We start from the raw sequence: 228,127 nt of genomic DNA, 5'->3' as shown, positions 1-228,127 counted from the left end.
TTCTGCTGGACGTGCAAGCGCATCGGCAAAGTGCTCCTATCGAGTGGCAAGGGCGCAGCTTGGCGATTTCCTTATCGGGTGAGGCGGTGAATTATTCTGATATTGATGCTTACAGCCTGAGCAGCATCGGCTTTGGTATCGATCGCCTGCTGCACGGGCAGCCGCTCAACGAACGGCGCGAAGCGGTGTTACCACAGTTTAAGGCCCGCGTTCTGGTTGCCGAGGATAATCCACTCAATCAGATCACACTACAGGGGCAGCTCGAACTGTTGGGCTGTGAGGTTACGCTGGCGGACGATGGTGAAGAGGCGCTGGCGCTGTGGGATATTGCGCCACATGATCTGGTGCTGACCGACGTGAACATGCCTTACCTGAATGGCTATGAGCTTGCTCGCAGCCTGCGCAATGAGGGGGTCACAGCCCCGATTATTGGCGTTACGGCCAATGCTATGTTGGATGAGGAACGGCGCTGCGTTGAGGCAGGCATGAATGCCTGGCTGGTGAAACCGATCGAGCTGCGAACGCTGGTGGATATTTTGCGTAAGTTTATGCCAGCTGACCAATTGCCGCCTGAAAGTGAGGCTAATGACCATTTTGAACAGCTTGAGCCTAATGTGCTCGATAAGCACCGCGATATTTTCCTCAAAAGCATGGCGGATGATCTGAACCAATTGGAGCAGAGTATCGCTCAAGGGGAGGCCGACAGGGCTGAAAACGCCTTGCATCGCATGCGTGGCGCGTTAGTTCTGGCGCAGCGCCGCGAGTTGGCGGCCAGCATGGAAACGCTTGAGATACATATGCAGACGCATGGTTTGGACGAACAAGGGAAAGCCAGTTTAGCCGTTATTATGGTTGAGATCCGCCAGTTGCTGGCCAGCATCGAATCAACGACATGAAAGGGGTAACACCGTGGAAAAACTACGCGTAGTGCTGGTGGACGATCATCAGGTGGTATTGGCTGGGCTGAAAGATTTTCTGGAACATGGCCCCAATATTGAGGTAGTAGCGACCTTTTCTACCACCTCAGAGCTGGTGAGTTACGCCAAAGCCAATCCGCTGGATGTGATCATTACCGACTACAACATGCCTAACGACGAAGTGCATAAAGATGGCTTACGCTTCGTCGATTTTCTGATTCGCACCTTCCCACAGGTAAAGTTGTTGGTTCTAACGATGATCTCCAATCCGATGATCGTGTCCGCACTTTACGACGCCGGTGTGGCAGGCGTGGTGTTCAAGCAGGATCCGCTCAGTGAGGTGCAATCCGCATTGCGCGCCCTGCGTGCTGACACGCGCTATTATCCTCCTTCATTCCAGAGTACCGGCCGCCGTGATGAACTCGAGGTATTTCTACAGCAGCGTATCAATAGCCTGTCTCCCAGAGAGTTTGAAGTGCTGCGCTATTTTGTGGAAGGGGAGTCTATTGGGCATATTGCCGAGCGGCTTAATCGCAGTGCTAAAACCGTGAGCCTGCAAAAGAACTCGGCAATGCGCAAGTTGAACGTAGAAAGTAATCAGGAACTGATCCGCTTCTGCGTCGGCAACCATATTTTTGACTGATGGCCAGCGGTGGAGCCCTGCTTGGCTTTCAGCAAGTAAGCCGTAGCGATATCCGCACCCGGATCTTGCGGTTTTTTTAATCCACCCGTTACTTTTTAGCTGATTCATCCGCTTTTATAAAAATAAATAGATTTAAATTCCAGCTTACAGGGTGTGAGTAGCTTTTTTAATTTATCGATACTGGTTTCTCCACGGTCATTTTGAATAACTATCTTTTATTATTTTTTATATAATATTTTTTATGTTTTTAGTTGTTTTTTTATCTAAATTTCAGTTTATGCTTGATGGTTGAAACCTTGATTAAAAGAAATTTCTGGTGGATTATGTTTTCGCAAATAGATCTTGCATGATGGCCATTTTTATAAATTGCCTGATTCAACCGAAAGATATTTTTTAAGCTAGCTCCCCAATGCTATTACGCCTGATGAATTCATAGGTGAAAAAATGAAGTACATAATCAATGAAGAGCTGATATTCGACACGGAAGAGAGCACATTATCGCCTGTAAGAAATGATACAAAATTAGAGATGAGCACTATTGCAGTACGGTTGCTTTCAGAGATTTTGACGCATAGCTCTGGGGTGACTCGAGAGCATTTGTTAAGCGCGGTGTGGTCAGATCATGGTTTAAAAGCATCAAATAACAATCTTAATAATCATATTAGCCTACTGAGAAAGCACCTGGAGGAACTCGCTGGGCTGGATGATCTGATTAAAACATTACCCAAAAAAGGATTTATCCTCAATAAAAACTATCGTGTTGATATTTTAGGTGAAAGTGTGGGCGAGGTCAGGGATGTTGTGAGCAGCACTGAGGTTGATAAACACCGAAAGTTCAAGTTAGCGTTCAATAAAAAAATCATAGCAACGTCACTGGTGTTCTCATTCTTATTTATATCTTCACTCTATGGCAAAGAAATATATCACTTACTATTAGAACCTAGTGCTGAAAAGATTTATACCTACAAGCAGTGTGAGTTGAGAACGTTACAGGAGGTACCTGAAAACAAGAAGAAAAAGATCATCTCAATCGTTATTGATACCATAAAGAATAATGATATAGATTGTGATAATGACAATTATGATGTGTTCTTCTATCTCAGTGGCAAAGAGCAAAGGAAGAATGAGTTTAAAATGTTTTCTTTGTGCCGCAATGGCGGTGATGGATATTACTCTTATTGCTATAGCATCCGAATGGTTTAGTCAGTATGAAGAATAAAAAATGGATTTACTCTCTTGCAGTTCTTCTCTTATTATCTGTGCTGATTTTAGCCTATATTATCATGATGAGAGCTCAAGAACGGTTTTTTAAATGTAATACAGAGATCCACTTTGAGAATTCAAAAAATAATAGCCAGATAGAGGCTAATGTATCACTGCTGTTAACCAGTAACAGTATGGCGATTCTTGATGTAAACGGTGTAATAACCAAGGATGGGGTGGATTTTAATGTCAATCGCAAGGTTTACTTTAACCATAGCCGTGAGTCACGGGGTGATTATTATTATTTTAAAAGAGTAAAAGAAGAGGATTACGCCATCGCCAACGGTGTATCAAATGAGCTGTTTAATGACATCATGTTCGGCAATAAAAAAGATTTCTATATGTCCATTACCTCGGTTGGTCATGGGGGGTATGAACTCAGTGAGATGATCTTCCCGGTAGTCGTCTGCTATAGCAAAAGAAATTAACCGGTAGGCGGTAATCCTTAATGAACGATTTGCCCGCTGAACTTTCGCCCGGTAAACGGGCGGAGCTCAGCGTGGTTTTCAAAGTCATCAAGTTGCCGCTGCTGCGTGCTGCCTCAGTCAATTTGATGACAGTTCGTACTTCTTTATTTTGCGATACAAGGTCGCGATGCCAATGCCTAATTTTTCTGCCACCAACTTCTTGTTGGTGTGATGGCTGAGCGCTTCCTCAATCATCATTTTTTCCATATTCTCCAACCCCAGCGTATCCTGGTTGGCGCAGATCTCTGTGGCTTTGCTTACCGCAGCGGCTGGTGGCTGATGCAGATACTGACCACGGGTTAAATTGGGTGGCAGCAGATAGGTATCAATAATTTCACCGCTGGGTACCACGTTAACCAGATACTCGATTAAATTACTCAGTTCACGCACGTTGCCCGGCCAGCGGTACTGGCGCAATATTTTGAGCACTTCCGCTGAAATCCCAGGGTAAATAATGCCGATTCTTTTGGTATGCAAACTGAGGAAATAGTGGACCAACAGTTCAATATCTCCCTCGCGTTCACGCAGCGGCGGTAGCGAGAGGGGAATCACGTTCAGGCGATAATAGAGATCCTCACGGAACTTCCCTTCGGCGATGTATTGCTCCAGGTTTTGGTTAGTGGCGGAAATAATGCGGATATCTACCGGGATCGGCTTGCTGGAGCCAATCGGCAGCACCTCGCGTGACTCCACCGTGCGCAGTAACTTTGCCTGCAACATTAAGGGCATATCACCAATTTCATCCAAGAATAGCGTGCCCTGATTGGCGGCCTGAATAAGCCCCACCTTGCCATTGGCCGAAGCCCCGGTAAATGCGCCTTTCAGGTAGCCAAAGAGTTCACTTTCCAGCAGTTGATCCGGGATCGCCGCACAGTTAATGGCGATAAAAGGCTTATCGCTGCGGTTGCTCAGCCGGTGTATGGCACGCGCCACCACCTCTTTGCCGGTGCCGCTTTCCCCCACCACTAATACGCTGGAAGGGCTGGGAGCGATGCGGGTAATCAGCTTCTTTAGCAAACGCATGGGTTTGCTTTCCCCAGCCAGATGCTCAATACGCGGATCTTCATGGCTCACAGGGGTGTTAAATGATGAGTGTGACTGGTGAAAAGCCATTAAAAATAGTTGATGATCCTGAATCTGGTGCAACTGACCAATCATGATCTCCTGGCGATCATCGAAGGAGATAATATGCTGTAAATGCCCGCTGGTGTAATTCTGATGGAAGGTCAGAGCGTGAATATTAAAGGTTTTGCCGATTATCTCTTCTTGCGGTAAATTAAACTCTTTCAAGGCCATGGCGTTGGCGAATTTAACCTGATTTCTTTCGTTGAGAATTAATACGCCCTGATCCATATTTTCAATCAGGCTGAACAGCACTTTATTTAGCCCACCGTTGTTGCTCTGCGTCTCTAATAAATTGGAAACGAAAACGTTGGATATATTCCGCACATAATCGGAGAACTCTTGCAGATTATCGCGTAATCTCTGCTGTTGCTCTAAATTGAAGGCCACCAGGCTGATCACGCCGATGCAGGTATGCTGGAACAGGATCGGAATACCAAGAAACGCCTTCTCCTGGCACTCTTCTTTGCTGCTGCACCCGTCACACACCGGATCGAAACGTGAGTGGGTGACTATTTTTTCTTGTTGTGTGTCAATAACATGCTTCAGCAGCCCGGAGTTGCTGCCGAGCTTTCTGCCAAAGTTTTTGCCATAGGGGCCGGTTCCCGCCACTCGCACCAGATTGGCGTCGACAATCTCTACCTCTAACAGCAACACGCTGGAGAGCATTTTGGTAAAGCGCAAAATTGTCGGCTGGATCTGCATCAGTGCAGACTGGGTATTTGCCGATGCTATCATGACGAGTCTCTCTTTTTTCATCATCGAAAAAAGAAACGATAATACATTAATGCCTGCGGTAATTTGATTACCATCAATCTAATCCTTCAGCTGAAATAGATTGTGCCGTTAAGCTCACATTTTATTATCAAAATGATAATTGTCGGTAATTTCTATCATTTTGGGTTGCGATAGCGGCTGATAATTATAAATAGCCTGCTATGGGGTACTGGCGTTATGGTTTTATACGAGAGGGTTTTCTGAAAAGCCCCAATTAACCTCGCTGAAAACTGATAATTATGTGATCGGCATCATATTGTCTAGGTGTTTCGTGCCCCATATCCAAGGTTTTTTGCCTCTTGGCATGCTTATTGATTGCCTGATAACAGGCGCTGAAAATGCGTGTTGTTCATTCTGAGGTTAAACGTCGGTTATTTAGGGGCAAAGATGAGAACAGTTAATCAGTTAATTAAGGACATAAAAGCGTTAAAGTCCAATTTACACCAAAAGGACTTTTTACTGACTTGGGAACAGAGCCGCGAAGAGCTGGAACTGGTGCTTAAATTGGCTGAAGCGCTGAAAACCATGCGCTCAGAAAATATCGCGACCAAGGTTTTCAACAGTGGCTTAGGGATCTCTATTTTCCGCGATAATTCCACCCGCACCCGTTTTTCTTACGCATCGGCGTTGAACCTGCTGGGTTTGGCTCAGCAGGATCTGGACGAAGGCAAATCGCAGATCGCCCATGGGGAAACGGTGCGTGAAACGGCGAATATGATTTCATTCTGCGCCGATGCCATCGGCATTCGCGACGACATGTTCCTGGGGGCGGGTAATGCCTACATGCGCGAAGTCGGCGCGGCGCTGGATGAAGGCTTCCAGAAAGGGGTGCTGCCGCAGCGGCCAGCGCTGGTTAACCTGCAATGCGATATCGATCACCCAACGCAGGCGATGGCCGATCTGGCCTGGTTGCAGGAGCACTTTGGCAGCCTGGACAAGCTGAAAGGTAAAAAGATCGCCATGACCTGGGCCTATTCTCCAAGCTACGGCAAACCGCTGTCGGTGCCGCAGGGCATTATCGGCCTGATGACGCGTTTTGGTATGAAAGTCACCTTGGCACACCCGGAAGGTTACGACCTGATTCCGGATGTGATTGAAGTAGCGAAAAACAACGCGGCGGCTTCCGGCGGCAGTTTCCAGCAGGTGACCTCCATGGCCGAGGCTTTCCAGGGCGCGGACATCGTTTATCCGAAGTCCTGGGCACCGTACAAAGTGATGGAGCAACGCACCGATCTGCTGCGTGCCAACGATCACGCCGGTCTGAAAGCCTTGGAGCAGCAGTGCCTGGCGCAGAACGCCCATTACAAGAATTGGCACTGCACCGAAGAGATGATGAAGCTGACTAAGGGCGGCGAGGCGCTGTATATGCATTGCCTGCCAGCGGATATTACCGACGTGTCGTGCAGCGAAGGCGAAGTCAGCGCCAGCGTGTTCGAGAAATACCGTATTGCCACCTATAAGGAAGCCAGTTGGAAGCCTTATATCATCGCCGCCATGATTATGGCGCGCAAATTCTCCAACCCAGGTCTGACGTTGGAGCAATTACTGCAAGAAGCAGAAAGACGCATTAAATAAACCTTCTCTGGCCGGGAATATCTTTTGGTGTTCCCGCGCAGTGAAAGGTTAATGCGACCCGAGGAGGTAACAGCAATGTCGGTTTTTTCATTGAAAGTGGAGATTGAGGATAACCGTTATTTTAACGGCGAAACCTCGCCGCTATTCTCTCAGGCAGAAGCGCGCAAAGCACGGGCGTTTCATCAAAAAATTACGGGCTATCAGCCAACGCCATTATGTGCGCTGGACGATCTCGCACACCTGTTTGGCGTAAAGAAAATCCTGGTTAAAGACGAGTCCAAACGCTTTGGCTTAAATGCCTTCAAAATGCTCGGCGGCGCTTATGCCATCGCCCGGTTACTGTGCGAAAAATATCAGATCGATATTAATGCGTTTTCCTTCGAAAAATTTAAATCCACGCTGAGCGGGAAAATGACCTTCGCCACCACCACCGACGGCAACCATGGCCGGGGTGTTGCCTGGGCGGCGCAGCAGTTGGGGCAGCATGCGGTGGTCTATATGCCCAAAGGCTCGGCGCAGGAGCGGGTGGACCACATCCTTAATCTGGGTGCCGAGTGCATCGTCACCGACATGAACTACGACGATACCGTGCGTCTGACCATGAAAACGGCGCAGGAGCGCGGCTGGGAAGTAGTGCAGGACACCGCCTGGGAAGGCTACACCAAGATCCCGACCTGGATTATGCAAGGCTACGCCACGCTGGCGGATGAAGCGGTAGAACAGATGCAGCAGATGCAGATTGCACGCCCAACTCATGTGCTGCTGCAGGCGGGAGTGGGGGCGATGGCGGGCGGGGTGCTGGGCTACTTGGCCGAGGTGTTTGGTGCCAGCCAACTGCATTCGGCGATCGTGGAACCCGAACTGGCGGACTGTGTTTATCGCTCCGGCAAGAAAGGCGAAATCGTCAACGTGGGCGGCGATATGGCCACCATTATGGCGGGCCTGGCCTGCGGCGAACCAAACCCACTGGGTTGGCCGTTGCTGCGTAATTGCGCCACACAGTTTATTTCCTGTCAGGACAGCGTAGCGGCATTGGGCATGCGGGTGCTCGGTAATCCGCTGGGTAACGATCCGCGCATTATTTCCGGCGAGTCTGGGGCGGTCGGGCTCGGCGTGCTGGCTGCGGTGCATTACCACCCGCAACGGGCACAACTGATGGAAAAACTTGGCTTGAATAGTCAGTCGGTGGTGCTGCTGATCAGTTCGGAAGGCGATACCGACGTTAAGCATTATCGCGAAGTGGTATGGGAAGGGAAATATTCCGTCTGAAAATACCCATCGTCAAAAGATTGGAGAACAGAACACAATGGCAAAGCAAATTCCTTTTGAACTGGTGTTAGAGAAAGCCTACCAATACAAAGATGAAATGACGCGTTTCCTGCGGGACATGATTGCGATCCCGAGCGAAAGCTGTGATGAAAAACTGGTGGTGCTGTGTATTAAGCAAGAGATGGAGAAGGTGGGTTTCGACAGGGTGGAAATTGACCCGATGGGCAACATCCTCGGCTATATCGGCCATGGCCCACACCTGATTGCGATGGACGCGCACATTGATACCGTCGGTATTGGCAATATCAAAAACTGGAACTTTGACCCTTATCAGGGCATGGAAAACGACGAGATTATCGGCGGCCGTGGCGCATCGGATCAGGAAGGCGGTATGGCCTCGATGGTCTATGCGGGCAAAATTATCAAAGATCTGGGGTTGGAGGATCAATATACGCTGCTGGTGACCGGTACCGTGCAGGAAGAAGACTGCGATGGCCTGTGCTGGCAGTACATTATCGAACAGTCGAAGATTCGCCCGGAGTTTGTCATCAGTACCGAACCTACCGACTGCCAGATCTACCGTGGCCAGCGTGGCCGTATGGAGATCCGCATCGATGTGCAAGGCATCAGTTGCCACGGTTCGGCACCGGAGCGCGGGGATAACGCCATCTTCAAAATGGGGCCGATCCTCAACGAACTGCAGCAACTATCCGGCAAGTTGGGCAACGACGATTTCCTGGGCAAAGGCACGCTCACCGTTTCCGAGATTTTCTTCACCTCACCGAGCCGCTGCGCGGTGGCTGATAGCTGTGCGGTATCGATCGACCGCCGCCTGACCTGGGGCGAAACCTGGGAAGGGGCGCTGGACGAAATCCGCGCCTTGCCAGCGGTGCAGGCCGCCAAAGCGGTGGTGTCAATGTACGACTATGAACGCCCGTCTTACACTGGCCTGGTTTACCCGACCGAATGCTATTTCCCGACCTGGAAAGTGGAAGAAGATCACATCACGGTGAAAACTCTGAGCAAAGCCTATCAAGGGCTGTTCAAGAAAAAACCGGTGGTGGACAAGTGGACGTTCTCTACCAACGGCGTGTCGATTATGGGCCGTCATGGTATTCCGGTGGTTGGTTTTGGCCCCGGCAAAGAGCCCGAAGCCCATGCGCCGAATGAGAAAACCTGGAAAGATCATCTGGTGACCTGTGCCGCCATGTACGCCGCCGTGCCGTTGGCCTACTTGGAAGAGTTGGAAAAATAAGAAGCTAATCCTAACCCTTGGGGAGGGGCAGGGGGAACTCAGAGCACCGAGTCAATGCCCCTCACCCCGGCCCTCTCCCACAGGGAGAGGGGGCGCACGGTTCAGCATTATGGTGAGGGGTATGCCCAGCTAACCCGTGCGGTGAACCAGTCCCCTCTCCCTCGGGGAGAGGGTTAGGGTGAGGGGGAACCCAGAGCACCGAGCTAAAGCCTCTCTCCTGGTTTTTTCCTATTAGGAGAGGGACATGTTTTCTCACCTATTGCTGCGATTTTTTCAAGGGTGCCAACATGAAGCGGCTGATTAAGAACGGCATTCTGGTAGATAGCGACGGGCAGTACGCTCAGGATCTGCTGATCGAGAATGGGATCATTTGCCAGCGTGCAGCCAACATTGAGCCGGGGGACGACTGCGAGATGATTGATGCCTCCGGCTGCTACGTAATGCCCGGTGGCATCGATGTGCATACCCATTTCAATATCGATGTCGGCATCGCCCGCAGCTGCGATGACTTTTTCACCGGCACCCGCGCCGCCGCCTGCGGTGGCACCACCACCATTATCGACCATATGGGGTTCGGCCCGGCGGGCTGCAATCTTCACCATCAGCTTAATCTTTATCATCAATACGCGGCCGGTAATGCGGTGATTGATTACGGCTTTCATGGCGTGATCCAGCACATTAATGACGACATTCTCGAAGAAATGGCGGGCATGGTGCATGACGAAGGGATCAGCAGTTTCAAGCTCTACCTGACCTACCACTACAAAGTGAACGATGCCGACGTGCTACGCGCCTTATGGCAGCTGCGGCGGGTGGGTGCACTGACCACGGTGCATCCGGAGAACGACGCGGCCATTGCTTTTCGCCGTGCCGCGCTGGTGGCCGCCGGGAAAACGGCCCCGATTCACCATGCCTTAAGCCGACCGCTGGAATGTGAAGCCGAAGCGATTGGCCGGGTGATCAATCTGGCCCACCTGGCCGACAACGCACCGCTGTATATTGTCCATTTATCCAATGGGTTGGGGCTGGACTATTTACGCCTGGCGCGCAAACAGCAGCAACCGGTGTGGGTAGAAACCTGCCCGCAGTATCTGTTGCTTAATGAGCAGTGCTACCTGCGTGACGATGGCGCGAAATACATTCTTAGCCCGCCGCTGCGCAATCAGCAGGAGTTGGATCGCCTGTGGCTAGGGATCGTCGACGGCTCGATTGACACGGTGGCCACCGATCACTGTAGCTTCCCGTATCACCAGCGCCAGGCGCTGGCGGCGGGGGACTTTACCCGCTGCCCAAACGGCCTGCCGGGGGTAGAAAACCGCATGCTGCTGCTGTTTTCTCATGGCGTGATGAGCGGGCGTATCTCACCTTCACGCTTTGTCGCGCTCACCAGCGGCAATCCGGCTCGGTTGTTTGGCCTGTGGCCGCGCAAGGGCAATCTTAACCTTGGCGCAGATGCCGACGTGGTGATTATCGATCCGCGCCAATCCACGGTTATTAGCCATAACCGACTGCATGACAATGCCGATTATTCCCCTTATGAAGGTTTTCACTGCCAGGGCGCGCTGGTGCTGACGCTGTGCCGGGGTGAGATCGTGGCCCGCAACGGCGAATTTACCGGGCAACAGGGCTATGGGCAGTTCTTACGCCGCCGGCCTTTTGATGCAGTAACTGTAACTGATGTAATCCACTGACCGATTCCCTCTCCCTTGGGGAGAGGGCTAGGGTTAGGGGGAATCAAACATCGTGGCAAAAATGAGGATCAGAATGAAAAAGAAAATAGTACTGGCATTGGGGGGTAACGCTTTGGGTGAAGGCCTGGCGGAACAGATGCAGGCGGTAAAAACCACCGCGCGAGCGATTGTCGATTTAATTGAACACGGCCATCAGGTGGTAGTCACGCACGGCAATGGCCCGCAAGTAGGGATGATCAACCTGGCGTTTGAGGCGGCGGCAAAAACCGAGGCCCATACTCCAATGTTACCGATGTCGGTGTGTGTGGCACTGAGCCAAGGCTATATCGGCTACGATCTGCAAAACGCCCTGCGCGAAGAACTGCTCGATCGCCATATTGATAAGCCGGTAGCTACGCTGATTACTCAGGTGATCGTCGACGGTAACGATCCGGCGTTCAAGAACCCCACCAAGCCGATTGGTTCCTTCTTCAGTGAGGCCGAAGCCCGCTTGCTGAGGCAAAACGGTTACAACATGAAAGAGGATGCCGGGCGTGGCTATCGCCGCGTTGTGGCATCACCCCAGCCGGTAGATATCGTTGAGAAAGAGACGGTGCGCGCCATGATGGCTGCCGGGCAGGTGGTGATCACCGTCGGCGGCGGTGGCATCCCGGTGATACGTGAAGGCAATCACCTGAAAGGGGCCAGCGCGGTGATTGATAAAGACTGGGCTAGCGCCAAACTGGCAGAGATGATCGATGCCGATATGCTGATCATTCTCACCGCGGTGGAAAAGGTGGCGATTAATTTTGGCAAGCCGGAGCAGCAGTGGCTGGAGCAGTTGAGCGTGGCTGATGCTCAGCGCTTTATCGAGCAAGGGCACTTCGCCAAAGGCTCGATGCTGCCGAAGGTGGAAGCGGCGGTGGCGTTTGCCGAGTCCAAACCGGGGCGTCAGGCGTTAATTACCGTACTGAGTAAGGCGCAACTGGGTATTGAAGGGAGGACGGGGACGGTGATTAGCTTGTAGTGGCTATATTGTTTATATCTTAAGACGGGGGCGCGAGTATCTATTTCGGTCGCTAAACATGTTGTGTTCACTTGGCAACGTAGTGAGCGCGCCCGAGCAGGGGGCTCAAGAGCCAGCCCCCTGCACCCCGGCCCTTGCCATATCAGGCGGCCGCTGTGCGGCTACCCTCACTCCGCCACAGCGCATTACGGCCGGCTACGACAGGCGTATATATATGGACGCTCCCGATGATGCCAGTGTTTTTCTTGAATAAAGTGAACAGGTATTGCAGCCATATATCCGGTTTCTTTCTGGGCCTTTCTGTGGCCCGAACCATGATGAAATCCGCCAGGTGAGTGCCTACCATCCTTACGGGCTAAAATGCCCTGGCAGCTTACGGCCTGTCTCACCTGCGGTCTTACCTGTTTCGCCATCTTCTTGATTACACGTGCAACTACCGGACTGCGTTTTACCTTTGCTGACCTGGAACTGCCCTTTGAGCTTGTCTCAATGGGCGGCTCCAGGTCGATATTCTGTTCCCTTCACCAGCATTGACCACAGAATGCGCGCCGTTTTACTCGCCTGTGCCACCACCGCCACGTTGTAGTTTTTCTTTTGCAACAACGCGAACAACCACGGCATCCCTTCTTTGTGGCGTTCAATTACTGCCGCCACCGCGCGGGCACCGTGCACCAGCAAATACCGAAAGTAACCGTCACCCCGTTTGCTGATACTGCCCAATCGCTGTTTGCCACCGCTGGATTGTTCACGCGGTGTCAGGCCCAGCCAGGCAGCAAATTGCTTCGCGCTGTGAAATTGTTGCCCGTTACCTACTGACGCCACCAGATAGGTCGAGGTCATCAACCCGACACCCGGCACTTTCATCACCCGCTGACAAGCTGGCTGGGTCTGCGCCCACTGACTGAGCTCTTGCTCAATCAGGGTGACCTGGTCTTCGAGCGCCAGGATATGTTCAAACTGACGCGCCGCACTGCGGCGGACAAACGGGGACAACGCGATATCGCCATTCTCCAGTAGGTCAGGAACACCTTGGTGAAAAGCCTGTTGCCCGGTCGGCATCATCAGGCCAAACTCGGCCAGCATGGCTCGTAAGCTGTGCACACAGGCGATGCGTTCCCGGATGAGGATGTCACGCTCGGTGTGAAGAGTTAATACGGCCTGCTGCTCGGCGGTTTTCACTTGTACAAAGCGCATGCTGGGGCGGGTAACGGCTTCACAGATGGCTTCGGCATCGGCCGCATCGGTCTTGTTGGTTTTGACGTAAGGCTTGACGTACTGCGGCGGTATCAGTTTGACCTGATGACCGAACTGAGCCGACCCGTCCGGCAACGGGGGCGCAGCGAAGGAACCCGCGCAGCGGGCAGGGCATGTTAAGCGTAGGCGCGGGTGCAGGGCCCCGCCTTGGGCCCTGCAATTGCCGTTCACTGTTGTTTCATAGAATTACGCTCTATTTACGGCAATTCCCATTACACCGACCTTACATAGACAAACACTGATGTGACCTAATGAATTACCCCCGCCCCAGCTTCATGATCGCCTCCAGCACCGCACCGCCGATGGCCCGCGCTTTATCCGACACCGTCGTGTAATCCGCTTGTGCGCTGCGCGGATCGATATCGCCGATCTTACAGCCGGTTTTCACCTCCAGCCCGGCCTGCAACAGCCCACGCACCATGCCGGAAAGCGGTGCGATCACCTGCGTTTCACCGCAGTGGGCGATAATATCCCCTTCCTGCACCAAATCCCCCAGTGCCACGCAGCAGTGCATCACGCCGTCCGCAGGTGCGCGGATCACCCGGCGGGCGGTATGGCCGCCGATATTGCCGGGGATACCGGTATTTGGGTGGGTATAGCCGTGGTAAATCACCCGCCCCAACTCATGACCACGATTGGTTTCAATCACCGCGTCGCAATCCTGCCCGGCGTTGAAACCGGGGCCAAGGGCGACGGTAATCGGCGCCATATTGCGATGAGTACCGAGGTTTTGCTTGGCCAGAATCGCATCTACCAGAAAGCGCGGTTTGAGCTGCTCCAAGCACTGTGCATCGCCGTCGATCAGCAGCGGGATTTCGCCACGGTTGATCATCTCGAAAGCCTCGTCGACGTCTTTTGCCAGGCGGCCGGTCACCCCTTCAACGCAGGCTTGGCCGTCAAACATCGCCTGGGCAAAGGCCACCGTGCGGCGGATGGCGGTGGGCTGGGCAATATCCAGCATCATCACCTGAAAACCAGCATGATAAAGCCGCAGCGCCACGCCGGTGGCGATATCGCCTGCACCGCGGATCACCACCAGTTTGTCGCGCGCCAGCCGGATATCCTCTTTCATCAACCCGCCTGCCGACTGGTTTTTTATCTGCAACAGCTCTGCCAACACGCTGATGGCGATCTCTTCCGGCGTTTCTGCGCCGATGTTGTAGCCGATCGGGGCATGTAATCTGGCAAGATCGGCCTCGCTGATGCCGCGTTGCCGGAGCAAATGGGTAAAGGTCTGCACCTTGCGACGGCTGGCGAGCAGCCCCAGATAGCGCAGCGGCTGGCCGATCAACGCGTTTAATGCTTCACAGTCCTGATTGTTGGTGGCGACGATCACGAAGTTGCCGGGTTCGATATTCATCTTGTTGATGGCGGCAGGGAAGCTCTCGCCATGCACCAAGGTGGTGCCCGGCGGGAACAGGGCGGCATCAAGGCTGGCGGGGTAGATATCGGTAACGTGAATATCGAACCCCAAAGGTTTGGCGGCGCTGGCGATGGCGCGGTTGACGTGCCCGGCACCGATCAACACCAGGCGCGGGCGCAGGCCGTGAACGTCAATATAAACCGACATCGCACCGCCACAGTCGGAACCCACCGCGTCCTGGCCGTTGCGCGCCATGCGGCCATGAAACACTCTAGCTTTGCGTTCACTAATGGCAGAAATGGCCTGCTCAATCACCAAGCGTTCAATCATGCCGCCACCGATGGTGCCAATACAGTCGCCATCGGCCATCACCAACATTTGCCCGGAATGGCGCGGCGTAGAACCACGGCTTTCAATAATCTGGGCGAGTGCAAAGGGCCGGTTTTCTTCTTCTAGTCGTGCAGCTTCGGCGAAGATATTCATGCTGACCTCATCAGTAACTTCGAAAATATTAGGGCGTTAGGCGTCGTAAGCAGTGATGGATCGGCGGGTTCTGCTGCACTGCGCCAAACCAGATGGCGCTGAGCGCCGCATCCTGCTGCAACAGCGCAAGCCAGGCGGGATCGGGCTGATTATCAGAATGAGAAAACTGATTGATTAGCCAAATCCGTCGCGCATCGGCTGGCGTACCTTTGAACATCCCTTGCGGGTGGGCGATCAAGGTACGGAACGCACGGCAGCCGAGCGGTTCACCGGCAGCGATCCCGGTCAGCGCCGAGAATATCTCCCAGCGGTGAATCTGCTGCGGATCGGCAGGGCGATTAATCACCTGGCCCCCGGTTAACGCGATAACACAATCACTGCTGGAGGGAATGCAAGGTTCATGCCTTGCCGGGGCTTTTAGCGGCAGACCGTGCGAGCCGTCGGCCTCTGCCAAAATCACATCAAATTCCCCTTGCTGCTTCATCTCGTCGATCTGCTCGGCGCTAAAGCCTGCGATCTTGTTATTTTGCGGTTGGTAATGGCTGAAACTGGCGATAATCACCGGTTTAGCGCTGGCGAGAGGCTGCTTACCAATAAACAGCCGATGATAAGTGGCGGGTTCCGGGCGATACATCCTGGTGGTGGTGGTGAACAGCACCCGTTTACCCTGTTGATAGAACGCCCGCGCCAGCCACAATAGAGTGCTGGTTTTACCACCGGCGCCAATCAGGCTAATCAACAGTGGTTTGCCATTATCCAGACGTTGATATTCTTCACTGAATAATTCCCTGAAGGTTGGGTTCATAAATATCTCGAGTTAAAAAGAATGCTAATCGGTAATATGCCAAGCGGCTCTCACCCTAACCTTCTCTTACGGGGCGAAGGAACCGTCTGGGCTTATATCCATAAGCTGTATTAACTCCCTATCCCTTGGGGTAAAGGGATGCAGGCTAATCTTAAATGTCGCCATTAATTAATATGCCGTTTTTTATTTATGATTGATGGCTTAATCGCGCGAATTGTTTGATGTAATCGAGGTTTATTGATCATTCATACTTTATCGATTGCGCTCACGATTTTATCCGATAGTACATTTCAGCGTATCAAAGTGATATTGAGAGGTTCTTTTTTGATAATTAACCCTATAGGGTGAATCGCTGCCGTTGAGCATCAGTAGGCACTGATTTTTATTCTCACTTGCACCTGTGAGCTTCTTCACAAATAAAAATAACAATTAGAACTGCCTCACGAATTTTATCCGTGCGCAGCGGCGCGGTGAGATTTGGCCTGATTGTTGCTGCGTTATGCCTAACCGAGGTGGAAAACCGTAAGCCGGTTTTTGCCTAATCACCATTCAGGCATTTCGTCGCAAGGAGATAAGCTATGGGAGATATCATGCGTCCGGTTCCGTTCAAGGCGCTGCTAACCCGGATTTTCGAGGAATATCATGAGAATCGCTCCATCTTTGGTATTCCGGAACAGCAGTTTTATCGCAAACGTGACGATCGGCAGATTAACGTTTTCAATGAAAGCTGCGAAACTCCGCTCGGCCCGGCGGCTGGCCCGCATACGCAATTGGCGCAGAATATTATCGTCTCCTGGCTGACCGGCGGGCGGTTTATTGAATTAAAAACCGTACAAATTCTTGACCGCCTGGAGATTGAGAAACCCTGTATTGATGCGGAAGATGAATGCTTTAACACCGAATGGTCGACAGAGTTCACTCTGCTAAAGGCCTATGACGAATATTTAAAAGCCTGGTTTGCCTTACATCTGCTGGAAGCGATGTTTGATCCCCGTGCGAAAGGGGAAAGTAAATCCTTTATTTTTAATATGAGCGTGGGCTATAACCTCGACGGGATCAAACAACCGCCGATGCAGGCGTTTATCCATAATATGATCAATTCCGCGCAGCAGCCGAAATACGCCGAATATGCCAAAACCCTCAGGGAATGGGTTAGCAATGACGATTTTATTACCCAGTTCGATTTATCTGCCCAGCGCAGCGCATTAAGTCAATTACCGGGCGCAATTCCTGTGCAGTTAGTCAGCGGAATTACCCTTTCCACCATGCACGGTTGCCCACCAAATGAAATCGAAGCTATCTGCCGTTATATGCTGGAAGAGAAACATCTGAATACCTTTGTGAAATTAAACCCGACGCTGCTGGGTTATCAGCGCGTGCGGGCGATTCTGGATACCTGCGGTTTTGACTATGTTGGCCTGAAAGAGGAATCCTTCGAGCACGATCTCAAGCTGGATCAGGCGGTGGCCATGCTGCGCCGCCTGGTGGCGCTGGGTAAACAGCACAAGCTGGGCTTTGGGGTGAAATTGACCAACACCTTGGGAACCATCAACCACAAAGGCGCGCTGCCCGGCGAAGAAATGTACATGTCTGGCCGCGCGCTATTCCCGCTGTCTATCAACGTGGCGGCGGTATTATCACGCGAGTTTAACGGCGAACTGCCGATCTCCTATTCCGGCGGCGCCAGCAAATTTAATATCCGCGATATTTTTGAAACCGGCATTCGGCCGATCACCATGGCTACCGATCTGCTGAAGCCCGGCGGCTATTTACGCCAGACCGAATGCCTGCGTGAACTGGAACAGTCAGAATGCTGGCAGATGACGCGCATTGATGTCGCCAAGTTGGAAGCGCTGGCGGAAAAAGCCGTCAGCATGGAATACACCCAGAAACATTGGAAAGCGCAGGACAGCATCGACGCGGGCGGGCCGCTGCCGATGATCGACTGCTACGTGGCGCCTTGCGTTAGCGCCTGCGCCATCAAGCAGGATATCCCGGAATATATCCGCTTGCTGGGTGAGCAGCGTTATGCCGAGGCGCTGGAACTGATTTATCAGCGCAACGCTTTGCCAGCCATTACCGGCCATATTTGCGATCATCAATGCCAGTACAACTGCACCCGTATTGATTACGACAGCGCGCTGAACATCCGCGAACTGAAAAAAGTGGCGCTGGAGAAAGGCTGGGACGAGTACCAGCGCCGTTGGCACAAGCCTGCGGGCTCCGGCAGCAAACACCCGGTGGCGATTCTGGGCGCAGGCCCGGCGGGGCTTTCTGCCGGTTACTTCCTGGCGCGCGCGGGCTATCAGGTCACGCTGTTTGAGCGCGAGCCTAATGCTGGCGGCGTGGTGAAAAATATCATTCCGCAATTCCGTATTCCGGCCGAGGTGATTCAGCACGACATCGATTTTGTTGCCGCGCACGGCGTGAAGTTTGTCTATGGTTGCGATCCCGATCTGACGGTGGACAAGCTACAACAGCAGGGCTTCGACTACGTATTTATCGGTATCGGCACCGATAAAAACAGCGGCGTGAAGCTGGCAGGCAATAACCGCAACGTCTACAAATCCCTGCCGTTCCTGCGCGATTTCAACCAAGGCAAACCGCTGAGCCTGGGTAAACACGTGGCGGTGGTCGGGGCGGGCAATACGGCGATGGACTGCGCCCGTGCGGCGCTGAAAGTGCCGGGCGTGCAGGATGTCACGGTGCTCTATCGCCGCACGTTGAACGAAATGCCTGCTTACCGCGAAGAGTATCTGGAGGCGGTGGAAGATCGGGTGCAGTTTATGTTCCTCACCAACCCGGAACATTTCGATGCCAACGGCACCTTAACCGCCAGAGTGATGGAACTGGGCGAACCGGACGAGCGGGGCCGCCGTCGCCCGCTGGCTACCGAACAAACCCTTAGCTTGCAGATTGACGCGCTGATCACTGCGATTGGTGAACAGGCCGATGAAGACGTGCTGCGCAAGCTGGGCGTGCCGCTGGATGAGGCCGGTTACCCGCAGGTCAATATCGCGACCGGTGAAACCACCCGGCCTAACGTATTCCTGATTGGCGATGTGCAGCGTGGCCCGTCATCGATCGTCGCCGCCATCGGCAGTGCCCGCAGTGCGGCAGAAGCGGTGCTGGCGCGGGAAAATGTCAAAACCCATCACACGGATAAATACTGGTCGAATGTGGATCCGGCGGAAATCTATCGCCGCAAAGGGGCGATTGCGGTGGCGGTGGTGGATAAGGCGGAACGCGAAGCCTTTGTGGCGCAGGAGGCGCAGCGCTGCCTGGAATGTAACTACGTGTGCAGTAAATGTGTCGACGTCTGCCCGAACCGCGCCAACGTGTCGATTGCGATACCGGGCTTCCGCGATCGTTTCCAAACCCTGCATCTGGATGCTTACTGCAACGAATGCGGCAACTGCGCCCAGTTCTGCCCATGGCAGGGCAAACCCTACAAAGACAAGGTCACCATCTTTAACCTGCCGCAGGACTTTGCCAACAGCACCAACGCCGGTTTTCTGGTGAACGGTCAGCAGGTCAGCGTGCGGCTGGGGGACAACGTTTATCAACTGCAGTTGGGTGATAACGGCCAGATCAAGCAGGTGCCGTCGGAGCTGGAGGAGATGTGCCACATCATCAACCAGGTGTATGCCCATCATCATTATCTGCTTGGCAAGGTGGAGGTGTAATCATGCTGATCTTAACCAATGCCACCGCCGTACAGCTTGAACCCGCCAGCGTTCAGCACGGGATCGACATCGCCATTGAAGGGGCGTTGATCAAAGAGGTGGGCCACGGGCTGGCGGCAAAATATCCGCAGGCGGAAACCCGCAATATGCACGGCAAGTTGGTGATGCCGGGCATTGTTTGCGCCCATAACCATTTCTACTCCGGTCTGTCGCGCGGCATTATGGCCAACATCGCGCCGTGCCCGGATTTTATCTCCACGTTGAAAAACCTGTGGTGGCGTTTGGATCGCGCGCTGGATGAGGAGTCGCTGTATTACAGCGGTCTGATCTGCTCGCTGGAAGCGATCAAGAGCGGTTGTACCGCCGTGATCGACCACCACGCCTCACCGAATTTTATCGCCGGATCGCTGAAAACCCTGCGTGCGGGCTTTATCAAGGCTGGGCTGCGCGGCATGACCTGTTTTGAAACCACCGATCGCAACGGCGGTAATCGTGAATTGCAGGCCGGGGTTGAGGAGAATATCGCCTTTGCAAACCTGATCGACGCCGCCAAAGCCGCCGGTAAGGAACCCTATCTGGTGGAAGCGCATATCGGTGCCCACGCGCCGTTCACCGTGGCCGATGCTGGCTTGGAGATGCTGCGCGAAGCGGTGCAGAGCACTGGGCGCGGGCTGCATATTCACGCTGCCGAAGACCGCTATGATGTGTCACACAGCCATGACAAGTACGGCCAAGATCTGATGGCGCGGCTGGCGCAGTACGATCTGCTCGGCGCTAAAACGCTGGTGGCTCACGGCCTGTATCTTTCCGCTGCCGATATCGAGCTGATCAACCAGCACGATGCTTTCCTGGTGCACAACGCGCGCTCCAATATGAATAATCATGTTGGCTATAACCATCAACTGCCGCAGTACCGCAATCTGGCGCTCGGCACCGACGGCATTGGTTCCGACATGTTCGAAGAGCTGAAGTTTGCCTACTTCAAACACCGCGATGCCGGTGGAACCCTGTGGCCAGACAGCTTTGCCCGCTTCCTGGCGAACGGCAACCAACTGTTGGCGCGTAACTTTGGCGCACGGTTCGGCTGCCTGGCGGCAGGTTACAAAGCGGATCTCACCATCTGTGATTACCCGTCACCTACGCCGCTGGCGGCGCAGAATATCGGTGGTCACCTGGCTTTCGGTATGGGAGCTAGCAGCGTGAACAGCGTGATGGTGGAAGGCAATATGGTCTATCAGGACGGCAAATTCCCATTCGATGTTGAACCGCTTTACGCCGAGGCGCGCAAGGTTGCGGCCCAGCTATGGCAGCGTATGGATGCTTTGAACTAAGCAGGCTGCCACCCGCGAAGTTCGGGGTGGTTGACCTTGATGAGGGGGAAAAATGATTGAGCAATTTTATCGTCCGGAATCGGTGCAGCAGGCGCTGGAACTGAAACGCCAGTTTCTTGATGAGGCGGTGTACTTCGGCGGCGGCAGCAAGTTAAACGCCACGCCGACCAAAACCCATAGAAAGATCGCCATTGCGCTATCGCAACTGGGGCTGGATCAGGTCAGTTGGCAACAGGGTGAACTGCATATCGGGGCCACCATCAGCTTACAGAAGCTAATGGATGCGGCGTTGATCCCGCAGGCGCTGCGTGAGGCGCTGGGTTTTGCCTACTCCCGCCATATTCGCAATCAGGCTACGTTGGGCGGTGAAATCGCCGCCGCGCCTAAAGATTCGGTGTTGTTGCCGGTGCTGCTGGCGCTGAGCGCCAAAGTGGTGATTGGCTGCGGGAATACCCTCGAACTGGAGGATTATCTGGCGGGTTACCACCAGGAGTTATTGCTGAAGCTGGTGCTGCCGGATCCTTACCGCTGCTGCGCCACGCGCAAGGTTGCGCGTTCGGCGGCCGGGCTGGCGGTGCTGACCGCCGCCGTTTCCTGCGATGCACAATCAAAGGTACGCATCGCCCTGAGCGGGGTGGTGGCGCGGCCAAGCCGCCTGCGCGACGCCGAGCAAATCGGCCTGAGCGGCGCGGCGCTGGAGAAGGTGGTGGCCGAAGCGGTGGCTCCGAAAGACGATCTCTGCGGCAGCGTGGCCTATAAACGCTATATCAGCGGGGTAGTAGTGGCCGATCTGCTCGCCAGTTGCCAGGCGTCAGGAGGGGAACAATGATGAACATTCGTTTTACGCTCAATGACAGCGCGCAAGAGATACAGTGCCAACCCGGCGAAAACGTGCAGCAACTGCTGTTTAAGCTGGGGATGCACTCGGTCCGCGACAGCGATGACGGATTCGGCTTTGCCGGTTCGGATGCGATTCTGTTTAACGGCGTGGTGGTTAACGCCTCGTTGCTGATTGCCGCCCAGCTTGACGGCGCAGTGATCACCACCGCAGAAGCGCTTGGCAGCTGGAACCAGCTTAGCCTGCTGCAACAGGCGATGGTGGACGTGGGGATTGTGCAGTCCGGCTATAACGACCCGGCGGCGGCGCTGATCCTGACGGATTTATTGGAGCGCATTGCAGCGCCAACGCGGGCGCAGATCGACGATGCGCTATCGGGGCTGTTCAGCCGCGATGCCGGTTATCAGCAGTTTTATCAGGTGGTGGCATTGGCGGTAGCGCGCCGCAGCGACCCTGAGTTCCAGGCTCCGGCGGCCCCCGAGTTTCGCAGCGATCTTAACGTGGTTGGCAAGCTGTGCCCGAAAGTGGACGCGGCGAAAATGGTGCAGGCCAAGCCTTGCTATGTTGAAGATCGCGTGGCGCGTAACGCCTGCATCATCAAGATGTTGCGCAGCCCGCACCCTCATGCGCTGATTACCCGCCTGGACGTCAGCCAAGCCGAAGCGCTGCCGGGGGTGGTGCATGTGATCACCCATCTCAACTGCCCAGATATTTACTACACCCCCGGCGGGCAGAGCGCGCCGGAGCCTTCGCCGCTGGATCGCCGGATGTTTGGCCAGAAACTGCGCCACGTGGGCGACCGGGTAGCGGCGGTGGTAGCCGAAAGCGAAGCGATCGCGCAGGCCGCGCTGGCGTTGATTGAGGTCGAATACCAGGTGTTGCAGCCGGTGATGTCGATTGATGAAGCGATGGCGGAAGGTGCCCCGCTGGTGCACGACGAGCCGATTGTCTACGTCAACGGTACACCCGCCGATTTGGCCGAGCAGAATCGGGGTTCTGCGCAGCGTGCCGGTGAGTACCTGACGATTAACTTCCCGATTGGTGCCAAGCCGCACAGCAATATCGCTGCCGCAGTCCATGGGCACATCGGCAATGTGGATCAGGGTTTTGCCGAGGCGGATGTGGTGCTGGAGCGCACTTATGAATCCAAGCAGGTGCAGCAGTGCCCGGCGGAAAAACACGTTTGCTACACCTATATGGATGGCGATCGGCTGGTGATCCACGCCTCAACCCAGGTGCCATGGCACCTGCGCCGCCAGGTAGCGCGCATTGTCGGGCTGAAGCAGCACAAAGTGCATGTGATCAAAGAGCGGGTGGGCGGCGGTTTTGGCTCCAAGCAGGACATCCTGCTGGAAGAGGTCTGCGCCTGGGCCACCTGCGTCACCGGCCGCGCGGTCTATTTCCATTACACCCGCGAAGAGGAGTTTATCAGCAATACCTCGCGCCACGTGGCGAAAGTGAAGGTGAAGATCGGCGCGAAAAAAGATGGCCGCCTGACGGCGATCGACATGAATTTCCTCGCCAACACCGGCCCTTACGGCAACCACGCGCTGACGGTGCCCAGCAACGGCCCGGCGCTGTCGCTGCCGCTCTATCCGTGCGACAACGTCAACTTCCAGGTGACTACCTATTACAGCAACATCTGCCCGAACGGTGCTTATCAGGGGTACGGCGCGCCAAAAGGCAACTTTGCCCTGACCATGGTTTTGGCCGAGTTGGCCGAAAAACTGGGGCGTGACCCGCTGGAGATTATTGAGCTTAACCGGGTGGTAGAAGGGCAGGAACTGAAGATCCTTGGGGCGATCGGCGAAGGTAAAATGCCGACCTCGGTGCCCAGCGCCGCCAGCTGCGCGCTGGAGCCGATCTTGCGCAAAGGGCGTGAACTGATCCGCTGGAATTCACCGAAGGCGAAAAACGGCGACTGGCAGATTGGCCGCGGCGTCGCGATTATCATGCAGAAATCCGGCATCCCGGATATCGATCAGGCTAACTGCATGATTAAGCTCGAATCGGACGGCACCTTTATCGTCCACTCCGGCGGTGCAGATATCGGCACCGGGCTGGATACGGTGGTTGGCAAGCTGGCGGCCGAAGTGCTGTGTTGCCCGTTTGCCGATGTGCACGTGATCTCGGGCGATACCGATCACGCCCTGTTTGATAAAGGTGCTTATGCCTCGTCCGGTACCTGCTTCTCTGGCAACGCGGCGAAAAACGCGGCGGAGAATCTCCGGGCAAAAATCCTGTTCCACGGCGCGCAGATGTTGGGTGAGCCGGAAGCTGATGTGGCACTGGCGGCACCCGGCGTGGTGCGTGGCAAACAGGGTGAAGTGTCATTCGCGCAAATCGCCCATAAAGCAGAGACCGGCACCGGTTTTGGCACCCTGGTGGCTACCGCAAGCTATATCTCTTCTGATTTTGCCTTCCCGTTCGGTGCCAACTTCGCCGAAGTGGCGGTCAATACGCGCACCGGCGAGATCCGGCTGGATAAGTTCTACGCCTTGCTGGACTGCGGCACGCCGGTGAACCCGGAACTGGCGCTGGGGCAGATTTATGGGGCCTCGCTGCGCGCTATCGGCCACAGCATGTCGGAAGAGATTATCTACGATCGTCAGGGAGTACCGATCACCCGTGACCTGCAAAGCTACGGCGCGCCGAAGATTGGCGATATCCCGCTCGACTTCCAGGCCTTTCTGGTGCCGAGCGACGATCAGGTAGGGCCATACGGTGCCAAATCGATCTCTGAAATCGGCGTTAACGGCGCGGCTCCGGCCATCGCCATGGCGATTCATGATGCCTGCGGCGTTTGGCTGCGTGAATGGCATTTCACACCGGAGAAAGTTCTGAGGGGGTTAAATAAATTGTCAGCGTGAGCCTAGATGCCCGTCGTGTAATCAACAATGCGACGGGCAAAGCGATTCAATACTGTTATTGCCGCCATAAAGACAATGAGCGAAGTAAAAATGCTCAGGCGGGCCCAATGCCGGTCACTTAAGCAGAAACGTGCATGCTCATTTAGCACAACGCTAACAGTGGCGGCCCTCTCCCTGTGGGAGAGGGCCGGGGTGAGGGGCTTGTCGTGCGGAGATCTTCCCCTAACCCTCTCCCCAAGGAGAGGGAATTGGTTAGTCTTAACTGACCGGTATTACTCAGGTTAGCCGGCGGATTTAACATGGCGAAAGTGCAGGGCGTGGAGCAGTTAACGCGTGTTTATTGAATCAGATGATCAAATTTACTGGAAGGGAGTAAAGAGATGTCTGATATACCTACCGCAAGCAGCGATCTTATTTATCACGTTGATGATAAGCCGCCGTTTAACCAAAGTGTTATTAGTGCGATTACCCATTTGCTGGCTATTTTTGTACCGATGGTGGCTCCGGCATTAATTGTTGGCACCGCGCTGGCATTGCCGCCAGACGTCACTGCCTATCTGGTTTCAATGGCGATGATTGCTTCGGGTATTGGTACCTGGTTACAGGTGAACCGCTACGGCCGCATTGGATCCGGTTTATTGTCGATCCAATCGGTTAACTTCTCTTTTGTCACGGTAATGATTGCCCTGGGCAGCACCATGAAAGCCGACGGCCTGCATGTGGAAGCAATGCTTTCCACCTTGCTCGGCGTCTCTTTTGTCGGGGCTTTTCTGGTAGTGGGCTCCTCGTTTATTTTGCCTTATCTGAAGCGGGTGATTACGCCAACGGTCAGCGGCATTGTGGTGCTGATGATTGGCCTGAGCTTGATCAAGGTCGGGATTATCGACTTCGGCGGCGGTTTTTCCGCCAAAAGCAGCGGCACCTTTGGCAATTATGAAAGCATCGGCGTTGGCCTGCTGGTGTTGCTGGTGGTGATCGCCTTTAACTGCTGCCAAAACGCACTGCTGCGCATGGGCGGTATCGCCATTGGTATCATCGTCGGCTATGTGGTGGCGCTGTGTTTGGGCATGGTCGATTTTACCGTGATGCAGAACCTGCCGCTGATCACCGTTCCGGTGCCGTTCAAATATGGCTTCTCGTTTGATCTGCACGCCTTTCTGGTGGCAGGAACTATCTATTTACTGAGCGTGCTGGAAGCGGTGGGGGATATTACCGCCACGGCAATGGTGTCCAACCGGCCCATTAAAGGGGAAGAATATACCTCGCGCCTGAGCGGTGGCGTGCTGGCCGATGGTTTGGTATCGGTGATTGCCACCATGCTCGGCTCATTACCGCTGACCACCTTTGCCCAGAATAACGGCGTGATTCAAATGACCGGCGTGGCTTCGCGCCACGTTGGCAAATTTATCGCGGTGATTCTGGTTATTCTGGGGTTATTCCCGGTGATTGGCCGCTTCTTTACCACTATTCCGGCCCCGGTCTTGGGCGGCGCGATGACGCTGATGTTTTCCATGATCGCAATCGCCGGGATCCGCATCATTATTTCCAACGGATTAAACCGCCGAGAAACCATTATTGTCGCCACCTCTTTGGGATTGGGCCTGGGTGTTTCTTACGATCCGGAAGTCTTCCGCGTACTACCCGCCTCAATTTACGTTCTGGTGGAAAACCCGATTTGTGCCGGTGGGCTGACGGCTATTTTCCTGAACTTGCTGATACCGCTGAATAATAACGAAAGCCGCCGCGTAGGGAACGCCGAATTAGACGTTACCGTTGCGGAAAAGAATACGGATTAACGTCACCCGTTTATAAGGAATGTTGGTATGGAGTGTGAACCCTCAATCAAGGCCGTGCGCGGCAGCTTTCTGGATATTACCCGCACCGTGCAGTGCCCTGAAGAAATAGAAGGCCATCTGCGTTTTATCAAAGACGGTTTGTTGTTAATCCGTAATGGCCATGTGGACTGGTTTGGCACCTGGGCAGACGGGCATCACCGGATCCCGGCCAGCATCCGGGTGCGTGATTACAGTGGCAAAATGATCGTGCCGGGATTTGTCGACACCCATATTCATTATCCGCAATGTGAAATGGTGGGAGCCTATGGCGAGCAACTGCTGGACTGGCTGAACAAGCACACGTTCCCGGCAGAAAAACGCTACAACGACCTGGAATATGCCCGTGAAATGTCGGCCTTTTTCATCAAACAACTGCTGCGCAATGGCACCACCACCGCGCTGGTTTTTGGCACCGTGCATCCCGAATCGGTAGAGGCGCTGTTTGAGGCGGCGCATCACATCAATATGCGGTTGATCGCGGGCAAGGTGATGATGGATCGCAACGCGCCGGACTATCTGCTGGACACCGCTGAAAGCAGTTATACCCAGAGCAAGGCGCTGATTGAGCGTTGGCACCGCAATGGCCGCCTGCTGTATGCCATCACTCCGCGCTTTGCGCCGACCTCGACGCCAGAACAGCTGGCGGTGGCCCAGCGCCTGCGCCGGGAGTACCCGGATACTTACCTGCACACCCATTTATCGGAAAATAAAGAGGAAATCGCCTGGGTAAAAGCCTTGTACCCGGAGCGTAAAAGCTATCTGGATGTTTACCATCACTACGGTTTGACCGGCAAAAACAGCGTGTTTGCCCACTGCATTCACCTGGAAGATGCTGAATGGGATTGCCTGCGCGATACCCATTCTTCCATCGCGTTTTGCCCGACCTCCAACCTGTACCTCGGCAGCGGTTTGTTCAATCTGCAAAACGCCTGGCGCAAGAAAATCAAGGTTGGGATGGGTACCGATATCGGCGCGGGAACCACCTTCAATATGCTGCAAACGCTGAACGAAGCCTACAAGGTGATGCAGTTGCAGAGCTATCGGCTGTCGGCCTATGAGGCGTTTTATCTGGCTACGCTGGGCGGTGCCGATGCGCTCGGGCTGGCAGAGACCATTGGTAATTTTAACGTCGGTAAAGAGGCCGATTTCGTGGTGCTGGAGCCGACGGCCACGCCGCTGCAACAGCTGCGCTACGACAATTCAACAACCTTGATCGATAAGCTATTTGTCATGATGACGCTAGGGGATGACCGGTCGATTTATCGTACCTATGTGGACGGCCGGTTGGTATATGAACGCACTTAAAGAAGCGTAGCTGATAACGAATGCAGACCTTCAGAGGGCATAGCAATGTCTAATCATTTTTCGCAGGTGACGTCAGAGAAAGCAACCCGTTCAATAGATACCTATTTTAACATTACCGCGCGGGGCAGCAGTATACGGCAGGAGGTGCTGGCAGGGCTGACCACCTTTCTGGCGATGGTCTATTCGGTGATTGTGGTGCCCGGCATGTTGGGCAAGGCCGGTTTCCCGCCTGCGGCGGTGTTTGTGGCCACCTGCCTGGTGGCCGGTGTCGGCTCATTGGTGATGGGGCTGTGGGCCAACCTGCCGATGGCGATCGGCTGTGCCATTTCTTTGACGGCGTTTACCGCTTTCAGCCTGGTGCTGGGCCAGCATATCAGCGTTCCGGTAGCGTTGGGGGCGATCTTCCTGATGGGGCTGCTGTTTACCGCCATTTCGGTGACCGGCGTGCGTTCGTGGATTTTGCGTAACCTGCCGATGGGCATCGCCCATGGCACCGGGATAGGCATCGGTCTGTTCCTGCTGCTGATTGCCGCCAACGGTGTCGGTATGGTGATCAAGAACCCGCTGGACGGTTTGCCCGTGGCGCTGGGGTCATTTGCTTCTTTCCCGGTGATGATGTCGCTGCTTGGGCTGGCGGTGATCCTCGGGCTGGAGAAGCTGCGCGTGCCGGGTGGGATTTTATTGGTGATCGTCGGTATTTCCGTGGTCGGGCTGATGTTTGATCCGAATGTGAAATATCAGGGATTGTTCGCGTTGCCGAGCCTGAGCGGGCCGGACGGCCAGTCGCTGATCTTCAGCCTGGATATCAAAGGTGCGCTGAACCCGTTGGTGTTGCCGAGCGTGCTGGCGTTGGTGATGACGGCGGTGTTTGATGCCACCGGCACCATCCGCGCGGTGGCCGGGCAGGCCAATCTATTGGACGAAGATGGGCAGATCATCAACGGAGGCCGGGCGTTAACCGCCGACTCGATGAGCAGCATGTTTTCCGCGCTGGTCGGTGCCTCACCGGCGGCGGTTTACATTGAATCCGCTGCCGGAACGGCGGCCGGGGGGAAAACCGGCGTCACCGCGGCGGTGGTGGGGGTGTTGTTTCTGCTGATGCTGTTCCTGTCACCGCTATCTTACCTGGTGCCTGGCTACGCCACTGCGCCAGCGCTGATGTACGTTGGCCTGCTGATGTTGAGCAACGTTGCCAAGCTGGATTTCGACGACTTTGTGGATGCGATGTCCGGTTTGGTATGCGCGGTGTTCATCGTGCTGACCTGTAATATTGTAACCGGCATTATGCTGGGCTTCAGCACGCTGGTGATTGGCCGCGTCTGCTCGAATGAGTGGCGTAAGCTGAATATCGGTACGGTGATTATCGCGGTGGCACTGGTGGCGTTTTATGCCGGGGGATGGGCGATTTAACCACTGAAGCCAGCAATTTTCTCTCTTTTCGCTAAAATACGGTCTCTTGCTCAGCTTTGTTGATCAAGAGACTTTGCGAGCCAGTATCAGAATCTTGGCGGTCATAATGTGAATATGTAACAGCCTGTCGTAAATTCAGGGCATGTTAAGTCCAGGATGGCCGACATGAAAAAAACCACCACCCCCTCTCTGCATGATGCGGTATTCAAACAGTTCCTTACCCACCCAGACACCGCCCGCGACTTTCTGGAATTGCATTTACCGCCCGCGCTGCGGCGATGTTGTGATCTCAGCACGTTAAAGCTAGAGTCCGGCAGTTTTATCGAGCGCGATCTTCGAGCCTATTACTCAGACGTTCTCTACTCGCTGAAAACAGGAGAAGGGGATGGCTATGTTTACGCGTTGATCGAGCATCAAAGTTCTCCCGACAGGCATATGGCATTCCGTTTGCTGCGTTATGCCATTGCGGCGATGCAGCGCCATCTGGCGGCCGGTCACGACCAACTCCCCCTGGTTATTCCGATCCTGTTTTACCATGGGCGAGTCACGCCTTATCCTTATTCCATGAGTTGGCTGGAGGCATTCAGTGAACCCGAGTTGGCCAGGCAGCTTTATGCTGGCCATTTTCCGCTGGTTGACGTTACCGTCATTCCAGATGATGACATCATGCAACACCGCCGCATGGCCATTTTGGAACTGCTACAAAAGCATGTACATCAACGTGATCTGGGCGAACTGCTGGAACAACTGGTCAGATTGTTGTTGGCCGGATACACTACCGACGATCAACTGGCATCGCTGATGAATTATGTGCTGCAAGTGGGTGACACGGCCGTACCGGGAGCCTTTATCCGTGAATTGGCAAAACGTGCACCACAGCATGAGGAGGTATTAATGACCATTGCACAAAAACTCGAACAACAAGGCATTGAGAAAGGTCGTATAGAGGGTCGGCAGGAGGGGGAGCGTGAAGCTACCTTGAAAATCGCCCGCTCCATGCTGGCTAGCGGTCTTGATCGCACTCTGGTGACGGAACTGACCGGCCTTTCCGCAGAAGATTTGGCGAAAATCCACCATTAATCCTAGCGGCAGCGTCAGCGGTATGAAACCGCGCAGACGCTGCCGATGAGTTCAGTCAACAAATCAGCCAGGCGTTTCCTTATCCAGTCACTGCGCTTGTTGCATTACTGCTCAAGAGACTTTGCGAGCCAATACCAGAATCTTGGTGGTCATAATAGGAACATATAACAGCCTGTCGTAAATTCAGGGCATGTTAAGTCCAGGATGGCCGACATGAGAAAAACCACCACCCCCTCTCTGCATGATGCGGTATTCAAACAGTTCCTTACCCACCCAGACACCGCCCGCGACTTTCTGGAATTGCATTTACCGCCCGCGCTGCGGCGATGTTGTGATCTCAGCACGTTAAAGCTAGAGTCCGGCAGTTTTATCGAGCGCGATCTTCGAGCCTATTACTCTGACGTTCTCTACTCGCTGAAAACAGGAGAAGGGGATGGCTATGTTTACGCGTTGATCGAGCATCAAAGCTCTCCCGACAGGCATATGGCATTCCGTTTGCTGCGTTATGCCATTGCGGCGATGCAGCGCCATCTGGCAGCCGGTCACGACCAACTCCCCCTGGTTATTCCGATCCTGTTTTACCATGGGCGGGTCACGCCTTATCCTTATTCCATGAGTTGGCTGGAGGCATTCAGTGAACCCGAGTTGGCCAGGCAGCTTTATGCTGGCCATTTTCCGCTGGTTGACGTTACCGTCATTCCAGATGATGACATCATGCAACACCGCCGCATGGCCATTTTGGAACTGCTACAAAAGCATGTACATCAACGTGACCTGGGCGAACTGCTGGAACAACTGGTCACATTGTTGTTGGCCGGATACACTACCGACGATCAACTGGCATCGCTGATGAATTATGTGCTGCAAGTGGGTGACACGGCCATACCGGGAGCCTTTATCCGTGAATTGGCAAAACGTGCACCACAGCATGAGGAGGTATTAATGACCATTGCACAGAAACTCGAACAACAAGGCATTGAGAAAGGTCGTATTGAAGGCCGTATAGAGGGTCGGCAGGAGGGGGAGCGTGAAGCTACCTTGAAAATCGCCCGCTCCATGCTGGCTAGCGGTCTTGATCGCACTCTGGTGACGGAACTGACCGGCCTTTCCGCAGAAGATTTGGCGAAAATCCACCATTAATCCTAGCGGCAGTGTCAGCGGTATGAAACCGCGCAGACGCTGCCGATGAGTTCAGTCAACAAATCAGTCAGGCGTTTCCTCATCCAGTAACTGCGCCTGCTGAACCGCTTTCACGATCGCGGTGTAGCCGGTGCAGCGGCATAAATTCCCGGCTAGACCGCGGCGGATCTCCTGCTCGGTAAGGCGTTTGCCGCGAAAGCGTTCCACCATCGAAGTGCTCGCCATCACCAATCCCGGCGTACAAAACCCACATTGCACTGCCCCAGTATTCACATATGCCTGCTGCACGGCGGATAGTTCGCCATTTTTCACTTCACCTTCAGTCGTTCGAATCGTTTTGCCGTCGGCCCAAACCGCCAGATAAATACAGGTATCGGTGGCGATATCATCGATCAGCACCGTGCAGGCTCCGCACTCACCAACGCTGCACCCTTGCTTGACGCTGTTGAGCCCCTGTTGGCGCAGTAACTCCATCAGCGACCAGCGGGGATCCACCGTGAACTGATACCGGCGGCCATTGATCGTGCAGTTGATCACCATGATAACTCTCCTTCTGCGCGTTGGGCCGCCTGGGCCAGAACGCGTTCTGCCAGCGTATGTATGACTTGCATGCGGAACTCTTTGCTGGCGCGCCATGACGAGCGCGGCAGCACGTCGCGCATCACGGCCTCACGCACGGCGGCGAGGGTTTGCGGATTGACAGGGCGGCCGAGCGCGGCGGCTTCGGCATGGGGCGCACGGATCGGCGTCGGGGCCGCAACGCCAAAGGCGATCTTCACCGCGCTGAAGTGACCATTTTCGACTTTGCAGGCAGCAGCGCAACCGATGGTGGCGATATCCATCGCATCGCGCATGGCGTATTTGTAGTAGCTGGCACCATAGTGTTGGTAATGCAGCGGCTGGAACAGAAACGCCACCACCACTTCACTGTGCTCCAGCGCCACCTTGCCGGGGCCGGTATGGAACCCGAGTAACGGGGTGCGGCGCAACCCAGTAACGGTAGCGATCTCCAACTCGGCCTCCATCACTATGCAAGGTGAAGCCGAGTCTGCACTGGTAGCTCCGTTGCAGATATTGCCACCCAGCGTGGCGCGGTTGCGCACCTGCGGCCCGGCGATGGTAGCGGCGGCTTCGGCCAGCACGGGCACGTAACGCTGAACTAATGGGGAGTCGATAATCTGGCTGAAGGTAGTACCGCTGCCGACGCGCAGCGTGCCATCTGGCAGCAGGTTGATGCCGTTCAATTCTGCCAAATCATGAATATCCACCAGGTGGCGATATTTGTCGTTCATATGATGCAGTTGGATTAACACATCGGTACCGCCAGCAATCAGCTTGGCCTGGGGATCGGCCGCCAATTGCCGCACGGCATCGCCTATGCTGGCTGCCCGATAATAGTGCGCGATATCGTACATGCTGTTCTCCTGTTACTCGATCAGGCCCGCTTGCGCGAAATGCCGGTACAGCGTTTTTGGCGTCAGCGGTAGCTCATCTATCTTCACGCCGGTTGCCAGCCAGATGGCATTACGAATCGCCGGGGCGGGTGAAATCAGCGGCGGTTCACCCAAGGCCTTATGCCCGTAGGCGGATTGCGGTTCGTAGGTTTCAATAAATGCGCACTCCAGATCGGGCAGATCGAGAATGGTCGGGAATTTGTAATCCAGCAGGTTAGGGTTGCGCACGATGCCGCTTTTCTCGTCAATAATCATCTCTTCGAACAGCGTCCAGCCAATCCCCATGCCCATTCCGCCATGCACCTGGCCCTCGGCCAGCAATGGGTTAAGGATCTGGCCGGAGTCATGCAGATTGATAATCTTGTTGATAGTGACTTTGCACAGCGGGATATCAACGGTGAGATCGACAAAGGTGCAGCCAAAAGCCGGTGGGTTGCTGCGGGTCTTGCAGGAAACTTCGGCCATCAGCTGCCCGCCGATCTCCTGATCGTAATGGGCACTCATGGAAACCTGTTGCACCGAGAACAGCACCTTTTCCGGCTGAGCTTTAAACACCACTTCGCCATTAACGACATCCAGTGCCCACTCGGGCTGGCCGCACATCGTGGCCGCATGCCGGATGATTTTGGCGCGCAGTTCGCTAGCGGCTTGGCGAATGGCCGGGGCGGTAACGTAACTTTGCCTTGAAGCAAACGCACCGGGATCGTAGGCGGTGATATCGGTGTCTTGCGTGGAGATAACATAAATGGATGAGAAGGGCACGCCGACGGTTTCTGCCGCCATTTGGGCGAACACCGTATCCGAGCCTTGGCCAATTTCCGTGGCACCAATTTGCAGGTTGATGGTGCCATCCTGATTCATCAGCAGGCGGGCGCTGGCGATCTCCACGCCCACCGGATAAGTATTGGAAGCATAGCTCAGGCAAGCCACGCCAACGCCGCGGCGGATCGGCCCGGTTTGATTCAGGCAGGCGGCGCGGCGTGTATCCCATTCAAATAGCTCACGGCCTTTCAGCAGGCATTCAAGAATACCGGCGCTGTGGATTGGCTTATGATTCAGCGGATTGGTATCCCCTTGGCGGGCAACGTTTTTAATCCGCAACTCGAGAGGATCCATGCCTAACTGGGCAGCAGCCTCGTCGATCATGCATTCCAGGGCAAAGGTCACCTGTGGAGCACCATAGCCGCGCATCGCCCCGGCATTGGGCAGGTTGGAGTAATAAGTAGTGGCCTGGTAACCGAGGGCGATGCGCGGGTATAAATAAGCGATTTTATTGGCCCCGGCGGCGGCGATCGAATGGCCATGGGAAGCGTAAGCCCCGGTGTTGGACAGCACGTCCAGGCTGTAGGCTTGCAGGATGCCATCGCGGCTTACGCCCAGCTTGCCGCTGACCGCAAACGAATGCCGGGTGCGGGAGGCTAAAAAGCACTCCTCGCGGCTCAGTTCGACTTTGACCGGTATGCCGCCGAGTTTCCAGGTCAGAAACGCGCACATTGGTTCTTCCAGCACATCTTGCTTATTGCCAAAACCGCCGCCGAGATAGGGTTTAATCACCCGGATGGCTGACCACGGCATGCTCAGCGCCTGGCCGACCACGCGGCGTACAATATGGGGGATTTGGGTGCTGGAGACGATCACTATCCGTCTCATCTGATCCATATAGGCGTAGGAGATCACCCCTTCCAGGTGGCAATGCTGCACCACCTGCGTTCGGTAATGGCCTGCAACCAATACCTCCGCCGCAGCCAATACCGCATCCGGATCGCCACCTTTCAGCGCGTGCTGTTTCAGCAGGTTGCTGGTGCCGCCGTGCAGCAACGGAGCATCGGCCGCCAGCGCGGTCGCGGCGGTGGTCATCACCGGCAGTTCCTGATATTCAACCTCGACCAGCAGGGCGGCTTTTTCTGCCGTCAGCGGATCGCAGGCGACCACAATTGCCACGCCATCACCGTGGTGGCGCACATGGCCGGTCAGCAGTTGCTTATCCGCCACGTCGAGCTTATTGGCATCCAGCGACCAGGCATGGCCTGCGGTTGGGAAGCACTGCTGCGGGACATCCTGATAGGTGAAGATGGCTTCTACGCCCGGCAATTGCAGAGCTTTCTGGGTATCAATTCGCGTAACCAGGCCGTGTGCGATCGGGCTGCGGACATACTTGGCATAGCGCATGCCGGGCATGCTGAGATCGTCAGTGTAGCGGGCCCGACCGGTGACTTTAGCTTCTGCATCAACGCGTTTAAGCGACACTCCTAAAGCCATATTGGCCCCCTGATGATAGAAAAAACCGCTAGAGGGGTAACAGCAACTTGCAGGCCATAATCGGTTGATTCGTGGGGATAATGTGAATTTCGTGAGTTGATACTGGTTTTCGGCAGAATCAGGGCGGTTCTGATGGGCAAAGGATCTGGCTATGCGGCGATAATTTATCAATCTGATAAGGGGATTATCAGGTTGATAACCGCATCAACTTACGGGCTAGGCGGTAACTGTGACGGCAGATCGATATCCTGTACGATGCCAGGTTGATCGATAGGCAGCAGGTAAACCGGTTCGCGGCTGAGGAGTTCACGGGCACCGCGATCGCCACTCAAGCAGCACAATGCGCGGTGCCAGGCGGCGGAAAAACCCACCGGATGGCCCGGCTGCTGTTGGCAGACAGGGCGAACGATACTGTGCTGCTGCAACGCGCTCGCCACTTGCAGAAATACCGTTGGCGTGACGAAGGGCATATCTGCCAGATGAATCAGCCAGCCATCCCAATCTGAGGTTGCCGCAACGCCAGCGGCGATAGATTCCCCCAGCCCACCGCTCGCCAGCAGTGTGACCGGCACCTGATGCGCGGCACAGGCGTGCTGTACCGGCAGGTTTTCTGGCCGGGTCACCACCTGCACCGGCAGGCCGGACGCCAGCGCCTGTTGCAGCGTCAGTTCAAACACCGTGCTGCCATGCAGAGCAGCGTTGAGTTTATTCCCTGTGCCACCGGCCTGGGTGAAGCGCTCACCACGCCCGGCGGCGGTGATTACAATGCCCGTTGTCATGTTATTGATCTCCTTGCATACAATTTTGATTGTTACAGAGATCCCCGCGTTGTGTATAGCCAAAACAATCTTACCGTGTGTGCATCTGCGGTAGTTGACCGGCATCGTCATTCACTTCGACGACCAGGGTGAACTCACCGCGCCGTATCTGAATGCGTAGGCCGCTACCATCCCGCTTCACCTGCATGTCGGTTATCGGCTGCTTATTATCAAAATCCCACACGCAAATAAACTCTGCCCGTGGTTGATGGCTGCGCAGCGTCAGATAGCTTAAATCGGCCACTGCCGGGTTAGCGGGGGCAGCGCCTTGCCACAGCATGGCATCACCATGCAGCCACAGGGCTTGCCCCTTACGCGAAACCGCAAAATGGCGTGGCTGGCTATTGATCAGCGGCGTTACCAGCGCATCGTGCATCACCGCCAGCGGCCCATGCTGGCTGAAATTGGCCGCATTGCCGGTGGCATCCAGCGCTTTGCCCGGCAGATGCAGCGCCCAGTCCAACTGCTGCTGATGCGGATTTTCTATGCTGCTGATGTCGATCAACGCCCCCTCCAGCCACAGCAGGCGGCGGCGAAAATAGACATCGCGGTAGGCTTGGCTGTCCCATTCTAGCCGGGTATGGCTGTCCAGCATCGGCGGGGCTTTTCGCCAGTCCACTTCCGCATCCAGCCAGCAAAACGCCTCATCTTGATGATAATGGAGCACCTGCGGCACCGCCGGAGGCTGATTAGTTTGGTTCACTGCCAGCGTGTTGTGGGTGGCGCTGTTTTTGTAGTAGGCATAGTGCATCCGCGCGCCATAGCCGGTAGTACCGAGATCGGGCAGGATCTCTTTGCCCTGGTTGAACAAAATCAGGCTCAGCCGATCGTAATGGTCATGTTCGCCGCCGTAGGGCGTGTGTTTCACCAGCAATGCTCGACGTTTGGCGGGGTTACGCCAGATAGTGATCCCGCAGCTCGGCGCATGCAGATTCTGCTGCGGGATCACCTCCAGCGGTTGAGAAGGCAGATCGGTGCCGTAGAGCAATGCGTCGATATTGGCACGCGGTGTGGCGCGATAAATCGCCTGTAGCGCCGCCGCGTAGGCGTCATCCCGGTAGCAAGACCAGGCAAACTCGTAGACGTCGCTGTGATCGAGCCTTTCCTGGCCATAAATACAGTCGTTAATACGCGGGAAACTGCCGTCCGGCATCAGCAGTTGCAGCGGGAAACTGAGCATTTTGCGGTAGAAAGGGGTATCCAGCAGGCTCCAGCGGCTGCCTTTGGCCAGCTTTTCAAACGCCAGAAAACCCTGTAGCGCGTAAAAGTGATAATGGATCGAGCCTTCAAACCATAACCCTTCGTCAAACAGCCCATGTTCAAGCTGGTAGCGCAGGCCATAGGGCTGATTGACGGCAAACTCCAGCAACGCTTCATCTTGCAGAATAAACCCCAGCACGCCGATAGCGCTGCCGATCTTCACTTCATGGTTATGCAACTGCGGCGTGCGGTGGACCATCAGAAACTCCGCTCCACAGCGCAGCAGGCGGTCTGTGATGTCGTCGCGCTGTTGCGCCGTTAGCGCTTCGGCGATGTAATCAAAACCCAGCGCAAAGTCGAGCAGGCAGTTGGCTTCGCACAGGGTCTGTGCATTCATTTTGCCCGGCCCGTTGTAAGGAATATTGCCGTGCACTTGGTAATCGGGATAGAACGCCGCATAGGCGGTCAACATCGCCGTGACCTTATCCAAGTACTCCGCCGCGCCGGTCAACTGCCACAGCAACCCCAACTGATGGCAGGCTTTGGCATTCAGGCCGTTCATCTCACGCCACCAGGCGCCGTCATAGGGTTCACCGCTAAACAACTGGTCATCCACCGGGCAGCGATGGCGGTTAGGGCAATGGCGTTCCCATACCAACCGCACGCCGTGATCCGGGCAAAAATAGTAAAGATTCCAGGTGGCTACGGCGGTTTCCGGGACTTGAACCGGGCTATTGAGCACCACGGCGTTTTGCGCTTTCAAGCGCTCAATCACCTGCGGTTGCTGAGCCGCTCGTTTCCTCAAGAGAATAAGTTGTTGCGTGGTGAACTGCTTCATCGCTGTTAATCCCTATTCCCTGGCATCAGTGTTTTAGTGGGGTGATAAGCGTAGTGATTTCATCAGGATAAGTCGCCATCAGCCATTGGGCCTTTTCGCTGAACTGTTTATCGTCGGGCCATGCGCGGGCAGCACTCACCATATTGACCAAGGCTTTTTTGGCATCCATTTTGTCGATGTCTTTCCACGGCCATGGCGTATCGCTGTTAACGAACCCGGCAATGTAGCCGTAGCCTTTACGCAGGCTGTGATCGTCCAGGGCAAAATTCCACACGTCGACGCCAGCCACTTCGCCTAAGCGCCCCAGCTTGTTGTAAGCCTCAAGGTGAAAGTTGCTGTAATGCCACGGGCGGGTACGCTCAAGTTCCGCCATCTGGCGGCCTTCGATATCAAAATGGGAAGCAATACGCCGCAGTTGGGTGATTTGCAGGCGTTTTTTCGCCTCGGGAAGATTGCCGCTGAACAGGGCAAATGACGCGGCTTGCAGGTCGAAGTAGGTACCGTGGTTGTTATGCCAGTTGTCCTCTTCAAAACCGTTCTGGCTGGTGGTCATCCATTGGTAAAAATCGCCATACCATTGTTTGATTTTCTGGTAATCGTCCTCGCTGAGCACCTTGGCTGGGCGCAGCAGTTCCACCGCGTCGATCACCTCCACCAGTGCCCGGCTGTCGATCAGCCCGATGCCGCGCCCGTCGTTAATCCCAGGGATCGCCTGGGCATATTGCAGGTTCGGGTTCATGCGGGTTTGCGGGTTGATAAACCAGGTGACGAGCTGATCGCGCGCCTTTTCAGCGTAGGCCGGTTTTTGGCTGAACTGCCAGGCGAGCGCCAGCGTCCAGACGTCATCACTCATGCTGTTCAGGCGTTTTTTATCGGTGGCATCGCTGTTGGCCGCAGGGTTGGTTTCGCCGTCTTTGCGTACATAAGGCAGCCCGTCTTTTTTGGCCGGATCTGGCCACCAATAGGGCGGAAAGCTGAAGTAGTCATGTTTGTCGCCGCTGGCGGCGGTCAGGCTTTTATCCATTACCGAATACGCGGGTTTGCCAAGAGCCTTATCTGCTTTGACGATGAGTGCGTTATAGGCACCGACAAACGCTGGATTTTGCGCTGCCAGTTGTTGCTGGCTGTACTGCAAGTCATCAAGTTTAACGATCAGCGGATGTGCCTGTGCCGCATAGGAAGCCGTAACTTGCAGTGCGGCAGCAACGGCCAGTGCCAGCCAAGAGCCGCGGGATAATAAAGTCATTTTTATTGGTCGCATAATTTTCTCCATTTACCAGAGGACGTTTTTATTAATTTTTGGACGATAAACATCCGCTAACCACGAGGTTAGAAAATATTACTTAATGCTTTTTGATGTTATTTGTTTCCGAACAAAATGAAAGTTAAATAATGTTTCATAGTGGTAATGGCGCAGTGTAAGAGGCCGGGTGGTTTTTTTTTTGATGTACTTCAAGTTTAATGATGAGATTAAAAATAGCCCTAAAAAATGAGCTATCCATCACGGTAAACAAGGTTTATCAACATTTTTTTATTTTTTAATAGAAAGCGCGCATTTTATAATGAATTGATTTTTAATATATAATTTATTTTGTCACTTTTTTAGTCACTTCTTGATGTGATCAATAGCAAGTTTTTAAATTTTGAAACATGATTTCTATTTTATGGCATTGTGTTTCAAAATGGCATTCTATTTAATGGCTCAGTACTTCTTTAAAATATAAATTAATCTGGTTCACTCCATTTTCGTGATAATCAAACCTCTTACAAAAGGATGTGAATAAAAATGTCTGCGACAAAAATTAAATCCTTATTACTGTTATCCGTACTCGGCTTGGGCACTGCTCAAGCTTATGCCGAAGAAACTCTCAATATCTGGATCCGGGCCAGCAACGACTCAAAAAACATCTACAAGAAAGAAGCGGAAACCTTTGAGAAAAAAACCGGCATAAAAATTGAGTATTTCAACGCCACCACCGACTTTGAACAGCGCTTGGCGCGGGCTGCGGCGGGGAATGCCTTGCCGGATCTGATTTTTAACGATGCGGTAGCGATTGGGCAGTTTATCCAGCTCGGCATCGCCGATGAGATCGACCCGAAAAGCATTGCCGGGCACGACAATATTTATCCGCTCGCTTGGCAAAGTACCCGCTATACCGACGGCAAATACTACGGAGTACCGACCTCTGCTCAGACCTTTGCGCTGTTTGTGCGTAAAGACTGGCGCGAGAAACTGGGGATGCCGCAGCCAAAAACCTGGGAAGATGTGGCAAAACTGGCAAAAGCCTTCACCACGCAAGATCCCGATGGCAACGGTAAAGCCGATACCTACGGCTTTATTCTGCCGGCTTCCACCACCCGCGGTTACGCCAGTTGGTTTATGAGCGCGTTTCTCTGGCAGGCCGGTGGCGATTTCATTCGTGAGTCAACGCCGGGCAAGTTTAAAGCCTCGCTGGATGAACCGGCGGCGGTTGAAACGTTGCAATTTATGCGCGGCATGCTGTGCGAAAAAGTGGTGCAGCCGGGGGCGATTAACGCCACCACGGCGGATGTGATCCCCTCTTTCCGCTCCAGCCAGAGCGGCATGTTCTTCAGCGGGCCTTATCATATTGCGCTGTTTGATAAAGATCCGGGCAAAGACACTTTCGAAGTGGTCACCTTACAAGGGCCAAAAAACCAGGCCACGTTGGCAGAAGGGACTACGGTGTTCCTGATGAAGAGCAGCCAGAAGAAAGAGGCCGCCCGCAAGTTCATCGAATTTATGATCTCCCAAGAGGGGCAAGAGATCGGCATGGGTAAAGGCAGCAGCAATATCCCGGTGGTGCGTTTGCCAGTGAACAAGCTGGTGGATACTCAGGCGGTTTACAACGATCCGCGCTGGGCCACCTTCGCCACGCTGTATGCCGAACAGGGCCGCTATGTGCCGCAGGTGCCAAACTGGACGCCAATCCGCCAGATCACCGCCGAAGGCTTTAACCGTATTCTGGCGGACTGTAACGGTGATATCGCTGCTGAGTTGAAAACCACCAACGGCAAAGTCAACGCCGAGCTGGAAAAGCAGAGCGTGCTGGCGAAGTAGTGCCCTAAACGGCGCCCAGAGGTGTAATGCCGGTCAGTTAAGCAGAAAAGTGCATCATCATTCGGCACCATGCTAACAGTGACGCCCCCTCTCCCTGTGGGAGAGGGCCGGGGTGAGGGGCTTTAGCTCAGCGATACCCCCCTCACCCTAACCCTCTCCCCGAAGGAGAGGGGACTGGTTAGTCTTAACTGAGTGGTATTACGCCCAGAGGGGCGCCTTGATAAATCCTTGAGAGCGATGATAACCATGCTGACTTCCCGCCAGAAACGGAATCTGGTGCCGTGGATCTTCCTGGCCCCGGCCCTGATCATTTTCACCTGGTTTAAATTTATCCCGATGCTGCAAGGCCTGGTGATGAGCTTTTACAAGGTGAACTTTAATCAAGCGAACGAGTGGGTAGGGTTTGCCAACTTTGCCCGCGCCTTTGCAGATACCGACCTGCATTCGGCGGTGTTCAATACCTTCCTGTATGTGATCGTGACCATGGTGGTCGCGGCGGTATTGGCCTTTTTCCTGGCGATGCTGCTGGAAGGCCCGGCGCGCCACCTGCGCTTTATCCGTACCGCTATTTTTCTGCCAGCGGTGACCAGCGCGGCGATCGTCGCCGAAATGTGGCGCATCCTGTTCAACCCGACGCCAAACGGCGTGATCAACCAGGTGCTGAGCTGGTTCGGTGTTGCCGATCAGGGCTTCCTGGCGAGCTCCGATCAGGCGCTGTGGGTAATTATGCTGCTGCATATCTGGAAAGCGGTGCCCTACAACATGGTGATTTTTATCGCCGGGTTGGCCGGGATCAGCCGTGATCTGTATGACGCGGCCAATGTTGACGGCGCCAGTTGGTGGAACCGCCTGCGCTACGTGACGCTGCCCGGCATGATCCCGGCGCTATCCGTGGTGCTGATGCTGTCTTTTATCCGCGGTTTCCGCGTATTCGCCGAGGTGTATGCCACCACCGGCGGCGGGCCTTCCAATTCCACCGAAATGATCATGACGCACATCTACAAGCTCGGTTTTGAACAGTTTGATTACGGCTATGCCTCGGCGGTGTCGTTCCTGCTGTTTGCCTTCACCGTGCTGCTGACCCTGTGCCATCTCACGCTGAAAAAGCGCATCACCCGCTATTAAGGAGCCCGTAATGCTGAGTAAACGTTGGGATACCATTGGCCGCTGGATGATCTATGCGCTATTGCTGGTGGTGTTCGTCGGCCCGTTCTGGGGTATTGTCGCCACCGCATTCAGCGCCGCGCCGGTCAAACCGGGTGAACTGCTACCGTGGCCGAATGCCTTCTCGCTGCAAAACTTTATCTTTGCCTGGCAAGAGATCGGCGTTTGGCAATATCTGCTGAACTCGATGGTGGTGGTGTTTTTCGGCACCATTTTGCAGGTTTCCGTTAGCGCACTGGCGGCCTATGCGCTGGCCCGTAAAAAGTTTATTGGCGTATCCTTGGTCAGCCTGGTGATCCTCTCCACCATGATGCTGCCGGAAGAGGTGATCGCCATCCCGCTGTATATGATCATCAACTGGCGGCTGCCGGTGATCGATGCCTCGCTGTATAACAGCTACCTCGGGATGATTATGCCGGTGGTCGGTTGGGCGTTCTCCATTTTCGTGTTGAGCGAATTTATGGCCGCCATCCCGAAAGAGTTGGAAGAGGCGGCACGCATCGATGGCGCCAACGAATGGCAGATTTTCTTCCACGTGATCCTGCCGCTGGTGAAACCAGCCCTCGGCACCGTGGTTACGTTCGGTTTTATCATGATTTGGGATCAGTATCTGTTACCGCTGATTGTGGTTAATCAGGACAGCCTGAACACCATCCCGGTGATCCTCAGCACCCTGCGCACCGACGAAAGCATCACCCCGAACATCTTTATTGCCATCACCTTACTGGCGATGCTGCCCAGCATCATCGTTTATCTCGGCCTGCAAAAACATTTCAACCGCGGGATTATGTCCGGCGCAGTGAAAGGATAAGGAGCGACACATGGGATCCGTTGTATTGAGCAATGTCTGTAAATCGTATGGCGATACGCATGTCATTAAAGATGTCTCTCTGACCATCCCCGACGGTGAATTCTGCGTACTGGTCGGCCCCAGCGGCTGCGGCAAGTCGACGCTGCTGCGCATGATTGCCGGGCTGGAGGAGATCACCGGCGGGCAGGTGGCAATCAATGAAAAAGACGTCACCGACGTAGAACCTAAACTGCGTGACATTGCGATGGTGTTCCAGAGTTACGCGCTGTATCCGCAAATGTCGGTGCGGGAGAATATGGGCTTCGCGCTGAAAATGGCCAAGCTGCCGAAAGCGGAAATCAACCGTAAGGTGGATGCGGCGGCAGAGCTGCTCGGGCTTGGCGTGTTGCTCGATCGCCTGCCGAAAGATCTTTCCGGCGGCCAGCGCCAGCGGGTGGCGATGGGCAGGGCGATTGTGCGCAATCCGCAGGTGTTTTTGTTCGACGAACCGCTTTCCAACCTGGATGCCAAACTGCGTACCCAGGTGCGCGGCGAAATTCGCGAGCTGCATCGCCGCCTGAAAACTACCTCGGTCTATGTGACCCACGATCAGATCGAGGCCATGACCATGGGGCAGATGATTGTGGTGCTGCGCGACGGGCGGATTGAGCAGGTCGGCAGTCCGCTGGAGCTGTACGATCGCCCGGCCAATCTGTTCGTTGCCGGGTTTATCGGCTCACCGGAAATCAACCAGTTGAAAGGGGAAATTGTGATACAGGGCGATGAAACCCTGCTGCGCTTGGCGGATGATTCGCGTCTGCGCCTGCCGGTTGGCCTACAGGTGCGGGCGGGGCAGCAAGTGGTTTATGCCATTCGCCCGGAACAGGTCAATGTGGTGAATGAAAACGAGCAAAGTGGCGCGCTGCAAGCCACCATTACCGCGATCGAAAATACCGGTTCGGATATGCAACTGTTCTGCAATACCGGCGGCGGAGCCTTTACCTCGGTGTTCAAACAGCGTCTTGAGGTGCAGGAAGGTGAAACGGTTTGGTTGCAGCCAAAACTGGCGGGTATTCATATTTTTGATGCCGAGAGTGGGCAACGCGTACCTTACCATGCAGCATAAGAGCGAGGGACGGATGAAGTTATATACGCTGGATGTCGCCTGCCTGGAAAATGCCCGGCACCGGTTACAGCAGCCTTTTTCACCGTTGCAGGCCGCGCTGGCCCGTTTGGTCAGCGAAGCCGACACGCTGCGCGGCCAGCCGCTGGAAACGGTCGTCAATAAGAAACTGCGCCCGGTGAGTGGCGATCCCCATGACTATTACAGCCTGGGAACCTACTGGTGGCCGAACCCGCGGCGGCCCAACGGCTTGCCCTATATCCGGCGCGACGGGCACACCAACCCGCAGTGTCAGAATAACGATACCGATACCACGCGGGTGATCCGCATGTGCGAGCGCTGCCTGACGCTCGGGCTGGCGTGGTATTTCACCGATCAGCGTAAATATGCGCTGGCGGCGGCCGAACAGATCCGCTGCTGGTTTCTCCATGCCGATACTTTGATGAATCCGCACCTGAACTATGGTCAGGCGATACCGGGCATTGTCTCCGGGCGCGGTACCGGGCTTATCGACACCCGCCTGATGTGGATGGTGATCGACACCATCGGCCTGATAACTTCTGCAAACGTGCTGGATACTGACGATATTATCGGGCTGCACCAGTGGTTCCGCGATTTCAATCACTGGATGTATCACAGCGAGGTCGGCCACTCCGAATACGTATGGCACAACAACCACGGCACCTGGTACGACGCGCAGCGGGCGGTGAATGCGCTATTTTATGGCGATAAAGGGCTGGTGGCGCGGATTATCCAGCAGGGCATCACCCAGCGCATGGCGGCGCAGATCGATCAGGATGGCAAACAGACCATGGAACTGGAGCGCCCGGTGCCGTTCCACTATTCCTTGTTTAACCTGGAAGCGCATCTGCTGCTTAACCGCTATGCGGAACACGTCGAGTTTGATCGCTGGAACGAGATGCGCGACGGCAGAAGCGTCAAGTTAGGGATCGACTATCTGGTACCGTTTATTGCCGAACCGGACTTATGGCCGTACAGCGATTTGCAGGGGATCGTCTGGGACAGCGCGCTGCGGCTGCTGCTGCAAGCCATTCGCGGTTATCCCAAAGAAACTCGTTATAAAACCGTGTTGGCGGGATTGCCAGAAGAAACGCACAGCCTGCGGGAGCATTTGATGTGGTGTGGTTAGTGGGGAGTGCGATTTTTTGTGGTATCAGGAGCGGCGATTTAGGGTGGCACTGCTGCTCAAGTAAAATGCTGGCACGGCAGCAACGTTTTTAGTTTATAATATGCCTAGTTATATAGCATGCAGATGGGAGTTGTGATGAGTAGTAGTAAAAAAGCGGTGTCATCTTATACCAAACCTTCCCGTGAGCAGATTGTTCGTTCTGTGGTGACTTCAACTGCAATTGAAACAGGTCAATCATCGGATAAAATCGAAGCCTCTCTCAAAGCCCAGCGTGAGAAGTTTGCACATCTCCGGTTGGCAGTTTAATCGTTGACTAGCGCTTTGCTTACCCAATACGTCATTGGTTCATAGTTCATGCTCATCCCTGCATGAATAGCTGATATGTATTGGGTTTTGTTTTGTTCCCAGCTTTGGTAATCCAAAGGATTGAATCCTCCCTGAACGGCCATCACATCAGCCAAAAGCCGTGATAAGCGCCCATTACCTTCTCTGAACGGGTGAATGAGTATTAGCTCTACGTGGATAATCGCAATTGCTTCTATGACTTGTTCTCGGCTCATCCCTGAGCATGGCGTGTACCTGCTAAGGTACTTGGTTTCGAATTCAGCCAATAACTTCGGTAACTGTACAGAAGGCGCAAACATAAAGCCGCCTTTACTGATATTCACCGTTCTTTCTTGTCCTGACCATTCATAGATATTCGCCAACCAACGGTGGTGCCAGCTTTTTATCATCGAAAAGGTTATTCTCCCCAAAGGGAATTGTTCTTCAAAAACAAACTGATAAAGCTTTTCTAACAACACTAATTCAGCACCATCGATTTCATCAGGCGTAGAAATCCCCAGTTTGTTTGCCAAGACCTGCTCGGCAGAGTTTTTTGCATACTTTCCTTCGCTGCCTGAGGCGTCATATCGGCTCATTAGAGGTTCCAGTTTGTGGATGTTTCCAGAGGATAAATATACCCTTCATACTTCAAGTTGCTTGGGTGTTGGCTGCGCTCTGTCGCCCCAGTCACATAGTGGACTATGCTCCTGGGGTCTCCAGTGCTTGCCGCCTACAAGCAACTCGAATTATTTTGGGTATAACTCAATTATAGTGAGATCCTATAATGTACAAAATTCCATTTTGCCCAACATGTCAAGGTTGTCTTACAAATATTAAACCGCCCATTCAGGCATCAGTTCGCTGCAATAAACAAAGCTAGCGCAATGGTCGCTCTGATTGCCGTCAGAAAAGCCGGGTTATTGATATTATGGGTACTGAGCGTCGCGATGGTATTTTCCGTATTTCCATTCATTCTGATACGACTCCATTCTTTTTATACTGTTAATGGTTTTAATATGCAGATGCTCCTTATTTCTACCAGAAAAAGCCTGGAAAAAACGGAAAAACAATAGCGTATTTCCGGGCTAGGTGGTTTAGAACTATACCCGTGATATTTCTCATTGCAGAACAAACGGGTGCGGTATGGCCACGCCTGCTGAACCGCAGCTTAGTTAAACGTGACCAGCATTTCTGTTGATGCATCAACCGGGCCGGTAGGTAAACTGGTGCCGCCAGAGCACAACCGCCAGGTGACCTGATTATTGAGCACTTTCGCCGACTCGCTGCTGGCGATACTCCCCACCTTAAGCTGAGTATTATCAAACGGAATGCCGGTGGTGCTGTTACAGTCGCCACTGCCGGTAACGCCATTATTGATCTCCCCGGTGATATAGCCGCCGCCCTGGGTCAGTGCCAACCGGGTAGGGGTTGCCGAATACAGGCCGCTGATGGCGCGGAACTGGACGTTGATATTGGCATCAATCCGGTCCGAATCCTGTGAACAGGATACCGCTAAGGGATAGGTCAAACGTGCCAGCTCACTGCCAACCTGGGTATTACGTTGCACACCGCCAAAGTTAATATTGGTGGTGGTGGCTATTGTGCAGGCTAATGTAGATATGCGGAGAGTGATCGCCGCCGGTAAAATAACCGCACTCCTGTCCCCACTAACAAAAGAGCTGTAACTCCCTGCGTACATGGTGGGAATGGTGACTTGCCCACTTCTTTGATTGCCATCGGCAACCATGGCCCAAGTCCCTGATATATTGACCGTTCGGGTATAGTTCGCATCATAGAAATAGGTTGTGCTGGCTGGGGATGTACGCGGCGGTAAGCACCACTGCTTTTGCGGATTGGAAGGGAACGGGCTAGTAATGGTGAACCCGGTGTCGGTTCTGCCCTCCGTTTTGGGTAATCCAATTGTACCTGTGAGTGTTTCCAGGCCAGCGACACCGCTTCGACGGTAGAGTGCGCTCCCGGTAGCTCTGGGAACCAACCCGACTCCTGGAGCGATCTGCAATGCGGTATAACCCGCGATAGTAGTGAGCGCGGAAGCATTTATACAAGATGTTGATATATTGGATATTGCTATCATGCCAGTTGTAATCGACAAACCAGAACCTAAGAGCGGGCCAGTCAGCGTTTGGTTGAACGGTAACCCCTCCCAGACGATCCCGCTCCCTTTACCGATAGTGACAATATCAGTGGCTCTGGAGTAAGGTGCGGATACCAGCAATAAGGTCAACACCGCCAATAGGCGCAGAGTACCTCGGTTATGGCGCATCGTCTTGAGGTATGGCTCTATTTTCATGTTCTGTAGCTCCTGCTCTTATATTATTCGTGACTCTGGCAGCCTTCAGAAGGTTATTTCCCCTGACAGGCTACGCTCAACATATGTATCGGGTTATTGGCTGATGGCGCTGAGACATTTTTCAGGTTGAAAGAGGCCAGACATTGTTGGTTTGCCTCTTTACCCCAGGTCACCTTCAGCTTTCCTTGTTCCGGCAGACCGCTCAGATACACTTGGCCCATTTCCCCCACAATCCCGGTATTAGGCTTGTTGGTCGCCGTATTCTCTACCGCCGCAAGCGCGCCGAATGGCACCGGCGTGTTGTCTGCTAATTGCAGCGTCATCAGCACCTGATAACCGACGTGTGTGGCGAAGTTGGCAACCACCACCGCCCCTTTGGTCGGGTACAGGTTGAGGCTGGATTGGGTGATATCGACATTGTCCGGCAAGGTGGCCGGATTGAGGCCGACGTTGTTGGGCTGATAGCTCGACAGATAGGGCACTACCGCATAGCCACGGCTGTCGGTACGGATGTCACCGCTCATCACACTGGTGCCCTTGGCTCCCGGTGCGCTGACAACCGCCACGGAGTTGCCCAGCATCTGGCCGAATGTCACTCCTTCCGGATGTACAACGATGCCCCCGTTGCCGCTCAGGTTCAGGGCGCGATTCTGGCTGTTGTAGCTATAGCCCATGCTGGCTGACCCTTTGCTGCCTTGATAGCTGGTATTCAACGTGCTGCTGTTATTGCCTTGCCCATTGGACCAGCCCTGCATCACGCTATAGGACAGGCGGCTATCCAACGCGCTGCCGCTAATCCCGCTCTGCTGTTGCACCAGGCCCTGGCTGTCGTGGGTCATCTGATAACTGGCATAGGTATTACGCAATGCCGGTGAGGCGCTGAACAGGTTCAGTGGCACCTGCATGTTCAGCGATAGCTGCCGGTTCTCTGGCCAACTGCCACTCCCTTTGAGCCGGTCAACACTGTAGGCCAGGCCGAAACTCACACCCTGATAACTGCCGTTGTAACCGGCCGACACCGTGTTCACCACCTTGTCATTGCCCCAAAAATCATTACGGGAAGCGGACAGATACACGGAACCCCATGAGTCCAGTTGTTGGCTGAGCCGGATCTGGAAATTGGAACGTTGGCGTTCCAGAGCCCAGGGAACTTGCCCATCACTGAGTTGGAAGCCGAGATTGTTAAAGTCGGCAAAACTGTAATAGTGGCGAGTTGAGTAGCGGTAGGCGGTCAGATCCACCGCCGTCCCGGTGCTCAACAGGCTCTTGGCATAACGCAGCCGGTAAGAATATCCTTGCTGATGATCGTCTTGTCCGTGCAGTTTGGCGTTGGAGGCGGTGACGTCTGCCGACAGCGCGCCGAAGTTGCCCAGAGAGAAACCGCTACCTGCCACGACAGAGGTATAATCCTTAGCCAGCAGTGTGCCGCCATACAGGGTGATATCATGGGGCAGGCCGTAAATGGCGGTGCCGAGCACAAACTCTGCCTGCTGCGAGCCGACCGTAATGCCACCGTTGTAACGGCCTGCCGTCACTTCATATTTCAGGCTCCCCTGCCGCCGCATCACCGGGAGCGACGAGAAGGCGAGTGCCTGGGTGCGAACGGTACCATCGGCCTCGTGAATGGTGAGAAGTAAGTCACCCGCTTGTCCGGTCTGGAACAGGTCATTGATACGGAATGGCCCTGGCGCCACATAGGTCTGATAGACGATATTGCCGTTCTGGCTCACCGTAACGCGTGCGTTGGTCTGTGCAATGCCGCTGATAATCGGCGCAAAGCCGCGCAGGCTGGTGGGCAACATATCGTCACTGGAATTGAGCTTGACTCCGCGAAACGGAATGCTGTCAAACACGTCGTTTTCCGTGTTGCTTTCCCCCAGCAGAACTTCCGAGCGCCAGGGTTTGATATCGCGTTGCAGATAGGTGTGGCTAAACTGTGTGCTCTGGCGGGTTGGCTCTGACTCATTGCTTTGGCTATTGGTATTACGCGAGTAGGTCATGTTGCTGCGCAGGCGCCATGCTTGCCAGTTAGCGCCACCTTGCACGTTGGCAAACAGGTTGGTCTGGGTGTTACTTCCCATGCCCGCTTGTTCACTCTGCCAGTTGCGCCCGCCATTCAGGTTGTAATTGAACAATAACGCGGACACCCCATGATCCCAGAGGGCAGGATCAACCGAACCTTGTGCATTGGGCTGCATCGCCACCTGCGGGATACTGATATCCAGGCGCAACTGGGCTAAGTCAAACTGGATTGTTGCTTCAGGGATCAGGGCCGCAAGATCGTCAACGGGCTTTTCCGCTGATAACCCGGTAAAGCTCGGTAAAACCTGCGTGTTCACTCCCAGCTTATGCAGGAAATCTGGCGTGAGTTGTGGCTGAATATTTCCATGGCTATCTGCCGTGAATACCAAAGTATGCTGACCCTGATCGGCCTGATTGATAAACACAGAGACGGTATAAGTGCCCGGCGGGATTTTCCCCGAGGTGCCAAAGGCGCTCAGATCCACTGCGGCAGCATTGGCTCCCCCCAAAGAAAGTAACCCTGGGTCAAAATAGTCTTGGGCCAATACTGGGCTACCGACCAGGAGTGTCGCTCCTGCCAGCACAGGCAATAATGTGAGTTCGGTGTGTCGTATTGTCATTGTTATCACGTCTATAACGAAAACCAGGGGCGATTTTTCAGCACAGCCTACAGTGGGCGCTGCTCTGCTGGGGTATCCCAACCATCTTCATCAATCAGTTGCCATGTCACCTTGCCAGAGGCATCGCTTGGCAGGGTGTAACGCTGTTGGCCTTTGGGGGGAACCATCAGGCGCAACTGCGCTTTGTCCAATGCCGCTGTCCCCACCTTTAAGTGTGAAAAGGTCAGCCAATAGGGGGTTGGGTTGTCAGCAATCAACTGATTACCCTCACGGCGGAATTTCAGCTTGGGGGCCATGTCGGCAACGGCACGTTTAACCAGCCCTGCCGGGCGGTAAAATACCTTCATATTGCTGGTGATGGTCAGCACCATCTGCTTCTCTTCTGCGCGCTGATCTGGTGCTGCCTGGGCGGGGATCGCCTTCATTGAGATAAAGAACACGGACTCACGATCTGCGGGTAACGGCTCACCGTTACGCCGGATGCGCAGCGTCAATTCACTGTTGGCTTCAAGACGCGCCAGCGGTGGCGTAACAATAAACGGCATAGCCGGATGTTCTCCCTCGGCCACATTGCCGGTCGCGGTATCGACGGGCTGTATCCACGACTGCATCAGATAGGGATAAGGGGTGGTATTGTTGGCCGTCAGGGTGACCCCTTTTTTGTCGCTCTCAAGATAAATCACGCGCAGCACCTGGAAGGAAATCCCCTTTGGGGCTGCGGGTAGCTGCGCATGAACCGTGCTGACACTGGTCATTAACAGACCTAGGGCCCAACCGACCGAACGCCAGGAGAGTAAAAGGTTCATTAGCGTGTTTCCTATGTGGATGAAACCATCTGTTGGCACAGGGTAGATAAGCCACCGTAATCAGTCACCGTCTGCCATTCGGCCTGTGTTACTCGCTCTTTAACCGTATAGTTCTGCGTACTCATCGGGGCCAGCATTGACGGTTGAGCATCCAGATTGATGGGTTTGCCGTTGAATTTCAGCTGCCCTAACGTCTGGAAATAGGGCGTCGGGTTCTCGATCCGCACACCGTTAATTGCCGAACTTAGCCGTAGGCTACAAGTTGGTGCCATTTTGAGATCTGCCGGGCGATAAAACAGTTTGATCACAAAACGCACGCCCATAGAAACCTTGGCTAAGGGGATGTCTTTACCGGGGTGAGCGGGTATGGCGATGACTGCAAGGTAAAACAGTGATTCGCGATCGGCGGGCAAGGAAGTACCCTGCGGGATAATCCGCAGCAACTGCTGGTTGTCGGGTTGGAGTGAAAACACCGGCGGCGTCACGATGAAAGGCGCTGAGGTGCTATCGTCAGGCGTCAGTTGTACCCGGCTTTGGATCAGGTAGCTCTGCTTGGCGGTATTTTTCACCGCCAAGGTTTGCGTTTTATCGGTGGATAAAAAGATCACCCTTGTCTGGCTCAGGCTGATCCCCCCGGCAGGGCTCTGTGCTGCCAGGGTGGGAGCCGAGATCGACAAACACAAACCGCTAATAGCAACCGTACGATAGAGATCAATCAAGAACATAGCAGCCTCAGCGATAGGCCAGGTTAAACAGGACACGCGCCGTCAAGGTACCCGGCGTTGGGCGTTCGCTGGTGCATGCCAGGCTGCCGCAGGTGATCCCGGCATAAAACCTGATGTTCTGATCGAGGGGATTTACCCCTGCTGCTGCCAGCGGGATATTGTCTCCATTTTTGACTTCTGTACTGCCATAACCTGGTGGCACATCCGTCTTCACCAGCATGACTCCCACACCGGAAGTGGTGGAGTCGCTGCTACGGAATAACCATTTGCTATCGCGCGCGATCCCATCACCACTGACGTTAACCACCGGAGCAAGGGCGGCATCGGTTCCGCTGCAATCCTGCACGGTAAGGGTAAAGGGCTGGGCGGCCTGCAAGGTTGAAGGGGCTAACTGTGACAGATGAACAGAATCCAGCGCCAGCGTGCTTTTATCCAGGCTAAAGGTGCATGTTCCTGGGTTGAGTATAGCGGAAAAATTGAGCGTTACCGCCTGAGCAGGCGCACCCACCAGGGCTGACAGCGCCCACATTGTCAGCAGGAGAGTGCTCTTATGGCAGGTTATGATTGAACGCACTGATCCCTCCTTGGTCGTTAATGGTTTTCCACTGTACTGCGCCCTGCGTCTTTGCCGTTGGGTAGGTATGGCTGCTGAACGGTGCCAACATCAAGGCCGCAGGCGTATCCAGTTTGAGCGCCTGCCCACCCACGCTGATTTCGGCAAAGCTGACAAAATACGGCGAGTTATTACTGACCTGAATGCCCCCTTTGACGCGGGAAAACTGCAGGTTTTGTTGTGCTGCCAGGGATGTAGACGGCAGATTGTTTGGGCGATAGAACATTTTTATGATATTTCCGACGCCAAATTGGGCAGCACCATGCACCCCGGCCTGTTGATTATTGGCTTGCGGAGCCGTGCTGGCGGGAATAGCGCTGGCATGGAAATAGAACACAGATTCACGATCGGTCGGTAAGTTTGCGCCTTGCGCCACAATACGTATCTGATTAACGCTATTGGGCTCCAGGCGAAACAGCGGTGGCCGGGTTTGAAACGGTGCTGGCTGATTTCCATCCTGTGAACCGCTGATTCTCGCCTGCACCAGGTATGGTTGCGATGCCATGGTATTGCGCACTGTTACACTGATACTGTCAGCGCCTTGGGGGTAAATCAGACGTGTGGCATTGATACCAAAGCCACCGGTTTGAGCCACGGCAAGTAACGGTAGCGAAGCGAACAATGCTGAAAATAATGAGAAAATACGTGACATATAACGATTCCTAAGTGCGAGGGTAAGGGGGCGCGAATTGCCCCCCGAAATAAAATTAGTTATAGGCAAAGCTGAACAGGATAGGTGCGTTGATGGCACCGATATCTACCCCGGTGGTGGTGGTTGATGCCATACCGGCCTGCAGGCTCAGCGTTTTACCGTTGAAGTCGCTTTGTGCTGGCGTTGCGCCAGCAGTCGCCACTAACAGTTTGTCTCCGCTGTTGATATAAGTACCTGCTGGAGCAGAAGCCAGGCTCAGCATCACACCTGTATTGGTGCCCGTGCTGTTAAAGATATTTGGGTTACCACCCAGAGTTTGGCCAGTCACCACCAGATTAGCGGTATCGCCACCCGCCAGAGGGGTCTGGCAGTTGTTGATACCGACGGTGAATGACTTCTGGCTTGCTACGATTGGCGTTGCTACCGCAGTAAAGTCGGCTGGCGTATAGTTGCCCAGATCCAGGTTGTTGGTGGAGAGGCTGACGTCACAGGTGGCAGCCACAACGGTACCCGTGATGGTGATCTGGGCGTTAGATGCCGCCTGAGCGCCACCGGCGCTAGCCAACAGCAACAGAGCAACTGGGGTCATGGTTGATAAAATCTTACGCATCATATTTCCTTATAGAGATAATCATATTCCGGATATCCGGATGGGTTACGTGGCATAGATACGCCACAGGGATATAGGCTGATGTAAATAATCAATATTTACTGCCAAATTACTGAATATAGAAAATATCAAATAAAGATGTTAAGCGATGAGCGACTGTACTGTTTTAAATAGGGTCGTCTTGCGAATATACCCTTCCTACTTCAAGTTGCTTGGGTGTTTGCTGCGTCCGCTCGTACCAGTCACATAGTTATCTATGCATCTGGCGACTCTCGAATTATTTTGGGTATATAAATTCTCTGTCTCGCTAAATATCTATTATTTTGAAGCTCGTTGTTAATATAAATTAATGGAGCTACCAGGTTTGAATATATCCTTGTTTGCTTTTCTGATAATGAAGAAAAACTTAACCAGGATAATTCCTAATTTCTTGATGCTGCGGATTGTAGAGTGGGGCTTTGAATATTGGGAGATGATATTTTGTTTTGTGTGATGCCTGAGTTAATATTTTCTTAATAAAATTAAGTAGAAAAGTGTGACGCTCGCTGCATTTTTTCGTCTTAAACATCGAAGTATGGCGGGTATAGCGAGTTAAAAACCGAGGGGCCAACCCATTCTGTCAGCCCCTGACCGCCGTTACAATTTAGCGATTTCAACCAGATTGGTATGCTGTGGGTTGCCCTTGGCCAGCGGGGAAGGGCGTTGATTGGTGAGGATATTCACGCTGCCGCCGTGATCGATCTTATCACCAAACATATCGGCCACCAGCCAGGCACCTTGGCCCATGGCGGTGACGCCGGGCATAATCCGTGGGGTGACTTTAGCCTGGATCTGCGTTTCGCCGCGGCTGTTGAATACCCTGACTCTGTCACCATGCTTAATGCCGCGCGCTTGCGCATCCAGCGGGTTGATCCAGACCTCCTGCGGGCAGGCCTGTTGCAGCACGTCAATATTGCCGTAGCTGGAGTGGGTTCTGGCTTTGTAATGGTAGCCGAACAGTTGCAGTGGGAACTGGCTGCGGGCCGGATCTTCCCAGCCTTCAAAACCGGCGGCATAAATTGGCAGCGGGTGGATCACATCTTCGGCGGCCAATTCCCAGGTGGCGGCAATCTCTGCCAGCCGTTCGGAATAGATTTCAATCTTGCCCGACGGCGTTTTCAGCGGATTGGCCTGCGGATCGTCGCGGAACTCGCGGAATGCCACCACATGTTCCTGCGGGCATTTGCGCTTATAAATGCCCACCGTTTTCAGCTCTTCATAACTTGGCATATCCGGGTTGCGTTCACGGGTTTTCTCGCAAAGATATTGGATCCACTCCTGCTGGCTGCGGCCTTCGGTGAACATGGCTTCGGCATCTTTACCCAAGCGCTTGGCGACTTCCGACAGGATCTCGTAAATCGGGCGGCGTTCAAACTTGCGCGAAGTGGCAGGCTGGCCGAGGATCACATAGCCCATATTCCCGGCCGACTCATGGGGGATCAGATCTTCCTGCTCGGTTGGCATCAGGTCGGGCAGCAGAATGTCGCAATATTTGGCGGAGGAGGTCATAAAGTGCTCGATGCCGACGATCATTTCGCACTTGCTGTCATCTTGCAGGATTTGGTGCGTGCGGCTGATATCGCCATGCTGGTTGATCAGCGTATTGCTGGCGTAGCACCAGATGAACTTGATCGGCACATCCAGCTTGTCTTTGCCGCGAATGCCGTCGCGTTTGGCGGTCATTTGCGGGCCGCGTTCGATGGCATCGGTCCAGGTGTAGACGGAAATCTTGGTCTGCACCGGGTTGGTCAGCATGTCAAACCACTCCACGCCAAGATCAAAGGATCCTTCGCGGCAGCCGGTGTTGCCGCCGTTAATCCCGACGTTGCCGGTCAGGATCGGTAACATGGCGATCGCGCGTGCGGTTTGCTCACCGTTGGCATGGCGTTGCGGCCCCCAACCCTGGCAGATATACGCCGGTTTGGTCATGCCGATTTCACGGGCCAACTGGATAATGCGCGCTGCCGGGATGCCGGTAATGCGCGCGGCCCAGGCGGGGGTTTTGGCAGTGCCATCCGCGCCCTGGCCAAGAATATAGGCTTTGTAATGGCCGTTTTTCGGCGCGCTGCTGGGCAGGGTTTTCTCATCATAGCCAATGCAGTATTTATCCAGGAATGCCTGGTCCACTAGGTTTTCACTGATCAGCACATGGGCGATGCCGGAGACCAAAGCGGCATCGGTGCCAGGGCGGATTGGGATCCACTCATCTTCCCGGCCTGCGGCGGTATCGGTGTAACGCGGGTCAACCACGATCATGCGCGCGTTGGAACGTTCTCTGGCCTGCTCCAGATAATAGCTGACACCCGCACCGCTCATGCGGGTTTCCGCCGGGTTGTTGCCGAACAGCACCACCAGCTTGCTGTTGGCGATATCATCCGGGCTATTCCCCTGTTGTGCTCCATACAGATAGGGCATAGCGGCGGTGATTTGCGCGGTGCTGTAGCTGCCGTAGCGGCTGAGGAAGCCACCGCAGGAGTTCATCAGCCGGTAAGGCACGTTAGAGTTGGTGATATTACCGCCGTCCACCCCGGTGCCGTACAGCACGTGTACCGCTTCATTACCGTATTCATCCTGCGTGTGCTTGAGCTTGCCGCTGATGGTGTCCAACGCCTCATCCCAACTGATGCGGACAAATTTGCCTTCGCCACGTTTCCCGACGCGTTTCATCGGGTATTTCAGGCGATCCGGATGATTCATGCGGCGGCGGATCGAGCGCCCGCGCAGGCAGGCGCGCAGTTGGTGGTCGCCGTACTCATCGTTGCCGGTATTGTCGGTTTCTACCCAATACACCTCATCATCACGCACGTGCAGGCGCAGTGCGCAGCGGCTGCCGCAGTTAACGGTGCAAGAGCTCCAGACCACTTTATCTGTCTGGAGTTGGTTGCTTGGCAGGTTTTCGGCGGCGGTGGTTTTACGGAACGGTAAAACCAACCCTGATGTGGCCGCCAGCAAGCAACCGGCAGCGCTGCCGGTTTTGATCAGTTTCCGCCGGCTGATGGGGTTATTGAGAAGATCCGGATTCTGAATATCGTTCATAAATGCTTCCCTCTTAAAGCCTGCTTGAATCAAGCTGTTTTATTTGCCCGTTAGTGCTGGGCTTAGGGCAATCCTGGATTGATGCATTAATCTTATTTACGTAAGGAATATGAATCTTTCTTGCAAAATAATAGCGCCAGCGGGTGATTTAATGATGTTATGCGGTAAGTATTATTCATCCGCTATCAGGGTATTTCACACTGGCCCACAGCGTTACGGGTAAATACCATTACTATACCTTTATGCCGTTACCAATGTTTGTTTGAAGTCAAGTTTTAGGCTGCGTAAATTATATCGAATTAGAGGTTAATAAACTGATTTTCAGTTCAATTTTTAAAATGCCAATCCGCGCGTCTGCAAAAATGAAACTGTTAGCCGTCATTTCTATTTGGGTGTTTTGATAAGCATGTTGAGTCTATTACGGCGAGTGATAGTTAACTTTTTATAACTACTGTGCGGATAAGAACTTACTAAATCAATAATGATATTTATTCTTGTTTGTGGTTGTTACTGACAACGGTGAAGAGTTGCAAGCTAAATATTTTTTGCTGAAGCGATTTTATTCATGTTATGAAAATATTAATGGTTAACCCATTAAAGGTTGATAGAGATCAACACCACCCACCCTGCATATAACAAAAAATTAACCGCCCGTTCATTTATCGGCGTTTTATACAGGGGACAAATAATAATGCTAAGGGAGAGTCAGTCATTTTTCCAAGATGGCGTTAATCGCCGTGATTTTATGAAACTTTGTGCGGCTCTGGCCGCCACCATGGGGCTCAACAGCAAGGCCGCTGCCGAGATAGCACAATCGGTAGGGGCACCACAGCGGCCACCGGTGATCTGGATCGGTGCTCAGGAATGTACTGGCTGTACGGAATCATTACTGCGTGCGACCCACCCAACGATCGAAAACCTGCTGCTTAGTGTGATCTCCATGGAGTATCACGAAGTGCTCTCCGCCGCCTTTGGTGAGCAGGCGGAAGAGAACAAGCATCGCGCCATTGAGCAGTACAAAGGCCAATATGTGTTGGTGGTCGACGGTTCGATCCCGATGAAGGATGGCGGCATCTATTGCATGGTAGCGGGCCAACCGATCGTCGAGCATATCCGCAAAGCGGCAGAACATGCTGCGGCGGTGATCGCCATCGGCTCCTGCGCGGCCTGGGGTGGCGTTGCCGCCAGCGGTGCCAACCCGACCGGTGCGGTCAGCCTACAGGATGTCCTACCGGGCAAAACCGTGATCAATATTCCCGGCTGCCCGCCTAACCCGCATAACTTTCTGGCGACGGTTGCACACATCATCACCTACCAACGGCCACCGGCGCTGGATGCAAAAAACCGCCCCGAGTTTGCCTATGGCCGCCTGATCCACGAGAACTGCGAACGCCGCCCGCACTTTGACGCCGGGCGTTTTGCCAAAGAGTTCGGTGACGACGGGCACCGCCAAGGCTGGTGCCTCTATCATCTTGGCTGCAAAGGGCCGGAAACCTACGGCAATTGTTCAACGCTGGAGTTTTGTGACGTCGGCGGCGGCATCTGGCCGGTGGGCATTGGCCACCCCTGTTACGGCTGCAATGAGCAGGGGATCGGTTTTACCAAAGGCATTGCTCAACTGGCGAACGTTGAAAATCCTACCCCGCGCTATGCCAAACCGGCGGTGCAGAATGCCGAAGGCGGCCACGTCAGCGCCTCGGCAGTTGGTCTGTTGGGGGGCGTGGTCGGGCTGGTGGCAGGTGTCAGCCTGATGACGGTGCGGGAACTGGGGCGGCAGCAAAAGCAGCAGCGCAAAGATGACGATCAACCGCCGCGCAAGGAGTAAGCCGTGAACCGACGTAACTTTCTAAAACTGGCCTCCTGTAGCGCAATACTGGTGGGCGGCGTGCCTCCGGCGGTAGCAGGTGCAGAGAATAAGCCCCCGATCCCAGGTTCGTTGGGGATGCTGTATGACTCAACCCTGTGTGTCGGCTGCCAGGCCTGCGTGAGCAAATGCCAGCAGATCAACCATACCGATTTCCAGGCGCATGGCGAAACTTATGCCTATGCGGGCAATGAGGCCACCTGGTCGAACAACGACAAGCTCAGCCCCTATACCAACAACATTATCCAGGTGTGGAGCAGCGGCAGCGGCCAGCACAAAGACCAGTTGGAAGATGGCTATGCCTATATCAAAAAGCAGTGCATGCACTGTGTTGATCCCAACTGCGTTTCGGTTTGCCCGGTGCAGGCGCTGACCAAACACCCGAAAACCGGCATCGTGCATTACAACCCCAATGTTTGTACCGGCTGCCGCTATTGCATGGTCGGCTGCCCGTTCAACGTACCGAAATACGACTACGACAACCCGTTTGGCCAAATCCACAAGTGCGAACTGTGCAACCAGAAAGGCATTGAACGCCTGGATCAGGGCGGGCTGCCCGGCTGCGTGGAAGTATGCCCGACAGGTGCGGTGATCTTCGGCACCCGCGAGCAGCTGTTGGCGGAGGCGAAACAGCGTCTGGCGCGCAAACCGGGTGAAAGCTACCGCTTTCCACGGCAGACCGTGCAGGCCGATGACCACTATGAACACGCGATCCCACATTACCAACCGCATCTGTATGGCGAAGAAGAAGGGGGAGGGACGCAGGTGCTGGTGCTGACCGGGGTGCCGTTTGAGAAGCTGGGCCTGCCGCCGCTGGAGCATTTATCAACCGGCGCGCGCTCCGAGCATGTGCAGCATTCGCTGTACAGCGGCATGGTGTTGCCGCTGGCCGCTCTGACCGGCATCACGTTGCTGGCGCGCCGCAACACGCGCAAAGAGCGTCAGGATGAGAAGGAAGACGAACATGACGACGCATAAAACGCAGCCCCTTGGCGGACGGCTGGTGAGTTGGCCGGTGATGCTGCTGGCCCCTTTTGTGGTGCTCTGTGCCCTGCTGATCCTGAAACGCCTGGTATTCGGGCTAGGGTCGGTGACCGATCTGAACGGCGGCTACCCGTGGGGGATCTGGATTGCCTTCGATCTGCTGGTGGGCACCGGTCTGGCCTGCGGCGGCTGGGCGCTGGCCTGGGCGGTGTATGTATTTAACCGTGGTGAATACCATCCGCTGGTGCGCCCGGCGCTGTTGGCCAGCCTGTTCGGCTATACGCTGGGTGGGCTGTCGATCACCATCGACGTCGGCCGCTACTGGAACCTGCCTTACTTTTACATTCCCGGCCATTTCAACACCTCTTCCGTGCTGTTTGAAACCGCGGTCTGTATGACGATCTACATCGGTGTGGTGGCACTGGAATTTGCCCCGGCGCTGTTTGAACGCCTGGGCTGGAAGGTGTCGCTCAAATGGCTGAATAAAGCCATGTTCCTGATTATCGCGCTGGGCGCCTTGCTGCCCGCGATGCACCAGTCGTCAATGGGATCGTTGATGATTGCCGCAGGTATCAAGGTGCATCCGCTGTGGCAAAGCTACGAAATGCTGCCGCTGTTCTCCCTGCTGACGGCGGGCATTCTCGGGTTCTCGATTGTCATCTTCGAAGGCTCGCTGGTGCAGGCGGGGCTGTTGGGCAAAGGGGCTCGCGAAACGCCGCTGTTTACCCGCATGACCTACATCATTGATGCCATTTTGCTGCTGTTTATCGTGCTGCGCTTTGGCGAACTGATTTACCGCCATAAGACTGGCTACCTGTGGCATCTCGACCGGTTTGCCCTGTTTTTCTGGCTGGAAATCGGTCTGATGCTGTTGCCGCTGCTGCTGTTCCGCTGGAAACGGAATCGCCGAGATTCACGCCTGCTGTTTATCGGTGCGCTGAGCATGATCTGTGGTGCGGCCCTGTGGCGGCTGAACTACTCACTGCTGGCCTACGATCCCGGCAACGGTTACGGCTATTTTCCGACCGCCAGCGAACTGCTGATCTCCATCGGCTTCGTGGCGATAGAAGTGTGTGCGTACATCCTGTTGATCAGGTTGTTACCGGTGCTGCCTGCGCAGCAACACAAGCATGAAAACAACCAGATAGAGGTAGAGCATGAGCCAACGCATCACCATTGATCCCGTAACCCGCATTGAAGGGCATTTACGGATTGACTGCGAAATTGAAGACGGCAAGGTGGTCAAAGCCTGGTCTTCTGGCACCATGTGGCGCGGCATGGAAGAGATTGTGCAAGGTAACGATCCGCGCGACGCCTGGATGATCGTCCAGCGTATCTGTGGCGTCTGTACCACCACCCATGCCTTGGCCTCGGTGCGGGCGGTAGAAAATGCCTTGGGGATGGAAGTGCCGGTTAACGCGCAGTATATCCGCAACATCATTCTGGCGGCCCACAGCATTCACGATCACATAGTACATTTTTATCAGCTCTCGGCGCTGGACTGGGTCGATATCACCTCAGCCTTGCAGGCCGACCCACAGAAAGCCGCCGAACTGCTGAGTGGCCTGTCGAACTGGCCGCTCAACAGCGCCGCGGAATTCAGCCGCGTGCAGCAAAAGATTAAAGATCTGGTGGCCAGCGGCCAACTGGGCATCTTTGCTAACGGCTACTGGGGGCACTCGGCGATGGCGCTGCCGCCGGAAGTCAACCTGATCGCCGTTGCTCACTACCTGCAAGCGTTGGAATGCCAGCGTGATGCTAACCGGGTCGTCGCCATTCTGGGGGGCAAAACGCCGCATATCCAGAACCTGGCGGTAGGCGGGGTGGCTAACCCGATCAACCTGGATGCCCCTAGCGTGCTGAACCTGGAACGCCTGATGTACCTGAAAACCTTTATCGATCGCCTCGGCGACTTTATCGAACAGGTTTATCTGGTGGATAGCGCGGTGATCGCGGCGCACTATCCGGGCTGGCTGGCGCTGGGCAAAGGGGCGGACTGCTATCTTTGCTTGCCGGAGCTGCCGACCGATCGCAAAGGCGACACTTACCTGCTGCCGGGCGGCTTCTTGGAAAACGGCAAGTTCCGCCCGATTACCAACCAGCGCGATGCTTATCTGGTGAATGGCATTCAGGAGAGCGGTAAACATGCCTGGTATCAGGACGATCAGCCGTTAGCGCCGTGGGAAGGGCTGACGCGGCCGAATTACACCGGCTGGCAGGAAGACGGCAAATATTCCTGGGTGAAATCGCCAACCTTCTACGGCAAAGCGGTGGAAATGGGGCCTCTGGCCTGGCTGATGTGCAGCTTACAGGCCGAACATCAACCGACGCAGAAATACTTCGGCCGCGTCAACAGCGCCTATCAAACCTTGACCGGCCACGCGCTAACCGCCGAACAACTGCCGTCAACCTTAGGGCGGATCGTCGGGCGCACGGTGCATGCCTGCGTGCTGCATGAGACTCTCGGCCAGCAGTGGCAGGCGCTGGTAGAAAATATCGGCAAAGGCGATCACGAAACCTTTATCCGGCCCAATATCCCGTTGAGCGGCGAAATTCGCGGCGTCGGGTTTATCGAAGCACCGCGCGGGTCGCTGTCCCATTGGGTGGTGATCAAAGACGGCAAGATCGCCAATTATCAGGCGGTGGTGCCTTCCACCTGGAATGCCGGGCCACGCAACCATAACGACGAGCCCGGCCCTTACGAGCGTTCGCTGGTGGGGACGCCGGTGGCCGATCCGGCCAAGCCGCTGGAAGTGGTGAGAACCATTCACTCCTTTGATCCCTGCATGTCCTGTGCTGTGCACATCGTGGACACCACCGGCAATGAAGTGACCAGGGTCAAGGTGCTGTGATGCGTATTTTGGTACTAGGTATCGGTAATCTGTTATTGAGCGATGAAGCGGTCGGCGTGCGCATCATTGAAGCGCTGGAACAGCGCTTTGTGTTACCGGCCAACGTTGAAGTGTTGGACGGCGGCACTTCCGGCATGGAACTGATGGAAGTGATGGCCGATCGCGACCATCTGATCGTGGCCGATGCGGTACTGGCCGGCCAGGCACCGGGCAGCGTAGTGGTGCTGCATGATGAAGAGATCCCTGCGCTGTTCACCCGCAAGATTTCACCGCATCAGTTGGGGCTGTCGGACGTGCTGATGGCGCTGCGGCTGACGGAGGAGTTCCCACGGCGCTTAACGCTGGTTGGCGTGGTGCCGGAATCGCTGGAGCCGGGAATCGGCCTCAGCCCGCGGGTCACTCAGGCGATTGAACCGGCCTTGGCGCAGGTACTGGTGGCATTGCAATGCAGCGGTGTGCCAATTGCCCTCAAGGAGGCAGCCGATGCCTGATGCTGTTAGCGGCTTTCAAACCAACCCGGCACCGCTGTTGGAGGCGGCGTTTCAGGGCATCGCCGCCGACGGCATGCGCGATTTGCCCTTTTTCCATTCGCAGATGCCGATTCGCGCCTGTGGGTTTCGACTGTTTGAACAGCAGTGGGTCGGTTGCATGCTCACGCCCTGGATGCTTAGCCTGATGGTGCTCCCTGGGCCGCAGCAGCAGTGGCAACCGCGTCAGATCGGCGAAAAACTGGCGCTGGCGCTGCCCTGCGGCAACGTCAGCTTCACCCTGGGCGAGATCGGCGGCTGTGGGCAATATCTGGCTTGCTCGCTGATGTCACCGCTGGAGAGTTCGCTGGGGGCCGAGCAGGCGCTGGCACTGGCGGAAAACAGCGCACGTATGGCGCTCTCGCTGCCGGTGGTAGACAGCAGCCTTCCGAGCAACCTGGGGCGGCGCGCGCTGTTTCGCCTGCCACGGGGGAACTGACCGATGCATGAAATCAGCCTGTGTTTGAGCACCATGGAGCTGATTGAGCAGCAGGCGTTGCAGCACGGTGCCCGGCGGGTAACGGCGGTGTGGCTGGAGATCGGCGCGCTGTCTTGTATTGAAGAGCACGCACTGCGCTTCAGCTTTGCCAGCGCCAGCCGCCAGACGTTGGCAGAAGGTTGCCAATTGCATCTGAGCTATCAACCGGCGCGTGCCTGGTGCTGGGACTGCAGCACCAGCGTAACGATCGAACGACATGACGCCGGTTGCCCGCAGTGCGGCGGCCACGCGTTGCGCATCGAGAGCGGCGAAAGCCTGCGATTAAAACAATTAGAAGTGGAATAAATCTAAGGAGCTAAGTCCTATGTGTACGACTTGCGGTTGTGGCCTCGGAGAAACATCCATCGAAGGGGATGAGCATCATCACCACCATCATGATGACGACCATCATCACGCACATGCCCATCAGGCAGTCACGATCCATCACCATCACCATCACCACCACCATTATCACCATCAGGGCGACGTGCATCATCATTACGCCAGCGCTGAAGCACTGCCGTTTGCGCCGGAGGTGCAACCGCATTCGCAAGATCTGCACTATGGCCACGGCGAGGCCGGGAGCCATGCCCCAGGCATGGGCCAGCGGCGGTTATTGCAGATTGAGCAGGACGTATTAAGCAAAAACAACCATCTGGCGGTGCATAACCGTGAACACTTTGCCGCGCAGAACATCCTGGTGCTGAACCTGGTTTCCAGCCCCGGCTCCGGTAAAACCTCCTTGCTGACGGCAACCTTACAGGCGCTGGCGCACAGAGTGCCTTGCGCGGTGATCGAAGGCGATCAGCAAACCAGCAACGATGCCGAACGCATCCGCGCGACGGGGGTTCCGGCGATTCAGGTGAACACCGGTAAAGGCTGCCACTTGGACGCGCAGATGGTGCACGACGCGGCCCATCGCCTGCCGTTGCAGGATAACAGCCTGCTGTTTATTGAAAACGTCGGCAACCTGGTGTGCCCTGCCAGTTTTGATCTGGGGGAACGGCATAAAGTGGCGGTGCTGTCGGTGACCGAAGGTGAGGACAAGCCGCTCAAATATCCGCATATGTTTGCCGCCGCCACGCTGATGGTAATCAACAAGATCGACCTGCTGCCCTACGTGAATTTCTCGGTTGAACGCTGCATTGCCTATGCCCGCCAGATTAATCCAGCCATTCAGGTGATTGCCCTGTCGGCCACCAGCGGCGAGGGGATGGATCTCTGGCTCGACTGGCTGGAGGCGCAATAATGTGCCTTGGCGTACCCGGTAAAGTGATGGCGGTTGGCGAAGACCTGCACCAACTGGCAACGGTTGACGTATGTGGCGTGTCGCTCGGGGTCAATATCGCGCTGGTGTGTGAGGATTCACCGCAGGCGCTGCTCGGCCAGTGGGTGCTGGTGCACGTGGGGTTCGCCATGAGCCTGCTCGACGAACAGGAGGCGCTGGACACGCTGGCGGCGCTGGAACATATGCGTGCGGTCGGGCTTGAATCACCGATGCCGGGGGGCAGCGATGCGCTATGTTGATGAGTTCCGCGATCCGGCGCTGACCCAAGTTTTATTGCAGCGCATCGCACAACTGATGCTTGCGATGCCTGAACGGCAACGCTTACCGCTGCAAATCATGGAAGTGTGCGGCGGCCATACCCATGCGATTTTCAAGTTTGGGCTCGACCGATTGCTGCCGGATAACCTGGAGTTCGTCCACGGGCCGGGTTGCCCGGTTTGTGTCTTGCCGATGGGGCGCATCGATAGCTGCCTGGAGATTGCCGCGCACCCGGAAGTGATTTTCTGCACCTATGGCGACGCCATGCGCGTGCGTGGGCGCAACGGATCGCTGCTGGATGCCCGGCGGCACGGTGCCGATATCCGGGTGGTGTATTCACCGCTGGATGCTCTGCAACTGGCGGTTGATCACCCACAGCGCCAAGTGGTGTTTTTCGGGCTGGGTTTCGAAACCACCATGCCCGCCAGCGCCTTGACCCTGCAACAGGCACGGCAGCGTAAGCTGAGCAACTTTAGCCTGTTCTGCCAGCACATTACCCTGATCCCCACCTTGCGCAGCCTGTTGCAGCAGCCCGATGTGCGGATTGACGGTTTTCTGGCTCCCGGCCACGTCAGCATGGTGATCGGCAATGCGCCTTACGGGTTTATCGCCGAGCAGTACCATAAACCGCTGGTGGTCACAGGCTTTGAACCGCTGGATATCTTGCAAGGGCTGGTGATGCTGCTGGAACAACTGTGCGCTGGCCACAGCGCGGTGGAAAATCAGTACCGGCGCATTGTGCCAGAGCAGGGTAACCGCCTGGCACAGCAGGCGCTGGCGGAAGTGTTTTGCCTGAAGGCCAGCAGCGAATGGCGCGGCCTAGGGGAGATCGCCCACTCTGGCGTGCAACTGACGCCGGACTATGCCGATTTTGACGCCGAACGGCGCTTTCAGCCCCAGGCGCAGCGCGTGGCGGACGATCCGCGTTCGCGCTGTGGTGAGGTGCTGACCGGGCGCTGCAAGCCGGACGCTTGCCCGCTGTTTGGCACAGAATGTACGCCAAGCAACGCCTTTGGTGCCCTGATGGTGTCATCGGAAGGAGCCTGTGCGGCTTATTATCAGTACCGCAGGGAGACGGCCTAATGCTTAAACCGAACGATGAGCGCGAAATCACGCTGGCGCACGGCAGCGGTGGGCGGGCGATGCAAAGCCTGATCGAAGAGCTGTTCTTGCAGGCCTTTGCCAATCCGGCGCTGAACGCGCGCGAAGATCAGGCGCGGATTGCGCTGAGTGAACTCTGTGCCGCCGGGGATCGGCTGGCGGTATCCACCGATAGCTATGTGATCGACCCGATTTTCTTTCCCGGTGGCGACATCGGCAAGCTGGCAGTGTGCGGCACCGCCAACGATGTGGCGGTCAGCGGTGCGCAGCCGCGCTATCTGAGCTGCGGCCTGATTCTGGAAGAAGGGCTGCCGTTTGCCACGCTGGTGCGCATTGTCCAGTCGATGGCGGCCACGGCGCAGCAGGCCGGGATGCAGATCGTCACCGGCGATACCAAAGTGGTTCCCCGTGGGGCGGCAGACAAGATTTTTATCAATACCACCGGCTTTGGCGCGATTCCGGCCAACGTCGATTGGGGCGTCCATCAGATCCGCCGGGGCGACAGCATTATTGTCAGCGGTACGCTCGGCGATCATGGCGCGACCATCCTCAACCTGCGTGAAGGGCTGGGGCTGGAAAGCGAACTGGTCAGCGACTGTGCTCTGCTGGCCCCGCTGATTGCGCCGTTGCTAAACATCCCAGGGGTGAGGGCGCTGCGTGATGCCACGCGCGGCGGCGTGACGGCGGTGTTGCACGAATTTGCCAGCGCCAGCGGCTGTGGCATGGAGATCGTGGAAGCGGCGTTACCGTTGAAGCCCGCAGTGCGCGGGATTTGCGAGTTGCTGGGGTTGGATGCGCTGAACTTTGCTAATGAGGGCAAATTAGTGCTGGTGGTGGCCCCCGAAGCGGCAGTCGACGTTTTAACTGCGCTACATCATCATCCGCTAGGGCAAGATGCCGCTATAATCGGCCAGACCCTTGAGCGCCAGCAGGTGAATGTGGTGGGGTTGTTTGGTGTTTCCCGCCGATTAGATCTGCCGCTGGATGAGCCGCTGCCGCGGATTTGTTAGCTAACCAGTTCCCTCTCCCTGTAGGGAGAGGGGTAGGGTGAGGGGGATATCGCTTAATGCTTAATCCGTTCTCTTTGATAAAGGGCTCTATTTTGTTTGTTGGTTTGAATAAGCATGCTTTTCGGACGCTCAAGATTTGGCGTTTATCAGGTAGCACCGTGAAAGCGCCCGAGCAGGGGGCTCAAGAGCCAGCCCCCTGCACCCCGGCCCTTGCCATATCAGGCGGCCGCTGCGCGGCTACCTTCACTCCGCCGCCGCGCATTACGGCCGGCTACGACAGGCGTCCCTGCCTGTCTCGCCTGAACGCGCCGTCCATGGCGCGTTCGCCTATGCGCCGCGTCTGCGTTCAGCGCCTTCAATGGCGTCAACATCGGTGCTCACCTGACTTTTGTGTCATAGCGGGTAGCTAAACACTATGGCATATATTGATTCGACAACCGCCAACAGCAATGGCCTCAGCCTGCGGGTGAAGGGCAAGGTGCAAGGGGTGGGCTTTCGCCCCTACGTCTGGCTGCTGGCGCGGCAGTTCGAGCTGCGCGGTGACGTCAGTAACGACGGCGCTGGGGTGATCGTCCGGCTATGGCAATCCACTCAGGTGGCGGATTTTCTGCACGCCTTGCCGCTGCAATGCCCGCCGCTGGCGCGGATCGATAGCGTCAGCCAGCAACCCCTGCACTGGCCGCAGGAACCGCAGGATTTCACCATCGCCAGCAGCGGTGCGGGGCAGCTTGATACCCATATTGTGGCCGATGCCGCCACCTGTGAAGCCTGCCTAGAAGAACTGAACTCGCCGCACAACCGGCGCTATCGCTACCCGTTTATCAACTGCACCCACTGTGGCCCGCGCTTCACCATTATTCGGCAGATGCCTTACGATCGCCCCAACACCTCCATGCAACCATTCCCGCTGTGCGCGGCCTGCCAGGCTGAGTATGACGATCCGGCCGACCGCCGGTTCCACGCGCAGCCCAATGCATGCCCGGCTTGCGGCCCGCAGCTGTGGCTGAGCGATGCCAACGGCAAGGCTACCGCCAGCGCGGAAGAGGCGCTGCAACGAGCCGCTCAGGCGCTGATGGCGGGGGAGATTCTGGCGATCAAAGGCATTGGCGGTTTTCATCTGGCCTGCGATGCCACTAATTCAGCGGCGGTGCAGCGCCTACGCTTGCGCAAACGTCGCCCGGCCAAACCGCTGGCGGTGATGATGCCCGATGCGGACTGGCTGGCGGCGTGCGTGCAGGGGGCGGATCCCGCGCCATTGCTCAAACTGCTGCGCAGCCCGGCGGCGCCGGTGGTGCTGGTGCCTGCGCAGCCCGGCAGCCCGCTGTGCCGGGAAATTGCCCCAGGGCTGAGCGAGGTGGGGGTGATGTTGCCCGCCAATCCGCTGCAACATGTGTTGCTCCAGCAGGTTGCCCGCCCGCTGGTGATGACGTCCGGTAATCTGTCGGGCAAACCCCCGGCGCTGACCAACCAGCAGGCGCTTGATGAATTGGCAGGAATTGCCGACGGCTGGTTGTTGCATAACCGTGAGATCGTCCAGCGTGCCGACGATACGGTGCTGCGGCTGAACCCGCAGGGCACTGAAATGCTGCGCCGGGCGCGCGGCTACGTGCCCGATGCGCTGGCGCTGCCCCCCGGCTTTAGCGCCCAAACTCCTATTCTGGCGCTGGGGGCCGATACCAAAAATACCTTCTGCCTGCTGTGGGGCGATCGCGCCGTAGTCAGCCAGCATCTTGGTTCACTGAGCGATGATGCTACCCGCCAGCAGCAACAGCAATTGATTGCGCTGTTTGGTGAGATCTACGGCGTGGTGCCGCAGGCGATCGCTATCGATGCTCACCCTGGTTATCTCAGCCACCAGCAGGGAAAAGTGCTGGCCGAGCGTTTAGCCATTCCCTGCGTGGAAACGCTTCACCACCATGCGCACCTAGCAAGTTGCTTGGCTGAACATGCCTGGCCGCGTGACGGCGGCAAGGTGATTGGGCTAGCGCTGGACGGCTTGGGTTACGGTATAGATGGGCAACTGTGGGGCGGCGAATGCCTGCTGGTGGATTATCAGTGTTGTGAACATTTGGGCGGATTGCCTGCGGTGGCGTTGCCGGGGGGCGATTTGGCGGCGCACCAGCCGTGGCGCAACCTGCTGGCGCACCTGCTGCGCTTTGTACCCGGCTGGCAGGCGTTGCCGGAGGCGGCAGGGATCCCGCAGCCACAGGCCAGCATTCTGGCACGGGCGATTGAGCGCCAGATCAATGCGCCGCTGGCGTCTTCCACCGGGCGCTTGTTCGATGCGGTAGCCGCCGCGCTGCAAATCGTCCCGCCGCAGATTTCTTGGGAAGGCGAAGCCGCCTGCCTGCTGGAGGCGCTGGCGCAGCAAAGCCCACACCACCAGCCGCCGGTTTCTCTGCCGCTGTGCGGCCAGCAGCTGGATTTGGCAATTTTCTGGCAGCAGTGGCTGAACTATCGGGCTGCGCCTGCACAACGGGCTTACGCGTTCCACTGGGCGCTGGCGCAGGGCTTTTCCGCGTTGGCCCGGAAGGCGGCGCAGCAGCAGGGTATTCATACCGTCGCGCTGTCGGGTGGGGTATTGCATAACTCGTTGTTGCGCCAACTGTTGGTGCAGCAACTGGATGACTTGCAGGTGTTGCTGCCGTCGCAATGGCCTGCCGGAGATGGCGGTTTGGCGCTGGGGCAGGCGTTGATCGCCGCAGCGCGTTAGGGCACGTTAATTTTTTCTGGTTTTCTATAAGGATGATCAACAGGTGATAACTATGCGTATTAATGTCAAAGCTGTGGCTGTATCCGTACTGGCGCTGTTCCCGATGTTGGCTTTTGCCCACGTTGGCAACGATGGCGGTACTCATCACGTTTTAAGCTTCGCCGAAGGTTTTATCCACCCGCTGACCGGGATGGATCACCTGGTGGCGATGATTCTGGTGGGCATTTGGAGCGCCATGAACACCCAGAAATGGTGGCTTGCGCCGCTGGCGTTTGCCGGATTGTTGCTGACCGGTGCGTTGATCGGCATGGCGGGAGTGACACTGCCGGGTACCGAGCTGATCGTGGCCGCCTCGCTGTTGGGTATTGGGCTGATGGTGGCTCTGCGGCTGAAATTGCGTGCGGTAACCGGGGCGTTGATCATCGGCGCTTTTGCCATCTTCCACGGCTTGGCGCACGGTGCTGAACTCTCTCATTCGGCGGCGGCACTTTCCGGTATGGTAATCGCAACGGCAGGGCTTCATCTGGTGGGCTTGGGGATCGGCTATCTGTTGACCCTCTCCAGCACTAACCGCTGGTGGGCTGGGGTGATTGGCGGCGGCTCATCCTTATTGGGGATTGGCTTGCTCTGCGGGGTGATTTGATTAAACCCGCTGTCCGCCAGAACGCCCGAATTCAGGGGCGTTCTGGCGGTAGTCAGGAGGTCAGCTACAGACCCTTAGACTTTAACAGGGCGACATGATCGACAAATAGCTTGATAGGGTCAGCTTTGCTACTGACCATCCCTGCGGTCTGGTTGACCGCATCCATGTGATCCAATACGTAATCAGAGCGAATGACTTTCCCGAGATGCATACTGTAGCGGCCAACTAAGCCGTCATTCTGAGCACGTTCTTTGGTAAAGAGGAAAGATAATCCAACCATCGCAACATGCAGCGGGTCTAAATTGTTAACTCCCTGATTAAATATATTGTGATCGATTATGCCCCCCCATGAGTAATAATAGACGCCGTTATCTAACTCTTTACCTTCGCCCCCCCATTGGCTTGGCAAGCCTTGAGGATATTTGGCGTTGAAATCAGCCACTTTCTCCGTAGTTAATGCGTCGAGTGCCGCTACGCCATCCTGAGGCAAATCGGAGTGACCAGAGATGGCTGAAATAAACTGACCAAAAGCACTCATTACCGCATTGGCAATCGCTTCGGGTAAATGGCCTGGTTTCAGAGCCAAACGCACTAAATCCGCAATTTCAGAACCAAAGTTCACGCCATTAACAGAGGTCACCGAGGCGATTAACTCGGGATGAGTTGCTGCAACATAACGACAGGCCAATGGCCCTTGGCTGTGACCAATCAGATTAACTTTGGCTGCACCGGTGTCAGAGATGACTTTCTTTACAAACTTTAATAGTTGCTCGCCACGGATTTCATTGCTGTTCTCTGCCGACAGGCTGGCAACAAAAACTTTACAGCCAGCCTTTTCTAATGCCTGAGGGATTTTAAAAAAATAAGGATAAATCCCAGCGATTTTATCAAAACCCAATAATCCATGTACCAATACGATGGGATATTTTAAAGCGACTTGCGTTGACATAATAAATACCTGCTATTTTAAAAGACAAGATTGTCACGAAACAGAGTAATGAATTAAATCCTTAGCACTATGTCATCGCTGTTGTGTGGGTGTTAACACAAATGTTCGGTCTGCTTAACGCACGCCACCAGTAATTAATTTAAGCCGATGCAGTTTGTGGCATTCCCTGCCAATTTGCCACGTTCAGGTTTTTCGTTGATATCCAATAGCGATTGGACTAGCGAATACTTTTTGGTTAGATTCCCAGTAACTAGCTTGAGCTAATTCAAGCACTAACAGGGAATGTCGTAATGAGAAGAGTGATTGGCGTGCTGGCGCTGAGCTTGGTGTCTTGTTCTGCCTTGGCGGATTGTGAGGCTCTTTTGCAGGATTTGGCCAAGCCCTTTGCGGCCAAACTGACCAACAATACTGAGCTTTCTACCTGTAAGGTCTGGCCTTATGCTCCTGATAAAACCATTGCGGTGCTGATGCTGGAGCCGAAGGTTAAAGAAGATCCAGACTTTACCGACTATGACGTTGCCGTCTACGTTGTTGACAGCCAATCGGGGAAGGTCCTGGCCAGCAAGTACCATCCAAAAGCCATTATGGACGATGCGATTGTTACTGACCGCGTAACCATTGATACCGCGCGCTATCAGCTTTCCCCAGAAGTGCGTGCTTTTGGGGTGCGTTTTAGCCACCGGGGTTCCTCTTCAGTCAATCCGTTCAGAGTAGAAAGACTTAATCTGTATACGCTGAAAAACTATCAGCTCGCGTTAGTCCTCAATAATCTCACGATGGACGAGCTTCGCGGTGAATGGGACGGCCAATGTACCGGAGAGATTGATGAAACCCGGCGCGTACTGGCGTTAGGGCCACTTTCGCACCATGGCTATCGGGATCTGGAATTGCAGGAAACGGCGAACCACACCGAGTCGGTTAAAAAAGGGGATGACTGCGTGGACAGCAAAAAAACGTCCGTCAAGACACTGTCTGCCCTTATGTTTGACGGCAAGCGCTATCCGCTAGGCCAGGATAAGCTGCTCGATCATCGTTTTTAACCGCTATTGCCAAGGTTAAGTCGCTTTCAACCATGAAAAAAATCTTCTTTTTCGATCTGCCGTTTGTTCGGCACGATCTCAATGCACCCAGTGAAAGTAAGTATCGGCGCATTTTGGCCGGGGATAAGGTTTTCTATACCTATAGCAGACAGTTTCTTGAGGCCAATGTATTGAATCGGTTGGTCGAGGGGGATCGCGTTTATATCGGTGCGCATCAACTGGCCGATGGCAGTTACTGGCTGCATTGGCTGGCCAGTGAGGAAAAGGGGGTGTTGCAGCCGAAGGTAGCAGACATCAGTAAACTGAGGGCGACGCTGAAGCTGATGGGCGGATTAGGCGTAATAGGGGCGTCGGTCTATGCGGCTTTTCAATGGGTAAGCGTCTGGTTGATGGTGTTGCTTCTGTTTGTTTTCTGTTTTGGCTGCTGGTTGTTCGCCTCTTCTTTTCAGGCGCTGCTAGTGGGTACCAGCAGCAAGATGCGCCGTTTGTTGCAAGGGTTGGAGCAGGTCAAAACCGGCGATGTTTCAATTTGTCACTCGCCCGCGTTGCTATTGCCGGGGCCGTTAAACAGCCCGCCAACGCAACAGACAAGTGATGAACAGGATAACGATCTGGATACGCTTCAGGCCGCCGATCTGTTGCTTTCTGATCGGGTAATGCTCGCCAGCGTGAGTGGGGTGGCAACCGAGGTTAGCGCTCGCCGCGATTTCACCGGCAGTGGCAAAAGCCGGCGGGATTTTATTGACTATCAATTTATCTGCAATGGCTCAGAGTTCTCTTTCCGTAGCGGTTTTAATACCCTGACGGAAGATCTTAATCCGCTGTTCTTCCGCCAACATCCGTTCTTTCTGGCAGAGAACGATCCGCTGACGTTAGTGGTGAATCAACAGGACAATAGGGTTCTTGGGGTTTGCAATGAAAGGGACGGTTGCGCTTATCTGAAAGTGGGCGGCATAGCGGTATCATTCCAGCAAATGAAACTGATGTATAAACTGATGACCGGTATCTGCCTGTTATTCATGATGGCACCGGTGTTATTCATCGCCAATAAGTGGTGGGAACAGGGCGGTATGCCGGATAAATGGGACTGGCTGGACGCTGTTGACTTTTTTTATGGCATTGGCCTGATGAACCTCATGATGTTCTGCATTTTTATGCTGTTGATAGAGTTGAGTAGCTGGTTGGTGCGTAAATATTCGTTGAGCGCGGCGCGCTTTGCCTTTGCCCGCCAGATGCTGACGCTATTTAAACGCCGTCGTAGGGAAAAAGCCCACATTCAGGAAGTGAACTAATGTTCAGCCAGAGCAAAACGCGCATCAGGCTGTTAGCCTTGGTGGGCTTTGTGACCGGGATACTGTTCTATATCGAAGGTTTTGCCGGATTTGCTACCGACTGGTCATGGCATCGGAGCTATCAGGTCGAGCAGCCAGCCGTGGTGATGAGTAAGCAACGTCTGAGCAGCTTTCAACAAGGCGTATTATTAACCGGGGTCAGCGACGCAATTGATATGAAATTGCTTCATATTGATCGGGCAACTTGGGTACACAGCTACCAAAAAACCATACAGATCGATTTACTGGCTAGTGATGCCCCTCCGCTGTTAAATCTGCAGATATCACCAGACCAAGAGGCGGTTCGTTCCGCACTAGAACGCCATACGGGCAATGAAAACAGCCGCTCGCTGTATCTGGATGAAACCATTGTGCCAGTGACTCAGATCATCACCGAGCAGGAGGGCGATCTGCGAATCAGCGCCCGTTTTCTCGGAACCGTGGTGGGTCAAAAATGCAATGCTCAAGGCCTGTGTCTGATCCTTTTCAAAAATTACCTTGATGGAAAGGATGCGGTATTTTACTCGGCCGACGGCGGGCGACATTGGCAGTGGCAGCCGCAGTGGCAAGCGCCGGAAAAGGACTCCCCCTATCGGCTATTGGGTATTCCTGGCCCCGAGCGGGTTTTGGTCTCGCAGAACGGCAAGCTCTATCAGTCCGGCGATCTTGGCCAGCATTGGCAAATGCTGCTCGATCTAGCGCAGCAGGGCGTTAATACCGCGCTTAACCCAACCTACTGGCGTTATAACGATGACCAGTACGTTACCGTCTGGAGTGGCGCGAGTGAAAGTGGCGACGATGAATCGGGCCATCTATTGCTCAATTTCAATCTCAACACCTTACGCATCGAATCAAACTGGTGGATGCAGGGCACCGTTATTGACGGCGAAAGCACCACGCAAGGGGATTTCTACTTTATTGTGGAAAGCCAGCCGCGGGTTCGTTACAGCCTGCACAAGTTACAGGCTGATGGAACCTTTTATCCGGTCTTGGAAACTGGCATGAAAACCTTGTCTGTTCTGTATGCAGGCAACAATCTGCTGATGATGGAAAAACAATTCAATGACCCACTGCATATGACAGTGTCCACCGATGGTGGTCAACACTGGTTTAGAATGGAAAAGTTCCCAAGCAGTTATGATGAGACCGTGCTGTTTGATCGCTGGCGTAACCGCCTGTTTCGTTTCCCAACCAAATCCTATAGCTACCCGAGGTTGGGGAATCGTGAGGGTTTGGTGTATGAAACGGCAACCTTGCCGCATTAGCCGTGTTCTAACGCACCCCGCCAGCAATCAACCTAAGCCGATGCTGTTTGGGGTATTCCCTGCCAATCTGCCGCTGTTGCAGTTGCCAGCACAGTTGCTCGCTATCGTGCCGCTCGGCATCAAACAGCAACCCCACCACGCTGCCGCTGTGCGCCACGTTCAGGCCGTAAATCCCGCAGTTTTCACCGATCTCTAATAGCGCATCGAACAGCGGTTTGGGCAGCAGCCGCTGGCTGGCGCGAGCGCTAAGGGTGGCGGCTTCACCCAATTTGCCGCAGTCGCGAGTGTTGATCGCCAAGGAAAACAGCGTCCAAGCCTGTTCAAGCATGGCGGCATTTTCCAGCAGCGCCTGCTGGCGATCGCGGCGATGATAATCGGCGGTGTTCAGAGTATACGGGCTTTCCAGCAGCAGAATATCCAGCGCTGGCAGCCAATCGCAGGGGATCTGGGTGGCGGCTGTTTGGTGATCGAACAACGTCAGTTGGCGGAACAGCGTGCTGTCAGTGGGTTCCAGTTGCACGCACAGCTTGGCGAGCGTGGTTTCATCCAGGCATTGCCCAAGATGACGGGCGGTGGCCTGTGCGGTGGCGGCGATATCGGCGGTGCTGCTGGCCAGCCCTTTCGCCACCGGGATGCTGGAGGTGAAATCAATGCGCAAGCCGCGTGCGGCACTGCCGGGGTGGCCAAAGTGTTCCAACACATTGATCAGCATTTGGCGCATCAGCGGGCGCTCGTGGTTGCCCGGTTGCCCATCGCTTACCGCGACGGTGCTGAACCAGTTTACCGGGCAGGAAACCAGCTTTTCACCACCGAGGATCCAGCCCTGAATCAGTTCGCCGCAAGAGGCGGGGCAGCGCGCCTCAGCCATCGGCAAAAGCCTGGCGCAATGCGGCGATCAGCCTGCGGTTAGCCGCTTCACTCTTGATCGCCACCCGATAGTAATCGGCAGAAAGACCGGGGTAGTTGGCACAGTGGCGGATCAGAATCTGTTGTTGCAATAACGCCTGTTGCAGGTCGAGTTCCGGGCGCAGGCAGCGCAGGAAAATATAGTTTGCCGCACCGGGCCAGACGCGCAACTGCGGGATGGCAGTCAGCGCATCAAATAGCCATGCCCGCTGCTGCGCCAGCCACTGATGGGTTTGCTGAATATAGTGGCGATCGTCAAGGATGATCTCCCCCGCCAGCGCGGCAAAGGTGTTAATGGTCCAAGGCTCCCGCGCCTGCTTCATCTGCCGGATGCCCGCCAGATCGCTGCTGACCAGATAGCCGAGCCGCAGCCCCGGAATGGCAAAAAACTTGGTCAGCGAGCGCAGGATATACAGTTGTGAGTAATCGGCGATCTGCGGAATAAAGCCCGGCGTATCCGGCAGAAAATCGATAAAGGCTTCATCGACGATCAGCGCGATATCATGCTGTTGGCAACAGGTGAGAATGGCTTGCAGCAGGGCGGGATCGGGCATCAGCCCCGTCGGGTTATTGGGGGTGGCAATGAACAGGCAATCGGGGCGCTGTTCGGCCAGCACCTTCAGCAGGCGTTCGTCGGGCTGAAACCCGCTCTCTTCCTCTAACGGATAATGCTGAATACGGCATTTTGCCCGCCGTAACGCCCGGCGATATTCGGCAAAACCCGGCGTCAGCAGCAAAGCGGTGCGCGGGCGCAAGCGGTTCACCACGGCGTAAATCAGCTCGGTTGCGCCGTTGCCCGCGATGATATTTTCCGGCTGGCAATGGTGCGCCTGTGCCAATGCGGCGTGCAAACGGCGGTATTCAACGTCGGGATAGCATTCGGCGCTGTCAAGTTGCGCAATAATCGCCGCTTTCAGGCTGGCAGGCATGCCCAGCGGATTAATATTGGCGCTGAAGTCGAGAATATCCGCCGGGTCTAGGCCGGTTTTCAGCGCCATTTCCAGCACGTTGCCGCCATGTTCATTCATAGGGCGTTAAAACCACAGAGGGAAGGGCGAGCTGCTCAGGCATGAACGCCAGCACCTCACGCAGATTAACCACCTGGCCGACCACGATCAGCGCAGGTGCGGTTAAGCCTTGCGCGGCAACCTGATCGACCAGCGTGGCCAGCGTACCGGCGGCGATCCGCTGCCGCCGGTGGCTGGCATACATCACCGCCGCAGCCGGAGTAGTAGCTGCTTTGCCACCGGCGATCAACTGCTGGCAGATGCTGGCTAACTGCGTCATGCCCATCAGGATCACCAGCGTGCCCTCCAGCTTGGCCAGCGTGGCCCAATCCTGCGGCTGATTTCCTTGGCGCAGGTGGCCGGTAATCACGTGAAAGCCAGAAGCATAATCACGGTGAGTGACCGGGATACCGGCATAGGCCAGCCCGCCGATGGCCGAACTGATGCCGGGGATCACTTCAAACGGGATCTGCGCTTGCGCCAGCGCTTCGGCCTCTTCGGCACCGCGCCCGAACACATAAGGATCGCCGCCTTTCAGGCGCACCACGTTCAGACCACGTTGCGCACAGTCAATCAGCAGTTGATTGATCTGCGGCTGTGGCACCGGGTGATGGTCGGGGTTTTTGCCGACGTTAATCATTTCACAATTGCTGGGAGCTTCCTGCAACAGATCGGCGCTCACTAGGCGATCGTAAACCAGTGCCTGTGCCTGCCGGATGCAATGCAGGCCCTTAACGGTGATCAGCGCGGCATCCCCAGGCCCGGCACCGACCAGCCAAACTTTTCCACTTTTCATCGTCGCTCTCATCGGGTTATCAGGCGGGTTGCGGCTGCGGGTTGTTGAGCGCCACGCGCACCACGTCGCGGGCGATCATCAACTCTTCGTTGGTGTTCACAATGGCGATCTGCACCGGTGCGTTCTCGCGCTGGATAAACGGCTGATTGGCATTGTTCTTCTCCTCATCCAGTTCGATGCCGAGAAAGCCCAACTGATGGCAGATCTGCTGGCGTGCATTACGGGCGTTCTCACCGATGCCACCGGTAAAAATCAACGCATCGATGCCGCCTAACTGCACGATATAGCTGCCGATCACCGCGCGGATACGTTCAGCAAACAGCTTGAGCGCCAGTTGTGCTCTGGGGTTGCCGGTGGCGGCGGCCTGTTCGACATCGCGGTAATCGTGAGAGACGCCGGATACGCCCAGCAAACCGGACTGATTGTTGATCAACAGATTGATCTCCTGCGCATTTTTCCCTTCCGCCTGCTGGATAAATGGCAGGATGGAAGGATCGATATCGCCGCTGCGGGTGCCCATCATCACCCCGGCCTGCGGGGTAAAGCCCATGGAGGTATTGACCGAGCGGCCATCGCGAATGGCGCAAATGCTGGAGCCATTGCCCAAATGGCAGGAAATAATGCGCAGTTGTTCCAGCGGGCGGCCGAGCCGTTGGGCGCACACCGTGCTGACATATTTGTGGCTGGTGCCGTGAAAGCCATAGCGGCGGATGCCGAGTTCTGCGTAATAGCGCCAAGGCAGCGGATAAAGGTAATGGATATCGCTCAGCGTTTGGTGGAAGGCGGTATCAAATACCGCAACGGAACGGGCGTGGGGCAGTGCCAGCTGGAAAACGCGGATCGCCTGGGCGTTAACCGGGTTGTGCAGCGGTGCCAGTGCGCCGAGCTGTTCAATTTTATCCAGCACCTCCGGTGTAATGACCACCGAATCACAGAAGGCCTCACCGCCGTGCGCTACCCGGTGGCCAACGCCGCAGATTTCCGTTAGTGAATCGATAATCTGATGCTCGATCAGCGCATTGAGCAGGTGCAGGGCGGCCTGATGGCAATCCATAATCGGCAGGGTGTTGCGCCATTTCTGCTCCCCGGCGCGCAGCGTCACAACGGCATCCTGCATGCCGATACGCTCAATCAGCCCTTGGCAGATCACCTGCTCGCCGGGTTGAGAAAATAGCTGAAACTTCAGCGAAGAACTGCCGGCGTTAATCGCCATAATTTTACCGGACATACGACTCTCCATCAGGATTTAAAAACTGGATCAAATCTGCCATCCCGGCACCGGTTTGCGCCGAGGTATGAAACACCTTCCATACACCAGCCTGATGCAGGCGATCTGTCGCCCAGGCCAGTTGATTCGAATGGGTGAGGGTGTCAGCCTTGCTGATAATGCCGATCACCGGCTGGGTGAAAACCTGTGCAAACATCGGGGCAAACCAGCTCTGTTCCGCATCCAGGTTCTGCACCAGCCCGATGACATCTGCCTCGCAGGCGCTGGCGAGCAGGGCGCTGTACAGGCAGCGGTTTTCCAGATATTCACCGGGGGTGTCGATCGCGCAGTCCTGCCAGACAATAGCCTGGGTTTTTTGGTAGTTCAGCGTCTCCCCCTGCAAGCGTTGGATCAGCGAGGTTTTGCCGCACTGGCTGGGGCCGATCAGCATGATGCGTTTCATAGCGTCAGGTCCGGGTCAGGTTGCAGGCGGTGAACTTCATCATGTCGCCGAGGGTGTAGATCACCTGCTTCAACGCATACTCCACCGCCGACACATCGCCGGTGAATACCACTGCGCCGGTGAAGCGATCGATAAAACCAATCTCTACCGCGCCGGATTTGGTGGCGATATCGCTGGCGATGATCGACGCCTCGCTGGGGGTAATGGTCAGAATGCCAATAGCATTGCTGGCGTCGCTCAGGCCGAGTTTTTTGTAGAGTGCCTTGTTGGGGTTGGCGATCAGGTGGGCCAGGGTGATCTGTTTCCCCGGCACGTATTCCTGAATCACCCGTTCGGTTGCCGTTGGTTTTTCCATCATGCCCCCTGAATCAGTTGGCGCCACAGCGCCTCATGTGGGCGCGGGATCACGGTGCTGTAAATCAGCAGGCCGTTTTCGCCCGCGCTCTGGCTGGCGACGTCCACCGCGTTTTTGACGTCGGCAATATCGCCGCTCATCACCTGATAGCACTTGCCGCCGATGCCAAACGCCATATGGATGCGCACCAGCGTGATATGCGCCGCCTTTACCGCCCGATCGGCGGCGGTGATGCAGGCCACGGCGCTCCAGGTTTCCACTACCCCGACGGCCTGACGATTTTCCACCGGGTTCAGCCCGTTCAATGCGGGCAGCACCGACGGGTGGAGATTGGGCAGTACGATGCTGTCGACCAGCAGATGGCCGCTGTGCTGGGTGCCGTTTTGTACCGACTGCGTTACTGCCCCTACATCGCCCCCCACCATCAGCAGGTACTTGCCGGGGCAGAGCGTTTTACTCACCAACAGCTCAACGTTGGCGCTTTTCAGCATCAGGTCACAGACCTCTATGCCCTTGGCAATACTGCTTAGTTCAACAATTCCAATGGCTTGTGACATAACTTATCCTTTGGCGAGGGTAATGGCGGTGGTACTGATGTCGGTCACGGTACCGCTGATGCTGGCGTGGAGCGGTGCGCCGAGCGCGCCGTCGGCAATATTGGCAATGCATTGGCCGTGCATCACTTTTTCCCCAATAACAACCGTCGGGATCGCCGCCGCGCCGATATGCTGGCGTAACGGCAGCAGCACCTGTTCTGGCTGATAATGTTCGGCACTGAACGGCGCGGCGTGTGCCCAAGGGGTGAGCTCCAGGCGCGTGACTAACCGGGCCGTTGGCACCATGCGGTATTGCGCCATCGGGTCGGCATCACGCAGTTCGCCGCTGTAGCGTGCGCCCTGTTGGCGCAATTGCTCCTTCAGCAGCCGGTTGATGCGCATCGGCGAGATATCCACCGGGCAGGCGTAGCTTTCGCACAGGCTGCACTCCGAGCAGGTCAGGGCGCTGAGCAGAATCTCCGGCGTTGCCACTTGCTGATAGTTCACCGCCCGCACCAGCAGATGCGGTGGCAGTTCATGGCCGATCAGGTGGCGCGGGCACAGTTCGGTACACAGGCGGCATTGCTCGCAAACGGTACGGGCGATAGCCATGACTTCCCGATCGCTGCGGGTACGCCGGGCGATCAGCAGGTGATCGGCGGGCAGCACCAGCAGGCCGCCGCTGGTTTTGGTTACCGGCTCATCCAGGTTGGCCAGCAAGCGGCCCATCATCGGGCCGCCGTTGATAAAGCCGGGGTTAGCTACGGTGGCTCCCCCGGCCAACGCCAGCACTTCGCGGAAACGGATACCTAAAGGCACCGTCAGCGTGATCGGCTTGGCAACGGCACCGTTGACCGTGAGGGTACGGCGGGTCACCGGCCACTGCTGTTCCACGGCGCGCGCGATATTCAGCACCGTCTGCACATTGTTCACCACCACGCCAATGCTGATCGGCAGCGCGGCCGGTGGCACCCTGCGGCCAGTCGCCAGCCAGATGGTGATCACTTCATCTCCGGCGGGATAAACGTCGGGGAGAATGTGCAACCGGATGTGTGGCGGCAGCAACGGCGTCAGTGCTTCGATCGCCTCAGCGTATTTGGCTTTCAGCGCGATAATCCCTTCCCGCGCCCCGGTGGCGGTCATGGCATATTGCAGGCCGCGCAGCAGCCGTTCGGCCTGCTGTGGGATCAGTTGCTGATCCACCTTCAGCATCGGCTCACATTCGGCGGCGTTGATCAGAAAGATTTCCGCCTGCGCTTGCAGTTTGACCGCCGTAGGGAAACCGGCACCGCCTGCGCCAACTACGCCTGCATCACGCACCCGCTGGCGGATGGTGTCGGCATCGCACAAGTGAGCGTTCATAGCAGTGCCTCAAGAATGTCGCGAATGTCCTCTGCCACCGCCGGGCGCGGTGTGGTTTTGATCGTGGCGTCGGCCAGTGCAGCAGCAACCATTGCCGGGATGCGCTGTTCAAGCTGGCTCTCACTGAGTTTGAGATCGGCAAGATAGCGCGGTATGGCGCACTGGGTTTTTAGCTGCTCAATGCGCTGAATAAGCTGATTCACCGCTTGGCGATCGTCACTTCCTGCCGGGCTGATACCGCAAACGCGCGCTAAGCGGGCATAGCGCTTGCGTGCCCGACTGTCGGCGGCGTTGAACTGAATCACCGGGATCAGCAGCAGCGCATTCGCCAGCCCGTGGGGGATATGGAATTGGCCGCCCAGTTGGTGGGCGATGGCGTGATTAATCCCCAAACCGGCCTGGCTGAAGGCGATCCCAGCCAGCGTCGAGGCGTTGTGCATTTTGCCACGGGTGATCAGGCAATCGCCTTTCCGGCAGGCGGTGGGCAAGTGGCGAAACACCAACTGCGCGGCTTTTTCTGCCAGCGCGTCGGTAAAATCGCTGGCACGCGGCGAAACATAGGCTTCCAGCGCGTGCGTCAGCACATCCATCCCGGTGTTGGCGGTGATGTTCGGCGGCACGCTGGCCACCAGCGCCGGATCGAGAATGGCGATATCCGGGTAGATCTCATCGCTGAACAGTGGGTATTTGATGTTCTTTTCCGGATCGCTAATCACAAAGGCGCTGGTCACTTCCGAGCCGGTGCCGCTGGTGGTCGGGATGGCAATGCAGGTATCGATATTGATACCCTGCTGGCGGCTGAACCAGACAATCGCCTTGGCCGCATCCAACGCCGAACCACCGCCAAAGCCGATCACCACATCGGGGCGCAAGGCCTGCATCTGCTCGATCCCTTTGACCACGGTGGCGATGGTCGGATCGGGCGTAATATCGCTGAACAGTGCGATCTGGTTATCGGCGTTCAACGCCTGTTTCAGCCGCTCCAGCAGCGGCGAAGTGGCCAGAAAACCGTCACAGATGATCCAGATTTTGCGCTGGCGGAAACGCCGCAGCGCTTTGAGGCTGTCTTCGCCGCTGTAGATCCGCGTTTGTACGGAAAAAGTCTTCATACATCCTCACTCAGCGAATGGAAAACGCATCGGTCAATACGCAGCGGCGCTGCCGGGCAAAGGTGCGGGCAGAGGTGGTGCCTTCCCCCGTCGGCGTGGCGATGGTGAAGGTGGTAAAGCCCTCACCGCCGACGCCGATCCCGGCATACGAAGGGCCGTTTTTAACGAAAATGGAGGTCTGCAACCGGCGGGCGGCCAGATTAAGCCGCGTGACGTTTTGCGAGTGCATGATTGCAGTGTGATGCAGGCCAGCTTCTACCTTCAACGCCAGTGCCAGCGCGGCGTCGAAATCCTTGACGCGCACCACCGGCAGCAGCGGCATTAACTGTTCGGTGGTCACCAGCGGATCGTCCCCGGCGACTTCTACCAGCAGCAAGCGTGGCGGTTTGGCCGGGCAAGGCAGGGCTGCGGCGGCCAGCAGTTCGGCCGGGCTTTTGCCCACCAGATCTTTATTGGCATGGCCGTCTGCCAGGCACACCTGCCGCAGGCGATCGATATCCTGCGGTTGAGTAATCAGTAGCGCATCGAAGGCCTGCATCTGTTGCAACAGGCGATCGGCGACGCTTTCCACCACGATCAGCGCTTTTTCGGCGATACAGGGCAGGTTGTAGTCGAAAGAGGCACCGGCCACGATGTCCTGTGCGGCCTTCACCAACTCGGCGGTTTCATCCACCAGGCACGGCGGATTACCGGCCCCGGCACCAATCACCTTTTTGCCGCTTTTCATCCCCATGTTGACGATGCCCGGCCCGCCGGTGATCGCCAGCAGAGCGATGTCGGCATGGCGCATCATTTCTTGCGTGGCGGCAAAGCTCGGGTCTTGCACGGTGACTACCAAGTTGTGAATGCCGCAGCTGTTGAACACGATCTCTTCGATCTGCGCAATCAAGTCCAGAGACACCTGCTTGGCCCCCGGATGCGGGCTGAAATAGACCGCGTTACCGGCGGCCAGCATGCTGATGCTGTTGTTAATAATGGTTTCTGTCGGGTTGGTGCTGGGGGCCACGGCGCCGATCACGCCAAAAGGCGAATATTCAAACAGCACCATGCCGCCGTCACCGGTGATGGCGGTGGTGGTCAAGTCTTCCACGCCGGGGGTGTTTTCCAGCGCTGCCTGGTTTTTCAGCAGTTTATCCGCACGGTTGCCCATACCGGTTTCTGCCGCACCGCGTTCGGCAAGCGAAGGCAGATGCGGTTTGAGCTGTTCGCGCAGGGCGCTGATGATGGCGCTGCGGGTTTTCATCGGGCTTTGCTGATAGCGCAGAAAGGCGCGCTGTGCGGCACCGATTGCCTCATCGACGGTGGTGAAAATAGCATTGGCTCGTTGGGCCGGTGCCGTTTCTGGCACCAATTGCTCAGTGAGGATGGTGCGAATGAGAGACTCAAGATCGGTAGGGTTCATTATTCATTCCTCAGGTGTAAAGCTAAAATGGCCGCTTGGGCGATATGCATATCCTGCTCGACGCTGCCGCCGCTGATCCCCAGCCCGCCGATAATCTGGCCGTTACGCCACAGCGGGTAGCCGCCGCCAAAGGTGACGACTTTGCCGCCCAGGCTGGCTTCTAACTGGAACAGATCGGCACCCGGCTGAATGGCGGCGCTGAGTTGGTGAGTGGGGCTTTTCATCGCCACGGCGGTCCAGGCTTTTTTCGGCGCCAGTTCGCAGCTCACCAGCAGGGCATCGGGCATGCGGTAGGTCATAATTATGTTGCCGTGGCGATCGGTAACGGCGATCACCACCGGAATATCAAGTTCAAGAGCGGCAGCCACGCACAGCTTTAATAACTGGTGGATATCCACAAACGTCAGTTCTGCCTTGGTTGGCGTGCTGGCCGGGGCGGCGTGAGTGGCGGCCAGATAGCGGGCCGCTACCGTTTGAGTGAGTTGCCGCAACCACTGTTGATGGTCTTCAGCGCGGGCCAGGGCGTACAGGCAATCCGACAGCCGGTTCAGGTATTGCAACAGTACTTGGCGCACCGGAACCTGATCCGCCAGCTCAATCAGCCGCCGTTCTGCGCGGCGAGCCAGCGTGCGGGCGAAATGCAACCGGCTGCCAGCCTCACTGCTGCCCGGCAGGATAAAACCCTGCACCGGCGGCAAGGCCGACATGCAGCGATCCACTGCCTGTTCCAGCTGTTGGATGTGCGCCTCATTGATGGTTTTGCGCTGGCCGGCGGCGGCAGGTTCCCCTTCGCTTGCCAGTTCAGCGCTGAAATAGAACAGTTGATGCTGCACCGCTTCGAGCAACTGCTGGTTTTCTGGACCCTGAACCACCCGAGCGCACAAGCTCAGCGCCGCGTTCAGCTCATCCAGGGTGCCGTAGGTTTCTACCCGCGGATGGCTCTTTTTCACCCGCTGGCCAGTAAACAGTGCGGTGGTGCCCTTATCGCCGGTTTTGGTATAAATGCTCATCAGGTTGGCTCCCGGTTAATTCCGTTCTCTTGCACATTGCTGCCCCTCACCCTAACCCTCTCCCACAGGGAGAGGGGATAGAACGTGCCACAAATTGGCTTATGCAACGGCCCACAACATCGCATTAACTCCCCCTTCCACGGTGAGAGGGAACTGAACGTGCCACAAATTGGCTTATGCAGTTGCCCACAACACCGCATTAACTCCCTCTCCCACGCTGAGAGGGGACTGAACGAGCCACAAATGGGCTTATGCAGTTGCCCACAACACCGCATCAACCCCCTCTCCTACGGTGAGAGGGGACTGAACGAGCCACAAGTTGGCTTATGCAGTTGCCCACAACACTGCATTAACTCCCTCTCCCACGGTGAAGGGGGCTGAACGTGCCACAAATGGGCTTACGCAGTTGCCCACAACACCGCATCAACTCCCTCTCCTACGGTGAGAGGGGACAAACGTGCCACAAATTGACTTATGCAGTTGCCCACGACACCGTATTAACTCCCTCTCCCTGAGGGAGAGGGCTGGGGTGAGGGGAGAATACGCTCCGCATAGCCGATTAATAGATACTTACGCTATCGACGATGGCGACAATCGCCAGATCGATGGCGTCATTGGGTTCGGCAAACACCCGACGGGCGCTGGAACCGCCAGACAGCAGTACCAGTTCACCTTCACCGGCCCCGACGGAATCCACCGCCACTTCGTCCGGCTTATCGCTGGCCGGGGGCAATGACCCGTCGCCGGTCACGCGCCGCACCAGCAGCAGCTTCTTGCCGATCAGCGTCGGCGATTTCTGCGTTGACACCACGGAACCCACTACTCTGGCTAGCTGCATGATTTACTCCTGCCTTAACAGTTGAATACGGCGCGCTGACAGATAATCCTGCGCCAACGGCGTCACCCGCGTTTTGGGGCTGATAATCAGCCAACAGGGGCCGAGCGTGGCGATATCGCCATAGCTCAGCAGCCTGCTGGCGCTCAGCCGGACCGGCTGCCCCTGATGATCGCTGAGGCTCAGCGGTAAGCGTTGCAGCGCCTTGCGCGGCAAAGTGGGCAGCAATTGCTGATGCAGGCTGATATGCACCCGTAGCCCCCAGGACCACGCCTCGTGCAGCGCGGCCACCGCCGGTTCGGCGCTGTTACCGGTGGCCAACTGCTGCATAAAGTCCGGATCCGGCAGCAGCAGATGCAGGGTGGCATGCTGTAAATAAACCGCCGGTTCGAGCCCTTGCCGCAGCTGCGGCAAACTCACGGAATAAACCCGTTGCTCACGCTCTGCCAGCCGTGCTACCACCAGATTGACCAGCCGCTCCAGATTCATGACCGAGGTACCAAGCTGGCGAAGGCAGCGGGATCGTCCGCCCCGGCGGCGTTGGCTTCGTCGGTATCGATATGCAGTTCCAGCCGCATCTGCGGTGAAACGCGGATCGCCACATCGTCAAACACCAGCCGCCGTCCACCACCCTGAACCGCTACCTGAATGCGCTCGCCGTGCTGCACCCGATAAATCAGGGCGTCTAGCGGTGACATATGAATATGGCGCTGGGCCACGATCACGCCGTTTTCCAACTCCAGTTCGGCAAACGAGCTGACTAGCCGGATGCCCGGCGTGTTGTCCAGATCCCCAGACATGCGCAACGGCGCGGCAACGCCCAGCGTGCGGGCATCGCTGCGGGAAATCTCCACCTGGCTGCGGCTGCGCAGCGGCCCGAGAATACGCACCTTGTGCAAGCTGCCTTTCGGCCCGACCAGCGTGATGCTCTGCTCGGCGGCGTATTGGCCGGGTTGCAGCAACGCCTTTTTCTCAGCCAGCGGCTGCTGTGGGAACAACCGCTGGTAATCCTGCTGAGACAAATGCACATGTCGGTTGGAAACCCCAAGCGGGATCGGACGCAGGCGCATCTCGTCGAGGATCTTGCTGACCACGGGTTCCAACAACGCTTTTTCCATCAGGCTTTACCTCCTTTCGCACTGTGCAAACAACGGTCGCGCGGATCCCCTTTTTTGCGCTGGCAGGCAGGATCCAAACAAAGATTGCAGTTTGCCCGCACGATGGAAAAAACCGGTGCTTCTGCCAGCGCGGGTTCTGGGTTTTCGGGCAGATCCTGGGCCTGTTCTTCTTCAACGGCGGGTAGCACTGCCGCTGCGGGCTGCGGCGGCTGCCAGTGCGCCAGCAGGGTATCTGCCGGGCGGGCCAGCACCGCTTGCGCTACCAGCCCGCTGCGCTGTGCGGCAAAGGCCGCGCCGGTGGCAATCGCCGCCTGAACGGATGCCACATCGCCGGTGAGTCGGATCAGCATCCAGCCCGAACCGTTGGTTTTTTCCATCCCGACCAACTGGACGGATGCGGCTTTCACCATGGCATCCGCCGCGCCAATCGCCAGCGCCAAACCGCTAACTTCGAGTAATCCCAGTGACGTTTTCACGCTGTGCTCCTGTTGTTACCTTTAGGCTGAAGTGGGCAGAATGGCTTCCACATCGCTGTGCGGGCGTGGGATCACATGGCAGGACTTCACTTCGCCCACCGCGCTGGCGGCCGCTGAACCGGCATCCACCGCCGCCTTGACCGCCCCAACGTCGCCGCGCACCATCACGGTGACCAGCCCGGAGCCGATTTTCTCGTAACCGACCAACTGCACGTTGGCGGATTTCACCATGGCGTCGGCGGCTTCAATGGCCGCGACCAAGCCTTTTGTTTCAACCAGCCCTAATGCGTTATTCATTTGTTTTCTCCTGTGATATTCACTTTTTATACCCTTCGTCTTTCAAGCCACAGCGTTGTTGGCTGCGTTCACACACCCCAGTCACTTACTTGAGTAAGCTCCTGGGGATGCGCGAACTTGCCACCTAGCTGCGACTCGAAATCCATTGGGTATGCCCTTACATTCTTCAAGCTGTAGCGTTATGACTGCGTTTATTTAAAGGGCAAACCCTTTACCAAGCGCGCGGCGTTGTTACCCAAACGCCGCCACCGATCGTCCTCCTGTGGCCCGGCCAGCCGAAACAGCGGCTGATCGGCAGGTAAATTGCGGTAATGCACCACCATCTCGTTGTCAGTACAGGCCAGCCCCACCAGCAGCAGAGAGCGGGCGGCGGCCTGCCAGGCGCGTTGCACTACCTCGCCATCGTCGTCCGGCTGCCAGCGCCAAGGGATACCTTCCTCTTCAATGCCGAGCAGCACCTGTTGCCATTGCTGTTCGGTGGCTCCCGGTGCGGCGCTGATCGCAATCGTGGGTGCATCATTGGCGGCGATCATCGTGCGACCTCCCGCTGATAAGAGAGGATCAGGCCGGTGGCGACCGCATTACGCGGGCCTTCGCAGGCGCGAATGTTGCCGCGCCCGGCCACCAGCTTGTAGTGGGCGAGGGCGTCGGTCACCAGCTGTGGAATTTCAAAATCCAGCGACGAGCCGCCTACCAACACCACGAACGGAATATCGCGGATATTGCCGGTTGGGCTGACCTGGCGCAGGGCGCGCAGCGCATTGGTGACAAACACCCGCTGCTTGGCCGAGCGGCGGATATTGCGCACTTTTTCCAGTGAGTACTCGCCGGGCAGCGGCAGCAGATTTTCTGGTTTCACTACCACCAGGCGGGCAAAAACGTCGGCGGGCAGCGGCTGGGGGAAAAACTGCACGCTGCCGTCCTCATGGCGCAGGTGGAACAGGCTTTCCACCTTGGCCAGCGGGTACTTTTTGATGTCTTCGGCCAGATAGCGATCTTCCAGACCCAGTTCCGAAGCGATAATCATCGTCACCATGTCCCCGGCTCCGGCCAGGTGGGTGGCGATGATTTCGCCTTTCGCGTTGATGATCGATGCGTCCGTTGAACCGGCACCGAGATCGAGGATCGCCAGCGGTGCGCGGGTGCCGGGGGTGGTCATAGCACCGAGGATTGCGGCTTCGGCTTCGGCACCGCCGACCTGCACGTCGATATGCAGCGTCTGTTCGATTTCACTGGCGATACGCGCCATTTGCAGCCGATCGGACTTCACCATTGAGGCAATGCCCACCGCTTGCTCCAGCGAGAACTCGCCAGCCAGCCCGCCGGTCACGTTCACCGGCACTGAAGTATCCACGGCCAGCAGATCCTGAATAAAGATTTCCCTGGTGGGCTTATTCGTTAGCTCTGCCATGGTCTGGCGCACGTGTTCCAGCATGCCGCCTATGTTGCTGCCCGCCTCACCGCTAGCGTTCTCCATGCGGCGGCAAGCGTTGACGGCGTTCATGATCGCTTCACTGCCTGCGGCAACGTCCACCCGTAAGGTGCGGCCATCGGCTAACAGCTCCAGATGACCAGCGGGTATCGAACGTGCCTTGACGTCGCCTTCCGGGGTTTTGACCACCACCGCTGAACGGGTGCCGATCAGGGCGCGGGCTACCGGGACGATATTTTTAGTCTCTTCGGCACTGAGCGAGAACACGGTGGCGATGCCGTAGGGGTTGGAGAGGGTCTCGATCACCTTGCCCGGCATGGCCACTTCAACCGCCGCCAGCATGCCCATTGGGATGCGGTCGATATGCAGCACTTCGTCAACGATCGGCAACGGGTGCGCAAGACGGTTGCTCACCAGCACGCCGTCGTCACGCTGCATAATCACGGCGGTGATGCGGTAACCGGCGCCGTTGGCGGCGTTAACCACGCTGGCGACATCGGCAAAATCCACCGCTTTCGGCACCACCAGAATGTAGGGCTGCGACGGATCGCGCGTGACCAGTTCGGCCATCGTGATGGTAATGCCCACCCCGAGCCCCAGTCCGCCGGGGGTTTTCGGGTTGTGACCGATCATGGTGGACTCGGTGATGATGGTTTCGGTAATGGTCTCCATCGCCACATCGCCAATCACCGGCGTGGCTTCGTTGATGCGGATCAGGCTGATATCACTCAGGGCGATGCCCGCTTTGGCCACCAGCATGTCCAGCGCCTGACGGATGCCAAACATATTGCGCTGGGTGCCTTTGATCCCGGTGGTTTCCGTCAGGGTACTGGTGACGAACTCGAGCCGCCCACCGGCATCACAGCGCGCCAACGCCACTTCCGTTGATGAGTTACCGATATCCACACCTGCTATGTAACGCATGTCCCGCCCTCAGTGTTAATTCTATGCTGGTGGTAACGCCCCTCTCCAAGTAGGAGAGGGCCGGAATGAAAGGCAATAGCCACAGTGAACTTCCCCCTCACCCTAACCCTCTCCCCAAGGGAGAGGGGACTGGTTCGCCGCACGGGTTAGCTGGGCATCCCCCTCACCATAATGCTGAACAGTGCGCCCCTCCCGGAGGGGGAGGGGACTGGTTAGCTCTCCTTTCCCCAACGAAGGGAACGGTTTTAGCTTGGCCTTAATCGTCGCCTTTGAGTTTTTTGCGCTGCACGTACAGCGCCGCCGCCTCGCGGACAAACGCACCGCAAATCTTGGCGTGGTAGTTTTTCTCCAGATCGTCAGCGATGGCGTTCAGCTCTTCTTTGCTGGAGCGGAACGGGCGCAGGGCGTTGTAGATATCCAGCACCTTGTCATCGGGCACCGCCGTCAGCTCTGCCGCACGCTCAAAGTTCATCGCCAGGCGATCGCGGCCCGCATCGCGGGCGATATCGGCCTGAATGCGCAGGATTTCTGGCGTAATGCGCAAGTCCTGCGGCGTAACGCTGCCGTTGAGCACGTTGGCCAGCGTCAGATCATCCAGCGTTTTGTTGGTGGCGGTTTTCACCCATTCCGGGTGTTTGTTCGCCAGCGGATAATCGGCCACTTTGGCTTTGCTGCCGTTAGCTGCTGGCGGCGTGGCGGTGGTGACGGTCTGCCCTTGCAAGCTGTTCATTTTGCTCAGGACATCGCGCACCATGGATTCAATAGCTTCGGAATTCATTGTGTTTTCCTTTGTTAAAGCTGCACCCGGAGTTCCTGCGGATTCTTGCCGGTCACCACATACTTGGTTTCTTTAATATGCAGAATCGCTGATTTGGCCTGATATTTTGGCCGGGCCATCTGATCGTTCAGCGTCGGTACCGGCTGTGGTGATTCCCGTTTGGCGTAGCGGGCGGCGTTTTTACCGATCATCCGGTAAGTTTCCAGCGTCAGCAGCGGTGCCTGTGGGAACAGCTCCAGGTTGGAAAGCGGCGGCAAGCCTTGCTGATGGATCACCGTGGTGCCCTTCGACTGAACGCCGATGGCAATGCCGGAACCGCTGAGGCGGTTGCCTTCCACCGCCACAAAGGCGACGTCGGACGACTTAAAGCAGCGGATCACGCGCGCCTTGATGCCTTCTTCTTCGATACCGGCGATCAGTTCGCGCAGGATGTTTTTATGCGACAGGCCGACGATGTTGACGGTCTGCGACAGGCCAAACGCCGGGCCGACGGCAATAATCACTTCATCCTGGCTGTTGCCTGGCTTGGCTTCACCCACTTCGGTCAGGAAGCTGCTGCCTGAAGCGATTGCAGGCTGTGCAGCGGCGGGTACTTCCGGTTGGAAAGAAACCGTTTTTTGTTCCACCTGCATTTCCTGCAACACGCCTTCAATAATCTGGCGCAGTAGTTTTTCGTTAATATCCACCATGACGTGAACCCCTTAATCGATCGCGTTAGGATCAAGTGCGTTAGGAATGTTTTTGATCTCTTCCCAGCGTGCGCCTTGCAGCCGGTAACCGGTGGCCGGGCCGGCATAGTCGTTGAGATCGTTGACTGCCGATCGCACTTGGTTGTTGCCGACGATGATGGCCGACGTGTGCAGGTAGTCACCGGCGATCTTGGCTTTTTGGATGTTGAGCATGTCCTGCGCCACATCTTCGAAGCCGCCCTGCGCCAGCGCTTTAATCACTTCCAGGCCGGTGCGGTTTTTGCTGATCACTTCCTGCGCGAACTTGATATCCTCGACGATGTTACGTTCCGGCATATCTTTCGAACCGTGGGCGTAGGTGGCGGCGGTGACTTCTTCATCGGTGATCGGCGGCAGCCCCATACCGGCAAACACCGCTTGCAGCGCGCGGGCGGCCTTGTTACGGATGGCGACCACGTCCTCTTCGCGCACCGGGCGCAGGCCGCCGTCCACTTTCAGGTCGCGTTGCAGCACGTTGTAATCGTCAAAGTCTTCCGCGTCTTCGTTCGAACCGGCGAACATGTTGTCGTAGTTCGGCACCGCGGAATAACCGGAGGAGATAAAGTCGGTTCCCGGCAGGAACTGCATCAGCAGGCGAGCGGTGCGGCGCATGTCCGAGTGGGTAAAGGTCTGGTCGTTACTGGAGGCGCACTCCAGATCCAACGCGGAGCAGATCAGGTTCTCAGCCAGAATGGCCCGAATGCCGGAAGGCACGGCGGAAGGCACGCCCACGCAGCTGACCGAACCGTTTTGCAGCCCCTGAACCCCGGCGGCTTTGGTGATGTAAATGCAGCGGGCTTCCAGGTAGAGCATCGATTTACCTTCCGCATAGCCCATCTGCACTTCGGAGCCAGAGCCGGAGGTAAAGCGCATTTTCAACCCGCGTGAGGCGTAGGACGAAGCCAGGAAGCCTTTCGACCACGGGGTATCATCGCCGTCGGTAAACACCGGTTCGGTGCCGTACACCGAGATGGTTTCCGCATAGCAGGTGTGGCCCAGCATGCCGAGTTTCAGTTCGGTGGCTTCTTCCAGCGAGCATTGGGTCAGCACGCCAGGGCGGCCAATCTGCGAGCCGACCAGCAGCGCGATGGCGTTGAACGGCGCATAACGGGCTACCGCAACGGTGGTTTCCTGCTCATCGAAGCCACGGAAGGCACCTTCTGCGGCATCGGCGGCGATCTGCACCGGGTTATCTTTCACGTTGGTGACGTGGGCCTGCTGTGACGGGGTACGACGGGCGCGCATTTTCTGCATCGACATCATCATTTCCACCACGTTCATATGCGACACCACTTCGACGATCTTCGCCGGAGTCATGGCGGTGGTCAGCGGCACGATGGTGGCGCGAGAGACGTTGGGATCGCACAGCATATTGGCCAGCTTCACCGAATCCATCGCCATCACTTCTTCCGCTCGCGCCAGATTGATGCCGTAGCGGGCAATAAAGTGGTCGATCAGGTCAAACTCGCTCTGCGGCTTGCCGTCCAGTTCGGTGATGACGCCGCCGACGATTTTGATCGACGGCTTGGGATCGTTAGGGCTTTCCATGGCGATAAAGCCTTCCTCGATCCACTCTTTGACAAAGCCGTCCTGGTTGACCGGGCGTTTTGCCAGTGCTTCAAATCTTTTCGATTTCATGAAACAGCCTCACTTGGCATCAGATATAAGAAGGGCGGTCGTTTTTCGGTTCGGCACCCAGCGTGGCCAGAACGGTTTTGCCAATCTCACGGGCGGAAATCACCGCCTGACGCACCGCGCCGGAGTCACCGGAGATCACCAGAATCACCTCGTTGCTGTAGCTGGTGCCCTGTGCCGGTGAGCTGTAGGCCACCACGTCGACGTTGGCGGATTTCACCGCCGTATCGGCCATCAGCACGCCGACGGCGGCCGGAGCGCCGACGATCACCCCGCAAGAGCGGCCCACCGGTGCGCCAAAGGCTTTTTCCAGCGCATAGCTGGCGCGGGCGGTATATTGCAGCTCGATATGGCCCGCTTCATTGGCGTAAACGTCGCCGAAGGTGCGATCCAGCTCTTTCAGCGCCACTTCAACCGCGCGTTTCACGTCGGAAACGTCGTTACCGCCGAAGACGATCAGCGAGCCGTGGCCCGCGCCGCCTTTGGTATCGCGCGGCAGTTCGATGCTCACCACTTCGGTATTGGTGGCCTTGACGGCTTCATCCGCCGCCATGATGTGCGGGCCAGCGCCGGTGCGGGCACCGAGAATGCCGATCGAGCGATAGCTCTTTTCCAGCTTCATGGCGCTCAGCAGGGCGCTGTCGACGTTAGCGATAACCAGACCCACCGTGTCGCCAATGGCGGTCCCGACGAATTCCGTTAAACTGCAGGTTTTTTCTGCCATAACCGTATCTCGTGTTGTGTGCGTGAGTGGTGAGGAAGCAGCCGGGGTGTGCTCGCTGACTTTGGCTATCACCTGGGCCATGATTTTGTCGACCAGGTCATGGCTGCTCATTGGCTATTTCCCTTCGGTAAGAATTTTTCCACGTCGGTATGTGGGCGTGGGATGACGTGAGTGGCTTTGACTTCACCCACCCGGGCGGCGGCAGAGGCACCGGCATCGGTTGCCGCTTTCACTGCGCCCACGTCACCGCGGACGATGACGGTCACCAGGCCAGAGCCAATTTTCTCGTAACCCACCAGCACCACGTTGGCAGACTTCACCATGGTGTCGGCGGCTTCGATGGCGGCGGCTAACCCTTTGGTTTCCACCATTCCTAATGCTTCTTGTTGCATAAACACCTCTGTCAGGACTGTGATGCAGCGAATATACAAATAAGCAACGAAAAAGAATGGCTGACTTAAATTGTTTGCGGAGAATGGTTGGTGAGTTGATAATAAAAACCGGATATCGGAATGGGCTATCTTGCTGTTTTTACGTTGATTTAATAATTATCGGATTTAACAAAAATTAGCTTTTCAAATTTCTGTTTTAATCTGAAATTTTATTATTGGCGTCAGAGAGTGAAAATTGAGAGCTGGATAGCAATAACGGAAGAAGGGTAGAACAAGAAAGTGTTATTTTGGCTTTAAATAAAACCCTATCTATTACCCTGAGAATAAATGATTTTTCAAATTATCAATAACAATAATCTCTTATTGCCAAGCAAGTTTTTCCCTCGCCGTTTAGCTATTGCAACAACACTTTCGTTTGCCCGCTCCCTATAGTAGTTCGCAGTATTGCTGTTGCCCGGAAGCCAGCTGATGTGGGCTGATTCCTCATCCAATCACGCAGGGGAAGGTTATGAATGATTCACTGAAAGCGCAATGTATTGCCGAGTTTCTCGGCACCGGGCTGTTTGTTTTCTTCGGTGCCGGGTGCCTTTGTGCGGCGAAGTTGGCCGGAGCTAATTTTGGCCTGTGGGAAATCTGCATCGTCTGGGGGTTGGGGATTTCTCTGGCGGTTTATCTGACGGCGGGGATTTCTGGCGGGCACCTGAACCCGGCGATCACTATCGCCATGTGGCTGTTTGCCTGTTTCCCACGCGGCAAAGTGCTGGGCTACTGCGTCTCGCAGATTGCCGGTGCCTTTTGCGGCGCGGCGCTGGTTTATGCCCTCTACCACAATCTGTTTGCCGAAACCGAAGCGGCGAAAAATATGGTACGCGGCAGCCTGGAAAGCCTGCAACTGGCCAGTATTTTCAGCACTTATCCAAACCCTACCATCAGTGTGCTACAGGCATCCCTGGTTGAAATCGTTATTACCGCCATTCTGATGTGCCTGGTGATGGCGCTGACCGATGACGGCAACGGCGTGCCGCGCGGGCCATTGGCGCCTTTGTTGATCGGTATTCTGGTGGCGGTAATCGGCGCTTCGATGGGCCCGTTGACCGGGTTTGCCATGAATCCGGCGCGTGACTTTGGGCCTAAGCTGTTCGCGTTCTTTGCCGGTTGGGGCAAAGTGGTGATGACCGGCGGGCGCGACATTCCTTATTTCATTGTGCCGATCGTCGCTCCGGTGATCGGTGCCTGCTTAGGCGCTGCTGGCTACCGCTATTTAATTGGCAAAAACCTGCCGTGTAATGCCTGCCAATTAGAAGAGGAAAAAACCTGATTTTTATCGTCCTCACTCCCTAACCGGGGTGAGGATAATTTTTGTGATCTGTTTGGGTTAATCCATGAAAATCGATTTCGGGTTTTTTATTAGTCTGATAGGCTTAAGTGCTGTTCTTTAATATCAATTAACGGGTCTTATCTTTTAATTTTCCTTCTGGGGATAAAAGCAAAAAAATAACAATCTGATAACAGTAGGGATGGCTTATCATAATAAATAAAACTTCACTTAGGGAGGGCTATAATGATTTCTGCCAGTTTACTTAACTCAGAACTCATCAATAAAATTGCCCAAGACTTTGCTCAGGCTACGGGATTAGCCGTCGTGGTTGTGAACATTCACGGTGAGGAAATCTCCGATCTGTTTAATTTCACCTCATTTTGCCAGATGATGCGCCAGGATCCTGTCAATCATCTCCGTTGCCGCATGAGCGACCGTTGTGGGGGCCTTGAAGCCTCAAAATCCAATGAACCCTGTATCTATCGCTGCCATGCAGGCTTGACGGATTTCTCTATTCCGCTGGTGATTGCCGGCCATTTGGTGGGGTTTGTGCTGTGCGGGCAGGTCAGGCTGCAACAGGAGGTCGGGCTGATTGATATCCTCAGCGTTGATGATTGCTGGCAAAAGGATCCGGCGCTGCTGGATGAGTTCCATAATGTGCAAGTGATGGAATATTCACGGGTGATTGCCTCGGCGGATCTGCTGAAGCTGATCGTGGAAAACTGCCTGAAAAAGCATCTCAACTTTGTGGTAATAAAAGATAATAACGAGGCGAAAGAACAGGCTAAGGTGCGCCAGCCCAATCCGCATGAAGCGAAAATGAAAAAGGCGCTGCGCTATATTGACGCTCATCTTTCAGAGGAGTTGCGCCTTGAAGACGTGGCGGCCAAGGTGTATCTCAGCCCTTACTATTTCAGCAAGTTATTTAAAAAATATCAGGGCGTTGGCTTCAACGTGTGGATAAATCAGCAGCGCATGGCCAATGCCAGGGAAATGTTACAGCACAGTGACTGGAGTATCGCCAGCATTGCGAAAAACCTGGGTTTCTCGCAAACCAGCTATTTCTGCAAGGTATTCCGCCAGACTTATAATGTGACGCCGCAGGCATTCCGCTCGCTGGCGATCGAACAGCACAATTTGGTGGAGTAACGCACGGCGCTATTGAGCGGCGGCGGCAGATAACAATATTTTGTTATTTATAGAATCTTAAAATAAGCCTGAACCTCTTGCTGTAACAGTCATAGCCATTATCAGAGAGCAATATTTTACTATCCTATGGCCACATTTTTTTCGCAAAAGAATAAACTGAACATTTTTTTATTAATTAGCTGACGTATATTAATTATTATCAGTAAGACATTCTATAGAGAAAATATTTAATGCTATCGCAATGTTAATAAATTGATAGCTTAAATGAGCTAGGTAAAAGAATTATTATCGCCAACTGGATAACTCACAATCTGAATAAATTGTGATTGGGAAGGGGGTGTCAATCCCCCGCAGCCCCCGCTGCTGTGATGCTGACGATTCCACTGTATAGCCAGGCGCTGGTTATGCCACTGATCTGTAGATCGGGAAGGGAGTGGATGAGGATGACGCTAAGCCAGAAGACCGGCCAGTTGGCTTACCCCCTTCGTACTTAACGCTGCAAAGGTGTTAGCTACCTACCTGCACCGCCAAGTGCTTTGGGGCTAGACATTCAACTCCTTCGGAGGGAAGCGGGTTGTCACTAGATACGTGCAGCGTTGGCGCTGCGCGAGCGTATCTTTTCGACACCGAATCCCGACCGAGTGGCCGGGATTTTTTTATGCAGCTAACGGGTAAAAGGGCTTTTCTGATCGCAGGCACCGGCAGCGGCTGTGGCAAAACCACGCTGACGCTCGGCATCCTGCGGGCGCTGCAACAGCGCGGCCTGCGCGTGCAACCCTTCAAGGTCGGCCCCGACTATCTGGATACCGGCTGGCACCGTGCCGTCTCCGGCGTGGCATCGCGCAATCTGGATGCCTTTATGCTGCCAGCGGCAACCCTCAACGGCCTGTATAACCAGCATTTGCGCCACGCCGATGTGGCAGTGATCGAAGGCGTGATGGGGCTGTATGACGGCTATGGCATCGACCCCAATTATTGCAGCAGCGCGGCGCTGGCCAAGCAGCTAGATTGCCCGGTGATCCTGCTGGTGGATGGTAAAGCGGTATCTACCTCGGTGGCGGCAACCGTGCTCGGTTTCCGCCAGTTTGATCCGGCGCTGAAACTGGCTGGCGTGATCGTCAACCGGGTGAATTCAGACCACCATTACCAACTGATCCGTCAGGCTATCGAACGTTATTGCGCCGTGCCGGTTTTAGGGCGTTTGCCGGTGCTGGCGGAGGTGGCGTTACCGTCGCGCCATCTTGGGCTGATTCCCGCGCAAGACACCGCTGGCAACGATCCCTGCTGGCAGCAGTTGGCGCAGCAGGTGGAAGCCCATATCGATCTCGATCGCTTGCTGGCGCTAACCTTATCGACCCGCCAACCGGCCGGACAGCCCCCGGTATTACCCGCGCCTGAACTGGCGGCAGGCTTAACCCTGGCCTTGGCCGAAGACGACGCCTTTAACTTCTACTACCTGGATAACCTCGATCTGCTGGAACAGGCGGGCGTGCGCATCCAGCGTTTCAGCCCACTGCACGATCGCCAGTTGCCGGATTGCCAGATGATCTACCTTGGCGGCGGCTACCCGGAGGTGCATGCGGCACAGCTGGCGGCCAACCCGCAGATGCACGCCGCGCTACAGACGGCGCATCGGCGGCACATTCCGATCTATGCCGAATGCGGCGGCCTGATGTATCTCGGCCAAGGGTTGACCGACAGTGCCGGGCAGCGCCACCGGATGATCGGTATTTTGCCGGGGGAAAGCCGCATGGGGGAGCGCCTGACGCGTTTTGGCTATTGCCAATGGCAGGCCCGTACCGACACCTTGCTGGCCGCCGAGGGGGAAACCCTGCGCGGCCACGAGTTTCACTATTCCGATTTTTCCAGCCCGCTGACGCCGGTATTTGACTGCGCCAAATGGCGCGACGGCGTTGCGGTGCAGCGCTGGCAGGGGGGATATCAGCTTGGCCGCACTCAGGCCAGCTATCTGCATATTCACTTCGCACAACGCCCCGGCCTGTTGGATCGCTGGCTGACGGCGGCTAGGAGTGTGCTATGACGCTGGCGGCCTGGATGGTGGCTTTTCTACTCGACCGCCTGCTGGGCGATCCGCCGCACTGGCCGCATCCGGTGCGCTGGATCGGCAACCTGATTAACGTGCTGCAACGCCTGATCCGCCGCGTTTGCCACAGCGAAAGGGCGCTCAGGATCGGCGGCGGGTTGCTGTGGCTGACGGTCGTTGGGCTGGTGTGGCTGCTCAGTTGGGGATTTTTAACGCTGCTGACGCAGATCCACCCCTGGCTCGGCTGGCTGGCCGAAGTATGGCTGATCTACACCCTGCTGGCCGCGCGCTGCCTGGAAGATGCGGCGATGGAGGTGCATCACGCGCTGAAACATGCCGGGCTGGAAGAAAGCCGCCGCAGGCTGTCGTGGATTGTCGGGCGTGATACCTCGCAGCTGGAAGCCCCGCAAATCACCCGGGCGGTGGTGGAGACGGTGGCAGAAAACAGCGTGGACGGCGTGATTGCACCACTGTTTTTCCTGCTGCTCGGCGGCGCGCCGCTGGCGATGGCCTATAAAGCGGTCAATACCCTCGATTCGATGGTGGGTTACAAAACGCCGCAATATCGCGCCATCGGCTATGTATCGGCACGGATGGATGATTTCGCCAACTGGCTACCGGCTAGGCTGAGCTGGCTGCTGCTGAGCGTTGCCGCTTGGTTGGCAGGGCTGAACTATCGCCGCGCCTTGCGTATTGGCTGGCGCGATCGTTATCAGCATTCCAGCCCGAACTGTGCCTGGCCGGAGGCAACGGTGGCCGGAGCATTAGGTATCCGCTTGGGTGGGCCGAATGATTACTTTGGCCAGCGGGTAGAAAAGCCCTGGATCGGCGACGGCCAGCGGGAAGTGGCGTTGATGGATATCCCCCGCAGCATTCAATTGATGAAGAGCGCCGCGTTGCTGGCGTTGCTGCTATTTACACTGCTGCGCCTGCTGTGGGTTGGCGCTTAGAGAAGGATCGCTATGAACTACCTAAAACAACCGCAACACATTGAGCAGCAAAGCTTCAGGATTATCGAGCAGATTATTGCCCGCGAACGCCCGGATTACCGTTTTGCCGATGCGTGGCAGGAAGCGGTGATTAAGCGGGTGATCCACACCACCGCCGATTTCGACTGGCTGGATATTTTGTGGTTTTCCCCGAACCTGCTGCACGTGCTTACTGAAGGACTACGCCGTGGCTGCACGCTGTATACCGATACCACCATGGCGCTCTCCGGCATCAACAAAACCCTGTTGCAGCAGATGGGGTGCCAATGTCGCTGCTATATCAGCGATCCACGGGTGATTGATGCCGCAAAAAACCAAGGGATCACCCGTTCGATGGCAGCGGTGGATATTGCGCTGGCGGAAGCCGGGGAAAAATTGTTTGTGTTCGGCAATGCGCCTACCGCGCTGTTTCGCCTGTTGGAACAGCAGGCCAACCCGCTGGCGGTGATCGGCGTACCGGTAGGGTTTGTTGGTGCCGAAGAATCCAAAGCGGTGTTACAGAGCAGCTATCTGCCGAGCATCGTTGCCTGCGGGCGCAAAGGCGGCAGCAACGTGGCCGCCGCGATTATCAACGCCACGCTGTATCACCTGCGGGCGGCGTTATGAGCCTGCAAGACAGCGTGTGGCATCACGGCAAGCGTTACCGCAAAGGTTACACCACCGGCTCTTGCGCCACGGCGGCGGCGAAGGTGGCGGCGCTGATGGCGCTGCGCCAGCAGATTATCCATCAGGTGGCGATCGTTACGCCCTCGGGCGTGACGCTCAACCTGAATGTCGAACAGCCATTGATCGAGGGCCAGCAGGCCACGGCGGCGATTCGCAAAGACGGCGGCGACGATGTGGATGCCACCCACGGCATGCTGATTTTTGCCCGCGTCACGCTGCAAAGCGACCACCAGCAGATCTTGCTGCACGGCGGCGCAGGCGTGGGCACCGTTACCCGCAAAGGTATCGGCTTGGCGGTGGGTAGCCCGGCGATCAACCGTACGCCGCGCCAGACCATCGAAGCCGCCGTGCGCGAGGTGATTGGCCCACTGCGCGGTGCGCAGGTGGAGATCTTCGCGCCGGAAGGGGTCGAACGGGCGCAAAAAACCTACAACGGGCGGCTGGGGATTCTGGGGGGCATTTCGATTATCGGCACCACCGGCATTGTCACACCGATGTCGGAAGAGAGCTGGAAGCGTTCACTGGCCTTAGAGCTGGAAATGAAGCGGGCGGCGGGGTTGGACAAGGTGATTCTGGTGCCGGGTAACCACGGCGAACGCTTTGTGCGCGAACAACTCGGGCTGGACAGCCAGCTGGTGGTGACCATGAGCAATTTTGTCGGCTACATGCTGCAAGAGGCGGTACGGCTGGAGTTTCGTCATATCTTGCTGGTTGGCCATCCGGGCAAGCTGGTCAAGATCGCTGCCGGGATCTTCCACACCCACAGCCATATCGCCGACGGACGGATGGAAACCCTGATCGCCCATCTGGCGTTGATGGGCGCACCGCTGGCGCTGTTGCAACAGGTTGAGCAGTGCGACACCACCGAAGCGGCCATGGAGCTGATCGCCGATCAAGGCTGGCAAGGGGTGTATCCGCGCATCGCCGGGCGGATCTGCGAGCGGGTGCAGGAGATGCTGCGTTTTAGCGTCAACCCGCCGTGCTGCGACGCGATTCTGTTCTCTTTCGAGCAGCAGATCCTGGGCTGCAACCGGCCGCTGCAAGAGATTGTGGAGGTGATGCGATGATCGTTGTGGTTGGCGTCGGCCCCGGTAATGCTGATTTCCTCACGCCGCAGGCACAGGCGGCGATCGCCACTGCCGATTGGCTGGTGGGCGGAGCCCGCCACTTGGCGATGTTTGCGCAAGCTCAGCATAAAACCCGCACCCTGGATGCCGATCTGGAGGCTTTGCTGGCGTGGCTGCGCGGCCACCTCGGCACGCAACGCATTGTGGTGTTGGCCTCTGGCGATCCGCTGCTGTTCGGCATTGGCAAATGGCTGGCGGCGCATTTTTTGCCTGACGAGTTGCAGATCATTCCCGGCATCAGCGCCATTCAATACCTGTGCGCGCGAGTCGCCTTGGACATGAACGATATTTACCTCACCAGCAGCCATGGCCGCACGCCGGATTTTGACGGGCTATTGCAGCACCACAAGGTGGCGATGGTGACCGATGCGGTGATTGGGCCGCGCGCCATTGCCGACGCCATTATCCAGCGCGGCCTGACGCGCAGCCTGATTATCGGTGAGAACCTTTCGCTACCGGCCGAGCGGATTTATCGCCTGCCACCGGCGGCGGTCGCGCAATGTTACGACATGAACGTAGTGGTGATCCTCAATGAAAGATGACGCATTTTTGCGTGGACAACGCGTGCCGATGACCAAAGAGGCCGTGCGCTTGCTGGCGCTGGAACGGCTGGAACTGGCAGGGGCCGAGCATTTGATTGACGTGGGTGCCGGGACTGGCAGCGTTGCGCTGGAGGCCGCGCTGCGTTTCCCCGCGTTGCAGGTCACCGCGATTGAACATAACCCGGCGGCGCTTGAATTGATTGCCGAAAACCGCCAGCGGCTGGGGTGCTGCAACGTCAACATTATCGCCGCCACTGCGCCGCTGGCGTTAGAACCGCTGGCCGATGCGGTGTTTATTGGCGGTAGCGGCGGGCAACTGCTGGCCCTGATCGATTGGGCGTTGGCGCAATTGCACCCCGGTGGCCGCCTGGTGCTGAGCTTTATTTTGCTGAACAACTTCACGGAGGCGCTGGCCTGCCTGCAAACGCGCAACGTGGCGGAAATCTGTGGCGAGCAACTGCAATTTTCAGCCCTGACGCCGCTGGGCCGTGGCCACTATTTCAAGCCGAATAACCCTACCTATCTTATTTCTTGCCGCAAGGAGGGCAGCGATGTCTGAACATCTTTGGGATACACAAAAAGTCTGGTTTGTCGGCGCAGGGCCGGGGGATCCGGAGTTGATCACGCTGAAAGGCTACCGGCTGCTGCAACAGGCGCAGGTGGTGATCTATGCCGGTTCACTGATCAATACCGAACTGCTGAGCTATTGCCCGCCGCAGGCCGAGTTGCACGACAGCGCGGGCCTGACGCTGGAGCAAATTATTACGCTGATGGTGAGCGGCGTGCGCGCAGGCAAGCTGGTGGTGCGGCTGCAAACCGGCGATCTCTCGCTGTACGGCTCGATCCGCGAGCAGGGCGAAGTGCTGGCGCAGCAGGGGATCGGCTTTGTCTCCGTGCCGGGAGTAAGCGCGTTTCTGGGGGCGGCGGCGCAACTAGGGGTGGAATACACCGTGCCCGAAGTGGCGCAGAGCCTGATCATTACCCGCATTGAAGGGCGCACGCCGATGCCGCCGCGCGAGCAGCTAGCCGCTTTTGCCGCTCATCAGACCTCGATGGCGATTTTCCTTTCCGTGCAGGAGATGGCGCGGGTGGTGGAGCAGTTGATCGTGGGCGGCTATCCGCCCCAGACGCCGGTGGCGGTGGTGTACAAAGCCACCTGGAAAGAGAGCCAAACGGTGCGCGGTACGCTGGCCGAGATTGCGGAAAAAGTCCGTGCGGCGGCGATCCACAAAACAGCGCTAATCCTGGTGGGGGCTTTTTTGGGGGACGAATACCACTATTCCAAGCTGTATGACGCGGGGTTCAGCCATGAATATCGTCAAGCCTGAAGCCATTGCGCTGTTCTGCCTGACGCCGGGCGGCGTGCGGTTGGCGCAGCGCTTGCAAACCCACTTGCCGCTCAGCTGTTTTACCAGTGACAAGCTACTGGTGCCGGGCTTCCAGCCGTTTAACGGCAGCTTCGGCGCTACGCTGCGCGAGGCGTTTAAAAGCTATTCGGCCCTGGTGGTGGTAGGCGCAATTGGCCTGACCGTGCGGGTGATCGCCCCGCTGGTGAACGACAAAATGAGCGATCCGGCGGTGGTGGTGATCGACGAGCGCGGCCAGCATGTGATCAGCCTGCTGTCTGGCCATGTGGGGGGCGCCAATGCGTTGACGCTGTTTCTGGCCGGGCTGCTGGGGGCCGATCCGGTGATCACCACCGCCACCGATGTCAATGAAATGGCCGCGTTGGATACGCTGGCGGCGCAGCTGGATGCAGAGATGCAGGATTTCCGTCAGGCGGTCAAAACGGTGAATCAGCAACTGGTCAGCGGCCAGAAGGTCGGGCTGTGGTGGGATGAGCCCCTGCGGGCGGAACAACCCCGTTGTGATACCCGTGGTTTTGTACCGGTGGCCGATTTGCACCATCTGCCGGAACTGGATGCGCTGGTGTGCGTCAGCCTGCGCGATTGCTTACCGGCGTTGCCGCTGCCGGTGTACAAACTGGTGCCGCGCCGGGTGGTGGTGGGCATCGGCTGCCGCCGCGCTACCGCATTAAAAACCCTGATCGACCTGCTGCAACAACAGCTGGCAGACAACCACTTCGATCCGATGGCGCTGCGCGCTATCGGCAGCGTCACCATCAAAAAAGATGAACCGGCCTTGCAGCAACTGGCGCGTTGCTGGCGGGTACCGTTCGAACTGTTCAGCAGCCATGAACTGCGTCACCACGAACAGCGCTTCCCGGCCTCCGATTTTGTACGGGCCACGGTGGGCGTTGGCAGCGTTTCACAGCCGGTAGCCTGGCTGATGAGCGGCGGAAAGCTGGTGGGCAACACGCTGCGTGAGCAAGGAGTCACCATGACATTGGGAGTAGCACATTCATGTTAAGCGTCATTGGCATTGGGCCGGGCAGTGAAACGATGATGACGCAGGACGCGATCGAGGCGATCCGCGCGGCAGAAATTATCGTCGGCTATAAAACCTATACCCACCTGGTGAAGCCGCTCATTGGCGATAAGCAGGTGATCAAAACCGGCATGTGCAAAGAGATTGAACGCTGCCAGGTGGCGATCGATCTGGCCTTGGCGGGCCACAACGTGGCGCTGATCAGCAGCGGTGATGCCGGGATTTATGGCATGGCCGGTTTGGTGCTGGAACTTGTCGGTCAGCAGCAGTTGGATCTGGAAGTCAAACTGGTGGCGGGGATCACCGCCAGCATCGCCGCCGCTTCATTGCTCGGTGCGCCGCTGATGCACGACTTTTGCCATATCAGCCTGAGTGATTTGCTCACCCCGTGGCCGGTGATCGAAAAACGCATTATTGCCGCCGCGCAGGCCGACTTTGTGATCTGCTTCTACAACCCGCGCAGCCGTGGCCGGGAAGGGCATCTCGCCCGCGCCTTTGCGCTGATGCAGCCCTACAAAGCGCCAGCAACGCCGGTCGGTGTGGTGAAAGCCGCTGGCCGCAAAAAGCAGGAAAAGTGGCTGACCACGCTCGGTGAGATGGACTTTGCACCGGTCGATATGACCAGCCTGGTGATTGTCGGCAACCAAACCACCTATTGCCGCAACGGGCTGATGATTACCCCGCGAGGTTATGCACTGTGATCCATATCTTCGGCGGAACCCGCGATGCCCGGCTGATTTGCCAGTGTTTTGAGCAGGCTGGTGAAAACTATAGCCTGTCGGTGGCCAGCGATGCAGGCAAACAGCTTGCGGGCAACCTTCAGGGCGAAGTGGTGGTTGGCCGTATGGATAGCGATGAGATGGCGGATTATCTGCAACGGCGTGGCATCCGCTGGGTGATTGATGCCTCTCACCCTTATGCCGATGCATTGAGCACCAATGTGATGAACGCCTGCCGTCGTCTAGGGTTGCGGCTGACGCGCTATCAGCGCCCAAGCGAGATTGACCAACTGTCGCATCCGCAGTTGCACAAGGTGAATACGCTGGCCGAAGCCTGCGCGTTGGCTCAGGGGATGGGCCAACGGGTGTTACTGACCACCGGCAGCAAGCAATTGGCGGAATATCAGCGTGGTCTGCCGGGGAAAACCCTGCTGGTCAGGGTGTTACCGACCGCCGAAGTGTTGGCGCAGAGCGAGGCGCTGGGGCTGGGGGTGGATAACATTATTGCCCTGCGCGGCCCGTTTAGCGCGCGCTTCAATCAGGCGCTGTACGAGTTTTGCCAGCCGGACGTGGTGATCACCAAAGAGTCCGGCAGCGAAGGGGGCTATCTGCAAAAGGTTGAACCCTGCTTGGCATTGAACATTCCCTGCATCGTGGTGCGTCGCCCGCAGCCGCTAGAAAACGAGGGGGAGCAGGTGGACTCATTGGCAGCCTTTGCACAGCTGTTGGCCTGCTGGCAGAAACTTCAAGGAAAATGACATGAAAAAAGCGCTGTTAGTGATCAGTTTTGGTACCAGCTATGCGAGCACACGCGAAAAGAATATCGAAACCTGCGAGCAGCAATTGGCTGCTGGCTGTGGCGATCGCCATCTGTTCCGTGCGTTCACCTCGGAAATGATTATTCGCAAGCTGCGCCAGCGCGACGGCTTGCTGATCGATAACCCGCAGCAGGCGCTACAGCGTTTGGCGGAGGCGGGCTATCAGGATGTGGCGATCCAGTCGCTGCACATCATTAACGGCGACGAATATGAAAAAGTGGCCAGCGAAGTACGCGCCAATCGTCACCGTTTCTGGCGCTTGGTGCTGGGCAAACCGCTGCTCAGCAGCTTTGCCGACTATCAGCAACTGTTGCTGGCGTTGCAGGGGCAAATGCCGCCGCTGGCCGCCGATGAGCGGGTGGTGTTTATGGGCCACGGCACCGGCCATCACGCGTTTGCTGCCTATGCCTGCCTGGATCATCTGATGGCCGCGCAGCGCTTCCCGGCGCTGGTGGGCGCGGTAGAAAGTTACCCGGAAGTGGACGGGCTGATCGCCCGCTTGCAGCAGCAGCGGGTACGCAAAGTGCACCTGATGCCGCTGATGCTGGTGGCAGGCGATCACGCAATTAATGATATGGCCTCTGCCGATCCCGGTTCCTGGGGCTCGCAAATGGCGGCGGCGGGGATTAAAACGCAATGCTGGTTGCAAGGGTTGGGCGAAAATCCGCTGATCCGCCAGATGTTCGCCGAACATCTGCACGCGGCCTTGTGCCACAGCCAACAGGAGGTGGCCTGATGAGCGGCAAACTGTATGCGTTAGGCGTCGGCCCGGGGGCCAGCGATTTGCTTACCGTGCGTGCCGCCCGGCTGCTTGGTCAGCTTGATGTGCTGTATGCCCCGGCGGGCCGCAAAGGGGGCGATAGCCTAGCACTGTCGATCGTGCGGGAATATTTGTTGCCGCACACCGAGATCCGCACCTGCCATTTCCCGATGAGTGCCGATGACCTGCAAAAACAGGCGGTCTGGGACGACGTAGCGCAGCAGCTTAAGGCGGAGGTCGCGCACGGCAAACAGGTGGGTTTTATCACGCTGGGTGATGCGATGCTGTTCAGCACCTGGGTGTTTCTGCTGGCGCGCCTTGGCCGCCCGGCCTGGCTGGAGATAGTGCCGGGTGTGACCTCGTTTGCGGCGATCGCCGCGCGTGCTGCCCTGCCGTTGGCGATGGAAACGCAGTCGCTGGCGGTGATGTCCTGCACCGCAGCGGAAGCCGAGCTGGAACAGGCGTTATTAACTCACGACTGCGTGGTGCTGATGAAAGTCTATGGCCGCTTCGCCATCATTCAGGCATTGCTGGCGCGGCTGAAACTGTTCGATCACGCGCTGCTGATGGCCGAAGCCACGCAGCCGGACGAGCAGTGCTGGCGACGGCTGGATCAACTGCCTGCCGATCGACCTTTGCCCTATTTCTCAACCATTCTGGTGAATAAGCGTTGGCTTACCGAGGAGTAACCGATGGAAACGCAAACCAAACAGCTTTCGTTAATGGGATTGGGATTCGCGCTGTTGATGATGTTGCTGCCGCAAGATGCCTTTGCTATGCACATCATGGAAGGTTTTTTGCCACCGCTGTGGGCGATGGCCTGGTGGCTGCTGTTTCTGCCCTGCCTGTATGTCGGGCTGCGGCGGTTGAAACAGATCGTCAGCGACGACAGCAATCAGAAGGTGCTGCTGGCGCTGTGCGCGGCGTTTATTTTCGTGCTTTCGGCGCTCAAGATCCCGTCGCTCACCGGTAGTTGTTCCCATCCTACCGGCGTAGGGCTGGCGGTGATCCTGTTTGGCCCGGCGGTGGTGGCGGTGTTGGGAGCGATCGTGCTGCTGTTCCAGGCGCTGCTGCTGGCTCATGGCGGCTTGACCACGCTCGGGGCCAACGGCATGTCGATGGCGGTGATCGGGCCGGTGGTGGGTTATCTGGTCTGGCAACTGGCCTGCAAATCTGGCCTGCGCCGCGACGTGGCGGTGTTTCTGTGTGCCGCGCTGGCCGATCTGGCGGCCTATTTTGTCACCTCGGTGCAACTGGGGATGGCTTTCCCGGATCCGCAGTTTGGCATGATCGGTTCCAGCGTGAAATTTATGGGGGTGTTCTGCCTGACGCAGATCCCAATCGCCATTGCCGAAGGGTTGCTGACCGTGATGATTTATGACCAGTTGACGAAACGCCGGTTGATCCCGGCCGAGGGGCATTGAGATGAAAAAAACGCTGATCCTGCTGGCAATGGTGGCCGCACTGGTGATCATGCCGTTCTTTATTAATCACGGCGGCGAATATGGCGGCTCGGACGGTGAGGCCGAAACCTTGATCCAGCAAACCTCACCGCACTATCAACCCTGGTTCGCTCCGCTGTACAAACCGGCCAGCGGTGAGATTGAAAGCCTGCTGTTTACCCTGCAAGGGTCGTTGGGAACGGCAGTGATTTTTTACATTTTGGGCTACTACCGGGGTAAGCGCCGTGGGCATGCTGGGGATTGATCAACTGAGTGAAAAAAGCCGCTGGCAGCAGCGGGACCCGCGGGCCAAGCTGGCGCTGTATGGCCTGTTTCTGCTGCTGGCGATGGTGTTGCCACCGCGCTATCAGGCGCTGTTGCTGGTGATTATCGCACTGCTGACCTGCTACCTGCTGCGCATCGGCCCGATGCGTTATCTGCGTTGGCTGGCGATCCCGCTGACTTTTCTGTTGGTGGGGATGCTGACCATTATGCTCTCAGTGGCCCGGCAGCCGGATAGCCTGTGGTGGGGCGTGCAGGTGGGGAACTTCTGGTTGGGTATCGATCGCGCTGGGTTGGTAACGGCCAATCACACCCTGTGGCGTAGCCTGGCCGCATTGGCTGCCACCTTCTGGTTTGTGCTGAACACGCCATTTCCGCAACTGATCCAGCTGCTCAAGCGTTACCATGCGCCGCGCCTGCTGACGGAGCAAATCCTGCTCACCTGGCGGTTTATCTTTATTTTTATCGAAGAGGCGGCGGCGATCCACCGCGCTCAGTCGCTGCGCTTTGGCTATGTGTCGCTGGGCAGTAGTTACCGTTCGCTGGCGATGCTGGTGAGCATGTTATTTACCCGGGTGATGATCCGCTATCAGCAGATGATTATCGCGCTGGATGTCAAACTGTATCAGGGGGATTTCCCGCTGTGAGAGCAGGCCGCCGATGTTAAGTACCCGACAATTAAGCTTCAGCTATCAGGATGAACCGGTGTTGCAGGATTTGACGCTGGATTTTGGCCAGCATGCGGTCACCGGGTTGTTGGGGGCGAACGGCTGTGGGAAATCGACGCTGTTGATGAACCTGACCGGTATACTGCGCCCGCAGCAGGGCGCGGTGCTGTGGCAGGGGGAGGCGCTCGATTACGGCAAAGCCAGCCTGCGGGCGCTGCGCCAGCGGGTGACCACCGTGTTTCAAGACCCGGAACAGCAGCTGTTTTATACCGATATCGACAGCGATATCGCCTTCAGCCTGCATAATCTGGGGATGGATCGGCAGCAGATTACCGAGCGGGTGGATCGGGCGCTGACGCTGGTGGATGCGCAGGGCTTTCGGCATAAATCGATACAGAATTTGAGCCACGGGCAGAAAAAACGAGTGGCGATTGCTGGCGCGTTGGTGATGGAAGCAGAATACCTGCTGTTGGATGAGCCCACCGCCGGGCTGGATCCGGCGGGGCGGCAGCAGATGATCGCCATCATCGAGCGGATCGTCGCCGAAGGTAAACGGGTAATTATCTCCAGTCATGACATTGATTTGATTTATCATATTTGTGATTACCTGTATGTCCTTTCCCATGGGCGGCTGGTTTGCGCCGGGGAAACGGCGCAGGTTTTCTTGCAGCAGGAACAATTAACTGCCGCCGGGTTGGTGCAACCCTGGCTGGTAAAATTGCACAGTGAGCTGGGATTGCCGCTGTGTAAAACGGAACAACAGCTGTTTGCGCTGCTGCGCCAGCGTGAGGTGGAGAAAGGGTGATGAAACTGTCCGTAATGGTGCAGGGAACGGCGTCGGACGTCGGTAAAAGCGTGTTGGTGGCCGGTTTGTGCCGCATATTTGCGCAGGATGGTTACCGCTGCGCGCCGTTCAAATCGCAGAATATGGCGCTCAACTCCGGCATTACCGCCAACGGTGAAGAGATGGGGCGGGCGCAGATTTTTCAGGCCGAGGCGGCAGGCATTGCGCCTGACGTGCGGATGAATCCGGTGCTGCTGAAACCCACTAGCGATCGCAAGGCGCAGGTGGTACTGATGGGCAAAGTGGCCTGCGATATGGACGCGGTCAGCTATCACCACTACAAGCCGCAATTGCAGCAACAGATCGGTGAGGTTTATTACAGCCTGCTTAACGACTATGACGTGGTGGTGCTGGAAGGGGCGGGCAGCCCGGCGGAAATCAACCTGCGTGACCGGGATATCGTCAATATGGGCATGGCGGCGATCGCTAAGACGCCGGTGCTGCTGGTGGCGGATATCGATCGCGGCGGCGTTTTTGCTGCCATTTACGGCACGCTGGCGCTGCTGCGGCCCGAAGAGAAAGCGCGGGTCAAAGGCGTGATCATCAATAAATTCCGCGGCGACATCGCTTTGCTCCAGTCGGGATTAGAGCAGATCGAAGCTTTGACCGGCGTGCCGGTACTGGGTGTGATGCCTTGGCTGAATATCGATCTGGAAGATGAAGACGGTGTGGCGTTGCAAAACGGTAAATACTGCCCAGCAGGGGAACACTTGTTAGATATTGCGGTGGTGCAGCTACCGCATATCGCCAATTTTACCGATTTTAACGCTCTGGCGGCTCAGCCGGGCGTGGCGCTGCGTTATGTCACAAATCCTGCGGCGCTGGCCGGTGCCGATCTGATTATTCTGCCGGGCAGCAAAAACACGCTGGGGGATTTGCAGTGGTTACAGCACAGCGGCTTGGCGGCGGCGTTGCTGGCACAGCATCAGGCCGGGACGCCGATTATCGGCATCTGTGGCGGTTATCAGATGCTGGGCAAACAGATTATTGATGGTGTGGAGTCCGGCGTGGCGCAAATGGCAGGCTTGGGGTTGCTGGATGTAGAAACCCAGTTTGCCCAGCAAAAGGTGACCACCCAGGTGGCCGCGCGCTGTCAGCCTGCTCTGCCCGGTATTTTATCCGCTTGCGCCGAGCAGGTGCTGGCCGGTTACGAAATCCATATGGGAACCACGCAGTTGGGCGCGCAAGCACAGCCTTTTGCCCGTTTAACCCAGCGCAATGGTGAACAGGACTGCGCCTTTGATGGCGCGGTGAACCGCGCGGGCAACGTGATGGGCAGCTATATTCATGGTCTGTTTGACAGTGGTCCTTTCAGCCGCGCCTTGTTGAATGGGTTACGCAGCAGGAAAGGACTGCCGATTGATGAGGGGGCAGCATTGGACTATATCCAGTATAAACAGCAGCAGTTTGACATTTTGGCCGATGCGATGCGGGAACATATTGATATAGCTGCTATTTGCCGCATCATGAGCAGCTATAAAGAGGAGTAATACCAGCCAGTACTAACCAGTTCCCTCTCCTTTGGGGAGAGGGTTAGGGTGAGGGGAATGTCTCTGTACTAAAGCCCCTCACCCCGGCCCTCTCCCACAGGGAGAGGGGGGAGATCTAGCCATCAAGAGGGGAGTATTTCGTGATTCTGATTACCGGCGGCGCACGCAGCGGGAAGAGTTCACTGGCCGAACGGTTGGCGGGCGCGAGCGAGCAGGTGTTGTATATCGCCACTTCGCTGGTCACCGATGAGGAAATGGCTGAACGGGTCAGATTGCACCGTCAAAGCCGCCCGGCCCATTGGCACACCTGGGAAGGCAGCCAACATCTGGCCCAGGTGATTGACGAGCAGGCGGCAGCAGGGGGGGCGGTGATCCTTGAATGTATCACCACGCTGCTTGCCAACCAGATGTTTGCTTTAACGGCCGACACGCCGGTTGAGCAGATCGATTTTGCGGCGGTGGAGCATGAGCTTCAGCAGCAGATTGGCGAGTTGCTGGCGGCCTGCGCCCGCAGCCCGGCGGTGATTTATCTGGTCACCAACGAGCTGGGCATGGGCATCGTGCCGGAAAACCGTTTGGCGCGACATTTTCGTGACATTGCTGGCCGGGTCAATCAGCGCCTGGCTGCCGTTGCCGACACGGTGTTTTTGGTGATCTCCGGTATTGAGGTAAAAATCAAATGAGATTACGTCTGTTTTTGGCCACCTTGCAGTTTATGACGCGTATTCCGGTGCCCGCCCGTTGGACACAAGGGCTGGAGCCGGATAACTACGAGCGCGGCATCGTCGGTTTTCCGTTGATTGGCTTGATCGTCGGTGCCCTTGGCGGTGGGGTATTTACCTTGCTGGCCCCCTGGTGCGGCTTCCCGTTGGCGGCATTGGCTTATGTGCTGACCTTGGCGTTGGTGACCGGAGCATTTCATCTCGATGGGTTGGCCGATACCTGTGACGGTGTGTTCTCTGCCCGCAGCCGGGAAAACATGCTGGAGATCATGCGCGACAGCCGCCTTGGGACCAACGGCGGGCTGGCGCTGGTGTTTATTGTGTTGGCGAAGGTGTTGGTGGTTAGCGAACTGGCGCTGCGCGGGCTGCCGATGCTGGCCACGCTGATGGCAGCAAGCGTGGTTGGGCGATCGCTACTGGTGTTGCTGATGTATCGCCAGCGCTATGCCCGTGAAGGCGATGGATTGGGGAATCTCTATATCGGCCGGATTAACGGCATACAAACGGCAACTACGTTGGCCTGTGCGGCGGTGTTGGTGATGCTGTTGGGGCAGGGAAAAGCCATGTTCGCGCTGGGGTATACGTTGATCGCCGTGTTGCTGCTGCGAACCTATCTGCGCCGCCGCTTGGGCGGGCAGACCGGCGATACCTTGGGGGCGGCAGTAGAAGTGGCCGAATTGGTGTTTTTGATGGCGCTGCTGTGAGTGATGACGATGCGGTTATTTCTGGTACGGCACGGGCAAACGTTGGCCAATCAGCAGGGGGTTTTCTGCGGCATGACCGATGTGCCGTTGACCGAGCAGGGCGTGATGCAGGCACAGCGAGTGGCAGAGTGGCTGGCCGAGGTGCCTTTTACCCAAGCGACCAGCAGCGAACTGCTGCGAGCGCGGCATACCGCCGAGATTGTGCTGGGGCAACGAGGGCTATCGGCGCAGGTTGACGGCGGTTTTAACGAAATGAACTTTGGCGATTGGGAAATGCGCCATCACCGGGACTTGCAACAGCAGGATGCCGAGGCATGGAACCGTTGGGTGGCGGATTGGCAGCAAGGCTGCCCGACGGCGGGCGAGTCTTTCCCGCAGTTTTCTCAGCGCATTCAGCAGCAGGTGCAGCAACTGTTAGCCGACAACGGCGGCGGTAACCGCCTGCTGGTGGCGCATCAGGGCAGCCTGAGCCTGCTGCTGGCCGGGCTGCTGGCGATGCCTGCGGCCGGTATGTGGCACTTCCATTTTGAGCAAGGGGCTTACAGCGTGCTGGAGATCCGTGAAGGGTTTGTCGCGCTGCGCGCTTTTAACAGCCAGGCTCGTTGGCAGCCTGCAACAAGAGAATAAATTGATGCAAACACTTTCATCGTTAATCGACGCCATCGCGCCGCTGGATACTGTTGCCATGCAGCAGGCGGCAACCCGGCTGGACGGGCTGCTGAAGCCCCCCGGCAGCCTGGGCCGTTTAGAGCTGTTGGCTATTCAACTGGCGGGTATGCGCGGTTTTAGCGGAATGGCTGCCACGCGCAAGCAGATCATCGTCATGGCTGCCGATCACGGAGTATATGCCGAAGGGGTGGCGGTATCGCCCCGCGAAGTGACCGTAATTCAGGCGCTGAATATGGTGAAAGGCATTACCGGCGTCTGCGTGCTGGCCGCCAATGCCGGGGCCGAGGTTAAGGTGGTGGATGTCGGGATCGACTGCGATCCGCTGCCGGGCCTGATCAATATGAAAGTGGGGCGCGGCAGCGGCAATATCGCCCGAGAAGCGGCAATGACGCGCCAGCAGGCGGAGGATTTGCTGCTGGCCAGCGCCCGCTTGACGCTGGAACAGGCGGCGCTTGGGGTTACGCTGTTTGGCGTCGGGGAGTTAGGGATGGCCAATACCACGCCTGCCGCCGCAATCATTAGCGTTTTGACCGGTAGCGATCCGCAAGAGGTGGTGGGCATTGGTGCCAATTTCCCCAGCGATCGGTTGCATCACAAAGTGGCAGTGGTCCGCCAGGCGATCGCGCACAATCAGCCGGATGCCAACGATGCGCTGGACGTGCTGGCCAAGCTGGGCGGTTACGATCTGGTGGGCATGGCCGGGGTGATGCTGGGCGCGGCGGCGGCGGGCTTGCCGGTGGTGCTGGACGGCTTTCTCTCCTACGCTTCGGCGCTGGTGGCCTGTGGCATTGCGCCTGAAGTGCACCACTATCTGTTACCATCGCACTTTTCGGCGGAAAAAGGTGCGGCGATCGCCCTCAAGCATCTTCAATTATCCCCCTATCTGCACCTGGAGATGCGGCTGGGAGAGGGCAGCGGAGCGGCGATTGCGATGCATATCGTGGATGCCGCCTGCGCGATGTATAACCATATGGGGCTGCTGGCAGACAGCAATATCATTATCCCCGGCAGCAGCAGCTAGCGGCGGATTTTATCGGCCTCGGATTGTTGTTGCTCGGCTGAGTGCGCCAGTTCACGCTGGAGCTCAGCCTGAGCAAGCTGTTCTTGCCCCGACTCAACCAGGCGGGCGAATCTTCCATTGAAAAGCCGCTGCCAGAAACGGCGCTGTACTTCCAACTCCGGTAGCCGTGTCTTTACCTGAGAACGATACAATCCGGCAATCCGCGTCATCATGCCAAGGCTGGCGGGCAGAAGCTGTTCCAGTTTCTCACGTAGAATACGTGTCAGTGCGGGTGACTGGCCGCCAGAAGAAAAAGCCACCACCAGCGGTGAACGATCGATAATCGCCGGGAAAATGCAGGAACCATCGGCAGGCGCATCGACGACGTTGACCAGCAGTTGACGCCGTTCGGCCGCATGGGCCACGCTGGCATTGAGCTGTGGATCGTTGGTGGCGGCGATCGCCAGAAACACGCCGTTTAGCTGCTGTTCGTCAAAAGATTGTGCAATCCAACAGATTAGTGCCGCCTGATGCTGCTGATAAAGCTCCGGCGTCAGCGTTTGTGCCACGACGCGCACTTGCGCCCCGGCACGTTGTAATTGGGTAATTTTGCGCGTGGCCACTTTTCCACCCCCTACCACCAGAACCGGACGTTGCTTGAGATCGATAAACAGCGGTAAGTAATCCATAGCGCTTTTTCAGGTGGGGGAGTAAGGAGGCGATTATAACGCCAATGGCATATTGTTTTTAAGGTTATTGCGGTTTTTACCGATATAAGCTTTTGCTTCGCGTTAAATAAACCGAATGCCTTTTTCCACGAGGCGCTCGGGGATATATCTATCCAGATCTGTCTGCTTGCAATGCTCTTCAAACTGCTGGAGCGTATGCACATCTGCCTTTTGGTAAATGCTGTAGATCCGGTTTTCTATCGTTTTATTGCTGAGGCTATATAACGTTGCAATCTCTTTGGTCGAGTAGCGTTGCAGCATTAAAAATATGATATCGAGCTCTGCTTGAGTGAATAGCTGAGTGCTGGCTTCGGTGGTTAAAAGGCTGGGTTTCTGCTGATTGATATACTTAAGCGGGGACAGCGTATCAAGTTGCCTGGCATTCCACATGGTCCCGACAAGTTTTTCTTGATCATTGTAGATTGGCAATTTTTCGCTGATAAATGGCGTCAGATGGTCCTTCCCATACCAATAATGCGTTTCTATAACGGCAACTCGTTCTCGGGCACCTTCGGTACGGCGGTCATGTTCTTGCAGATCTGAGGCTAATTCTGCCCAATCAGCGGGGAATTCGTCGTCAAGCCGTCCTTCAATATCGAAATTGAGCGGTGTATTGGTGTAAAGATAGGCCGCTTTATTCATATAAAGATGGCGTGAGGAGAGATCTTTGATACCCCATGGTTCATTTAAGTGCTCCATCATGGTGATGAGCCCATTTAAGTAAGATTTATTGTTTTTATTGAGTGAGTCCATTTCCACCTCGAATAAATAATTTTCTAACTAATAATTTTACTTGAAATTAAGATGATCAAATTAATTGGTTTTGATACCATTTGTTATAATAAATTGCAAGAGTGATTTTCACCTGTTAGTATCTTGGGCGATAATTAATAAGGCGGTTGTTACACATTCAACCTCCAAACGGTACCAATAGCCTGTATTGCACAACACCAGGGAAACGTTGTCATCAACACGAACTTATACCAATGAAATCGTGGTGCTGCGGCGTTTTCTGTTTTGCTGCTCCCATCGCCTGATATCTCCATCCTGTTTTGCACCTTCGTCTCAACGGGTTTTAGCCAGCTCGCCACCCTTGTTTTATAATTAATCACAACCAAGTAATCAAAAAGTGGTGTTTCTCGCCTCAGATGGGATCGCTGAGGTAGTATAGCTGTTTGATTGATCGGATCATTGGGCAGAAAACGATGCGACGGGTGAGAGAGTTACTGATGGCACTATGAAAACAGTCAAGCCGCGCCGTCCGCATGGACGGTGGATCTATTACGTTCTGTATGAAGATATTCTGTGGCCATGCCCGGTGAAATGGGAATGGGAGAGCAGTTATGAGGCTTGGTTGCCTTTTTACTACTCGCCAACGCTGGAATTTATTGCTGGCGACCCCGCTAAAGCAGTCAAGGTGAGCAAAACCAGGGTACTGGATTTACCGCCGAAACGTTTCTCTTACGTTTCTTAACGCTGACCTGATTATCAATCATCACCTATGCTCAGTAAAATTTAGGCCGTTTGGTGGCGAAAATAGAGGCTTTAAGCGAGCCTTGGTACAGGTCGGTGCCACCAAGGCGGTTATTGATAGGCCAGTCTAGTCCAGTAAATCACTGACGGTACGGCGAACATAATGTGTCATTTGTGCCAAATCTTCTGCGGCGACCGGACCGCCACCGGCACGCACGACCTGCTGTTCGATCTGGGCGATTTCCTGCTCAACTTTGTTGGCGATCTGCACTTTGACGATTTTGTCCACTGATGAGAGTAAGACTTTCAGTACCACTTTCAACGCGATGTTTTCGCAGAATGAATCGTAATAATGAACTGCTGGCGGTTCCACCGTTGGCTGAGGTACGCGGGGAGCCAGAGCTTTGAAACTGTCTACATTTTCAATAATAAGATCCATGTCTCTTATTAGTTCATCAAAATCTTTAGACACTGACTTATTTCCCTTTGCAATACGCAAAAATAAACGCCTGGCCTTGGCTTAAGAGCAGGCAGAACACATCTTGAATCGACCATGACGTTCAGGTTGTGAATGGCAGGCTGAGTGGCATTTTAACCTTGCAGTAGTTCAGCAACAAGATGGGGCCGATGGATGTTCGGCCCTGAGGGATAACTACCGGTGATGATTGCTGGGTTTTTCAGCTTTGCAGCGTGTTCACTTTGACGTGAAGTGGGTGGCAGCCAGTAAGGTACCAAAAGCGATCAGGATCCCGCCAAAGAACCGGTCGATCCCTTGGCGCATGCGCAGGAAGCGGGCATTGACGCCGGGTGATGAAAAGAACAATGCCACGGTACTGAACCAGATAACGTGTGCCAATGAAATAAACAGCCCGTAGCCGATCTGCACCGCAACTGGGGTTTGGGGATCAACCACCTGTACAAACAGGCTGACAATAAACAGAGTGGTTTTTGGATTGAGTAGGTTAGTCAGAAAGCCGGTTTTTAGCGCACCTAAATCATTGGAGGCGACAGAGGTTTGCGATACGAACGGCAGATTTGCCTGGCGCAGCAGGTTAATGCCCAGATAGATCAACCAGATTGCGCTGACAGCCTTGAATAAAGAAAATACCCACAAAGATTGTAGTATCAGCATTCCGATGCCGATAAGGGTATAAGAGACATGAACCAGCACGCCAGCGCCGATGCCACAGGCATTCAGTAACCCGGCACGGCGTGAGAGCAACAGACTATTGCGCGAAACCATTGCAAAGTCAGGCCCAGGGCTTATTACAGCGAATAAAGTAATAGAGACAACAGCTAAGAGTTCGGTCATGATTTTCACGCTCAAAAGTTGGTTTTTTGTATTTGATTTATAAGGAAAAAAATGTACGGGGACAAACGATGAAAACTGACCATATTGGTGAGAAATGCTCACGCAAAGTCGGTCGGCAACTGTCACTAGGCGGGTTACGTTGTTTTGAGGCTGCGGCACGTAGGGAAAGTTTTACGCTGGCGGCACAGAATCTGAGCCTGACGCACGGTGCAGTGAGCCGAGCGGTGCGCGCACTTGAAGATGAACTTGGTGTAGCACTGTTTGAACGCCGCCATCGACGAGTATTTCTGACCTCCGCGGGCCGCAAGTTGTTTCAGGCTACGCAGCAGGCATTCGGTATTCTGGAGGATACTACCCAAGAGTTGTACCAGCAGGCGCAGGATGCACCGATAGTCCTTTCCTGTGAGCCCACATTGCTGATGCGCTGGCTGATCCCCCGCTTACCGGCATTTCAGGAAGCTTTACCGGAAATCAATCTGCAGTTGGTCGCCGGTGGAGGGCCTTTCGCTTTTCGCGATGGCACGACGGTGGCGATACGTCGTAACGATTTTGACTGGGGCAGTAATGTGCACAGTGAGCCTTTGTTTGTCGAAAAGGTTGGCCCGGTATGCAAGCCTGAGATGCTCGATCAGTTTGTGGTAGACAACGGTGTGGAAAAGCATTTACGTGACAACGCTCTGTTATTGCATGCCTCCACTCGCCCGTATGCCTGGCGCGACTGGGCTACCTCGCAGGGGATCTCACTCACTAATCAGCCACAGCAGTATTTCGATCACTTTTATTTCAGCCTGCAAGCCGCAGTTGCGGGCGTCGGCATTGCTATTGGCCCCTGGCAGCATGTGCGGGATGATATCAAGGCTGGCTTGTTAATTGCTCCGTTTGGTTTTGAACAGGACGGCAGCGGTTATTGCCTGTTGACGCAAAATAAAGTAGTACCCGGTAGCCCGGTAGCCCGAGTGATTGCCTGGTTGCAATCCAGCTCAGACTCTTGAGGTTTGATTCAACCGCTGTTGTCAGCGGTTGATTGCACTACGTTGAGCGGCAGCCAGGCCTGCACCACCGCTAATCGACAGAGGGGGAATCAGGCCTTTTTGCGGCGGATAAACTGATAGCCGATCCCCAGAATGACGAACCACAGCGGCGTAACAATCAGCGCCTGGCGGGTATCGTCACGCAGTGACAACAGCACCAGCACAAACACGAAGAACGCCATACATACCCAGCACATCAGCTTACCGGCAGGCATTTTGTAGATCGATTTCTGGTGCAGCGCCGGGCGCTGTTTACGGTAAACCAGGTATGAGCACAAAATAATGGTCCAAACGAACATAAATAGGATCGCTGAAACGGTGGTGACCAGGGTAAATACCGTCATTACGTTCGGGATCAGGTAAATCAGCACCACACCACCCAGCAAACAGATGCAGGAGAAGGTTAGGCCGTTGGCCGGTACCGCACGCTTGGAAAGATTGGCAAACGACTTTGGCGCGTCCCCTTCTTGCGCCAGGCCGAACAGCATACGGCTGGTGGAGAACACCCCGCTGTTGGCGGAAGAGGCCGCAGAGGTCAACACGACAAAGTTAATCACGCTGGCTGCAGCAGGCAGACCAATCAAGACGAACAGCTCAACGAACGGGCTCTTGTCGGCAACCACGGAACTCCACGGTGTCACCGACATAATCACGATCAACGCAAACACGTAGAACATGATGATGCGAATCGGAATAGAGTTAATCGCGCGTGGCAGCACTTTTTCCGGATCTTTGGTTTCTGCGGCGGTGGTGCCCACCAGTTCGATTCCCACAAAGGCGAATACCGCGATCTGGAAGCCTGCAAAGAAACCGCTGATGCCTTTCGGGAACATGCCGCCGTCATTCCACAAATGCGAGAACGAAGCGACGCTGCCGGTAGGCGATTCGAAGTGCATAGCCACCATGACCAGACCAGCAATAATCAGGCCGACAATGGCGACGATTTTGATCATCGCAAACCAGAACTCCATCTCACCGAACATTTTTACCGTCGCCAGGTTTAGGCTAAGCAACAGCAAAACGCACAGCAGCGAAGCGACCCATTGCGACAGATCGGGGAACCAGAACTGGGCGTAGGCGGTAATGGCGACTACGTCGGCAATGCCGGTCACCACCCAGCAGAACCAGTAGGTCCAACCGGTGAAAAAACCCGCCCATGGGCCGAGCAGATCGGCGGCGAAATCGCTGAAAGATTTATATTGCAGGTTGGAGAGCAGCAGTTCGCCCATCGCGCGCATCACGAAAAACAGCATAAAGCCGATAATCATGTACACAAAAATGATGGAAGGCCCAGCCAGACTGATGGTTTTGCCGGAACCCATAAACAAACCGGTACCAATTGCGCCACCGATGGCGATCAGTTGAATATGTCGGTTGGTAAGGTTTCGTCTTAGATGATCTTCTGATCCTGGCGTGGCATCCGTTGCTATTTTAGAATGATCTACCATCTGATGATGTCCTGTTTTACCTGTCATGAATGAAGTTGCGAGCTCTGAAGTGGCTCTTTTTTATGTGTTTATCCGGGTGTCCCGGCTTTAGTAAGGTAACTCAATACCGCCATCTTTATGCAACATGTTTACAACATTTATGTGCGGGATAAAAGTCGATTATTCTTTACACTTTGAAGGCAAAGCGGGCGTCCAAGGGGCGGAAGATTACTCTTTGCCATAGCAAATGAACAGCATTGAAAAGTCTTATCTTATTGATTCGACAGCATGTTGCAAAGTTGGCATGAGAAAAACTAATGCGATTGAACGCTTAAATTCATGTGCTTGGGTGAAGTGGAATGTTGCACTATGAAGATTGATTTCAGAAAGGGCAGTTGAGTTTTAATCAGTTTATAGCGGCGGCTGGCGTGCCGCCGATGCAGATAGGTTACGCTGCTGCGCACATTTCTCTGGTTTTGCGGTGTCAGTCACAAAAGTAAAAATCATTGGTTGAATCAGCGGTGAGCAGTGACTTTGCATCTAGGCTGCTTGGGACGAGGCGAAATAACGACATCTTGGCTGAAGCGTTGCCAAGAAAACATCTGACTGCTCCAAAAGGCTTTTACAGCATAACAGGCCAATGATAGCGGATGGCGATGATTCTATCTTCTCCTGCCATGCCTCACAAAAGTGGCATAAACTGATTCACCATCCTGTTGTGCGGCAGTAAACTGATTCCATAACGGTAAATAAAGAAGGGATTGAATATGTACAAGACCATTTTAGTACCGATAGATATTTCAGAAGATGTGTTGACCGAACATGCCCTCAAGCATGTCGAGTATCTGGCAAAAATGTCTGGGGCCAAGGTGCATTTTTTCCATGCATTGCCCGATGCCTCGGCGTTCGTTACCGCCTACTCCTTCGGCATCAAAGAGTTTGAGAATCAGGCGGAAGTGAAAGCGATTGAAGGGCTGAAGAAAATCATGGCGGAAATCGATCTGCCGCTGGAGAACTTGGCGTATACCATCAGCTTCGGTTCGCCGCGCGACGAAGTATTGCTGCTTGCCGAAGAGATAGAGGCCGATCTGATCGTGATCGGTTCCCGCCGCCCAAGCGTGAAAACCTATCTTCTGGGTTCGAACGCCGCAGCCATCGTGCGCCATGCCAAAACGTCGGTGATGGTGATTAGATAACTCTCCGATAACTTATCGGCCCGCCGTTAGCGCGGGCCTGTTGTATCACCGGCATAGCGCCACAATCTCATCGTATAACGCCTGTGGTAGTGTGACTCCATGCTGTTCGCTGTGCTGCCGAGCTTGAAAACGCCTTTCTCCTGGGATACGCGCCCCTTGTGACTGCATGTTGGTAAACAGGGCTTCCGCGCGGGCGAAATGCGCTTGTTGATCGGCACCCAGAAAACGTGCGGGATCCATAGCGATAATCAATTCGCCACCGTAAGGGGAAGAGCCGGTTTGGGCATCATAAACCAGCGACTCCTTGCTGGTCATATCACCAATCAGTGGCCCGGCAATCAACTCCACCATGGCTGCCAGCGCCGAACCTTTATGGCCGCCGAAGGTCAGCATAGCGCCTTGCAATACGCTGGCCGCGTCGGTTGACGGTTGGCCGTGCTGATCGATCCCCCAGCCTTCCGGCAAGGGTTTGCCCGCCCGGCGATGCAGTTCAATCTCACCGCGTGCGACAGCGCTGGTGGCCATATCAAAGATAAAGTGCGGTTGCTGCGGGCGCGGCCAGCCAAAGGCAATCGGGTTGGTGCCAAACAGCGGCTGAGTGCCCCCCGCTGGCGTCACCCAGGCATGGCTTGGCGTGCAGGCCAGCGCCACTAATCCTTGCTCAACCAGCGGTTCGATATCGGCCCACAGCGCAGAGAAGTGAACGCAATGGTTAATGGCGAGTGCGGCGATACCGCAGTGGCGTACCTTATCAATAAATGTGGGCAACGCGGTTTGGTAAGCCACCAGTGAGAAGGCGGCACCCGCATCCACGTGCATAATCGCGGGAGCGGTGTCGATGAGTAGTGGCTCGGCATCGGCGGAAACCTTGCCTGCATGCAGCGAGCGGACACAACCCAGTACACGATACAAGCCATGGGAGGCACAACCATCGCGCTCTCCGGCAGTGACGTTCTGCGCCACCGCGTGAGCGTGCGCCTCGCTGAAGCCATTACTGCGTAGTGCGCGGTGCGCCAACTGATAAGCGTCATCCAGCGATAGATTTACGGTTTGAGTCATTTTCTCTTCCTTTACTCTTCTTCGTCCCCGGCAAAATTCGCCTTAGGCAGACAGGTATAGGCACCCCAGTAGTAAATGACCAGCGCGATGGCGGCGACCAACAGGGTATCCCAAGGGTGACTGATGGCACCAATACCGCCAAAACTGCCCAGATAAGAGGCGACGATAATCAGTGCGTAGAAAGCGATCAGCCATAGGGAGGAGTAGATTTGCTGCTTCAGGCTGACGGCGTGTGTCGGTACTTTATTCTTGAACAGGATATAGATGAAGAACATCAGGATCTGCAGGCCGAGCAGCCAGGAAACGGTATTCCAGCCAGACCAGTAGACGATAAGTGCCGAGATGATGAACGACAGCGGCCCGAGTACACAGAAGCCACGCACTAAAAATGGCCGGGGCAGATCCGCTGCGTTACGGCGCAATCCGGCGGCAGTAACCGGTGCGATAGCATAGCTTAACACCAGCGCAGCGGATACCACGCCGATCAGCCGTTCCCACGACGGAAAGGGCAGCGTCCAGAAAATGGATAAGGCGAAGGTCAGCCATAAAGCGTGACGCGGGATACCAGATTGGCCATCGACTTTGGTAAATATTTTGAAGAAGGTGCCGGTGCGTGCCCAGCCATAAATGACACGCGGTGTGGCATTCATATAAATGTTGCCGGTGCCGCTGGGTGAAATGATGGCATCGCTGACCACCATAAAGGCCAACCAGCCCATCCCCAAGGTGACGGCAATATCACGGTAAGGCAGAGAAAATTGTTTGCTGATACCGGCCCAACCCTCGGCCAACATCTCGCTCGGGATACTGCCGAGGAACGCCAGTTGCAGCAGCACATAAATAATAGTGGAGAGCACTACCGACAGAATCAGGGCGATCGGGATGGTGCGCTGCGGTTTTTGTACCTCGCTGGCTACCGAGATGATCGGCGTCAGGCCAAGATAAGCGAAGATGATTCCGCCCGCTGAGATCGCCGCTTCAACCCCGGCGGCGCCGAAAGGGGCAAAACCCTGGCTGTACAGGTTCTCGGGTTTGAAAAAGGTAAACAGCACCACGATCACCAATAGCGGGACGAGAAACTTGATTATGCTGATCAGGTTATTGGATTTGGCGAAGGTTTTAACGCTGTAATAGTTGAGGGCAAAGAAAAAACACAGCAATAACAGTTGTACCAGCCAGCCGACCAGCGTTGGATCGCTGGAGTCTGGCTGAGTGAGGAACGGAAACCAGGCAGCAGCATACTGGCGTGCGGCGACGACTTCTATCGAGATCAGGCTGGAGAAGGCGATCAGCGTGATAAAGCCTAATAAATAGCCCATCAGTTCGCCGTGGGAAAATACCGGATAACGGATAATGCCGCCAGCGCGGGGTAATGCCGCGCCCAGCTCGCAGTAAACAATGCCGAGCAACAGTACCGCCAGCCCGCCAATCAGCCAGGAATAGAGCCCGGCAGGCCCGGCGATAGAGGAAACATGGCTGGCCGCGAACAGCCAACCGGAGCCAAAAATTGCGCCCAGACCGATAAACGTCAGATCGGTAAGTGTAAGCTGCTTTTTAAATTTTCCTTGGGTCGCCATAAGAGGTTCCTTCCAATGAGGAGCGGGTATAGGTGCCATTCACCAATCGCAACAGGTTGAGTGGGTTGCTGTCCTGTAAGGCGGCTGGCAGCAGGGCCGCAGGGGTGTTTTGCAGGCAAACCGGGCGTAGAAAACGTTCAATGGCCAGCGTACCGACCGAGGTGCCGCGTGCATCGCTGGTGGCAGGGTAAGGGCCGCCGTGCACCATGGCATCGCAGACTTCCACACCGGTCGGATAACCGTTGAACAGCACTCGCCCGGCCTTGCGCGTCAGTAAAGGCAGCAGTTCGGCAGCAGCAGCCATATCGCCGGGTTCGACGAGTAACGTGGCGGTCAGTTGGCCTTGCAAATGTTCCAGCGCCGCCAGCAATTGTTGCTGATCGTCTACCGCGACCACGATCGCCACCGGGCCAAACACTTCCTCCTGCAACAGTACGTCGTCGTTAAGCAGTAATTGGCTGCTGGCCTGATAAAGTTGAGCCGCCGCCAGATGCATTTGTTGTTCCTGGTTGCCCGCTAAGTGCTCCAATCCTGGATGCTGATCCAGCGCGTGCAGCCCGTGGCGATAGTGCGCCAGCGTGCCCGCATTCAGCATGTGCTGCGGCGGTGCGGCATTTACCCGGTTTTTTAAATCATCAATGAGCTGGCTGAATGCAGGGCTGTGAATGCCGATAATCAGCCCCGGCTTGGTGCAAAATTGGCCACAGCCCAGCGTGAATGAGGCTACCAGTTCCTGGGCGATGCTTTGCCCGCGTTGAGCCAACGCCTGCGGCATGACTACCACCGGATTGATACTCGACATCTCGGCAAATACCGGAATCGGCTGCGGGCGGCGCATGGCTAAATCAAACAAGGCGCGGCCACCTTGCAGCGAGCCGGTAAAGCCCACTGCCTGAATTGCCGGATGCTGAACCAGTTCGGCCCCGATCCGTGCGCCGAAAACCATATTGAAGACGCCAGCGGGCATCTGCTGTTGCTGCACCGCTCGTTCGATCGCTTGCGCGGTGAGCTCTGCGGTGATCATATGGCCACTGTGTGCCTTGAAAACCACCGGACAACCTGCGGCCAATGCAGCGGCGGTATCGCCGCCGGCGGTGGAGAACGCCAGTGGGAAATTGCTGGCGCCGAAAACGGCAACTGGGCCAAGCGCAGTGCGATATTGGCGCAGGTCTGGGCGCGGCAGCGGTGTGCGCTCGGGCAGGGCACAGTCGATGCGTACGCCGTGGACATCACCGCGGCGTAGCAGTTCGGCAAACAGGCGCAGTTGGCCGCTGGTGCGGGCACGTTCACCTTGCAAACGAGCTAACGGCAGGGCGGTTTCCTGCATGGCAAAGGCGAAGAAGGGTTCGGCCAGCGCGTCGATTTCGCTGGCAATGGCACAGAGAAAAGCGGCCCGTTGTTCTGCGCTGGTTTGCGAATAGGCCGCGAAGGCGTTTGCGGCGGCCTCTGCGGCAGCCGCGGTTTCCGCGCTGCTGGCTTGATAAAAACGATAACCGGTGGGCTGGTCATTATCGGCCCGCAGGCTGATCAGCTCCGCCGTGCCGCTGGCAGTACGTTGCCCGCCGATAAATTGTTGGCCGCTGAGGGTGATGGTATTCGGCATAAGTACCCCTGCAAGGTTAAGAGAAATACGCCCGGTCAGGCACCGGGCGACGATCAGGGTTTACAGCCCGACCTCGGGCAGCGCGGGGCGGTTTGCCAGCGCGGTTTCAACAATGGCGGTGACTTCACGCAGCGTTTCCCCTTGCAGCGCCAAGCGTGGTGGACGGGTGATGGCACTGCCACGGCCAGCCAGTTCTTCGCAGAGCTTGATGCATTGCACCAGGTCCGGGCGGGCATCCAGATGCAGCAACGGCATAAACCAGCGGTACAGCGCCAGCGCCTCCTCGAAGCGTTTCTGCTTCGCCAATCTGAACAGGGTTTCCCCTTCACGCGGGAATGCGTTAGACATGCCGGAGATCCAGCCTTCTGCACCGACCGCGACACTTTCCAGCACCACATCGTCCAGGCCAGCAAACAGCACAAAGCGATCGCCCACCGCATTGCGCAGATCGATAAAGCGCCGGGTATCGCCTGAAGAGTCTTTGAAGCAGACGATGTTGTCGCAGTCCACCAGCGTGGTGAGGATGTCAGGTGTGACATCGTTTTTGTAAATCGGCGGATTGTTGTAAACCATGATTGGCAGATCGGTAGCGCCAGCCACGCTGCGGAAGTGGGCGGCGGTTTCATGGGGTTTGGCGGAATAGACCAGTGCTGGCATCACCATAATGCCATCGACGCCCACCTTTTGAGCTTCACGCGCCATGTTCTGGGCAAAAGCGGTAGTGAATTCGGCGATACCGGCGATCACAGGCACCTTGCCTTGGGCGGCATCTTTCGCCACTTCGATGACCGCCAGTTTTTCCTGCATGGTCAGTGAGGTGTTTTCTCCTACGGTGCCGCAAACCACTAAGCCGGAAACACCGTCTTTAACCAGGTTTTTGATGACCGCATGAGTGGCATCGAGATCCAGGGAGAAATCGCTGTGGAACTGAGTGGTGACCGCTGGGAATACGCCACTCCAGCTAATAGTTTTAGAGTTCATCGCTTTTATCCTGTTATCTGGTTTTGTTAATCAATGGTGAATCATTGGTGAAATTCGATAACAGATTGACCGCTATTGCTCGAGGCTGCTTGACGTCTTTCGCCGATTGCCATGACGAAATTGGCACAGTGGCAGAGAATGACGGGTAGCGATAAGCCTGACGTGTTAACGCCATAGGTAGTTTTATTTCAATGGGTTAAATAAGCAGCGTAGTACGGAAATCGCGTGGTGTTGAACCGGTCATCGCTTTGAACTGGCGGCTGAAAGCGCTGTGATCGGTATAACCGCACTGCAAGGCGATGTCGGTAATCGGCAGATCGCTTGCCAGCAGTTCAGTGGCTTTTTCAAGACGGACTTTATGGATCATCTGGCGTGGAGTCAGATGGAAAATGCGTTTGCAGTAACGCTCGATCTGCGCCACTGACAGCCCCGTCAGCATGGTCAGTTCTTCTGAAGCGATTGACCGGGCAAAATGTTCGCGAATATAAATATCGATCGCCGCTAACCGCTGGTAAGCCGGGTGGTTGGCTTTAGCTTCCTGCAAGTCGTGCGAGATACCTGCCATACCGATAATTTTGCCTTGTGTATCATGCAGGGCCAGCTTTTGCGTCAGGCACCAACCCGTCTCGCGCCCACTGTAGAGGTGCATCTCCAATTGATCCTGAATGTGTACTCCGTTGTGCAGAACCCGTAAGTCCTGCTCGGTGTAACCAGAGCCTAACTGAGCGGGAAAAACGTCTGCTGAGGTTTTTCCCAACAGCGGTGTGACGGTTTTGAAACCGCAGCGTTTAGCCAGCGTCAGGTTAGCCAGCAGATAACGTGCTTGGGCGTCTTTGATGAAAAACACCACGTTGGGAATGGCATTCAGCAGGGGGGCGATCAACGCCAGGGCGTTGAGTAAGCTGTTCAGATTATCTGGGCGTTGCTGCGCCAGACCCGCACACAACCGGGAGAGCTGTTCGATAGCAAACACGTCATCCTCGTTTTCTTCTACACGTTGGGAAGAAAGCGGGTTCACGAGGTATTCAGGAGCTAATCGCATAATCATACCTATTCCAGTGAACTGACAAATTGTTCTTTTTTAACACATTCGGATCAATATTAACTTTTATGTAACTTGGCAAGCGCAATAATTAGCCAGAGATGAAATATGCGAAACACCGCATACTTTTGCTTGTTGTGATGCTGCGAGCATGCATTGTGGCGCTAATGTGCTTCCAGTCGATAAAATGGATCATTTAATTCATTGATAAATAATATGATTAATTATTATCCGTGGTTTCTTAATGTGTCCGAGCCAGTGGGTTAAAGGGAGATTGTGCTGATTTCGGCATTTCTTGCGCTGAAAGACATCAAGCTGCAATCAGGGGGATCGGGCAGGCTTGGCGATGTTGATAACATTTCCTTAACCCCGGAGAACCTGATGAACCTACCTTCGCACCTGACCACGCTGCGGGCGATCGATACCCATACCGGTGGCGAGCCGACCCGCTTGATCGTCGATGGTTTTCCCGATCTGGGTACGGGAACGATGGCCGAACGTAAAGCACGGTTTGCGCAGCATTATGATGACTGGCGCAGTGCGATCATTCTGGAACCGCGTGGTAATGACGTGCTGGTCGGGGCATTGCTGTGCCAACCCTGTTCACCACAGGCAACCGCTGGCGTGATTTTCTTCAATAACGCTGGTTATCTGGGGATGTGCGGCCATGGCACCATCGGCTTGATCGCCTCGTTGGCCTATCTGGGACAGATTGGAGCCGGTAAGCATTTGATTGAAACTCCGGTAGGTACGGTGAATGCCACGCTGCACACCGACGGTAGCGTCACGGTGGAGAACGTTCCTGCTTATCGCTTTCGCCAGCGGGTGGCGGTTGAGGTAGCGGGGTATGGCAGCGTTATTGGCGACATCGCCTGGGGAGGCAACTGGTTTTTCCTGATCGCCGATCATTCGCTGGAAATTGCTCCGCATAATATCGATAGGCTGACGGCGTTCTGCTGGGCTGTGCGTCAGGCACTCGAGCTGGCAGATATCCGCGGAGAACAAGGTGATATCATTGATCACATTGAGCTTTTTTCCCCTGATGAACACGCCGACAGCCGCAACTTCGTGCTTTGCCCTGGCAAAGCCTACGATCGTTCCCCTTGTGGTACCGGCACCAGTGCCAAACTGGCCTGCTTGGCAGCAGATGGTAAGTTAGCGCCAGATACCCTCTGGCGGCAGGCCAGCGTGATTGGCAGTGAGTTCAGCGCGTTCTATCAACCCAAAGGCAGCGAGATTATCCCTTTTATTCGCGGGCAGGCGTTTGTTTGCGCTGACAGCCAGCTGTTGCTGGATGAACGCGATCCCTTTGCTTGGGGGATCCGTTAATGGCGATCGCTGATGTTATCGTCGTCGGTGCTGGAATTATTGGGGCAGCCTGTGCCTGGCAGTTGGCAAAGCAAGGGTGTCGTGTGCTGGTGGTGGACAATCGGCGGCCCGGTGCGACTGCCACAGGCATGGGGCATCTGGTGTGTATGGATGACAATCCGGCAGAACTGGCGCTAAGTGCCTATTCGCTGCGCTTGTGGCGGGAAATAGTGGAGCGCATGCCGCAAGACTGCGCCTGGCGGGGTTGTGGCACGCTGTGGTTAGCGGAACATCAGGATGAAATGGCGATTGCTCAACTGAAGCAACAGCGCATGGCTGCCAGTGGGGTGACCAGTGAAATACTGACTGCTGCACAGGTGGCAGCATGGGAACCGATGCTGCGCAGTGGTTTGGCCGGTGGGCTGCGGGTGGCGAGTGACGGGATCGTCTATGCGCCAAACGTTGCCCGTTGGCTGATTACCGATGCCGCGGAACGGGTGACTACCCTTCATGACCAAGTAGTGGCGCTGGACAGGCAAACGGTACAATTGATGAACGGTAAGAAACTGACCGCACCGGTCGTGGTATTGGCCTGTGGTTTACAGGCCGATCAACTGCTGCCACAGCCTTTATTGCGTGCTAAAAAAGGGCACTTGGCGATTACCGATCGCTATCCACCGCAGGTTAAACATCAACTGGTGGAGTTGGGTTACGGTGCCAGTGCTCATGCGGGTAGTGGAACCTCGGTGGCATTCAATGTGCAGCCCCGACCAACCGGCCAGTTACTGATAGGTTCTTCACGTCAATTTGACTCTCTTGACCCGGCTATTGATATGCCTTTGCTGGCGGCTATGCTGGCGCGGGCCAATAGTTTCCTGCCCGCCTTGGCCCAGATGAATATCATCCGTTGCTGGAGCGGTTTTCGCGCAGCCACTGCCGACGGTTTGCCGTTATTGGGGGCGCATCCGCACCATTCCTGGCTCTGGTTGGTATTAGGCCATGAAGGGCTTGGCGTCACCACAGCGTTGGGTAGCGCGGCGTTGCTCAGTGCGCAGATCAACAATCAGCGCACGGAAATCGACGATCGCCCTTATCGAGCAGCACGCATATTCGCTGTGGAGGAGTTACCGGCATGAGCCAGGTTCTTTTGACCATTGATGGGCAACGCGTTCTGATTCCCGAAGGTTTCACCGTGGCGGCTGCGTTCAGCCTGAGTGGGCAGGATATCTGCCGTTATTCGGTGACTCAGCAGCCGCGCGCTGCATTCTGTGGAATGGGCGTTTGCCAGGAGTGCCGGGTCACGATCAACGGCCAGCGTCGCTTGGCGTGCCAGACCTTGTGCCAATCAGGCATGTGTATCGAAAGAGGCCAAAATGTGTGATTTACAGTGTGAGGTGCTGATTATCGGCGCGGGGCCAGCCGGGTTGGCCGCCGCACGTGCCGCCGCCGAAAGTGGGAAAAGGATCGTGGTGCTTGATGATAACCCACGTCCTGGCGGGCAGATCTGGCGCGATGGGCCAGAGGTGCAGTTACCTGCTGTTGCCACCGATTATCGACAGGCATTAAATGGTCTTCCCAATGTGACGTTGCTTAACGCCACACGTGTGGTCGCACAATATGGAGGGCAGCAGATTCTGTATGAAAGTGCGGAAGGGCATGGAGTGATTGCTTATCGGCGGCTGATTCTTTGCTGTGGTGCACGTGAACTGCTGCTACCCTTCCCCGGTTGGACGTTACCCGGAGTCAGTGGTGCAGGCGGTTTGCAAGCACAGATTAAAAACGGTTTACCAATAAAAGGGTTGCGCGTGGCTATTGCTGGCAGTGGGCCTCTGTTGCTGGCCGTGGCCAGTAGCGTGGTTAAAGCTGGAGGGGAAGTGGTGTTGCTGGCCGAGCAGGCAAGTTTCCGGCGTGTGATGGCTTTCACCTGTGAACTCTGGCGCTGGCCGACGAAATTGCGCCAAGCGTTTTCTCTGGTTAACCGCCATTATCGGACTAATAGCCAAGTATTGGCGGCAGAAGGGAAGGAGCGTATTGAGTCTGTGCGGGTCCGGCAGGGAAAACAGATACATACCCTAGCCTGTGATCGCTTGGCGTGCGGTTTTGGCTTGGTGGCCAATATCGAATTGGCCATGCTACTAGGGTGCCGCATTGTTAATGAAGCCATAGCGGTCGATCGCTGGCAGCAAACTAGCGTAAAACAGGTGTTTGCTGCCGGTGAATGTACCGGGATTGGCGGCAGTGAATTGGCATTGGTGGAAGGTGCGATCGCGGGCTACGCCGCGACAGAGAATAAAGAAAAAGCGCAGCAGCAGAGGGAGCAACGTGATCGGTGGCAGAGCTTTGCCATGGCGGTGATGCAGACTTTCGCCCTGAATCAGGCACTAAAGTCGTTGGCAACGCCGGATACACTGTTGTGCCGCTGTGAGGATGTCAAACAGGGCCAACTGAGAGAATATACGGACTGGGCTAACGCTAAGCTGGGTAGTCGCTGCGGTATGGGGGCTTGCCAAGGGAAAATTTGCGCCACTGCGGTACGCCATCTGTATGGGTGGCCGCTGCCGAAACCACGAATCCCGCTAACGCCGGTGAGGGCTGAAACGTTGGCTTTGCTGAGTCAATCAAAGGTGGAGTAATAAAACTGCTACAATCAGAGGTAGTGATAAAAGAGTACGGGCAGATGAATGATGATAAAGGCTCTGATTACGTTAGGTCTGTGTCTGCTGTTAATGCCCCTGTTGCTGAGGTTGATTGCGCAAGCATTGCAAAAAGCCCAGCATAAAAAGCCTGAGGGGGCTAAACACCGGCCAAAAACCGGCATGCCACATGGTGATGATGAGTAGGCCAAGCATGTCGCTAGGCTCAGCACGAACACCAATGCTAACCCTTTTGTCTAAAAAACAATCTTGGCTGTATGCGTTTATTTTCTTAGCTTACTGTTTATTTCATAAACAAATTGTATTTTTTTCAAAAGAACAATTCATTTAATGAATTTATTTTCAAGGTCAAAGTCATTTATTTATGGTGTTCGCAGTATCGTGCCGCTACCGACTACAGGACTATATGATTTCTAGAAAGTGGGTGTATCGTTTCAGTTTGAAATTATTAAAGGTACAGTAAAATAAAAGGATAATAATAATCCCATTAAAATTTTTTGATTAATTAAGAGTACTCCTATTGTTCTTGCTAATATTCCTACCACGTTACTGGCTTTTAGCGCTTAGACAGAATACCTCTTAGAATGACAACCAGAGCACCAATCCGCGCTTTCACATCGATGTCCATCATATCTTCTGAGGTAAGTACAAGCATGTTACCTGAAGCGGTAACAAATATTGATGGAGGTGGTGAGAACGAAGGTCAGGCCCGCATAAAGGCGGCCTGATAATGCTGGGATTACTGGCGATACGCGTGTTTAATTTGCAGAATGCTGTTTTTGAAAATCTCAGCCTGGGCAGGATCATCAATCTGAGCGGCAAAACGTTCCAGGTTGATGATGACTTTACCCGCATCTGCCTGGCCAATCGCTTTCAGGATCAGTGTCAGAGTGGCTTTAAGGCAGGCAACTTCTGTGGCCAGTGCTTCCGGATTTGCAGATGTAGTGAAATCAACGTTGCTCATTTTTTCTCCTGAGTTTAAGGCCGAAGCCTGACGTCAAATGCAGGTTAATGCACATTTTCCGGTTGCCGATTCACTATGACGGGCCGCAGTGCATTTGTGTGGGCGCGGAGTATAACATAGCACGGGATACCTGAGTCTAGTCACAGAGCGGCTCAACGCCATTTGGCGATGAGAAAGCATGGTCATTTTGTGAGGCGCGTGCTGTAATTACTGGTTATACTTACTCTAAACTAGCGAATAGATATGTCTTTGTCACAGTTACCAGCCTAAAGTATATCGCTAGTGTATTTTTCAAGGATGAACAAGTAATTGGCTTGTATACAATTAAAGGTATGATCGGTTATTTTAATTGAGAATGGCTCGGTTTCGACGTTGATGGTGGCTTTGTATTCTGAATAATGGTTTTGTCGCAGAGATTTATGCGTGACTGAAAATGGCGGTTGTTTGTTATTTTTTTGTAATTCATATGGTTATGCGTGATGATTGCCAGTATCGATATTATTATGGGGCGCGATAACTTACAATAAATTTGCCGCCAAAGTGTGTAAAATGGCGTATCATAGGGAGATGTGCTCCTGACTGCTTCCTAATTGACATGATGGATTTTTATCCGTGTTGAAGCAGATTAATGGTGTTGTAGTGAACTAAAGTTTGAAAATTTGGCCTGTTCCGCAGAGTTAATCGTGAGTAAGTATTAATCTGTATTCATTCTTTGCTGAAAACCAAGTAATATCTGTTTAGATGTCAGAGGCTGATTGATTGCGTTACTCCCCTATTTTGGAGAATTTTCCTTGATTAGCGTTCTTCTTGTTGATGACCACGAACTGGTGCGCGCAGGGATACGACGCATTCTAGAAGATATCAAAGGCATAAAAGTTGTTGGTGAAGCGCAATGCGGTGAAGATGCCGTTAAATGGTGCCGAAGCAACTCTGCTGATATCGTATTGATGGATATGAATATGCCGGGTATAGGGGGGCTGGAAGCCACCCGCAAGATTGTTCGTTATGCACCCGATATCAAAGTCATCATGCTGACTATTCATACTGAGAATCCGTTACCTGCCAAGGTGATGCAGGCTGGTGCTGCTGGTTACTTGAGCAAGGGGGCTGCACCACAGGAGGTGGTAAACGCTATTCGTTCGGTACATGCCGGCCAGCGTTATATTGCTTCCGATATTGCGCAACAAATGGCATTAAGCCAGTTGGAACCGCAGGCGGAAAATCCGTTTAGCATGCTTTCTGAACGCGAGCTGCAAATTATGTTGATGATCACCAAAGGGAAAAAAGTGAATGAGATCTCTGAGCAATTGAATCTCAGCCCTAAAACGGTGAACAGCTATCGCTACCGTATGTTCAGTAAACTGAATATTAGTGGTGATGTTGAATTGACCCATCTGGCGATACGACACGGGTTGTTCAATGCGGAGACGTTGTTAAGCAGTGATTGACCGTTTCGATGCGCAGGCATTCCTTAAAACCGTAACCAGCCAACCAGGCGTTTATCGTATGTATGACGCGGCGGGTACGGTGATCTATGTTGGTAAAGCCAAAGATCTGAAAAAACGTCTCGCCAGTTATTTCCGGGCTCAAGTCGGTAGCCGTAAAACGGAGACGCTAGTCAAAAATATCGTGCAGATAGACGTTACCGTTACGCATACGGAAACAGAAGCGCTATTGCTGGAACATAATTACATTAAATTATACCAGCCGCGATATAATGTTCTTTTGCGTGATGACAAATCTTATCCGCTGATTTTCCTCAGTGCCGATGCACATCCGCGACTGACGGTGCACCGTGGTGCCAAACATGCCAAAGGCGAATACTTTGGCCCATTCCCTAATTCTTATGCCGTGCGTGAAACGCTGGCACTGCTGCAAAAGTTATTCCCGATTCGCCAGTGTGAGAATAGTGTCTATCGTAATCGCTCTCGCCCATGCTTGCAGTATCAGATTGGTCGCTGCCTGGGGCCATGCGTTACTGGTTTGGTAAGCGAAGAAGAATATCGGCAACAGGTGGATTATGTGCGCCTGTTCCTGTCCGGTAAAGATCAGCAGGTGTTGCATCAGTTAATCGAGCGAATGGAAAGTGCCAGCCAGGAACTCAACTTTGAAGAAGCGGCGCGTGTTCGCGATCAGATCCAGGCAGTTCGTCGAGTTACCGAAAAGCAGTTTGTTTCGGGTAATAGCGACGATATGGATGTGATTGGCGTAGCATTTGAGGCAGGAATGGCCTGTTTACATGTGCTGTTTATACGTCAAGGCAAAGTGCTTGGCAGCCGTAGCTACTTCCCGAAAGTACCGGGCGGGACGGAGATGAGTGAAGTGGTGCAGACTTTTGTGGGGCAGTTCTATTTGCAGGGCAGCCAGGTGCGAACCTTACCGGCTGAAATCCTGCTGGACTTCAGTCTGCCGGAAAAAGATCTGTTGGCTGAATCATTGAGTGAACTGGCAGGGCGCAGAATTCAGATTCAGAGCAAGCCGCGTGGCGATCGTGCCCGTTATCTTAAGCTGGCGCGCACTAACGCCTCAGTGGCATTGACCACCAAACTTTCCCAGCAGTCGACGATCCATCAACGGTTGGCTGAACTGGCAAAACTGCTTAATCTTTCCGAGATTAACCGGATGGAGTGTTTTGATATCAGCCACACCATGGGGGAGCAGACGGTGGCATCCTGCGTGGTGTTCGACGGCAATGGGCCGCTGCGTTCAGAGTATCGCCGATACAATATCACGGGTATCACACCGGGTGATGACTATGCGGCGATGACTCAAGTGCTGAAACGCCGCTATGGTAAGGTACTGGAAGAGAAAAAAATCCCTGATGTGATCTTCATTGATGGTGGCAAGGGGCAACTGGGTATGGCGATTGAGGTATTCAATTCGCTGAATGTCACCTGGGACAAAAACAAACCGCTGCTGATTGGTATCGCCAAGGGTAGCGATCGTAAAGCCGGGCTGGAGACGTTATTCTTTGTGCCGGAAGGTGAGGGGATTTCGCTGCCGCCAGATTCACCGGCATTGCATGTGATCCAACATATCCGCGATGATTCACATAACCATGCGATCACTGGCCATCGTCAAAAGCGGGCAAAAGTCAAAAATACCAGTGCCTTGGAGTTGATTGAAGGCGTTGGGCCAAAACGGCGTCAGGTGCTGTTGAAGTATATGGGTGGACTTCAACCATTATTGAATGCCAGCGTTGAGGAAATTGCAAAAGTGCCGGGTATTTCACAAGCATTGGCAGAAAAGATCTACAATGCATTGAAACACTGAGGGCAATGTAGCAACATACTCTTAATTTCCACTCCAGCCAGATAGTTACCGTAGCATTATGCAACTGAATATACCGACTTGGATTACCCTGTTCCGCGTAGTTCTGATCCCATTCTTCGTTGTGGCATTTTATCTGCCTTTCACTTGGGCTCCGGTGGTATGCGCCGTCATCTTTGTGTTTGCTGCTGTAACCGATTGGTTTGACGGCTTTTTGGCACGCCGCTGGAAGCAGACAACCCGCTTTGGTGCTTTCCTCGACCCGGTTGCGGATAAAGTGATGGTCGCGATAGCGCTGGTGTTGGTGGCGGAGTATTACCACACCTGGTGGATCACCTTGCCCGCAGCAACCATGATCGCCCGTGAGATTATTATCTCATCATTGCGTGAATGGATGGCGGAAATTGGCAAACGTAGCAGTGTCGCGGTTTCGTGGATTGGTAAAGTAAAAACGACGGCGCAGATGATGTCCTTGGTAGGCTTACTGTGGCGCCCTGACCGAACGGTTGAGTACGTAGCGTTCGCGCTGCTGTACATTGCTGCGGTACTGACTTTCTGGTCAATGTTCCAATATTTGAATGCCGCCCGCAGGGATTTGCGAGAACCATGAACAATACGCTGTAAAAAACGGCAAACGAACGTAATGAGTTAACTATTTTATTGACTCATTACGTCAGGTAAGTAGAATGCATCGCATCAGACGGCGGAGATAATCCGCTGAAAGATTGAAATAAATCAGCAAGTTCTAATCAATGCGGGAATAGCTCAGTTGGTAGAGCACGACCTTGCCAAGGTCGGGGTCGCGAGTTCGAGTCTCGTTTCCCGCTCCAAATTTTCTTCCATAGTAAACCAATAAGTACCATAACTTATTGATTGTACTAACTAAGTTACTGTGGAATGTGTCATTCTGTTCCAATAAAAACCACCTCAAGCCACGACTTTTCGGTACATAAAAGCGGAGCGCAGGTAGTGCGGTTTTATGCTGTGACAATCTGGGCAAAAACCTATACCTCCCCACATCACCTACGATGTCATTGACTGATACCGATGTTCGCAAGACAAAACCCAAAGAAAAAGCCTACACCCTGAGTGACAATGCATGCGTTAATAAAAATGGGTGCTAAGTCTTTTGTTCACCTATACAAACTTGGCTGTCAGGCGCTGATAAATGTTGCTGAAGACCTGAGCCGTTGTCAGTTCAAAGCCCCGCTCAGTGTCGAAACTGATAGATTGACAATCACCAGTGTGTCCGGCGGCGTTACCGTCAGGACGGTAAAACTGGAGCAGATGGCTGCAAACAGCACTGACGTTAAAAACTCTCCAACATGATGGAATTATTGATATTTTCTTGAGTGAAAAGTTTATTTGTCCTATGAGAAGGACACAAAAATCATATCGTTATGCCCTAAATAATTCCCCGTCGCTTTTCAGGATGCAGATATTGGCAGCCTACCTGCATCCTGAAGTCGCTTGAGCGTAGAGAGTGCCAGAGATTACTGTTGAGAAGCTTCAAGCGCCTGTGAAACATCCTCGATGATGTCTTCAATATTCTCTATGCCGACAGAGATCCTGATCAAATCCTCGCTCACACCGGCACGGGCCAACTCATCGGGATTAAGCTGCCGGTGGGTGGTGGTGGCCGGGTGACATGCCAGCGACTTGGTATCACCGATATTCACCAGCCGTAAAATCATCTTTAATGCGTCAATAAAGTGTCCACCGGCCTCTTTCCCGCCCTTTATCCCGAAACTGACAATCCCTGAAGCCTTGCCAGCGGTTATTTTTTCACAGTTAGATCTATAGGGGCTCTCGGGAAGTGCGGCGTAGTTAACCCAATTCACCAACGGGTGATTTTGCAGAAAAACGGCCAGCGCCAGTGCATTACTGCAATGTTTCTCCATACGCAGGCTCAATGTTTCAAGCCCCTGAAGCAGTAGAAAAGCGCTATGTGGCGAGAGTGCGGCACCGGTATTACGCAGCGGTACGGTCCGGCAGCGGCCTATGTAAGCCGCAGGACCAAAGGCCTCGGTATAGACGACGCCATGGTAAGAAGGGTCTGGTTCGTTCAATAGACGAAAGCGAGATTTATTCGCAATCCAGTCGAATTTCCCGGAGTCGATAATAATCCCGCCAAGCGTTGTACCGTGCCCACCGATATACTTGGTCAGAGAATGAATCACAATGTCGGCACCATGTTCAAAAGGCCGACACAATACCGGCGATGCCACCGTGTTATCCACAATCACCGGTATACCGTGCCGGTGAGCAATCTGTGCCAGGCGTGCAATATCAACAACATTGCCTGCTGGATTGCCTATCGATTCACAAAATAACGCTTTCGTTCGATCGTTGATGAGAGATTCAATACCGTCAAAGTCATCAAAGCTAGCCATGCGGACTTCGACACCCTGGCGGGGTAACGTATGTGAAAAGAAATTATAGGTTCCACCATAGAGCTGGCTGGTACTGACAATATTGTCGCCGACTTCGGTCAACGCCTGTATGGAATAGGCGATGGCAGCCATCCCTGAGGCGACAGCAAGAGCACCGACGCCGCCTTCAATGGCGGCAAGCCTTTCCTCAAGTACCGCATTCGTAGGGTTCATAATGCGGCTGTAGATGTTGCCTGCGACTTTCAGATCGAAAAGATCGGCCCCGTGCTGGGTATCATCAAAGGTATAAGACGTAGTTTGATAGATAGGGACAGCGGCCGATTTCGTCGTCGCTTCAGATACATAACCGTGATGTAAAGCCAGCGATTCCAGTTTCATAAGTAGTCTCTATGTTATATGGCTAAAGAATGTTCATAAGTAGAATACGCTGTGATTTACCCAAGCCGTTATAAGTAAAAAGCATTAAGTTAGATGAATACTCAGAGCCTAGGTTGCATGGCTATCTCAAAGGTAACGATGGGCTTTAATGCTGTTCTGGTAGCGGCGTTTTTATGCCATCAGACCAGAGAGCTCAGTCTGGTATTCACTGCGTTGCCTGGATACGCTAATTTAAAGGTGAACAGATCAATACGAAAGTGATCCCTGATTAATGGGGGATTATATAAGGACTTTGCTGAAAGTTAGCTTCCAATACACTGAATTGATTAGATTATGTTCAGATAAGGTAAGTTTTGAGCAAACGCGATGGGTGTGCTGTGCATTAAGCATTTTTTTGTTGCCAACCTTTTTCAATTAGTACATAATCCTGCACATCGAAAGCACTGCTGGTTAAAAAAAATTAGTGTTTTCAGAAGGATAAAGCAACAGTTCAAGTGCTTACCTTTAATAATTTTAATAAAGCTGGTATCTCACGAGCTTTAGCCTGAAAAGGCAAACAGAATTACGGCGCGTTAACAAAGCGGTTATGTAGCGGATTGCAAATCCGTCTAGTCCGGTTCGACTCCGGAACGCGCCTCCAATTTCCGAGCCCGGGTGGTGAAATCGGTAGACACAAGGGATTTAAAATCCCTCGGCTTATGGCTGTGCGGGTTCAAGTCCCGCCCCGGGTACCACATTGATTTACAAAGAATTTTAGACCGCCTTCATGGCGGTTTTTTTGTGTCAAAAATCACGTTTCATAACATCTTCATAAGATGATTTCAGAAGATGAAAACAGAAAATCACATAGATATTCACTTTTTCTGATTACCCACCACCGGAACCACTTTCACCTTTCTGTCATAAATAGCCGTTTGGCTAGAATTTCTATGGCCGGAAATCGCCTGCTTTTCACTGAGCGAACCTTCAAGATCTGAAATGCCTTTCGCCTTCAAATCGTGAAACGTGAAATCAATATCCAGACTCGGATCGGCAGCTTTAGCGGCCAGCTTTGCGCTACGCCATTTTGAGTTAAAGCCATCACGCGTATAGCGGTTGCCGTTATGCTGGTGTATTACGTAGACGCTGGCAATGCCGCTGGAAATAGGTACAGAGTCGGCCAGCGCTACAGCGGCACGCAATCTATCTGACCAGGCTTTGATCTGCCTAGCTCCCGTCTTACCCTGGCAGATGTAGATCCCGGTTTCTAGAATCTGATCGCGAGTCAGGGCGAGAACGTCGCTTTGCCGGGCGCAGCAGAGATACGCCAGCTCCATTACAGCACGCACGGTATCTGGGGCAGCGGCATAGACAGCGGCGTATTCAGCGTCAGTTATGTAACGTTCCCGGCTCTTTTCCTTGTACTGCCGAACACCTTTGCACGGATTACCCTTCACATACCCACGCTCATACCCCCAACCGAAAACGCGCGACATAAACGTTTTTTCGCGGTTCGCCTGCGTCTTGCTTTTTAATCCCCGCTTATCCATATATCGCCGAACGTGCTCGGGCTTAATATTGTCCGGAGGCGTATCACCAAACACCGGCATTAATTTATTCGCGTATTTGTGATAATCCTTCTGGGTTTCAAATGCCAGATCTGTAAACTCTGCCGATGTGAGGAAACGGTTTGCCAGCGTCTTAAAGGTTTCATCCTCCTTCTGTTGCTCAACGTGCTTTTCATAGGCAGCCCAGACGGCAGACTGAGCGCAATCAAGAGCGCAGAGCCTTATCACCTGGCCTTTATTATTTCTGAACTCATACGCGGAGCGGCCGCGATAAACTCGCGGCGGCATCCAGTGGTCAGCGGGATTTTTTCTTTTACCGGCCATTACATAGCCTCGAAATTAGGTTCTTTCGGGGCCGGTTTCTGCGATTCGCTGCGGTACTTCACCGGGTTCATAAAATGCCCCCAGGTAGTTTTTGGGTGGCCGTCCGGGCGCTCAATGAAGAATATCCCGGCGCGGCGCAATGCCTCACACTGCTTGGATTTATAATGGTGACCGGTCAGCTCAATCATTTCTTCTTTGGTGATTATGTCGTGGTCGTTTCTCATGCTGGTCTTTCCTCGGTTTAATCACCCTGGCGATAACGTCGTCGGTCACACGACACGCGCGGGTGATATCATCTTCTGTGAGTTGTTTTTTCCGTACGCTGGCGCTAAGGCGGCCTATCTTGATATCGAAATCGGAGAGTAGGCGCGCGCCTGGTTTCCATGCCTGCATTGTGGTTTCCCGGTTATTGAGAGGGTCGCCACAATGCAGGTGAAGGGCTATCGGGTCTGATTAGGCTTAATCAATTTCGGTGGTGGGGTGCTGCTGATCTTCACATCGTCCGGCAGCTCGTATTCAACATCACAGCGGCGATCGGTGCGGATGGTACCGGTGCGGCCGTCTGGCAGCGTGATGTAAGTTGGCTGCCCACGCTTTTGGTTTCGTCTGAGCATCGTGTTACCTCACTTGCAGCGTACGTTCGCCGATCTCAATGTGTGCGCCTTTAACGTCAACGCCGTTCTCGATCGCTTCCTTGATGGCTTTCTTATCCGGTGCAACGAGCGTTTGCACGGTTACCAGATCATCAGGCAGCAGATCAGCGTTATCGATCACCACGCTCACAGAGCCTTTTCGAGCGGTGAACGTGTTGGCCACGGTTTTTAACTTGTCTTGGCCGGATGCCAGCAGGCACATCAGCACATATTGGCGAATGGATTTAGCGCGGTTCTCGAATGATTTTTTACGATCTGCCAGGCGCTTAACTTCTTCGTCAACGGTCTTGGCTAACCCTTCGAGGTTGCGAACGTATGTATAAGCGGCATCCAGCTTATCGCCTAACGCGCCCTCGATGCCCTCCAAGGTATCTGCGATCATTTCCGGCGTCAGTTCGTCGGAGGTTTCAACCAATTCTTGCAGCTTGGCGTAATCGGATGCTAATGCGATGGCTGTAATGCTCATTGGGCTTTCTCCTCGGAAGTGGAAAGGGCTTTGATACGTTCATCTTTCAGAACGGTGAGGCGGCGCAGGCGTCCGGCCAAGTACTTTGCGTGATCTGTATCGCCCTTGGCTTCGGCTGCTTTTCGATAGGCTTCAATTTCACGCGCGATGGAGCCGTGAACCTTGCTGGCCTCGTTAATCGTTACAGCCTTGCTGATTGTCTCAGCGACCTTGGTTAACTTCTCGTCCAGCTCTTCACGCAGCCTGTTTATACCCTCGGCTTTATCACTGGCGTTCTTGACTGCAAATTCAGCCTTATTTTCCTCCCGGTAGTTAACATCGTCATACAAACCGAGGAACACGTCAGCGGAGAAACCAAGCTGTGAAAGAGCTTTTTTGGTGGCGTCGGTCAGCGATTTTTTAGGCGCTTCACCATCGCTAACAACGCCATTTTTGGTGGATTGAATGTATGGTGTGCAGCCGTAAGCAGGGATCACGCCTTTTTTCCCTGCGTGCTCAAAGATCAGGTTTATTCTTACCGTGTGATTAACTTCACACAGATAACCGCCTGCGCCATTGGGGATCACCTCTTTCAGGTAATTGCCGTCCTGCTGCTTAACTGATCGCATAATTGGCGCACCATCATCAAACCGTTCCTCGATAACCTCAACGCGCCAGTTAATCCCCTGAGGGCCGAAAACCTTGGTAGCCTGCATAACCATGTAGGTACCATTGATCGACGTCCCGCCACCGTTATTAGCAAACGCTTTTGTATGCTTGGGATCGGTCTTATAAACCCTGTTCCAGATATCAAGGTTATCAAGGGCGGACTGCTGCTGTTCTGCAAAAAATTGCTCGAGCAAATTTGCACGCTGCTCGAAATCATCGGCTTTTAACTGCGTAACGAGTTCGGTAACGTCGGCCAGCGTTTTTTCAGCGCGCTGTAAGTGTTCTGATTTATCGCCTGTCTCGGTGGCGTATACGCCATACCCCAATTGATCCAGGGTTTCTTTGGCCTGCTGCGCCGTCTCATCGCTAACCTGGTTAGTGGTGGCCACTTCCGTTTTTTCGACTTCATTTGAGGCGGTGTTCTGCTGATCGCCTACCAGACCATCGACTGAAAACTTACCGCCGCCGAGGTTTTTTACTTCCGGCTGAGATGGTGTCTCCTGCTGGCCATAGCTAGCCAGTTCGGGGCATGCCGGATTACCGGCCAGACGAGTTTTCACAAAGTGCAAGCGCGCTTGGTCGTCATTGAACATTTGGATGTTTTTGAGGCCATCGGAAATAATCGCGTGACGCGTATCTGTATCAACATCGAGAATGCCAGTAATGACGCGAAAGGTTTTATCAACAGCTCTCCATAATGGTTCGCGCTGCTCCATCAGTTCCTTGGCGTTTCTCACATCAGATGGCTTTGCTTGTAATGGATGCACGCCCATTATTGAAAGCATGGTATGCATACTGAGGGTGTTGTAATCCATTACGCCAGCCTTGGAGCTGGAGCTGGTTAGTTGGTCACGATCTCGCGGATTGTTAACCCACTTTTCAGCGAATCGGCGTGCGCCTGGCTCTGTTGGCACCTCACCATTAAAGTGAGTGTAAATAGCCTCATAAAGTGAATTAATTGCTTCTGGGTACATTGCCCCAACTGCTGGGATGGATATCAAAGCCTTGATAACATCACGCATCCCGGTTTCATCGGGGGCATCTTCATCATTGAGCGAGTCACGGAAGTCATGCACAAGCGAAAGACAACTATGATCAACATCGCTCAAGCCATACATGCCAATCGCCGTAATCTTAATGTCAGCAGGCTGTTTTAGCAGATCGACAGGGCCGGTTGGCACTTCTTCGGTTGTGGTTGGCAGAGTGTTGAACTCTTTGGTTTCCTCGTTCCAGAAAACTTCCGTCATCCAGTGAGTACTGAATTGTCCAATGGGTGGGCGGGGCAGTCCAACTCGATCGGCGCAGACTTTAGGTTTCAGGAAGTTATCGCTTGAGTCGGGAAACTCTTCTTCCATTAATGTGATGGCTTTCATTACCGCCAGTTTTGCATTTTTTGCATCGATAGCAACGGCCATCGAAACGGCCCCGCTGGCGACTGCTTTTGGTTTCGGCTCAAAGCCGACAGTGAATATAGGCATGTTGATCCTTCCTATGGTTGGTTAAGCGCTGGTCAGGCGCTTGTTTTGTTTTCAGGCAGCATTCCGGCGATAACACGCTCGGCTGTGGTTTTTGCTTCTTGGAGAATTGCGAGTTCAGCTTTGCACTTCTGCAATTCATTTACTGCCAATTCGCGAACAACCTCTTTTCCGATAGGCAGTCGACAGTCGTGCCCTTGTATTGGATCGGCGTAAATCATCGTTTTGTGAACGTCACCATCGCAGATTTTAATGATGCGCTTAGCATCTTCTAAGTGCGCTTCAATGTTTCCTATTGATTTTAAGAGATTTTTAATATCCATGGTCTTTCCTTTGGTTGTGGGTTAGTACGGCAGCTCTTGTTCATCAACCGGTGAATGGTCGATGCACAGCAACTGCTGAATTTTGTCGTCGATGATTGCCTGCTGGCGGTGGGATTCAGCCGCAATGCGCTCTTTCTGAGTGCGCAGGGCTTCAATCTGTTTGCCGATAACGTCGATCGGCTCAGGTTCGATTACTTCAACGTTGATAGTGCGGGTTTCAAGCAAGACATACGCATCGGACACTTTGGTCATATCCGCAGATGCAATAACGTAAGGCAATTCAGCTTGAGATGGCAGAGGACGCGTAAGCGCATGGATGTACAGCGTGACGGGTATCTGTAGTGCTTTCATAGCAACTCCGATATAATATTTAACAGATCAGTGGCGTAAGCCGTTGGTCTTTCCTAGAACGGCCGGGGTGGTTCCCGGCAAATCCTTGTGGGGTGGTTCCCACTTGGGTAAAGAAGCCTGCCTAACGGTGGGCTTTTTTACGTCTAAAGGTTGCCGGTTACGTTATCCGGCGTCGCGTCACCTGGTCAGAGTTCGGCGACCGTATTCGCCCTGGTGAGGCGCGTTGGTCTTTCCTGTTTAACTTGTGGTGGCCGGTGCTGGTATCATCCCGGCATGTTGTCACTTAGGCGTTTAGTCAGCCAGACAACGGTGCGACTTGGGTCAAAACGAGGTCAAAAAACCCAGCTAAACTTACCTGCGCATCAGCCTGCGCATTCACCACAACGGAAATGGTACTTGTTGCTACTGTGTAATTTTCAGGTGCGTTTCGAACCGCTCACAGTGAAACCCATTTCAACAAATACCATTACCTGTTGTGTACCGGTTACCCTATCCGGCGAATGCGCTGCTATCAGCAAAGCGAGGAAGCAACATTCGGTTTTAGTTTGTGGTGGCCGGTGCTGATCTCCGGCATGCCATCCCCATAAAGCGTAATTTCACAGGGAACCTGCGCGTTAAATTTCTGTCTCCCCGCGCTCGGGATTATTCGGGCACTCTCAAGGCAAAAAAGCCTATCGGTGCATATCAGCCTATGCATTCACCACAGAGAAGCGGGTTTACTTGCAGGTGCGCTTCACCCATATAAACCCAAAATTAAGCGCTTCTCTTTGATGAATGGTTGCCGGTTACGCTTTCCGGCGTCGCTTTACCTTTTCATGAGTTACGACCGCATTCACGTGGTGATAACTTTTGGGCTGCTGTGGCGTGGTAATCTGAATCCCTCACCCCTGCGCGACCGGAATTGGTTCTCCATCGCCACAACACCCCAAATCTTTGCGGTCTTTCCCGCTGTCAGAACTTGTTATCTGAACAACCGCTGCATGGTTTGCGCTGTTGATGGGAATGAATTTAGATAAAACGAATTAATTAGTCAACGCTAAATTTAGATATAACGAACAAAAGAGGCGTAAAGAAACGCAACATATTGATATTGCGCTTAAATTATTTTAACGCTTTTCTTGCTTGAAGTAGCTCGTCGAAGAGGCGATTAAAATCATCAACTCGCATTCGGAGGTCAGAAAGGTGTCGTTCTTTCTCAGATTCAGGTAGAGCGGCAAAGAGTTTAAGTAATTCACTCTCTCTTTCATCCAGTTCCCTAGGTTGCGGTTGAGCCTCTCCTGGTGATTTATCTTCATCACCGTAAAGGATCCACGTAGGTGAACATTGCAGAGACTCGCTTAACGCAAACAGATTCTTCCCGCCCGGCTCGCTGTCGTTGCTCTCCCACTGAGACACAGTGACGTGCGACACCTTGACCAGTTTGGCCAGTGCACGCTGAGTCAGATCAATTTCTTTTCTTCGCGCACGTATGCGCTCGCCGGGTGTATTCATAGTTAGTTAATTCTAAATTTTCTTGACTTAGTTATCTCAAACATCTAGCTTGTCAGTTAAATCTAACAGGAGGTGTTCGCATGTATAAAATCGATGCCATTAAATACTTTGGCAACCTTACTAAATTGGCCGAAGCGGCTGGGGTAAAACTCCCGTCTGCCAGCGCTTGGGGCGAGATCATCCCAGAGCGCCGCGCCGCCCGTCTGGAGCGCATTACAAACGGTGCCTTGAAATACGATCCGGCGTTGTACCAAGGCCAGCAAACAGGTGCAGCTTAAAGCTGTTCACCCCCAAAAATCTGATTACGCGTAATCAAAAAGCGACAGGAGACGCGAAGAAGTGGACATCGAAAAACTGAAAGACGAGATCGCCGGGTGGGCGGTGGAAAGCGGGCAAGAACATGTAGCCATTGAGATCAGCAAACAGTGGCTGCTTTCTGGTGCCGATTCAAAAATCGTGAAGCTGTACCCGATTGAGCAGAACGGCGTTGCTGACCACCAGGCGATCAACACCAACCGACAGGCTATTTTCCGCTGGCTGCGTGGGGAAACCAAAGCGTCCAGGGCAAAGATCCGCGAACTGGCCGACGCAATGGCCGCAGCACTGCCAGCAGAGCGCCGGGCGCGCCTGGGTGGGGTAACGACTCAATATTTACTGTCTGTGGCCATACGTGAGTTTGCAGCTGCGATTATCGCGATCCTGCTGGGAGCCAACGATACACACCAGCAGATTGCCGGAGCGCTACACGCTTTGCAGAACACCCAGCGCCTGACCAGCGTTTAACCGACCGCACTAGGAAAGACCAATGTTGAACTCTATCGATCGCATCACTTGGCGAAACGGGTACCGGTTAAACGGTGAGCCGGTAGCGCAGGAAGAAGTCGAGCCTATTTTCGAAGGGCGGCGGGTTGCGGCCTTATCGATCTGGGAGCAATACGAGCAGAGCAAGGAAGCGCTGCGTAATCTCACGTTGACGCCAGAGCAGTACCAGGAAGCCTGTCGCCAAATTGCACAAGCGTTGGGGGCATGAAAGTGAACACCTCAAAGCTGCTGATAAACGAACCTCCGCTGCTGGTAATGCCATCGCTTGCGGCAAGAATCGGCTTGAATGAGGCCATCTTGTTGCAACAGATCCATTATTGGCTAGGCCGGTCACCTCACCAACACGGTGGCCGCGTGTGGTTTTACCGTACAGCCTCTGAATGGGTCAGTGAATTGAGTTTTTGGTCTGACAGCACCATAAAACGCACGCTGGCCTCTTTGGAAGCATCCAGCCTGATCGTGTCCGCAAAACTGCACCGTGAATTGATGAACGACCCGTACACGCGCACCAAGTGGTACACGATAAATTATGACCAGTTGGAAAGCTTAAATTTAGAAAATGCATCTGGTCAAAATGACCAAATGGCATCTAGTCAGAATGACCAGTTCTCATCTGGTCAAAATGACCAAATGTTACAAGAGAATACTACAGAGAATACAACAGAGAGTACTGATGGTGGATCAGCTGACGCTGACCACCAACAACAGCCAGTTGATGATCGAATGAATTACCAGGTGATACTCGACGCCTATCACGAAATCCTGCCAGAAATGGCAGAGGTTCGCGTACTGACCGACACACGCAAGAAAACCATACGTAACTTCTGGAAGAAATTTAAATTCAACCAGGAGCGCTGGGAGGCGTATTTGCGCTACATCGGTAAGCATTGCCGCTGGATGCTTGAGGACCGGCCAAATGGCAGGGATGGTTTCTGGAAACGTAAGAACCTGGATTACCTCGTTACCGAGCGCTGCTATGTCGCCGTGAAAGAGGAACGCGCCAATGATCGATAATCTCCCTCAGGTTCCGTACAGCGTCGATCTCGAACAGGCCATTCTTGGCAGCCTGATGTACAACACCGAAGAGGACAGAGCGATCACAGTGTTTGGGCTGGTAAAGCCTGAATCGTTCTACCTTGCCGCTCACAGGGCGATTTTCAAAGAGATCCGCGCACTGGCCAACGCCCACAAGTCTACCGACCTGATCAGCCTGAGCGATGCGCTGGAAAGCAAGGGGCTGCTGGAACAGGTGGGCGGCTTTGCTTACCTGGCCGAAACCGGGCGCAAATCCAGCGTTCACGCCATGACAAGCTACGCGCATGCCGTCCGTGAAAAAGCGGTTTTGCGGTATGCACTCGAAAAGCTGCATGCCTGCATTGAGATCGTGGGGGCCAATAACGGCATGGACGCGGTGAACAAGCTGGCGAACGTGCAGCAGATGATCACCGCTGTTACGGATCATGCCCGGACGGGTAAGCGCGGCGGCCTACGCCCTGCAGGGGAAATTATTGAGGATTGGGTGGGCGATATCAGCCGTCGATTTGAGGATCCGACGAACGCAGCCGGTTTAACGCTGGGTATCGCAGACCTTGACCAGGTGATGTACCCGAAACAGGCCTTGCGTGGTTCGCTCGTTGTGATCGGTGCTCGTCCAAAAATGGGTAAAACAGCCGTATACAACAAAATCGCCACTCACTTTGCGCTGAATCACCGCTTACCGACGCTGGTTTTTAGCCTGGAAATGACAGACCGGGGGATTATCGAGCGCATGGTCGCCCAGGAAGCTGGCGTGAAATCTGAAATTTTTTACGTGGGCGCCAACGATGATAACGATATGGCCAAGGCGATGGCCAAGGCGATGGAGCTGTCAGAATCCAACCTGATGATCGACAGCACGCCGGGCGTGACCCTGGCACACGTCGTAGCCGAAAGCAGGAAGATAAAACGCCTGCGCGGCACCATCGGCCTGATAGCGATCGACTACCTCACCCTGATGAAAGCGGAAGCCGCAGAGCGCCGGGACATTGCCTACGGCGATATCACCACCGGGCTGAAGGATTTGGCAAAAGAAATGGATTGCGTGGTTCTGCTGCTGACGCAGCTCAACCGCAAACTGGAAGAACGCGCCGATAAGCGGCCGGTACCGAGCGACAGTAAAGACACCGGGCAGATAGAGCAGGATTGCGACGTCTGGATCGGCCTGTACCGCGATGCGGTTTACAACAAGAACTCAGACCCTCAACTGTTGGAACTCATACTGAGGTTAAACAGGGAAGGGGCCAGCGGTACTGCTTACGCCCTGATGGTTGATGGATATGTCAAAGAGGTTTCACCCGAGGAGGCTGCACGCCGTTCACAGACTGGCCAAGAAAAATCAAAGAGATATGCCAAAGACAAAAAAACCACCGAAGAATTCTAACCGCGCCTGACCAGCGCTTAAAACCAAAGGAAAGACCTATGCACACTGAAATCGTTTATCCAAACGCCCCGTACGTTGTTGATGATGGCTGTGATTACACCGCACTGATCATCTGGCGCATGAATGCCAATGCCCGCGCTAGCACCCGTTCCGCGTTTGTACCCGAGCCGGTACCGGTTCAAGTCATGCAGCCGAAGTTCTCCCGTAAGGCTGCCGCCAGTAAGCCCGCAGCGAAGAAAAAAGCCAAGAAGGTGGATTTCCCCGCTAAAAATCTGGTGGCCGTCATGCTGGGTAAAACCCTGTCATATGACGCGATCCTTGCTAAATTGGATAGATGCCATCCGGGCCACGGCGTAACCATTCGCAACCTACAAACCCGCATTAACACGATGCTGAAATCCTCCCACTGCCAAATCACGCGCCATGAATTGCCGGTACCAGAGTTCACCCTGGTGCACGTCGATGTGCAGTTTTACACCAATTCAGAAAAAAGCCTCGAGGCAATGTAACCCATGGCCGGGCAATCGGATTACCTCCCGCCCGGCTTACCGTTCAATCGCGGAGCCTGGCCGCAGGAATATCGGGATCTTGAAAATCTCGACCTGCGCGCCAGCGGATTAATCAAAGACCTGTACGCGGGGAAGATCGTCCGCACCAAGGTACTGATCGCGATTGAAGAGGTGCCGGAAAAATACCGGGAGCATTTCAGGGCGCGCCTGAATTACTGGCGTGATCGCAAAGAGAATCGGGGTTAGCAGAATGAAATTACGCAAATTATCAGTCGGGGTGTGGGTGTTTTTGGGCTGCTATGTGGCAGTGCTGGTGGCCTGTATTTATGCATTGGTGGTGATTCTATGAGTAAAAGATTCGAAGAACTGAGCCAGCCAGTGGCTTACACGTTGCGGTTTAAAAAAGATGACGGAACTCCCGAATCGCGGATAAACGTAAATACAACATTTTCAAACAAAGAAGCTGCTCAGAAGTACTCGCCAGGAGGCCGGTATAAATCTCAGCCTCATGGGAAAATTGAATGGGTGCGCGATGCGGCGTTAGACCCGGACGTGATTGAGCTTTACTCGCAAGAGTATGTGGCCGCCTTGCTGGAAGCGTTGAACGAGCAGCGTGCAGAAATGGATAAGGCAAACATGTTGATCGATGAACTGAAAGAGGAACGCAACCTTTTACAGCGGTTGGCCGGTGAGCGTCAAATTTCCCTCGAGGCAGCAGAGCGGAAAATTGAAGTGATGAAAGTAGAATCCAGCGGTGCTGCTCACCGCATAAAACTAATCTTAGACACAAAAGATTATTGGGTTGACAGGGCAATGCAAGCAGAGCAGCGACTACAGCAGCCTATCGATTTAGCTGATGCCATTGATTCGGTGGTGAATGATGTCCTTGCTGTAGACACTATTGCGTCAACCTTGGCAATCAAGGCGATATTTCACAGACATACAGGGATTATGCGTTTAGCGGCAGCCACTAAGGTCGAGGGGGAGTGATGCAACAAGAAATCAAGTCACCTGCATTGCGGTACCATGGTGGCAAGTTCCGGCTTGCTCCATGGATTATTGAGCATATGCCGCCGCACACTTGCTATGTTGAGCCGTTCGGAGGGGCGGCCTCCGTACTGCTCAGAAAGCCACGCAGCTACGCAGAGGTTTACAACGATCTTGATGGCGAGATCGTTAATCTGTTCCGCGTACTGCGTGACCCACTCGATAATCACCGCCTTCGTACGCTTTGCGCATTAACCCCATACAGCCGTGATGAATTTAACGCAGCTTACACGCCAACGGAAAACCCAATAGAGCGCGCTCGTAGGATGGTAGTTCGGGCATGTATGGGTTTTGGTACAGCGGCGGGAGTGGGGGGGGCAATCCGGTTTCCGTAGCGACAGTAAACGCAAATACGCGACAGCCGCGCACCTGTGGGCAAAATATCCGGATAACCTGGCGGCTGTTGGGCAGCGTTTTGAAGGGGTGATTATCGAAAATAAAACGGCTCTTGATGTTATCCGCAGGCACGATGCGCCGAACACTTTATTTTTCGTTGATCCCCCATACCTTCCCGAAACCAGGGTTGCTGGCAATCGTTATTACCAGTACGAAATGACTGCTGACGAGCACGCTATCTTACTGGAAGAACTGCTAAAAGTGCGCGGAATGGTGTTGCTAAGCGGTTACGACAGCAAGCTGTATAACGACACGTTAATAGGCTGGAGGAAGGAAGAACGCGAATCGCGTATCAGCGCTGGGCGAGGTACGAAGGTGCGTCTTGAATGCCTTTGGATTAACCCTAACTGTGAAGAATAGAAGTACCTTGAATTATTTCTTGTTGAACAATTGATCAAAAGCCCTGTTGCTGATACTGTTTTTATATACAGTATTTTTTGGGTGAAGGTAGGGACTAAGGAGGGGTTATATATCTGACTTGCCGGGGTTAACTATGGTTGATGTTGCGGATTTTATAGGCTCTCTCCCTGCCAATTGTTACATAGCCATTCGCGTTGCTGATGGTCGTATAATTGGCGCAAGAGATATCAAAGAAAACGAGTTTATTTTAACATTTAAGGCATTGATAGAAATACAGAAACTAGCCGGTTATACAGTTGTATCACCCGAGGGTATTACGCTATAATTAAGGGGCTGGATTGAACACCCAGCCGCTTTAAATTCTGAACAATTGCTGCGCCAAAAGGGGATAACTTATGGCGCAGTATTCATTTGTAAAATCAGCAGGTGGTTTACTGGTACCGGCAACCCCGGACGCCAGGGAATTCTTGCAAACAAAAGTGAAGTTCGGTGCGGTTCTGTATGCTGATTTCAAACAGGCCCGCAATCCGGCATTTCACCGCAAATATTTCTCCCTCCTGAATCTCGGTTATCACTACTGGCAACCGACAGGCGGGACAATATCGCCAGCCGATAAAGAACTCATACGCGGCTACGTATTATTTCTGGCTCACTACGCTGGCAACGAAGATGCATTACAATCCGCTGCTGATGAGTACCTCAAAGACGTAGCGCACAACCGCGCCGCAAATATCAGCATCACAAAATCATTCGAAGCATTCCGCGCCTGGGTAATCATCCAATCTGGCCACTGCACTGAATACCACATGCCTGATGGCTCAATCCGCAAAGAGCCCAAAAGCATATCCTTTGCAAAGATGGACGATATCGAGTTCGCCGAACTCTACAAAGCCACCATCGATGTGCTGTGGAATTTCATCCTGTACCGCACATTCCCAAACCAGCAGGCAGCAGAGAACGCCGCATCACAGCTTCTGGATTACGCATCATGACAACCAAAGCCGAAAAGGAATGGTTATCAGACGTTGCGGAACTCGGTTGTGTGGTATGCCGCAACCTGTGTTATGGCCAATCCCCCGCAGAAATCCACCATATCCGCACTGGACAGGGCGCAGGGCAGCGCGCCAGCCACTACAGCGTATTACCCCTTTGCCCACCACATCACCGCACAGGCGGTCACGGCGTCGCTATACACGCTGGTCACAAAACATGGGAGGAAAACTACGGTACCGAACTGGATTTACTGAAACAGGTTGAACGTGAAGTAGAGGAGTTGCGCGAATGCAGAATTTAATTCTACTCCTATGGACAACAGGAAATGCTGAAAAGTCACAGGGCGCCACGCGGGCGGATAGAACAATATTCTGCCTAGACCCCTTTTCGATAAGCGGGGAGTGCGGGCGCATCGCGCATTACCCTCGCGCACGCGCGCGTTTAGGGGGTTAAAAATGCCTCTCGTCGCCACTTTCCGCACTGAATGGTTTCGCGTCATTACCGACTTGAACCGCCGCTCCATTTCAACCCAGCAGATCGCCAACGAATTGGGCGTAAGCAAATCCGCCGTGCTCGGCTGGAAATCCGGCAGTGAACCGCGTCACGGTGACGGTGAAGCGCTTATCGCGTTGTGGTGCCAGGTGACCGGGCAGGACAAGAAGAAGCTGCCCACGGTTTTGCATCGGCAGTGGTGGACGTTTAAACGCTCCTGATTTGGTCGGGATTCCGTCCGCGCACCACGTTCAAGATGGCCACTCAATCAAACCACGGAGTAACCGCAATGGCTCGACCCAAGAAGACTGTTGAAGTGCCGGGGCAGGAAACCAAAACCGATGAAATTGATACCGCGCTGGAGAATTCTTTAACCGGCACCGCCACCATTCAGCAAGTAACCGAGACTGCAAACACCGCCGCAGAACTGAACGCCGCCACTGCTGGCGCAACGGTTATCACAGAAACTACCGCCGCGCCGATTATTGGCACGGATCCGGCGCAAGGTGATTCCACCGCAACCGTGACCGTTGATCTCACTGCCCGCAATGCTGCGCTGTCAGAACTGAACGCCGAAGGTTTCGGCATTATTTCAGCGTTTGAGGAATACGGCTTCGTTGATGAGGTTGGCCACCCGCTGACCAATAACCTCGACTTCCTCGATCTGGTAAAGCGAGCAACCACCGCACCAGTAGCGACGGCCGCCAAACTGCACGGCAGGGCCGCTGCAATGGTTGTGAACGAGGACGGCGCAAAGCGATCACCCGGCAAGCCCGTGCTGACTAAAGACGGCTGGCACGTACCAGAGTAGGAGATTCCCCTATGTGTGGAGGCGGAACACCAAAAGTAGTACAGAGCGACCCGCAAGCCGAGGCAGACGCAGCCGCGAACGCTGGCGCTAAAGCGGCGAACGCAGACGCAGCAGCACGCAAGAAGCGCAAGAAAGGCTCCTCGCTGCTGGCCACCGGCTCAACCGGCGCAACTGATTCCGGTAGTTCACTGCTGGCCACCGGCGCAACCGGCAAACCAACCCTAGGGGCTTAAGATGGACGAAATCGCCACCCGCTTGCTAAAGCGCGTGAACAACCTCAAAGCAGGCCGCCAGTTGCATGAAAGCGTTTGGCGGGAATGCTACGACTTCACGTACCCGCTGCGCGGCAGTGGATTCAGCACGCAAGTTCTCGACGCTCAGAGTGCTAAATCCAAGGTGGCGATGCTGTTGGACGGCACCGCGACAGACAGCGCCCGCATGCTTGCATCGGCGCTTATGTCCGGCATGACACCGGCAAACGCACAATGGCTGAGCTTCGATAGCGAATCCCTGCCTGATGATGCCAAGGCCTGGTTATCAACCTGCGCAAGCCTGGTATGGGAGAACATCCACGCCAGCAACTTCGACGCAGAAGGCTACGAGGCCAATCTTGACGTTGTTTGCGCTGGCTGGTTCGCGCTGTACATCGACGAGAACCGCGACGAGGGCGGTTTCTCATTCCAACAGTGGCCGCTGGCGCAGTGCTTTGTGGCATCCACCCGCAAAGACGGCATCATTGATACCATTTACCGCTGCTACCAGCTCACAGCAGAACAGGCGATCAACGAATTCGGCGCTGATGCAGTCAGTGAGAAGATACTCAAGGCAGCGAAGGATAAACCAGACGATAAGTTTGAATTCCTGCACGCCATCTTCCCGCGCACAAACTACGTGGTGAATGCGCGCCTGGCTAAAAACCTGCGCTTTGCGTCGTACAACGTGGAAGTAACCGGCAAAAAGGTGGTGCGCGAATCCGGGTACCACGAATTCCCTGTTTGCGTTCCGCGCTGGATGAAGATACCCGGCACCAGTTACGGCGTGGGCCCAACGTATGACGCGTTGCCAGACTGCAAAGAACTGAACGAAATAAAGCGCATGGAGAAGGCCGCGCAAGACTTGGCTATCTCCGGCATGTGGATTGCCGAGGACGATGGCGTACTTAACCCGCGCACCGTCAAAGTGGGCCCGCGCAAAATCATTGTGGCGAACAGCGTCGATAGCATGAAACCGCTGCTCACCGGCTCCGACTTCAACGTCTCATTCACAGCAGAAGAACGCCTACAGCGCGCTATCCGCAAAATCATGATGGCAGACCAGCTACAGCCGCAGGACGGCCCGGCCATGACTGCCACCGAAGTGCATGTACGTGTGGCGCTCATCCGGCAATTGCTCGGCCCTGTATACGGTCGATTCCAGGCTGAATACCTGCAACCCCTCGTTGCCCGTTGCTTTGGCCTGGCGCTGCGTGCCGGTGTCTTCCCAGCGCCTCCGGAGAGCATGAACACCGCCAATTTCAACGTGAAATACATCTCACCGCTGGCGCGCGCCCAGAAACTGGAGGATGTGACCGCGATTCAGCAGTTGGCGGCATCAGTCGGGCAACTGGTAGCCATTTACCCGGACGCGCGCGACAACCTGGATTCTGATGAAGCAATACGGGTTATGTCTGAGGGGCTAGGCGTACCAGCCAAAGTATTACGCTCATCCTCTGACGTCAGCAGCATGCGCGATGAACGCGCCAAAGCACAGCAGGAACAGGCACAGCAGGCGCTGATGATGCAGGCAGGCCAGCAGGCCGCCAGCGCAGCAGGGCAAGAAGCCGGGGCGGCACTCGGCCAACGTTTGGCAGGTAACCAATGATCGAGAAGCAAATCACACCCGAGGACTACAAGAGGCTGTTTGAGGAAATGCCAGGTGGGCCTCAAATCCTTGATGAGTTAACCAGGCGCTTTGGCATGGCCATTTTCGTGAAGGGTGGCCATGAGGGGGATAGGGAAACGTGTTACCGGGCAGGGCAGCGCTCGGTACTGGATTTCATCCTGAATCAAATCAACAGAGCTAACGGGGTAGACGATGGCAATGACTCAAGTATTAACGGCTAACGGCTGGGAGGTTGTTCTGGTACCGCCAGAATCGCAGACCGTCAGCGTTGACGAAATCACAGGCGCAACGCCGCTGGGTAAATTGCTACTTAAGGCAAGCGATGAGACAGCAGCACGGGCAATTATTGACGCTGCAGATAGTCAAATCAGCGTGGCCGATATCATAGACGCAACGACTATCGGGCGCTCGGTTTTAACCGCTGGCACAACAGCAGCAGCACGTTCAGCGATAGGCGCGGCAGGTTTCCCGGTCACAGCGGCAAATATCTCTGATGCCTCAGTATTGGGCCGTCAACTACTGCAAGCATCGTCTGATAGCGCCGCGCGCGGGTTCATTAACGCAGCGTTTAAACAGCCTATTTTCCTGCAGGATGTTTATTCCTGGTCTGGAACGCAAAGCATTTCTGACGGTGCGTTTTTTAACATCGGCTCCCTGGCGGCCACGCTATCAGCAGACAGCGACGTAGGCTCAACCCGCACAACAACACCGCCGCCAGCGCTATACAAGGTTCCAGCCAAGGCCAGCAAAACCATATTGCTGTTTCGTATTCGCGTTAGCGGTTCCGTTGGCGGCTCAAGTAGCCAGGCTCGCGAATGGAAAGCGCAGCTTCGCCGCCCGGATGGCACAACGATCATCGGTTCAAACTCCACAGTGAAGGTCACTGGTACCGATATTTCAAACCGTGACCACAACCTGATCAGCTACACCTTCGGTGCAACGGATCCCTTCTCTGTTAACGGCTTCATTCTCGGCCTGCTAAACGAAACAGGCCAGACCATAACAATGACCTCATTAACGCTGACCATTCAGCGAGTAATCAACCTGGAGTAAACGACGATGTGGAAACTTAAACACTTATTCATGAACGCCGCAGGCACTGAGGGCGGCGAAGGGGGCAGCGGTGGCAATGATGGGAGCAATAACAGCGGTGGTAATCAGGGTAGCAATAGCACTTCTTTGCTCAGCACCGGTGCAGAAAGCCAGCCGGGCGCGGCTGATTGGATACCGGAGAAATACCGCGTCACTGGCGAAGATGGCAAGCTCAACATGGAGAGTTCTGCTCGTAAGCTGGCTGAGGCGCATACAAGCCTTGAAAAGCGCCTGGGCGGTGGTGACGTTCCACCAAAAACCGTAGAGGAGTACGCGCCTAAGGTCGAAGTAGAGGGTTTCAATTGGGAAGAATTCAAAGCCGATCCAGAAATGCAGGGCTTTTTAAAATCCGCTCATGCTAAGGGCATCACTAACGATCAGCTTGGTTTCGTGCTGGGTGAATACATGCAGCGCGCTGGCGGCCTGGTAAACGGCGCGGCAGAGCTGGACGCGGAAGCCGCAACTACCGCATTACGTGAAGTATGGAAAACCGACGCGGAGTTTAAACAGAATATCGGCCTGGCCTACCGCGCATTCAACAATCTGGCCGACCCCGCCGATAAAGACAAGATGGACGAGATCGGCAATAACCCGATGGTTATCCGGATGCTGGCCAAGATTGGCGCAGAGATGAGAGAGGACACGCCGGTAGGCGATGAAATCAACCCTGAGGAACAACAGAGCATCCGTGAACTGATGAAGACAGAAGCGTACACAAATCCGAAGCACGCAGATCACGAACGCGTTTCCGCGCAGGTTAAAGCGTTTTATCAAAAGTCTTTCGGAAATCAGCCGGTAGCTTAATTTTCCACACCACCAAAAAATGGAAATGACAATGAACGATGATATTGAAAATGCAATCCAGGTAGCAGGCAAAACAGCGCCACGCGTAACCCCGAAACATATTGAGGGCGTGATCGTCAGCGAGCACTATTTTACGGCGGCAGACGGTGAGCGCTTCGCTAAATGGGGTGAACAATTTGCAAATGAGGAAGTACCTGCGCCGCTTCACCTTCTTACCTTCTGCGTTCTGGTGTTGAAGAATGGCTTCACCGTTACTGGCGAATCATCCTGCGCCAGCCCTGAAAATTTCGATGCAGAAATTGGCCGCAGTATTGCCCGTGCAAATGCCGTTAACAAAATCTGGCCACTTGAAGGTTATTTGCTGAAACAGAAATTACATGACAGCTCGATCACTCCGAACCGAGGCCAAATGATTGAGTATGTACAGGGGGCAATCAGAGAGGGCTATACCTCATACTACGGCTTACCGGCCAATGGCATTGGCTGGCTATCAGATGAATGCCTAAAAGTTGAGCACGATGTGGCACAGCGCTATTACAACCTGCCAGTAGACAAGAACGGCAAAACTCCGCAGCGAGATTTAGGCGAATAACCCCGCCGCGCCACCCACCACCAAGCCAGCCTAACCGCTGGCTTTTTTATTTGGTCGGGAAACCGACCGCACACCACACCCAAAATCACTCCAACAGCCCGGCATGGTAGCCGGATACCTGAATTCCCGCTGACCGTAACGCCACCCGGCCAGCGTACCGAGCCGGGAAACCGATACCTCGCAGGCGATTGTTTGGAGTAATTAAAATGTCATTTACAGCCAATAAGAACATGATTACTGCCGCGTTCGTGCAGCAGTTCCATGATGGTTTCGAGATTGCGACCCAGCAGAAAGACAGTCGCTTTCAAGGCTCTGTTAAAGACCGTGGGATGATCACCGGCGCTAGCTTCACAATCAACGATATGGGCACCGTGGAGATGCACCCGCGCACCCAGCGTTTCGGTGATACCGTGTGGGATGTGCCGGAAGCCGGTACCCGCAACGTGATCATGGCCGATTATGATCTGCATATCCCGGTTGAACCTACAGATGTGCCAAAACTGCTGGCGCAGCCGCAAGGCGAGTATATGAACGCCACTGTAGCGGCAGCAAACCGCACAAAAGACCGCATCATCTACGCGGCGCTGCTGGGCGACATTCTGCGTAAGCAGGAGAACAACGGCGCATACACCCCTGTAGCGCTGCCTGTGAGTCAGAAGATTGTTTCCGGCGGCACCGGCATGACCAAGGCCAAGATTATCGCCGCGAAAGCGATTTTCCGCAGAAACGAGGCCGACGAAAAGAACGGCGAAGAACTGTACATGGCGTACAACGCCGACATGCTGACGCAAATCCTAAGCGATACCACGCTGACCAGTGCCGACTTCATGGCAGGAAAAATGTTGCAAGAAGGTGCCGTGGCGAATAAGTGGCTGGGCTTCAACTGGATCCCTTACGAGGAATTCAACGTAACCGGCAGCACGGCGACCGCAGTAGCCTGGTCGGGAACTGCTGCGCACTTCGGTACCGGCATCAGCTATAACGTTGATATCGGCCCGCGCCGCGATAAGAACAACACTATTCAGATCTCTGTTCTGGCCTCTTACGGTTCAGGTCGTGCAAACGAGAGAAAAGTCGTCGCCATCGATTTTGACGCCTAATGCCAGCGCCTTTGCCGGGGTAACTCCCGGCCTTTTCTTTTAGAGGTGCCCCATGGCTTCCAGTGTAACTATCTGCTCAAACGCATTGCTCACTCTCGGTGCTCATCCGATTAACTCATTCGATGAGGCCACCGAGCACGCGCGCTTGTGCGCAAACATTTATCCCACCGTCCGTAACGATCTGCTGCGCAAGCACCCGTGGAACTGCGCCGTGAAACGCGTGATTTTGTCGCCAAGCAGCACCGTGCCCGAGTTTGGTTTTGGGTTTCAGTTCCCGCTGCCCGGTGACCTGATCCGCATCCTGTCCATCGGTGAGGATTACGAGGATATCCCGTACCGGATTGAAGGTAACAAACTGCTGGCAAACATAAACGCGATCCGGCTGCGTTACATCTGGAGGAATGAAAACGAATCAACGTGGGATTCTGCGCTGGTCAGTCTGGCTGAAGCGATGATGGCCGCCAAGCTGGCTTACGCCGTAACGGGTTCCGCCTCACTACGCGACAGTTTGACGCAGGAAGCCGCTTACCTGCTACGCCAAGCTAAAGCGATCGATGGCCAGGAAGAGCCGCCAGAAGAATTGGGCGGTTACCCAACATTGCATTCGAGGTTCTAATGCGCGCCAACCTGATAAAAACTAACTTTACAGCCGGGGAAATCTCCCCGCGCTTAATGGGCCGCGTTGATATTAACCGATACGCAAACGGGGCCAAGGCGATCGAGAACGCTGTTTGTGTGGTACAGGGCGGTGTTATGCGTCGCCCTGGTACCCGTTTCGCGGCGGCCGCTAAATACGGTGACCGCAAGGCCCGGTTAATGCCGTACGTGTTCAACCGTGCGCAGTCTTACATGCTGGAATTCGGCGATGGGTACATGCGCGTTTACCAGAACGGCCAGCAGCTTGTTAACGGCGACGGCTCACCGTACGAAATCGCCAGCCCGTACAGCGTGGCGCATTTGCCCGCGATCAATTACGTGCAGGGTGCCGACACAATGTTCCTGGTTAACCAAAACGTGAGGCCGTACCGCCTGCAACGTCGTGGCCAACTTGATTGGGTTCTGGAACCTGCGCCGTTTATCGTTGAGCCGTTTGACGAGATACGCCCAACACCTGAAAAGTGGTGCGCGCCATCGGTTAAAGAATTCGTAGGCTCTGAAATTACGCTGACACTGAGCGACGCGGAACCGCCTAGCGGTGGTGGGTTACCGCCGTTTACTGGTGATGGCTGGGTGCCTGAGGATGTGGGTTCGTACGTGCGCATTAACAGCGGCCTGGTGCTGATCAGCAGCATAACCAGCGCGCAGGTTGCCGTGGGCACCATTCGCACCGATTTAAGCGCTACACAAGCCGCATCACCCGGCGCGTGGACACGTGAGGATACGGTGTGGAGTGATGAATTCGGCTACCCTGGGGCCGTAACGCTGCATCAGCAGCGACTGATTCTAGCGGGCTCCCCAAAATACCCGCAAACCATCTGGTTCAGCGAAACCGGCATTTACCTGTCGTTCGAACTCGGTACCGATGATGATGACGCGATCAGCTTTACGCTATCGTCTGACCAGCTAAACCCGATCGTTCACCTGGCGCAGATGAACACCCTGATCGCCCTGACGTTCGGCGGGGAGTTCACGATCACTGCGGGTAATGACAACGCGATCACCCCCACCAACATTTCAGTAAAAAACCCCAGCCCGTACGGTTGCAACAGTATCAGGCCGGTGCGCGTCGGTACTGAAATCATGTTTATCCAGCGCGCAGGTAAGAAGCTGTATGCCGTGGCATATGACCCGGATAGCTTTGTTTCTTACTCGGCCAACGACATGACCGTTTTAGCCGAGCACATCACCGGTACCGGCGTAATCGATATGGCATACCAGCAGCAGCCAGACGCGTTTATCTGGCTGGTACGCAATGACGGCGTTTTAATTTCGCTGGCCATCGATCGCGCGCAGGACGTGATCGCCTGGTCACGCCAGACCACCGAGGGCCATTTTGAATCGGTCGCCTCAATCCCCACAGAAAATAACGACGCGGTTTATGTGTTGGTGCGCCGTGAGGTGAACGGCCAAACCGTGCGTTACGTCGAAGTGCTTGATCCGGATGTGCGTACAGACTCGGCCACCACTGGCACAGCAGATGAGGGCGCGGAAACGTGGGACGGATTAGAACACCTGGAAGGCAAGCTGATCGATATCGTGGCCGATGGTTCTGTGATGCCGCAACGCGTAGTTTCCAGCGGTCAGGTAACGCTGACGCGCAAAGCGTACAACGTTGAATTTGGCCTGCACTTCACAAGCACAATTCAAACGCTCACGCCTGAGGTGGCCACATCCGAAGGTACCACGCAAAACGCCAAGAAACGCACATCAGAAGTAACGATGCGATTTCTTGAAACCACCGGCGCAACCTGTAACGGGCAGGTGATCCCCTTCCGGACGTTCGGCCCGCAAATCCTCAACCAGCCAGCGCCGCTTTTTACCGGTGATCACTTCTTCGGGAAATTAGGCTGGGAGCGTGGAGAGGACACACTAATTATCCAGCAGCCGCAGCCGCTACCGTTCCACCTGCTGGCCATCATGATCACATTCACCAGTAACGCGGGGTAACAATGATAAGACACGCAAACGCCGGTGATATTCCGGCACTGATTGAACTCGGTACCAGAATGTTTTTGGAATCCCGTTATGCCTCCGGATCATTCGATGAAGAGAAGTGCGCGGCGCTGGCCAGACAGCTTATCGATGCCGACGCGGGGATCGTGCTTGTTGCAGAACACGGTGGCCACGTCGTTGGATGGCTGGCCGGTGGCATTGGCGAACAGTTTTTCTCACGCGCGCTGATGGCGTTTGAATACGGTCTGTTTATCGCTCCTGAGCATCGCGGCGGATCGGCGGGCCCGCGCATGGTTAAGGCGTTTATTGCCTGGGCAAAAGATAACGGCGCAACGCTGATCAATATGGGCATCACCACCGGCGTGCATGAAGCGCGCACCGGAGAAATGTACGAACGTCTGGGCCTGAGCCGCATCGGCTCCCTGTATTCGATGGAGGTTTAATTATGTGTACTGGCGTAGAAATTGCCCTTGTGGCGTCCTCGGTGCTTGCGGCCGGTGGCGCGGTTGCAGCAGGGCAACAGCAGAAAAAAATGGCGAATTACCAGGCGGCGCAAGCGAATGCTGACGCCGAGGCCGCGCGCGGGGCCGCAAAGGTGCAGGCTGACCGTATCCGCAAGGCCGGTCGGCAGCAGGCGGCGCAAGCTAACGCGGCGCTGGCGGCTTCCGGCGTGGAAACTGGAGAAGGTACCGCACTGCGCATTACGTCTGGAATTATTGGTGATGCAGAGCAAGATGCCTACACCACCACAATGAACGGCATGAATACCGGCGCACGCTATAACGCACAGGCGCAGGCTGATCGCATTAGTGGAAATAACGCCGCTACCACAGGCTACATCAACGCTGGAAGCTCCCTATTATCTGCTGGCGGAACCATGTATTCAGGCTGGAAAAGAGCCAATCCGGCGCCAGCGGCCACCACTACAGCCAGTGGCGGGGCATCTTCAAATAACATGTTCAAGAACATGGGGATTAACTAATGCGCATTCCAACCGGTAACTTTGGCAACGTCACGCCGCAACCACAACCAACACGCGTTAATGTTGATGGTGTTGGCGCGCCAGCGCAAGCTGTAGGGCGCTTGGCTGATGATGTTCAGCAGCAGGTAAACGCCATAGTGCGCGGCCGCGCAGGTGACGAGTTACTTGATTACCAGATCAAGATTAAGGATATCAATGAGTCTATTCGTTCGGGCGTAGAGGATGGCTCACTACGCGCCGATCAGGTTGAGGGCTTCTATCAAACAGCGGTTAGCAAACTGGATAAACCCCGGTTCGCCGGGCTGGATATTGCCGGTAGCGAGGTGGCTCAGCGCGGCATTACGCGTTATGAAGCTGATGGCATGGCTACCGCCAGAAATTATGCACACACCGCGCTTAAGATTGAAGCGCGCGATCAGGTCGATACCCAGCTCGATGCGCTTGGAAAACTGACCAATTACCCCGACGCTGACATTGAGAAGATTAACGCCTCAATGGATGCGCTAAGCGAACAGGGCCGCATCGCTTACGGTTCGCAGTGGGGAAAGGTAAAGCAAAGCGCCATAGATAAGAATTGGTACAACCAGGCGCAACAGCGATTAATGCAGGCTCGCAGCGATGATTCTGCGCTTGCCGCCCTTAATAACGATCTCACTGCTGAAAACGGCTTCTATCTCGATAAGCTCGACCCTGATAAGCGTAATGCGTTGCTTAATCAATCCATGAACTATCAGATCACTCTCGAAAACCGGGCGCGGGTGGCAGAGGCTAGGCGGGAGGCGTTAGCAGCTAAAAACATTAATGAGTTTTCGTTGCTTGTTGATAATAATCTGGAGCCATCAGAAGAGGCTGTTACCGCATTAATTGCCAGCACGAGAGGCACCAGTATGGCTGGCGATGCGCAGCAGTTATTGAGCGATCAACTTGAAATACGCAGGGCAATTTCTGAGGGGCCGGAAGCCGCGCAGGCGTTGATCGATAGTCAGCGCAAACAGCTTGAGGCATCAGGCGGAGATATAGGCCAGTGGAGATCGCTGCAGCGCAGGACTACTGCAGTAGCTAAAGCTCAAAAGGAGTGGGACGCAGCTCAGGGGCGCATGATGGTTTCAAATGCGCTAAATAACGGCACCGCACTAGATCCCAGCAATAAAAGCAACAAGGATGCGGCTGATAGCTATTGGAGAAGCGAGTTTAAAGACTTCAATATCAACGACAACGCCCAGGTCAACGCCGCAGCGTCTTTCGTATCCAGAACGGGCATTATACCGCCTGGGCTTTCATCAATTATTAATGCGGCATCGGTATCAAAAGATCCCAAGGTGGCTATCCCAGCCGCCGAGTTGGTCAGCAGAATTTATGATGAGAACCCGGCTGCGTTATCTGACATGCCAAAAGAAAAACAGTCATTTTATCTCAACGCTAAACAATTACGTGACGCTGGCGTTAACTCTGAAATGGCAATGGAGCAATCTTATAATTTGGCTTACAACCAAACGGATGCACTAAAGTCACAACTCTCATCTGAGCAAAGCTCAGCTTCGTACAAGAAAGATAGGCTCGGCGCGGCCAGTGATTTTGTTAGCAAGCACTCGGAGTTTTTCAGGGTAGATCCATCTGCGAAAGATACCACCGCCGAAGCGGCTCGTTTTCGCAATGACTATCAGTCTCTTTATGATCTTAACTTCCGTGCGGCGGGCGGTAACGCTGATATTGCAAAGAAAATGACCAATCAACAAATTGCAAGAACATGGTCGATCACCGAAGTTAACGGCAAAGCGCAATTCATGAAATACGCCCCAGAAGCACTATACCAAGGCGGCCCGTCAGGCTGGCAGTCTAAGCAGTGGGAGGAAGAAAAAAACTTGCTGGTATATGGGATTTCAGACATACCCGCAGCCAGTGCTGTTGGGGGAAGCGTTGGAAGGGTATCAAGCGCCAGCACCCCCAAACCGGATAGAAAAGTAAAGGGTGACGTTATTTTAGTTCCTGACGTTAACACCCCGCGCAATGGTGATTACGCCATTATGATCAGTGATAAAGACAAGGACGGGATACCAACGCTACAGCCTTACTATGATGCAAGCGGTAGGCCGTTACGTTATCGCCCGGATCTAGAAAGCTGGAAACCTTATCAGCAAATGCTGGCAGATGATAAGACAAGCATTGAACAAACGATGCAAAAAGCCCAGGAGCGCAGAGGGTTCAGAGATACTCACCGAACGCTTGATCAGCAGTATCAGCAAGGGCATGAGCAGCGGATTGAAAAGCAGAAAGAACAACTGAAAAACTATTTCCAATGGGGTAAAGAATAATGCCTGTTTATCCAACTCCCGATCTACCTGCTAATGATTTCGTCGCGCCGCAGCCTGCTGGATGGGATACATCAATAACACCTGGTGTAAATCCGGTACCAGTAGAAGAGGATCGTTCGGTATTGGGCGCGGCATTCCGGCAGTACAATATGATGTCCGGATTGTTTAACCCTGCGCCAGATTTTGAGGAGCAGGAGGGATATAACCCATTCATTGATAAGGCTGAATTACAGGGCTATGAACGCTGGGCTACCGCGTTCTCTGATTCACGATCACCCCAACAGACTGCGGCAATAAAGCAACGGATTGATGAGGAAAACCAAGATAAGCAGTTTCTTTCTGAATCTGGCGCTGCCGGGGTATTCGCCAGCATAGCTGCAGGTGTGGTCGACCCCGTAACGATCGCCAGCCTGTTTATTCCTGGCGCTCAGGGTGGGATTGTTGCCCGCGTGGCATCCAATGCAGCTATAGCTGCAGGCGGAACGGCGGTAAGTGAACTGGCCCTGCACCAACAGCAATATACACGCACAGCAACAGAGAGCATGATACATACCGGCGCTGGTGCAGTTTTGGGGGGTATGCTTGGTGGTGCGATCCATCTCTTAAGCCCTGAGGTGAGGAGTGCCGCACAAACCGAGATTGCTGACTCACTTCGAAGCGTCAATACTGGTGGCAGCGTTGGTGCAATGAACGTGCCCACCACGACACTTGCACAGGAAACCATGCGGGGACCAAAAGTCGTCAATAAGGTCATGAATATGACCCCTTTAGGCCGCACCATGGATTCCCCTTCTGTAACCGTGCGCCGTACAGTTCAGCAGTTGGCGGAGAACAACTTAACCACAGCCAAAAACCTCGAGGGCATAGCCACACCATCCGCAGCGGAAACACAGGTTCGCATGTGGGCACGCTCAGAGGCGGCGGCCATGGTGACCGCGAACGATGGATTTACCAAATTCAGGGCGCAGGGTGGTACCGGTAGCAAGCTCGACTTTGCCGAGGAAGTTGGCAGGGCTATGCGCCGGAATGATACCAGCCCTGACGCGGTAGTGCAGGAAACGGCAAAAGCGCTACGCCCAATCCTTGATAACGTTCGTAATGAAATGCAGGCGCTTGGCATGCTGGCAGAAGATCTTAAGGTCACTGGCGCAGAAAGCTATTTTCCGCGCATGTATCGACAGGGGGAGGTTTTAGCTAGGCGCGATGAATTCAGGAAAATTTTAACCGACTGGTGGTCGCGCGGTGATAACAAGGTATCACTTGAAGATCTGGAAATAGCAGCGGATGAAGTGATAGGGAAAATCACTGGTGCTTTGCGCCCTCAGGATTACGCCAATGCCTTTTCTGTGAAGCTGCCCGGCGCAACAAAATCACGCTCGCTTAATGTGCCTGATGATCTGCTCGAACCGTTCCTTGAATCAGATGTGCGCTTTGTTCTGCAACGTCATATCCGCGACGCCGCGCCAAATATTGAGTTAACTCGTAACTTTGGCGATTCATCCATGGAGCGTGTGCTTAAAGATATTCGCGATGAATACACGGAACTGATGCGCAATAATCCGGCAGACCAGGCAAAACTAGATAAAAGAATGAAACGCGATGAAGCGGATATTATGGCGATGCGCGATCGCCTGCTTGGTACCTACAAGATGCCAGACGATCCATCCGCAACGTTTGTTCGTGCTGGTAACGTGCTTAGAAACGTAAACTATCTAACGAAGCTCGGCGGTATGACGGTATCAGCAGTTCCTGACCTTGCGCGCGCGGTAATGGTTAACGGGTTTGGTAAAACATTCAGTGCGTATGGTAAATGGCTTTCTCGTTCCCCAGCATGGAAAGCCAGTCGGGAAGAAATGCAGAAGATGGGCACCGCGCTGGATATAGTGTTATCCGATCGTAGTCGGGCGATCGCTGATATAGCGGACGGCTTTTCACAACGTACAATGCTGGAATCTGGGCTTGATTACGCCACTGGCAAATTTGGTAACCTCACGCTAATGAACCAGTGGAACGCCTTTCATAAGTCGCTTAACGGTATGAATACGGCTGATATTATTTTAGGTGCGACAAAATCTAACCCGCGCTTGGCTAAGCTGGGCATTGATGACAGCATGGCTGCACGTATTCAGCAGCAATTCAACAAGCACGGAAAGACGGTGGACGGCTTGCGCATTGGCAACAGTAGCGCATGGGATGATCCTGTAGTGCGTAGCGCTTTCGAATCCGCAGTCGTGAAGGACGTGAACAATACGATAGTGACGCCAGGGATCGGTGATACACCGCTGTGGTCAAGCTCCCAAATGGGTAAACTGGTGTTCCAGTTCAAATCGTTTATTTTCGGATCCTATAACCGCTCCACCGTTGGCGGCATTCAGGCGGGGGAGGCGCAGTTTTATTACGGTCTCGGGCTTCAGCTTATGCTGGGAGCCATGACGTATGCAATCAAGAATACGCTGGCCGGGCGTGATGTTGACTACGCGCCAGAAAAATTGGTACTGGAAGGCATCGATCGCTCTGGTGTTCTGGGGCCACTGATGGAGTTTAATAACACACTGGAAAAGGTTAGCGCCGGCACGCTTGGTTTCGGGCCTGCGCTCGGTACCGGTACGCAATCCCGGTATGCCAGCCGTAACGCGATTGGTTCGCTTCTGGGGCCGTCGTTTGACTCCCTTGGAAAACTATCTGATATTGCCACGGGTATATTGAGCGGCGAATTTGATGATAAGGCCGTGCATTCTACGCGGCAACTTATACCGGGGCAAAATCTGTTCTGGGTAGCGCCAATACTGAATAACGTTGAGGAGCAACTTAAGTAGAGCAAGATTTTGGGCCTACAGCCACACTGAAAAATAGACTCTGCTTCGTTTGGTCATAATAACTAATTTGGATGGTTTTTCCGTCCGTTTTAGCTTGGTATAAAAACGACATGGGCACGCTATTGCAATATGCATTAACGAGCTTTTTGCGCGCGAACTCCGGCATCTCTCTGGATCTTTTTGATTTATAGAAATCTTCATGAGACAAGAGTGGGTTTTTCACGAAAATCATTATTGCCTTTCCGTCATCATGACCATAAAAAGGCTCGTAGTCCTTGAAGATATCACCTTCGGATTGTGACGGCGCTAGATATTCACTGAAAAAACTCGCCGCCGACCCGCTAAGCTCTATTGGTTTATCTTCCAGCACCTCACGGAGGTGATTTACTATAGGGTAACCAACGAATCCGATACAAACCGAAGTGAAAATTATAGCCATCTTATTGATTTTCATTAATTAATACCATCGTTTAACTGTAAGGGCGAATAATGAACAGCAAAAAATTTAATGACTTATATTTTAAGGATAATGTTTCCGCGTTTGAGTATGCATGCAAGTATTCTGTTACCGACATAAGACCAAAGCAAGGGCTTATCGCAATAGTAGAGGATGAACCAGATAAAGATGGTAACGGGGATTACTACTGTACAGTGAAGGTAAGCTCTGATGACGGAGGGTTTATTGTCCCATCTGCGATTGCGACCAAAGAAGATAAGGTCGTAATAAAAGGTAGTCTTGTGATATGGGTACCCTATGAGCATAGTGAAATTATTGCAAGTACCCTTGGCGATGACCGCAAAGGGTGGGTTGGCTTTATTGTGGCGACAGTAAAACCAACATTAAAAAATGATTCTGGTTGGCAGGTAGATAAACGCCTTGTCTAGTTTTTTCACCTTACCCTGATCTGTCTTTCTATTGCCTCTCACATCACACTATCGTATAGTCATATGGCAGCGGCAAAATCCGCTGCCGGGATTGGTCTCCCGGACAACAGCAAAGCGCATAGCCGCGCCAGCGGTTTTTTTATGCGCAGCGTTTGCACACGCATTCAATGGTGGGCTACGTGGGGGCACTGAAAGGTGCGCCGGGTTCCTTTGCTGACCGGTTAGACCAACCCCGCGTAGTTCACCACCCAAGATTGGTCTCTATGGTGGTGAATCCTTTTATTCAGCAAAGGAATAATCCATGAGCAACATCACCCACCCTTTTACGCCCACACCAGAAATCACAATCCGCAGTGGTCAAGCCGTCACTACCTCTCAGTCCGTAGCAAATTTCTTTGGCAAGCTGCATAAAAACGTTATCCAGAAAATAAAATCACTAGAGTGCTCACCTGAATTCATGACGGCTAACTTTTCAGCCGTCGCGATGAAGGTTCAGGCTGGTTTTGATGAGCGAGAAACGGAAGCCTACGAAATCACCAAAAACGGCTTCGTGTTCCTCGTCATGGGCTTCACTGGCAAAAAGGCCGCAGCATTCAAAGAGGCTTACATTGCTGAGTTTGATCGCATGGAGGCCGAGCTGCTTTCATCAGCGGTAAATTACCAGTTTGACGGCCGCCTGCTGCTTACGGTTAAAAATGGCGTGATGGTGAATTCCAGCGTACTAAGAGATGATCAACATGTCATGGCTATGGATGGTTTTTTTCATGTGGCGCGCAGGGCTGGTTATATCATTGCTCATATTGAAGATCTGCAAAAGTTAACCGAAAACCCACTGCGAGTGATTGGTGATAAGATGAGCAAGCTATCGACGTCCAACTTCTAATTTTATAGAGGGATACTATGAGTAAGAACTTTGAATTCCCACCCGAGCACGTTCTATTGAGCGATTGTATTGATACCCTATCTGTAGCGGATGGGTTAATTGATACTGTTATCGACAGGACAATGGATGGTAGAAGTAGAAATGAATTGGATATGGCTAAAGAAAAAATCAATGCCGTAAAACATATCATCGAAGTTTTACAGAGCGCCAGATAGTCAGGAAACCGACCGCCACCCCGCACCACCATAGCCTCATGCTAACCATGGGGCTATTTTTATGCACAACGATTACAGAACCCGCCTTACCGCACTCAGCGACAAGTTAACCGACGTTGTACTAGAAGAAGCCGATCCGGATAACTGGCCGGGCGCCGGCAAGGAATCCACCAAACACACAAAGCAGGAGCGCGGGGATCGGTACTGGTGCAAGAAGAACGCGGCCGCATCGCTCACGCTGCTTGTGAAGGTGCATTCGCTGATCGGCATGCACACGCGCGGTGGGGTGCCTAAGGCTGGTGATGATCCAGACGATGAAGCGTTCAAGCTGGGCCAGCAGGTGGCCAGTGCTGAAAAAGCCGCAATGGCGGTATTAGAACGCATCCAGAATAAGAAGAAATGATCTCCTTTGTTGCGTTTTTTATCATGTGGGCCGAGCGCATGCGGTGGGATGTGCCGGACTGCCACTATCGCGCCTGCCACTGGCTGGAGCATCGCGGGGATCTCGCTGTGCTTCGGTGCTTTCGCGGTTTCGGTAAATCCACGCTACTGGCCGTGTATAACGCCTGGCGCTATTACCAGAATCACCAGTACCGCATTCTGCACCAATCTGAATCCGATCCTACAGCGTACAAAACCAGCCGCGACACGCAAAACGTTATCCGCAATCACCCATTAACGCGCGGCATGTTGCCGGACGGGCAGGGAACCGTAGAGCAGTGGTGGGTAAACGGTTCGCTGGATATGCGCAACGGCTCCATGTACGCCAAGGGCATTCTATCGAACGTCACTTCTGCTCGAGCAGACGAGTGCCAAAACGACGATGTGGAAGTACCGCGCAACATTCAAACCCCAGAAGCCCGCGAAAAACTCCGGTACCGGCTGGGGGAGCAAACTCACATCCTGGTACCTGGTGGCCGTAAGCTCTATATCGGTACCCCGCACACGCACGACAGCTTATACGATGAGGTGGAAAAAATGGGGGCCGACTGTCTCACGATAAAGCTATTCAATTTTGAGCACCGTATTGAAGAAGCAGAAGCCAATAAAACGCGCTATGTGCTGCCGTTCCGGCCCGAGTATGTTTTTGTTGGGATCCATATCGGTGCACGGCTGCTGGTCGAAGGCACCGATTATCAGTTAACGCCAGACGGTATTATTTTCGCTGCGCCCCCTGGTACCACTATCGACTGTTACGCTGGTTGCGAATGGCCAGAACGCTTCACGCGGGAGGAGATGGAGAAGCGCCGGAAGGAAACCCGCACGCTTAACGAGTGGGACAGCCAATACCAGCTTCACAGTAAACCGGTTAGCGAGTCACGCCTTAACCCGGATCGCATCCGTGAATACAGCGTCCACCCAGAAATTCGTTATGCAAGCGGCGGCTGCTCTATGTGGCTGGGCGGCGTTCAGATTGTGGGGGCGGTGGCTTATTGGGACGTTGCCCTGGGTAAAGTTAAATCGGATGCCGCCGCCTTCTCGATCATGCTGACCGACGCACGCGGCCACCTGTACTGGCATAAATGCGTAGGCCTGATCGGGGAATTGGCCGACTTTGACGCTAACGACAAAATCGTTGGTGGCCAGGTAGTGCAGATCAGGGAACTGGTAACTAAATTCCAGATCCCCCGCGTTGTGGTTGAAGTCAACGGGCCGGGCGGGTTCGCGCCGAAACTGTTACGCCAGGCGCTAAAAGGTACCGGGTGCGGAGTGACGGAAGAATTTTCCGTTGCCAACAAGCAGAAACGCATCCTTGACGCATTCGAAGCACCGCTATCGTCACAGTTCCTGTGGGCGCATACCGAGGTTCTCGACGGCCCGATGTACGCGCAGATGCAGGATTTCAATCCGATATTAACCAACCAGGACGACGATTACATAGACTCCGGAGCCGGGGCAATTCATCAAACACCGGTACGCATAGGGAAATTGGTCGGGAAACCGACCGCGCAACAGCGCGAAAGTTGGCAGCCATACGACGGAGATCACGAGGTCACCGTGGACTACTGACCGAGGCCCGCAAATGGCAATCCCCAACCAGACCCCTTACAACATTTTCAACGCCAACGGCATCAGCACCGTTTTCCCGTATGAATTTTACCTGCTCAATGCCTTCGATCTCACTGTATCGATCAACGGCGCTGTACAGACAACTGGCTTTACCGTTTTGGGGATTGGCAATGTTGATGGCGGGCAGGTAGTTTTTTTAACTCCACCGGCTAACGGCTCTGTGATTTTGCTTCAACGTCTAGTCCCTACTTACCGCCTGACCGAATACCAGGATAATGGCGATCTGCTGGCCGATACGGTCAACAAGGATTTTGACAGGTTGTGGATGGCAATTCAGCAGGCGTTTCTGTATCTCGGCTTAACGCTTAACCGTCCGCTGTTGGGTGGGCCGTTCAATGCGATGGGGTACCGGATTGAGAATTTAGCCGATCCGATTAACGCGCAGGACGCGGCAACAAAAAACTATGTTGATGCAACGGCGGATAACCGCTTTATTCGTACGCTGCGCGTTCCTGAATCATCAGTCGCCATGCTGCCCAGCGCATCAGTGCGTAGTAATAAAATCCTGGCATTTAATAGTGCGGGTGATCCGATATCAGTACTTCCGGAGAGTGGATCTGCTGCTAATGTGATGATAGAACTCGCAAGCGCCGAGGATGGCAGAGGCGACGCGCTGATTACGGTAAAGCAACCGTTTATCGGTGCGGTAGCCAGAACGCAGCATGATAGAAATGCGAACACGGTGTATCTATCAGACTTTGCGTACACGAATGATATTTCAGTTGCAATTCAGTCGGCACTTAATTACCTGGAAAGTGTTGGAGGTGGCCGTTTAATTTGCCAGTCAGGAACGTTTGATGCAGTAACAACGGTATCAAAAACAATAACAACGCGAATCACTATTGAATTAAATGGAACTTGGATAAGAAAAACACAAGAGGGACACACTCTATATATAGTTCTGGCAAACGATACGGCAGGGCTAGAGATAACGGGAACTGGAATTTTCTATGGTTCATTCCCAGAAAACTCCACTTATGCAAGTGCATTAGTCGTTCTCGGTGGCAACGGTATTCGCGCCCTGTCTATATCTAGTAGCGTTGGTTTCGTTGGTTGGGCTGCTGGAAGGTTTAACGCATTTATCACCTTGAATGGCGTTTCTGAGGTGCATATGAATGGTGTTTATATTCGTGGAGGTAGTGCTACAAATAGAACCACATACGGCATACTAATATTAAGCGAATATGCCCCATCTTTATCACACTCATATCATGCTCTTGATATCGCGAGATGTGAAGAATGCATTTATGCATACAGCACTACATCGCCCGGAATAGAAGGGCTAAAATTTATTGATTGTGATTTCACCTCGGCAAAACATGCCGTGAATTATGTGCATACGCTAGGGACTGGTTATTACCCTCCACAAATAGAGATTATCAACTGCCATTCAAATACGCATTCATATTGCTATAAAATTGAAAAGGCACTGAATGTGAAAATCATGGGTGGATTACAGTATCGCGGTGGATACCCACAGCCAGACTTCCCATCCCAACTTACTGACGGTTGGGTTTATTTAAAAAATACACAGGATAACGTGATTGCTACATCGCTTGTGATGGCCGGGGGAGCAATAGACGCAAATCCTGTGACAATGGAAAACTGCGCCCTAACACGAATACATGGCTGTTTGTTTCAAAACACATCTAATAAATCAGCAGTAAAAATAAAAGGAACTAACTCATCATTTTTTTTATCACAAGATAATATCAAGACAAATAATGGAGGCTGGTTTGATGAAAGTGAAATGATAGCAAGCCCGCTTACAATTCGCATCGAAAAGGGGATTGAACTAACTACAGGAATTGCCGCTGATAGGGCTTTGGTTAATGCCGAGGTTTCGTTTTCTGCCGGGAATATTGATGTGGGAAAATGCAGGCTTGGGGGGGTAACAATAGTCGGTGCTAATAGCGGTAACGTAATATCCAGCATTACAAATGTGAGGAACGGATATGAATACTTTATAATTTGCCTTACCCCTGGCGTCATCATTCAGCACAATACAGAAATAATTCTTAGTGGTGGTGTTAATTTTACATTTACGTCACAGGTGAATGTGATAACTCTGCGCGCTGAAAATGGAATTATGAGACAAATATCTAAGCAGGCTTAATGCCTGTTATGACGGCATATAGGCTACATAAATTAACGGTAACAGTATGAGAATGGAAAGAATCACTACAAATTTATCATATGGGGCATCCGGTAGTAGTGCTGTTTTCGGTATTGCCCAATTTCTTGATCGCTTCTCCCCAGAACAATGGGCAGCCATCGGCGTGATCGGTGGCTTATTCTTCGCATTTCTTACTTGGTTGATGAATCTGTATTTCAAGTTACGTGAAGACCAGAGAAAAGAAAGGGCGTATCGGGAGACTAATAATGAACAAGCTGAATAAAGTTGCCGCTGGCGTCGTCTGTTCCGTTTCAGTGGTTATCGGCATTGTCCTGTCTAACGGCAACGTGCATACAAGCAAAGCCGGATTAGAGTTGATCGGCAATGCTGAATCTTGCCGCCTTGAGCCGTACCTTTGCCCGGCTAATGTGTGGACGGACGGTATAGGCAACACGCACGGCGTAAAGCCCGGAGTGCGAAAAAGCATTGACCAGATCGCCGCCGATTGGGAGCGCAACATTCTGGATGCCGAACAGTGTGTGAACCGTAACGCCAATGGCCAGCGTTTACGGCAGGGTGCTTTTGATAGTTCCGTGAGCCTTGTGTTTCGTGTCGGCTGCACGACTGCGCAGAAATCGACGCTGTTCTACATGCTGCGTCATGGCCGCGTTGATGAAGCCTGCGAACAGTTCCCGCGCTGGGTGTGGGCGGCGGGTAAAATCCTGCCGGGTTTAGTTACAAGGGCCAGTAAGGAGCGCGCATTATGCCTGGCAAAATAACCACCGCCATTGTGATCTGTCTGGCGCTGGCTGCTGTCGTCGGTGCTGGTGCCTGGCTGGCCAGCAGACATTATCAACCCACGATCGACAACCTCAACCGTGAATTGACCACATGCCGGAATAGCAACAAACAGCAGGCGGCGGCGATCGATAGCCAGAATGCCGGAGTTACCGCGCTGCAAACCCTCGAAGCTTTACGCAAAGCGGCGGCCGCCGAAGCGCAGAAGCAGGCAGTGGAAGCGGCAAAAGGTGATTACGCCAAGGCTAACGCCGTGATGACTGAGCGTAGCGACGGGGATTTGTGCGCGGCTGCGTCGGTGGCTTTTGATGCTGAATTGAAACGGGAGCGCAGCCAATGAAAAGGCTATTTGCGATCATCATCTTGGTGCTGGCCGGTTGCACAAATAAACCGGTACCGCCCGCGTACGTTGAAGTTAAAGTGCCGGTGGCGGTACCATGCAAAACTGCGCCTGTGTCGGTACCGGCGTTCGCTGTTGACCAGTTACCGATCGGTGCGCCCATCGATGTACAGATGCGTGCGCTACGCGCAGAACGGCATCAGCGGATCGGTTACGAGCGGGAATTGTTGACGGCGAATGAGGCATGCAATTAGGCGTTCGTAACATGGCGTATTTCGGTGTTATAACTCAATGATTCGCCAGTGTACGATAATTGCGCCATGTTATGATTTTTACCGTAACCGCATGTTTTTAATGGTGTTAATTATGAATTTAAAATCCCTCGGCTTATGGCTGTGCGGGTTCAAGTCCCGCCCCGGGTACCATTAAAAAAATAGACGTCAATAGGCGTCTATTTTTTGTTTGAAATCCACGAATTACTCGCTTTTCCCGCATCTTCTGCTCTCCATAAGTCAACGCAATTCAACCCACATCAAGCAGCTTGTACGTATACATTTGAGTATATGTGCTGTTTTTATAATGCTCAGCGCCTGTACTGATTGTGACGGAGGGATGATGTCCGCCTCCTCTTGCTCAGTGAATAGAATTCCTTATTTGGCGTTAATGACTCCTTTGGTGCCTGCGTCGCTATCCATCCACACATCTTCACCCTTGAGGCGGCGATCTCCTTGAATGGTATAGGTGATGAACTTATCCTTGAACACTAACGCCCCATCAGATTTTTTTGCACTGACCTTTTTGCCGTTGACCAAGACGTGGTTCTTGGCATCGATACTGATTGTCGCTACCGTGGCACCAGTCTGTGGGGCGGTGGCAACCCATTCACCGGTATATGGGTTGGCACTGGTATCCGTGCTTGCTGTTGCCCCAAAGCCTGCCTCGATATTCTGGGCCTTGGTTTTGTGAATGTCACAGCCCTGGGCTTCGGTCACTTGAGTGCAACCGGAGCGCTCAAGCTGCTGGGCATACTTTGCATTGATGGCATGTGCCGGGGTGATACCAAGCACAGTAAGCGTCAAAATAAGAGCGGTATGCTTTAACATCTTTATTCCTCCAAAGGCTAGCCAGGTAATTTTTTCGTGTTGTTGCCACATACGCACTCAGGATCGCCAGAACGTGCGTGAGCACAGGATAAGAATCGGGTAAATCTCCAATCTGCCAAACAGCATTGCGGCACACATCAGCCATTTGGCTGGTGAACTTAAGGTACCAAAGCCCGCTGCGGTTTCGCCAAACCCTAAGCCCATATTATTAATGCAGGCTGCGACAGTGGCGAAAGATGTCATAAGATCGTAACCCATCAGGTTTAACGCCCAGATGAAGAAACAGCTGAAAAAGATATAGAGAAAAAAGAAACTCCACACGGAACGCAATACGCGATCCTGAATGGGCGTATTTCCTACCTTGATGGTATAAACCGCATTAGGGTGCAGCATCTGGTGGATTTCACGCCGGCTCTGTTTGTACATGATCAGGAAACGAAGTGCCTTGATCCCCCCGCAGGTAGAACCTACACAGCCGCCAAAGAAGCTGGATGCGAGCAGGATGATCACCGTGTGAGAAGGCAATTTAGCGTAATCTGCGGTTGCCAATCCGTTGTCAGTCATCATTGAACTGGTAAGCAGAAATCCATGGACAAAAGCATCCTTGACGCCATACATCTTCGAACTGAAGAGTTGTAGGCATACCAACGCCATCACAATGGCAAGCGCCAACAGAAAGAAGCGTAATTCAGGGTTTTGGTATAGTGGCTTTAGGCTACGGCGCTGAGCGGCGACAAAATAAAGCGTAAAGCTGACGGCCGCGAGTATTGAGAAAATACCGCCAACCATTTCGACGGCGGAGCTGTCAAAAAAACCCAGGCTCTCATTACGGGTAGAAAATCCGCCTAACGAAACCGTCGAAAGGGCATGGCATAGCGCGTCAAACCACTGCATGCCAGCTAGACGGAACGCCAGAACGCACAGTAACCCCAGAAGCATATAGATTGACCACAGACTTTTGGCGGTATCGGCCAATCGCGGTGTCAGGCGTTCTTCTTTAAATGGGCCGGGTGTTTCAGATTTATACAGTTTGGTGCCACCAATGCCCAGTAAGGGTAGGATCGCCACCGCCAGCACAATGACGCCCAAACCACCGATAAAGTTAAGTTGAGCGCGGTAATAGAGAATAGATTTCGGGACATCGCTAATATCATTCAGTACCGAGGCTCCCGTCGTAGTGATGCCAGATACGCCTTCAAATATGGCGTCTGTCAGGCTGATATTCAGGGTGTCATCCAGCCATAACGGCAGGGCGCTGATAAGAGAGAAAAATATCCAGAATAGTACGATGATCAAAAAACCATCTTGAGTACGCAGTTGCACTTTCTTTTGACGCGAGGCCTGCCAACAGGCTCCACCCAGCAAACTGGCGATAATTAAGGTGTAGAAAAATGAAAACAGACTGTTTTCTTTGTAAATAAGAGCCATTATTATCGGCGGGAGCATAGAAAGGCTATAAAGCAGAACCAGAAAACTGCAAAGATTGATAACGACTAACGTTTGTTTTTTATTAACCATGGCTTTATGCAGATTACGTCAGCGGCAACCGGGCACCTTTGGTGAATTATCCTATAAAGAATAAAGCAAGTGGCGTAAAACGCGTAAGATTTTAATATCGAATGTAAATTAATGCGTTGGGTCAACTGTTCATCGCGGTTAGCAATCGGCAAGAGGAATTAGTCATGAGCCTACTCTCACCCTGCAAGTTACGGGGTTCTATCCTTTGCTAAACTATAAACAGGCAGATGTGCTGCTGAGCAACAGGAGGTCGATATGTCTGAGTCCGAACTGCTTCAGGCGTTGTTGCAACGTGTTGCAGCATTGGAGGCTAGAGAACAGTCACTGACCGCCGCCTCAAATGCCTATCAAGCCATTATCACTACCATTCTGGGCAATCTGGATAAATCTACACGCGATAAGGTTATCGCGATGATCGATCAGGCCCATGAAATTGCCTATGTGCGTGCCGCGCAGCATTGTGATGAACCGAAGAAGCGTAAAATCAAGCAGGCTGATGATGTTGCTCAACGCATGTTTATGGTTGCCCAAGGGAAAGTCTCACAATCGCGGTAAACCCGAGATATAACAGTTTGCGGTGGATAATATCGTAACTGATCTACCTTGCTGAACTGTACTTATGTTAGCGTGAACAGATAGTAGTGATATTCCCTTATTGCTTGAAGCCGTAGCGTTGTGGGCTGCAACTCCAAGTACTTTGGGATGAGTAATGATGCGCTTATGCATAAGGTTATTACGATGGATACGATCAAAAACATCTTGGTGAAAGAAATCGAGCTGATTAACCAGCAAGAGGGGCGTGATGGCAAACCGCGATTCAACAGCGAGTTTGCCCGCAACCATCGCTATCTGTGTCTTGCCATGTTCGCAGGCTATTTGGCCGTGGTTGCCGTGATGTATCCGGTGCCTTACATGGGGCTAGTGGCGTTCTTCGGTTTTACGGCTTTTGTGCTTTTCATGTTTGCCATGTTGTTGCTTGAGATTAAACCGGTTTACCGTTTTGAAGATATTGGCGTGTTGGATTTACGCGTCTGTTACAACGGTGAATGGTATTTTACCCGCGCATTGTCGCCGCAGGCAGTGCAGGAGCTGCTTAACGAACCTTCCATCAGCATGGCGTTAAAAGCGCGGATGCAGGAAATCATCGCCAACAAGGGTGAGATCGATTTTTACGACGTCTACGATCTGGCGTATTCAAAGAAGCTAGGTAGCCCATCGGCAACGCTGGCTGCGCTGAACTGAAGGGTTTGCGCCGGTGCGGATGTCGATTATAATCCCCCTTTGAAACAGGCTAGTTTGAGGAATTACGATGAGTGATGATATTTTCGATTTTGATATTGATGCCGAATTAGTGAAAGCTGAAGAGAAAGCGGCTCAAAAGGCCAAAGAGGTCCCAGAAATCCTTGAGGATGAAGCGGACTGCGAAGGTTGCAAAATCTGATCGTGACTCCAATAAAAAAAACGCTGCGGCGGTTTTTTTACGCCCGGTGAATAGGGCTTAAAAAAAAGCCCGTGGTTTAGACGGGCATAACACTTGAGTATGAGGGCGACTTATTGTTTTTATCAATGCAGATTAAGCATACGCTCAACCGGTATCTGATGATGTAGTTACATTGTAACAAAATTGTTATCGCGTGCCAGCAGGAGCTCAACGGATTAATCCAGCATAAATCCCCATAGCAATAGCCCCGCTACGGCAGTGGCGCACAGTGCCGAAACCGTGAGTAAAACCTTTCCCAGAATGTCTTTCTCTTGTTCTTGTTGTGCCACGTTATCTTACCTAATCAACATGTTATGAACCAAATTAGCGAGACTCAAAGCCATCACAGCACAAGGGTTATGGCCTGATATTGCGCGCCTGACTCAGGTATTGAGATGGCAAGAGTATCGGGTCTTTGATAATGACTATCATTAGGAGTTTTCCGGGAAGGATAAGTTCCCGGAATATTGTGATTAGCGTTGCGGCAGGGATGATTGGGCTTAATCGGTAACGATCCTGACCCCGATCTTGCTGATTTTATTCGCTTCCATCTCAGCGATGGTCCAGGTTAGGCCATCCCACTCCACCTGGTCACCCAGAACGGCTTCGCCGCCAATCAACTCGGTAACAAATTGGCCGAGTGTCTGTTGGTTATCGATACCTTCCTGCAGGTTTAGACCATAGAGCTGTGAAATATCGCTCAGGCGTGCATCGGATTGCAGAATGAAATCGCCGAAAAAGCGCTCATCGCGTGTAACTGGAGGGGCTTGGCTGAACAATCTACCGAGCATGGGGAGATCGTGCTCATGGCCGATAACACACAAAATATCACCGTCAAGCAGACGGGTACTGCCGCTCGGGTGTAATAACTCTTTGCCACGGAACAGGGCAGCAATATGGGTGCCCGGTGGCATTTTGAGCTCACGCAGCACTGCGCCAACGCACCAGTTTTCAGATGTTAGCTGATAAGTAAACTGCTCCCACTGATTGTCTGGATGCACATCCAACCCCACGCGGGAAATCGGCGTCGGTGCCGGTGGCACTACCACTTTGGCTTTTCTGGCCGCGAAAGAAAGCGTGGTGCCTTGCAGCAACAGCGAAACCAGTACTACGAAGAAAGCGACATTGAAGAACAGACTCGCGTTCGGTAATCCTGCCATCATCGGGAAAACGGCCAGGATCACCGGTACGGCACCACGTAACCCGACCCAGGAGATAAACACCCGTTCGCGCAAGGTAAAGTTGCGAAACGGCAGCAAGCCGAGAAACACCGAGAGCGGCCGTGCAAACAGGATCATCCACAGTGAAAGCAGCAGGGCCGGGATAGCGATCGGTAACAGGTCGTGTGGATTGAGCAATAACCCCAGAACCAGGAACATACCGATCTGGCTGAGCCACGCCAGCCCGTCGAAGGTTTGCACGATGCCGTGGCGGTTGCGGATGGGGCGGTTGCCCAGCATCAGACCACACATATAAACGGCCAGAATGCCGCTGCCGTCCAGCGCAGTGGTGAGCGCGAAGATCAGAATACCGCCGCTGACCGCCAGTAGAGGATAGAGCCCTTCTGCCAGCTTGATATGGTTGATCAGCGTCAGCAACAGCCAACCGCCGCCGAGACCTAAAACAATCCCCACACCGAACTGCTGCAACAGATGAATGAGGAACATCCAGCTCAGGGAGGTTTCCCCTGCGGCAATCATGGCGATGAGCGTAATGGTCAAAAACATGGCCATAGGATCGTTGCTGCCGGATTCAATTTCCAGCGTGGCGCTGACACGTTCGTTCAGCCCTTTGCCACCCAGCAAGGAGAACACGGCGGCTGCATCGGTGGAGCCAATGATGGCACCAATCAGCAATCCCTGAATCAGATCAAGATTAAACAGCCAGGCGGCTGCCATTCCGGTCAGCCCGGCGGTGATGACTACGCCGACGGTGGCCAGAGATAATGCTGGCCACAAGGCGACACGGAATGAACTGACGCGGGTGCGCATGCCACCGTCAAGCAGGATCACGGCAAGGGCCAGGTTACTGACCAGATAGGCAGCTGGATAGTTGTCAAAAACGATCCCCCCTGGGCCATCTACGCCTGCCAGCATGCCAATTGCCAGGAAGATCACCAGAATTGGGATGCCTAATCTTGAGGAGAAAGAACTGAGGAAAATACTTGCCCCCACCAACACGGCACCGATGATGAACAAGTTGTTGATCGTGCTGGCATCCAAAATAGCGATCTCCTGTGGGCAGAATGAGGGGAAGAGTGCATCAGAGCATCAGCTCTGCATAATAATAGCCTGTTTTTCCGGTAAAACGCCAAGGCTGATTACCAAAAGAATTAAGCTATTATTGCTATTTTAAGAGAGATTTACAGAAAAAAGAGGTAAAAGAGGGCTGTTTCTAATTTTTATCTCTATTTATCAGAAGATTGATAGATAGCGATGATAATAAAGCCTGGCTTTGGACAAGGCTTAGCGATGAAAAACCATTAAACCCCGATGGAGATTTAATGGTTTGCCGGTGGATTTTAATGATCGAGTGATTGTAAGGCACGTTTGATCAACTCAGCTGCCAGTTTCCTCTCTGCTTCTGAGATCCCATCGAGATTGAGATTAGCAAGCTCAGCCACCAATACACTGCGATCTTTACCACTGATTGAGGCATCCAGGGTTGAGAGCAACCTGCCCAGAATTTTCAGCAATGTAGCGTTTTCCGGTACTGCTTCGGCGGCCGTGGTGTCTTGATCAGTCATTAAAAATCCTCTCTGTCGTGGCGGAAGGGGCGTAATGCATCCCCTGGGGTCTATCAGCCCAATCGCTACCCTAAGGCGGGGATATGGATTTTTACTTATGCCTGGTAGTTATAACAACTCGATGCGATATGCTCCAGCATAACTTTGTATCAACCTCTGTGGCCGGTGCTAAATGGCGGGCTCAAACCGCTCACCTTGTTTCAGAAAAAACCATGTTAAAATCCACGCCAGCATTGCTTATTCCGCGAACAATCAAGGTGAAAAATTACGTTGTTATCTATCAAGTCGTTAGCACGTTTGGTGCTGTTAACCACCAGCGTAGCGGCATTATCTGGCTGCGGCAGCATCATCAGCCGCACGATACCCGGAGCTGGCCACGGGCATCAATACTATCCAGGGGTACAGTGGGATTTACGCGACACGCCTTGGCGCTATGTCACGGTGATTGATGTACCGCTGTCGATGGTGGTGGATACTTTTATGCTGCCGTTTGATGCCCAGCATGGGCCTTATGAATAAGCGCTGTGGATAGGTAAAGGGCAGATATATTGTCTGCTTTGCGACGATGATTGTCCGTTAAGCGGGAGCAAGACGTGTTCAGGCAGGAAATAATGGCAGGGTACAGCCCTATTTCTTGAGGAGAATCCTGATGTTAACCAATCCTGCAACCAAGTATCGTCCATTTCCGACGATAGATTTACCTGGCCGCCAATGGCCTGGCCGCCGCCAGCAATCGGCTCCACGCTGGTGTTCCAGCGATCTGCGCGATGGCAATCAGGCCCTGGCCGATCCAATGGACAATACCCGCAAGCATCAGTTTTATCAGTTGCTGCTGGAATGTGGCTTCAAAGAGATCGAAGTGGCTTTTCCTTCGGCATCACAGACTGATTTTGATTTTGTCCGCAGCCTGATTGAGCAACGGCTGATCCCCAATGACGTGACAATCCAAGTGTTAACTCAGGCGCGAGACGAACTGATCGATCGCACTTTTGAGGCTCTGCACGGCGCGCCGCGTGCGATAGTGCATCTGTACAATGCCACCGCACCCATGTTCCGTGACATTGTCTTCAAGCAGGATAAGGCGGCCACCGTGGCGTTGGCGGTCAATGGTGTACGTCGTATTCGTCAATGGTGTGAACAACAAACAGAAACCGCCTGGACCTTTGAATATTCACCGGAAACCTTCAGCGCTACCGAACTGGAGTTTGCGCTCGAGATCTGCGAGGCGGTGGCCGATGTCTGGCAGCCTTGCTCGCAACGGCCAATGATTATCAACCTGCCTGCTACGGTGGAAATGAGCACGCCAAATATCTACGCCGATCAAATCGAGTGGTTCTGCCGCCATTTCAGCCAGCGTTCGCAGGTGTGTATCAGCGTACATCCGCATAATGACCGTGGCACTGGAGTGGCCTGTGCTGAATTAGCGATGTTGGCCGGGGCCGATCGTGTGGAAGGTTGTCTGTTTGGCAACGGGGAACGGACCGGCAATGTGGATCTGGTGACGCTGGCACTTAATCTGTACACCCAAGGGATCGCTCCCAAGCTGGATTTCAGCCGCTTGAAACAGGTGGTTGAGGTGGTTGAACAATGTAATCAACTGCCTGTGCATCCACGTCATCCGTATGCCGGTGAATTGATCTTTACGGCCTTCTCTGGTTCGCATCAGGATGCGATTAAAAAAGGCTTTGCGGCCCAGCAATTGCGCAAGGACGGCCTGTGGCAAGTGCCTTATCTGCCGCTGGATCCGGCGGATGTTGGCTGTAATTACGAAGCGGTGATCCGGGTTAACAGCCAGTCTGGCAAGAGCGGGGCCGCCTGGTTACTGGAGCAGAATCACGGATTGGTGCTGCCACGCGGGTTGCAGATTGCTTTTAGTAAAGTGGTACAGCTTGCCACCGACGAAAGCGGCAAGGAAATGACCGGTGCGCAGATCTGGCGTTTGTTCCGCGACAGCTATGGTCTGGTGGAAAAACCAGTGCTGCAGTTGCTCAGCTATCAGACCCATAGCCAGGGCGCTAATGACCACAGTTTTAGTGCGCTGGTTAATCTGCATGGTGAACAGTTGCAGTTACAGGGGGCGGGCAATGGGTTACTTTCCAGCGCGGTGGATGCCTTATGCCAACGTTTTGGCCTGGTGCTGGCGATAGACGATTACCACGAGCACACGTTAGGGCACCAGAGCCACAGCCGTGCGGTAACCTATATCCGCTGTACGGTGGAAAATGGCGAAGCCACCTATGGGGTAGGGATCGACGCTGATTCTGCCAGCGCTTCGTTGCAGGCATTATTCAACGTTGCTGGCTGCTATTTGAGGTAATGACTGGCTGAGCCTGGGAAAAATAGGTGCTGGGCGAGACGCCAAGCAGACGGCGGAACATGGAACTAAAGGCGCTGGGGCTGTCATATCCCAGATCCAGTGCGACTTCCAGCACCGAACTGCCCGCTGCCAGGGCGTTTAACGCGGCGAGCAAACGTGCTCGCCGCACCCAATCAGCAAAGCTCAGGCCAGTCTCACGCTGGAAACGGCGCGACAGTGTCCGGCCACTGATATTGATTTGTTTGGCCGCCAATTCCAGCTCCCAGGTTTGTGCCAGTGACTGCTGAATATCTCGGCACAAGGTCAGCAATTTACCGTCACGGGGTTCTGGCAAGTTCAGCGGCAGAATCGGCAATAGGCGCAATTCATCAAGGATCAGCTCCATAATTCGCTCCTCACGCCCTCCTGCGCGGTAATCGGCAGCAATATCCATGGCGCTGACGATCAGTTCGCGCAGTAATGGGGAGATCTGCACCACCTGACAGAGAACCGGTAAATCAGCACGCGCCAGCGGATCGACAAACAGCGTTCTCACCGCCACATTGCCGGTAAAACGCAGGTTATGCACCACGTTAGCAGGCAACCAGACGCCACGGCTTGGTGGCACCACCCAACTCCCCATACGGGTATTGACCTGCACAACACCGCTGAGGCTGTGGATCAACTGCGCATAGTTATGCTGGTGATCGGGCTCGTAGTCACCATGCTGGTAATCTTTAGCGAAGGGGACAATAGACTGATTTTCTGGCAGATATTGCATCGGGAAACCTGTGTCCATCCATGAAGCGGTCATCGCAGCATGCCATGACCGGCATCATGACACCAGATGCTGGCCACAGGAAAACGCATTTACTGAACGTTGGTTCAAGGGGGAAGGGTTATGCTGTTTCCACGCTAACAGGAGAGAAAATGGACATGCACAATGCCGTATTACGTATCGCCCGCCCAACCGATCGGTTGCCGGAGATCGCACAGATGTACTGCCGTGGCCTAGGTTTTGCACGGCTTGGCGAGTTTGAGGATCATCAGGGTTTTGATGGCATCATGCTCGGCCATCCGCAGCATGCCTATCACCTGGAGTTTACCCATCATCGTGGTGTGCGGGTAGGGCAAGCCCCTACGCAGGACAACCTACTGGTGTTCTATCTGCCAGAAGAGGAACAGTGGCAGGGAATGTGCGAACAGATGCTGGCTGCCGGATTCCGGCGTGTGCAGGCTTATAACCCTTATTGGGATGCCAATGGGCAAACCTTTGAGGACTTGGATGGTTATCGCGTGGTATTACAGCAGCAGGCCTGGCAGATATAAAAAAAGCCAGCGGCAGGCGCTGGCTTTAAAGCTTTGCGGAGCACTCATTAAGCGTTTGCTTTGCCTTGAGTATTCTCCAGCATGCGGCGAATCGGTACGATCAGCAGAATCAGCACTGCGGCACAGATCACCAACGCGATAGAGCAACGGGCGAACAGGGTCGGCAGCAGTTCCAACTTGTCTGCTTTCACATGGCCACCGATCAGGCCAGCCGCCAGGTTACCCAAGGCGCTGGCGCAGAACCACAGGCCCATCAACTGGCCGCGCATTCTGTCCGGTGCCAGCAGGGTCATGGTCGCCAGGCCAATCGGGCTCAGGCACAGTTCACCCAGCGTCAGCATCAGAATACTGCCCACCAGCCACATCGGTGATACACCCGCACCGCCACTGTTCAGCACGTTTTCAGATGCCAGCATCATCACGCCAAAACCTGCGGCCGCAAAGAGAATGCCGAACACGAACTTGGTGATGCTGCTCAGGCGCACCTTATTGCGTGCTAAGGCAGGCCACATCCAGCTAAAGATCGGTGCCAACAGGATAATGAACAGGGCGTTGATCGATTGGAACCACACTGCCGGGATCTCGAAATCACCAATCATGCGGTTGGTGTAGTCGTTAGCGAACAGGTTGAACGACGTCGGTTTCTGTTCGAAGGCAGACCAGAAGAATGCGGCAGAGACCAGCAGGATAAAGCACACCAGCAGGCGCGCACGCTCTTTGCGGCTCAGACCAGCGAAAAAGAACAGGTAGATAAAGTACAGCGTGACCGAGGTGGCAATCACATAAACCAGCATGCTGGCAACGGCCACCGGGTTGATCACGATGATGCCTTGAGAAATCAGGCCAACGATGATGGCAACACCCACGGTCAACGCCACGAGCCAGGCACCGACGCCATTTCTCTTGACTACCGGGCTGTTCCAGGTTGAATCCAGGCCAACTTCGCTGTCATAGCGTTTCATTGATGGCACGGCAAAGATGCGGAAGATAATCAGTGCTACCAACATCCCGATCCCACCGATGCCAAAACCCCAGTGCCAACCATGTGAACGAACCAGCCAGCCGGAAATCAACGGGGCGAGGAAGGAACCCATGTTGATGCCCATGTAGAACAGTGAGAAGCCGCCGTCACGGCGTGCGTCGCCCTGTTTGTACAGCGTACCGACCATCACCGAAATACAGGTCTTGAACAGGCCGGAACCGAGCACGATAAACATCAGGCCGATAAAGAACAGATCGTTACCCATAAACGCCGACAGGGCGATAGACAGGTGGCCGAGTGCGATCAGGAGCGAACCATACCAAACCGCTTTTTGCTGCCCGAGCCAGTTATCTGCCAACCAACCTCCAGGCAGGGCGGCCAGGTACATGCTGCCAGCAAAAATACCGACGATCGCCGAGGCATTCTCGCGTGCCAACCCCATACCGCCGTCATAAACGGTAGCGGCCATAAACAGGATCAATAATGGACGGATGCCATAAAACGAGAAGCGTTCCCACATCTCGGTGAAAAACAGCGAACCGAGCGGATAAGGATGGCCGAAGAAGGTTCGGTTTTCTTTCTGTGTAACAGAGGATTGCATAAAATCTTCCCGATAAAATGTGCCGCCATAAAGCGGCTGTACTGTGGTATGTGTGTGTTTAAGAAAGGTGATCCAACTTGCGCGGATTACCTGACAAAACCTCAGCCGCAACGCATGTGAACCATGGAAAACGTGCTGGCCCTTGTTTCACTTGGCCTGAATTTTAGCTCTGGCGTGATATTTTTTAACCATCTGGTTACTGGGCAATAATTTCGTCTGGTTATCTATATCCCATTTTTTAGATGAAAAGTCGACAAACATCTACTTTCTTGGTTTTTATTTTGTCTAAATGGGAATTTGCATTAACAGGTGGTTTATTGCTCTGAGTTATCTTTAACTTTTTTTAAAACAAGGCATTGATATCGGAGCTTTCTGGAATTAGCTCATAGGCCGGCAGGGTGATTCGACAAGGGAAAAGTGCAGAATATAGGACTTAACTGAGAGGTATTGGTATAAGTGGCGATAAATCTGGCTATTGCTCTTCCTGTAGCCTGTCTTCGCGCATTCTGGCCGGGCGCCGCTGTAGACACCACCAGGAGTAGAAAACGTTAAACACCACCACCATTGCAGTCACGCAGAACACGGCGCGGAACCCATAACTGGCCGATACCGCCGCGCCTAGCAGCGGGCCACTGACATTACCGATATCGCGGAATGATTGGTTATAGCTGAATATCCGCCCGGCAACCTGATTGGTGCAGTTGTAAAGCAGCAGGGTTTGCACCGCAGGCAACAATGCGCCGTCCGCAGCGCCAAGCAGGAAGCGTAACACGCCAAGCTGCCAGGGTTCCTGAACAAATGCCATTGGGATCAGCAGAAGCACGGAAACGATCAGCATACACACCAGAATGCGTTCCGGGCCGATTTTATCCCCCAATTTACCCAATCTGGGTGCGCTCATCAGTGCCGCAACGCCGGGCACTGAGGCGATCAGGCCGCTGATAAAGGCCAGATTGTGAATATCACCGGCTAAATCACGTACATACAGCGTCAAAATCGGCGCAATCGAGCCGGTAGCAATCTGGATGACCATAGATGTCACAAACAGGCTGAGGATCAGCTTGGGGCTTTTTAGCGAAGCGAATACCTGGCGCGCGTGCAACATGTCTTTTTTCTGTACCGGCGTGAATTGTTCCTTCACGTAGAACAACGTCAGCAGAAAGCAGATAAACAGCACGGCCGCGGTGATAAAGAATACGGGACGCAAGCCATACTGATCGGCCAGCAAGCCGCCAATCAACGGGCCGATCAACGCACCGCTGACGCCGCCGGTAGACAGGGTACCCAAGGCCCAACCGCTGCGGTTGCGTGGCACCTGAGTGGCAATCAGCGCGTTGGCATTGGGAATAAAACCGCCCAGCAGCCCCAATACCGCACGCAGCGCCAGAAATTGCCAAATGTTTTGCGCCATTCCCATCAGCACCATCACAATCGACATGCCCAAAGCCGAGCGTAACAGCATCAGCTTACGTCCATGCCGATCGGCAAGCCCGCCCCAGAAAGGAGAGGCAATGGCTGAAAACAGGAAGGTAATGCTGAAAACCAGACCGGACCACATATTCAGTTCTTGATGGCCGGTAACGCCAAGGGCTTCAACGTACAACGGCAGGAATGGCATGATCAGACTGAACGCAGCACCGGCCAGAAAACACCCAATCCAGATGATAAAGAGGTTACGTTGCCAGTTAACAGGTTCTGATGCCAAGGCCATAGATTTCCGTGCAGAAAGTAAAAATTTTGTAATTACATGGGGTAATAGTGCCAAACGGATAGATAGCCTGATAAGTATGCGCTTAGTTGCACGGGTTATCAATTAACCAGCGAGGGGTATGGATAAGAAAATGAAATAAAGTTTTAAAACTAGCGAAGGGGTTATTCCCGCACGCGGCACGTACGGGAACCACGGAACTTTTATATGCCAGCCAGTGCTTCAAACCCGCTAGACGTCAGGGTGAGGGCGACATCGGTGACTTCATAATGGGCCACTGCGTTGAACGGATCCTGCGCTAAAATAGCATCCAGCCGCGACCGTTCAATACCTTTCACCAGGATCACTCCGCCGATGCGCGGATTCTTGCGGCCCGAGGCGATAAAGGTACCTTCCTGATAATGCTGCTTCAACCAGGCAACATGCCCTTCAAGGTGACTGTCGACTTCTTCAATCGGGCGGTGATAGGTCAGGTTGACGACGTACATAGTGGCTCCCTTTGCCAATGATAAAGCCATAACATCACACTGTTTGGCCTGCTTCTCAAGATGGCACTGGTAAAAAAAGTTACGCTGAATAAAGCGAAGGTTCACCTTCCGGGCGGGTTTTGAAACGGCGGTGCAGCCACATATATTGATCCGGCGCCATCAGGATCTCCTTTTCTACCACTTTATTCATAAACGCGGCGGCCACATGTTCGTTATCCAGCGGGAAGTTTTCCACGGTGGGCTGAATGATCAATTCATACCCTTTACCTTCCGGTAGGCGGCGTGGAGTGAAAGGAATAATGGCTGGCTTGCCCATACGTATCAATATATAGCTGCCGGTGGTGGTAGCGGCTTTTTCGACCGCAAACAGCGGAGCGAACACACTGCTGCGCGGGCCGTAATCGTGATCCGGTGCATACCAGATGATTTCGCCCTGTTTCAGCGCGCGGATCATCCCTTTGACATCTTTGCGATCCAGCATCGATTTATTGGAACGCATACGGCCGCGGGTTTGCAGCCAGTCCATCAACGGGTTGTCATGCGGGCGGTAAACCCCAATGCCTGGATTGTGGATACCAAAAATCCGTGCCCCCAGTTCCAGCGTCAGAAAATGCAACCCGATCAGCAATACGCCTTGCTGGTTGGCACGCGCATGCTCAATGTGTTCCAGGCCGCTGACGGTAAACCAGCGTTCGATACGCCAATTTGGCCAGAACCAGGCCATGCCGGTCTCAAACAGCCCCATGCCTACCGACTCAAAGTTCTTTACGAGCAACGCCTCACGCTCGGCTTTTGGCATTTCAGGAAAACACAGCTCAAGGTTACGTCGTGTGATGGTGACTCGGTGTTTAAGAAAACGCATAGCAAATCGGCCCAGCCCAGTACCCAAGTGGTAAATAATCGGGTAGGGGAGCAGGACCAGCAAATACAGTAAACCAATGCCGAACCAGGTGAGCCAGTAGCGAGGATGCAGTAAAGATCGATTAAAAGAAGGAACTTGAGTCATGTGTTCTCAGCTTAGAAGCAGTCATTTAACAGTAATCACAGGGAAACTACAGAGCCTATGATCCGAAGATCTTGCCTCATGCGATGATTTTCCTGCCGTTTATTGTTGTGTATTGTGACATTTTTCTAAGACAACAGGAAAACCCACAGCATTAAAACATCATTTTCTTGCCTTGAGCCGGGTGAGAACGGTGTTTTTTAGGCAAAAACAGCGCTAAAAGACGCTAAGCCGAATAGACGGAGCGGGCGCAAAGACCCGCTCATTGGGTCTTTAATCGTTTTTAAACAAGCCTTTTAGCCCATGCGGTTCTGAACGCCAATACTGTGGCGGTGCCTGTACTTTAGCACCCAGCTTGGCCGCCGCATGCCATGGCCAACGCGGGTTGTAGAGAATACCGCGCGCCAGTGCCACCATGTCAGCCTGGCCGGTAGCGATAATCGCTTCCGCCTGTTCTGGCTCGGTGATTAGCCCCACGGCGATGGTCGGCATGCCAACTTGATGCTTAATGGTCTCTGCAAAAGGCACCTGATAATTCGGGCCAAGCGGGATCTGCTGCTGTGGTGATAGGCCACCGCTAGAAATATGAATGTAGTCACAGCCCAACGTTTTCAAGGCCGTTGCCAGTTCAACCGATTGCGGCTCATCCCAGCCGCCTGCCACCCAGTCGCTGGCGGAAATACGCACGCCAACCGCTTTTTGCGCCGGGAACACGGCCCGTACTTCACTAAAAATTTCCAGCAGTAAGCGCATGCGGTTTTGCAGTGAGCCGCCGTATTGGTCGTCGCGCTGGTTAGCCAGCGGCGAGAGGAACTGATGCAGCAAATAACCGTGCGCACCGTGCAGTTCGATCAGATCGAAACCGAGGCGATCGGCACGCTGTGCGGCGGCGACAAACTGGGCTTTCAATAACTCAATTTGTGCCAGGCTCATGGCTTGCGGAGCCTTATCCTGAGGATTAAAAGGTAACCCGGAAGCCGAAAGGGTTTGCCAGCCACCTTCCGCGCTGGAAAGCTGCCCGCCGCCTTCCCAAGGAACAGCGCAGGAGGCTTTACGGCCCGCATGGCCCAATTGGATGCCGAGCGGCATGGTGGCGTGTTTTTTGACGGCCTGAACCACCGCTGCCAAAGCCTGTTCAGTCGCATCATCCCACAAGCCCAAATCTCCCGGCGAAATACGGCCTTCTTGTGACACCGCGGTGGCCTCCACAATCAGCAATCCGGCCCCTGATAGCGCCAGGTGGCCGAGGTGCATGGTGTGCCATTCGGTAGCTTTACCGTTATCGGCTGAATACTGGCACATTGGCGCGATAATGATGCGGTTGGGCAACGGTAGTTGCCCTAAGGTGATGGGGGTAAAGAGCTGGCTCATAATGTCCTCATGGTCCGTCAGAATAGAGAGTACGGTAGTGATTAGGCTTATCGGGATTGACGAATAACGTCAAGTTTTGTGTGCTAAGCCTGGCCGTTGGGTTAATGCTGTGTTACCGCGTATTTTCGGGTATTATGTGCGCCGCGCGCGGGCCAGCGGCCTGAACGCACTCAATCAGTCACCCCTCGAAAGACAGGAAAGTACACCATGCCAGTGTTACATAACCGAATTTCTAACGAGGAACTGAAGGCGCGTATGCTGGCTGAAACCGAGCCACGCACCACAGTTTCTTTTTATAAATATTTTACCCTTGATGACCCTAAGGCGTTTCGCGACAGCCTGTATATTCAGTTCGATAAACTGAAGGTTTTTGGCCGCATCTATGTGGCTAAAGAGGGCATCAATGCGCAGATCAGCGTGCCGCAGAGCCATTTTGACGCCTTCAGAACCACCTTATTTGCCGCCCACCCGGCGCTGGAACAGGTGCGGCTGAACGTTGCTCTGGAAGACGATGGTAAATCCTTCTGGGTGCTGCGCTTGAAAGTCCGTGAGCGCATCGTCGCTGATGGCATTGACGATGCCACTTTTAACCCGGCGAATGTGGGTGAATATTTACAGGCCGACCGCGTCAACCAGATGATTGACGATCCGAATACTGTATTTGTGGATATGCGTAATCACTACGAGTATGAAGTCGGGCATTTTGAGCATGCAATCGAAGTACCTTCCGACACTTTCCGCGAGCAGTTGCCGATGGCGGTGGAGATGCTACAGGAGCAGAAAGACAAGAATATTGTCATGTACTGCACCGGTGGGATCCGCTGTGAAAAGGCCAGCGCCTATATGTTGCATAACGGTTTTAAGAACGTTTATCACGTGGAAGGCGGGATCATCGAGTATGCACGCAAGGCGAAAGAGCAGGGTTTACCGTTGAAATTTATCGGCAAGAACTTTGTATTTGACGAGCGTATGGGGGAACGTATCTCTGAAGATGTGATTGCCCACTGCCATCAATGTGGCGAGCCCTGCGATACGCACACCAATTGCCTGAATGACGGCTGTCATCTGCTGTTTATTCAGTGCCCGAGCTGTGCCGCCAAGTTTGCAGGCTGTTGCAGTGAGAGTTGCCGTGAAGAGCTGAAGTTGCCGCGTGACGAACAGCGTGCGCGCCGTGCCGGCCGGGAAAATGGCGTCAAAATCTTCAATAAGTCTAAGGGATTGTTGCAGACTACGATGTACATACCGGAACCCAAAAAGTAGGGCCCAGAAAACTGAGCCCATTTTGCAAGGGTGCGAAATCAGCGCCCTTGTTTATTACTTCTCGCGAACACCTTCCACAGAAATAATCAGCTCAACTTCTTGAGAAGCCGGGCCGAGATCGGTGGTGATGCCAAAGTCTTTCAGCTTGATTTTACCGTTAGCTTCGAAACCCGCGCGGTAGCCACCCCAAGGATCGTTACCTTGACCAACCAGTTTGGCATCCAGGGTGACCGGCTTGGTCACGCCGTTCAGCGTCAGGTTGCCGACAACCGCATAGCCTTCACCATTTTTCTTCACTTCGGTGGATTCGAACGTTGCTTGCTTGTGTTTTTCTACGTTCAGGAATTCAGCGCTGCGCAGGTGCTTGTCACGTTCTGCGTGGTTGGTGTCCACGCTGGCGGTATTGATAGTGACGTTCACTTTATCTTTGGCAGGATCCTTTTCATCGAAGGTGAAACCACCGTCAAAGTCCTTGAAAGAACCATATAACCAGCTGTAACCCAAGTGTTGAATGCGGAATTCGATAAAGGCATGTTGCCCTTGTTTGTCGATCTTGAAGTTGGCGGCCAACGCGGAACCCGCGCTCAACAGCAGGGCACCAGCAGTAAGGCCTAATACGGTCTTCTTCAACATAGCAATCTCCATAATACCAAGAGGTTAATCGGCGCTGCGACCCAGCATCCGTTTCAAAGTAACATCACGATCAATAAAGTGATGTTTAAGCGCAGCCAGAGCATGCAGTGCTGAAAGCACGACAACAACCCAGGCCAGGTAAAGGTGAATCGTTCCGGCGGTATCGGCCTGTTGGGGGATACCGGTCAGAGAGGCGGGCACATCAAACCAGCCGAAAACGCTGATCGCCTGACCATCGGCGGTGGAAATCAGGTAGCCGCTGATCAGGATGGCAAACAGCACGGTATATAATGCAATGTGAGCCAGCACTGCGCTCAGACGCGTTAAACGGCTATAGCTGGCCAGTGGCTTGGGTGGCGGAGAAACAAAGCGCCAAACGACCCGCACCAGCATGACGATAAACAGCAGGACACCGATGCTTTTGTGGATCTCCGGTGCTGGGTGATACCACGCGTCGTAATAGCCCAGTGTGACCATCCACAGACCGAGGGCAAACATGCCGTATACCGTCAGTGCAACCAGCCAGTGGATCAGAACAGAAACATGACCAAAGCGGTCGGCAGTATTTTTCCAGAGCATTATGCTTCCTTACGTGACTCGTTTTCTGGCAGCAATAATTAAACGTTAAAAAACATAAAAGCAATAATAAATTTAACTATGTTACTTCTTTATAATATTAATCAGTGGATTTGTGTGAGTTCCTGACAACTCAATCAAATGAATCGTTGGAGTGAGTATTTTTCTAGAAGCAGTAAATTGACATTACTGATTGAATTTATTTGATTTTACTTATTACTGTCAGGTTTTGTCATGTTGCGTAAATATCAATAGAGGTGATGGAAAATAATATGTGAACGACCTTGGTGATTATTTATCCTGCTAAGGAGAATAGAGGATTATCTTATTTTACCCTAGAGACCGGCGGTGATTTACCTGCGCCAGTGCGGCAGAGTTTGCTAATATGATAGTTATCAACGGCTCGCGCGGCCGGTTTCACGCAAGGAAATCTCATGGGCAGTTTTGAATTTAATGACCGCAAGCTTCGCTTGATCATGATGCTGGCTATGCTGGTGGTTATTCTGGCGGGAGTCAAGGCTGCTGCGGATATTGTGGTGCCTTTCCTGCTGGCGGTGTTTCTCGCCATCGTGCTCAATCCGTTAGTGGTATTACTGGAGCGCTGCCGGGTGCCTAGGGGATTGAGCGTGATGCTGCTGGTGATTACCGTCATCGTGCTATTGATGATGTTTATCAGCATGTTGGGCTCTTCCTTGAATGAGTTTGCCCGTTCCTTGCCGCAGTATCGCGGTATGATGCTGGAAAAAATACACGAACTGCAATATTACGCCGATCGCTTCAATATCGATATTACGATCTCTGCCGATGCTGCGGTCAAGTTTGTTGACCCTGGTGCCACGATGAATCTGGTAACCCGTTTGTTAGGTCATCTTTCCGGTGCCATGACCAGCATTTTTCTGTTGCTGATGACGGTGGTATTTATGCTGTTTGAAGTTCAGCACTTACCGTACAAATTGCGGCAGGCGTTGGACAAACCTAATGAAGGCATGGCGACCATTCAACGTGCGTTGAAAGGGGTGACACACTATCTGGTGATCAAAACGGCTATCAGCTTGGGGACTGGGTTGATTGTCTGGGCATTCTTGAGCTGGGTGGGCGTTCGCTTTGCTTTTATCTGGGGCATGATGGCGTTTATGTTTAATTTCATCCCTAATATCGGCTCGGTTATCGCGGCGATCCCGCCGCTGATTCAAGCTCTGCTGTTTAACAGTTTTGGCGATGCCATGGTGGTGGCAGGGGGATATGTCCTGATTAACCTGGTGATCGGCAATATGCTGGAGCCGCGCATTATGGGCCGTGGGCTTGGGCTCTCCACGTTAGTGGTATTCCTCTCTCTGATATTCTGGGGATGGTTGATGGGGCCGGTGGGGATGCTGCTCTCGGTGCCCTTGACCATCATTGCCCGCATCACGCTGGAAACCATGGACGGCGGGCAAAAATGGGCGGTGATCCTGGGCGATGGCCGGTTAGCACGCGAAGACATTCAAGAATAAAGAATACCCTAGCTACCACCCTGTGCTTTTTACACTGCAACCAGGTTTAGGCTCAGGGTCGAGTGGTTGAACATTGGTGGAAAGAAGTAACGCAGCACATTATATAACGAGTAAAACTCCAATCGATTGCGGGTATTAGTTTTTTCTGTGATATGGCGTTTATGCACGTACACGGTATGGGGACTGATCTGGAGCTTTTTGGCTATGTGGTAGTTTGGCATCTCCGACATCCAGTATTTCATCACCGTCAATTCCGGGGGGCTGAAAAGAGAATACTCATGGCTACCGTCCATCAGCGAAACCGGATTTTCACGTAGCATGCATAGTACTCTGGGCAAAATCATTTTGCTGAACAGAAAGGTATTGTCGGTTATGCGCATGGGTTTTTCACCGTAAGGATAAGGCGTATCCAGGTAAACATGCATCATTGATCCCTGAGTAGCACCGATAAATGCTTCGAGCAGGTGGCTATTTTCAGCACGGCGACAGTAGTTCGTCAGGTTTACCAAGATATGTTTGGGTTTGAAGCTGGCCAATAGAGAGAGTGCCGCATCAAGGCAGTGGCTGGATGTCACTGAGGCAAACACGCTGTCCGTAAAGTGGCTGACAATGCCTAAACGAGTGAAACAACATTCGTCCACAACGAGCAGTTTCATGGCGACGTCCTTGTAGCTGTATAAAAACCGAATAGTCACAAGGAGTTAAAATAGGCTTTACCTCGTTGTGCAATCAATTCGGAAATCCAGAGACTATCGGCAGAAATATCCGTTTATATAAATTTATTTATATATATCAATGCACTGCTGGATTTTTAGCCTGCAACCGACCGGAATGGCAAGTTGCAGGAGAGGGGAGATCAGAAGCGTTGCAGGCTGAAAGGGGCGATATCTAATGGAGATACCTTGTCCTGTGCGAACAGTGCCGCAATCTCGCCTAGTACGCTGGCGAATTTAAAGCCATGACCACTTAGGCCAGTGATCACCATCAGGCGTTGGCAATCTGGCAGGGTATCAATGATAAAGTCTTCATCAGGGCTCACGTCGTAGCTGCAGACTTCGCCACGTAAGCAGACGCCGACGCCTGGCAGAAACTGGCGCAGAAAGCCAAACACTTCAGCGCCATCGCTGGCGAAACTACCAAAAGGCTTGCGTTGCTCAGCGGTTTCAATCGGTTGGCCGCCATCGTGCTTGCCCACTTTTAAGCCGTCATTATCAGAGGGAAAGCCGTAGTAGCGACCACCATCCGATGCTTCGACGGTAAATGCGGGGAATTGATTATTCTCACTGTAACGACCGTCCGCCTGATACCAGGAGAAAACTTTGCGCAGTGGGATGATCGGCAACTGTGGCAACAGATTTTTCACCCAGGTACCTGCGGTGATCACCGCCTTACGGCCCTGAAAACGCCCTTCAGCGGTAACGACTTCGACACCACCCTCAATAGGTTCTACAGCGCTGACTTGGCAGTTGAACAGTTGCGCACAGCCAGCTTCTCTTGCCAGTCTGATGTAGCTGGCAACCGCCAATTCAGAAAGCAAAACGCCGGCATCGGGTTCGAATACGCCGATGTAGCCTTCAGGCGCATTAAATTCGGCCCAGCGCTGTTTTATTTGCTCTGCGCTCAGCAACTGCGTGTTGAGGTTGTAGCTTTTTGCGCTGTATTGCGCGTTGGCAATAAACTCGGAATCTTGCGGGCCCATATTGAGTACACCACAGGGGTGGAACAGTTTTTCACCGCTTTTTTGCTCCAATCCATTCCATAAAGCCTGGGCGCGCAGAATGAATGGCACGTATTTTTCACCTTCACCGTAAGCATGGCGGATAATCCGCGTAGCGCCATGGTGGCTGCCGTTACGGTGTGGCGGTATTGCGCTGTCAATCATGAGTACTTTTAAACCGTTGCTGGTGGCGTAATAGCCCGCAGCTGCGCCAACCGAACCGCTGCCCACGATGATTAAGTCATATTCCACGCGCTTTACCCTCTCTGTTATGTGTGGCCTAGGGTTTTATGATAAGAGTTTGACGGCGGCAATGCACTCACCGCGCAGGAATAGCACCAAAGAAAAAGGCGCCGTAGAACAACTGGCGCCTTAGAGAGGGTTGATGCACGAATCAGTGTTTTTTTCGATCAAGATCGTAGTAATCCGTTGACTCTATTTTTGCAATGCCAGCCTCTAAGATATTGATCAATTGGCGGGCGACATCTGTGGTGAGCCAAAGCGTTCGATCCACTTGAGCTTCTTCGGCTGCTTGGTCTAGAGAAGACAGGTAATGAAGACGAATCATCATGGCATTATAAACATCGACGGTACTGATATCCCAGCCAACAAGCGGATGTGTCTGAATAACTTCATCATTTCTGTCCATAAAGACCCCTTATCAAGTAGTGACTATCGTGAGTTACTAACGAGGATCAATTCGGCTTATCGCCTTGTGGAACAATTACAGTATACGCATCTCGGCTTCTCTGTGGGCTTTTTGCTGTAATTTATTAAAAATAATTATTTATTTGAACAATTATCAGGCAAAAATGTAAATAGACAATGAAATATGCTGTACAAGTTCTATTTAGTAACAGGATTGATAAATGGGGGATGGGGAGAGATTCTCTAGCTCGATGATTAAATCAACGGAAATACCAGCAAAGGTCAAACATGACAGAAACAAAAAAGCCGGAGAGCGACCTCCGGCAACAACAGCATTGCAGTGTTATTCTGCGCTGAACCAATCGTCGGCACTTTCCCAGGTTTCCTGGAGTATTTCCTCGATCAGGTCTTTATCTGTTTTAGCTCCACCCAGGACCGACAGCCCGTTGGCTCCGGCATAACGTACCTGCACGGTGGTGTCAGGAAACTGGCGGTTTACCCGTTTACTGAATTCGCCTGTCAGGGCTTCGATTGCCCCTGGCGGCAGTGGTTTAGTTTTATCGATAGTGACTTCAATACGCATAATTGCCCCCGAAGCTATTTACTGTTTATTTATACAGTAACCTGCATCCAGAGGCAAGAGCAGACGTAAAAAAAGATCAACAGGCTGTCACAGACCAATTAACGCTTTCCCCAGCCAGGAAAGGGACGAGAGATTCACTGCCCAGCACGATCTCTTCCGGCTGGGTTACCGCGATGCGTTGTAGCTCGATAAAGTCTTCGTTAACCGGTAAACCGTAGAAGCGTGGGCCATTCAGCGAACAGAAGGCTTCGAGATGTTCTAGTGCCCCCAACTGCTCGAATACGGTGGCATAAGCAGGCATCGCGCTCGGTGCGTTGAATACGCCAGCACAGCCGCAGCTCGACTCTTTGCGATGCCTGGCGTGGGGTGCGGAATCGGTACCCAGGAAGAACCGCTCAGAACCGCTGGTAACCGCTTTACGCAGAGCTTCCTGGTGAACGTTGCGCTTTAGAATGGGTAAACAGAACAGATGCGGGCGGATCCCGCCAACCAGCATATGGTTGCGGTTGAACATCAAGTGTTGCGGGGTAATTGTCGCGCCAAGGAAATGATTACCTTCTTGTACATACTGGGCCGCTTCTTGGGTGGTGATGTGTTCGAAAACAATTTTCAGCTCAGGGAATTGGCGGCGGATAGGTTCCATCACCTGATCGATAAAACGTGCCTCACGGTCAAAGATATCAATAGCTGAATCTGTTACTTCACCGTGGATCAACAGCGGCATGCCTATTTTCTGCATCTGCTCAAGCAGCGGATAAATCGCTTTAATATCACTGACGCCGTGGCTAGAGTTGGTCGTTGCGTTGGCAGGATACAGCTTGGCAGCGGTAAAAACCCCTTGTTCGAAACCGTTAACCAGCTCTGTAGCTGCCAGAGAGTCGGTTAAATAGCAGGTCATCAGCGGTGTGAATTTATGCTCCGCAGGAATTGCCGCCAGAATACGATCGCGATAACTGATAGCTGCCGCAATGGTAGTGATCGGTGGCGCCAGGTTTGGCATCACAATCGCCCGACCAAATACCTGACTGGTATAAGGCAGAACCGTTTTCAGCATGTCATCGTCACGCAGATGGATGTGCCAGTCGTCAGGGCGGCGGATTTTCAGGGCTTGAGGTTGTGCGGTCATGTGGCAAAGCTCCGGCGGTCAGAAAAATATCGTAATAAAAGCGAATAATTGAGGGTTATTCACGCCGGGGTGTAAGCATAAGCGGAAAGCGTTCAGGATGCATCTGTTTGTTAATGGTGAATTGATTTTCAGCGGTAATAAAAAAACCCGCCAGAAGAGGCGGGTTTCTAACAGAGCAGTATGTTACTTAGTCGTTAACTGGCTGCGGTTTAGTGGCTGGCGCAGTGGCTTGATTTGCCGCTGCATGACCACCAGCAGAACCTTTGCCTTCAAAATTGAAGGAAGGGCGCTGCCATTCACTCTGCTTAGGTGCTTCTGGCTCGTAGCTTGGAGCCGGTGCCTTGGTCATCGGAGCGGTAGCAATATGCTTATAGAGCACATCCGGCACGTCCTGAACAGGTGCAGACGGTGCTTGTTCGACAACCTGCTGTTGCTGCACAGGAGCAGAAACCGTTTCCTGTACCACTTCTTGAACCGCTTCAGTTTCAACATCCGGCTGTGCTGCTATTTCCTGCTCAGGAACGGCTGCGAACGCTGGAGCTTCAACTTCTGCTGGCACATCAATCGCAAGGCTAATGAATGTTTCAGCCACAGTTTCAACCGGAGCTTCTACAGGTTGTACCACATCTTCGGCCACTGGGCTGCTGATGGTAGCCTGAATGACTTCGGTTTGTGGTTCTGCGTATTCTACAACAGGTTGAACTTCAACCACTTGCTGCTCCTGCACGGCTTGTGCAATAACCGGGACAGCAATGCTGGCGACAGCGACGACTTCGGTTGTGATATCAGCAGCAGATTCCACCTGAACTTCAGCTGGCTCAGTCAATTGCGTCACTTGAGTGACAGGGTAACTTACCCATACCTTGCCTGACGCCATTTCTGGTGATGCAAAAGCACCGGCCAACGGCATTGGAGAATGGTTAGGATAACGCTCGTCACGATAACGACGACGACGCTGACCGCTAACGCGCAGGTGTCGCGGTGAGCGGCGTGAGCGGCGTGGCATGCCGTTTTCACCGTTATTACGGTTATCTGCCTGTGCATTTTCTTCAGAATGAACAGCAACGGTTTCAGGCAGCAGTTTCACGTTTTCTGTCACTACGGCAACCTGAGGCACTTCAGCTCTCACTGGGAGCGCTTTTGGTGCCAGCAGTTCTTCTGCTGCACGATGCAGTTCCTCTTCCGCAGACAGTACGCGAACTTTCTGCGACAGCGGACGACGCTGACGGCGCTGCATTGGCTGCTGGTGACGCTCTTCCTGATCTTCGTCGTTGCTGACCACTTCGCTATCAACGGTTTCCAGTACTTTGACGTCTTGCGGAGCCTGGCGTTTTTCTTCCTGGCGGCGGCGTTGACGCTCGGAGCGCTGTTCACGGCGTAACTGTTGCTCATCACGCTGTGCTTTAGCGGCTTCTTCAGTCTGGACTTCATCGGTAACAACAACAGGTGCCGTTTGTTGTGCATTGCGGCGGTTATTACGACGCTGATCGTCACGGCCTTCACGTGGTTCGCGGTTTTCGCGCGGTTCACGGTTATCACGCTCGCGATTGTCACGGCTCTCGCCACGCTCTTTACGCTCCCCGCGCTCGCCACGTTCTTTATTACGGGCAGTACCCTGACGGCGTTGACCACGACGATCTTGACGGCGGTTGTCACTGTTTTCTGTCTGAACAACTTCTGCCGGTTGGGCTTCGGTTTTCGGCTCTTCTTCGCTGGCGAAGAAAGATTTCAGGCCACCGAACAGACGGCTTAACAGACCAGGCTTGGTTTCCACTGCAACTGGTGCTGCCGGTTTGACGGCGGCTACAGGTTTGGCAACAGCAGGCTCTTCGTCCGGCGGTGGGGCATCAGCGCCCAAAGAGAAGGAGGCCAAAGCCGGTTGTTCAGGACGCTTGCGCTCAATTGGCGCATCTTCCTGCGGCTGAGCCATTTCTTCTTCATGCAGTTTCGGCAGCAGATAGCTGAGGGTAGGGGTTTCTTCGCCCTTGCGCACGCGCAGTACCGAATAATGCGGAGTTTGCATTTGATCGTTAGGCACGATGATCGCTTTCACGCCACCCTGACGTTTTTCGATCGCACTGACAGATTCACGCTTTTCGTTCAGCAGGTAAGATGCTACCTGAACGGGAACGATGGCATGAACTTCTTTGGTATTCTCTTTCAGCGCTTCTTCTTCGATCAAACGCAGAATCGACAGCGCCAACGATTCGTTATCACGAATGGTGCCCGTACCGCTACAGCGTGGGCAGACGTGATGGCTGGATTCACCCAGTGAGGGGCTGAGGCGTTGACGCGACATTTCCAGCAGGCCGAAACGTGAGATTCTGCCAATCTGGATACGGGCACGATCCTGACGAACCGCATCGCGCAGACGGTTTTCCACTTCACGCTGATGTCGCACTGGCGTCATGTCGATAAAGTCGATAACGATCAGGCCGCCTAAGTCACGTAGGCGCAACTGGCGGGCGATTTCGTCTGCCGCTTCCAGGTTGGTATTAAACGCGGTTTCTTCGATATCACCGCCGCGGGTTGCACGCGCGGAGTTGATATCGATAGCGGTCAAGGCTTCGGTGGTGTCAATAACAATGGAACCACCAGAAGGCAGACGCACTTCACGCTGGAATGCAGATTCGATCTGCGATTCGATTTGATAATGGCTGAACAGCGGGATTTCACCACTGTACAACTTGATTTTGCTGCTGAAATCCGGGCGGCCCAGGGCTGCAATATGCTCTTTGGCCAGATCGAGAACTTTCGGGTTGTCGATCAGGATTTCACCGATGTCAGGGCGCAGATAATCGCGGAAGGCACGAACGATAACGTTACTTTCCTGATGGATCAGGAATGGCGCAGGGCGGCCTTCGGCAGCTTTTTTAATCGCTTCCCAATGCTTCAAGCGGAAAGAGAGGTCCCATTGCAGCGCATCGGCAGACTTACCCACGCCTGCGGTACGGACAATCAGGCCCATGCCATCTGGCAATTGCAGGGAAGAAAGGGCTTCTTTCAGTTCGGTACGGTCGTCACCTTCGATGCGGCGGGAAATCCCCCCTGCACGCGGGTTGTTCGGCATCAGTACCAAATAACTACCGGCCAGACTGATAAAGGTGGTTAATGCCGCGCCTTTGTTACCGCGCTCTTCTTTATCAACCTGAACGATAACTTCCTGGCCTTCGCGCAGCACATCTTTGATGTTCGGGCGACCATGGGAAGAGTAATTGCTGGGGAAATATTCGCGAGCGATTTCTTTCAGGGGGAGGAAACCATGTCGTTCTGCGCCGTAGTCTACAAACGCTGCTTCAAGACTGGGTTCGATTCGAGTGATTTTGCCTTTGTAAATATTCGCTTTTTTCTGTTCATGACCTGGGCTTTCAATATCCAGATCATACAGCCGCTGTCCATCTACAAGGGCAACACGCAACTCTTCCTGCTGAGTTGCGTTAATCAACATTCTTTTCATCTTAACTTACTCGTTATTTTTACATTATCGACAAAGCTGCGGGCAAAATAACCTCATGGCCGGGTTAAAAACCGAAAACCCCGTGTCTTCTCGCAAAGCCGTCAACCTCACGGTTGTCGCCTGCATAGGGGCGCATTATCTCGGTAAGCCTGTATTTCTTTGTGAAAACAGCGCTTTTTGACTCAGGGAATAGCCTCTGATTTACGTCGACAGATCTGATTCCATTTGCCGGCCAAGCTGCAACCCGCAGCCCGCTAATTGTTTGATTTCACATTACGTCTTACGCCATTGCTGCGTTTTTGTGCTACCAGACAAACTGTATAATTCCACACTTCTCCCTGTTTTTAACGGGAATCAGCACGGAAAGTCACTTCATTATTCCATTGCTGACACCGTTATAGCAAGGTGACTTTTCCTTAACTGCGGAAGAAATCGCAAACGTTCAAACCGGCTTGCTGCCTTATTGTTCGCTGTAATTTCTTTTGCAGCCCGAATGACAGTTAAGCACATAAAAAGAGGTGGCGCTATTTACTCGCTCTATTTAGAATCCCGCCTCATGAAAACGAACATTCCCGCAGTACAATTAATCACGATTTCTGACGATGAAGCCGGTCAAAGAATCGACAACTTTTTGCTTGCCCGTCTTAAAGGCGTACCTAAGAGCATGATTTATCGCATCGTGCGTAAGGGTGAGGTGCGGGTAAATAAAGGTCGCATCAAAGCCGAATATAAACTGGCGGCTGGTGATGTGGTGCGTATTCCACCGGTGCGCGTGGCCGAACGTGAGGACGCACCAGTATCCGTCAAACTGGATAAAGTGGCGGCGTTAGCCGATTGCATCCTTTATGAGGACGATCATCTGCTGCTGCTGAACAAACCCTCAGGGACAGCGGTACACGGCGGCAGCGGCCTGAGTTTTGGCGTGATTGAAGGGCTGCGCGCGTTGCGGCCTGAGGCACGTTTTCTGGAGTTGGTACATCGTCTTGACCGTGATACCTCTGGCGTGCTGATGATCGCCAAGAAGCGTTCCGCGCTGCGTTCATTGCATGAGCAACTGCGCCTTAAAGGGATGCAGAAAGACTATTTGGCCTTGGTGCGTGGTCAGTGGCAATCGCACTGTAAGGTGGTTCAGGCACCGTTATTGAAAAACATCCTGCAGAGTGGGGAGCGTATCGTACGCGTCAGCAGCGAAGGCAAACCATCGGAAACCCGTTTTAAGGTGGAAGAGCGCTTCGAGCATGCCACACTGGTGAAAGCCAGCCCGATCACCGGGCGGACTCATCAGATCCGCGTACATACCTTGCACGCTGGGCATCCGATCGCTTTTGACGATCGCTATGGTGACCGTGAATTTGATCGTCAGCTGGCGGGCAGCGGGCTGAAACGTCTGTTCCTGCATGCAGCGGCATTACGCTTTGAACACCCGGCCACTGGCGAAACGATGCGTATCGAAGCGCCAATGGACGATGAGTTGCGGCATTGCCTACAGGTTTTGCGTAAACAAACCGCAAAATAACCTTATACCAGCGGGTTGATCCCTTCAGCCCGCAACATTTCCAGCAGTGCGATCAGCGGTAAACCAATCAACGTATTCGGATCGCGCCCTTCAAGTCGTTCAAACAGGGCAATACCCAAGCCTTCACTTTTGAAGCTGCCAGCACAGTTGAGTGGTTGCTCCAGATGCACGTAGGCTGCGATTTCGGCATCGGTTAGCGGTCGAAAATGGACATGGAAGGGTTCACACAGCGCCTGCATATGCTGGCTACGGCTATTATAAAGTGCCAGTCCAGTATAAAAGGTGACTTTTTGGCCGCTGGCTTGGCGCAGTTGCCCGCGGGCATTCTCCTCGGTGTGCGGCTTGCCGGTGATATGACCGTCGATAACACAGACTTGGTCGGAACCGATAATCAGATAATCAGGATAAGCAATGGCAAGTGCCTGAGCCTTGGCAGCCGCAAGCCGCAATACCAGAGCTTCGGCACTTTCACCAGCCAGTGGCGTTTCATCCACTTGTGGTGCTGCGCAAATAAAAGGCAGTTGTAATTTCTCCAGCAGCATTTTGCGGTAGGTCGATGTTGAAGCAAGTAATATTCTTTGCATATATTTTTTTCGCAAACCGTAGCGTTAATAAGGCAGCCATTTTAAACTGTCGGCCGCTGTGGAAGCGAATATTGGTGAAAGGTGCCGTTTTACGGCCTTTTTCTTTGACTCTATGTCGTTACAAAGTTAATATGCGCGCCCTATGCAAAAGGTAAAATTACCCTTGACCATTGATGCGGTACGTACCGCTCAGAAACGCCTGGACTATGTTGGTGTCTATGGTTCTGAGCAGGTTACACGTGTTGCCGACTCCGTGGTCAGTGTGGACAGTGATGTCGAGGTTTCGTTGTCGTTTGATATCGACAATCAGCGCCTCGCGGTGATAACAGGGCAGGCAGATGTTGCGGTAACGCTAATGTGTCAACGCTGTAACGTCCCGTTCGAGCATCATGTTCACACAACATATTGTTTTAGCCCGGTCGTCAATGATGAGCAGGCTGAGGCATTACCGGAAGCGTACGAACCGATCGAAGTTGACGAGTTTGGCGAAGTCGATCTGTTGGCAATGATTGAAGATGAAATTATTCTCTCACTGCCTGTCGTTCCGGTACATGAATCTGAACACTGTGAAGTGTCCGAAGCGGACATGGTGTTTGGCAAACTGCCTCCAGAGGCGGAGAAACCAAACCCATTTGCCGTATTAGCCAGTTTAAAGCGTAAGTAATTGAGGAGTAAGGTCCATGGCCGTACAACAGAATAAACCAACCCGTTCCAAACGTGGCATGCGTCGTTCACACGATGCGCTGACCACCACCACCTTGTCTGTAGATGCGACTTCTGGTGAAACTCATCGTCGTCACCACATCACTGCCGACGGTTTCTACCGCGGTCGCAAGGTTATCGGCTAAGTTAGCGATACTTTGAATCGTCTAACCCTGGCGTTAGATGCTATGGGCGGGGATTTCGGTCCCTGCGTCACAGTGCCTGCTTCATTGCAGGCACTGGCCTCTAATTTACAGCTTCATCTCCTGCTCGTCGGCGATCCCGACATCATCTCTCCTTTACTTGCCAAAGCCGATCCGCTTCTGCTGGAACGTTTGCAAGTTGTGCCCGCCGAGTTTGTTATTGCTGGCGATGCCAAACCTTCACAAGCGATCCGCGCCAGTCGTGGGACTTCCATGCGTATTGCGCTGGAACTGATCAAAAGTGGTGAAGCGCAGGCCTGTGTCAGCGCGGGTAATACCGGTGCCTTGATGGGGCTGGCAAAATTGCTGATAAAGCCGCTGGACGGCATTGAGCGCCCGGCCCTGATGACGGTGCTACCGAATCAGCGGCGTAGTAAGACCGTAGTGCTGGATCTGGGGGCCAACGTGGAATGCGACAGCACCATGCTGGTGCAGTTTGCGGTGATGGGTGCGGTGATGGCGGAAGAAGTGTTGGGCATTGCGCAACCTCGCGTAGCGCTGCTCAACATTGGTGAAGAAGAGACCAAAGGCCTGGATAATATCCGCGAAGCTGCGGCCGTGCTAAAAAATACTCCGGCAATCAACTATATTGGTTATCTGGAGGGAAACGATCTGCTCACCGGTAAAACCGATGTCCTGGTCTGCGACGGCTTTGTGGGTAACGTCACCCTGAAAACCATGGAAGGTGTGATAAGGATGTTCTTATCGCTGCTGAAGTCATCCTCAGAGGGTGGCAAGCAGGCATGGTGGTTGAAGTTGTTGGGCCGATGGTTGCAAAAAAGGGTGGCAAAGCGTTTCGGTCATCTGAACCCCGACCAGTATAATGGTGCATGTCTGTTAGGATTGCGGAGCACCGTAATCAAAAGCCACGGCGCGGCGAACCAAAGCGCGTTCGCGGTTGCTATCGAACAGGCTGTGCAGGCGGTGCAGCGGCAAGTTCCTGACAGAATTGCTGCGCGCCTTGAAGCTGTATTACCCAAGAGTGACTGATCGTACATGTATACAAAGATTCTCGGTACGGGGAGTTATTTACCCGTACAAGTGCGCACCAACGCTGACTTAGAAAAAATGGTGGATACCTCTGACGAGTGGATCGTCACGCGTACTGGTATCCGTGAGCGTCGTATTGCTGCTGCCGATGAAACTGTGGCAACCATGAGCTTCCATGCCGCGACCCGCGCCATGGAAATGGCAGGTGTGGCTAAAGAAGATATCGGCTTGATCGTGGTGGCAACCACCACGTCGAGCCATGCGTTCCCAAGCTCTGCCTGCCAGTTGCAGCAGATGTTGGGTATTGCGGATTGTGCGGCTTTCGATATTGCTGCGGCCTGCGCCGGTTTTACCTATGCCTTGAGCGTGGCCGATCAGTATGTGAAAAATGGCGCGGTGAAACATGCGTTGGTGATCGGTTCAGACGTACTGTCACGCACGCTGGATCCTGAAGATCGCGGCACTATCATCCTGTTTGGTGATGGTGCGGGCGCGGTAGTGCTGGGCGCATCCGAAGAGCCAGGGATTATCTCAACGCATCTGCATGCCGATGGCCGTTACGGCAATCTTCTGGCTCTGCCTAATAAAGATCGTCAGAATCCGGATCAACCAGCCTATGTCACCATGGCAGGTAACGAAGTTTTCAAAGTGGCAGTGACTGAACTGGCACATATCGTTGATGAAACGCTGAAAGCCAATGATTTGGATCGCAGCGAGTTGGATTGGCTGGTACCGCATCAGGCCAACCTGCGTATCATCAGCGCAACAGCGAAAAAATTGGGTATGGGGATGGATAAAGTGGTGGTGACGCTCGATCGTCATGGTAACACCTCTGCTGCCTCCGTACCGTCGGCGCTTGATGAAGCCGTGCGTGATGGGCGCATCCAGCGTGGTCAGTTGGTGTTGCTGGAAGCGTTTGGCGGCGGCTTTACCTGGGGTTCGGCGCTGGTTCGTTTTTGATTTAACAGGAAGATAAAAATGACGCAATTTGCTTTTGTTTTTCCAGGTCAAGGATCACAAACCGTTGGCATGTTGGCAGATTTGGCCGCACAGTTTCCGATCGTGGAACAGACTTTTAGCGAAGCTTCTTCGGCTTTGGGTTACGACCTGTGGCAACTGGTGCAGCAAGGTCCGGTAGAAGAACTGAACAAAACCTGGCAGACCCAGCCAGCACTGTTGGCGGCATCGGTGGCGATTTTTCGCGTCTGGCAGCAGCAGGGTGGCAAAACCCCTGCGATGATGGCGGGCCACAGTCTGGGTGAGTACTCAGCGCTGGTGTGTGCGGGCGTGCTGGAGTTTGCTGCGGCAATTCGTTTGGTAGAGCTGCGCGGTAAACTGATGCAGGAAGCCGTACCGGAAGGTACCGGTGCCATGTACGCGATTATCGGTCTGGACAACGAAGCCATTGCCAAAGCTTGTGAAGAATCTGCCCAAGGGCAGGTGGTTTCGCCGGTAAACTTCAATTCGCCGGGGCAAGTGGTTATTGCGGGCAATAAAGACGCGGTTGAACGCGCAGGGGCTGCCTGTAAGGCTGCTGGCGCCAAGCGGGCGCTGCCATTACCGGTGAGCGTTCCTTCGCATTGCGCATTGATGAAACCTGCTGCCGATAAACTGGCGGTAGCGTTGCAGGACGTGACATTCAGTGCGCCGCAGGTGCCGGTGGTCAATAATGTTGATGTCCGTGCTGAAACTGCGCCAGAAGCTATCCGCAGCGCGCTGGTGCGCCAACTGTACAGCCCGGTACGCTGGACTGAAAGTGTGGAGTTCATGGCAGCAGAAGGCGTTACATCACTGCTGGAGGTCGGCCCAGGCAAAGTTCTGACCGGCCTGACCAAACGCATTGTTGACACCCTGACGGCTGCGGCGGTCAATGACACCGCCACTTTGTCAGCGGCGCTTGAACAATAAAGAGGAAAACGATGAGCTTCGAAGGAAAAGTTGTTCTGGTCACCGGCGCAAGCCGTGGTATTGGTCGGGCTATTGCAGAGTCATTTGTTGCACGCGGTGCTAAAGTGATCGGTACTGCCACCAGTGAAAGCGGTGCGCAGGCGATCAGTCAGTATCTGGGTGATAACGGTAAAGGGTTCATGTTGAACGTTGTTGATGCTCAATCTATCGACAGCGTACTGAAATCGATTCGTGAAGCATTTGGCGAAATCGACATTTTAGTGAATAATGCCGGCATTACGCGTGATAACCTGCTGATGCGAATGAAGGATGATGAGTGGCAGGATATCCTGGACACTAATCTGACCTCGGTATTCCGTCTGTCAAAAGCGGTAATGCGAGCTATGATGAAAAAGCGGTTTGGCCGTATCATCACCATAGGTTCTGTTGTAGGTACCATGGGTAATGCAGGGCAGGCAAACTACGCGGCGGCTAAAGCTGGTCTGATAGGCTTTAGTAAGTCTTTGGCACGTGAAGTTGCTTCACGTGGCATTACGGTCAACGTCGTGGCACCTGGCTTTATTGAGACGGATATGACACGGGCGTTGACAGAAGATCAACGCGCAGGCATTTTAGCCCAGGTTCCGGCTAGCCGGCTTGGGGACGCTAAAGAAATTGCCAGCGCTGTTGCATTTTTAGCCTCTGATGAGGCTGGCTACATCACCGGTGAAACGTTACATGTCAATGGCGGCATGTACATGATTTAAAAAATGTGAAAACCATTTGCGTTATTTGCGGCAAAAACCGCAAAATAGCGTAAAATCGTGGTTTGACCAGCCGGGATTTAGTTGCATCTTTTTCAACATTTTATACACTACGAAAACCATCGCGAAAGCGAGTTTTGATAGGAAATTTAAGAGTATGAGCACTATCGAAGAACGCGTTAAGAAAATCATTGTTGAGCAACTGGGTGTTAAACAGGAAGAAGTTTTAAATAACGCTTCTTTCGTTGAAGATTTGGGCGCTGATTCTCTTGACACCGTTGAGCTGGTAATGGCTCTGGAAGAAGAATTCGACACCGAAATTCCAGACGAAGAAGCTGAGAAAATCACTACTGTTCAGGCAGCTATTGATTTCATCAACGCTAGCCAGCAGTAAGCGAACATATCTAGGCGGTCACTCGACCGCCTAAGTTTTTTCTATCCCTAGTGTCATATTTTCCCTCCTTGGAGGACAAACGTGTCTAAGCGTCGAGTAGTTGTGACCGGACTGGGCATGTTGTCTCCTGTCGGCAATACGGTAGAGTCCACATGGAACGCTCTTCTTGCCGGTCAGAGTGGCATCAGCCTGATCGACCATTTCGATACTACTGCCTATGCAACCCGTTTTGCTGGCTTGGTAAAGAATTTTAATTCTGAAGATTTCATCTCGCGCAAAGATGCGCGCAAGATGGACGCCTTCATTCAGTACGGCATCGCCGCCGGCATGCAAGCCATGCAGGATGCGGGGCTGGAAATTAACGAGGCCAACGCCAGCCGCATTGGTGCCGCTATTGGCTCCGGTATTGGTGGCTTGGGTTTGATCGAAGAGAACCACAGCTCACTGGTTAATGGTGGCCCACGGAAAATCAGCCCGTTCTTTGTGCCTTCGACCATTGTGAACATGATTGCTGGTCATCTGACTATCATGTACGGCATGCGTGGCCCAAGTATCTCTATTGCCACCGCTTGTACTTCAGGTGTCCATAACATCGGCCATGCCGCGCGGATCATTGCTTACAATGATGCTGATGTGATGCTGGCCGGTGGTGCAGAGAAAGCCAGCACTCCGTTGGGCGTGGGTGGCTTTGGTGCTGCTCGTGCGCTCTCTACCCGCAACGACAACCCGCAGGCGGCGAGCCGCCCTTGGGATCGAGACCGTGATGGTTTCGTGCTGGGTGACGGTGCGGGCATGATGGTGCTGGAAGAATACGAGCACGCAAAAAAACGCGGTGCGAAGATTTACGCAGAAGTTGTCGGCTTTGGTATGAGCAGCGATGCTTACCATATGACGTCACCACCAGAAAACGGGGCAGGCGCCGCGTTGGCAATGGAAAATGCGCTGCTTGATGCAGGTATAACTGCGTCACAAATTGGTTATATCAACGCGCATGGCACCTCGACGCCAGCCGGTGATAAAGCCGAAACTCAGGCGGTGAAATCCGTGTTTGGCAGCAATGCTAAAAGCGTGATGGTCAGTTCCACTAAATCGATGACCGGCCATCTGTTAGGTGCTGCAGGTGCGATTGAGTCGATCTTTACCGTGCTGGCATTGCGCGATCAGGCCGTGCCGCCAACCATCAATCTGGATAATCCGGATGAAGGTTGCGATCTGGATTTTGTTCCGCACGTAGCACGCCAGACGAAAGAGATGGAGTATACCCTGTGTAACTCCTTCGGCTTTGGTGGTACTAACGGCTCGCTGATTTTCCGTCGCGTGTAGTTAAGCTCATCAGCAACTGATAAAGGCCCGGTTCATTTTGGATCGGGCTTTTTTTATGTGCCCGGCAGTAGTGCCCGGGCTGCTATCGTTTTATGCGGCTGTTATGCTGTGGTGAAGCCTATAGGGAGGGGGAACATATGTACTGGATCAACGGACAACAACATGATGCCTTGGCACCCAGCGATCGCGGTTTGCAGTTTGGTGATGGCTGTTTCACTACGGCGAGAGTTGTGGCAGGGAAAATCGATCTTTTGCCCTGGCACATTGACCGGATGCAGCAGGCGGCGCAACGTTTGCTGTTGCCTGCCGTTGACTGGCTGGCGTTTGAACGTGAAATGGTGCATGCGGCAGAATCTATCCCCTTGGGCGTGGTCAAAGCGGTATTGACGCGTGGCAGCGGTGGGCGGGGTTACAGCCCGCACGGTTGCGAACATCCCACACGTATTATTTCACGCAGCACTTACCCTCAGCATTATCTGCAATGGCGCGAGCAGGGGATCCGTTTGGCGTTAAGCCCGATCCCGTTGGCTCGCAGCCCGTTACTGGCCGGGTTGAAACACCTTAACCGCCTGGAGCAGGTGTTGATTCGCGCGCATCTTGACCAGACTGATGCCCACGAGGCGCTGGTGCTTGACACTACCGGCATGCTGGTGGAATGCTGTGCGGCTAATTTATTCTGGCGTAAAGGGAAAGCGGTTTTTACGCCGAATCTGGATCAGGCGGGCGTTGCCGGGCTGATGCGCCGACGGGTGATTGAGTTACTGGTAGGCAGTGAATATCAGCTGCACCTGGTCAGTGAACCTCTGGAAACGCTGGCCGATGCTGATGAGGTCTTGGTGAGCAATGCGTTGATGCCATTGCTGCCAGTGAATGAAGCACAGTCATGGTGCTATCACTCGCGCCAGCTGTATGACTTTTTGCGTCCACATTGTTAATGATGGCTGATTGATGAAGAGAAAAAAGCTCAAAATTGCGTTGCTGGTTCTTGTCCTGATTGTGGCTCTGCCGTTTTGGGGGCACCAGCGAGTTGAACGCTTCGCTGATACGCCGCTGGCGATCCAGCAGGAGACCCTCTTCAAGCTGCCTGCCGGTACCGGACGCGTGGCGCTGGAAGGGCTATTGGTGCGCGATAAACTGATCCACAACGGCAGATGGTTCCCTTGGTTGCTGCGGCTGGAACCGGAATTGGCCGAGTTCAAAGCAGGTACTTATCGTTTCACGCCGGGGATGACGGTGCGTGAAATGCTGAAACTGCTGGCGAGCGGTAAAGAGGCGCAATTCAGCGCGCGCTTTATCGAAGGTTCGCGCCTGCGTGACGGGTTGCAAGTGTTGCAGCAAGCCAAATATGTCAAACATACCCTGGCGGGCAAAAGCGAGGCTGAGATTGCGCTGGCGCTGGGGCTACCCGCCGGTAGCAGTCTCGAAGGGCGCTTGTATCCTGATACTTATCTTTATACCGCTGGAACTAGCGATCTGGCGCTATTGAAACGTTCACATCTGCGCCTGAACAAGGCGTTGCAGGAGATTTGGGATTCGAGAGACACCACTCTGCCCTATAAAACGCCGGATGAGTTGTTGATTATGGCCTCGATCGTTGAGAAAGAGACCGCCGTAGCGGAAGAGCGTACCAAGGTGGCTTCGGTGTTCGTCAACCGCTTACGCCTGGGGATGCGTTTACAGACTGACCCAACGGTGATTTATGGCATGGGTGACAGCTATACTGGCAACATCAGCCGTAAAGATCTGGAAACTCCAACGCCTTATAACACTTATGTGATCGGTGGCTTGCCGCCAACGCCGATTGCGATGCCGAGCCGGGCTTCATTAGAGGCAGCAGCTAACCCAGAAAAAACGGCTTATCTCTATTTTGTTGCCGACGGTAAGGGCGGGCATACGTTTACCACCAATCTGGCCAGCCACAATGAGGCGGTGCGCACTTACCGCCAGGTGTTAAAGGAAAAGAATGAAAAGTAAATTTGTGGTTATCGAAGGGCTGGAAGGCGCAGGCAAGACTACCGCGCGCAACACGATCGTCAACGTGCTGAACGAGCAGGGGATCACCGATATCGTTTTTACCCGTGAGCCCGGAGGCACGCCATTGGCGGAAAAACTCCGCGACTTGTTCAAACGCGGTACTGACGGCGAATTGCCGACCATCAAAGCAGAAGTGCTGATGCTGTACGCCGCCCGTGTCCAGTTAGTTGAAACCGTGATTAAACCCGCGTTAGCACGCGGTGCCTGGGTAGTAGGCGATCGCCACGATCTTTCCTCACAAGCCTACCAGGGCGGTGGAAGAGGGGTTGATCCGCAGTTGATGGCGTCACTGCGCGATACCGTACTGGGCGATTTTCGCCCCGATCTGACCGTTTATCTCGATCTGCCACCGCTGGTTGGGTTGCAACGGGCACGTGCGCGTGGGGAACTGGATCGCATCGAGCAGGAAGCGTTACCTTTCTTTGAACGCACTCGTGAACGCTACCTGCAACTGGCCGCACAAGACGGCTCCATCGTGACCGTGGATGCGGCGCAACCTCTGGATCAGGTGACCGCAGATATTCGCCGAGTGGTAGCGCAGTGGCTGCAACAGCAGGAAGGGGCGTAATGAACTGGTATCCGTGGCTTAACGGACCTTATCGCCAGTTGGTGGGGCAATATGCGGCTGGCCGCGGCCACCATGCCTTACTAGTGCATGCCGCTCCAGGCAATGGTGATGAAGCCTTACTCTACGCATTAAGCCGCTGGCTGATCTGCCAGCAGCGCAATGGCGAGAAAAGCTGTGGGGAATGCCATAGCTGCCGGCTGATGCTGGCAGGTAACCACCCGGATTATCATGTGCTGACGCCGGAAAAGGGCAAGAGCAGCTTGGGCATTGAACCTATTCGCCAAGTGATCGAGATCCTCTACTCCCACGCGCAGCAGGGCGGTGCGAAAGTAGTTTGGCTGCCACAGGCCGAACTGTTGACCGAGGCCGCGGCCAATGCGTTACTGAAAACGCTGGAAGAGCCGCCAACCAACACTTTCTTCTTACTGGCCTGCCGTGAACCTTCGCGCCTGCTGGCCACGCTGCGCAGTCGCTGTTTTTATTGGCATCTGGCGAGTCCTGACGAGACCCTTAGTCTGCAATGGTTAAACCGGCAGGCTCCAGGTAATCAGAGCGATCGTCTTACTGCACTGCGGCTGCATGACGGTGCGCCGATTGCTGCCGAACAGTTACTGCAACCACAGCACTGGCAGCAGCGTACTGCGCTGTGTACGGCGCTGAATACTGCCTTGCCGCAACGCGATATGCTGGCGCTACTCCCGGTTCTTAATCATGACGACGTCGCCGAACGGTTGCACTGGCTGTGTACTTTGTTGGTAGACGCAATGAAGTGGCAACAGGGGGCGGCGGGTTATGTGTTGAACCAGGATCAGCAACCGTTGGTACAGCAACTGGCCAGCCGCCTGAGCAGCACTTCATTGCAGCAGATCGTGCAACAGTGGCTGCATTGCCGCCAACAATTGCTCAACGTTATTGGTGTTAACCGCGAGCTATTGCTCACCGAACAGTTACTTAGCTGGGAGCAGATGTTAGGTTCCGCTGGCTATTCACAACCCCACTCGCTGTAAAAGAGTTTATTACTATGTTGTTAGTTGATTCGCATTGCCATCTTGATAGCCTGGATTTTGATGCATTGCATCAGAACGTTGATGATGCCTTGGCAAAGGCCAAAGCGCGGGATGTAGGCTACGTGCTGGCGGTAGCTACCACGCTGCCGGGTTACCAAGCCATGACACAATTGATCGGCTCGCGTGCCGATGTGGCCTTCTCCTGCGGCGTTCACCCGTTGAACCTGGAAGATGGCTACGATTACGCTGAACTGCGCCGCTTGGCGGTGGCAGAGCAGGTGGTGGCGTTAGGGGAAACCGGGCTGGATTATTTCTACCAGAAAGACAATATCCCGCTGCAGCAGGCTTCTTTCCGTGAGCATATCCGTATTGGCCGCGAACTTAGCAAGCCGGTAATTGTGCATACCCGCGATGCTCGCGAAGACACATTAGCTATTCTACGTGAAGAGAATGCACAGGAATGTGGAGGGGTGCTGCACTGCTTCACCGAAGATTTACCCACGGCTCAGGCGTTGCTGGATCTGGGTTTCTACATCTCTTTTTCCGGCATTGTCACCTTCCGCAATGCGGAGTCATTGCGTGAGGTAGCGCGCTATGTGCCGTTGGATCGCATGCTGGTGGAAACCGACTCTCCCTACCTTGCGCCGGTGCCGCATCGGGGTAAAGAAAACCAACCTGCCTATGTGCGTGATGTTGCTGAATATCTTGCCGTCTTGAAGGGCGTAAGCCTGGAAACGCTGGCTGAAGCGACCACCGCCAACTTTTCACGCTTATTTCATATCAAATTGTGATCTTTCGCCTAGGCTTAGGGTGCAGTTGATAGGAACGCAATTCTTTTTAAGCTCGTAATTAATCGCCGAAACGGGTAATGTTCCCACCCGTTTTATGGCGGTAGTGGGTCTCTTTTTCATCGAAAAAGACAAAAAGTAGGCGATTTAGACAGAAGCCTACGGTCTTATTCATTGAAACGTGACTGCCATCAAACATTACTCGGGGTATTTATTTTACTCTGCGTAAAAATTCAAGGGGTGCTCAGACACCCTGAATTGCAGGGGTTTTTCTCCCCCCCTTGCAGCGCGAAAATTCGCGAGAAGTAGCAAAGCATCATTACTCAGGAGCACACTCAACTATGTTCAAGAACGCATTTGCAAACCTGCAGAAAGTAGGTAAATCGCTGATGCTGCCGGTATCCGTATTGCCTATTGCAGGTATTCTGCTGGGCGTCGGTTCCGCCAACTTTAGCTGGCTGCCTATGGTAGTCTCCCACGTGATGGCAGAAGCTGGCGGGTCTGTATTCGCCAATATGCCGTTAATTTTTGCCATCGGTGTGGCCTTGGGCTTCACTAACAACGACGGTGTTTCCGCACTGGCCGCTGTGGTGGCTTACGGTATCATGGTGAAAACCATGGCCGTGGTTGCTCCGCTGGTTCTGCATCTGCCAGCCGAAGAGATCGCAGCCAAACACCTGGCCGATACCGGTGTGCTCGGGGGGATTATCTCCGGCTCCATCGCTGCCTACATGTTCAACCGCTTCTTCCGCATCCAATTGCCAGAATATCTGGGCTTCTTTGCCGGTAAGCGTTTTGTTCCGATCATCTCTGGTCTGGCAGCCATCATTCTGGGCGTGATTCTGTCCTTTATCTGGCCTCCAATCGGTACGGCTATCCAGACCTTCTCACAATGGGCGGCTTATCAGAACCCAGTGGTTGCGTTTGGTATTTACGGTGTCGTTGAGCGTGCTCTGGTGCCGTTTGGCCTGCACCACATCTGGAACGTACCATTCCAGATGCAAATTGGTGAATTCACCAACGCAGCGGGTCAAGTGTTCCACGGTGACATTCCGCGTTACATGGCGGGTGACCCAACTGCAGGTATGTTGTCCGGTGGTTTCCTGTTCAAAATGTACGGTCTGCCAGCTGCTGCGATTGCCATCTGGCATTCAGCTAAGCCGGAAAACCGTGCCAAAGTCGGCGGTATCATGATCTCCGCTGCGTTGACCTCGTTCCTGACCGGTATTACCGAACCCATCGAATTCTCGTTCATGTTCGTTGCACCGATCCTGTACGTGATCCACGCACTTCTGGCAGGCTTGGCATTCCCAATCTGTATTCTGTTGGGTATGCGTGACGGTACCAGCTTCTCGCACGGTCTGATCGACTTCATCGTACTGAGCGGTAACAGCAGCAAAATCTGGCTGTTCCCAATCGTCGGTGTTATCTACGGTCTGGTGTACTACACCATCTTCCGCGTGCTGATTGCAAAATTGGATCTGAAAACTCCTGGTCGTGAAGATACGACGGCTGATCAGGTTACTCAGGGCGGTTCTGAGATGTCTGCAGCTTTGGTTCAGGCATTCGGCGGCAAAGAAAACATCACTAACCTGGATGCTTGTATCACTCGTCTGCGCGTTAGCGTGGCCGACATATCCAAGGTTGACCAGGCTGGGCTGAAGAAACTGGGTGCTGCGGGCGTTGTGGTCGCAGGTTCTGGCGTTCAGGCCATCTTTGGTACCAAGTCTGATAACCTGAAAACAGATATGGATGAGTACATCCGTAATCACTGATTCAGGCTGGGGAGCTTATGGGGGAGGCCGATGGCCTCCCTTTTTTTGTTTGCAGCTTGGCTGGGTAAACAAAAAGAGCAGCCTGAAGGCTGCTCTGGATTATACGGGGGCTGCTACTGGTGGATGCCGCTGATTTGCAACAGCGCAGCTTCAGCTAAAAATGCGGATCGGCTTTTAAATTCTGGATGTGTGGCGACACAGCGGTCGATACGGTCAATTAACGATTTGGGAAGAGTGACGTTAATTTTTTCTGACCCACCAAGCAGACGAGAAACATCAATGTCTACAACAGCCCAAGTATAACCTGCGAATTCAGGATCCTTTGCCAATTTGCCAACACTGGAAACGGCAGGAATATCCTGACCCATTTCTACCAGAACTTCGATATGACCAGTAATCGCCTCTTTGGCAGCTGAGATGGCTTCATCCAGAGTGTCACCTGCTGAAAAACAACCGGGTAAATCTGGAACGATCACGCCGTATGCATGCTGATCGTCACCTGCTTCAATTGCGATGGGATAAAACATAATTTAAACCTCTTTCGGGAAAGCAGGATTAAATCCCCGCTTGTTTCCTGATGCTCTTAACCGTGTCTGCCGGTAAATCTTTTTTAGGGTGCGGGATAGTGACTAAGCCCGGCTTAGTTGGGTGAGTGAAATGATGGTGGCTGCCGTTAACCCTGACCAGAATCCATCCATCTGCCACCACCTCCTTCACAAGCTGTTTGCTGTTCATCTCCTCACCCTATCTCGTCCTATTGAAAAACAATAACCCCAATAACTCCCAAATGAAAGTATTCCAGGGTTATTGGGGTTATCATCTTTGTCGTTTCAGGCCAACTGACTCTACGAACATGGTTGAGCTAATCTTGCCATAGCTGAGTAATTCTCCATCACTCAATGCAGGAAATGCGCAATCAGGTTGAAAGCGGTAGAATCTGTCACTCATACTGCGTAAATCTTTTTATAATGCACAAGGAGCTTGAGATGGCCGAAGAAACTATTTTCAGTAAAATTATCCGCCGTGAAATCCCAGCAGATGTGGTCTACCAAGATGAGTTGGTCACCGCATTTCGTGATATCGCCCCACAGGCACCAACCCATATTCTGATCGTGCCGAACGTGCTAATCCCTACCGTGAATGACGTCACTTCCGCGCATGAGGCAGCGTTGGGCCGCATGATCACCGTCGCGGCTAAAATTGCCGAGCAGGAAGGGATTGCTGAAGATGGTTATCGCCTGATCGTTAATTGCAATCGCCACGGCGGGCAAGAGGTCTATCATATTCACATGCATTTGGTCGGTGGACGCGTGCTGGGCCCGTTGTTGCCACGTTAATTGAAGAACACCACGCACAATCCCTAAACAGTGCGTTGTTTCTTATCAGCTTTGGGTTCCGTTGAGAGGGTTAATGAAAAAGTATCTATTTGTGGCATTGGCTGCGTTAGTGTTGACCGGCTGTCCGTCGCATCCACCAGAACCGCAGCAACCCCCCGTGGTCGTTGAACCGGTTCCACAACCAGAACCTAAGCCGCAACCCCCCGCTCCCGAACCGGTGCCACAGCCGCCGAAACTCCAGCAGCTTGACTGGTTGAGCAGCGTGCAGCCGTTAGTCAATGACATGCTGAAAGCCGATGGCGTAAGCACCGGCAGTGTACTGTTGCTGGACAGCGTCAAAAATAACACCAACGGTGCGTTGCAAATCGCGCAGGCAACTTCTGCCTTGCACCAGGCGTTGGCGTCTAACCAAACCTTCAGCATCGTGCCGGAAGCGCAACTGGCCAGCGCCAAACAAACGCTCGGCCTGTCGGCGGAAGACAGCCTGGGTTCGCGCAGCAAAGCTATCGGCCTGGCGCGCATCGTCAATGCACAGTACGTGCTGTATAGCGACGTCAGTGGCGACGTAAAGGCCCCGACGATGGACATGCAACTTATGCTGGTACAAACCGGTGAAATCGTCTGGTCGGGTAATGGCGACGTCAAACAGTGAGGCTGAGCTTCGGCGCTTAATCAGTCACAGGCTACCGGCGGTCAATACCGCCGGTTGTCGTTTCAGCCCGGTGCAGGGGCTGAGCGGTGAAAGCTGGCGGATCGAAGGTGAGGGGATAGATCTGCTGGCACGCCAGCAGACGCAGGATAAGTACGGGCTTGGCGTCAGCCGCCGCCGTGAGGGGCGTTTGTTACAGCGCTGTGGGGCGGGGATCGGGCCGCAGATTTTGCTGCAAACGTCTGGCTGGCTGATTGTCCAATGGCTTACAGGCGAGAGCATTAGTGAGTCGTCTTTTCTGGCACTAAATGCCAGTGGCGAACTGGCGGCGTTGATGGCTCAACTGCATCACCGGCCGCTAAGCGGTTATCGGTTGAATCTGCAACAACAGTTTGCCCATTATTGGCAACGGCTTGACCGGCGGCGCATCACCCCTGCCTGGCTAGGTTGGCAGCGGGTGTTTATGCAAAGCACGCCGCCGCAGCCGTTAATGTTGGCCCCGTTACACATGGATGTTCATGCAGGCAATCTGCTGATGCAAGGTGAGCGGCTAAGGCTGATTGACTGGGAGTATGCCGCTGACGGCGATATTGCCCTCGAACTGGCCGCACTGTTTCGTTTTAACCAGTTCTCACCTGCCGCCCAGCAACATTTTTTACGCCACTATGTGCAGCGGGGCTATGCAGATCGGTGGCAACTGGCTGCGCAGATACAACGCTGGCTGCCGTGGGTGGATTATCTGATGCTGATGTGGTTTGAGGTCCGTTGGTGGCAAAGTGGGGATCGGGAGTTTTTGCGCTGGGGCGCAGCTTTATACCGGCGTTTTTGTCTATCATCCCCCTGTTCTCAATGAATTAATCAAGTGAGGTGGCCGTGGGCCCAGTAATGCTAGATGTCGTCGGCTACGAGCTGGACGCAGAAGAACGTGAGATTTTAAAGCATCCTTCGGTTGGCGGCTTGATCCTGTTTACCCGTAACTTCCACGATGCTGAACAGTTGCGTGAACTGGTGCGTCAGGTCCGTGCGGCATCCCACGATCGGCTGGTGGTGGCGGTGGATCAGGAAGGGGGACGCGTGCAGCGTTTCCGCGAAGGATTCACCCGTTTACCGGCGGCACAGTCGTTCGCGGCACTCAACGATGCGCAGGAAGGTGGACGGTTAGCTGAGGAGGCGGGGTGGTTGATGGCAGCGGAAATGATCGCGCAAGACATCGATATCAGCTTTGCTCCGGTGCTGGATTTGGGCCATGCCAGTGCGGCGATCGGCGAGCGATCTTTCCACAGCGATCCGCAGCAGGCGTTGGCGATGGCCGAACGTTTTATTCAGGGGATGCACAGCGTGGGAATGAAAACCACCGGTAAGCATTTCCCAGGGCACGGCGCGGTGACGGCGGATTCCCATAAGGAAACCCCGCGCGATCCGCGCCCGCTGGCGCAAATTCGTGAGCATGATATGTCTATCTTCCGCGAACTGATTGCTCGTAATCTGCTCGATGCCGTGATGCCTGCTCATGTCATCTATACTGAAGCAGATCCGCGCCCGGCCAGCGGTTCGCCTTACTGGCTGAAACAGATTCTGCGCCAGGAGCTGGGTTTTGACGGTATTATTTTCTCTGACGATCTGTCGATGGAAGGGGCGGCGATCATGGGCAGCTACGCTGAGCGTGGTCAGGCGGCGCTGGATGCCGGTTGCGATATGATTCTGGTATGTAATAACCGTGCAGGTGCGGTCAGCGTGTTGGATAACCTGTCCCCGGTCAAAGTAGAAAAACTGAAGCGGTTATATCATCGCGGTCAGTTCACCCGTCAGGAACTGCGCGATTCCGATCGCTGGCAGCAGGCGCACCAGCAGTTGAGTGCGTTGAGCGAGCGCTGGGAAGAACACAAACAGCGTTCAGCAGGGTGAATGCTTAGGGCGTCGTAGGCGTAATGCCGGTCAGTTAAGTGAAAAAATCGCATGATTATGCGGTAGGTGCTAAAGGTGTGGCCTCCCTCTCCCCAAAGGAGAGGGAATGGGTTAGCCTTAACTGACAAGTATTACATCGTAGGCGGCGTTAATGATGGGGGCAGGTGGCCCCTAGCTTGTTGCGAGGATCTACATGATTATCTATTTGCATGGCTTCGATTCCAACAGTCCCGGCAATCATGAAAAGGTTTTGCAGTTACAGTTCATCGATCCGGACGTGCGTTTTATCAGTTACAGCACTTTGCATCCACGCCATGATATGCAGCATTTATTGAAAGAGGTGGATAAAGCGGTTCAGCAGGAAGGGGATAACAGCCCGTTGATCTGCGGTGTAGGCTTGGGGGGATTTTGGGCTGAACGTATCGGTTTCCTGTGTGGAATTCGTCAGGTGATTTTCAATCCGAACCTACACCCGGAAGAACACATGCATGGCAAGATCGATCGGCCGGAGGAGTATCGCGACATTGCCACCAAATGTGTGGAGGATTTTCGTGAGAAAAACCGCGATCGCTGTCTGGTAGTGCTTTCCCGCCATGATGAGGTGCTAGACAATCAGCGCAGCGCAGAATTGCTGGGCAAGTACTACGAGATCGTCTGGGACGAACAGCAAACGCACAAGTTCAAAAATATCTCGCCGCATCTGCAACGCATCAAGGCGTTCAAGACTCTCGCGTAACAGTTTTATAACGTTATTGCAGGCGACAATGGCTGCTCCCCAAAGGGCAGCCATTGTTGTTTTTGGGGCTTTCTCGGCGTTTTTTCTGTTGGCCAGCGATAAAATTCGAAATTGTGATCGGTCGCTAACTATTTGAATCGCAATCCCCAAAAAATCCCTTCGTCCAGCCTTTAACCAAAAAAGTTTGATGTACATCAATTTTGGTATGACCAAATAACCTCTCATGCTATTCTGGCCTCAGATAGCAGGTTTAATTTAAGCGAACTGACTGTATTCTAAGGATATTATTCTTTACCCTTAGATAACAATAGGTTCACATTTAGGGGGTTATTTTGACAACGCCAATGAAGAAAATTGTGATTGTCGGCGGTGGTGCCGGTGGTTTGGAGCTGGCAACCAGTCTGGGGCACAAATTGGGCCACAAGAACAAAGCCGAGATCACGCTGGTGGATCGCAACCACAGCCATCTATGGAAACCGTTGCTGCATGAAGTGGCTACCGGTTCGCTGGATGACGGCGTTGATGCGCTGAATTATCTGGCTCATGCCCGTAATCACCATTTCAATTTCCAACTCGGCTCGCTGACCAACATCGATCGTGAAAAACAGACGCTGCAACTGACTCAGATCTGCGATGAGCAGGGCATTGAGCTGGTTCCTGCGCGCGAACTGAGTTACGACATTCTGGTGATGGCGCTCGGCAGTACCTCAAATGATTTCGGTACTCCAGGGGTGAGAGACAACTGTATCTTCCTGGATAACCCGCATCAGGCGCACCGTTTCCATAATGAAATGTTGAACCTGTTCCTGAAGTTCTCGGCCAAGCCAGGCGATAAAGAAAGCGTCAATATCGCGATTGTGGGTGGTGGTGCTACCGGCGTTGAACTGTCTGCTGAACTGCATAACGCGGTAAAACAGCTGCACAGCTACGGTTTTGAAGGGCTGGACAACAGCGCGCTGAAAGTCACGCTGGTTGAGGCCGGTGAGCGTATTCTCCCAGCGTTGCCGCCGCGTATTTCTTCGGCAGCCCACCAGGAACTGAATAACCTGGGCGTGCGCGTGCTGACCAATACTATGGTGACCAGCGCCGATGAAAATGGCCTGAATACCAAGGGCGGTGAGTTTATCAATGCCGATCTGATGGTGTGGGCTGCCGGTATCAAGGCTCCGGACTTTATGAAAGATATTGCCGGGCTGGAAACCAACCGTATCAATCAGTTAGTGGTAGAGACCACGCTGCAAACCACCCGCGATCCTAACATCTTTGCCATCGGTGACTGTGCTTCTTGCCCGCGTGAAGGCGGTGGTTTTGTTCCACCACGAGCGCAATCTGCGCACCAGATGGCATCACGCTGCTTTACCAATATTCTGGCGCTGATAAATGGTCAGCCTTTGAAGCCTTATGTGTATAAAGATCACGGCTCACTGGTATCGCTTTCGCGTTTTAGCACCGTCGGCAGCCTGATGGGCAACCTGATGCGTGGCTCGATGATGATCGAAGGGCGCGTGGCGCGCGTGGTGTATATTTCACTGTACCGCATGCACCAGGTAGCGCTGCACGGCTATACCAAAACTGGTCTGATGATGCTGGTGGGGGGGATCAACCGCGTGATCCGCCCGCGCCTGAAAATGCACTGATATTGCCTTTACCGTTCGATAACCCACGCAGGTTCGCCGCGTGGGTTTTTTTATACCAACGTGCCACAGAATGAGCGGTAGGTGAGTGATTGACTAGCAGAGAATATGGGGCTCTTAGGTGAATCGCTTAAGAATCATCTCAAATAATAAGAATTGGTGCGGTTTTCCTGCTATTTGCTCACTGAGTCTTATTGCCGGGGGGTGGATTATTGCGCAGACTTCATCTCGTTTACAGACGGCGCGTCGCGCACGCCGTAAACCGGAGACCGCGTACCGCCGATGCGCAGAAGAATAAACGTGGTGCAACGTCGGTAGATTTTCCGGTACAAAATGCGTGGTAACACATTCAGGAGGACTTCCTGTGAACAAATCAATGTTAGCCGGTGTTGGGATTGGGATTGCCGCCGCTTTGGGGATTGCTGCCGTAGCCAGTCTGGACGTGTTTTCTGCCGGTCCGCAATATGCGCAGGTTCTTACCGCAACGCCAATCAAAGAAACGATTAAAACCCCACGCCAGGAATGCCGTAACGTTACGGTTACCCACCGAGCGCCGGTGCAGGATGAGAATCGCATTGCCGGTTCGGTGTTGGGAGCCGTCGCTGGTGGCGTGATTGGTCATCAGATCGGCGGTGGTAGAGGCCGCGATGTGGCGACCGTGGTGGGTGCACTAGGGGGAGGCTATGCTGGCAATCAGGTTCAGGGCCGCCTACAGAATAATGACACCACCACCAGTACACAGCAGCGTTGCAAAACGGTTTACGATAAATCGCAGAAAATGCTGGGTTATGACGTTACCTACCAGATAGGCAACCAGCAGGGCAAAATCCGTATGGATCACGATCCTGGCACCCAGATCCCGCTGGATAGAAACGGCCAACTGGTGCTGAACAAGGTCTGAGCTAAACGGTTAAAAATTAACCCCGTGCCTGCCTGAGCAATTCCCTCTCCTTTGTGGAGAGGGTCAGGCCAAGGGGAATATCACCGCACGACAAACACCTCACCCCGGCAGCAAACGCACCTATCGTGACACTACAAACCTGTCCCTTTCAAGTAATTGCACAGGAAGGGTTCACGCCACTCTTTTATCAATCTTTTTTCTAGCCCACCGCCGGTTTTACGGATTAATGGTTAATAAAATTAATCACTGAAAGCTGTTTTTTTCTGAGTTGTGACAGGGGCGGCATCAAACCATCCTATTTACTAGTACATATATCGACGTTTATTAAAACGGCACAGAAGCACAAGTGAATGAATTTAAATTAAATTAAGGCTGATATCGCCAACCTTGGCAGGCCTTGTTGTGGTTCAAACACAACGCGTATCCACCCTTCTTTAATTTCAGGACAAAAAGATACCATGTCGAAAATCTCCAGTTCTCATAATCGTTTGCTTTCCTTAGATGTTCTACGAGGTATGACAATTGCAGGAATGATTCTGGTCAATAACCCGGGTTCTTGGAGCTACGTTTATGCTCCTCTCGGCCATGCCTCTTGGCATGGGCTGACGCCAACCGATCTGGTTTTCCCATTCTTCATGTTCATTATGGGCATCTCCACGTATATTTCTCTCCAGAAAAGCCAGTTCTCCGCCAGTTCAGCGAATATAACCAAAATTCTGACCCGTACCTTGGTTATCTTTATGATTGGGTTACTGATTGCCTGGTTTGCCCTTTTTCTCAGAACCTCCTACAAGCTTACTTCTGAGGGAGTTGAATTCTGGCAGCGACTTGGGCCTTCACTGTGGAATTTTGAGCATATCCGTATTTTAGGGGTGATGCAGCGCTTGGCTATTTGTTATGCAGCCACCGCAATCATTGCCCTTTTGGTCAACCATAAATACATCCCGCATATCATCGTCACGCTCCTGTTGGGATATTTTGCAATTTTGCTTGCAGGCAATGGGTTTGAGCAAAGTGAGCAGAATATTATTTCGCGACTCGACCAGGCGGTTCTCGGCGTCAACCACATGTATAAAGATGCCGGACTGGCGATTGACCCTGAAGGTTTGCTGAGCACGCTCCCGGCGATCGCTCATGTCCTGTTAGGTTTTTATTGCGGCAAAATACTTTCACGCACCAAGGATATTCAGCAGAAAGTACAAACGTTATTTATCATAGGCACCAGCCTGACCTTCATCGGCTTTTTACTCAGCTATGGTTGCCCGATCAATAAAAAGATCTGGTCACCCACTTTTGTACTGGTGACTTGTGGCTTAGCCGCATCTTTTCTCGCATTACTCATGTGGATTATTGATATTAAAGGCAAGGTAATCTGGAGTCGCCCTTTTGAAGCGTTCGGTATTAACCCACTGTTTATCTACGTCAACGCGGCCTTTCTTTCTTTGCTGCTAAACACTATCCCGTTTGGCAGTTACGATTCGTTGGTCACGATTCACCAGTTAGTCTACGAAGGATTGTTAAGACCCGTATTAGGTGACTACCCGAGTTCGCTGGCTTACGCTTTGCTGTTCCTCAGCGTCAACTGGTCTATCAGTTCAATGCTATATCGCCGGCAAATCTATATCAAAATCTGACCAGTGCGATGCCCCTGAGCCTGGTAGGTTCCACCGCTGCCAGACTCAGGGATTTCAACGGATTGTGCGCAAAACTGCATAATCATGCGCAATGGCTAAAGGCGTCGCACCATGAGTGCCACCATGAGTGCCCGGTCATTTAGCGCCCGTTTTGTAACTGTGTTAACAACGCTTTGGTTAGAGCATGGTCAGAGAATGGGTTTTGACCGGTGATCAACTCACGATCAACAACGACATTCGGTGACCAGGCTTTTGCCTGCGTCAACTCGCCGCCTGCAGTTACCATGGCTTTGGCCGGGTAATAACGGATCTTATCCCCCTTCAGTGACTCCTCAAAAACCCGCTCTTCTTCATCTGCAAAAATAGTCATGCGGTATCCCTGATATATCCAGTTCTTCGCCTGCGGCGTTTTACCGTCAATCAACCCAGCTTCAAAATCCTGCGGATCGTCCTGTGCTGCGAGCAGGGTAATTGGGCCGTGGCAGATAGCCGCTGTGGGCTT

The 228,127-nt window shown here is 53.9% G+C and carries 224 protein-coding genes, 3 tRNA genes, 4 pseudogenes and 1 riboswitch (2 of these 232 cut by a window edge); of the genes and pseudogenes, 145 read left to right on the top strand and 86 right to left on the bottom strand.

Going from position 1 to position 228,127, the window contains the following annotated elements:
- From ACX1CU_RS14415 to ACX1CU_RS14400, 4 genes are all read left to right on the top strand, one after another.
- Positions 1-896 carry the end of a hybrid sensor histidine kinase/response regulator gene (locus ACX1CU_RS14415; protein WP_459398980.1) on the top strand. 2,317 nt of this gene lie to the left of the window's left edge, so the window shows 896 of its 3,213 coding nt (coding positions 2,318-3,213); its start codon lies beyond the left edge, outside the window; its stop codon occupies positions 894-896.
- Between the two features lie 13 nt (positions 897-909).
- Complete coding sequence (locus ACX1CU_RS14410; RefSeq protein ID WP_459398979.1) at positions 910-1,560, top strand: response regulator; 651 nt, start codon at positions 910-912, stop codon at positions 1,558-1,560.
- A 444-nt stretch (positions 1,561-2,004) separates the two neighbouring features.
- Positions 2,005-2,763 carry a winged helix-turn-helix domain-containing protein gene (locus ACX1CU_RS14405; RefSeq protein ID WP_459398978.1) on the top strand — a complete coding sequence of 253 codons (759 nt, stop codon included), beginning with the start codon at positions 2,005-2,007 and terminating at the stop codon, positions 2,761-2,763.
- A 5-nt stretch (positions 2,764-2,768) separates the two neighbouring features.
- On the top strand, positions 2,769-3,251 hold the full coding sequence (locus tag ACX1CU_RS14400) for a hypothetical protein (RefSeq protein ID WP_459398977.1): 483 nt from the start codon (positions 2,769-2,771) through the stop codon (positions 3,249-3,251).
- 117 nt (positions 3,252-3,368) lie between these two features.
- Here the strand turns inward: ACX1CU_RS14400 and ACX1CU_RS14395 are convergent, their stop codons facing one another.
- A complete protein-coding gene (locus tag ACX1CU_RS14395) occupies positions 3,369-5,147 on the bottom strand; it encodes a sigma 54-interacting transcriptional regulator (RefSeq protein WP_459402816.1) in 1,779 nt (592 codons plus the stop codon).
- Positions 5,148-5,576: 429 nt separating this feature from the next.
- Here ACX1CU_RS14395 and ygeW point away from each other — a divergent pair, with 429 nt between their 5' ends.
- From ygeW to arcC, 5 genes are all read left to right on the top strand, one after another.
- Positions 5,577-6,764 carry a knotted carbamoyltransferase YgeW gene (ygeW, locus tag ACX1CU_RS14390; RefSeq protein WP_459398976.1) on the top strand — a complete coding sequence of 396 codons (1,188 nt, stop codon included), beginning with the start codon at positions 5,577-5,579 and terminating at the stop codon, positions 6,762-6,764.
- Positions 6,765-6,839: 75 nt separating this feature from the next.
- Complete coding sequence (gene dpaL, locus ACX1CU_RS14385; RefSeq protein WP_459398975.1) at positions 6,840-8,033, top strand: diaminopropionate ammonia-lyase; 1,194 nt, start codon at positions 6,840-6,842, stop codon at positions 8,031-8,033.
- Between the two features lie 37 nt (positions 8,034-8,070).
- Positions 8,071-9,288, top strand: coding sequence for a YgeY family selenium metabolism-linked hydrolase (locus tag ACX1CU_RS14380; protein WP_459398974.1), 1,218 nt, complete (start codon positions 8,071-8,073; stop codon positions 9,286-9,288).
- Positions 9,289-9,575: 287 nt separating this feature from the next.
- Positions 9,576-10,979 carry a dihydropyrimidinase gene (hydA, locus tag ACX1CU_RS14375; protein ID WP_459398973.1) on the top strand — a complete coding sequence of 468 codons (1,404 nt, stop codon included), beginning with the start codon at positions 9,576-9,578 and terminating at the stop codon, positions 10,977-10,979.
- A gap of 73 nt (positions 10,980-11,052) precedes the next feature.
- Positions 11,053-11,985 (top strand): carbamate kinase, encoded by a 933-nt coding sequence (arcC, locus tag ACX1CU_RS14370; protein WP_459398972.1) that lies wholly within the window; start codon positions 11,053-11,055, stop codon positions 11,983-11,985.
- A gap of 486 nt (positions 11,986-12,471) precedes the next feature.
- On the opposite strand, the pseudogene ACX1CU_RS14365 reads toward arcC, so the two are convergent.
- The 3 genes and pseudogenes from ACX1CU_RS14365 to yqeC all read right to left on the bottom strand — a co-directional run.
- A pseudogene (locus ACX1CU_RS14365) lies at positions 12,472-13,296 on the bottom strand (IS110 family RNA-guided transposase); the annotation flags it as partial.
- 199 nt (positions 13,297-13,495) lie between these two features.
- Positions 13,496-15,085 (bottom strand): selenium-dependent molybdenum cofactor biosynthesis protein YqeB, encoded by a 1,590-nt coding sequence (gene yqeB / locus ACX1CU_RS14360; protein WP_459398971.1) that lies wholly within the window; start codon positions 15,083-15,085, stop codon positions 13,496-13,498.
- A 28-nt stretch (positions 15,086-15,113) separates the two neighbouring features.
- Positions 15,114-15,890 (bottom strand): selenium cofactor biosynthesis protein YqeC, encoded by a 777-nt coding sequence (gene yqeC / locus ACX1CU_RS14355; protein ID WP_459398970.1) that lies wholly within the window; start codon positions 15,888-15,890, stop codon positions 15,114-15,116.
- A 578-nt stretch (positions 15,891-16,468) separates the two neighbouring features.
- Here yqeC and ygfK point away from each other — a divergent pair.
- The 9 genes from ygfK to ACX1CU_RS14310 all read left to right on the top strand — a co-directional run bounded on the left by ygfK (position 16,469) and on the right by ACX1CU_RS14310 (position 31,385).
- Positions 16,469-19,576, top strand: a complete 3,108-nt coding sequence (gene ygfK, locus ACX1CU_RS14350) for a putative selenate reductase subunit YgfK (protein WP_459398969.1) — start codon at positions 16,469-16,471, stop codon at positions 19,574-19,576.
- A gap of 2 nt (positions 19,577-19,578) precedes the next feature.
- The gene (gene ssnA / locus ACX1CU_RS14345; protein WP_459398968.1) at positions 19,579-20,907 is read left to right on the top strand and encodes a putative aminohydrolase SsnA; all 1,329 of its coding nucleotides are present in this window, start codon (positions 19,579-19,581) and stop codon (positions 20,905-20,907) included.
- Between the two features lie 52 nt (positions 20,908-20,959).
- Positions 20,960-21,736 carry a molybdopterin-dependent oxidoreductase FAD-binding subunit gene (ygfM, locus tag ACX1CU_RS14340; protein WP_459398967.1) on the top strand — a complete coding sequence of 259 codons (777 nt, stop codon included), beginning with the start codon at positions 20,960-20,962 and terminating at the stop codon, positions 21,734-21,736.
- On the top strand, positions 21,736-24,615 hold the full coding sequence (locus tag ACX1CU_RS14335; RefSeq protein ID WP_459402815.1) for a molybdopterin-dependent oxidoreductase Mo/Fe-S-binding subunit: 2,880 nt from the start codon (positions 21,736-21,738) through the stop codon (positions 24,613-24,615). Before ygfM ends, ACX1CU_RS14335 begins: the two co-directional genes overlap by 1 nt.
- Before the next feature lie 380 nt (positions 24,616-24,995).
- Complete coding sequence (locus tag ACX1CU_RS14330) at positions 24,996-26,411, top strand: nucleobase:cation symporter-2 family protein (protein ID WP_459398966.1); 1,416 nt, start codon at positions 24,996-24,998, stop codon at positions 26,409-26,411.
- Between the two features lie 27 nt (positions 26,412-26,438).
- Complete coding sequence (guaD, locus tag ACX1CU_RS14325) at positions 26,439-27,755, top strand: guanine deaminase (RefSeq protein ID WP_459398965.1); 1,317 nt, start codon at positions 26,439-26,441, stop codon at positions 27,753-27,755.
- Between the two features lie 45 nt (positions 27,756-27,800).
- Positions 27,801-29,165: an NCS2 family permease gene (locus ACX1CU_RS14320; RefSeq protein WP_459398964.1), complete on the top strand. Its 1,365-nt coding sequence runs from the start codon at positions 27,801-27,803 to the stop codon at positions 29,163-29,165.
- Positions 29,166-29,330: 165 nt separating this feature from the next.
- Positions 29,331-30,245 (top strand): Rpn family recombination-promoting nuclease/putative transposase, encoded by a 915-nt coding sequence (locus tag ACX1CU_RS14315; protein ID WP_459398963.1) that lies wholly within the window; start codon positions 29,331-29,333, stop codon positions 30,243-30,245.
- A 213-nt stretch (positions 30,246-30,458) separates the two neighbouring features.
- Positions 30,459-31,385, top strand: a complete 927-nt coding sequence (locus tag ACX1CU_RS14310; RefSeq protein ID WP_459398962.1) for an Rpn family recombination-promoting nuclease/putative transposase — start codon at positions 30,459-30,461, stop codon at positions 31,383-31,385.
- A gap of 63 nt (positions 31,386-31,448) precedes the next feature.
- Here the strand turns inward: ACX1CU_RS14310 and xdhC are convergent, their stop codons facing one another.
- The 6 genes from xdhC to ACX1CU_RS14280 all read right to left on the bottom strand — a co-directional run bounded on the left by xdhC (position 31,449) and on the right by ACX1CU_RS14280 (position 39,215).
- Entirely contained in the window at positions 31,449-31,925 is a 477-nt protein-coding gene (gene xdhC / locus ACX1CU_RS14305; protein ID WP_459398961.1) for a xanthine dehydrogenase iron sulfur-binding subunit XdhC, read from the bottom strand.
- Positions 31,919-32,800, bottom strand: a complete 882-nt coding sequence (xdhB, locus tag ACX1CU_RS14300; RefSeq protein ID WP_459398960.1) for a xanthine dehydrogenase FAD-binding subunit XdhB — start codon at positions 32,798-32,800, stop codon at positions 31,919-31,921. Before xdhB ends, xdhC begins: the two co-directional genes overlap by 7 nt.
- 12 nt (positions 32,801-32,812) lie before the next feature.
- Positions 32,813-35,098, bottom strand: coding sequence for a xanthine dehydrogenase molybdenum-binding subunit XdhA (xdhA, locus tag ACX1CU_RS14295; protein ID WP_459398959.1), 2,286 nt, complete (start codon positions 35,096-35,098; stop codon positions 32,813-32,815).
- 209 nt (positions 35,099-35,307) lie between these two features.
- The gene (locus ACX1CU_RS14290; RefSeq protein WP_459398958.1) at positions 35,308-35,877 is read right to left on the bottom strand and encodes a nucleotidyltransferase family protein; all 570 of its coding nucleotides are present in this window, start codon (positions 35,875-35,877) and stop codon (positions 35,308-35,310) included.
- Between the two features lie 70 nt (positions 35,878-35,947).
- The gene (locus tag ACX1CU_RS14285; RefSeq protein WP_459398957.1) at positions 35,948-37,954 is read right to left on the bottom strand and encodes a heparinase II/III domain-containing protein; all 2,007 of its coding nucleotides are present in this window, start codon (positions 37,952-37,954) and stop codon (positions 35,948-35,950) included.
- A gap of 25 nt (positions 37,955-37,979) precedes the next feature.
- Positions 37,980-39,215: an alginate lyase family protein gene (locus ACX1CU_RS14280; RefSeq protein WP_459398956.1), complete on the bottom strand. Its 1,236-nt coding sequence runs from the start codon at positions 39,213-39,215 to the stop codon at positions 37,980-37,982.
- A 525-nt stretch (positions 39,216-39,740) separates the two neighbouring features.
- Here ACX1CU_RS14280 and ACX1CU_RS14275 point away from each other — a divergent pair.
- The 6 genes from ACX1CU_RS14275 to ACX1CU_RS14250 all read left to right on the top strand — a co-directional run bounded on the left by ACX1CU_RS14275 (position 39,741) and on the right by ACX1CU_RS14250 (position 45,566).
- Positions 39,741-41,033, top strand: a complete 1,293-nt coding sequence (locus ACX1CU_RS14275) for an ABC transporter substrate-binding protein (RefSeq protein WP_459398955.1) — start codon at positions 39,741-39,743, stop codon at positions 41,031-41,033.
- Positions 41,034-41,270: 237 nt separating this feature from the next.
- Positions 41,271-42,158, top strand: coding sequence for a carbohydrate ABC transporter permease (locus tag ACX1CU_RS14270; RefSeq protein WP_459398954.1), 888 nt, complete (start codon positions 41,271-41,273; stop codon positions 42,156-42,158).
- Between the two features lie 10 nt (positions 42,159-42,168).
- A complete protein-coding gene (locus ACX1CU_RS14265; RefSeq protein ID WP_076942133.1) occupies positions 42,169-43,008 on the top strand; it encodes a carbohydrate ABC transporter permease in 840 nt (279 codons plus the stop codon).
- Between the two features lie 10 nt (positions 43,009-43,018).
- Positions 43,019-44,113, top strand: a complete 1,095-nt coding sequence (locus ACX1CU_RS14260) for an ABC transporter ATP-binding protein (protein WP_459398953.1) — start codon at positions 43,019-43,021, stop codon at positions 44,111-44,113.
- Between the two features lie 13 nt (positions 44,114-44,126).
- Positions 44,127-45,260: an alginate lyase family protein gene (locus ACX1CU_RS14255; RefSeq protein ID WP_459398952.1), complete on the top strand. Its 1,134-nt coding sequence runs from the start codon at positions 44,127-44,129 to the stop codon at positions 45,258-45,260.
- 135 nt (positions 45,261-45,395) lie between these two features.
- Positions 45,396-45,566: a hypothetical protein gene (locus ACX1CU_RS14250; protein ID WP_459398951.1), complete on the top strand. Its 171-nt coding sequence runs from the start codon at positions 45,396-45,398 to the stop codon at positions 45,564-45,566.
- Here ACX1CU_RS14250 and ACX1CU_RS14245 read toward each other — a convergent pair.
- The 9 genes from ACX1CU_RS14245 to ynfF all read right to left on the bottom strand — a co-directional run bounded on the left by ACX1CU_RS14245 (position 45,563) and on the right by ynfF (position 57,018).
- Positions 45,563-46,180, bottom strand: coding sequence for a Fic/DOC family protein (locus ACX1CU_RS14245; RefSeq protein ID WP_459398950.1), 618 nt, complete (start codon positions 46,178-46,180; stop codon positions 45,563-45,565). The two genes, ACX1CU_RS14250 and ACX1CU_RS14245, sit on opposite strands and share 4 nt — an antisense overlap.
- A gap of 572 nt (positions 46,181-46,752) precedes the next feature.
- Positions 46,753-47,895, bottom strand: a complete 1,143-nt coding sequence (locus ACX1CU_RS14240; protein ID WP_459398949.1) for a hypothetical protein — start codon at positions 47,893-47,895, stop codon at positions 46,753-46,755.
- 53 nt (positions 47,896-47,948) lie between these two features.
- Positions 47,949-50,537: a fimbria/pilus outer membrane usher protein gene (locus ACX1CU_RS14235; RefSeq protein ID WP_459398948.1), complete on the bottom strand. Its 2,589-nt coding sequence runs from the start codon at positions 50,535-50,537 to the stop codon at positions 47,949-47,951.
- Between the two features lie 47 nt (positions 50,538-50,584).
- The gene (locus ACX1CU_RS14230; protein ID WP_459398947.1) at positions 50,585-51,343 is read right to left on the bottom strand and encodes a fimbrial biogenesis chaperone; all 759 of its coding nucleotides are present in this window, start codon (positions 51,341-51,343) and stop codon (positions 50,585-50,587) included.
- Positions 51,344-51,354: 11 nt separating this feature from the next.
- Entirely contained in the window at positions 51,355-52,068 is a 714-nt protein-coding gene (locus ACX1CU_RS14225; protein ID WP_459398946.1) for a fimbrial biogenesis chaperone, read from the bottom strand.
- Between the two features lie 7 nt (positions 52,069-52,075).
- Positions 52,076-52,642, bottom strand: a complete 567-nt coding sequence (locus ACX1CU_RS14220; RefSeq protein WP_459398945.1) for a fimbrial protein — start codon at positions 52,640-52,642, stop codon at positions 52,076-52,078.
- Positions 52,617-53,333: a fimbrial biogenesis chaperone gene (locus tag ACX1CU_RS14215; RefSeq protein ID WP_459398944.1), complete on the bottom strand. Its 717-nt coding sequence runs from the start codon at positions 53,331-53,333 to the stop codon at positions 52,617-52,619. Before ACX1CU_RS14215 ends, ACX1CU_RS14220 begins: the two co-directional genes overlap by 26 nt.
- A 55-nt stretch (positions 53,334-53,388) precedes the next feature.
- Positions 53,389-53,946, bottom strand: coding sequence for a fimbrial protein (locus ACX1CU_RS14210; RefSeq protein ID WP_459398943.1), 558 nt, complete (start codon positions 53,944-53,946; stop codon positions 53,389-53,391).
- Positions 53,947-54,579: 633 nt separating this feature from the next.
- Complete coding sequence (gene ynfF, locus ACX1CU_RS14205; protein ID WP_459398942.1) at positions 54,580-57,018, bottom strand: selenate/tellurate reductase subunit YnfF; 2,439 nt, start codon at positions 57,016-57,018, stop codon at positions 54,580-54,582.
- Between the two features lie 691 nt (positions 57,019-57,709).
- Between ynfF and hybO the strand changes: the two genes are divergently transcribed.
- The 13 genes from hybO to ACX1CU_RS14140 all read left to right on the top strand — a co-directional run bounded on the left by hybO (position 57,710) and on the right by ACX1CU_RS14140 (position 70,736).
- Entirely contained in the window at positions 57,710-58,843 is a 1,134-nt protein-coding gene (gene hybO / locus ACX1CU_RS14200) for a hydrogenase 2 small subunit (protein WP_459398941.1), read from the top strand.
- A 3-nt stretch (positions 58,844-58,846) separates the two neighbouring features.
- The gene (gene hybA / locus ACX1CU_RS14195; protein WP_459398940.1) at positions 58,847-59,860 is read left to right on the top strand and encodes a hydrogenase 2 operon protein HybA; all 1,014 of its coding nucleotides are present in this window, start codon (positions 58,847-58,849) and stop codon (positions 59,858-59,860) included.
- On the top strand, positions 59,847-61,046 hold the full coding sequence (hybB, locus tag ACX1CU_RS14190) for a Ni/Fe-hydrogenase cytochrome b subunit (RefSeq protein ID WP_459398939.1): 1,200 nt from the start codon (positions 59,847-59,849) through the stop codon (positions 61,044-61,046). The genes hybA and hybB overlap by 14 nt, the downstream gene beginning before the upstream one ends.
- Positions 61,024-62,718, top strand: coding sequence for a hydrogenase 2 large subunit (gene hybC, locus ACX1CU_RS14185; RefSeq protein WP_459398938.1), 1,695 nt, complete (start codon positions 61,024-61,026; stop codon positions 62,716-62,718). Before hybB ends, hybC begins: the two co-directional genes overlap by 23 nt.
- Positions 62,718-63,209: a HyaD/HybD family hydrogenase maturation endopeptidase gene (locus ACX1CU_RS14180; protein WP_459398937.1), complete on the top strand. Its 492-nt coding sequence runs from the start codon at positions 62,718-62,720 to the stop codon at positions 63,207-63,209. The genes hybC and ACX1CU_RS14180 overlap by 1 nt, the downstream gene beginning before the upstream one ends.
- The gene (gene hybE, locus ACX1CU_RS14175; RefSeq protein ID WP_459398936.1) at positions 63,202-63,684 is read left to right on the top strand and encodes a hydrogenase-2 assembly chaperone; all 483 of its coding nucleotides are present in this window, start codon (positions 63,202-63,204) and stop codon (positions 63,682-63,684) included. The genes ACX1CU_RS14180 and hybE overlap by 8 nt, the downstream gene beginning before the upstream one ends.
- Positions 63,685-63,687: 3 nt before the next feature.
- Positions 63,688-64,029 (top strand): hydrogenase maturation nickel metallochaperone HypA, encoded by a 342-nt coding sequence (gene hypA, locus ACX1CU_RS14170; RefSeq protein ID WP_459398935.1) that lies wholly within the window; start codon positions 63,688-63,690, stop codon positions 64,027-64,029.
- Positions 64,030-64,048: 19 nt separating this feature from the next.
- Positions 64,049-64,972, top strand: coding sequence for a hydrogenase nickel incorporation protein HypB (hypB, locus tag ACX1CU_RS14165; RefSeq protein WP_459398934.1), 924 nt, complete (start codon positions 64,049-64,051; stop codon positions 64,970-64,972).
- Entirely contained in the window at positions 64,972-65,250 is a 279-nt protein-coding gene (gene hybG, locus ACX1CU_RS14160) for a hydrogenase maturation factor HybG (protein WP_459398933.1), read from the top strand. Before hypB ends, hybG begins: the two co-directional genes overlap by 1 nt.
- The gene (gene hypD, locus ACX1CU_RS14155; RefSeq protein WP_459398932.1) at positions 65,237-66,352 is read left to right on the top strand and encodes a hydrogenase formation protein HypD; all 1,116 of its coding nucleotides are present in this window, start codon (positions 65,237-65,239) and stop codon (positions 66,350-66,352) included. Before hybG ends, hypD begins: the two co-directional genes overlap by 14 nt.
- Entirely contained in the window at positions 66,352-67,380 is a 1,029-nt protein-coding gene (gene hypE, locus ACX1CU_RS14150; protein ID WP_459398931.1) for a hydrogenase expression/formation protein HypE, read from the top strand. The genes hypD and hypE overlap by 1 nt, the downstream gene beginning before the upstream one ends.
- A 415-nt stretch (positions 67,381-67,795) precedes the next feature.
- The gene (gene hypF, locus ACX1CU_RS14145) at positions 67,796-70,093 is read left to right on the top strand and encodes a carbamoyltransferase HypF (RefSeq protein ID WP_459398930.1); all 2,298 of its coding nucleotides are present in this window, start codon (positions 67,796-67,798) and stop codon (positions 70,091-70,093) included.
- 52 nt (positions 70,094-70,145) lie between these two features.
- The gene (locus ACX1CU_RS14140; protein WP_459398929.1) at positions 70,146-70,736 is read left to right on the top strand and encodes a HupE/UreJ family protein; all 591 of its coding nucleotides are present in this window, start codon (positions 70,146-70,148) and stop codon (positions 70,734-70,736) included.
- A 64-nt stretch (positions 70,737-70,800) separates the two neighbouring features.
- Here ACX1CU_RS14140 and ACX1CU_RS14135 read toward each other — a convergent pair whose 3' ends face one another.
- Positions 70,801-71,685, bottom strand: a complete 885-nt coding sequence (locus ACX1CU_RS14135; RefSeq protein ID WP_459398928.1) for an esterase/lipase family protein — start codon at positions 71,683-71,685, stop codon at positions 70,801-70,803.
- A 290-nt stretch (positions 71,686-71,975) separates the two neighbouring features.
- Between ACX1CU_RS14135 and ACX1CU_RS14130 the strand changes: the two genes are divergently transcribed.
- From ACX1CU_RS14130 to ACX1CU_RS14120, 3 genes are read left to right on the top strand one after another with little or no spacing between them, the layout of a single operon-like run.
- The gene (locus tag ACX1CU_RS14130) at positions 71,976-72,725 is read left to right on the top strand and encodes a PA3715 family protein (RefSeq protein WP_459398927.1); all 750 of its coding nucleotides are present in this window, start codon (positions 71,976-71,978) and stop codon (positions 72,723-72,725) included.
- A gap of 32 nt (positions 72,726-72,757) precedes the next feature.
- Positions 72,758-74,017, top strand: coding sequence for a hypothetical protein (locus tag ACX1CU_RS14125; RefSeq protein WP_459398926.1), 1,260 nt, complete (start codon positions 72,758-72,760; stop codon positions 74,015-74,017).
- The gene (locus ACX1CU_RS14120) at positions 74,017-75,321 is read left to right on the top strand and encodes a hypothetical protein (RefSeq protein ID WP_459398925.1); all 1,305 of its coding nucleotides are present in this window, start codon (positions 74,017-74,019) and stop codon (positions 75,319-75,321) included. Before ACX1CU_RS14125 ends, ACX1CU_RS14120 begins: the two co-directional genes overlap by 1 nt.
- Positions 75,322-75,328: 7 nt before the next feature.
- Here the strand turns inward: ACX1CU_RS14120 and ACX1CU_RS14115 are convergent, their stop codons facing one another.
- The 23 genes from ACX1CU_RS14115 to pduA form a co-directional block, all read right to left on the bottom strand.
- On the bottom strand, positions 75,329-76,189 hold the full coding sequence (locus ACX1CU_RS14115) for a GHMP family kinase ATP-binding protein (protein WP_459398924.1): 861 nt from the start codon (positions 76,187-76,189) through the stop codon (positions 75,329-75,331).
- Complete coding sequence (gene cobD, locus ACX1CU_RS14110; RefSeq protein ID WP_459398923.1) at positions 76,182-77,255, bottom strand: threonine-phosphate decarboxylase CobD; 1,074 nt, start codon at positions 77,253-77,255, stop codon at positions 76,182-76,184. The genes ACX1CU_RS14115 and cobD overlap by 8 nt, the downstream gene beginning before the upstream one ends.
- A complete protein-coding gene (cobA, locus tag ACX1CU_RS14105) occupies positions 77,248-78,030 on the bottom strand; it encodes a uroporphyrinogen-III C-methyltransferase (protein ID WP_459398922.1) in 783 nt (260 codons plus the stop codon). Before cobA ends, cobD begins: the two co-directional genes overlap by 8 nt.
- A gap of 19 nt (positions 78,031-78,049) precedes the next feature.
- Complete coding sequence (locus ACX1CU_RS14100; protein ID WP_459398921.1) at positions 78,050-79,258, bottom strand: acetate/propionate family kinase; 1,209 nt, start codon at positions 79,256-79,258, stop codon at positions 78,050-78,052.
- Complete coding sequence (locus tag ACX1CU_RS14095; protein ID WP_459398920.1) at positions 79,248-79,700, bottom strand: EutP/PduV family microcompartment system protein; 453 nt, start codon at positions 79,698-79,700, stop codon at positions 79,248-79,250. Before ACX1CU_RS14095 ends, ACX1CU_RS14100 begins: the two co-directional genes overlap by 11 nt.
- 4 nt (positions 79,701-79,704) lie before the next feature.
- Complete coding sequence (gene pduU / locus ACX1CU_RS14090) at positions 79,705-80,055, bottom strand: propanediol utilization microcompartment protein PduU (protein ID WP_459402814.1); 351 nt, start codon at positions 80,053-80,055, stop codon at positions 79,705-79,707.
- A complete protein-coding gene (locus ACX1CU_RS14085) occupies positions 80,055-80,612 on the bottom strand; it encodes a BMC domain-containing protein (RefSeq protein ID WP_459398919.1) in 558 nt (185 codons plus the stop codon). The genes pduU and ACX1CU_RS14085 overlap by 1 nt, the downstream gene beginning before the upstream one ends.
- 3 nt (positions 80,613-80,615) lie before the next feature.
- Positions 80,616-81,953: a 4Fe-4S dicluster domain-containing protein gene (locus tag ACX1CU_RS14080; protein ID WP_459398918.1), complete on the bottom strand. Its 1,338-nt coding sequence runs from the start codon at positions 81,951-81,953 to the stop codon at positions 80,616-80,618.
- Positions 81,950-83,062: a 1-propanol dehydrogenase PduQ gene (locus tag ACX1CU_RS14075; protein ID WP_459398917.1), complete on the bottom strand. Its 1,113-nt coding sequence runs from the start codon at positions 83,060-83,062 to the stop codon at positions 81,950-81,952. The genes ACX1CU_RS14080 and ACX1CU_RS14075 overlap by 4 nt, the downstream gene beginning before the upstream one ends.
- 10 nt (positions 83,063-83,072) lie before the next feature.
- Positions 83,073-84,464 (bottom strand): aldehyde dehydrogenase family protein, encoded by a 1,392-nt coding sequence (locus ACX1CU_RS14070; protein WP_459398916.1) that lies wholly within the window; start codon positions 84,462-84,464, stop codon positions 83,073-83,075.
- Entirely contained in the window at positions 84,464-85,474 is a 1,011-nt protein-coding gene (locus ACX1CU_RS14065; RefSeq protein ID WP_459398915.1) for a cob(I)yrinic acid a,c-diamide adenosyltransferase, read from the bottom strand. Before ACX1CU_RS14065 ends, ACX1CU_RS14070 begins: the two co-directional genes overlap by 1 nt.
- Before the next feature lie 559 nt (positions 85,475-86,033).
- Complete coding sequence (locus tag ACX1CU_RS14060; protein WP_337263764.1) at positions 86,034-86,312, bottom strand: EutN/CcmL family microcompartment protein; 279 nt, start codon at positions 86,310-86,312, stop codon at positions 86,034-86,036.
- 3 nt (positions 86,313-86,315) lie between these two features.
- On the bottom strand, positions 86,316-86,798 hold the full coding sequence (pduM, locus tag ACX1CU_RS14055) for a microcompartment protein PduM (protein ID WP_459398914.1): 483 nt from the start codon (positions 86,796-86,798) through the stop codon (positions 86,316-86,318).
- Positions 86,795-87,427, bottom strand: coding sequence for a phosphate propanoyltransferase (locus ACX1CU_RS14050; protein ID WP_459398913.1), 633 nt, complete (start codon positions 87,425-87,427; stop codon positions 86,795-86,797). The genes pduM and ACX1CU_RS14050 overlap by 4 nt, the downstream gene beginning before the upstream one ends.
- Positions 87,427-87,903 carry a BMC domain-containing protein gene (locus tag ACX1CU_RS14045; RefSeq protein ID WP_459398912.1) on the bottom strand — a complete coding sequence of 159 codons (477 nt, stop codon included), beginning with the start codon at positions 87,901-87,903 and terminating at the stop codon, positions 87,427-87,429. Before ACX1CU_RS14045 ends, ACX1CU_RS14050 begins: the two co-directional genes overlap by 1 nt.
- Positions 87,904-87,924: 21 nt before the next feature.
- Positions 87,925-88,200, bottom strand: a complete 276-nt coding sequence (gene pduJ, locus ACX1CU_RS14040) for a propanediol utilization microcompartment protein PduJ (RefSeq protein ID WP_004090424.1) — start codon at positions 88,198-88,200, stop codon at positions 87,925-87,927.
- A 191-nt stretch (positions 88,201-88,391) separates the two neighbouring features.
- Complete coding sequence (locus ACX1CU_RS14035; protein WP_459398911.1) at positions 88,392-88,733, bottom strand: glycerol dehydratase reactivase beta/small subunit family protein; 342 nt, start codon at positions 88,731-88,733, stop codon at positions 88,392-88,394.
- Positions 88,730-90,556, bottom strand: a complete 1,827-nt coding sequence (locus ACX1CU_RS14030) for a diol dehydratase reactivase subunit alpha (protein WP_459398910.1) — start codon at positions 90,554-90,556, stop codon at positions 88,730-88,732. Before ACX1CU_RS14030 ends, ACX1CU_RS14035 begins: the two co-directional genes overlap by 4 nt.
- A gap of 256 nt (positions 90,557-90,812) precedes the next feature.
- On the bottom strand, positions 90,813-91,334 hold the full coding sequence (pduE, locus tag ACX1CU_RS14025) for a propanediol dehydratase small subunit PduE (protein WP_459398909.1): 522 nt from the start codon (positions 91,332-91,334) through the stop codon (positions 90,813-90,815).
- 14 nt (positions 91,335-91,348) lie between these two features.
- Entirely contained in the window at positions 91,349-92,020 is a 672-nt protein-coding gene (locus ACX1CU_RS14020) for a propanediol/glycerol family dehydratase medium subunit (protein ID WP_459402813.1), read from the bottom strand.
- 15 nt (positions 92,021-92,035) lie between these two features.
- Complete coding sequence (gene pduC, locus ACX1CU_RS14015; RefSeq protein WP_459398908.1) at positions 92,036-93,700, bottom strand: propanediol dehydratase large subunit PduC; 1,665 nt, start codon at positions 93,698-93,700, stop codon at positions 92,036-92,038.
- 19 nt (positions 93,701-93,719) lie between these two features.
- On the bottom strand, positions 93,720-94,532 hold the full coding sequence (gene pduB, locus ACX1CU_RS14010; RefSeq protein WP_459398907.1) for a propanediol utilization microcompartment protein PduB: 813 nt from the start codon (positions 94,530-94,532) through the stop codon (positions 93,720-93,722).
- On the bottom strand, positions 94,529-94,813 hold the full coding sequence (pduA, locus tag ACX1CU_RS14005) for a propanediol utilization microcompartment protein PduA (protein ID WP_459398906.1): 285 nt from the start codon (positions 94,811-94,813) through the stop codon (positions 94,529-94,531). The genes pduB and pduA overlap by 4 nt, the downstream gene beginning before the upstream one ends.
- A 508-nt stretch (positions 94,814-95,321) precedes the next feature.
- Between pduA and ACX1CU_RS14000 the strand changes: the two genes are divergently transcribed.
- The 23 genes from ACX1CU_RS14000 to cobT all read left to right on the top strand — a co-directional run bounded on the left by ACX1CU_RS14000 (position 95,322) and on the right by cobT (position 115,175).
- Complete coding sequence (locus tag ACX1CU_RS14000) at positions 95,322-96,131, top strand: MIP/aquaporin family protein (RefSeq protein ID WP_459398905.1); 810 nt, start codon at positions 95,322-95,324, stop codon at positions 96,129-96,131.
- Between the two features lie 243 nt (positions 96,132-96,374).
- A complete protein-coding gene (pocR, locus tag ACX1CU_RS13995) occupies positions 96,375-97,280 on the top strand; it encodes a transcriptional regulator PocR (protein WP_459398904.1) in 906 nt (301 codons plus the stop codon).
- A 279-nt stretch (positions 97,281-97,559) separates the two neighbouring features.
- A riboswitch (cobalamin riboswitch) is annotated at positions 97,560-97,765 on the top strand.
- A gap of 173 nt (positions 97,766-97,938) precedes the next feature.
- Positions 97,939-99,321: a cobyrinate a,c-diamide synthase gene (locus ACX1CU_RS13990; RefSeq protein WP_459398903.1), complete on the top strand. Its 1,383-nt coding sequence runs from the start codon at positions 97,939-97,941 to the stop codon at positions 99,319-99,321.
- Positions 99,318-100,274: an adenosylcobinamide-phosphate synthase CbiB gene (gene cbiB / locus ACX1CU_RS13985; protein ID WP_459398902.1), complete on the top strand. Its 957-nt coding sequence runs from the start codon at positions 99,318-99,320 to the stop codon at positions 100,272-100,274. The genes ACX1CU_RS13990 and cbiB overlap by 4 nt, the downstream gene beginning before the upstream one ends.
- A 12-nt stretch (positions 100,275-100,286) precedes the next feature.
- Positions 100,287-100,919, top strand: a complete 633-nt coding sequence (locus ACX1CU_RS13980; RefSeq protein WP_459398901.1) for a cobalt-precorrin-8 methylmutase — start codon at positions 100,287-100,289, stop codon at positions 100,917-100,919.
- Entirely contained in the window at positions 100,916-102,046 is a 1,131-nt protein-coding gene (gene cbiD, locus ACX1CU_RS13975; RefSeq protein ID WP_459398900.1) for a cobalt-precorrin-5B (C(1))-methyltransferase CbiD, read from the top strand. Before ACX1CU_RS13980 ends, cbiD begins: the two co-directional genes overlap by 4 nt.
- Entirely contained in the window at positions 102,043-102,648 is a 606-nt protein-coding gene (locus ACX1CU_RS13970; protein WP_459398899.1) for a cobalt-precorrin-7 (C(5))-methyltransferase, read from the top strand. The genes cbiD and ACX1CU_RS13970 overlap by 4 nt, the downstream gene beginning before the upstream one ends.
- On the top strand, positions 102,638-103,207 hold the full coding sequence (locus tag ACX1CU_RS13965) for a decarboxylating cobalt-precorrin-6B (C(15))-methyltransferase (RefSeq protein ID WP_459398898.1): 570 nt from the start codon (positions 102,638-102,640) through the stop codon (positions 103,205-103,207). Before ACX1CU_RS13970 ends, ACX1CU_RS13965 begins: the two co-directional genes overlap by 11 nt.
- A complete protein-coding gene (locus tag ACX1CU_RS13960) occupies positions 103,200-103,976 on the top strand; it encodes a cobalt-precorrin-4 methyltransferase (protein ID WP_459398897.1) in 777 nt (258 codons plus the stop codon). The genes ACX1CU_RS13965 and ACX1CU_RS13960 overlap by 8 nt, the downstream gene beginning before the upstream one ends.
- Positions 103,957-105,018 carry a cobalt-precorrin 5A hydrolase gene (gene cbiG, locus ACX1CU_RS13955; RefSeq protein WP_459398896.1) on the top strand — a complete coding sequence of 354 codons (1,062 nt, stop codon included), beginning with the start codon at positions 103,957-103,959 and terminating at the stop codon, positions 105,016-105,018. The genes ACX1CU_RS13960 and cbiG overlap by 20 nt, the downstream gene beginning before the upstream one ends.
- Positions 105,012-105,737 carry a precorrin-3B C(17)-methyltransferase gene (locus ACX1CU_RS13950; protein ID WP_459398895.1) on the top strand — a complete coding sequence of 242 codons (726 nt, stop codon included), beginning with the start codon at positions 105,012-105,014 and terminating at the stop codon, positions 105,735-105,737. The genes cbiG and ACX1CU_RS13950 overlap by 7 nt, the downstream gene beginning before the upstream one ends.
- A complete protein-coding gene (locus ACX1CU_RS13945; RefSeq protein WP_459398894.1) occupies positions 105,734-106,513 on the top strand; it encodes a cobalt-precorrin-6A reductase in 780 nt (259 codons plus the stop codon). Before ACX1CU_RS13950 ends, ACX1CU_RS13945 begins: the two co-directional genes overlap by 4 nt.
- Before the next feature lies 1 nt (position 106,514).
- Positions 106,515-107,309, top strand: coding sequence for a sirohydrochlorin cobaltochelatase (cbiK, locus tag ACX1CU_RS13940; protein ID WP_459398893.1), 795 nt, complete (start codon positions 106,515-106,517; stop codon positions 107,307-107,309).
- Positions 107,309-108,022: a cobalt-factor II C(20)-methyltransferase gene (locus tag ACX1CU_RS13935; protein WP_459398892.1), complete on the top strand. Its 714-nt coding sequence runs from the start codon at positions 107,309-107,311 to the stop codon at positions 108,020-108,022. Before cbiK ends, ACX1CU_RS13935 begins: the two co-directional genes overlap by 1 nt.
- Before the next feature lie 3 nt (positions 108,023-108,025).
- Positions 108,026-108,757, top strand: coding sequence for a cobalt ECF transporter S component CbiM (gene cbiM / locus ACX1CU_RS13930; RefSeq protein WP_459398891.1), 732 nt, complete (start codon positions 108,026-108,028; stop codon positions 108,755-108,757).
- A gap of 1 nt (position 108,758) precedes the next feature.
- Positions 108,759-109,040, top strand: coding sequence for an energy-coupling factor ABC transporter substrate-binding protein (locus tag ACX1CU_RS13925; protein WP_459398890.1), 282 nt, complete (start codon positions 108,759-108,761; stop codon positions 109,038-109,040).
- Positions 109,027-109,704 carry an energy-coupling factor ABC transporter transmembrane protein gene (locus ACX1CU_RS13920; RefSeq protein WP_459398889.1) on the top strand — a complete coding sequence of 226 codons (678 nt, stop codon included), beginning with the start codon at positions 109,027-109,029 and terminating at the stop codon, positions 109,702-109,704. The genes ACX1CU_RS13925 and ACX1CU_RS13920 overlap by 14 nt, the downstream gene beginning before the upstream one ends.
- Positions 109,705-109,717: 13 nt before the next feature.
- Positions 109,718-110,530 (top strand): ATP-binding cassette domain-containing protein, encoded by an 813-nt coding sequence (locus ACX1CU_RS13915; protein ID WP_459398888.1) that lies wholly within the window; start codon positions 109,718-109,720, stop codon positions 110,528-110,530.
- Complete coding sequence (locus ACX1CU_RS13910; protein ID WP_459398887.1) at positions 110,530-112,059, top strand: cobyric acid synthase; 1,530 nt, start codon at positions 110,530-110,532, stop codon at positions 112,057-112,059. Before ACX1CU_RS13915 ends, ACX1CU_RS13910 begins: the two co-directional genes overlap by 1 nt.
- 140 nt (positions 112,060-112,199) lie before the next feature.
- Positions 112,200-112,742 carry a bifunctional adenosylcobinamide kinase/adenosylcobinamide-phosphate guanylyltransferase gene (gene cobU, locus ACX1CU_RS13905; protein ID WP_459398886.1) on the top strand — a complete coding sequence of 181 codons (543 nt, stop codon included), beginning with the start codon at positions 112,200-112,202 and terminating at the stop codon, positions 112,740-112,742.
- The gene (gene cobS, locus ACX1CU_RS13900; RefSeq protein ID WP_459398885.1) at positions 112,739-113,485 is read left to right on the top strand and encodes an adenosylcobinamide-GDP ribazoletransferase; all 747 of its coding nucleotides are present in this window, start codon (positions 112,739-112,741) and stop codon (positions 113,483-113,485) included. The genes cobU and cobS overlap by 4 nt, the downstream gene beginning before the upstream one ends.
- A gap of 9 nt (positions 113,486-113,494) precedes the next feature.
- Positions 113,495-114,112 carry an adenosylcobalamin/alpha-ribazole phosphatase gene (locus tag ACX1CU_RS13895; protein ID WP_459402812.1) on the top strand — a complete coding sequence of 206 codons (618 nt, stop codon included), beginning with the start codon at positions 113,495-113,497 and terminating at the stop codon, positions 114,110-114,112.
- Between the two features lie 4 nt (positions 114,113-114,116).
- Positions 114,117-115,175 (top strand): nicotinate-nucleotide--dimethylbenzimidazole phosphoribosyltransferase, encoded by a 1,059-nt coding sequence (cobT, locus tag ACX1CU_RS13890; protein ID WP_459398884.1) that lies wholly within the window; start codon positions 114,117-114,119, stop codon positions 115,173-115,175.
- A 47-nt stretch (positions 115,176-115,222) separates the two neighbouring features.
- Here cobT and ACX1CU_RS13885 read toward each other — a convergent pair.
- Together ACX1CU_RS13885 and ACX1CU_RS13880 are read right to left on the bottom strand one after the other, a co-directional pair.
- Positions 115,223-115,843, bottom strand: a pseudogene (locus ACX1CU_RS13885) (precorrin-2 dehydrogenase/sirohydrochlorin ferrochelatase family protein); the annotation flags it as partial.
- Positions 115,844-115,945: 102 nt separating this feature from the next.
- The gene (locus tag ACX1CU_RS13880) at positions 115,946-116,635 is read right to left on the bottom strand and encodes a helix-turn-helix transcriptional regulator (protein ID WP_459398883.1); all 690 of its coding nucleotides are present in this window, start codon (positions 116,633-116,635) and stop codon (positions 115,946-115,948) included.
- A gap of 484 nt (positions 116,636-117,119) precedes the next feature.
- Between ACX1CU_RS13880 and ACX1CU_RS13875 the strand changes: the two genes are divergently transcribed.
- Positions 117,120-117,356: a hypothetical protein gene (locus ACX1CU_RS13875; protein ID WP_459398882.1), complete on the top strand. Its 237-nt coding sequence runs from the start codon at positions 117,120-117,122 to the stop codon at positions 117,354-117,356.
- A 126-nt stretch (positions 117,357-117,482) separates the two neighbouring features.
- Here ACX1CU_RS13875 and ACX1CU_RS13870 read toward each other — a convergent pair whose 3' ends face one another.
- Positions 117,483-117,794 carry a hypothetical protein gene (locus tag ACX1CU_RS13870; RefSeq protein WP_459398881.1) on the bottom strand — a complete coding sequence of 104 codons (312 nt, stop codon included), beginning with the start codon at positions 117,792-117,794 and terminating at the stop codon, positions 117,483-117,485.
- Positions 117,795-118,049: 255 nt separating this feature from the next.
- Positions 118,050-118,667, bottom strand: coding sequence for a LysE family translocator (locus ACX1CU_RS13865; protein ID WP_459398880.1), 618 nt, complete (start codon positions 118,665-118,667; stop codon positions 118,050-118,052).
- A gap of 68 nt (positions 118,668-118,735) precedes the next feature.
- Between ACX1CU_RS13865 and ACX1CU_RS13860 the strand changes: the two genes are divergently transcribed.
- Positions 118,736-119,659, top strand: coding sequence for a LysR family transcriptional regulator (locus ACX1CU_RS13860; RefSeq protein ID WP_459398879.1), 924 nt, complete (start codon positions 118,736-118,738; stop codon positions 119,657-119,659).
- Positions 119,660-119,748: 89 nt separating this feature from the next.
- Here ACX1CU_RS13860 and cycA read toward each other — a convergent pair whose 3' ends face one another.
- Complete coding sequence (cycA, locus tag ACX1CU_RS13855; RefSeq protein WP_459398878.1) at positions 119,749-121,146, bottom strand: D-serine/D-alanine/glycine transporter; 1,398 nt, start codon at positions 121,144-121,146, stop codon at positions 119,749-119,751.
- Positions 121,147-121,892: 746 nt separating this feature from the next.
- Here cycA and ACX1CU_RS13850 point away from each other — a divergent pair.
- Positions 121,893-122,321, top strand: coding sequence for a universal stress protein (locus ACX1CU_RS13850; RefSeq protein ID WP_459398877.1), 429 nt, complete (start codon positions 121,893-121,895; stop codon positions 122,319-122,321).
- A 45-nt stretch (positions 122,322-122,366) separates the two neighbouring features.
- Here the strand turns inward: ACX1CU_RS13850 and ACX1CU_RS13845 are convergent, their stop codons facing one another.
- The 5 genes from ACX1CU_RS13845 to ACX1CU_RS13825 form a co-directional block, all read right to left on the bottom strand.
- Entirely contained in the window at positions 122,367-123,380 is a 1,014-nt protein-coding gene (locus ACX1CU_RS13845; protein WP_459398876.1) for an Ldh family oxidoreductase, read from the bottom strand.
- A gap of 11 nt (positions 123,381-123,391) precedes the next feature.
- Positions 123,392-124,957 carry an APC family permease gene (locus tag ACX1CU_RS13840; RefSeq protein WP_459398875.1) on the bottom strand — a complete coding sequence of 522 codons (1,566 nt, stop codon included), beginning with the start codon at positions 124,955-124,957 and terminating at the stop codon, positions 123,392-123,394.
- The gene (locus ACX1CU_RS13835; protein ID WP_459398874.1) at positions 124,935-126,560 is read right to left on the bottom strand and encodes an aldehyde dehydrogenase (NADP(+)); all 1,626 of its coding nucleotides are present in this window, start codon (positions 126,558-126,560) and stop codon (positions 124,935-124,937) included. The genes ACX1CU_RS13840 and ACX1CU_RS13835 overlap by 23 nt, the downstream gene beginning before the upstream one ends.
- A 60-nt stretch (positions 126,561-126,620) precedes the next feature.
- Entirely contained in the window at positions 126,621-127,541 is a 921-nt protein-coding gene (locus ACX1CU_RS13830; protein WP_459398873.1) for a dihydrodipicolinate synthase family protein, read from the bottom strand.
- A gap of 196 nt (positions 127,542-127,737) precedes the next feature.
- Positions 127,738-128,583 carry a helix-turn-helix domain-containing protein gene (locus ACX1CU_RS13825; protein ID WP_459402811.1) on the bottom strand — a complete coding sequence of 282 codons (846 nt, stop codon included), beginning with the start codon at positions 128,581-128,583 and terminating at the stop codon, positions 127,738-127,740.
- Between the two features lie 381 nt (positions 128,584-128,964).
- On the opposite strand from ACX1CU_RS13825, the gene ACX1CU_RS13820 reads away from it, so the two are divergent.
- The 4 genes from ACX1CU_RS13820 to ACX1CU_RS13805 are packed head-to-tail and all read left to right on the top strand — an operon-like array spanning position 128,965 to position 132,524.
- Positions 128,965-129,912: a 4-hydroxyproline epimerase gene (locus tag ACX1CU_RS13820; protein WP_459402810.1), complete on the top strand. Its 948-nt coding sequence runs from the start codon at positions 128,965-128,967 to the stop codon at positions 129,910-129,912.
- A complete protein-coding gene (locus tag ACX1CU_RS13815; protein ID WP_459398872.1) occupies positions 129,912-131,027 on the top strand; it encodes an NAD(P)/FAD-dependent oxidoreductase in 1,116 nt (371 codons plus the stop codon). The genes ACX1CU_RS13820 and ACX1CU_RS13815 overlap by 1 nt, the downstream gene beginning before the upstream one ends.
- Positions 131,024-131,272 (top strand): (2Fe-2S)-binding protein, encoded by a 249-nt coding sequence (locus ACX1CU_RS13810; RefSeq protein ID WP_459398871.1) that lies wholly within the window; start codon positions 131,024-131,026, stop codon positions 131,270-131,272. The genes ACX1CU_RS13815 and ACX1CU_RS13810 overlap by 4 nt, the downstream gene beginning before the upstream one ends.
- Positions 131,265-132,524, top strand: coding sequence for an FAD-dependent oxidoreductase (locus tag ACX1CU_RS13805; RefSeq protein WP_459398870.1), 1,260 nt, complete (start codon positions 131,265-131,267; stop codon positions 132,522-132,524). The genes ACX1CU_RS13810 and ACX1CU_RS13805 overlap by 8 nt, the downstream gene beginning before the upstream one ends.
- Before the next feature lie 760 nt (positions 132,525-133,284).
- On the opposite strand, the gene ACX1CU_RS13800 is transcribed toward ACX1CU_RS13805, so the two are convergent.
- Positions 133,285-133,509, bottom strand: coding sequence for a DUF2594 family protein (locus ACX1CU_RS13800; protein WP_037396038.1), 225 nt, complete (start codon positions 133,507-133,509; stop codon positions 133,285-133,287).
- Between the two features lie 791 nt (positions 133,510-134,300).
- Here ACX1CU_RS13800 and uvrY point away from each other — a divergent pair.
- From uvrY to ACX1CU_RS13775, 5 genes are all read left to right on the top strand, one after another.
- Positions 134,301-134,957, top strand: a complete 657-nt coding sequence (gene uvrY, locus ACX1CU_RS13795) for a UvrY/SirA/GacA family response regulator transcription factor (RefSeq protein ID WP_459402809.1) — start codon at positions 134,301-134,303, stop codon at positions 134,955-134,957.
- Positions 134,950-136,782: an excinuclease ABC subunit UvrC gene (uvrC, locus tag ACX1CU_RS13790; protein ID WP_459398869.1), complete on the top strand. Its 1,833-nt coding sequence runs from the start codon at positions 134,950-134,952 to the stop codon at positions 136,780-136,782. Before uvrY ends, uvrC begins: the two co-directional genes overlap by 8 nt.
- Positions 136,783-136,840: 58 nt before the next feature.
- Positions 136,841-137,389 carry a CDP-diacylglycerol--glycerol-3-phosphate 3-phosphatidyltransferase gene (gene pgsA / locus ACX1CU_RS13785; protein ID WP_459398868.1) on the top strand — a complete coding sequence of 183 codons (549 nt, stop codon included), beginning with the start codon at positions 136,841-136,843 and terminating at the stop codon, positions 137,387-137,389.
- Positions 137,390-137,533: 144 nt separating this feature from the next.
- A tRNA-Gly gene (locus tag ACX1CU_RS13780) sits at positions 137,534-137,609 on the top strand.
- A gap of 265 nt (positions 137,610-137,874) precedes the next feature.
- Complete coding sequence (locus ACX1CU_RS13775; protein ID WP_459398867.1) at positions 137,875-138,108, top strand: hypothetical protein; 234 nt, start codon at positions 137,875-137,877, stop codon at positions 138,106-138,108.
- Between the two features lie 164 nt (positions 138,109-138,272).
- Here ACX1CU_RS13775 and ACX1CU_RS13770 read toward each other — a convergent pair whose 3' ends face one another.
- On the bottom strand, positions 138,273-139,550 hold the full coding sequence (locus ACX1CU_RS13770; RefSeq protein ID WP_459398866.1) for an O-acetylhomoserine aminocarboxypropyltransferase/cysteine synthase family protein: 1,278 nt from the start codon (positions 139,548-139,550) through the stop codon (positions 138,273-138,275).
- A 566-nt stretch (positions 139,551-140,116) separates the two neighbouring features.
- Here ACX1CU_RS13770 and ACX1CU_RS13765 point away from each other — a divergent pair.
- Both ACX1CU_RS13765 and ACX1CU_RS13760 read left to right on the top strand, forming a co-directional pair.
- Positions 140,117-140,190: transfer RNA gene (locus tag ACX1CU_RS13765), tRNA-Cys, on the top strand.
- 8 nt (positions 140,191-140,198) lie between these two features.
- A tRNA-Leu gene (locus ACX1CU_RS13760) sits at positions 140,199-140,284 on the top strand.
- 120 nt (positions 140,285-140,404) lie between these two features.
- Here the strand turns inward: ACX1CU_RS13760 and ACX1CU_RS13755 are convergent.
- The 8 genes from ACX1CU_RS13755 to ACX1CU_RS13720 form a co-directional block, all read right to left on the bottom strand.
- Entirely contained in the window at positions 140,405-141,421 is a 1,017-nt protein-coding gene (locus ACX1CU_RS13755) for a tyrosine-type recombinase/integrase (protein WP_459398865.1), read from the bottom strand.
- On the bottom strand, positions 141,421-141,645 hold the full coding sequence (locus ACX1CU_RS13750) for a DUF4224 domain-containing protein (protein ID WP_459398864.1): 225 nt from the start codon (positions 141,643-141,645) through the stop codon (positions 141,421-141,423). The genes ACX1CU_RS13755 and ACX1CU_RS13750 overlap by 1 nt, the downstream gene beginning before the upstream one ends.
- Before the next feature lie 216 nt (positions 141,646-141,861).
- Positions 141,862-142,035, bottom strand: coding sequence for a hypothetical protein (locus ACX1CU_RS13745; RefSeq protein WP_197091755.1), 174 nt, complete (start codon positions 142,033-142,035; stop codon positions 141,862-141,864).
- Between the two features lie 4 nt (positions 142,036-142,039).
- Positions 142,040-142,540: a siphovirus Gp157 family protein gene (locus tag ACX1CU_RS13740; protein ID WP_459398863.1), complete on the bottom strand. Its 501-nt coding sequence runs from the start codon at positions 142,538-142,540 to the stop codon at positions 142,040-142,042.
- Positions 142,537-144,666, bottom strand: a complete 2,130-nt coding sequence (locus ACX1CU_RS13735) for a hypothetical protein (RefSeq protein WP_459398862.1) — start codon at positions 144,664-144,666, stop codon at positions 142,537-142,539. Before ACX1CU_RS13735 ends, ACX1CU_RS13740 begins: the two co-directional genes overlap by 4 nt.
- A 32-nt stretch (positions 144,667-144,698) precedes the next feature.
- Positions 144,699-144,986, bottom strand: coding sequence for a hypothetical protein (locus tag ACX1CU_RS13730; protein ID WP_459398861.1), 288 nt, complete (start codon positions 144,984-144,986; stop codon positions 144,699-144,701).
- Positions 144,987-145,007: 21 nt separating this feature from the next.
- Positions 145,008-145,337 (bottom strand): hypothetical protein, encoded by a 330-nt coding sequence (locus ACX1CU_RS13725; RefSeq protein WP_459398860.1) that lies wholly within the window; start codon positions 145,335-145,337, stop codon positions 145,008-145,010.
- A gap of 1,101 nt (positions 145,338-146,438) precedes the next feature.
- A complete protein-coding gene (locus ACX1CU_RS13720) occupies positions 146,439-146,828 on the bottom strand; it encodes a helix-turn-helix domain-containing protein (protein ID WP_459398859.1) in 390 nt (129 codons plus the stop codon).
- 80 nt (positions 146,829-146,908) lie between these two features.
- On the opposite strand from ACX1CU_RS13720, the gene ACX1CU_RS13715 reads away from it, so the two are divergent.
- From ACX1CU_RS13715 to ACX1CU_RS13585, 27 genes and pseudogenes are all read left to right on the top strand, one after another.
- A complete protein-coding gene (locus tag ACX1CU_RS13715) occupies positions 146,909-147,106 on the top strand; it encodes a Cro/CI family transcriptional regulator (RefSeq protein ID WP_459398858.1) in 198 nt (65 codons plus the stop codon).
- 61 nt (positions 147,107-147,167) lie between these two features.
- On the top strand, positions 147,168-147,611 hold the full coding sequence (locus tag ACX1CU_RS13710; protein ID WP_459398857.1) for a toxin YdaT family protein: 444 nt from the start codon (positions 147,168-147,170) through the stop codon (positions 147,609-147,611).
- Between the two features lie 22 nt (positions 147,612-147,633).
- Positions 147,634-147,858 (top strand): hypothetical protein, encoded by a 225-nt coding sequence (locus ACX1CU_RS13705; protein WP_459398856.1) that lies wholly within the window; start codon positions 147,634-147,636, stop codon positions 147,856-147,858.
- Positions 147,855-148,664: a replication protein gene (locus ACX1CU_RS13700; RefSeq protein WP_459398855.1), complete on the top strand. Its 810-nt coding sequence runs from the start codon at positions 147,855-147,857 to the stop codon at positions 148,662-148,664. The genes ACX1CU_RS13705 and ACX1CU_RS13700 overlap by 4 nt, the downstream gene beginning before the upstream one ends.
- Entirely contained in the window at positions 148,654-150,069 is a 1,416-nt protein-coding gene (locus ACX1CU_RS13695) for a DnaB-like helicase C-terminal domain-containing protein (protein ID WP_459398854.1), read from the top strand. Before ACX1CU_RS13700 ends, ACX1CU_RS13695 begins: the two co-directional genes overlap by 11 nt.
- Before the next feature lie 38 nt (positions 150,070-150,107).
- Positions 150,108-150,578 carry a hypothetical protein gene (locus ACX1CU_RS13690; protein ID WP_459398853.1) on the top strand — a complete coding sequence of 157 codons (471 nt, stop codon included), beginning with the start codon at positions 150,108-150,110 and terminating at the stop codon, positions 150,576-150,578.
- 3 nt (positions 150,579-150,581) lie between these two features.
- Positions 150,582-150,824 carry a hypothetical protein gene (locus tag ACX1CU_RS13685; RefSeq protein WP_459398852.1) on the top strand — a complete coding sequence of 81 codons (243 nt, stop codon included), beginning with the start codon at positions 150,582-150,584 and terminating at the stop codon, positions 150,822-150,824.
- A gap of 99 nt (positions 150,825-150,923) precedes the next feature.
- Entirely contained in the window at positions 150,924-151,568 is a 645-nt protein-coding gene (locus ACX1CU_RS13680) for a hypothetical protein (RefSeq protein ID WP_459398851.1), read from the top strand.
- Positions 151,568-152,381, top strand: a pseudogene (locus tag ACX1CU_RS13675) (DNA adenine methylase). The gene ACX1CU_RS13680 and the pseudogene ACX1CU_RS13675 overlap by 1 nt, the downstream one beginning before the upstream one ends.
- A 133-nt stretch (positions 152,382-152,514) precedes the next feature.
- On the top strand, positions 152,515-152,706 hold the full coding sequence (locus ACX1CU_RS13670) for a hypothetical protein (RefSeq protein ID WP_459398850.1): 192 nt from the start codon (positions 152,515-152,517) through the stop codon (positions 152,704-152,706).
- A 70-nt stretch (positions 152,707-152,776) separates the two neighbouring features.
- Positions 152,777-153,373, top strand: a complete 597-nt coding sequence (locus ACX1CU_RS13665) for a DUF1367 family protein (RefSeq protein WP_459398849.1) — start codon at positions 152,777-152,779, stop codon at positions 153,371-153,373.
- Positions 153,370-153,675 carry a Ref family recombination enhancement nuclease gene (locus ACX1CU_RS13660; protein ID WP_459398848.1) on the top strand — a complete coding sequence of 102 codons (306 nt, stop codon included), beginning with the start codon at positions 153,370-153,372 and terminating at the stop codon, positions 153,673-153,675. The genes ACX1CU_RS13665 and ACX1CU_RS13660 overlap by 4 nt, the downstream gene beginning before the upstream one ends.
- Before the next feature lie 154 nt (positions 153,676-153,829).
- Entirely contained in the window at positions 153,830-154,087 is a 258-nt protein-coding gene (locus tag ACX1CU_RS13655) for a hypothetical protein (RefSeq protein ID WP_459398847.1), read from the top strand.
- A gap of 68 nt (positions 154,088-154,155) precedes the next feature.
- A complete protein-coding gene (locus ACX1CU_RS13650) occupies positions 154,156-154,677 on the top strand; it encodes a hypothetical protein (RefSeq protein ID WP_459398846.1) in 522 nt (173 codons plus the stop codon).
- 11 nt (positions 154,678-154,688) lie between these two features.
- Entirely contained in the window at positions 154,689-154,910 is a 222-nt protein-coding gene (locus ACX1CU_RS13645; protein ID WP_459398845.1) for a hypothetical protein, read from the top strand.
- A gap of 1 nt (position 154,911) precedes the next feature.
- A complete protein-coding gene (locus ACX1CU_RS13640) occupies positions 154,912-156,537 on the top strand; it encodes a portal protein (RefSeq protein ID WP_459398844.1) in 1,626 nt (541 codons plus the stop codon).
- On the top strand, positions 156,534-156,779 hold the full coding sequence (locus tag ACX1CU_RS13635; RefSeq protein ID WP_459398843.1) for a Bbp19 family protein: 246 nt from the start codon (positions 156,534-156,536) through the stop codon (positions 156,777-156,779). The genes ACX1CU_RS13640 and ACX1CU_RS13635 overlap by 4 nt, the downstream gene beginning before the upstream one ends.
- Complete coding sequence (locus tag ACX1CU_RS13630; protein ID WP_459398842.1) at positions 156,751-157,611, top strand: hypothetical protein; 861 nt, start codon at positions 156,751-156,753, stop codon at positions 157,609-157,611. The genes ACX1CU_RS13635 and ACX1CU_RS13630 overlap by 29 nt, the downstream gene beginning before the upstream one ends.
- A 6-nt stretch (positions 157,612-157,617) precedes the next feature.
- Entirely contained in the window at positions 157,618-158,454 is an 837-nt protein-coding gene (locus ACX1CU_RS13625; RefSeq protein WP_459398841.1) for a hypothetical protein, read from the top strand.
- A 31-nt stretch (positions 158,455-158,485) separates the two neighbouring features.
- Positions 158,486-158,836: pseudogene (locus ACX1CU_RS13620) on the top strand (Gp49 family protein); the annotation flags it as partial.
- A 416-nt stretch (positions 158,837-159,252) separates the two neighbouring features.
- Complete coding sequence (locus ACX1CU_RS13615) at positions 159,253-160,146, top strand: phage capsid protein (RefSeq protein WP_459398840.1); 894 nt, start codon at positions 159,253-159,255, stop codon at positions 160,144-160,146.
- 52 nt (positions 160,147-160,198) lie between these two features.
- Positions 160,199-160,762 (top strand): hypothetical protein, encoded by a 564-nt coding sequence (locus tag ACX1CU_RS13610; protein WP_459398839.1) that lies wholly within the window; start codon positions 160,199-160,201, stop codon positions 160,760-160,762.
- Positions 160,762-162,753, top strand: coding sequence for a phage tail protein (locus tag ACX1CU_RS13605; RefSeq protein WP_459398838.1), 1,992 nt, complete (start codon positions 160,762-160,764; stop codon positions 162,751-162,753). The genes ACX1CU_RS13610 and ACX1CU_RS13605 overlap by 1 nt, the downstream gene beginning before the upstream one ends.
- 2 nt (positions 162,754-162,755) lie before the next feature.
- Positions 162,756-163,202 carry a GNAT family N-acetyltransferase gene (locus ACX1CU_RS13600; protein ID WP_459398837.1) on the top strand — a complete coding sequence of 149 codons (447 nt, stop codon included), beginning with the start codon at positions 162,756-162,758 and terminating at the stop codon, positions 163,200-163,202.
- A 2-nt stretch (positions 163,203-163,204) separates the two neighbouring features.
- Positions 163,205-163,741: a hypothetical protein gene (locus ACX1CU_RS13595; protein ID WP_459398836.1), complete on the top strand. Its 537-nt coding sequence runs from the start codon at positions 163,205-163,207 to the stop codon at positions 163,739-163,741.
- On the top strand, positions 163,741-166,053 hold the full coding sequence (locus ACX1CU_RS13590) for a hypothetical protein (RefSeq protein ID WP_459398835.1): 2,313 nt from the start codon (positions 163,741-163,743) through the stop codon (positions 166,051-166,053). The genes ACX1CU_RS13595 and ACX1CU_RS13590 overlap by 1 nt, the downstream gene beginning before the upstream one ends.
- Positions 166,053-168,869, top strand: coding sequence for a hypothetical protein (locus ACX1CU_RS13585; RefSeq protein WP_459398834.1), 2,817 nt, complete (start codon positions 166,053-166,055; stop codon positions 168,867-168,869). Before ACX1CU_RS13590 ends, ACX1CU_RS13585 begins: the two co-directional genes overlap by 1 nt.
- Here the strand turns inward: ACX1CU_RS13585 and ACX1CU_RS13580 are convergent.
- Positions 168,862-169,323 (bottom strand): ubiquitin family protein, encoded by a 462-nt coding sequence (locus ACX1CU_RS13580; protein WP_459398833.1) that lies wholly within the window; start codon positions 169,321-169,323, stop codon positions 168,862-168,864. The genes ACX1CU_RS13585 and ACX1CU_RS13580 overlap by 8 nt on opposite strands.
- A gap of 35 nt (positions 169,324-169,358) precedes the next feature.
- Between ACX1CU_RS13580 and ACX1CU_RS13575 the strand changes: the two genes are divergently transcribed.
- The 10 genes from ACX1CU_RS13575 to ACX1CU_RS13530 all read left to right on the top strand — a co-directional run bounded on the left by ACX1CU_RS13575 (position 169,359) and on the right by ACX1CU_RS13530 (position 176,430).
- The gene (locus tag ACX1CU_RS13575; RefSeq protein ID WP_459398832.1) at positions 169,359-169,754 is read left to right on the top strand and encodes a hypothetical protein; all 396 of its coding nucleotides are present in this window, start codon (positions 169,359-169,361) and stop codon (positions 169,752-169,754) included.
- A 301-nt stretch (positions 169,755-170,055) separates the two neighbouring features.
- Complete coding sequence (locus ACX1CU_RS13570; protein WP_459398831.1) at positions 170,056-170,637, top strand: Rha family transcriptional regulator; 582 nt, start codon at positions 170,056-170,058, stop codon at positions 170,635-170,637.
- A gap of 17 nt (positions 170,638-170,654) precedes the next feature.
- Positions 170,655-170,852: a hypothetical protein gene (locus tag ACX1CU_RS13565; protein WP_459398830.1), complete on the top strand. Its 198-nt coding sequence runs from the start codon at positions 170,655-170,657 to the stop codon at positions 170,850-170,852.
- Between the two features lie 61 nt (positions 170,853-170,913).
- Positions 170,914-171,255, top strand: coding sequence for a hypothetical protein (locus tag ACX1CU_RS13560; RefSeq protein ID WP_459398829.1), 342 nt, complete (start codon positions 170,914-170,916; stop codon positions 171,253-171,255).
- Complete coding sequence (terL, locus tag ACX1CU_RS13555; protein ID WP_459398828.1) at positions 171,252-172,862, top strand: phage terminase large subunit; 1,611 nt, start codon at positions 171,252-171,254, stop codon at positions 172,860-172,862. The genes ACX1CU_RS13560 and terL overlap by 4 nt, the downstream gene beginning before the upstream one ends.
- A 13-nt stretch (positions 172,863-172,875) precedes the next feature.
- Positions 172,876-175,038, top strand: coding sequence for a phage tail fiber domain-containing protein (locus ACX1CU_RS13550; protein WP_459398827.1), 2,163 nt, complete (start codon positions 172,876-172,878; stop codon positions 175,036-175,038).
- A gap of 52 nt (positions 175,039-175,090) precedes the next feature.
- Positions 175,091-175,321, top strand: a complete 231-nt coding sequence (locus ACX1CU_RS13545) for a class II holin family protein (RefSeq protein ID WP_459398826.1) — start codon at positions 175,091-175,093, stop codon at positions 175,319-175,321.
- On the top strand, positions 175,305-175,817 hold the full coding sequence (locus tag ACX1CU_RS13540; RefSeq protein ID WP_459398825.1) for a lysozyme: 513 nt from the start codon (positions 175,305-175,307) through the stop codon (positions 175,815-175,817). The genes ACX1CU_RS13545 and ACX1CU_RS13540 overlap by 17 nt, the downstream gene beginning before the upstream one ends.
- Positions 175,802-176,176, top strand: coding sequence for a hypothetical protein (locus ACX1CU_RS13535; protein ID WP_459398824.1), 375 nt, complete (start codon positions 175,802-175,804; stop codon positions 176,174-176,176). Before ACX1CU_RS13540 ends, ACX1CU_RS13535 begins: the two co-directional genes overlap by 16 nt.
- Positions 176,173-176,430: a hypothetical protein gene (locus ACX1CU_RS13530; RefSeq protein ID WP_459398823.1), complete on the top strand. Its 258-nt coding sequence runs from the start codon at positions 176,173-176,175 to the stop codon at positions 176,428-176,430. The genes ACX1CU_RS13535 and ACX1CU_RS13530 overlap by 4 nt, the downstream gene beginning before the upstream one ends.
- A gap of 396 nt (positions 176,431-176,826) precedes the next feature.
- Here ACX1CU_RS13530 and ACX1CU_RS13525 read toward each other — a convergent pair whose 3' ends face one another.
- Both ACX1CU_RS13525 and ACX1CU_RS13520 read right to left on the bottom strand, forming a co-directional pair.
- Complete coding sequence (locus ACX1CU_RS13525; protein ID WP_459398822.1) at positions 176,827-177,279, bottom strand: hypothetical protein; 453 nt, start codon at positions 177,277-177,279, stop codon at positions 176,827-176,829.
- Positions 177,280-177,336: 57 nt separating this feature from the next.
- Positions 177,337-178,797, bottom strand: a complete 1,461-nt coding sequence (locus ACX1CU_RS13520; protein WP_459398821.1) for a TrkH family potassium uptake protein — start codon at positions 178,795-178,797, stop codon at positions 177,337-177,339.
- A 255-nt stretch (positions 178,798-179,052) separates the two neighbouring features.
- Here ACX1CU_RS13520 and ACX1CU_RS13515 point away from each other — a divergent pair, with 255 nt between their 5' ends.
- The 3 genes from ACX1CU_RS13515 (at position 179,053) to ACX1CU_RS13505 (ending at position 180,238) form a co-directional block, all read left to right on the top strand.
- On the top strand, positions 179,053-179,352 hold the full coding sequence (locus ACX1CU_RS13515; RefSeq protein WP_459398820.1) for a hypothetical protein: 300 nt from the start codon (positions 179,053-179,055) through the stop codon (positions 179,350-179,352).
- Positions 179,353-179,535: 183 nt separating this feature from the next.
- Positions 179,536-180,039 carry a YlaC family protein gene (locus tag ACX1CU_RS13510; RefSeq protein ID WP_459398819.1) on the top strand — a complete coding sequence of 168 codons (504 nt, stop codon included), beginning with the start codon at positions 179,536-179,538 and terminating at the stop codon, positions 180,037-180,039.
- 67 nt (positions 180,040-180,106) lie between these two features.
- Entirely contained in the window at positions 180,107-180,238 is a 132-nt protein-coding gene (locus ACX1CU_RS13505) for a hypothetical protein (protein WP_459398818.1), read from the top strand.
- Between the two features lie 539 nt (positions 180,239-180,777).
- On the opposite strand, the gene ACX1CU_RS13500 is transcribed toward ACX1CU_RS13505, so the two are convergent.
- Positions 180,778-182,499: a potassium/proton antiporter gene (locus tag ACX1CU_RS13500; RefSeq protein WP_459398817.1), complete on the bottom strand. Its 1,722-nt coding sequence runs from the start codon at positions 182,497-182,499 to the stop codon at positions 180,778-180,780.
- 299 nt (positions 182,500-182,798) lie between these two features.
- Positions 182,799-183,023: a hypothetical protein gene (locus ACX1CU_RS13495; protein WP_459398816.1), complete on the bottom strand. Its 225-nt coding sequence runs from the start codon at positions 183,021-183,023 to the stop codon at positions 182,799-182,801.
- A gap of 279 nt (positions 183,024-183,302) precedes the next feature.
- Here ACX1CU_RS13495 and ACX1CU_RS13490 point away from each other — a divergent pair, with 279 nt between their 5' ends.
- Both ACX1CU_RS13490 and leuA read left to right on the top strand, forming a co-directional pair.
- The gene (locus ACX1CU_RS13490; RefSeq protein ID WP_459402808.1) at positions 183,303-183,542 is read left to right on the top strand and encodes a YceK/YidQ family lipoprotein; all 240 of its coding nucleotides are present in this window, start codon (positions 183,303-183,305) and stop codon (positions 183,540-183,542) included.
- Positions 183,543-183,672: 130 nt separating this feature from the next.
- The gene (gene leuA, locus ACX1CU_RS13485) at positions 183,673-185,340 is read left to right on the top strand and encodes a 2-isopropylmalate synthase (protein ID WP_459398815.1); all 1,668 of its coding nucleotides are present in this window, start codon (positions 183,673-183,675) and stop codon (positions 185,338-185,340) included.
- Here leuA and ACX1CU_RS13480 read toward each other — a convergent pair.
- The gene (locus tag ACX1CU_RS13480; RefSeq protein ID WP_459402807.1) at positions 185,312-186,100 is read right to left on the bottom strand and encodes an AraC family transcriptional regulator; all 789 of its coding nucleotides are present in this window, start codon (positions 186,098-186,100) and stop codon (positions 185,312-185,314) included. The two genes, leuA and ACX1CU_RS13480, sit on opposite strands and share 29 nt — an antisense overlap.
- 149 nt (positions 186,101-186,249) lie before the next feature.
- Between ACX1CU_RS13480 and ACX1CU_RS13475 the strand changes: the two genes are divergently transcribed.
- The gene (locus ACX1CU_RS13475; protein ID WP_459398814.1) at positions 186,250-186,648 is read left to right on the top strand and encodes a VOC family protein; all 399 of its coding nucleotides are present in this window, start codon (positions 186,250-186,252) and stop codon (positions 186,646-186,648) included.
- A gap of 47 nt (positions 186,649-186,695) precedes the next feature.
- Here the strand turns inward: ACX1CU_RS13475 and ACX1CU_RS13470 are convergent, their stop codons facing one another.
- From ACX1CU_RS13470 to ACX1CU_RS13450, 5 genes are all read right to left on the bottom strand, one after another.
- A complete protein-coding gene (locus ACX1CU_RS13470; RefSeq protein WP_459398813.1) occupies positions 186,696-188,231 on the bottom strand; it encodes a peptide MFS transporter in 1,536 nt (511 codons plus the stop codon).
- Between the two features lie 472 nt (positions 188,232-188,703).
- A complete protein-coding gene (mdtG, locus tag ACX1CU_RS13465; RefSeq protein ID WP_459398812.1) occupies positions 188,704-189,942 on the bottom strand; it encodes a multidrug efflux MFS transporter MdtG in 1,239 nt (412 codons plus the stop codon).
- A 200-nt stretch (positions 189,943-190,142) separates the two neighbouring features.
- Positions 190,143-190,427, bottom strand: coding sequence for a YciI family protein (locus ACX1CU_RS13460; RefSeq protein WP_459398811.1), 285 nt, complete (start codon positions 190,425-190,427; stop codon positions 190,143-190,145).
- A gap of 79 nt (positions 190,428-190,506) precedes the next feature.
- Positions 190,507-191,433 carry a Kdo(2)-lipid IV(A) acyltransferase gene (locus tag ACX1CU_RS13455; RefSeq protein WP_459398810.1) on the bottom strand — a complete coding sequence of 309 codons (927 nt, stop codon included), beginning with the start codon at positions 191,431-191,433 and terminating at the stop codon, positions 190,507-190,509.
- Positions 191,434-191,703: 270 nt separating this feature from the next.
- Positions 191,704-192,801: an NADH:flavin oxidoreductase/NADH oxidase gene (locus ACX1CU_RS13450; protein WP_459398809.1), complete on the bottom strand. Its 1,098-nt coding sequence runs from the start codon at positions 192,799-192,801 to the stop codon at positions 191,704-191,706.
- 207 nt (positions 192,802-193,008) lie between these two features.
- Between ACX1CU_RS13450 and trhO the strand changes: the two genes are divergently transcribed.
- Entirely contained in the window at positions 193,009-194,061 is a 1,053-nt protein-coding gene (trhO, locus tag ACX1CU_RS13445) for an oxygen-dependent tRNA uridine(34) hydroxylase TrhO (protein ID WP_459398808.1), read from the top strand.
- A gap of 54 nt (positions 194,062-194,115) precedes the next feature.
- Here the strand turns inward: trhO and ACX1CU_RS13440 are convergent, their stop codons facing one another.
- Both ACX1CU_RS13440 and ACX1CU_RS13435 read right to left on the bottom strand, forming a co-directional pair.
- The gene (locus tag ACX1CU_RS13440) at positions 194,116-194,694 is read right to left on the bottom strand and encodes a YceI family protein (RefSeq protein ID WP_459398807.1); all 579 of its coding nucleotides are present in this window, start codon (positions 194,692-194,694) and stop codon (positions 194,116-194,118) included.
- Between the two features lie 24 nt (positions 194,695-194,718).
- The gene (locus ACX1CU_RS13435) at positions 194,719-195,273 is read right to left on the bottom strand and encodes a cytochrome b (protein WP_459398806.1); all 555 of its coding nucleotides are present in this window, start codon (positions 195,271-195,273) and stop codon (positions 194,719-194,721) included.
- A 431-nt stretch (positions 195,274-195,704) separates the two neighbouring features.
- Between ACX1CU_RS13435 and ACX1CU_RS13430 the strand changes: the two genes are divergently transcribed.
- Positions 195,705-196,763 (top strand): AI-2E family transporter, encoded by a 1,059-nt coding sequence (locus tag ACX1CU_RS13430; RefSeq protein ID WP_459398805.1) that lies wholly within the window; start codon positions 195,705-195,707, stop codon positions 196,761-196,763.
- A 29-nt stretch (positions 196,764-196,792) separates the two neighbouring features.
- Here ACX1CU_RS13430 and ACX1CU_RS13425 read toward each other — a convergent pair whose 3' ends face one another.
- The 6 genes from ACX1CU_RS13425 to rne form a co-directional block, all read right to left on the bottom strand.
- Positions 196,793-197,419, bottom strand: coding sequence for a LuxR C-terminal-related transcriptional regulator (locus ACX1CU_RS13425; protein ID WP_459398804.1), 627 nt, complete (start codon positions 197,417-197,419; stop codon positions 196,793-196,795).
- A 200-nt stretch (positions 197,420-197,619) separates the two neighbouring features.
- Positions 197,620-198,732 (bottom strand): N-methyl-L-tryptophan oxidase, encoded by a 1,113-nt coding sequence (gene solA, locus ACX1CU_RS13420; protein ID WP_459398803.1) that lies wholly within the window; start codon positions 198,730-198,732, stop codon positions 197,620-197,622.
- Positions 198,733-198,874: 142 nt separating this feature from the next.
- Positions 198,875-199,129 carry a biofilm formation regulator BssS gene (gene bssS / locus ACX1CU_RS13415; protein ID WP_459398802.1) on the bottom strand — a complete coding sequence of 85 codons (255 nt, stop codon included), beginning with the start codon at positions 199,127-199,129 and terminating at the stop codon, positions 198,875-198,877.
- A 342-nt stretch (positions 199,130-199,471) separates the two neighbouring features.
- The gene (dinI, locus tag ACX1CU_RS13410; RefSeq protein WP_076939829.1) at positions 199,472-199,711 is read right to left on the bottom strand and encodes a DNA damage-inducible protein I; all 240 of its coding nucleotides are present in this window, start codon (positions 199,709-199,711) and stop codon (positions 199,472-199,474) included.
- 76 nt (positions 199,712-199,787) lie between these two features.
- Positions 199,788-200,837: a dihydroorotase gene (gene pyrC / locus ACX1CU_RS13405; RefSeq protein ID WP_459398801.1), complete on the bottom strand. Its 1,050-nt coding sequence runs from the start codon at positions 200,835-200,837 to the stop codon at positions 199,788-199,790.
- 187 nt (positions 200,838-201,024) lie between these two features.
- Entirely contained in the window at positions 201,025-204,294 is a 3,270-nt protein-coding gene (gene rne, locus ACX1CU_RS13400; protein ID WP_459398800.1) for a ribonuclease E, read from the bottom strand.
- A 556-nt stretch (positions 204,295-204,850) separates the two neighbouring features.
- Between rne and rluC the strand changes: the two genes are divergently transcribed.
- Entirely contained in the window at positions 204,851-205,810 is a 960-nt protein-coding gene (rluC, locus tag ACX1CU_RS13395) for a 23S rRNA pseudouridine(955/2504/2580) synthase RluC (protein ID WP_459398799.1), read from the top strand.
- Positions 205,811-205,812: 2 nt separating this feature from the next.
- Here the strand turns inward: rluC and ACX1CU_RS13390 are convergent, their stop codons facing one another.
- On the bottom strand, positions 205,813-206,394 hold the full coding sequence (locus ACX1CU_RS13390) for a Maf family protein (RefSeq protein ID WP_459398798.1): 582 nt from the start codon (positions 206,392-206,394) through the stop codon (positions 205,813-205,815).
- A 142-nt stretch (positions 206,395-206,536) separates the two neighbouring features.
- Between ACX1CU_RS13390 and yceD the strand changes: the two genes are divergently transcribed.
- From yceD to ptsG, 14 genes are all read left to right on the top strand, one after another.
- Positions 206,537-207,058 carry a 23S rRNA accumulation protein YceD gene (gene yceD, locus ACX1CU_RS13385; protein WP_459398797.1) on the top strand — a complete coding sequence of 174 codons (522 nt, stop codon included), beginning with the start codon at positions 206,537-206,539 and terminating at the stop codon, positions 207,056-207,058.
- Positions 207,059-207,074: 16 nt separating this feature from the next.
- Positions 207,075-207,242 (top strand): 50S ribosomal protein L32, encoded by a 168-nt coding sequence (gene rpmF, locus ACX1CU_RS13380; RefSeq protein ID WP_004943042.1) that lies wholly within the window; start codon positions 207,075-207,077, stop codon positions 207,240-207,242.
- Positions 207,243-207,254: 12 nt separating this feature from the next.
- Positions 207,255-208,289, top strand: a complete 1,035-nt coding sequence (plsX, locus tag ACX1CU_RS13375; protein WP_459398796.1) for a phosphate acyltransferase PlsX — start codon at positions 207,255-207,257, stop codon at positions 208,287-208,289.
- Positions 208,290-208,295: 6 nt separating this feature from the next.
- On the top strand, positions 208,296-209,249 hold the full coding sequence (locus ACX1CU_RS13370; protein ID WP_459398795.1) for a beta-ketoacyl-ACP synthase III: 954 nt from the start codon (positions 208,296-208,298) through the stop codon (positions 209,247-209,249).
- A gap of 18 nt (positions 209,250-209,267) precedes the next feature.
- Complete coding sequence (gene fabD / locus ACX1CU_RS13365; protein ID WP_459398794.1) at positions 209,268-210,197, top strand: ACP S-malonyltransferase; 930 nt, start codon at positions 209,268-209,270, stop codon at positions 210,195-210,197.
- A gap of 11 nt (positions 210,198-210,208) precedes the next feature.
- Positions 210,209-210,943, top strand: coding sequence for a 3-oxoacyl-ACP reductase FabG (gene fabG / locus ACX1CU_RS13360; RefSeq protein ID WP_459398793.1), 735 nt, complete (start codon positions 210,209-210,211; stop codon positions 210,941-210,943).
- Positions 210,944-211,097: 154 nt separating this feature from the next.
- Positions 211,098-211,334 (top strand): acyl carrier protein, encoded by a 237-nt coding sequence (acpP, locus tag ACX1CU_RS13355; RefSeq protein ID WP_004719003.1) that lies wholly within the window; start codon positions 211,098-211,100, stop codon positions 211,332-211,334.
- A gap of 81 nt (positions 211,335-211,415) precedes the next feature.
- Positions 211,416-212,657 carry a beta-ketoacyl-ACP synthase II gene (gene fabF, locus ACX1CU_RS13350; protein WP_459398792.1) on the top strand — a complete coding sequence of 414 codons (1,242 nt, stop codon included), beginning with the start codon at positions 211,416-211,418 and terminating at the stop codon, positions 212,655-212,657.
- A 137-nt stretch (positions 212,658-212,794) separates the two neighbouring features.
- Entirely contained in the window at positions 212,795-213,592 is a 798-nt protein-coding gene (pabC, locus tag ACX1CU_RS13345) for an aminodeoxychorismate lyase (protein ID WP_459398791.1), read from the top strand.
- Positions 213,593-213,605: 13 nt separating this feature from the next.
- Positions 213,606-214,631: an endolytic transglycosylase MltG gene (mltG, locus tag ACX1CU_RS13340; RefSeq protein WP_459398790.1), complete on the top strand. Its 1,026-nt coding sequence runs from the start codon at positions 213,606-213,608 to the stop codon at positions 214,629-214,631.
- A complete protein-coding gene (gene tmk / locus ACX1CU_RS13335) occupies positions 214,621-215,259 on the top strand; it encodes a dTMP kinase (protein ID WP_459398789.1) in 639 nt (212 codons plus the stop codon). The genes mltG and tmk overlap by 11 nt, the downstream gene beginning before the upstream one ends.
- Positions 215,259-216,266, top strand: coding sequence for a DNA polymerase III subunit delta' (gene holB, locus ACX1CU_RS13330; protein ID WP_459398788.1), 1,008 nt, complete (start codon positions 215,259-215,261; stop codon positions 216,264-216,266). Before tmk ends, holB begins: the two co-directional genes overlap by 1 nt.
- 14 nt (positions 216,267-216,280) lie before the next feature.
- Positions 216,281-217,057, top strand: a complete 777-nt coding sequence (locus ACX1CU_RS13325) for a metal-dependent hydrolase (RefSeq protein WP_459398787.1) — start codon at positions 216,281-216,283, stop codon at positions 217,055-217,057.
- Positions 217,058-217,395: 338 nt separating this feature from the next.
- Positions 217,396-218,829 carry a PTS glucose transporter subunit IIBC gene (gene ptsG, locus ACX1CU_RS13320; protein ID WP_459398786.1) on the top strand — a complete coding sequence of 478 codons (1,434 nt, stop codon included), beginning with the start codon at positions 217,396-217,398 and terminating at the stop codon, positions 218,827-218,829.
- Positions 218,830-218,942: 113 nt separating this feature from the next.
- Here ptsG and ACX1CU_RS13315 read toward each other — a convergent pair whose 3' ends face one another.
- Both ACX1CU_RS13315 and ACX1CU_RS13310 read right to left on the bottom strand, forming a co-directional pair.
- The gene (locus tag ACX1CU_RS13315; RefSeq protein ID WP_459398785.1) at positions 218,943-219,356 is read right to left on the bottom strand and encodes a type II toxin-antitoxin system HicB family antitoxin; all 414 of its coding nucleotides are present in this window, start codon (positions 219,354-219,356) and stop codon (positions 218,943-218,945) included.
- Positions 219,357-219,384: 28 nt separating this feature from the next.
- Positions 219,385-219,564: a type II toxin-antitoxin system HicA family toxin gene (locus ACX1CU_RS13310; protein WP_459398784.1), complete on the bottom strand. Its 180-nt coding sequence runs from the start codon at positions 219,562-219,564 to the stop codon at positions 219,385-219,387.
- 251 nt (positions 219,565-219,815) lie between these two features.
- Here ACX1CU_RS13310 and hinT point away from each other — a divergent pair, with 251 nt between their 5' ends.
- From hinT to ACX1CU_RS13270, 8 genes are all read left to right on the top strand, one after another.
- Positions 219,816-220,166, top strand: a complete 351-nt coding sequence (gene hinT, locus ACX1CU_RS13305) for a purine nucleoside phosphoramidase (RefSeq protein ID WP_459398783.1) — start codon at positions 219,816-219,818, stop codon at positions 220,164-220,166.
- A 73-nt stretch (positions 220,167-220,239) separates the two neighbouring features.
- Positions 220,240-220,818, top strand: coding sequence for a penicillin-binding protein activator LpoB (gene lpoB, locus ACX1CU_RS13300; protein ID WP_459398782.1), 579 nt, complete (start codon positions 220,240-220,242; stop codon positions 220,816-220,818).
- The gene (locus ACX1CU_RS13295) at positions 220,799-221,668 is read left to right on the top strand and encodes a phosphotransferase (protein WP_459398781.1); all 870 of its coding nucleotides are present in this window, start codon (positions 220,799-220,801) and stop codon (positions 221,666-221,668) included. The genes lpoB and ACX1CU_RS13295 overlap by 20 nt, the downstream gene beginning before the upstream one ends.
- 32 nt (positions 221,669-221,700) lie before the next feature.
- Complete coding sequence (gene nagZ / locus ACX1CU_RS13290; RefSeq protein ID WP_459398780.1) at positions 221,701-222,720, top strand: beta-N-acetylhexosaminidase; 1,020 nt, start codon at positions 221,701-221,703, stop codon at positions 222,718-222,720.
- A gap of 193 nt (positions 222,721-222,913) precedes the next feature.
- Positions 222,914-223,456 carry an alpha/beta hydrolase YcfP gene (gene ycfP / locus ACX1CU_RS13285; protein ID WP_459398779.1) on the top strand — a complete coding sequence of 181 codons (543 nt, stop codon included), beginning with the start codon at positions 222,914-222,916 and terminating at the stop codon, positions 223,454-223,456.
- Between the two features lie 332 nt (positions 223,457-223,788).
- Positions 223,789-225,093, top strand: a complete 1,305-nt coding sequence (locus ACX1CU_RS13280) for an NAD(P)/FAD-dependent oxidoreductase (protein ID WP_459398778.1) — start codon at positions 223,789-223,791, stop codon at positions 225,091-225,093.
- Between the two features lie 361 nt (positions 225,094-225,454).
- A complete protein-coding gene (locus ACX1CU_RS13275; protein WP_459398777.1) occupies positions 225,455-225,991 on the top strand; it encodes a glycine zipper 2TM domain-containing protein in 537 nt (178 codons plus the stop codon).
- Between the two features lie 458 nt (positions 225,992-226,449).
- Positions 226,450-227,625 carry an acyltransferase family protein gene (locus tag ACX1CU_RS13270; protein ID WP_459398776.1) on the top strand — a complete coding sequence of 392 codons (1,176 nt, stop codon included), beginning with the start codon at positions 226,450-226,452 and terminating at the stop codon, positions 227,623-227,625.
- Positions 227,626-227,764: 139 nt separating this feature from the next.
- Here ACX1CU_RS13270 and ACX1CU_RS13265 read toward each other — a convergent pair whose 3' ends face one another.
- Positions 227,765-228,127 carry the end of a type 1 glutamine amidotransferase domain-containing protein gene (locus tag ACX1CU_RS13265; protein WP_459398775.1) on the bottom strand. It continues 483 nt past the right edge of the window, so only the last 363 of its 846 coding nucleotides appear in the window; its start codon lies beyond the right edge, outside the window; the stop codon is at positions 227,765-227,767.

This window comes from Serratia sp. D1N4, assembly GCF_054552755.1.
Note: the sequence above shows the minus strand (reverse complement) of the source record. Positions and strands in the feature narration are given on the sequence as shown.

Bases quoted from the DNA above. Each gene is read 5' to 3' on its own strand.
- ACX1CU_RS14405 (WP_459398978.1), top strand. From the start codon at position 2,005: ATGAAGTACATAATCAATGAAGAGCTGATATTCGACACGGAAGAGAGC.
- ACX1CU_RS14400 (WP_459398977.1), top strand. From the start codon at position 2,769: ATGAAGAATAAAAAATGGATTTACTCTCTTGCAGTTCTTCTCTTATTA.
- ygeW (WP_459398976.1), top strand. From the start codon at position 5,577: ATGAGAACAGTTAATCAGTTAATTAAGGACATAAAAGCGTTAAAGTCC.
- dpaL (WP_459398975.1), top strand. From the start codon at position 6,840: ATGTCGGTTTTTTCATTGAAAGTGGAGATTGAGGATAACCGTTATTTT.
- ACX1CU_RS14380 (WP_459398974.1), top strand. From the start codon at position 8,071: ATGGCAAAGCAAATTCCTTTTGAACTGGTGTTAGAGAAAGCCTACCAA.
- hydA (WP_459398973.1), top strand. From the start codon at position 9,576: ATGAAGCGGCTGATTAAGAACGGCATTCTGGTAGATAGCGACGGGCAG.
- arcC (WP_459398972.1), top strand. From the start codon at position 11,053: ATGAAAAAGAAAATAGTACTGGCATTGGGGGGTAACGCTTTGGGTGAA.
- yqeB (WP_459398971.1), bottom strand. From the start codon at position 15,085: ATGAATATCTTCGCCGAAGCTGCACGACTAGAAGAAGAAAACCGGCCC.
- yqeC (WP_459398970.1), bottom strand. From the start codon at position 15,890: ATGAACCCAACCTTCAGGGAATTATTCAGTGAAGAATATCAACGTCTG.
- ygfK (WP_459398969.1), top strand. From the start codon at position 16,469: ATGGGAGATATCATGCGTCCGGTTCCGTTCAAGGCGCTGCTAACCCGG.
- ssnA (WP_459398968.1), top strand. From the start codon at position 19,579: ATGCTGATCTTAACCAATGCCACCGCCGTACAGCTTGAACCCGCCAGC.
- ygfM (WP_459398967.1), top strand. From the start codon at position 20,960: ATGATTGAGCAATTTTATCGTCCGGAATCGGTGCAGCAGGCGCTGGAA.
- ACX1CU_RS14335 (WP_459402815.1), top strand. From the start codon at position 21,736: ATGAACATTCGTTTTACGCTCAATGACAGCGCGCAAGAGATACAGTGC.
- ACX1CU_RS14330 (WP_459398966.1), top strand. From the start codon at position 24,996: ATGTCTGATATACCTACCGCAAGCAGCGATCTTATTTATCACGTTGAT.
- guaD (WP_459398965.1), top strand. From the start codon at position 26,439: ATGGAGTGTGAACCCTCAATCAAGGCCGTGCGCGGCAGCTTTCTGGAT.
- ACX1CU_RS14320 (WP_459398964.1), top strand. From the start codon at position 27,801: ATGTCTAATCATTTTTCGCAGGTGACGTCAGAGAAAGCAACCCGTTCA.
- ACX1CU_RS14315 (WP_459398963.1), top strand. From the start codon at position 29,331: ATGAAAAAAACCACCACCCCCTCTCTGCATGATGCGGTATTCAAACAG.
- ACX1CU_RS14310 (WP_459398962.1), top strand. From the start codon at position 30,459: ATGAGAAAAACCACCACCCCCTCTCTGCATGATGCGGTATTCAAACAG.
- xdhC (WP_459398961.1), bottom strand. From the start codon at position 31,925: ATGGTGATCAACTGCACGATCAATGGCCGCCGGTATCAGTTCACGGTG.
- xdhB (WP_459398960.1), bottom strand. From the start codon at position 32,800: ATGTACGATATCGCGCACTATTATCGGGCAGCCAGCATAGGCGATGCC.
- xdhA (WP_459398959.1), bottom strand. From the start codon at position 35,098: ATGGCTTTAGGAGTGTCGCTTAAACGCGTTGATGCAGAAGCTAAAGTC.
- ACX1CU_RS14290 (WP_459398958.1), bottom strand. From the start codon at position 35,877: ATGACAACGGGCATTGTAATCACCGCCGCCGGGCGTGGTGAGCGCTTC.
- ACX1CU_RS14285 (WP_459398957.1), bottom strand. From the start codon at position 37,954: ATGAAGCAGTTCACCACGCAACAACTTATTCTCTTGAGGAAACGAGCG.
- ACX1CU_RS14280 (WP_459398956.1), bottom strand. From the start codon at position 39,215: ATGCGACCAATAAAAATGACTTTATTATCCCGCGGCTCTTGGCTGGCA.
- ACX1CU_RS14275 (WP_459398955.1), top strand. From the start codon at position 39,741: ATGTCTGCGACAAAAATTAAATCCTTATTACTGTTATCCGTACTCGGC.
- ACX1CU_RS14270 (WP_459398954.1), top strand. From the start codon at position 41,271: ATGATAACCATGCTGACTTCCCGCCAGAAACGGAATCTGGTGCCGTGG.
- ACX1CU_RS14265 (WP_076942133.1), top strand. From the start codon at position 42,169: ATGCTGAGTAAACGTTGGGATACCATTGGCCGCTGGATGATCTATGCG.
- ACX1CU_RS14260 (WP_459398953.1), top strand. From the start codon at position 43,019: ATGGGATCCGTTGTATTGAGCAATGTCTGTAAATCGTATGGCGATACG.
- ACX1CU_RS14255 (WP_459398952.1), top strand. From the start codon at position 44,127: ATGAAGTTATATACGCTGGATGTCGCCTGCCTGGAAAATGCCCGGCAC.
- ACX1CU_RS14250 (WP_459398951.1), top strand. From the start codon at position 45,396: ATGAGTAGTAGTAAAAAAGCGGTGTCATCTTATACCAAACCTTCCCGT.
- ACX1CU_RS14245 (WP_459398950.1), bottom strand. From the start codon at position 46,180: ATGAGCCGATATGACGCCTCAGGCAGCGAAGGAAAGTATGCAAAAAAC.
- ACX1CU_RS14240 (WP_459398949.1), bottom strand. From the start codon at position 47,895: ATGAAAATAGAGCCATACCTCAAGACGATGCGCCATAACCGAGGTACT.
- ACX1CU_RS14235 (WP_459398948.1), bottom strand. From the start codon at position 50,537: ATGACAATACGACACACCGAACTCACATTATTGCCTGTGCTGGCAGGA.
- ACX1CU_RS14230 (WP_459398947.1), bottom strand. From the start codon at position 51,343: ATGAACCTTTTACTCTCCTGGCGTTCGGTCGGTTGGGCCCTAGGTCTG.
- ACX1CU_RS14225 (WP_459398946.1), bottom strand. From the start codon at position 52,068: ATGTTCTTGATTGATCTCTATCGTACGGTTGCTATTAGCGGTTTGTGT.
- ACX1CU_RS14215 (WP_459398944.1), bottom strand. From the start codon at position 53,333: ATGTCACGTATTTTCTCATTATTTTCAGCATTGTTCGCTTCGCTACCG.
- ACX1CU_RS14210 (WP_459398943.1), bottom strand. From the start codon at position 53,946: ATGATGCGTAAGATTTTATCAACCATGACCCCAGTTGCTCTGTTGCTG.
- ynfF (WP_459398942.1), bottom strand. From the start codon at position 57,018: ATGAACGATATTCAGAATCCGGATCTTCTCAATAACCCCATCAGCCGG.
- hybO (WP_459398941.1), top strand. From the start codon at position 57,710: ATGCTAAGGGAGAGTCAGTCATTTTTCCAAGATGGCGTTAATCGCCGT.
- hybB (WP_459398939.1), top strand. From the start codon at position 59,847: ATGACGACGCATAAAACGCAGCCCCTTGGCGGACGGCTGGTGAGTTGG.
- hybC (WP_459398938.1), top strand. From the start codon at position 61,024: ATGAGCCAACGCATCACCATTGATCCCGTAACCCGCATTGAAGGGCAT.
- ACX1CU_RS14180 (WP_459398937.1), top strand. From the start codon at position 62,718: ATGCGTATTTTGGTACTAGGTATCGGTAATCTGTTATTGAGCGATGAA.
- hybE (WP_459398936.1), top strand. From the start codon at position 63,202: ATGCCTGATGCTGTTAGCGGCTTTCAAACCAACCCGGCACCGCTGTTG.
- hypA (WP_459398935.1), top strand. From the start codon at position 63,688: ATGCATGAAATCAGCCTGTGTTTGAGCACCATGGAGCTGATTGAGCAG.
- hypB (WP_459398934.1), top strand. From the start codon at position 64,049: ATGTGTACGACTTGCGGTTGTGGCCTCGGAGAAACATCCATCGAAGGG.
- hybG (WP_459398933.1), top strand. From the start codon at position 64,972: ATGTGCCTTGGCGTACCCGGTAAAGTGATGGCGGTTGGCGAAGACCTG.
- hypD (WP_459398932.1), top strand. From the start codon at position 65,237: ATGCGCTATGTTGATGAGTTCCGCGATCCGGCGCTGACCCAAGTTTTA.
- hypE (WP_459398931.1), top strand. From the start codon at position 66,352: ATGCTTAAACCGAACGATGAGCGCGAAATCACGCTGGCGCACGGCAGC.
- hypF (WP_459398930.1), top strand. From the start codon at position 67,796: ATGGCATATATTGATTCGACAACCGCCAACAGCAATGGCCTCAGCCTG.
- ACX1CU_RS14140 (WP_459398929.1), top strand. From the start codon at position 70,146: ATGCGTATTAATGTCAAAGCTGTGGCTGTATCCGTACTGGCGCTGTTC.
- ACX1CU_RS14135 (WP_459398928.1), bottom strand. From the start codon at position 71,685: ATGTCAACGCAAGTCGCTTTAAAATATCCCATCGTATTGGTACATGGA.
- ACX1CU_RS14130 (WP_459398927.1), top strand. From the start codon at position 71,976: ATGAGAAGAGTGATTGGCGTGCTGGCGCTGAGCTTGGTGTCTTGTTCT.
- ACX1CU_RS14125 (WP_459398926.1), top strand. From the start codon at position 72,758: ATGAAAAAAATCTTCTTTTTCGATCTGCCGTTTGTTCGGCACGATCTC.
- ACX1CU_RS14120 (WP_459398925.1), top strand. From the start codon at position 74,017: ATGTTCAGCCAGAGCAAAACGCGCATCAGGCTGTTAGCCTTGGTGGGC.
- ACX1CU_RS14115 (WP_459398924.1), bottom strand. From the start codon at position 76,189: ATGGCTGAGGCGCGCTGCCCCGCCTCTTGCGGCGAACTGATTCAGGGC.
- cobD (WP_459398923.1), bottom strand. From the start codon at position 77,255: ATGAATGAACATGGCGGCAACGTGCTGGAAATGGCGCTGAAAACCGGC.
- cobA (WP_459398922.1), bottom strand. From the start codon at position 78,030: ATGAAAAGTGGAAAAGTTTGGCTGGTCGGTGCCGGGCCTGGGGATGCC.
- ACX1CU_RS14100 (WP_459398921.1), bottom strand. From the start codon at position 79,258: ATGTCCGGTAAAATTATGGCGATTAACGCCGGCAGTTCTTCGCTGAAG.
- ACX1CU_RS14095 (WP_459398920.1), bottom strand. From the start codon at position 79,700: ATGAAACGCATCATGCTGATCGGCCCCAGCCAGTGCGGCAAAACCTCG.
- pduU (WP_459402814.1), bottom strand. From the start codon at position 80,055: ATGGAAAAACCAACGGCAACCGAACGGGTGATTCAGGAATACGTGCCG.
- ACX1CU_RS14085 (WP_459398919.1), bottom strand. From the start codon at position 80,612: ATGTCACAAGCCATTGGAATTGTTGAACTAAGCAGTATTGCCAAGGGC.
- ACX1CU_RS14080 (WP_459398918.1), bottom strand. From the start codon at position 81,953: ATGAACGCTCACTTGTGCGATGCCGACACCATCCGCCAGCGGGTGCGT.
- ACX1CU_RS14075 (WP_459398917.1), bottom strand. From the start codon at position 83,062: ATGAAGACTTTTTCCGTACAAACGCGGATCTACAGCGGCGAAGACAGC.
- ACX1CU_RS14070 (WP_459398916.1), bottom strand. From the start codon at position 84,464: ATGAACCCTACCGATCTTGAGTCTCTCATTCGCACCATCCTCACTGAG.
- ACX1CU_RS14065 (WP_459398915.1), bottom strand. From the start codon at position 85,474: ATGAGCATTTATACCAAAACCGGCGATAAGGGCACCACCGCACTGTTT.
- ACX1CU_RS14060 (WP_337263764.1), bottom strand. From the start codon at position 86,312: ATGCAGCTAGCCAGAGTAGTGGGTTCCGTGGTGTCAACGCAGAAATCG.
- pduM (WP_459398914.1), bottom strand. From the start codon at position 86,798: ATGAATCTGGAGCGGCTGGTCAATCTGGTGGTAGCACGGCTGGCAGAG.
- ACX1CU_RS14050 (WP_459398913.1), bottom strand. From the start codon at position 87,427: ATGGAAAAAGCGTTGTTGGAACCCGTGGTCAGCAAGATCCTCGACGAG.
- pduJ (WP_004090424.1), bottom strand. From the start codon at position 88,200: ATGAATAACGCATTAGGGCTGGTTGAAACAAAAGGCTTGGTCGCGGCC.
- ACX1CU_RS14035 (WP_459398911.1), bottom strand. From the start codon at position 88,733: ATGATCGCCGCCAATGATGCACCCACGATTGCGATCAGCGCCGCACCG.
- ACX1CU_RS14030 (WP_459398910.1), bottom strand. From the start codon at position 90,556: ATGCGTTACATAGCAGGTGTGGATATCGGTAACTCATCAACGGAAGTG.
- pduE (WP_459398909.1), bottom strand. From the start codon at position 91,334: ATGAATTCCGAAGCTATTGAATCCATGGTGCGCGATGTCCTGAGCAAA.
- pduC (WP_459398908.1), bottom strand. From the start codon at position 93,700: ATGAAATCGAAAAGATTTGAAGCACTGGCAAAACGCCCGGTCAACCAG.
- pduB (WP_459398907.1), bottom strand. From the start codon at position 94,532: ATGAGCAGCCATGACCTGGTCGACAAAATCATGGCCCAGGTGATAGCC.
- pduA (WP_459398906.1), bottom strand. From the start codon at position 94,813: ATGCAACAAGAAGCATTAGGAATGGTGGAAACCAAAGGGTTAGCCGCC.
- ACX1CU_RS14000 (WP_459398905.1), top strand. From the start codon at position 95,322: ATGAATGATTCACTGAAAGCGCAATGTATTGCCGAGTTTCTCGGCACC.
- pocR (WP_459398904.1), top strand. From the start codon at position 96,375: ATGATTTCTGCCAGTTTACTTAACTCAGAACTCATCAATAAAATTGCC.
- ACX1CU_RS13990 (WP_459398903.1), top strand. From the start codon at position 97,939: ATGCAGCTAACGGGTAAAAGGGCTTTTCTGATCGCAGGCACCGGCAGC.
- cbiB (WP_459398902.1), top strand. From the start codon at position 99,318: ATGACGCTGGCGGCCTGGATGGTGGCTTTTCTACTCGACCGCCTGCTG.
- ACX1CU_RS13980 (WP_459398901.1), top strand. From the start codon at position 100,287: ATGAACTACCTAAAACAACCGCAACACATTGAGCAGCAAAGCTTCAGG.
- cbiD (WP_459398900.1), top strand. From the start codon at position 100,916: ATGAGCCTGCAAGACAGCGTGTGGCATCACGGCAAGCGTTACCGCAAA.
- ACX1CU_RS13970 (WP_459398899.1), top strand. From the start codon at position 102,043: ATGATCGTTGTGGTTGGCGTCGGCCCCGGTAATGCTGATTTCCTCACG.
- ACX1CU_RS13965 (WP_459398898.1), top strand. From the start codon at position 102,638: ATGAAAGATGACGCATTTTTGCGTGGACAACGCGTGCCGATGACCAAA.
- ACX1CU_RS13960 (WP_459398897.1), top strand. From the start codon at position 103,200: ATGTCTGAACATCTTTGGGATACACAAAAAGTCTGGTTTGTCGGCGCA.
- cbiG (WP_459398896.1), top strand. From the start codon at position 103,957: ATGAATATCGTCAAGCCTGAAGCCATTGCGCTGTTCTGCCTGACGCCG.
- ACX1CU_RS13950 (WP_459398895.1), top strand. From the start codon at position 105,012: ATGTTAAGCGTCATTGGCATTGGGCCGGGCAGTGAAACGATGATGACG.
- cbiK (WP_459398893.1), top strand. From the start codon at position 106,515: ATGAAAAAAGCGCTGTTAGTGATCAGTTTTGGTACCAGCTATGCGAGC.
- ACX1CU_RS13935 (WP_459398892.1), top strand. From the start codon at position 107,309: ATGAGCGGCAAACTGTATGCGTTAGGCGTCGGCCCGGGGGCCAGCGAT.
- cbiM (WP_459398891.1), top strand. From the start codon at position 108,026: ATGGAAACGCAAACCAAACAGCTTTCGTTAATGGGATTGGGATTCGCG.
- ACX1CU_RS13925 (WP_459398890.1), top strand. From the start codon at position 108,759: ATGAAAAAAACGCTGATCCTGCTGGCAATGGTGGCCGCACTGGTGATC.
- ACX1CU_RS13920 (WP_459398889.1), top strand. From the start codon at position 109,027: ATGCTGGGGATTGATCAACTGAGTGAAAAAAGCCGCTGGCAGCAGCGG.
- ACX1CU_RS13915 (WP_459398888.1), top strand. From the start codon at position 109,718: ATGTTAAGTACCCGACAATTAAGCTTCAGCTATCAGGATGAACCGGTG.
- ACX1CU_RS13910 (WP_459398887.1), top strand. From the start codon at position 110,530: ATGAAACTGTCCGTAATGGTGCAGGGAACGGCGTCGGACGTCGGTAAA.
- cobS (WP_459398885.1), top strand. From the start codon at position 112,739: ATGAGATTACGTCTGTTTTTGGCCACCTTGCAGTTTATGACGCGTATT.
- ACX1CU_RS13895 (WP_459402812.1), top strand. From the start codon at position 113,495: ATGCGGTTATTTCTGGTACGGCACGGGCAAACGTTGGCCAATCAGCAG.
- cobT (WP_459398884.1), top strand. From the start codon at position 114,117: ATGCAAACACTTTCATCGTTAATCGACGCCATCGCGCCGCTGGATACT.
- ACX1CU_RS13880 (WP_459398883.1), bottom strand. From the start codon at position 116,635: ATGGACTCACTCAATAAAAACAATAAATCTTACTTAAATGGGCTCATC.
- ACX1CU_RS13875 (WP_459398882.1), top strand. From the start codon at position 117,120: ATGAAAACAGTCAAGCCGCGCCGTCCGCATGGACGGTGGATCTATTAC.
- ACX1CU_RS13870 (WP_459398881.1), bottom strand. From the start codon at position 117,794: ATGGATCTTATTATTGAAAATGTAGACAGTTTCAAAGCTCTGGCTCCC.
- ACX1CU_RS13865 (WP_459398880.1), bottom strand. From the start codon at position 118,667: ATGACCGAACTCTTAGCTGTTGTCTCTATTACTTTATTCGCTGTAATA.
- ACX1CU_RS13860 (WP_459398879.1), top strand. From the start codon at position 118,736: ATGAAAACTGACCATATTGGTGAGAAATGCTCACGCAAAGTCGGTCGG.
- cycA (WP_459398878.1), bottom strand. From the start codon at position 121,146: ATGGTAGATCATTCTAAAATAGCAACGGATGCCACGCCAGGATCAGAA.
- ACX1CU_RS13850 (WP_459398877.1), top strand. From the start codon at position 121,893: ATGTACAAGACCATTTTAGTACCGATAGATATTTCAGAAGATGTGTTG.
- ACX1CU_RS13845 (WP_459398876.1), bottom strand. From the start codon at position 123,380: ATGACTCAAACCGTAAATCTATCGCTGGATGACGCTTATCAGTTGGCG.
- ACX1CU_RS13840 (WP_459398875.1), bottom strand. From the start codon at position 124,957: ATGGCGACCCAAGGAAAATTTAAAAAGCAGCTTACACTTACCGATCTG.
- ACX1CU_RS13835 (WP_459398874.1), bottom strand. From the start codon at position 126,560: ATGCCGAATACCATCACCCTCAGCGGCCAACAATTTATCGGCGGGCAA.
- ACX1CU_RS13830 (WP_459398873.1), bottom strand. From the start codon at position 127,541: ATGAACTCTAAAACTATTAGCTGGAGTGGCGTATTCCCAGCGGTCACC.
- ACX1CU_RS13825 (WP_459402811.1), bottom strand. From the start codon at position 128,583: ATGCGATTAGCTCCTGAATACCTCGTGAACCCGCTTTCTTCCCAACGT.
- ACX1CU_RS13820 (WP_459402810.1), top strand. From the start codon at position 128,965: ATGAACCTACCTTCGCACCTGACCACGCTGCGGGCGATCGATACCCAT.
- ACX1CU_RS13815 (WP_459398872.1), top strand. From the start codon at position 129,912: ATGGCGATCGCTGATGTTATCGTCGTCGGTGCTGGAATTATTGGGGCA.
- ACX1CU_RS13810 (WP_459398871.1), top strand. From the start codon at position 131,024: ATGAGCCAGGTTCTTTTGACCATTGATGGGCAACGCGTTCTGATTCCC.
- ACX1CU_RS13805 (WP_459398870.1), top strand. From the start codon at position 131,265: ATGTGTGATTTACAGTGTGAGGTGCTGATTATCGGCGCGGGGCCAGCC.
- ACX1CU_RS13800 (WP_037396038.1), bottom strand. From the start codon at position 133,509: ATGAGCAACGTTGATTTCACTACATCTGCAAATCCGGAAGCACTGGCC.
- pgsA (WP_459398868.1), top strand. From the start codon at position 136,841: ATGCAACTGAATATACCGACTTGGATTACCCTGTTCCGCGTAGTTCTG.
- ACX1CU_RS13775 (WP_459398867.1), top strand. From the start codon at position 137,875: ATGCATGCGTTAATAAAAATGGGTGCTAAGTCTTTTGTTCACCTATAC.
- ACX1CU_RS13770 (WP_459398866.1), bottom strand. From the start codon at position 139,550: ATGAAACTGGAATCGCTGGCTTTACATCACGGTTATGTATCTGAAGCG.
- ACX1CU_RS13755 (WP_459398865.1), bottom strand. From the start codon at position 141,421: ATGGCCGGTAAAAGAAAAAATCCCGCTGACCACTGGATGCCGCCGCGA.
- ACX1CU_RS13750 (WP_459398864.1), bottom strand. From the start codon at position 141,645: ATGAGAAACGACCACGACATAATCACCAAAGAAGAAATGATTGAGCTG.
- ACX1CU_RS13745 (WP_197091755.1), bottom strand. From the start codon at position 142,035: ATGCTCAGACGAAACCAAAAGCGTGGGCAGCCAACTTACATCACGCTG.
- ACX1CU_RS13740 (WP_459398863.1), bottom strand. From the start codon at position 142,540: ATGAGCATTACAGCCATCGCATTAGCATCCGATTACGCCAAGCTGCAA.
- ACX1CU_RS13735 (WP_459398862.1), bottom strand. From the start codon at position 144,666: ATGCCTATATTCACTGTCGGCTTTGAGCCGAAACCAAAAGCAGTCGCC.
- ACX1CU_RS13730 (WP_459398861.1), bottom strand. From the start codon at position 144,986: ATGGATATTAAAAATCTCTTAAAATCAATAGGAAACATTGAAGCGCAC.
- ACX1CU_RS13725 (WP_459398860.1), bottom strand. From the start codon at position 145,337: ATGAAAGCACTACAGATACCCGTCACGCTGTACATCCATGCGCTTACG.
- ACX1CU_RS13720 (WP_459398859.1), bottom strand. From the start codon at position 146,828: ATGAATACACCCGGCGAGCGCATACGTGCGCGAAGAAAAGAAATTGAT.
- ACX1CU_RS13715 (WP_459398858.1), top strand. From the start codon at position 146,909: ATGTATAAAATCGATGCCATTAAATACTTTGGCAACCTTACTAAATTG.
- ACX1CU_RS13705 (WP_459398856.1), top strand. From the start codon at position 147,634: ATGTTGAACTCTATCGATCGCATCACTTGGCGAAACGGGTACCGGTTA.
- ACX1CU_RS13700 (WP_459398855.1), top strand. From the start codon at position 147,855: ATGAAAGTGAACACCTCAAAGCTGCTGATAAACGAACCTCCGCTGCTG.
- ACX1CU_RS13695 (WP_459398854.1), top strand. From the start codon at position 148,654: ATGATCGATAATCTCCCTCAGGTTCCGTACAGCGTCGATCTCGAACAG.
- ACX1CU_RS13690 (WP_459398853.1), top strand. From the start codon at position 150,108: ATGCACACTGAAATCGTTTATCCAAACGCCCCGTACGTTGTTGATGAT.
- ACX1CU_RS13685 (WP_459398852.1), top strand. From the start codon at position 150,582: ATGGCCGGGCAATCGGATTACCTCCCGCCCGGCTTACCGTTCAATCGC.
- ACX1CU_RS13680 (WP_459398851.1), top strand. From the start codon at position 150,924: ATGAGTAAAAGATTCGAAGAACTGAGCCAGCCAGTGGCTTACACGTTG.
- ACX1CU_RS13670 (WP_459398850.1), top strand. From the start codon at position 152,515: ATGGTTGATGTTGCGGATTTTATAGGCTCTCTCCCTGCCAATTGTTAC.
- ACX1CU_RS13665 (WP_459398849.1), top strand. From the start codon at position 152,777: ATGGCGCAGTATTCATTTGTAAAATCAGCAGGTGGTTTACTGGTACCG.
- ACX1CU_RS13660 (WP_459398848.1), top strand. From the start codon at position 153,370: ATGACAACCAAAGCCGAAAAGGAATGGTTATCAGACGTTGCGGAACTC.
- ACX1CU_RS13655 (WP_459398847.1), top strand. From the start codon at position 153,830: ATGCCTCTCGTCGCCACTTTCCGCACTGAATGGTTTCGCGTCATTACC.
- ACX1CU_RS13650 (WP_459398846.1), top strand. From the start codon at position 154,156: ATGGCTCGACCCAAGAAGACTGTTGAAGTGCCGGGGCAGGAAACCAAA.
- ACX1CU_RS13645 (WP_459398845.1), top strand. From the start codon at position 154,689: ATGTGTGGAGGCGGAACACCAAAAGTAGTACAGAGCGACCCGCAAGCC.
- ACX1CU_RS13640 (WP_459398844.1), top strand. From the start codon at position 154,912: ATGGACGAAATCGCCACCCGCTTGCTAAAGCGCGTGAACAACCTCAAA.
- ACX1CU_RS13635 (WP_459398843.1), top strand. From the start codon at position 156,534: ATGATCGAGAAGCAAATCACACCCGAGGACTACAAGAGGCTGTTTGAG.
- ACX1CU_RS13630 (WP_459398842.1), top strand. From the start codon at position 156,751: ATGGCAATGACTCAAGTATTAACGGCTAACGGCTGGGAGGTTGTTCTG.
- ACX1CU_RS13625 (WP_459398841.1), top strand. From the start codon at position 157,618: ATGTGGAAACTTAAACACTTATTCATGAACGCCGCAGGCACTGAGGGC.
- ACX1CU_RS13615 (WP_459398840.1), top strand. From the start codon at position 159,253: ATGTCATTTACAGCCAATAAGAACATGATTACTGCCGCGTTCGTGCAG.
- ACX1CU_RS13610 (WP_459398839.1), top strand. From the start codon at position 160,199: ATGGCTTCCAGTGTAACTATCTGCTCAAACGCATTGCTCACTCTCGGT.
- ACX1CU_RS13605 (WP_459398838.1), top strand. From the start codon at position 160,762: ATGCGCGCCAACCTGATAAAAACTAACTTTACAGCCGGGGAAATCTCC.
- ACX1CU_RS13600 (WP_459398837.1), top strand. From the start codon at position 162,756: ATGATAAGACACGCAAACGCCGGTGATATTCCGGCACTGATTGAACTC.
- ACX1CU_RS13595 (WP_459398836.1), top strand. From the start codon at position 163,205: ATGTGTACTGGCGTAGAAATTGCCCTTGTGGCGTCCTCGGTGCTTGCG.
- ACX1CU_RS13590 (WP_459398835.1), top strand. From the start codon at position 163,741: ATGCGCATTCCAACCGGTAACTTTGGCAACGTCACGCCGCAACCACAA.
- ACX1CU_RS13585 (WP_459398834.1), top strand. From the start codon at position 166,053: ATGCCTGTTTATCCAACTCCCGATCTACCTGCTAATGATTTCGTCGCG.
- ACX1CU_RS13580 (WP_459398833.1), bottom strand. From the start codon at position 169,323: ATGAAAATCAATAAGATGGCTATAATTTTCACTTCGGTTTGTATCGGA.
- ACX1CU_RS13575 (WP_459398832.1), top strand. From the start codon at position 169,359: ATGAACAGCAAAAAATTTAATGACTTATATTTTAAGGATAATGTTTCC.
- ACX1CU_RS13570 (WP_459398831.1), top strand. From the start codon at position 170,056: ATGAGCAACATCACCCACCCTTTTACGCCCACACCAGAAATCACAATC.
- ACX1CU_RS13565 (WP_459398830.1), top strand. From the start codon at position 170,655: ATGAGTAAGAACTTTGAATTCCCACCCGAGCACGTTCTATTGAGCGAT.
- ACX1CU_RS13560 (WP_459398829.1), top strand. From the start codon at position 170,914: ATGCACAACGATTACAGAACCCGCCTTACCGCACTCAGCGACAAGTTA.
- terL (WP_459398828.1), top strand. From the start codon at position 171,252: ATGATCTCCTTTGTTGCGTTTTTTATCATGTGGGCCGAGCGCATGCGG.
- ACX1CU_RS13550 (WP_459398827.1), top strand. From the start codon at position 172,876: ATGGCAATCCCCAACCAGACCCCTTACAACATTTTCAACGCCAACGGC.
- ACX1CU_RS13545 (WP_459398826.1), top strand. From the start codon at position 175,091: ATGGAAAGAATCACTACAAATTTATCATATGGGGCATCCGGTAGTAGT.
- ACX1CU_RS13540 (WP_459398825.1), top strand. From the start codon at position 175,305: ATGAACAAGCTGAATAAAGTTGCCGCTGGCGTCGTCTGTTCCGTTTCA.
- ACX1CU_RS13535 (WP_459398824.1), top strand. From the start codon at position 175,802: ATGCCTGGCAAAATAACCACCGCCATTGTGATCTGTCTGGCGCTGGCT.
- ACX1CU_RS13530 (WP_459398823.1), top strand. From the start codon at position 176,173: ATGAAAAGGCTATTTGCGATCATCATCTTGGTGCTGGCCGGTTGCACA.
- ACX1CU_RS13525 (WP_459398822.1), bottom strand. From the start codon at position 177,279: ATGTTAAAGCATACCGCTCTTATTTTGACGCTTACTGTGCTTGGTATC.
- ACX1CU_RS13520 (WP_459398821.1), bottom strand. From the start codon at position 178,797: ATGGTTAATAAAAAACAAACGTTAGTCGTTATCAATCTTTGCAGTTTT.
- ACX1CU_RS13515 (WP_459398820.1), top strand. From the start codon at position 179,053: ATGTCTGAGTCCGAACTGCTTCAGGCGTTGTTGCAACGTGTTGCAGCA.
- ACX1CU_RS13510 (WP_459398819.1), top strand. From the start codon at position 179,536: ATGGATACGATCAAAAACATCTTGGTGAAAGAAATCGAGCTGATTAAC.
- ACX1CU_RS13505 (WP_459398818.1), top strand. From the start codon at position 180,107: ATGAGTGATGATATTTTCGATTTTGATATTGATGCCGAATTAGTGAAA.
- ACX1CU_RS13495 (WP_459398816.1), bottom strand. From the start codon at position 183,023: ATGACTGATCAAGACACCACGGCCGCCGAAGCAGTACCGGAAAACGCT.
- leuA (WP_459398815.1), top strand. From the start codon at position 183,673: ATGTTAACCAATCCTGCAACCAAGTATCGTCCATTTCCGACGATAGAT.
- ACX1CU_RS13480 (WP_459402807.1), bottom strand. From the start codon at position 186,100: ATGCAATATCTGCCAGAAAATCAGTCTATTGTCCCCTTCGCTAAAGAT.
- ACX1CU_RS13475 (WP_459398814.1), top strand. From the start codon at position 186,250: ATGGACATGCACAATGCCGTATTACGTATCGCCCGCCCAACCGATCGG.
- ACX1CU_RS13470 (WP_459398813.1), bottom strand. From the start codon at position 188,231: ATGCAATCCTCTGTTACACAGAAAGAAAACCGAACCTTCTTCGGCCAT.
- mdtG (WP_459398812.1), bottom strand. From the start codon at position 189,942: ATGGCCTTGGCATCAGAACCTGTTAACTGGCAACGTAACCTCTTTATC.
- ACX1CU_RS13460 (WP_459398811.1), bottom strand. From the start codon at position 190,427: ATGTACGTCGTCAACCTGACCTATCACCGCCCGATTGAAGAAGTCGAC.
- ACX1CU_RS13455 (WP_459398810.1), bottom strand. From the start codon at position 191,433: ATGACTCAAGTTCCTTCTTTTAATCGATCTTTACTGCATCCTCGCTAC.
- ACX1CU_RS13450 (WP_459398809.1), bottom strand. From the start codon at position 192,801: ATGAGCCAGCTCTTTACCCCCATCACCTTAGGGCAACTACCGTTGCCC.
- trhO (WP_459398808.1), top strand. From the start codon at position 193,009: ATGCCAGTGTTACATAACCGAATTTCTAACGAGGAACTGAAGGCGCGT.
- ACX1CU_RS13440 (WP_459398807.1), bottom strand. From the start codon at position 194,694: ATGTTGAAGAAGACCGTATTAGGCCTTACTGCTGGTGCCCTGCTGTTG.
- ACX1CU_RS13435 (WP_459398806.1), bottom strand. From the start codon at position 195,273: ATGCTCTGGAAAAATACTGCCGACCGCTTTGGTCATGTTTCTGTTCTG.
- ACX1CU_RS13430 (WP_459398805.1), top strand. From the start codon at position 195,705: ATGGGCAGTTTTGAATTTAATGACCGCAAGCTTCGCTTGATCATGATG.
- ACX1CU_RS13425 (WP_459398804.1), bottom strand. From the start codon at position 197,419: ATGAAACTGCTCGTTGTGGACGAATGTTGTTTCACTCGTTTAGGCATT.
- bssS (WP_459398802.1), bottom strand. From the start codon at position 199,129: ATGGACAGAAATGATGAAGTTATTCAGACACATCCGCTTGTTGGCTGG.
- dinI (WP_076939829.1), bottom strand. From the start codon at position 199,711: ATGCGTATTGAAGTCACTATCGATAAAACTAAACCACTGCCGCCAGGG.
- pyrC (WP_459398801.1), bottom strand. From the start codon at position 200,837: ATGACCGCACAACCTCAAGCCCTGAAAATCCGCCGCCCTGACGACTGG.
- rne (WP_459398800.1), bottom strand. From the start codon at position 204,294: ATGAAAAGAATGTTGATTAACGCAACTCAGCAGGAAGAGTTGCGTGTT.
- rluC (WP_459398799.1), top strand. From the start codon at position 204,851: ATGAAAACGAACATTCCCGCAGTACAATTAATCACGATTTCTGACGAT.
- ACX1CU_RS13390 (WP_459398798.1), bottom strand. From the start codon at position 206,394: ATGCAAAGAATATTACTTGCTTCAACATCGACCTACCGCAAAATGCTG.
- yceD (WP_459398797.1), top strand. From the start codon at position 206,537: ATGCAAAAGGTAAAATTACCCTTGACCATTGATGCGGTACGTACCGCT.
- rpmF (WP_004943042.1), top strand. From the start codon at position 207,075: ATGGCCGTACAACAGAATAAACCAACCCGTTCCAAACGTGGCATGCGT.
- ACX1CU_RS13370 (WP_459398795.1), top strand. From the start codon at position 208,296: ATGTATACAAAGATTCTCGGTACGGGGAGTTATTTACCCGTACAAGTG.
- fabD (WP_459398794.1), top strand. From the start codon at position 209,268: ATGACGCAATTTGCTTTTGTTTTTCCAGGTCAAGGATCACAAACCGTT.
- fabG (WP_459398793.1), top strand. From the start codon at position 210,209: ATGAGCTTCGAAGGAAAAGTTGTTCTGGTCACCGGCGCAAGCCGTGGT.
- acpP (WP_004719003.1), top strand. From the start codon at position 211,098: ATGAGCACTATCGAAGAACGCGTTAAGAAAATCATTGTTGAGCAACTG.
- pabC (WP_459398791.1), top strand. From the start codon at position 212,795: ATGTACTGGATCAACGGACAACAACATGATGCCTTGGCACCCAGCGAT.
- mltG (WP_459398790.1), top strand. From the start codon at position 213,606: ATGAAGAGAAAAAAGCTCAAAATTGCGTTGCTGGTTCTTGTCCTGATT.
- tmk (WP_459398789.1), top strand. From the start codon at position 214,621: ATGAAAAGTAAATTTGTGGTTATCGAAGGGCTGGAAGGCGCAGGCAAG.
- holB (WP_459398788.1), top strand. From the start codon at position 215,259: ATGAACTGGTATCCGTGGCTTAACGGACCTTATCGCCAGTTGGTGGGG.
- ACX1CU_RS13325 (WP_459398787.1), top strand. From the start codon at position 216,281: ATGTTGTTAGTTGATTCGCATTGCCATCTTGATAGCCTGGATTTTGAT.
- ptsG (WP_459398786.1), top strand. From the start codon at position 217,396: ATGTTCAAGAACGCATTTGCAAACCTGCAGAAAGTAGGTAAATCGCTG.
- ACX1CU_RS13315 (WP_459398785.1), bottom strand. From the start codon at position 219,356: ATGTTTTATCCCATCGCAATTGAAGCAGGTGACGATCAGCATGCATAC.
- ACX1CU_RS13310 (WP_459398784.1), bottom strand. From the start codon at position 219,564: ATGAACAGCAAACAGCTTGTGAAGGAGGTGGTGGCAGATGGATGGATT.
- hinT (WP_459398783.1), top strand. From the start codon at position 219,816: ATGGCCGAAGAAACTATTTTCAGTAAAATTATCCGCCGTGAAATCCCA.
- lpoB (WP_459398782.1), top strand. From the start codon at position 220,240: ATGAAAAAGTATCTATTTGTGGCATTGGCTGCGTTAGTGTTGACCGGC.
- ACX1CU_RS13295 (WP_459398781.1), top strand. From the start codon at position 220,799: ATGGCGACGTCAAACAGTGAGGCTGAGCTTCGGCGCTTAATCAGTCAC.
- nagZ (WP_459398780.1), top strand. From the start codon at position 221,701: ATGCTAGATGTCGTCGGCTACGAGCTGGACGCAGAAGAACGTGAGATT.
- ycfP (WP_459398779.1), top strand. From the start codon at position 222,914: ATGATTATCTATTTGCATGGCTTCGATTCCAACAGTCCCGGCAATCAT.
- ACX1CU_RS13270 (WP_459398776.1), top strand. From the start codon at position 226,450: ATGTCGAAAATCTCCAGTTCTCATAATCGTTTGCTTTCCTTAGATGTT.